At 62.9% G+C, this 170625-nt stretch carries 153 protein-coding genes, 1 tRNA gene, 4 pseudogenes and 1 riboswitch (1 of these 159 cut by a window edge); of the genes and pseudogenes, 92 read left to right on the forward strand and 66 right to left on the reverse strand.

What is annotated here, in order from left to right; translation table 11 throughout:
* A protein-coding gene (locus X726_RS156725; protein ID WP_023669533.1) for a 4-aminobutyrate--2-oxoglutarate transaminase crosses the window boundary here: on the forward strand, positions 1-816 show its 3' portion. 462 nt of this gene lie to the left of the window's left edge; only the last 816 of its 1278 coding nucleotides appear in the window; its start codon lies off the left edge, out of view; it ends in the stop codon at positions 814-816.
* 121 nt (positions 817-937) lie between these two features.
* On the opposite strand, the gene X726_RS156720 is transcribed toward X726_RS156725, so the two are convergent.
* Positions 938-2191, reverse strand: a complete 1254-nt coding sequence (locus X726_RS156720) for an FAD-dependent oxidoreductase (protein WP_023669534.1) — start codon at positions 2189-2191, stop codon at positions 938-940.
* A 490-nt stretch (positions 2192-2681) separates the two neighbouring features.
* Between X726_RS156720 and X726_RS156715 the strand changes: the two genes are divergently transcribed.
* The 18 genes from X726_RS156715 to X726_RS156630 all read left to right on the forward strand — a co-directional run bounded on the left by X726_RS156715 (position 2682) and on the right by X726_RS156630 (position 19942).
* Positions 2682-3974: an imelysin family protein gene (locus X726_RS156715; RefSeq protein ID WP_023669535.1), complete on the forward strand. Its 1293-nt coding sequence runs from the start codon at positions 2682-2684 to the stop codon at positions 3972-3974.
* A gap of 59 nt (positions 3975-4033) precedes the next feature.
* On the forward strand, positions 4034-4345 hold the full coding sequence (locus X726_RS156710) for a (2Fe-2S)-binding protein (RefSeq protein ID WP_023669536.1): 312 nt from the start codon (positions 4034-4036) through the stop codon (positions 4343-4345).
* A complete protein-coding gene (gene bfr, locus X726_RS156705; protein WP_023669537.1) occupies positions 4311-4796 on the forward strand; it encodes a bacterioferritin in 486 nt (161 codons plus the stop codon). Before X726_RS156710 ends, bfr begins: the two co-directional genes overlap by 35 nt.
* 12 nt (positions 4797-4808) lie before the next feature.
* Positions 4809-6398: a di-heme oxidoredictase family protein gene (locus X726_RS156700; protein ID WP_023669538.1), complete on the forward strand. Its 1590-nt coding sequence runs from the start codon at positions 4809-4811 to the stop codon at positions 6396-6398.
* On the forward strand, positions 6398-7477 hold the full coding sequence (locus X726_RS156695; RefSeq protein WP_023669539.1) for an imelysin family protein: 1080 nt from the start codon (positions 6398-6400) through the stop codon (positions 7475-7477). The genes X726_RS156700 and X726_RS156695 overlap by 1 nt, the downstream gene beginning before the upstream one ends.
* 3 nt (positions 7478-7480) lie before the next feature.
* Positions 7481-8596, forward strand: coding sequence for a DUF1513 domain-containing protein (locus X726_RS156690; RefSeq protein WP_023669540.1), 1116 nt, complete (start codon positions 7481-7483; stop codon positions 8594-8596).
* A gap of 107 nt (positions 8597-8703) precedes the next feature.
* Positions 8704-9381 (forward strand): tRNA (adenosine(37)-N6)-threonylcarbamoyltransferase complex dimerization subunit type 1 TsaB, encoded by a 678-nt coding sequence (tsaB, locus tag X726_RS156685; protein WP_023669541.1) that lies wholly within the window; start codon positions 8704-8706, stop codon positions 9379-9381.
* Positions 9381-9875 carry a ribosomal protein S18-alanine N-acetyltransferase gene (rimI, locus tag X726_RS156680; RefSeq protein ID WP_023669542.1) on the forward strand — a complete coding sequence of 165 codons (495 nt, stop codon included), beginning with the start codon at positions 9381-9383 and terminating at the stop codon, positions 9873-9875. The genes tsaB and rimI overlap by 1 nt, the downstream gene beginning before the upstream one ends.
* A gap of 28 nt (positions 9876-9903) precedes the next feature.
* Positions 9904-10704 carry a 1-acyl-sn-glycerol-3-phosphate acyltransferase gene (locus X726_RS156675; protein WP_023669543.1) on the forward strand — a complete coding sequence of 267 codons (801 nt, stop codon included), beginning with the start codon at positions 9904-9906 and terminating at the stop codon, positions 10702-10704.
* 76 nt (positions 10705-10780) lie between these two features.
* Positions 10781-12190: a tRNA (N6-isopentenyl adenosine(37)-C2)-methylthiotransferase MiaB gene (gene miaB / locus X726_RS156670; protein ID WP_023669544.1), complete on the forward strand. Its 1410-nt coding sequence runs from the start codon at positions 10781-10783 to the stop codon at positions 12188-12190.
* Positions 12190-13266, forward strand: coding sequence for a PhoH family protein (locus X726_RS156665; RefSeq protein ID WP_196813585.1), 1077 nt, complete (start codon positions 12190-12192; stop codon positions 13264-13266). The genes miaB and X726_RS156665 overlap by 1 nt, the downstream gene beginning before the upstream one ends.
* A 17-nt stretch (positions 13267-13283) precedes the next feature.
* Positions 13284-13790, forward strand: a complete 507-nt coding sequence (gene ybeY / locus X726_RS156660) for an rRNA maturation RNase YbeY (protein WP_023669546.1) — start codon at positions 13284-13286, stop codon at positions 13788-13790.
* Positions 13791-13818: 28 nt separating this feature from the next.
* Positions 13819-14913: a hemolysin family protein gene (locus X726_RS156655; protein WP_023669547.1), complete on the forward strand. Its 1095-nt coding sequence runs from the start codon at positions 13819-13821 to the stop codon at positions 14911-14913.
* Between the two features lie 20 nt (positions 14914-14933).
* Positions 14934-15404: a VOC family protein gene (locus X726_RS156650; protein WP_023669548.1), complete on the forward strand. Its 471-nt coding sequence runs from the start codon at positions 14934-14936 to the stop codon at positions 15402-15404.
* A 77-nt stretch (positions 15405-15481) separates the two neighbouring features.
* Positions 15482-17074: an apolipoprotein N-acyltransferase gene (gene lnt, locus X726_RS156645; RefSeq protein WP_023669549.1), complete on the forward strand. Its 1593-nt coding sequence runs from the start codon at positions 15482-15484 to the stop codon at positions 17072-17074.
* Positions 17075-17211: 137 nt separating this feature from the next.
* Positions 17212-17631, forward strand: a complete 420-nt coding sequence (locus X726_RS156640; protein ID WP_023669550.1) for a helix-turn-helix domain-containing protein — start codon at positions 17212-17214, stop codon at positions 17629-17631.
* 222 nt (positions 17632-17853) lie between these two features.
* Positions 17854-19119, forward strand: a complete 1266-nt coding sequence (gene metK / locus X726_RS156635; protein WP_023669551.1) for a methionine adenosyltransferase — start codon at positions 17854-17856, stop codon at positions 19117-19119.
* Positions 19120-19240: 121 nt separating this feature from the next.
* Positions 19241-19942, forward strand: coding sequence for a tRNA (guanosine(46)-N(7))-methyltransferase TrmB (locus X726_RS156630; protein WP_023669552.1), 702 nt, complete (start codon positions 19241-19243; stop codon positions 19940-19942).
* A gap of 41 nt (positions 19943-19983) precedes the next feature.
* Here X726_RS156630 and X726_RS1000000168840 read toward each other — a convergent pair whose 3' ends face one another.
* A complete protein-coding gene (locus tag X726_RS1000000168840) occupies positions 19984-20148 on the reverse strand; it encodes a hypothetical protein (RefSeq protein WP_023669553.1) in 165 nt (54 codons plus the stop codon).
* Positions 20149-20483: 335 nt separating this feature from the next.
* Between X726_RS1000000168840 and rimP the strand changes: the two genes are divergently transcribed.
* From rimP to X726_RS156580, 10 genes are all read left to right on the forward strand, one after another.
* The gene (gene rimP / locus X726_RS156625) at positions 20484-21128 is read left to right on the forward strand and encodes a ribosome maturation factor RimP (RefSeq protein ID WP_023669554.1); all 645 of its coding nucleotides are present in this window, start codon (positions 20484-20486) and stop codon (positions 21126-21128) included.
* A gap of 47 nt (positions 21129-21175) precedes the next feature.
* Positions 21176-22771, forward strand: coding sequence for a transcription termination factor NusA (gene nusA, locus X726_RS156620; protein ID WP_023669555.1), 1596 nt, complete (start codon positions 21176-21178; stop codon positions 22769-22771).
* A 38-nt stretch (positions 22772-22809) separates the two neighbouring features.
* A complete protein-coding gene (locus X726_RS156615) occupies positions 22810-23460 on the forward strand; it encodes an RNA-binding protein (protein WP_023669556.1) in 651 nt (216 codons plus the stop codon).
* Complete coding sequence (gene infB, locus X726_RS156610; protein ID WP_023669557.1) at positions 23457-26021, forward strand: translation initiation factor IF-2; 2565 nt, start codon at positions 23457-23459, stop codon at positions 26019-26021. The genes X726_RS156615 and infB overlap by 4 nt, the downstream gene beginning before the upstream one ends.
* Positions 26022-26182: 161 nt before the next feature.
* Positions 26183-26602 carry a 30S ribosome-binding factor RbfA gene (gene rbfA, locus X726_RS156605; RefSeq protein WP_023669558.1) on the forward strand — a complete coding sequence of 140 codons (420 nt, stop codon included), beginning with the start codon at positions 26183-26185 and terminating at the stop codon, positions 26600-26602.
* On the forward strand, positions 26602-27573 hold the full coding sequence (gene truB / locus X726_RS156600) for a tRNA pseudouridine(55) synthase TruB (RefSeq protein ID WP_023669559.1): 972 nt from the start codon (positions 26602-26604) through the stop codon (positions 27571-27573). The genes rbfA and truB overlap by 1 nt, the downstream gene beginning before the upstream one ends.
* A gap of 44 nt (positions 27574-27617) precedes the next feature.
* Positions 27618-28712: a magnesium/cobalt transporter CorA gene (gene corA / locus X726_RS156595; protein WP_023669560.1), complete on the forward strand. Its 1095-nt coding sequence runs from the start codon at positions 27618-27620 to the stop codon at positions 28710-28712.
* Between the two features lie 95 nt (positions 28713-28807).
* Complete coding sequence (gene rpsO / locus X726_RS156590; RefSeq protein ID WP_280790540.1) at positions 28808-29182, forward strand: 30S ribosomal protein S15; 375 nt, start codon at positions 28808-28810, stop codon at positions 29180-29182.
* Positions 29183-29460: 278 nt separating this feature from the next.
* Positions 29461-31608, forward strand: a complete 2148-nt coding sequence (pnp, locus tag X726_RS156585; RefSeq protein WP_023669561.1) for a polyribonucleotide nucleotidyltransferase — start codon at positions 29461-29463, stop codon at positions 31606-31608.
* 85 nt (positions 31609-31693) lie between these two features.
* Positions 31694-32707 carry a class I SAM-dependent methyltransferase gene (locus X726_RS156580; protein ID WP_023669562.1) on the forward strand — a complete coding sequence of 338 codons (1014 nt, stop codon included), beginning with the start codon at positions 31694-31696 and terminating at the stop codon, positions 32705-32707.
* Between the two features lie 16 nt (positions 32708-32723).
* On the opposite strand, the gene X726_RS156575 is transcribed toward X726_RS156580, so the two are convergent.
* The 4 genes from X726_RS156575 to fabA form a co-directional block, all read right to left on the reverse strand.
* Positions 32724-34277 (reverse strand): bifunctional diguanylate cyclase/phosphodiesterase, encoded by a 1554-nt coding sequence (locus X726_RS156575; RefSeq protein ID WP_023669563.1) that lies wholly within the window; start codon positions 34275-34277, stop codon positions 32724-32726.
* 183 nt (positions 34278-34460) lie between these two features.
* Positions 34461-35273, reverse strand: coding sequence for an enoyl-ACP reductase FabI (gene fabI, locus X726_RS156570; RefSeq protein ID WP_023669564.1), 813 nt, complete (start codon positions 35271-35273; stop codon positions 34461-34463).
* Between the two features lie 33 nt (positions 35274-35306).
* Positions 35307-36527 (reverse strand): beta-ketoacyl-ACP synthase I, encoded by a 1221-nt coding sequence (fabB, locus tag X726_RS156565; RefSeq protein ID WP_023669565.1) that lies wholly within the window; start codon positions 36525-36527, stop codon positions 35307-35309.
* A gap of 122 nt (positions 36528-36649) precedes the next feature.
* Positions 36650-37165, reverse strand: a complete 516-nt coding sequence (gene fabA, locus X726_RS156560; RefSeq protein WP_023669566.1) for a 3-hydroxyacyl-[acyl-carrier-protein] dehydratase FabA — start codon at positions 37163-37165, stop codon at positions 36650-36652.
* Positions 37166-37509: 344 nt separating this feature from the next.
* Here fabA and irrA point away from each other — a divergent pair, with 344 nt between their 5' ends.
* Positions 37510-37941, forward strand: a complete 432-nt coding sequence (gene irrA, locus X726_RS156555; protein WP_031193300.1) for an iron response transcriptional regulator IrrA — start codon at positions 37510-37512, stop codon at positions 37939-37941.
* Positions 37942-37951: 10 nt separating this feature from the next.
* Positions 37952-38311, forward strand: coding sequence for a DUF4260 domain-containing protein (locus tag X726_RS156550; RefSeq protein WP_023669568.1), 360 nt, complete (start codon positions 37952-37954; stop codon positions 38309-38311).
* Between the two features lie 13 nt (positions 38312-38324).
* Here X726_RS156550 and X726_RS156545 read toward each other — a convergent pair whose 3' ends face one another.
* A complete protein-coding gene (locus X726_RS156545) occupies positions 38325-38882 on the reverse strand; it encodes an SH3 domain-containing protein (RefSeq protein WP_023669569.1) in 558 nt (185 codons plus the stop codon).
* A gap of 157 nt (positions 38883-39039) precedes the next feature.
* Between X726_RS156545 and X726_RS156540 the strand changes: the two genes are divergently transcribed.
* On the forward strand, positions 39040-40041 hold the full coding sequence (locus X726_RS156540) for a D-glycerate dehydrogenase (protein ID WP_023669570.1): 1002 nt from the start codon (positions 39040-39042) through the stop codon (positions 40039-40041).
* Positions 40042-40053: 12 nt separating this feature from the next.
* Here the strand turns inward: X726_RS156540 and X726_RS156535 are convergent, their stop codons facing one another.
* The 7 genes and pseudogenes from X726_RS156535 to dnaA all read right to left on the reverse strand — a co-directional run bounded on the left by X726_RS156535 (position 40054) and on the right by dnaA (position 47056).
* Positions 40054-40467 (reverse strand): DUF126 domain-containing protein, encoded by a 414-nt coding sequence (locus X726_RS156535; RefSeq protein ID WP_023669571.1) that lies wholly within the window; start codon positions 40465-40467, stop codon positions 40054-40056.
* The gene (locus X726_RS156530; protein ID WP_023669572.1) at positions 40464-41717 is read right to left on the reverse strand and encodes an aconitase X catalytic domain-containing protein; all 1254 of its coding nucleotides are present in this window, start codon (positions 41715-41717) and stop codon (positions 40464-40466) included. Before X726_RS156530 ends, X726_RS156535 begins: the two co-directional genes overlap by 4 nt.
* Entirely contained in the window at positions 41714-42202 is a 489-nt protein-coding gene (locus X726_RS156525) for a GNAT family N-acetyltransferase (RefSeq protein WP_023669573.1), read from the reverse strand. Before X726_RS156525 ends, X726_RS156530 begins: the two co-directional genes overlap by 4 nt.
* Positions 42203-42206: 4 nt before the next feature.
* A pseudogene (locus tag X726_RS01000000166855) lies at positions 42207-42880 on the reverse strand (ThiF family adenylyltransferase).
* A gap of 31 nt (positions 42881-42911) precedes the next feature.
* Positions 42912-44057, reverse strand: coding sequence for a DNA replication/repair protein RecF (recF, locus tag X726_RS156520; protein WP_023669574.1), 1146 nt, complete (start codon positions 44055-44057; stop codon positions 42912-42914).
* 58 nt (positions 44058-44115) lie between these two features.
* A complete protein-coding gene (dnaN, locus tag X726_RS156515) occupies positions 44116-45234 on the reverse strand; it encodes a DNA polymerase III subunit beta (protein ID WP_023669575.1) in 1119 nt (372 codons plus the stop codon).
* Positions 45235-45511: 277 nt separating this feature from the next.
* Positions 45512-47056, reverse strand: a complete 1545-nt coding sequence (gene dnaA / locus X726_RS156510) for a chromosomal replication initiator protein DnaA (protein ID WP_031195619.1) — start codon at positions 47054-47056, stop codon at positions 45512-45514.
* Positions 47057-47661: 605 nt separating this feature from the next.
* Between dnaA and X726_RS1000000170455 the strand changes: the two genes are divergently transcribed.
* Entirely contained in the window at positions 47662-47877 is a 216-nt protein-coding gene (locus tag X726_RS1000000170455) for a hypothetical protein (RefSeq protein WP_156940638.1), read from the forward strand.
* A 26-nt stretch (positions 47878-47903) separates the two neighbouring features.
* On the opposite strand, the gene rpsT is transcribed toward X726_RS1000000170455, so the two are convergent.
* The 4 genes from rpsT to X726_RS156490 all read right to left on the reverse strand — a co-directional run bounded on the left by rpsT (position 47904) and on the right by X726_RS156490 (position 51265).
* Positions 47904-48170, reverse strand: coding sequence for a 30S ribosomal protein S20 (gene rpsT, locus X726_RS156505; RefSeq protein ID WP_023669577.1), 267 nt, complete (start codon positions 48168-48170; stop codon positions 47904-47906).
* A 159-nt stretch (positions 48171-48329) separates the two neighbouring features.
* Complete coding sequence (locus tag X726_RS156500) at positions 48330-49103, reverse strand: enoyl-CoA hydratase (RefSeq protein WP_023669578.1); 774 nt, start codon at positions 49101-49103, stop codon at positions 48330-48332.
* A 40-nt stretch (positions 49104-49143) separates the two neighbouring features.
* Positions 49144-50034, reverse strand: a complete 891-nt coding sequence (gene mutM / locus X726_RS156495; RefSeq protein WP_023669579.1) for a bifunctional DNA-formamidopyrimidine glycosylase/DNA-(apurinic or apyrimidinic site) lyase — start codon at positions 50032-50034, stop codon at positions 49144-49146.
* On the reverse strand, positions 50027-51265 hold the full coding sequence (locus X726_RS156490; protein ID WP_023669580.1) for a phosphopentomutase: 1239 nt from the start codon (positions 51263-51265) through the stop codon (positions 50027-50029). The genes mutM and X726_RS156490 overlap by 8 nt, the downstream gene beginning before the upstream one ends.
* 175 nt (positions 51266-51440) lie before the next feature.
* On the opposite strand from X726_RS156490, the gene X726_RS156485 reads away from it, so the two are divergent.
* Positions 51441-52394, forward strand: a complete 954-nt coding sequence (locus X726_RS156485; RefSeq protein WP_023669581.1) for a PhnD/SsuA/transferrin family substrate-binding protein — start codon at positions 51441-51443, stop codon at positions 52392-52394.
* Between the two features lie 28 nt (positions 52395-52422).
* Here X726_RS156485 and X726_RS156480 read toward each other — a convergent pair whose 3' ends face one another.
* The 3 genes from X726_RS156480 to X726_RS156470 all read right to left on the reverse strand — a co-directional run bounded on the left by X726_RS156480 (position 52423) and on the right by X726_RS156470 (position 54279).
* The gene (locus X726_RS156480; protein WP_245272101.1) at positions 52423-53031 is read right to left on the reverse strand and encodes a TadE/TadG family type IV pilus assembly protein; all 609 of its coding nucleotides are present in this window, start codon (positions 53029-53031) and stop codon (positions 52423-52425) included.
* Between the two features lie 57 nt (positions 53032-53088).
* Entirely contained in the window at positions 53089-53706 is a 618-nt protein-coding gene (locus X726_RS156475; RefSeq protein ID WP_023669583.1) for a TadE/TadG family type IV pilus assembly protein, read from the reverse strand.
* A gap of 150 nt (positions 53707-53856) precedes the next feature.
* On the reverse strand, positions 53857-54279 hold the full coding sequence (locus X726_RS156470) for a pilus assembly protein N-terminal domain-containing protein (RefSeq protein ID WP_023669584.1): 423 nt from the start codon (positions 54277-54279) through the stop codon (positions 53857-53859).
* A gap of 354 nt (positions 54280-54633) precedes the next feature.
* On the opposite strand from X726_RS156470, the gene X726_RS156465 reads away from it, so the two are divergent.
* The 9 genes from X726_RS156465 to X726_RS156425 all read left to right on the forward strand — a co-directional run bounded on the left by X726_RS156465 (position 54634) and on the right by X726_RS156425 (position 63930).
* Complete coding sequence (locus X726_RS156465; protein ID WP_023669585.1) at positions 54634-54804, forward strand: Flp family type IVb pilin; 171 nt, start codon at positions 54634-54636, stop codon at positions 54802-54804.
* A 149-nt stretch (positions 54805-54953) separates the two neighbouring features.
* On the forward strand, positions 54954-55472 hold the full coding sequence (locus X726_RS156460; RefSeq protein ID WP_023669586.1) for a prepilin peptidase: 519 nt from the start codon (positions 54954-54956) through the stop codon (positions 55470-55472).
* 207 nt (positions 55473-55679) lie between these two features.
* On the forward strand, positions 55680-56492 hold the full coding sequence (cpaB, locus tag X726_RS156455; protein WP_023669587.1) for a Flp pilus assembly protein CpaB: 813 nt from the start codon (positions 55680-55682) through the stop codon (positions 56490-56492).
* The gene (locus tag X726_RS156450; RefSeq protein WP_023669588.1) at positions 56489-58018 is read left to right on the forward strand and encodes a type II and III secretion system protein family protein; all 1530 of its coding nucleotides are present in this window, start codon (positions 56489-56491) and stop codon (positions 58016-58018) included. The genes cpaB and X726_RS156450 overlap by 4 nt, the downstream gene beginning before the upstream one ends.
* A gap of 14 nt (positions 58019-58032) precedes the next feature.
* Complete coding sequence (locus X726_RS156445; RefSeq protein WP_023669589.1) at positions 58033-58770, forward strand: CpaD family pilus assembly protein; 738 nt, start codon at positions 58033-58035, stop codon at positions 58768-58770.
* Positions 58771-58825: 55 nt separating this feature from the next.
* The gene (locus X726_RS156440; protein WP_023669590.1) at positions 58826-60109 is read left to right on the forward strand and encodes a CpaE family protein; all 1284 of its coding nucleotides are present in this window, start codon (positions 58826-58828) and stop codon (positions 60107-60109) included.
* Positions 60110-60195: 86 nt separating this feature from the next.
* Entirely contained in the window at positions 60196-61704 is a 1509-nt protein-coding gene (locus tag X726_RS156435; protein WP_023669591.1) for a CpaF family protein, read from the forward strand.
* A 155-nt stretch (positions 61705-61859) separates the two neighbouring features.
* Positions 61860-62873, forward strand: a complete 1014-nt coding sequence (locus X726_RS156430; protein WP_023669592.1) for a type II secretion system F family protein — start codon at positions 61860-61862, stop codon at positions 62871-62873.
* A 40-nt stretch (positions 62874-62913) separates the two neighbouring features.
* Positions 62914-63930: a type II secretion system F family protein gene (locus X726_RS156425; RefSeq protein WP_023669593.1), complete on the forward strand. Its 1017-nt coding sequence runs from the start codon at positions 62914-62916 to the stop codon at positions 63928-63930.
* 113 nt (positions 63931-64043) lie between these two features.
* Here X726_RS156425 and X726_RS156420 read toward each other — a convergent pair whose 3' ends face one another.
* Complete coding sequence (locus X726_RS156420; RefSeq protein WP_023669594.1) at positions 64044-64865, reverse strand: tetratricopeptide repeat protein; 822 nt, start codon at positions 64863-64865, stop codon at positions 64044-64046.
* 237 nt (positions 64866-65102) lie between these two features.
* Here X726_RS156420 and X726_RS156415 point away from each other — a divergent pair, with 237 nt between their 5' ends.
* From X726_RS156415 to pdeM, 5 genes and pseudogenes are all read left to right on the forward strand, one after another.
* The gene (locus tag X726_RS156415) at positions 65103-66464 is read left to right on the forward strand and encodes a leucyl aminopeptidase family protein (RefSeq protein ID WP_023669595.1); all 1362 of its coding nucleotides are present in this window, start codon (positions 65103-65105) and stop codon (positions 66462-66464) included.
* 69 nt (positions 66465-66533) lie between these two features.
* Positions 66534-66884, forward strand: a complete 351-nt coding sequence (locus tag X726_RS156410) for a MarR family winged helix-turn-helix transcriptional regulator (RefSeq protein ID WP_023669596.1) — start codon at positions 66534-66536, stop codon at positions 66882-66884.
* Positions 66885-66913: 29 nt separating this feature from the next.
* Positions 66914-67774 carry an NlpC/P60 family protein gene (locus tag X726_RS156405; protein ID WP_023669597.1) on the forward strand — a complete coding sequence of 287 codons (861 nt, stop codon included), beginning with the start codon at positions 66914-66916 and terminating at the stop codon, positions 67772-67774.
* 200 nt (positions 67775-67974) lie between these two features.
* Positions 67975-70529: pseudogene (locus X726_RS01000000166860) on the forward strand (ligase-associated DNA damage response DEXH box helicase).
* Positions 70526-71242, forward strand: coding sequence for a ligase-associated DNA damage response endonuclease PdeM (pdeM, locus tag X726_RS156400; protein ID WP_023669598.1), 717 nt, complete (start codon positions 70526-70528; stop codon positions 71240-71242). Before X726_RS01000000166860 ends, pdeM begins: the two are co-directional and overlap by 4 nt.
* Positions 71243-71246: 4 nt before the next feature.
* Here the strand turns inward: pdeM and X726_RS156395 are convergent, their stop codons facing one another.
* Positions 71247-72218: a quinone oxidoreductase gene (locus X726_RS156395; RefSeq protein ID WP_023669599.1), complete on the reverse strand. Its 972-nt coding sequence runs from the start codon at positions 72216-72218 to the stop codon at positions 71247-71249.
* Between the two features lie 94 nt (positions 72219-72312).
* Here X726_RS156395 and X726_RS156390 point away from each other — a divergent pair, with 94 nt between their 5' ends.
* Positions 72313-73191 carry a LysR substrate-binding domain-containing protein gene (locus tag X726_RS156390; protein WP_023669600.1) on the forward strand — a complete coding sequence of 293 codons (879 nt, stop codon included), beginning with the start codon at positions 72313-72315 and terminating at the stop codon, positions 73189-73191.
* Positions 73192-73203: 12 nt separating this feature from the next.
* On the opposite strand, the gene X726_RS156385 is transcribed toward X726_RS156390, so the two are convergent.
* The 3 genes from X726_RS156385 to X726_RS156375 are packed head-to-tail and all read right to left on the reverse strand — an operon-like array spanning position 73204 to position 77803.
* A complete protein-coding gene (locus X726_RS156385) occupies positions 73204-74142 on the reverse strand; it encodes a DmsC/YnfH family molybdoenzyme membrane anchor subunit (protein ID WP_023669601.1) in 939 nt (312 codons plus the stop codon).
* A 5-nt stretch (positions 74143-74147) separates the two neighbouring features.
* Positions 74148-74876, reverse strand: coding sequence for a 4Fe-4S dicluster domain-containing protein (locus tag X726_RS156380; RefSeq protein WP_023669602.1), 729 nt, complete (start codon positions 74874-74876; stop codon positions 74148-74150).
* Positions 74873-77803 carry a molybdopterin oxidoreductase family protein gene (locus X726_RS156375; protein ID WP_023669603.1) on the reverse strand — a complete coding sequence of 977 codons (2931 nt, stop codon included), beginning with the start codon at positions 77801-77803 and terminating at the stop codon, positions 74873-74875. The genes X726_RS156380 and X726_RS156375 overlap by 4 nt, the downstream gene beginning before the upstream one ends.
* Positions 77804-78081: 278 nt before the next feature.
* Between X726_RS156375 and X726_RS156370 the strand changes: the two genes are divergently transcribed.
* Entirely contained in the window at positions 78082-78981 is a 900-nt protein-coding gene (locus X726_RS156370; RefSeq protein WP_023669605.1) for a LysR family transcriptional regulator, read from the forward strand.
* Between the two features lie 4 nt (positions 78982-78985).
* Here the strand turns inward: X726_RS156370 and X726_RS156365 are convergent, their stop codons facing one another.
* The 4 genes from X726_RS156365 to X726_RS156350 form a co-directional block, all read right to left on the reverse strand.
* Complete coding sequence (locus X726_RS156365; RefSeq protein ID WP_023669606.1) at positions 78986-80242, reverse strand: Hsp70 family protein; 1257 nt, start codon at positions 80240-80242, stop codon at positions 78986-78988.
* 176 nt (positions 80243-80418) lie between these two features.
* Positions 80419-81210 carry a TIGR02186 family protein gene (locus tag X726_RS156360; RefSeq protein ID WP_023669607.1) on the reverse strand — a complete coding sequence of 264 codons (792 nt, stop codon included), beginning with the start codon at positions 81208-81210 and terminating at the stop codon, positions 80419-80421.
* The gene (locus X726_RS156355) at positions 81210-82133 is read right to left on the reverse strand and encodes a sulfite exporter TauE/SafE family protein (protein WP_023669608.1); all 924 of its coding nucleotides are present in this window, start codon (positions 82131-82133) and stop codon (positions 81210-81212) included. The genes X726_RS156360 and X726_RS156355 overlap by 1 nt, the downstream gene beginning before the upstream one ends.
* 193 nt (positions 82134-82326) lie before the next feature.
* Positions 82327-86355, reverse strand: coding sequence for a peptidoglycan-binding protein (locus tag X726_RS156350; protein WP_023669609.1), 4029 nt, complete (start codon positions 86353-86355; stop codon positions 82327-82329).
* A 479-nt stretch (positions 86356-86834) separates the two neighbouring features.
* On the opposite strand from X726_RS156350, the gene X726_RS156345 reads away from it, so the two are divergent.
* The 7 genes from X726_RS156345 to X726_RS156315 all read left to right on the forward strand — a co-directional run bounded on the left by X726_RS156345 (position 86835) and on the right by X726_RS156315 (position 96227).
* Positions 86835-87293, forward strand: a complete 459-nt coding sequence (locus X726_RS156345; RefSeq protein ID WP_023669610.1) for a MerR family DNA-binding transcriptional regulator — start codon at positions 86835-86837, stop codon at positions 87291-87293.
* Positions 87294-87567: 274 nt separating this feature from the next.
* Positions 87568-89376, forward strand: a complete 1809-nt coding sequence (locus tag X726_RS156340) for an acyl-CoA dehydrogenase (protein WP_023669611.1) — start codon at positions 87568-87570, stop codon at positions 89374-89376.
* A 254-nt stretch (positions 89377-89630) separates the two neighbouring features.
* On the forward strand, positions 89631-90737 hold the full coding sequence (locus X726_RS156335) for an acyl-CoA dehydrogenase family protein (protein ID WP_023669612.1): 1107 nt from the start codon (positions 89631-89633) through the stop codon (positions 90735-90737).
* A 31-nt stretch (positions 90738-90768) separates the two neighbouring features.
* A complete protein-coding gene (locus X726_RS156330) occupies positions 90769-91977 on the forward strand; it encodes an acetyl-CoA C-acetyltransferase (RefSeq protein WP_023669613.1) in 1209 nt (402 codons plus the stop codon).
* Between the two features lie 23 nt (positions 91978-92000).
* Positions 92001-94220: a 3-hydroxyacyl-CoA dehydrogenase NAD-binding domain-containing protein gene (locus tag X726_RS156325; RefSeq protein ID WP_023669614.1), complete on the forward strand. Its 2220-nt coding sequence runs from the start codon at positions 92001-92003 to the stop codon at positions 94218-94220.
* A 475-nt stretch (positions 94221-94695) separates the two neighbouring features.
* Positions 94696-95346: a helix-turn-helix transcriptional regulator gene (locus X726_RS156320; RefSeq protein ID WP_023669616.1), complete on the forward strand. Its 651-nt coding sequence runs from the start codon at positions 94696-94698 to the stop codon at positions 95344-95346.
* An 8-nt stretch (positions 95347-95354) separates the two neighbouring features.
* Entirely contained in the window at positions 95355-96227 is an 873-nt protein-coding gene (locus X726_RS156315) for a thermonuclease family protein (RefSeq protein WP_023669617.1), read from the forward strand.
* Here X726_RS156315 and X726_RS156310 read toward each other — a convergent pair.
* Positions 96190-97839 carry a lysine--tRNA ligase gene (locus X726_RS156310; protein WP_023669618.1) on the reverse strand — a complete coding sequence of 550 codons (1650 nt, stop codon included), beginning with the start codon at positions 97837-97839 and terminating at the stop codon, positions 96190-96192. The genes X726_RS156315 and X726_RS156310 overlap by 38 nt on opposite strands.
* Before the next feature lie 156 nt (positions 97840-97995).
* Here X726_RS156310 and X726_RS156305 point away from each other — a divergent pair, with 156 nt between their 5' ends.
* Positions 97996-98409: a tellurite resistance TerB family protein gene (locus X726_RS156305; RefSeq protein WP_023669619.1), complete on the forward strand. Its 414-nt coding sequence runs from the start codon at positions 97996-97998 to the stop codon at positions 98407-98409.
* Between the two features lie 60 nt (positions 98410-98469).
* On the opposite strand, the gene X726_RS156300 is transcribed toward X726_RS156305, so the two are convergent.
* Positions 98470-99321, reverse strand: coding sequence for a transporter substrate-binding domain-containing protein (locus X726_RS156300; protein ID WP_032900014.1), 852 nt, complete (start codon positions 99319-99321; stop codon positions 98470-98472).
* Positions 99322-99582: 261 nt separating this feature from the next.
* Here X726_RS156300 and X726_RS156295 point away from each other — a divergent pair, with 261 nt between their 5' ends.
* A complete protein-coding gene (locus X726_RS156295; protein WP_023669621.1) occupies positions 99583-100314 on the forward strand; it encodes a LuxR family transcriptional regulator in 732 nt (243 codons plus the stop codon).
* 275 nt (positions 100315-100589) lie between these two features.
* Entirely contained in the window at positions 100590-101228 is a 639-nt protein-coding gene (locus X726_RS156290; protein ID WP_023669622.1) for an acyl-homoserine-lactone synthase, read from the forward strand.
* Positions 101229-101429: 201 nt separating this feature from the next.
* Here the strand turns inward: X726_RS156290 and ppk2 are convergent, their stop codons facing one another.
* Entirely contained in the window at positions 101430-102335 is a 906-nt protein-coding gene (gene ppk2, locus X726_RS156285; RefSeq protein WP_023669623.1) for a polyphosphate kinase 2, read from the reverse strand.
* 102 nt (positions 102336-102437) lie between these two features.
* Here ppk2 and X726_RS156280 point away from each other — a divergent pair, with 102 nt between their 5' ends.
* The 3 genes from X726_RS156280 (at position 102438) to X726_RS156270 (ending at position 105644) form a co-directional block, all read left to right on the forward strand.
* Positions 102438-103703: an ATP-binding protein gene (locus X726_RS156280; protein WP_023669624.1), complete on the forward strand. Its 1266-nt coding sequence runs from the start codon at positions 102438-102440 to the stop codon at positions 103701-103703.
* A gap of 115 nt (positions 103704-103818) precedes the next feature.
* Positions 103819-104541, forward strand: coding sequence for a phosphate signaling complex protein PhoU (gene phoU, locus X726_RS156275; protein WP_023669625.1), 723 nt, complete (start codon positions 103819-103821; stop codon positions 104539-104541).
* 95 nt (positions 104542-104636) lie between these two features.
* Positions 104637-105644: a magnesium and cobalt transport protein CorA gene (locus X726_RS156270; protein ID WP_023669626.1), complete on the forward strand. Its 1008-nt coding sequence runs from the start codon at positions 104637-104639 to the stop codon at positions 105642-105644.
* 104 nt (positions 105645-105748) lie between these two features.
* Here the strand turns inward: X726_RS156270 and X726_RS156265 are convergent, their stop codons facing one another.
* Positions 105749-106267 carry a GcrA family cell cycle regulator gene (locus tag X726_RS156265; protein ID WP_023669627.1) on the reverse strand — a complete coding sequence of 173 codons (519 nt, stop codon included), beginning with the start codon at positions 106265-106267 and terminating at the stop codon, positions 105749-105751.
* Positions 106268-106625: 358 nt separating this feature from the next.
* Between X726_RS156265 and X726_RS156260 the strand changes: the two genes are divergently transcribed.
* From X726_RS156260 to X726_RS156250, 3 genes are all read left to right on the forward strand, one after another.
* Positions 106626-107825 (forward strand): aspartate aminotransferase family protein, encoded by a 1200-nt coding sequence (locus X726_RS156260; RefSeq protein WP_023669628.1) that lies wholly within the window; start codon positions 106626-106628, stop codon positions 107823-107825.
* Positions 107826-107843: 18 nt separating this feature from the next.
* Entirely contained in the window at positions 107844-108755 is a 912-nt protein-coding gene (gene argF, locus X726_RS156255) for an ornithine carbamoyltransferase (RefSeq protein WP_023669629.1), read from the forward strand.
* 108 nt (positions 108756-108863) lie between these two features.
* A complete protein-coding gene (locus X726_RS156250; protein WP_031195623.1) occupies positions 108864-109895 on the forward strand; it encodes an Hsp33 family molecular chaperone in 1032 nt (343 codons plus the stop codon).
* Positions 109896-110080: 185 nt separating this feature from the next.
* On the opposite strand, the gene apaG is transcribed toward X726_RS156250, so the two are convergent.
* Positions 110081-110473 (reverse strand): Co2+/Mg2+ efflux protein ApaG, encoded by a 393-nt coding sequence (apaG, locus tag X726_RS156245; RefSeq protein WP_023669631.1) that lies wholly within the window; start codon positions 110471-110473, stop codon positions 110081-110083.
* 221 nt (positions 110474-110694) lie between these two features.
* Between apaG and X726_RS156240 the strand changes: the two genes are divergently transcribed.
* Complete coding sequence (locus X726_RS156240) at positions 110695-111846, forward strand: ceramide glucosyltransferase (protein WP_023669632.1); 1152 nt, start codon at positions 110695-110697, stop codon at positions 111844-111846.
* Between the two features lie 11 nt (positions 111847-111857).
* On the opposite strand, the gene X726_RS156235 is transcribed toward X726_RS156240, so the two are convergent.
* On the reverse strand, positions 111858-113048 hold the full coding sequence (locus tag X726_RS156235) for an O-succinylhomoserine sulfhydrylase (protein ID WP_023669633.1): 1191 nt from the start codon (positions 113046-113048) through the stop codon (positions 111858-111860).
* 57 nt (positions 113049-113105) lie between these two features.
* Positions 113106-113183, reverse strand: a riboswitch (SAM riboswitch).
* A gap of 140 nt (positions 113184-113323) precedes the next feature.
* On the opposite strand from X726_RS156235, the gene X726_RS156230 reads away from it, so the two are divergent.
* Both X726_RS156230 and X726_RS156225 read left to right on the forward strand, forming a co-directional pair.
* The gene (locus X726_RS156230; RefSeq protein ID WP_023669634.1) at positions 113324-114418 is read left to right on the forward strand and encodes a 2'-deoxycytidine 5'-triphosphate deaminase; all 1095 of its coding nucleotides are present in this window, start codon (positions 113324-113326) and stop codon (positions 114416-114418) included.
* Positions 114419-114519: 101 nt separating this feature from the next.
* Complete coding sequence (locus tag X726_RS156225; RefSeq protein ID WP_023669635.1) at positions 114520-115290, forward strand: ABC transporter substrate-binding protein; 771 nt, start codon at positions 114520-114522, stop codon at positions 115288-115290.
* 131 nt (positions 115291-115421) lie between these two features.
* Here the strand turns inward: X726_RS156225 and araD1 are convergent, their stop codons facing one another.
* From araD1 to chvE, 4 genes are all read right to left on the reverse strand, one after another.
* The gene (gene araD1, locus X726_RS156220) at positions 115422-116417 is read right to left on the reverse strand and encodes an AraD1 family protein (RefSeq protein WP_023669636.1); all 996 of its coding nucleotides are present in this window, start codon (positions 116415-116417) and stop codon (positions 115422-115424) included.
* Positions 116418-116619: 202 nt separating this feature from the next.
* Positions 116620-117906 carry a multiple monosaccharide ABC transporter permease gene (gene mmsB / locus X726_RS156215; protein ID WP_023669637.1) on the reverse strand — a complete coding sequence of 429 codons (1287 nt, stop codon included), beginning with the start codon at positions 117904-117906 and terminating at the stop codon, positions 116620-116622.
* Entirely contained in the window at positions 117903-119435 is a 1533-nt protein-coding gene (gene mmsA, locus X726_RS156210) for a multiple monosaccharide ABC transporter ATP-binding protein (protein ID WP_027049369.1), read from the reverse strand. The genes mmsB and mmsA overlap by 4 nt, the downstream gene beginning before the upstream one ends.
* Positions 119436-119587: 152 nt before the next feature.
* Positions 119588-120658, reverse strand: coding sequence for a multiple monosaccharide ABC transporter substrate-binding protein (gene chvE, locus X726_RS156205; RefSeq protein ID WP_023669639.1), 1071 nt, complete (start codon positions 120656-120658; stop codon positions 119588-119590).
* Between the two features lie 294 nt (positions 120659-120952).
* Between chvE and X726_RS156200 the strand changes: the two genes are divergently transcribed.
* The gene (locus X726_RS156200) at positions 120953-121960 is read left to right on the forward strand and encodes a LysR family transcriptional regulator (RefSeq protein WP_023669640.1); all 1008 of its coding nucleotides are present in this window, start codon (positions 120953-120955) and stop codon (positions 121958-121960) included.
* Between the two features lie 4 nt (positions 121961-121964).
* Here the strand turns inward: X726_RS156200 and X726_RS156195 are convergent.
* Positions 121965-122038, reverse strand: a tRNA-Gly gene (locus X726_RS156195).
* A 180-nt stretch (positions 122039-122218) separates the two neighbouring features.
* Here X726_RS156195 and X726_RS156190 point away from each other — a divergent pair.
* Positions 122219-122482 carry a DUF6460 domain-containing protein gene (locus X726_RS156190; RefSeq protein ID WP_023669641.1) on the forward strand — a complete coding sequence of 88 codons (264 nt, stop codon included), beginning with the start codon at positions 122219-122221 and terminating at the stop codon, positions 122480-122482.
* A 66-nt stretch (positions 122483-122548) separates the two neighbouring features.
* Here X726_RS156190 and X726_RS156185 read toward each other — a convergent pair whose 3' ends face one another.
* Positions 122549-123451 carry a histone deacetylase gene (locus X726_RS156185; RefSeq protein WP_023669642.1) on the reverse strand — a complete coding sequence of 301 codons (903 nt, stop codon included), beginning with the start codon at positions 123449-123451 and terminating at the stop codon, positions 122549-122551.
* Positions 123452-123668: 217 nt separating this feature from the next.
* Between X726_RS156185 and X726_RS156180 the strand changes: the two genes are divergently transcribed.
* Positions 123669-125006 carry an MATE family efflux transporter gene (locus tag X726_RS156180; protein ID WP_023669643.1) on the forward strand — a complete coding sequence of 446 codons (1338 nt, stop codon included), beginning with the start codon at positions 123669-123671 and terminating at the stop codon, positions 125004-125006.
* Here X726_RS156180 and X726_RS156175 read toward each other — a convergent pair.
* Positions 125003-126079 carry a quinone-dependent dihydroorotate dehydrogenase gene (locus X726_RS156175; RefSeq protein ID WP_023669644.1) on the reverse strand — a complete coding sequence of 359 codons (1077 nt, stop codon included), beginning with the start codon at positions 126077-126079 and terminating at the stop codon, positions 125003-125005. The two genes, X726_RS156180 and X726_RS156175, sit on opposite strands and share 4 nt — an antisense overlap.
* Complete coding sequence (locus tag X726_RS156170; RefSeq protein WP_023669645.1) at positions 126076-126426, reverse strand: DUF952 domain-containing protein; 351 nt, start codon at positions 126424-126426, stop codon at positions 126076-126078. Before X726_RS156170 ends, X726_RS156175 begins: the two co-directional genes overlap by 4 nt.
* A 105-nt stretch (positions 126427-126531) precedes the next feature.
* Here X726_RS156170 and X726_RS156165 point away from each other — a divergent pair, with 105 nt between their 5' ends.
* Positions 126532-126966: a hypothetical protein gene (locus X726_RS156165; protein ID WP_023669646.1), complete on the forward strand. Its 435-nt coding sequence runs from the start codon at positions 126532-126534 to the stop codon at positions 126964-126966.
* Between the two features lie 117 nt (positions 126967-127083).
* The gene (locus tag X726_RS156160) at positions 127084-127743 is read left to right on the forward strand and encodes a response regulator transcription factor (RefSeq protein WP_023669647.1); all 660 of its coding nucleotides are present in this window, start codon (positions 127084-127086) and stop codon (positions 127741-127743) included.
* Positions 127744-127847: 104 nt separating this feature from the next.
* On the opposite strand, the gene X726_RS156155 is transcribed toward X726_RS156160, so the two are convergent.
* Positions 127848-131351 (reverse strand): PAS domain-containing hybrid sensor histidine kinase/response regulator, encoded by a 3504-nt coding sequence (locus X726_RS156155; protein ID WP_023669648.1) that lies wholly within the window; start codon positions 131349-131351, stop codon positions 127848-127850.
* Positions 131352-131598: 247 nt separating this feature from the next.
* On the opposite strand from X726_RS156155, the gene mscL reads away from it, so the two are divergent.
* The gene (gene mscL / locus X726_RS156150) at positions 131599-132021 is read left to right on the forward strand and encodes a large conductance mechanosensitive channel protein MscL (RefSeq protein WP_023669649.1); all 423 of its coding nucleotides are present in this window, start codon (positions 131599-131601) and stop codon (positions 132019-132021) included.
* A gap of 159 nt (positions 132022-132180) precedes the next feature.
* Positions 132181-133347 carry a pyridoxal phosphate-dependent aminotransferase gene (locus X726_RS156145; RefSeq protein ID WP_023669650.1) on the forward strand — a complete coding sequence of 389 codons (1167 nt, stop codon included), beginning with the start codon at positions 132181-132183 and terminating at the stop codon, positions 133345-133347.
* Between the two features lie 19 nt (positions 133348-133366).
* Here X726_RS156145 and hemA read toward each other — a convergent pair whose 3' ends face one another.
* Positions 133367-134644, reverse strand: a complete 1278-nt coding sequence (gene hemA, locus X726_RS156140) for a 5-aminolevulinate synthase (protein ID WP_023669651.1) — start codon at positions 134642-134644, stop codon at positions 133367-133369.
* Between the two features lie 279 nt (positions 134645-134923).
* On the opposite strand from hemA, the gene galE reads away from it, so the two are divergent.
* Both galE and X726_RS156130 read left to right on the forward strand, forming a co-directional pair.
* A complete protein-coding gene (gene galE, locus X726_RS156135; protein WP_023669652.1) occupies positions 134924-135919 on the forward strand; it encodes a UDP-glucose 4-epimerase GalE in 996 nt (331 codons plus the stop codon).
* Between the two features lie 97 nt (positions 135920-136016).
* Positions 136017-137267 carry a D-amino acid dehydrogenase gene (locus X726_RS156130; protein WP_023669653.1) on the forward strand — a complete coding sequence of 417 codons (1251 nt, stop codon included), beginning with the start codon at positions 136017-136019 and terminating at the stop codon, positions 137265-137267.
* A gap of 7 nt (positions 137268-137274) precedes the next feature.
* On the opposite strand, the gene X726_RS0135025 is transcribed toward X726_RS156130, so the two are convergent.
* The gene (locus X726_RS0135025) at positions 137275-137484 is read right to left on the reverse strand and encodes a hypothetical protein (protein WP_023745309.1); all 210 of its coding nucleotides are present in this window, start codon (positions 137482-137484) and stop codon (positions 137275-137277) included.
* Between the two features lie 145 nt (positions 137485-137629).
* On the opposite strand from X726_RS0135025, the gene X726_RS156125 reads away from it, so the two are divergent.
* Entirely contained in the window at positions 137630-139456 is a 1827-nt protein-coding gene (locus X726_RS156125; RefSeq protein ID WP_023669655.1) for an alanine racemase, read from the forward strand.
* Here the strand turns inward: X726_RS156125 and X726_RS156120 are convergent, their stop codons facing one another.
* From X726_RS156120 to X726_RS156090, 7 genes are all read right to left on the reverse strand, one after another.
* The gene (locus X726_RS156120; RefSeq protein WP_023669656.1) at positions 139457-140833 is read right to left on the reverse strand and encodes an FGGY-family carbohydrate kinase; all 1377 of its coding nucleotides are present in this window, start codon (positions 140831-140833) and stop codon (positions 139457-139459) included.
* Positions 140830-141147, reverse strand: a complete 318-nt coding sequence (gene rhaM / locus X726_RS156115; RefSeq protein WP_023669657.1) for an L-rhamnose mutarotase — start codon at positions 141145-141147, stop codon at positions 140830-140832. Before rhaM ends, X726_RS156120 begins: the two co-directional genes overlap by 4 nt.
* Positions 141147-142139: an ABC transporter permease gene (locus X726_RS156110; protein WP_023669658.1), complete on the reverse strand. Its 993-nt coding sequence runs from the start codon at positions 142137-142139 to the stop codon at positions 141147-141149. The genes rhaM and X726_RS156110 overlap by 1 nt, the downstream gene beginning before the upstream one ends.
* Positions 142136-143113 (reverse strand): ABC transporter permease, encoded by a 978-nt coding sequence (locus tag X726_RS156105; RefSeq protein ID WP_023669659.1) that lies wholly within the window; start codon positions 143111-143113, stop codon positions 142136-142138. The genes X726_RS156110 and X726_RS156105 overlap by 4 nt, the downstream gene beginning before the upstream one ends.
* Positions 143110-144651 carry a sugar ABC transporter ATP-binding protein gene (locus tag X726_RS156100; RefSeq protein ID WP_023669660.1) on the reverse strand — a complete coding sequence of 514 codons (1542 nt, stop codon included), beginning with the start codon at positions 144649-144651 and terminating at the stop codon, positions 143110-143112. The genes X726_RS156105 and X726_RS156100 overlap by 4 nt, the downstream gene beginning before the upstream one ends.
* 84 nt (positions 144652-144735) lie before the next feature.
* Positions 144736-145731, reverse strand: a complete 996-nt coding sequence (rhaS, locus tag X726_RS156095; protein WP_023669661.1) for a rhamnose ABC transporter substrate-binding protein — start codon at positions 145729-145731, stop codon at positions 144736-144738.
* A 48-nt stretch (positions 145732-145779) separates the two neighbouring features.
* A complete protein-coding gene (locus X726_RS156090) occupies positions 145780-146583 on the reverse strand; it encodes a DeoR/GlpR family DNA-binding transcription regulator (protein ID WP_023669662.1) in 804 nt (267 codons plus the stop codon).
* 183 nt (positions 146584-146766) lie between these two features.
* Between X726_RS156090 and X726_RS156085 the strand changes: the two genes are divergently transcribed.
* The 3 genes from X726_RS156085 to ggt all read left to right on the forward strand — a co-directional run bounded on the left by X726_RS156085 (position 146767) and on the right by ggt (position 152147).
* Positions 146767-148869 (forward strand): bifunctional rhamnulose-1-phosphate aldolase/short-chain dehydrogenase, encoded by a 2103-nt coding sequence (locus tag X726_RS156085; RefSeq protein WP_023669663.1) that lies wholly within the window; start codon positions 146767-146769, stop codon positions 148867-148869.
* Between the two features lie 107 nt (positions 148870-148976).
* Positions 148977-150269: an L-rhamnose catabolism isomerase gene (gene rhaI, locus X726_RS156080; protein ID WP_023669664.1), complete on the forward strand. Its 1293-nt coding sequence runs from the start codon at positions 148977-148979 to the stop codon at positions 150267-150269.
* 138 nt (positions 150270-150407) lie between these two features.
* Positions 150408-152147 (forward strand): gamma-glutamyltransferase, encoded by a 1740-nt coding sequence (gene ggt, locus X726_RS156075; protein ID WP_023669665.1) that lies wholly within the window; start codon positions 150408-150410, stop codon positions 152145-152147.
* 17 nt (positions 152148-152164) lie between these two features.
* Here the strand turns inward: ggt and X726_RS19165 are convergent, their stop codons facing one another.
* The 3 genes from X726_RS19165 to X726_RS156065 form a co-directional block, all read right to left on the reverse strand.
* Positions 152165-152512, reverse strand: coding sequence for a hypothetical protein (locus X726_RS19165; protein WP_032885862.1), 348 nt, complete (start codon positions 152510-152512; stop codon positions 152165-152167).
* Between the two features lie 184 nt (positions 152513-152696).
* Complete coding sequence (locus X726_RS156070) at positions 152697-154046, reverse strand: sigma-54 dependent transcriptional regulator (protein ID WP_023669667.1); 1350 nt, start codon at positions 154044-154046, stop codon at positions 152697-152699.
* Positions 154043-155902: an ATP-binding protein gene (locus tag X726_RS156065; RefSeq protein ID WP_023669668.1), complete on the reverse strand. Its 1860-nt coding sequence runs from the start codon at positions 155900-155902 to the stop codon at positions 154043-154045. Before X726_RS156065 ends, X726_RS156070 begins: the two co-directional genes overlap by 4 nt.
* A 220-nt stretch (positions 155903-156122) precedes the next feature.
* Here X726_RS156065 and X726_RS156060 point away from each other — a divergent pair, with 220 nt between their 5' ends.
* Both X726_RS156060 and X726_RS156055 read left to right on the forward strand, forming a co-directional pair.
* A complete protein-coding gene (locus X726_RS156060; RefSeq protein WP_156033684.1) occupies positions 156123-157469 on the forward strand; it encodes a dicarboxylate/amino acid:cation symporter in 1347 nt (448 codons plus the stop codon).
* A 135-nt stretch (positions 157470-157604) separates the two neighbouring features.
* The gene (locus X726_RS156055; protein ID WP_023669670.1) at positions 157605-158186 is read left to right on the forward strand and encodes a histidine phosphatase family protein; all 582 of its coding nucleotides are present in this window, start codon (positions 157605-157607) and stop codon (positions 158184-158186) included.
* Between the two features lie 22 nt (positions 158187-158208).
* Here the strand turns inward: X726_RS156055 and X726_RS156050 are convergent, their stop codons facing one another.
* The gene (locus X726_RS156050) at positions 158209-158961 is read right to left on the reverse strand and encodes a pseudouridine synthase (protein WP_023669671.1); all 753 of its coding nucleotides are present in this window, start codon (positions 158959-158961) and stop codon (positions 158209-158211) included.
* Positions 158962-159109: 148 nt separating this feature from the next.
* Between X726_RS156050 and X726_RS1000000171635 the strand changes: the two genes are divergently transcribed.
* A complete protein-coding gene (locus X726_RS1000000171635) occupies positions 159110-159271 on the forward strand; it encodes a hypothetical protein (RefSeq protein WP_023669672.1) in 162 nt (53 codons plus the stop codon).
* Between the two features lie 28 nt (positions 159272-159299).
* A complete protein-coding gene (locus tag X726_RS156045; protein ID WP_023669673.1) occupies positions 159300-159509 on the forward strand; it encodes a DUF768 domain-containing protein in 210 nt (69 codons plus the stop codon).
* 89 nt (positions 159510-159598) lie between these two features.
* Here the strand turns inward: X726_RS156045 and X726_RS156040 are convergent, their stop codons facing one another.
* Positions 159599-160057, reverse strand: coding sequence for a hypothetical protein (locus tag X726_RS156040; protein WP_023669674.1), 459 nt, complete (start codon positions 160055-160057; stop codon positions 159599-159601).
* A 190-nt stretch (positions 160058-160247) separates the two neighbouring features.
* Here X726_RS156040 and X726_RS156035 point away from each other — a divergent pair, with 190 nt between their 5' ends.
* Together X726_RS156035 and X726_RS01000000166865 are read left to right on the forward strand one after the other, a co-directional pair.
* Complete coding sequence (locus X726_RS156035) at positions 160248-160511, forward strand: DUF982 domain-containing protein (protein WP_023669675.1); 264 nt, start codon at positions 160248-160250, stop codon at positions 160509-160511.
* Positions 160512-160571: 60 nt separating this feature from the next.
* Positions 160572-161170 (forward strand): annotated as a pseudogene (locus X726_RS01000000166865) (SOS response-associated peptidase family protein).
* A gap of 422 nt (positions 161171-161592) precedes the next feature.
* On the opposite strand, the gene X726_RS156030 reads toward X726_RS01000000166865, so the two are convergent.
* Positions 161593-162003 (reverse strand): hypothetical protein, encoded by a 411-nt coding sequence (locus X726_RS156030; RefSeq protein ID WP_023669676.1) that lies wholly within the window; start codon positions 162001-162003, stop codon positions 161593-161595.
* Between the two features lie 556 nt (positions 162004-162559).
* Here X726_RS156030 and X726_RS01000000166870 point away from each other — a divergent pair.
* Entirely contained in the window at positions 162560-163234 is a 675-nt protein-coding gene (locus tag X726_RS01000000166870; RefSeq protein WP_245272102.1) for a Crp/Fnr family transcriptional regulator, read from the forward strand.
* A gap of 397 nt (positions 163235-163631) precedes the next feature.
* Here the strand turns inward: X726_RS01000000166870 and X726_RS1000000171640 are convergent, their stop codons facing one another.
* The 4 genes from X726_RS1000000171640 to X726_RS156015 form a co-directional block, all read right to left on the reverse strand.
* Positions 163632-163916 (reverse strand): PilZ domain-containing protein, encoded by a 285-nt coding sequence (locus tag X726_RS1000000171640; protein ID WP_084630714.1) that lies wholly within the window; start codon positions 163914-163916, stop codon positions 163632-163634.
* Positions 163917-164102: 186 nt separating this feature from the next.
* On the reverse strand, positions 164103-164345 hold the full coding sequence (locus X726_RS156025; protein ID WP_023669677.1) for a DUF982 domain-containing protein: 243 nt from the start codon (positions 164343-164345) through the stop codon (positions 164103-164105).
* On the reverse strand, positions 164345-164575 hold the full coding sequence (locus X726_RS156020) for a hypothetical protein (protein WP_023669678.1): 231 nt from the start codon (positions 164573-164575) through the stop codon (positions 164345-164347). Before X726_RS156020 ends, X726_RS156025 begins: the two co-directional genes overlap by 1 nt.
* A 205-nt stretch (positions 164576-164780) precedes the next feature.
* Positions 164781-165698 (reverse strand): NADP-dependent oxidoreductase, encoded by a 918-nt coding sequence (locus X726_RS156015; RefSeq protein WP_023669679.1) that lies wholly within the window; start codon positions 165696-165698, stop codon positions 164781-164783.
* A 276-nt stretch (positions 165699-165974) separates the two neighbouring features.
* Between X726_RS156015 and X726_RS1000000170470 the strand changes: the two are divergent.
* Positions 165975-166150 (forward strand): annotated as a pseudogene (locus tag X726_RS1000000170470) (DUF3072 domain-containing protein).
* Between the two features lie 68 nt (positions 166151-166218).
* Here X726_RS1000000170470 and X726_RS0135050 read toward each other — a convergent pair.
* Positions 166219-166434, reverse strand: coding sequence for a nuclear transport factor 2 family protein (locus X726_RS0135050; protein ID WP_280940454.1), 216 nt, complete (start codon positions 166432-166434; stop codon positions 166219-166221).
* A gap of 1618 nt (positions 166435-168052) precedes the next feature.
* On the opposite strand from X726_RS0135050, the gene X726_RS156010 reads away from it, so the two are divergent.
* Positions 168053-168295 (forward strand): hypothetical protein, encoded by a 243-nt coding sequence (locus X726_RS156010; RefSeq protein ID WP_156940639.1) that lies wholly within the window; start codon positions 168053-168055, stop codon positions 168293-168295.
* A gap of 1732 nt (positions 168296-170027) precedes the next feature.
* Here the strand turns inward: X726_RS156010 and X726_RS156000 are convergent.
* The gene (locus X726_RS156000; protein ID WP_023669684.1) at positions 170028-170264 is read right to left on the reverse strand and encodes a hypothetical protein; all 237 of its coding nucleotides are present in this window, start codon (positions 170262-170264) and stop codon (positions 170028-170030) included.
* A gap of 59 nt (positions 170265-170323) precedes the next feature.
* On the opposite strand from X726_RS156000, the gene X726_RS1000000168865 reads away from it, so the two are divergent.
* Complete coding sequence (locus X726_RS1000000168865) at positions 170324-170422, forward strand: glycosyl hydrolase 108 family protein (RefSeq protein ID WP_084567771.1); 99 nt, start codon at positions 170324-170326, stop codon at positions 170420-170422.
* The last annotated feature ends 203 nt before the right edge of the window (positions 170423-170625 follow it).

A 170625-nucleotide genomic window follows, 5' to 3' on the forward strand; every position in this document is an offset into this window, starting at 1 on the left:
AAGGTCGGCTTCGGCGCCATGCCGGGCGACGTCTACCACGCGCCGTTTCCGGTGCCGCTGCACGGCGTGTCTACAGCCGATTCGCTGGCCGCACTCGACAAACTGTTCAAGGCCGATGTCGATCCGGCTCGCGTTGCCGCCATCATCATCGAGCCGGTCCAGGGCGAGGGCGGCTTCTACGACGCGCCGCGCGAATTCCTGACGGCGCTGCGCAAGCTCTGCGACCAGCACGGCATGCTGCTGATCGCCGATGAGGTGCAGACCGGCTTTGCCCGCACCGGCAAGATGTTCGCCATGGATCATCATGAGGTCGCGGCCGACATTACCACCATGGCGAAAAGCCTGGCCGGCGGCTTCCCGCTGGCGGCGGTCACCGGCCGCGCCGAGATCATGGATGCGCCCGGTCCTGGCGGGCTCGGCGGCACCTATGGCGGCAGCCCGATCGGTGTCGCCGCAGCACACGCCGTGCTCGACGTAATCGAGGACGAAAAGCTGTGCGACCGCGCCAATACGCTGGGCGCCCGGCTGAAACAGCGGCTGCAGTCGATCCGCGACGATGTGCCCGAGATTGTCGACATCAGGGGTCTCGGCTTCATGAACGCGGTCGAGTTCAACGACGTCAAGAAGGGCCTGCCGTCGGCCGAGATCGCCAATGCGATCCGGCTGAAGGCGCTCGACAAGGGGCTGATCCTGCTGACCTGCGGCGTCTACGGCAACGTCATCCGTTTCCTGGCTCCGATCACCATCCAGGACAATGTCATGAACGAGGCGCTCGACATTCTGGAAAGCTCGATCCGCGAAGTCTGCGCTGCCTAGCGCAAACCCTACCTCCCCCTTGTGGGGAGGTCGGACCGCAGGTCCGGGTGGGGGGCCTCGCGCCGACCCCAACCCCGCTGCTTCGCAGCGACCCTCCCCACAAGGGGGAGGGTAAGTGCGTCTAGCCCGCAGCCCGTGCCGGCTCATCCTGCTGGAACGCTGCCAGTGCAGCCTTCAGCCCGTCAGGTCCCTCAGCAATCGTCTGCGCCATCGGCGAAAACCCGGCCCCGAGCATCTTGCGGCCCAGCATATGGTCGCCCGGCCTGTTGACGGATTCGATGCCGAGCAGCCGGCTTCCAGCATAGTGGTAGATCGAGAACTTGTTCTCAGCGAGGTCGCCCAGCACGACATGGCTGTCGCCGCCCGAGGTCAGCCCGACCATCTGCAGTTTCATGTCGCCGATGTCAGACCAGAACCACGGCACCGCCGCATACGCGTCCGTATGGCCGGTGATCGTGCGTGCGGCAAGCCGCGCCTGGTCGGTGGCGTTCTGCACCGATTCCAGCCGCACGTCGCCGCCGGTCGACCAGTGGCGGTAGGAAGCGGCGTCGCCGATGGCCAGAATATCAGGCACTGAGGTGCGCATCTGTTGGTCGACGCGGATGCCATTGGCGACAGTCAGTCCGGCAGCCTGCGCAAGTTCGACATTCGGCACGGCGCCGATGCCGACGATGACCATGCGCGCGGGCAGCCTTTCGCCGGTGGAGGTGATGGCAGCGCAGACATGGCCGTTTTCCCCTTCCAGCCCGGCAATGGTGGTGCCGGTGAGGATACGCACGCCGATCGCCTCCAGCCGTTGGCGGACATGGCTCGCCACCACCGGCGCCACGGCGCGGCCAAGCAGCCGGTCGACAGCCTCGACCAGGGTGACGTTGCGGCCGGCGGCCCTCAGCGTTGCCGCGATCTCCAGCCCGATGAAGCCGCCGCCGAGGATGACCACGTCTTCGCTTTGGGCGCTGAGCGCGCGGATCAGCCGCGCATCGGCGATCGAGCGCAGCGACACCACGCCCGAGAGGTCGGCGCCCGGCAGCGGCAGAAGCCGCGGCCGCGAACCGGTGGCCAGGATGAGCCGGTCGAACGGCAGCACGCCGCCGCCCGCTACCTCCAGCTTGCAGCCTGCCGTATCGAGGCTGTCTATTCGGATGCCCGGCCTGAAGTCGATGGCGCTGCCGGTGTAAAAGGCCTCGCCGCGCAAGGGTTGCGGCTTGGCATCGGCGTCCTTGATGAAGGTCTTCGACAGCGGCGGCTTGTGATAGGGCAGATCGGTTTCGTCGCCGATCAGTATGACAGGCCCGTCATAGCCTTCCTCGCGCAGGCTGGCGGCCGCTTGCACGCCCGCATGACCCGCACCGACAATGACGACCCCGTTCTTCATCGCAACCCGAATTCCTGTTTCAAATCTGGAGCATGATGCCGAAAAGTGTGAAGCGGTTTTCGGACGACATCATGCTTTGATTGTGAGCCGTTCCGCCAGATGGCGATTGTCTGCCGCCGTCGCAAGAGCCCCGGTCCGGGTCGCACCCGGAACGGTCGCTTGTCAATCGCGGCGTCTCTCACCTTGGCTGCTGGCTACGATTTAAAGTTGATAGTGCTAGTTTAGAATAATTCTAAACTGTTGTTTCAATTGAATTTTCTAGGGTTCACCAGTTGACTTGCGGCCTCGCCATCGTTTTATGGAGGCTCGCGCGTCAGCGCATCCCTTTGATGTTTGGGCCTTGAACCCGTTCGATTGGAGGCATTTGGTGTCTTTCTCCCGTGAGCCGCAGAGCGGCGCGGCATCTGTGGTGTCCTACGGCATGCCTATGTCCCGGCACCGTTTGGCACGCGCGCCTTTTACCGAATCCCCTTTGGACTGGAGACTGATGATGACAGCGCGATATGGCGGCAGACTGGCTGCGATCGGTGCCACGGCTATGTTGACGGCGGCGGTTTTCATCCTGCCGGCCAAGGCGGCGGAGATCGATGCCAAGGCGGTCATCAAGACCTATTCCGACATCGCGCTGGCCAAGTACGAGGATTCGCTGACCACGGCGCAGGCGCTCGACAAGGCTGTCGACGCGCTGCTTGCCAACCCGTCGGCGGACACGCTGAATGCCGCCCGCGATGCCTGGAAGGCGTCGCGCGTGCCCTACCAGCAGACCGAGGTCTACCGCTTCGGCAACAAGATCGTCGACGACTGGGAAGGCAAGGTGAACTCCTGGCCGCTCGACGAAGGCCTGATCGACTACGTCGCCAAGAGCTACGGCACCGAGTCCGACGCCAACGCGCTCTACACCGCCAATGTCATCGCCAACAAGGACATCGAGATCGACGGCAAGAAGGTCGACGCCTCGAAGCTTTCGCCGGAGTTCCTCGCCGGCACGCTGCAGGAGGCCGGCGGCATCGAGGCCAATGTCGCCACCGGTTATCACGCCATCGAATTCCTGCTCTGGGGCCAGGATTTGCACGGCACCGGCCCGGGCGCCGGCGAGCGTCCGTACACCGACTATGACCTCAAGAACTGCACCGGCGGCAATTGCGATCGCCGGGCCGAGTATCTGAAGTCGGCCAGCGATCTTCTGGTCTCCGACCTGCAGGAGATGGTCGGCAACTGGAAGGAAGACGGCGCCGCCCGCAAGAACCTCGTCGATGGCCAGCCGAACACCGCTATCTCGGTGATCTTCACCGGCATGGGCTCGCTGTCCTACGGCGAACTGGCCGGGGAGCGCATGAAACTCGGCCTGCTGCTGCACGATCCCGAAGAGGAGCACGACTGCTTCTCGGATAATACCTACAACTCGCATCTCTATGACGCCATCGGCATCCGCGCCGCCTATCTCGCCAGCTACACGCGCATCGACGGCACCGTCGTTTCAGGCCCGTCGGTGCACGATATGGTCAAGGCGGCCGATCCGGCGATCGACAAGGAACTGTCCGACAAGCTCGATGTCTCGGTCGCCAAGATGGAGGCGATCAAGGCGCGGGAAGTGGCCGGCGAGGCCTACGACCAGCAGATCGCCGAGGGCAACACCGAAGGCAATGCTACCGTGCAGGCGGCAATCGACGCGCTGGTCGACCAGACCAAGTCGATCGAACGCGCCGTCGGCGCGCTGAAGCTGAACAACATAGCCTTCGAGGGGTCCGACAGCCTCGACGCACCGGACAAGGTGTTCAAGTAGCACCCCAACCAACTACCAGCCAAACGGCGCGGAGGGGCGCCGTCAGCCAGAGCCAATCCATGCTGATCTGCCATTGCAACATCATCACCGAAAAGGAGATTGAGCAGACGATCGTCGATCTGCTGGATCAGGACCCCTGGCAACTGATCGTGCCGGCGAAGGTCTATCACACGATGCAAAAGCGCGGTCGCTGTTGCGGCTGCTTCCCAAATGTGGTCGAAACGATCATTCGGGTCACCGAAAATTACCACACCCGTTCGGAGGCGAGCGGCGTGGACATCGTTTCACACCTGGATCGCGTCAGAGGCCTGCGCGTCCAATATGGGAGCAGAATCCATGAAAGGCGAACCGCAGATCATCGAGCGGCTTAACGAGGCTCTGTTCCTGGAGCTTGGCGCCGTCAATCAATACTGGGTGCATTTCCGCCTGCTCGAAGATTGGGGATATGCCAAGCTGGCAAAGAAGGAACGCGCCGAATCGATCGAGGAGATGCACCATGCCGACCGGCTGGTGGCCCGTATCATCTTCCTCGAAGGGCATCCCAATTTGCAGTCCGTGGCGCCGTTGCGCATCGGCCAGAACGTCAAGGAAGTGCTCGAATCCGATCTCGCCGGCGAATATGACGCACGCACCGCCTACAAGCGTTCGCGCGAGATCTGCAACGAAGCCGGCGACTACGTGACGATGAAGCTGTTCGAGGAATTGCTGGCGGATGAGGAAGGTCACATCGACTTCCTCGAGACGCAGCTCGACCTCCTTGCCTCGATCGGCGAGGAAAAATACGGCCAGCTCAACGCCGCATCGGCGGACGAGGCGGAATAGGACCATGCAGGAATGCGGCGCCCCATAGATATTCTGCGCCGCTTGCGGCGGGCCGCCGGCCCGCTGCTCCTCAAAAACCCGCGATATCAGGCCTTTCGCGGGCTTTCGGTTGTAACCCTGGCGGCAATTTTGGCCCCGGCCCTGGCCGGATCGTCGGAACCGGTCGGCCTCGCCACGAGCCGCACCGACCTGACGCCGAAGGACCAGGCCCGCGTCCTTGCCGTTACCAGGCCAACCCAGGATTTCTCCAAGCCCGAATCCTTCGAAACGATGCAAGGCGGCGCCGGCACGTCGCGCAAGCAGGTCGACCGCGACGCCTTCTCGCAACCCTCTGAAAACATTACCTTCGAGGAACAGGGCAATTTCAAGCTCGGCAATGCGCTTTTCCGCAAGAACTGGGTGTCGTCGCCATCCTCGACCCAGGCCTCGGACGGTCTCGGACCCCTGTTCAACGAGCGCGCCTGCCAGAATTGCCATTTGAAGGATGGCCGCGGCCGCCCGCCGGCCGCCGACAGCCGCACCACGTCGATGTTCCTGCGGCTAGCGCGCGATGCGAGCACGGCCGAGGAAAAGACCGAGATCGCCGCGCACAAGGTGCTGAACTTCCCCGATCCGGTCTACGGCGCGCAGTTGCAGGAACTGGCGGTGCCCGGCCTCAAGGGCGAAGGCCGCATGTATGTCGACTATCGCGAGGAAAAGGTCACGCTCGGCGACGGCAGCGTGGTTTGGCTGCGCAAGCCGAGCTATTCGGTCGACGGGCTTGGCTACGGCCCGCTAGACCCGCGCACCACGCTGTCGCCGCGCCTGACGCCGCCAATGATCGGCCTTGGCCTGATCGAGCAGATCGCGCCGGCCGACCTCCTTGCCCATGCCGATCCCGACGACCGCGACGGCATTTCCGGCAAGCCCAACATGGTGCGTGACCTCAGCAGTGGGCAACTGACGCTTGGCCGCTTCGGTTGGAAGGCCCAGACCGCGTCGATCCGCCAGCAGGCGGCGGACGCCTTTGCCGGCGACATCGGCATTTCGACGCCGGAAGAGCCCAGTCACTGGGGCGATTGCACCGCAGCCGAAGAGGCCTGTTTGGCCATGCCCAATGGCGTGCAGAAGCGGCTCGGCCCGGTCGAGGCGCCACCACCGGTGATGGACCTCGTCACCTTCTATTCGCAGAACCTTGGGGTGCCGGCGCGGCGCGATGTCGGCGCACCCGCCGTGCTCGCCGGCAAGAAGCTGTTCTACGAGATGGGCTGCATTGCCTGTCATACGCCGAAATTCGTCACCATGCGCGGGAACAAGGCGCAGGGGTTCCAACTGATCTGGCCCTATTCCGACTTTCTGCTGCACGACATGGGGCCTGGCCTTGCCGACGGCCAGGCGGTGGGCGATGCCACGGGCAGTGAATGGCGCACCCCGCCGCTATGGGGCATCGGCCTGACAAAGACCGTCAACGGCAACGCTTTCTTCCTGCATGACGGGCGTGCGCGCACGCTTACCGAAGCGATCCTGTGGCATGGTGGCGAGGGGCAGAAAGCGCGCGATCGCTTCGCCGCCGCCAATACGGCCGACCGCGATGCTCTCATCAAATTCCTGGAGTCATTCTGATGCTCAAGCGGGTTTTGCCTGTTCTACTCCTCCCATTGGCTCTGTTCGGTGCGTCCCCGGCATCGGCCTCGGTGAAAGCCTCCGACGTGATCCAAAGAGCGATCGACGGCTTTGTCCGCCCCGCCTATGCCAGCCTGCATGGCCATGCCGGCACCTTGGCGAAGGCCATGGACGCGCTCTGCCAGGCGCCGTCGCAGGGTAACCTCGATGCCGCGCATGCCGGATTCTCGGCCACGGTCGCAGCCTGGTCGTCGGCTGAAATCATCGGCTTCGGGCCAATCAAGGAGAACAACCGGCTGGAGCGCATGCTCTACTGGCCGGACCGAAAGAGCATCGGCCTGAAGCAGGTGCAGGCGGCGCTGGCCGGCAAGGATCCGACCGTCACCGATCCGGCGCAGCTGGCGGGCAAGAGTGTCGCGATGCAGGGATTAGGGGCGCTTGAGTTCGTGCTTTACGGCGACGGCGCCGAGACGCTCGTCGGCAAGGACGAGCCCTATCGCTGCGCCTATGGCGCGGCGATCGCCAAGAATATCGAGACCATGGCGGCCGATGTCGACGCCGCCTGGAAAAAACCGGACGGTTTTGCAGGCCTGTGGGCCAATCCCGGACCCGACAATGCGCTTTACCGCGACGGCACTGAAGCGGTGACCGAATTGGTCGGCGTGTTCATCAATGAACTCGAAATGGTGCGCGACGTGCGCCTCAAAGGTTTTCTCGGCGCCAAACCGCAGGGTGACAAGCCGAGGCAAGCGATCTACTGGCGCTCGCAAAACACCGGCCTTTCATTAGCCGGCAACCTCTCCGGCATTGATGCGCTGTTCCAGGCCTCGAAGCTCGGCGACGCGCTGCCCGAGGATAGCAGATGGATGGCGGAATCCATCCATATCCAGCTCATCAATGGCGTTGCCACTGCCAAATCCATCCAGGGTCGGATCGACAAGACGCTCGCCGATCCCGCGGAGCGCGGAAAACTCGAACATTTCGCGCTGATCACCTCCAGCCTGTCGGGCTTGATCGGCACCCGGCTAACCGCCGAGTTCGGCCTGACCGCCGGGTTTTCGTCACTGGACGGGGACTGACCAATGGTTGCGACACGCACGCCGCTGATGGACCGCCGCGATTTTCTCAGAGCTGCCGGCGCCGGCTTCGTCGCGTCAATGGCGCCGCGGGCCTGGGCGGACACGCTTGCCGCCGATGCCGTCTTTGCCACCGCCTTCGTCAAGCGCGACGGCAGCTTTGGCGCCGCTGTGTTGTCGGAAGCCGGAAAAGTATTGCATGCGATCGACCTGCCCGACCGTGGCCACGACGTCACCTTCGATCCGGTCTCGAAGCGCTCCGTGGTCTTCGCCCGGCAACCCGGCACCTTCGCCGTGGTCTTCGACCATGCCGGCCGCGAGCCGCCGCTGACCATCGCCAGCATCACCGGTCGGCATTTCTTCGGCCACGGTGTGTTTTCCACCGACGGCGCGCTGCTTTACGTCACCGAAAACAATTTCGACAATGCCGCCGGCGTCGTCGGGATCTACGACGCACGGGCCAAGTTCAGCCGCATCGGCGAGTTTCCGACCTATGGCATGGGGCCGCATGAGCTCTTGCTGCTCGGAGACGGCCGGACGATCGCCATCGCCAATGGCGGCATCGAGACCCATCCCGACTATGGCCGCGCCGAGCTCAACATCGCCACCATGAAGCCGTCCTATGTGCTGGTCGATCGCACAACCGGCGATCTCATCGAAAAGCACGAACTGCCGCCGGCTCTGCACCAGCTGTCGATTCGCCACATGGATGCCGACCCCACAGGCACCATCTGGTTCGGCTGCCAGTACCGCGGGCCGGGCACCGAGCGGCCACCGCTGGTCGGCCGCGCCACGCGCGGCAAGGGGCTGCAGCTGCTCGACATGCCGCAGGACGTGCTATCCGGCTTCCGGAATTACATCGGCTCGGTCGCCGCCAACCCGATTGCCGGCACGGTCGCGGTGTCTTCGCCGGAAGGCAATTCGCTGGCCGTCATCGACGCCGCCAGCGGCAAGATCGTCGCCACCAAGGCGCTGGTCGAGGTCTGCGGCCTGGCGCCCGACGGCCCGGGCTTCATGGCAACCACGGGTGCCGGCGAAATCATCGAAGGCAGCGGCGCGACGCGCTCCGAGCCCGACTATGTCTGGGACAACCACATGCTGCGCATCGCGCCGGCGGCGTAAGCCGTCCGGCCTGCACCGAAGCGAAGCCGCTTAACAATTTACGCGCTGGCTCTTGCGGCGGCGCGCCGTGGCGGGCAGAGGGAGACTGTTTTTCGAACCGGTCGCCCATGAAACTGCTCGCCATCGACTGTGCCGCCAATCTCTGCGCCGCTTGCGTCTATGACGCATCGGGCGGCAGAGAACTTGGCCGCTCGGTACTCGATCTCGGCAAAGGCCATGCCGAACACCTGATGGCTGTCATTGACGAAGCGCTGAAAGCGGACGGCACCGATTATGCCGGCCTTGGCGCCGTTGCGGTTTCCATCGGTCCGGGTTCCTTCACCGGCCTGCGGGTGGGCGTCTCGGCGGCGCGCGGCCTGGCGCTGGCGCTGAAGATCCCGGCGATCGGGGTAACGACACTGGAGGCGCTGGCGGCCGAGGCGAGGGCGGCATTTCCCGGCCGCCCGGTCCTGGCCGCTCTCGATGCCGGCCGCGAGGAAATCCATGCCGCGCTTTACGATGCGGAAGCGATTTTGCGCTATGGTCCGGCGGTGACCACACTTGCGCAAGCCGCGGGAATGGCGGCGGACAATCGTCCGGTGCTTGCCGGCACGGCCGCCGTGCAGATCGCAGCCGCGGCCGGTCGCGATTTCGATATCGGCCCGACGGCTGCCACCGCCGACATTGCCGTCTACGCCCGGCTCGCCGCTGCAAAAGGCGAGGGCGACAAGCCGAAGCCACTCTATCTGCGCGGCGCCGATGCCAAGGCGCAGGCCGGGTTCATCCTGTTGAGGCAGGAAAAGTGATGCGCATCCCTTTCCTCCAGCCGCGCCGCAGGGACTATGCGCTCGAGCCGCTGACCATCGCCGACAGCCCGGCAGCGTCGGTGCTGCACCGCGAGGATTTCGTCCGGCCCTGGACCGATGGCGAGTTCGCCGCGTTGCTCGAACAGGAAACCGTGTTCGGCTATGCCGCGCGCGAAATCGGCCAGGGCGCCAAGCCGCCGGTCGGCTTCGTGCTGGCCAGGCTTGCAGCCGGCGAGGGCGAGATTCTGACCGTGGCGGTGGCGCGCTCGCATCGCCGCCAGGGGCTCGGCTGGCAATTGATGGACGCCGTACTGCGCGAATTGCATGCGCAGCGCGCCGAGGCGCTGTTCCTTGAGGTCGACGAGACCAATGTCGCTGCCATCGCCCTCTACCGGCGGCTGGGCTTCCGCCAGGTCGGGCACCGCGCCAATTATTACCGCTCGACCGAACATGGTCCTACCGGCGCGCTTGTCATGCGCCGCGATCTTCGCTAGCCAAAGTTTTGGGGCAGGGCCAAGCTGCATGATCGGAAAAATCAGGATTTTCCTGGCGCTGAGCCTCGTTGTCATCGGTTCGCTGGTCCTTGTGCCTTTGCAGCTGCTGTCGATGAAGACTGGAATCTGGCGCGAGACGGTCATTCTGAAGGCCTGGCACAGCCTCATCGTCCGGACGCTCGGCCTGCGCATCCATGTCAAAGGTGCGCTGTCCAGCCAGCGCCCGCTGCTGGTCGCCTCGAACCATATCTCCTGGACCGACATCATGGTGCTGGGCTCCTTTGCCGATGTGACCTTCATCGCTCGGGCGGACATGGAGGGATGGCCGCTGATCGGCTGGCTGTCGAAATTGCAGCGTACGGTCTTCATCGAACGCGAGCGCAAGCGGACAGCTGGCGACCAGGCCAGCGAGATCGCCAGCCGCATGGCCAAGGGCGACGCCATGGTGCTGTTTGCCGAGGGCTCTACCGGCGACGGCAACACCATCCTGCCGTTCAAGAGCACCTTGTTCGGCGCCGCCTCGATGGCGATTTCGGAAGGCGCGGCCGAGCAGGTCTTCATCCAGCCGCTGGCGATTGCCTACACGCGGGTGCACGGCGTGCCTCTCGGCCGCCGCCACCGGCCGCTCGCTGCCTGGATCGGCGATCAGGACCTGATGCCGCATCTCAAGGTGCTGATGGCCGAAGGCGCCATTGACGTCGAGGTGCATTTCGGCGAGCCCATCGCCTTTTCCAAGGGCTCGAACCGCAAGGAAACGTCGAGGATGATGGAAAGCAAGGTGCGCGCCATGATGCAGGCCGCGCTCGCCGATCCCCGACCGAGCCGCTAGCGCAGGCCGAGCGCCTACAGGCCGATGCCCGAGAATCGTCTGTTTTTTGTCACGGAAAGGCGTTAGAAGCCGCCGGATGGATTTGAACACGATAGAGCGGAACGAAACCGACAGCGCCTCGCAAAGCGCTGCTGCGGCGTCCGCCCCGGCCAAAAAGGTCTTCGTCAAGACCTATGGCTGCCAGATGAATGTCTATGACTCACAGCGCATGACCGATGCGCTGGCCGCCGACGGCTACACCGCGACCGATGTCATCGCCGACGCCGACCTGGTGCTGCTCAACACCTGCCATATCAGGGAGAAGGCGGCGGAAAAGGTCTATTCTGAGCTCGGCCGCATCCGCGACATGAAGGCTGAACGCGCAGCAGTTGGGCGCGAAATGCTGATCGGCGTCGCCGGTTGCGTCGCGCAGGCCGAAGGCCCGGAAATCATCCGCCGTTCGCCTGCTGTCGATCTGGTCATCGGCCCGCAGACCTATCACCGGCTGCCCGATGTGCTGGCCCGGGTGCGTGGCGGCGAGAAGATCGTCGAGACCGAATACGCCATCGAGGACAAGTTCGAGCATCTGCCGCAGCCGAAGCGTGCCGAAATGATCAAGCGCGGCGTCACCGCCTTCCTCACGGTACAGGAAGGCTGCGACAAATTCTGCACCTTCTGCGTCGTGCCCTATACCAGGGGCTCGGAAGTGTCGCGGCCGGTGGCGCAGATCGTCGCCGAAGCCGAGCGGCTGGCCGATGCCGGTGTGCGCGAGGTGACGCTGCTGGGGCAGAACGTCAATGCATGGCACGGCAAGGGTGAGGATGGCATGGAATGGGGGCTTGGTCGCCTGCTGTTCCGGCTGGCCGAAATTCCTGGCCTGGCGCGGCTGCGCTACACCACCAGCCATCCGCGCGACATGGACGACGAATTGATCGCTGCCCATCGCGATCTCCCGGCTTTGATGCCTTATCTGCACCTGCCGGTGCAATCCGGGTCAGACCGCATCCTCAAGGCGATGAACCGCAGGCACACGGCCAAGGACTATCTGGCGCTGCTCGAGCGCATCCGCGCTGCACGCGGCGACATCGCGCTGTCCGGTGACTTCATCGTCGGCTTCCCCGGTGAAACCGAGGCGGATTTCGAGGCCACGATGGGTCTGGTGCGCCAGGTGAACTACGCCTCGGCCTTCTCGTTCAAATATTCGCCGCGTCCCGGCACGCCGGGCGCCGATATGCCCGATCACGTGCCGGAAGCGGTCAAGGATGAACGCTTGCAACAGCTGCAGGCATTGTTGCTCAAGCAGCAGCAGGATTTCGGCCTGGGCCTGGTCGGCAGCACCATCGACACGCTGATCGAGAAGCCCGGCCGTCAGGCCGGCCAGAAGGTCGGCCGCTCGCCTTGGCTGCAGCCGGTTATTGTTGATGAAAAGGCCGGCGAAATCGGTGACATTATCCGGGTGCGAATCACGAAGACGGGCTACAATAGCCTGTTCGCCGAGTTGGCTTGATGGCCTCGGCAGATGAGGAGAGACGGTTGAGCGCTGCTGAAGTGAAGACTCTGCCCCAGAACCAGACATCCGGGGCCTCTGACATGGCGCACATCGTTCTGACTTTCGACAACAACAAGCTTGCCAGCGCCCTGTACGGCCAGTTCGACGAGAACCTGGCCCGGCTCGAGCAGAAGCTCGGCGTCGACATCCGCTCGCGCGGCAACCAGTTGACCATCAAGGGCTCGGCCTCGGCGGCCGAACAGGCGCGCCGCGCACTCGACAATCTCTACGGCATTCTCCAGAAGGGCACCGACATTGGCCAGTCCGACGTCGATGGCGCCGTGCGCATGGCCATTGCCGCCGACGACCAGCTGACGCTGCCGACGCTGGAACGCAAGGGCAAGGTTTCGGCCGCCCAGATCTCCACCCGCAAGAAGACGATCTATGCCCGTTCGCTCAACCAGGACGCCTATATGCGGGCGCTGGAGCGTTCGGAACTTGTCTTCGGCATTGGCCCCGCCGGCACCGGCAAGACCTATCTGGCGGTGGCGCATGCGGCGATGCTGCTCGAACGCGGCATGGTCGAGCGCATCATCCTGTCACGGCCGGCGGTCGAGGCCGGCGAGCGGCTGGGTTTTCTGCCCGGCGATATGAAGGAAAAGGTCGATCCGTATCTGCGGCCGCTCTATGACGCGCTTTACGACATGATGCCGGCCGACAAGGTCGAGCGCGCCATTGCCGCCGAGGTCATCGAGATCGCGCCGCTGGCCTTCATGCGCGGCCGCACGCTGGCGCATGCCGCCGTCATCCTCGACGAGGCGCAGAACACCACGCCGATGCAGATGAAGATGTTTTTGACCCGCCTCGGCGAGAATTCGCGCATGATCGTCACCGGCGATCCGACGCAGATCGATCTGCCTCCAAGCACCAAGTCGGGCCTCGTCGAAGCCTTGCGTGTCCTTGACGGCGTGGCGGGCGCGGTAACCGTGCGCTTCAACGATGTCGACGTTGTGCGCCACCCGCTGGTGGCCGAAATCGTCAGGGCCTATGACCGCGACGCCAAGCTGGCGCGCGGCCTCGGCGCCGAGAGCTGATGTGACGATGCGGGCTCATGCCTGAAGACATAAGACCTGGCGGCGGGGATAGTTCGGTTCCCGTCGAGATCGATATGTCGGTCGAGGCCGGCGACTGGCCCGATGAGGCGGCGCTGACGCGTCTGGTCGATCGCGCCGTGTCGGCTGCCTTTGCCGAAACCGCTGCTGCCGGTCCTTCCGAACTCAGCATCGTCTTTTCCGACGATGCCCATATCCGTACCCTCAATGCCGGCTGGCGCGGCAAGGACAAGGCGACCAACGTCTTGTCTTTCCCTGTTTTTCCGTTCCCCAGGGGTGGCAAGCTGCCGCCCATGCTGGGTGACATCGTGCTGGCCGCCGAGACGGTGGCGCGCGAAGCAGCCCTGGAAGACAAGCCCTTCGAGAACCATATCACCCATCTCGTCATCCACGGCCTGCTGCATTTGCTGGGCTACGATCACGAGACCGATGCAGAGGCCGATGAGATGGAAGCCATCGAGCGCTCAGCGCTCGCAAGGCTTGCCATTCCCGATCCCTACACGTAATGACAAAAGACCAATTGACCGGACGACGATGAACGACAAACCAGAAACTGCCGCCCGCCCCGAGGCTGGCAGTGCGACAAAGCCTTCCGATACGACGGAAGAGGGATCGAGTCCGAGTCCCAGTTCCGGCAGCCCCGCTTCTGGTGGCATTGCCAGCGAGCCATCGCCTGCCGGTCCGTCCCTGTTCGACCGCGTCTTGGGCCTTTTCAGGCAGCGGAACGGCACCAGCCTGCGCGAGGAAATCGCCGGCGCGCTTGCCGAAACGACCAGCGATGCCGGGTCTTTCTCGCCCGGCGAACGCGCCATGCTCAACAACATATTGCGCCTGCGCGAGGTACGCGTCGAGGACGTCATGGTGCCGCGCGCCGATATTGAGGCCGTCGAGATCACCACGACGTTGGGCGATCTGCTCGGTCTGTTCGAGCAGTCCGGCCATTCCCGCATGCCGGTCTATTCCGAGACGCTCGACGATCCGCGCGGCATGGTTCACATCCGCGACGTGCTGGCCCACATCACCAAGGTCGCCCGGGTCAAGAAGGGCAGAACATCCAGGAAGACGCCGGCAACGACGCTTCTCGACCTCGCCCAGGTCGATCTCGGCCGCACCATCGGCGACCTCAATCTGATCCGCCCGGTGCTTTTCGTGCCGCCCTCGATGCTTGCCTCCGACCTGATGGGCCATATGCAGACGACGCGAACCCAGATGGCGCTGGTCATCGACGAATATGGCGGCACCGATGGTCTCGCCTCGCTGGAAGACATCGTCGAGATGGTCGTCGGCGATATCGAGGACGAGCATGACGAGGACGAGCCGCTGATCACCCAGACCGGCGAGGGCGTGTTCGTCGTCGACGGCAAGGCCGAGATCGACGAGGTCGCCAAGATGATCGGCGAGGACTTTACCGCCGGTGAGCATGGTGAATATGTCGACACGATCGGCGGCATGATCTTCAACACGCTGGGCCGCGTGCCCGCGCGTGGTGAGGTTGTGCAAGCCATCCCCGGCTTCGAATTCCACGTGCTCGACGCCGATCCGCGCCGCGTCAAGCGGGTGCGCATCGTCCAGAACCAGAAGGGCGAGCGTCGCCGCCGCGTGACCGCCCCCCGCACCGAGCAGGCCTAGGACAGAACGTCGCCCGGCCGATGACGATCGACGATCCCTTCAAGCACTCAACCTTTGGCTCGGGTGTGTTCTACAAGGACCCGCGAGCCGCATTGAAATGGCTCGAAACGGCCTTCGGCTTCGAGCCGAGCATGGTGGTCAGCGACGCCGACGGACGGCTGGTCCATGCCGAAATGCGTTTTGGCGACGGCTACATCATCGTCGATTCCGAATGGGCCGATCATATTGCCAGTCCGGTAAGCGTCGGCGGCAAGAACACTCAGTCGGTCTGTGTGCATCTGAAAGACGGCCTGGACGTGCATTGTGAGCGGGCAATGGCGGCTGGAGCCCAAATCGTCGAGGAGCCTGCCGCCCATTTCTACGGCGAACGGCAGTATCGGGCGCGCGACCCCGAAGGCCATGTCTGGACCTTCACCCAGACCGTGCGCACCGTGCCGCGCGAGGAGGCCGAGCACCTGAGCGGGCTCACCATCGAGGGATGGCACCGATAGCGCAGCGATCGGCCGGTTCGCGTTTCAATAAATCTGATAAATCTTGGCTCCTGATTCGCGCGACTTGGGAAGTCTGTATGGAGCGCCTTGCCGGCCGGATAATTCTGCTTTGGGGCTGGCGACGCGCGCTGGTGGCGTTTCTTGCCGGGGCGCTGGCGGTGCTCGCCCAGGCGCCTTACGATTTCTTCGCCGTCTGTTTCGTCTCGTTTCCACTGCTGGTCTGGCTGCTCGACGGCGCCACCGGCGAGGCTTCCGACGGCTGGCTCAGGCGCCTGCGGCCGACTTTTGCCATCGGCTGGTGGTTCGGTTTCGGCTATTTCCTCGCCGGCCTGTGGTGGATCGGCGAGGCGCTTCTGGTCGAGGCCGACAGTTTCGCCTGGGCCTTACCCTTCGCGGTCGTCGGCATTCCTTTGGCGCTGGCATTTTTCTACGGCTTCGCCGCCGTCGTCGCGCGGCTGTTATGGACCAACGATATTGGCCGCGTTGCCGCCCTTGCCTTTGCTTTTGGCCTGACGGAATGGCTGCGCGGCTTCCTGTTCACCGGCTTTCCCTGGAATGCCGTCGGCTATGCGGCGATGCCCGTGCCGCTGTTGATGCAAAGCGTGTCGGTGACCGGCATGGTCGGCATGAACGCGCTGGCGGTCTTTGTCTTCGCCATGCCGGCCTTGCTTGCAGCACGCCGGCATGTCCGTCTCGGTGTGGTCCTGCTTGCCATTCTCGTCGCCGCCCATGCTGGCTTCGGCTATTTCAGGCTCGCGACCCCCGACAAGCCGACAACCCGCACTCTCGATGTCCGTATCGTGCAACCGGATGTCGACCTCAGCGAAAAATGGGACGCCTCGGTGCGCGACCGCATCTTCGCCACGATGATGGGCCTGTCGGCCGCAGCGCCCGATCCCGGCCATAACAAACCGCAGTTGATCCTGTGGCCGGAGACCTCGGTACCCTTCCTGTTCACCGAGCGTCCGGACGCGCTGACCGCGGTCGGCGACATGCTGCAGCCTGGTCAGATGCTGATTGCCGGCGTCGTGCGCGAGGAGCGCGGATCCGGGGCGGATGCCGACAGCCGCTACTACAATTCGGTGGTGGCGATCGATGACAAGGGCGAAATCGCTGATGCCGTCGACAAGGTCCATCTGGTCCCGTTCGGCGAGTATCTGCCGTTTTCCGGTCTGCTCAGCCGCTTCGGCATCGGACAGCTCGTCGCCGGGCCGATGAATTTCGCCGCCGGCAACGAGCGCCATCCGATCGCTTTGCCCGGCGGCATCAGCGCCTTGCCGTTTATTTGCTACGAGGTGATCTTTCCTGATCTTGTGGCTGTTGACGCAACGTCATCCCAGCTTATTGTGAACGTCACCAACGACGCATGGTTCGGCGACACGCCTGGGCCGTACCAGCATTTCAGGCAGGCTCAGATTCGCGCGGTGGAAAACGGATTGCCGCTGTTGCGCGCCGCCAACAACGGCATTTCCGCCGTTGTCGATACGCGGGGACGCATCGTCGACGCATTGGCGGTCGATGCACGTGGCGCCATCGACGTGCGGGTGCCGATCTCCGGCCAAGCCTTCATCTCCGCCGCGGGGCGGCGCATTAACGGAATGCTGATCATGTTGGTGTTTGCCGCAATCGCCCTCAGCTTGAACGTAAGGCAACGGCTACGGGTGAATTGACAGTCGACACATTAGAAACTCATACTGTTACCGCCTAATTTTCTCGAAGTCGGTTGGTGTTTCTGTTGGGGCAGTTGGCTCCGGCTTCGTTTGGGCGAGAAAAATAGAAAAGGCCGGAAAAATTCGGCGAGGAAAAAATGACAGAAGAAAACAAGAAGAAACCGAATCCGATCGACATCCATGTCGGAAGTCGCGTCCGCCTTCGGCGCAATATGCTTGGAATGAGCCAGGAAAAGCTTGGTGAAAATCTCGGTATTACGTTTCAGCAGATCCAAAAATATGAAAAAGGAACGAACCGCGTCGGCGCCAGCCGTCTGCAGGCAATAGCCTCGATACTCAGCGTGCCTGTCGCCTTCTTTTTCGAGGATGCGCCAGGGCAGGAGCCGGTGGGTAATAGAGGATTTGCCGAGGACACTTCGATGGCTTTCGCCGTCGAATTCTGCGGCAGTCCGGAAGGGCTTCAGCTCAACCGCGCGTTCGTCAAGATCGCGGATGTGAAGGTGCGCCGCCGGATTATCGACCTTGTGAAGTCCCTTTCTGCCGAAGATGCCGAGTGATTCGGTGGGTCGATTGACCCATTGGCCCCAGTAATCCCCCGGGCCCGAGTAGCCCAGAGGCTCGACTGCCGGCGGCGCCAAGCCGCCGGTGGTACAAGATATATTGCTGCGGCACTCATGCCAGAACCGCGGCACCGCTTGACGAGCGGCGCCCGGCACCGTTAACACGTGGCGCGCCAAAATCGGCAGCCCTGCCGATCGTTTTTTCAAGAGGGGACACCCGTGACGCGGCAGAACTACTTCTTCACCTCGGAATCCGTGGCCGAGGGTCATCCCGATAAAGTCTGTGACCGCATCTCGGACGAGATCGTCGATCTGGTCTATCGCGAGGCCAAGAAGACCGGCATGGACCCGTGGAAAGTCCGCGTCGCCTGCGAGACGCTCGCAACCACCAACCGCGTCGTCATCGCCGGCGAAGTAAGGGTTCCCGATACTCTGCTGAAGCGGGACAAAGCCGGCAACATCCTCAAGGACGCCGCCGGGCATTCGGTCGTCAACCCGGCCAAGTTCAAGTCGGTCGCCCGCAAGGCGATCCGCGAAATCGGCTACGAGCAGGCCGGCTTCCACTGGAAGACGGCAAAGATCGAGGTTCTGCTGCACGGCCAGTCGCCCGACATCGGCCAGGGAGTCGACAACGCCGCCGACCGCCAGGGCGAAGAGGGTGCCGGCGACCAGGGCATCATGTTCGGCTATGCCTGCCGCGAGACCCCGGACCTGATGCCGGCGCCGATCTATTACAGCCACAAGATTCTCGAACTGCTCGCCGCTGCCCGTCACGAAAACAACGGCGAAGCCGGCAAGCTCGGACCCGACGCCAAGAGCCAGGTCACCGTTCGCTATGTCGATGGCAAAGCCGCCGAAGCGACGCAGATCGTGCTGTCGACGCAGCATCTCGACGCGACCTGGGATTCCAAGAAGGTCCGCAAGGTCGTTGAGCCTTACATCCGTGAGGCGCTCGGCGACCTCAAGATCGCCGACGATTGCATGTGGTACATCAACCCGACGGGCAAGTTCGTCATCGGTGGACCGGACGGCGACGCCGGCCTGACCGGCCGCAAGATCATCGTCGACACCTACGGTGGTGCTGCCCCGCACGGCGGCGGCGCCTTCTCCGGCAAGGACACCACCAAGGTCGACCGCTCCGCCGCCTATGCGGCGCGCTATCTCGCCAAAAATGTAGTGGCGGCCAAGCTCGCCGACCGCTGCACCATCCAGCTGTCCTACGCCATCGGCGTTGCCCAGCCGCTGTCGGTCTATGTCGACCTGCACGGCACCGGCAAGGTCGACGAGGCCAAGCTCGAGGAAGCGCTGCGCACGGTGATGGATTTGTCGCCATCCGGCATCCGCAGGCATCTCGACCTCAACAAGCCGATCTACGCAAAGACCTCGTCCTACGGCCATTTCGGCCGCAAGGCCGGCCGAGACGGGTCCTTCTCCTGGGAAAAGACCGATCTGGCCAAGGCGCTCAAGGACGCGATCGCTGCTTAGGCATGATTCCAAAAAGTGGTACCGGTTTTTTGGAAAAGATCATGCTCCAACAAAGGATTAGATTGAGAATGAGATTTCAGCCAAATCTCATCTCAATCTAAGCGCGGCGCGCGACCAGGCCATGGATCCACAGGACAGGCGGAGCCGCGCGACCGAAGGGTTCTTCGGCCGCCGGCACGGCAAGACCATTCGCCCGCAGCAGGCCGCGGCGCTGGAAAGCGGTCTTGGAGCGTATGGCCTCGACCTCTCCGTCCAGGCACCGGCAGAATTGCGCGCGCTATTCTCAGCGGATGTTTCAACGGTTCGGCTGGAAATCGGCTTCGGCGGCGGTGAGCATCTGCTGCACCGTGCCACGGAGGCACCGGCGACCGGCTTCATCGGTGTCGAGCCGTTCGTCAACGGCATGGCCAAGTTGATGATGGCGGTGCGGGAAAAGCCGCTTGCCAATCTTCGCGTTTATGACGACGACGCCACGCGCCTGCTCGATTGGTTGCCGCAGGCGTCGCTCGACGGCATCGATCTGCTCTACCCCGATCCCTGGCCGAAGAAAAAGCATTGGAAGCGGCGCTTTGTCAGCCCGCTCAACCTCGATCGGTTCGCGCGCGTGCTGAAGCCGGGCGGAAAATTCCGCTTCGCATCCGACATCGACACCTATGTGAACTGGACCTTGTTGCACTGTCGGGCGCATGGCGCGCTCCTCTGGCAGGTGCAAGATGGGGCCGACTGGCATCGGCCCTATGAAGGCTGGCCGGGCACACGCTACGAGGCAAAAGCCATTCGCGAGGGCCGACGGCCGGCCTATCTCACCTTCATCAGAAAATAGTTCGATGCGGGAAAGTGTCCCGCATCGACAGCCGGTCTGGTTCAGAAACGGCCGATCTTGCCGAAAGCGGTCGGGTCCATGCCGAGCCGGCGCAGATCGTTGGCGCGCGGCTTGCGGCCGGCTTCGACGGCCCGCGAGGCGGCAACGGCGCTGCCGAACAGGGCAAAGGCGTCGCCTATGGCGGAAAACACGGTACGGTTGCTCATTGTCTTGACCTTTCGCGCGCCACCGCGCGCTCATCTTTGATTTGTGCAGTGCAACATAGATAGGGATGTGAAATCCGGGATCACAGGGCCGTTACCGCATAGCCGGCATGCGCCGCGCGCAATCCTGCCAGCCGTCCCCGGCTGCACTCTGCCCGGCCCGTCAACAGACTTGAAACACCGGCCGGGATCGTTTATATCAGCCTCAAATTCTTGGTCGGTATGACGAAGAGTGGGTCCACCCGGTCCCGCTCTTTTTTATTACCTGCCGGTCAGCCATCAGCAAAGAGATGGTTCGGGACGACGATCATCCTGATCCAGAGAACGACAGGAACCGCATGACTGCAACGGCAAGCGAAGCCGACGACCGCATCATCCGCGAAAGCGGTATCGATGCGCGCATCGCGCTGATCGTTCAGCCGGTGTTGCGAGGCATTGGCTTCCGTCTCGTGCGGGTGCATCTGTCGGGCCAGAACGGCCTGACGCTGCAGATCATGGCCGAACGCGAAGACGGCACCATGACCGTCGAGGATTGCGAAGAGGTCAGCCGCGCTGTGTCGCCGGCGCTCGACGTCGATGACCCGATCGAAAAGGCCTATCATCTCGAAGTGTCGTCGCCGGGCATCGACCGGCCGCTGGTACGCAAGTCGGATTTCGTCACCTGGACCGGCCATCTTGTGAAGATGGAAACCTCGGTGCCGGTCGCCGACCGCAAGCGCTTCAAGGGCAAGATCGCCGAAGCCGGCGAAGACGACATGCTGCTCGAGCGCGACAAGGCCGCCTACGGCGAAGAGCCGACGGTTCGCATTCCTTATGACGCGATCGCCGATGTGCGGCTGATCCTCACCGACGACCTTATTCGCGATGCCCTTTCGAAGGACAACCGGGAACGCAAGGAAGCCAAGAAACGCCGCGGCGAAGCTGATGATGCACCCGAAGGTGCTGAAGGCGGCGCGGAAGACGAAATCGAACAGGAACTATGATGAGCGGCCGGGCCTAAAAGCTCGGCAACAAGCTCGGGAGAAATAAGATGGTTGTAAGCGCCAACAGACTTGAACTGCTGCAGATCGCCGACGCGGTGGCGCGTGAAAAGTCGATCGACAAGTCGATCGTCATTGCCGCCATGGCTGATGCGATCCAGAAGGCCGCGCGCTCGCGCTACGGCCAGGAAACCAACATCCGCGCCGACATCAACGCCAACACCGGCGAGATGAAGCTGCAGCGGCTGATGGAAGTGGTCGAGAAGGTCGACGACTACGCCACCCAGATCGCCATTTCCTCGGCCCGCGAGCGCAATCCGGACGCCCAGCTTGGCGACTTCATCGCCGAACAGCTGCCGCCAATGGATTTCGGCCGCATCGCCGCCCAGTCGGCCAAGCAGGTCATCGTGCAGAAAGTGCGCGAGGCCGAGCGCGACCGCCAGTATGACGAATACAAGGACCGCATCGGCGAGATCGTCAACGGCACCGTCAAGCGCGTCGAATATGGCAACGTCATCGTCGATCTCGGCCGTGGCGAGGCCATTATCCGCCGCGACGAGCTGATCCCGCGTGAAAACTACAAGTACGGCGACCGCGTCCGCGCCTATGTCTACGACGTGCGCCGCGAACAGCGCGGCCCGCAGATATTCCTGTCGCGCACCCATCCGCAGTTCATGGCCAAGCTCTTCACCATGGAAGTGCCGGAAATCTATGACGGCATCATCGAGATCAAGTCGGTCGCCCGCGACCCAGGCTCGCGCGCCAAGATCGCCGTCATTTCGCGTGACTCGTCGATCGATCCGGTCGGCGCCTGCGTCGGTATGCGCGGCAGCCGCGTCCAGGCCGTGGTCGGCGAATTGCAGGGCGAAAAGATCGACATCATTCCGTGGTCGCCTTCGGCCGCCTCCTTCATCGTCAACGCGCTGCAGCCGGCGGAAGTCGCCAAGGTCGTGCTCGACGAGGATGCCGAGCGCATCGAAGTGGTGGTTCCCGACGACCAGCTGTCGCTGGCCATCGGCCGTCGCGGCCAGAACGTGCGTCTTGCCTCGCAGCTCACCGGCTGGGACATCGACATCCTGACCGAGGCCGAGGAGTCCGAGCGCCGCCAGAAGGAATTCGTCGAACGCTCGTCGCTGTTCATGGAAGCCCTCGATGTCGACGAGATGGTCGGCCAGGTTTTGGCCTCCGAAGGCTTCACCAGCGTCGAGGAAGTTGCCTATGTCGATTCGGGCGAGATCGCCTCGATCGACGGTTTCGACGAAGACACCGCTTCGGAAATCCAGACCCGCGCCCGCGAATATCTGGAGAAGATCGAAGCCGAGCATGACGACAAGCGCAAGGCGCTGGGCGTCACCGACGAACTGCGCGAGATCCCTGGCGTCACCACCGCCATGATGGTGACGCTCGGCGAGGATGGCGTGAAGACGATCGAGGATTTCGCCGGCTATGCCGCCGACGACCTGACCGGCTGGAAGGAACGCAAGGACGGCGAGACCAAGGTATTCCCGGGTGTGCTCGCCAATCACGGCGTGTCGCGCGCCGACGCCGAGCAGATGGTTCTGGCAGCCCGCCTCAAGGCCGGCTGGATCACCGAAGACGAGCTTGCAGCCGAACAGGTCCCGGCTGACGAAGCCGTTGGTGCGTGAGGTGAAACCGCATCGCACACAACCCGCCCCAGGACGAGATGAACGATCGCACCTGCATCGTCACGCGCAAGCAAGCCGAGCCGGATGAGCTGATCCGTTTCGTCGTCGGCCCGGATTCGGCCGTCGTTCCTGACCTAAAGAGAAATCTGCCCGGCCGTGGTTGTTGGGTGAGCGCCGACCGCCTACATATCGACAAGGCGGCGGCGAAGAACCTGTTTGCCCGCGCCTTCAAGGCGCAGGTCGTCGTGCCGCCCGATCTCGGCGGCATGGTCGACGGACTGCTTGCACGATCCGCTTTGGGTATGCTCGGCCTTGCCCGCAAGGCTGGCTCGATCGCACTCGGCGCAACCAAGGTCGAGAGCGCGGTGCGCTCGGGGTTGGCGCTTTTCGTGCTCCACGCGACCGAGGCATCCGACGATGGCGTGCGCAAGATCAGTCAGGCGCGGCGGGCAACTGTCCACCTCGGCGGGCCGGCAGTCCTTGCCTACAAACTTTTCTCCGAGGCCGAGTTGAGCTTGGCATTGGGGGGTACAAATGTGATACATGCTGCCGTTCTCGCGGGAGACGCGGGCAAGGCGGTTGAGAGGCGCATGGTTGCGCTCGACCGATATCGGGGCGGAACCCCCGACGATCTGGCAATGCTTGCGGCCGTTGCTGACGAAGATGATGCTGCAGAGGATATGGAATGAGCGATACGAAATCGGGCGACGATAAGACGTTGAGTGTTACACCGAAGAAGACCTTGACGCTGAAGCGCCCCGGTACCGAGCAGAGCGTCGTGCGACAGAATTTCTCGCATGGCCGCACCAAGCAGGTCCAGGTCGAGATCAAGAAGCGCAAATTCTCCATGCCCGGCGACAAGCCGGAGCCGGTGGCTGCACCCGTATTTACGCCCAAGCCCGCGGTAGTGGCAGCCCCCGTCGTGCAGGAAGCGCCCAAGGCGCCGCCTCCGCCGCCCCCGGCCGAACGCGGCGGCATGGTGCTGAACGAACTGTCGCGCAATGAAATGGAAGCGCGCCGCAGGGCGCTCGAAGGCTCCAAGGTTCGCGACGTCGAGGACCGCCAACGCGCCATCGAAGAGGCCAAGCGCCGCAACGAGGATGAGGAACGCCGCAAGCGCGAGCGCGAGGAATCCGCGCGCCGTCAGGCCGAGGAAGAAGCCCGCCTGCAGACCGAGGCCGAGTCCCGCCGCCGCGCCGAGGAAGAAGCGCGCCGCCGCGCGCCGCAGGCTGCCGAGCTTGTGGCGTCGGACGATGAGGAAGAGGTCAAGCCGAAGCGCACCGCCGCCGGTGCCCCGGTACGCCGTCCGGTTACGCCCGAAGTGGCGCGCCCGGCCAAGCCGACCAAGGCCGAGGAAGACCGTCGTCGCGGCAAGCTGACCCTCAACACGGCTCTTTCCGACGAGGACGCGCGCGCCCGCTCGCTGTCGTCGATGCGTCGCCGCCAGGAAAAATTCAAGCGCGCGATGCATAATGAGCCGCGCGAGAAGGTTATGCGCGAAGTGATCCTGCCTGAAACCATCACCATCCAGGAACTGGCGCAGCGCATGTCCGAGCGCGCTGTCGATGTGGTCAAGTACTTCATGAAGCAGGGCCAGATCCTGAAGCCGGGCGACATCATCGACGCCGACACGGCCGAGCTGGTCGCCACAGAATTCGGCCACACGGTCCGCCGCGTCGCCGAGTCCGACATCGAGGAAGGCCTGTTCAACATTGCCGACAATGCCGAGGACCTGGTGTCGCGGCCGCCTGTCGTGACCATCATGGGCCATGTCGACCACGGCAAGACCTCGCTGCTCGACGCCATCCGCAATGCCAATGTCGTCTCCGGCGAAGCCGGCGGCATCACCCAGCATATCGGCGCCTACCAGGTCGAGAAGAACGGTCAGAAGATCACCTTCATCGACACGCCCGGTCACGCCGCCTTCACGGCGATGCGCGCCCGCGGCGCTCAGGCGACCGACATCGCCATCCTGGTGGTGGCGGCCGACGACAGCGTCATGCCGCAGACCATCGAATCGATCAGCCATGCCAAGGCGGCCGGCGTTCCGATCATCGTGGCGATCAACAAGATCGACAAGCATGATGCCGATCCGCAGAAGGTTCGGTCGGAACTGCTGCGCCATGAGGTGTTCGTCGAATCGATGGGCGGTGAAGTGCTGGACGTCGAAGTGTCGGCGACCAAGGGCACCAACCTCGACAAGCTGTTGGAAGCGATCCTGCTGCAGGCCGAAATCCTCGACCTCAAGGCCAATCCGGACCGTACCGCCGAAGGCGTGGTCATCGAAGCCCAGCTCGACAAGGGCCGTGGCCCCGTCGCCACCGTACTGGTGCAGACCGGCACTTTGATGCCGGGCGACATCCTCGTCGCCGGCAACGAATGGGGCCGGGTGCGCGCGCTGGTCAATGACCGTGGCGAGCAGATCAAGGAGGCTCCGCCGGCAATGCCGGTCGAGGTGCTTGGCCTGCAGGGCACGCCGCAAGCCGGCGACCGCTTCGCTGTCGTCAACAACGAGGCCCGCGCCCGTGAGATCACCGAATATCGCCAGCGTCTGGCGCGCGAGAAGGCAGTGGCTCGCCATGCCGGCCAGCGCGGCTCGCTCGAACAGATGATGTCGCAGCTGCAGACGAGCGGGTTGAAGGAATTCCCGCTGGTCATCAAGGGCGACGTGCAGGGTTCGATCGAGGCGATCAACGCCGCTCTCGACAAGCTTGGCACCGACGAGGTGCGTGCGCGCATCGTTCATGCCGGCGCCGGCGCCATCACCGAAAGCGACGTGTCGCTGGCGGAGACCTCGGGGGCCGCGATCATCGGCTTCAACGTCCGTGCCAACGTGCAGGCACGTGCGGCCGCGGCGGCCGCGGGCATCGAAATCCGCTACTACTCGATCATCTACAACCTCGTCGACGATGTGAAGGCAGCACTTTCCGGCCTGCTGTCGCCGGAACGCCGCGAGACCTTCATCGGTAATGCCGAGATCCTCGAGATCTTTGACATCACCAAGGTCGGCAAGATCGCCGGCTGCCGTGTCACCGAAGGCAAGGTCGAACGTGGAGCGGGCGTGCGCCTGATCCGCGACAACGTCGTCATCCACGAAGGTACGCTGAAGACCCTCAAGCGCTTCAAGGATGAAGTCGCGGAAGTTCCGGGCGGCCAGGAGTGCGGCATGGCCTTCCAGAACTACGAGGACATGCGCGTCGGCGACATCATCGAGTGCTTCCGCGTCGAGATGGTGACCCGGACGCTCTGAGTTCGTATACTGTCGATACGACCGGGCGGTGGTCGAAAGACCGCCGCCCTAACTTTAATGCCTGTCGCCCAAAAGTGCGGGATAAACGACATGCATTGAACAAATATGAGACATGGCGGCACGGTCCCATCCCGCGCCTCACGCTTTCCGGATTGAGAAAAATGCCCCGTCCAACCGCCTCCAGCCCATCCCAGCGCATGCTTCGCGTCGCCGAACAGGTGCGCCATGCGCTGTCGGAAACCTTGCAGCGCGGCGAGATTATCGACCCGCTGATCGAGAACACCGTGGTTTCGGTCTCGGAAGTGCGCATGTCGACTGATCTGAGGGTCGCAACGGCCTTCGTTTCGCCGCTCGGCGCCAAGGACACGGGTGCGGTCATCGACGCGCTCAACAAGCATGCGAAGTTCGTCCGTGGCCGCGTCTCCGGCGCGCTCCGCCAGATGAAGTTCATGCCGGAGTTCCGCTTCAAGCTCGATACGTCCTTCGACAATTTCGCCAGGATCAACGATTTGCTGAAATCGCCCGAAGTCGCGCGAGACTTGGGTGCCGATGGCGAAGACAACGACAAGGACGAGAAATAGTGGGGCGCCGCGGCAAGAAGAAGGGACGGCCGATCTCCGGCTGGGTGGTGCTGGACAAGCCGGTTGGCATGGGTTCGACCGAAGCCGTCTCCAAGATCAAATGGCTTTTCCAGGCCGAAAAGGCCGGCCATGCCGGCACGCTCGACCCGCTGGCCTCTGGCATGCTGCCGATCGCGCTGGGCGAGGCAACCAAGACCGTGCCTTATGTGCAGGACGGCGCCAAAATCTACCGGTTCACCGTCGCTTGGGGCGAGGAGCGTTCGACCGACGATCTCGAAGGCCCGGTGACGCAAAGTTCCGACCGCCGTCCGGCGGAAGAAGATGTCAGGGCGCTGCTGCCGAACTACACCGGCGTCATCATGCAGACACCGCCGCAATTCTCGGCCATCAAGATATCAGGCGAACGCGCCTACGATCTCGCCCGTGGGGGCGAGACAGTCGACATCCCCGCGCGCGAGATCGAGATCGGCCGTCTGGACATCGTCGAGCACGCTGCCGACCACACCTTGTTCGAGGTCGAATGCGGCAAAGGCACGTATGTGCGCTCGCTGGCCCGCGACATGGGCCGCGACCTCGGCTGCTTCGGTCATATCGCCGAATTGCGCCGGGTCGAGGTCGAGCCGTTCACCCATGAGGATTTCGTCACCCTCGCCGAACTGGAAGTCGCCCGTTTCGGCGAACAGCGCGAAGCTGACGGAGAGGGCGACGCCGATGTTGCCGATGCGCCGATCGACTTCGGCGCCATCGATGCGCTGCTTGTCGACACGGCTGCCGCGCTCGACTGCCTGCCCCAGATCGCCATCAGCGACGAAGCGGCGACCAAGATCCGCCTTGGCAATCCCGTCATCATCCGCGGCCGCGACGCGCCCGTGGAAGCCGAGGAAGCCTGCGCCACCGCGCGCGGCAAGCTTGTCGCCATCGGCGCCATCGAGCAAGGCATGTTCAAGCCGAAGCGGGTCTTTGTCGGCTGACCACTCTCGTCTAGTCTTACGTCGACGTCACATCCGAGGGGCACATGGCAAAGGCTGAGGCGGTGAAGAAGCGGGCGCCGGTGACAACGCGCCGGCCGCCGGTTGGCGCCTCGCCCGGCACGCTGATCGCCGATCCGGCGGCGCGACGGTCCGAGCTGCGGCTGACGCTGATTTCGCCTGAAAAATTCAAGACCATCAACGATGCCAGCATCGACGATCTCAACACCCATTGCGACAACTGGCCGGTCGTCTGGTTGGACTGCACCGGTCTCGCCAACATCCAGCTGATCGAGGAGATCGGCCGGATCTTCAACCTGCATCCACTGGCTCTGGAAGATGTCGTCAACACCGGCCAGCGGCCGAAGGTCGACTTCTTCGAGGACCACGCCTTCGTCGTCATGCGCATGATCGACGACGTCAAGGTGCATCGCTATGAGCAGATCGCGGTGTTCTTCGGCAAGAAATTCGTCGTCACCTTCCAGGAGCGCGAAGGCGATCCGTTCGACCCCGTACGCAAGCGCATCGCGGCAGCGTTGCCCAACCGCTTGCGGATGCGCGGCGCCGACTATCTGGCCTATGCGCTCATCGATTCCATCGTCGACAGCTATTTCCCGCCGATTGAGGCCGCTAGCGAGGAGGTCGATGGCATCGAGGACGAGATGCTCAACACGCCTCACAAGCATCAGATGCGCCAGCTGCACGAATTGCGGCGCGACGCCAATGTGCTCAAGGGCGTGCTGTGGCCGATGCGCGACGCGCTGGCGACGCTGATCCGCAACGACGTGCCCTATGTGAAGCCGGAGACGAAAATCTTCTTCAACGACACGCTCGACCACGCATTGCGGCTGATCGAGCTGGTCGAGAACCAGCGTGATATGCTGACCGGCTTGATCGAAATGCATTTGTCGCTGAGCCAGGCGCGCACCAACGACGTCATCTCTTATCTCACCATCGTCTCGGTGATCTTCATGCCGCTAACCTTCCTGGTCGGTATCTGGGGGATGAATTTCGATCCCGAGATCTCGCCGTGGAACATGCCGGAACTGAAAGCCTACTATGGCTACCCGGCTTCTCTGCTGTTCATGCTGGCCGTTGCTGTCGGGCTGATCGTCTTCTTCAAAAGAAAGAAGTGGCTGTAAGGTTTCGGTGTCAGGGGAATCCTGGATTCCCGAGCAAAGGGCTGCGACAAGCCGGCTTTATGAATGGGCTGGTGTTTTCCGGGGAATTGCCCTATATGCGCCGCAGCATCGCGCCATGTCGCTTTGCTTGCACCGGCCCCTGCTGGACGACATCCCGGCTGAAGGCGACCCGTTTCCTCAAACAGATAAGGAAAAACACGATGTCGATTACTGCCGAGCGCAAACAGGAATTGATGGGTGAATTCGCAACCGCCAAGGGCGATACCGGGTCTCCGGAAGTCCAGGTGGCCATCCTTTCCGAGCGCATCAAGAACCTGACCGACCACTTCAAGGACCACAAGAAGGATAACCATTCCCGCCGTGGTCTGCTCGCTCTCGTCTCCCAGCGCCGCAGCCTGCTTGATTATCTCAAGCGCAAGGATGACGCGCGCTATCAGACGTTGATCGAGAAGCTCGGTCTGCGCCGTTGACGAATTGACCGGCGGGCTTTCGAAGGAGAGCCCGCCGGTCGCGCATTCTGCCAGTCGCATCGATTGGCTAGACCCGGTTTCGAGCGCGCAGAGGCCACTCGAAACCGCCCATGGACGGTCATGGGGCAGGATTGCAGGACGCTCGTGCGCTAACCAGTGCCGAAATCTACCCGAGCTTCCCGTTGTCTTGCCCGTGGCTGCCCGAGAAAGGAAGCCAGGGAAAGGGCATCCGCGCACCGTGAAACGGCGCGGCCCTTTCCGCTTATTAAGGACAAGATATGTTCAACTACCACAAAGTGGAAATCGAATGGGGCGGCCGTCCGCTCATCCTGGAAACCGGCAAGATCGCACGTCAGGCTGACGGCGCGGTGCTTGCGACCTACGGCGAAACCAAGGTTCTCGCCACCGTCGTTTCGATGAAGGAGCCGAAGCCAGGCCTCGATTTCTTCCCGCTGACCGTCAACTACCAGGAAAAGACCTACGCCGCCGGCAAGATCCCCGGCGGCTACTTCAAGCGCGAGGGACGTCCGAGCGAAAAGGAAACGCTGGTTTCCCGCCTGATCGACCGCCCGATCCGCCCGCTCTTCGCCGACGGCTACAAGAACGACACCCAGATCGTCGTCACCGTCGTCCAGCATGACCTCGAGAACGATCCCGATATCGTGTCGATCGTCGCCACCTCGGCCGCTTTGACGCTGTCGGGCGTTCCCTTCATGGGCCCGATCGGCGGCGCCCGAGTCGGCTACATCAACGGCGAATACGTGCTCAACCCGCATGTCGATGAGATGCAGGAATCCAGGCTCGACCTCATTGTCGCCGGCACCGCCGACGCCGTGCTGATGGTCGAGTCCGAAGCCAAGGAACTCGGCGAAGAGCTGATGCTCGGCGCCGTCATGTTCGGCCACAGGGGCTTCCAGCCGGTGATCGACGCCATTATCAAGCTGGCCGAAGTTGCCGCCAAGGAGCCGCGCGATTTCACGGCGCCGGACTACTCCGCGCTTGGAGCCGAAATGCTGAAGATCGTCGGCGACGAGCTCAGCAATGCCTACAAGAACGTCGACAAGCAGAAGCGCTACGCTGCCGTCGACGCCGTCAAGGCGAAGGTCAAGGCTGCGTTTGCCCCGGCTGAAGGCGAAGACGCCAAGTACACCTCCGAGCAGATCGGTTCGGTGTTCAAGGAACTCCAGGCCAAGGTCGTGCGCTGGAACATCCTCGACACCGGTTCGCGCATCGATGGCCGTGACCTCAAGACTGTCCGCAAGATCGTCTCGGAAGTCGGCGTCCTGCCGCGCACGCACGGTTCGGCGCTGTTCACCCGCGGCGAGACCCAGGCGCTGGTCGTTGCCACGCTGGGCACCGGCGAGGACGAGCAGTATGTCGATTCGCTGACCGGTATGTACAAGGAGAAGTTCCTCCTTCACTACAACTTCCCTCCCTACTCCGTCGGCGAGACCGGCCGCATGGGTTCGCCGGGCCGCCGCGAAATCGGCCACGGCAAGCTCGCCTGGCGCGCCATCCGTCCGATGCTGCCGAGCGCGGACCAGTTCCCCTACACGCTGCGCGTCGTCTCGGAGATCACCGAGTCCAACGGTTCGTCGTCGATGGCCACCGTCTGCGGCACATCGCTGGCGCTGATGGATGCCGGCGTTCCGCTGGCCAAGCCGGTTGCTGGTATCGCGATGGGCCTGATCAAGGAAGGCGAGCGCTTCGCGGTTCTGTCCGACATCCTGGGTGACGAAGATCACCTCGGCGACATGGACTTCAAGGTTGCCGGTACCGAAGGCGGCATCACCTCGCTGCAGATGGACATCAAGATCGAGGGCATCACCGAGGAGATCATGAAGATCGCGCTGGACCAGGCCAAGGACGGCCGCCAGCATATCCTCAGCGAGATGGCGCATGCTCTGACCGGCGCCCGCCCCGAACTCGGTGAGTTCGCACCGCGCATCGAGGTTATGCACATCCCGACCGACAAGATCCGCGACGTGATCGGCTCCGGCGGCAAGGTTATCCGTGAGATCGTCGAGAAGACCGGCGCAAAGATCAACATCGAGGACGACGGCACGGTCAAGATCGCTTCGTCGAACGCCAAGGAGATCGAGGCGGCCAAGAAGTGGATCCATACCATCGTCGCCGAGCCGGAAGTCGGCGAAATCTACGAAGGCACGGTCGTCAAGACCGCCGACTTCGGCGCTTTCGTCAACTTCTTCGGTCCGCGTGACGGCCTCGTCCACATCTCGCAGCTTGCCAACGACCGGGTCGCCAAGACCTCGGACGTCGTCAAGGAAGGCGACAAGGTCTGGGTCAAGCTGATGGGCTTCGACGAGCGCGGCAAGGTCCGCCTGTCGATGAAGGTCGTCGACCAGGCCACCGGCAAGGAAATCGCCCGCGACAAGAAGGCCGAAGGCGAAGAAAACGCCGCCTGAGTGGTCTGACAATAGAGTTGAACGGGCGCGGCTTATGTCGCGCCCGTTTTCGTTTAATACCCGTCTACGACATGAGAATCGAAGAATGGCCGCTGAGCCGCTGAAGACACTGTTCCATCCCTTCGAGGCCGAGGGGCTCCCTCTGCCGCAAAAGGGCGAGCGTGTGTTGTTCCTGGGTGCGGAGCCCGGCTTCCGCTTGCCGGAAGGCTTCGAGGCAGAGCTCCATCTTGCACAGGGTTTCCGGCCGCATCTCCGAGCGCTGGAGCGTGCCGGTCACAAGGTAACGCCCCGCTCGGAAGGCGATGCATTCGATGCAGCGCTCGTGCTTGCCGGCCGCCATCGTGGGCTAAACGAGATGCGTATTGCCGAGGCGATCGAACGCGTCACGCCGGGCGGTCTGATCATTGTCGCCGGCGGTAAGGACGAAGGCATCGCCAGCCTGCGCAAGCGCATCGACGAGCTTGTCCCCATCGAAGGGCATCTGCCGAAATATCACGGCATCGCCTTCTGGCTTCGCCGTCCGGTCGATCTGGCGCCTGCGGAAAAACTGCGCGTCGCCAATCCTGCCTTGGTCGTAGAGGACCGCTTCCGCACTGCGCCGGGCATGTTCTCCTTCGACCGGATCGACGCCGGCTCGAAACTTCTGGTCGACAACCTGCCCAAAGACCTGCGCGGCAACATTGCTGATTTCTGCGCCGGCTGGGGTTATGTCGCCGCCGAGGTCGCGGCACGTTCATCCGGTATAACGGGGCTCGACCTTTACGAAGCGGATTTCGACGCGCTTGAGGCGGCCAAGGGCAATATCGGCCAGACAGGCTTCGAGCCCGGCTTCTTTTGGACCGATCTGCTGAGGGAGCCGGTCGAGCGGCGCTATGATGCCATCGTCATGAACCCGCCCTTCCATCGCAGCCGGGCGGCCGAGCCGGAAATCGGCGCCGGCATGATCCAGGCGGCGGGCAAGGCGCTGAAGCCGGGCGGGCGGCTGTTCATGGTGGCGAACCGTCAGCTGCCTTACGAACCGGTTCTGAAGGCCGTCTTCTCCAGCCATGCCGAGCTCGCCCGCGACGGCATGTTCAAGGTTTTCTCCGCGCGCCGATAGGACGGTGCCGGTCGCCTCAATGCATGCTGACGATGCGCGCCGGCTCGTGGACGGGAATGGTCGGTCTGATATCGCCAGGCTTGATCTTGAGCGGCGCCGGCCTGCCGAACAGATAGCCCTGCACCATCTCGCAACCAGCTGCTCGCAAAAGCGTCGCCTGGTTCTCGGTCTCGACGCCTTCGGCGATGATGCCGACGCCGAGCGCCCGCGACAGGCCGACGATGGTAGAGACGACGGCGCCCGAATTCGAATCGGTGTCGATGCGGCTGACGAAGGAGCGGTCGATCTTCAGCTTGCCGAAGGCGAAGTCGATCAGGTAGCTGAGATTGGAATAGCCGGTGCCGAAATCGTCGACGGCCACCGAAATGCCCATGTCGGCAAGCTGCTGCAGGATGGTGGCAGCGCGGTCGCGGTCCTGCATCATCGCCGTCTCGGTCACTTCGAGCTCCAGCCGCGACGGCTTGATGCCGGTGCTGGCCATCGTATCGCGCACGATGCCGACGAAATCCTTGGTCATGAACTGGACCGGCGAGATGTTGACGGCAACGAAGCAGTCCTCGGGCAAATGACGGGCATCGCTGCAGGCCTTGTTCAGCACCCAATTGCCGATCGGGTGGATCATGCCGGTCTCTTCGGCGATCGGAATGAATTCCATCGGCGGGATCATGCCGCGTTCCGGGTGCTTCCAGCGGATCAGCGCCTCGTAGCCGACGATACGGCCGGTCGGCAGGTCGAGCTGCGGCTGGTAGTGAAGGTCGAAATCGCCACGGACGAAGGCGATGTGCAGTTCGGATTCGATCCAGTGGCGGTAGTCGGCGACCTGGCCCATGTCGGAATGGAAGACCGACCAGTTGCCCACGCCGCCGGCGCGGGCATTCTGCAGCGCCAGGTTGGAGCGGCGCAGGATGAGGACCGGATCGACGCCATCCTTTGGCATCGCCACGATGCCGACCGACAGGCCGACCGACTGCAGGTGGGAATCGAGCTGGTACGGCTTCAGCATCTCCTCGATCATGGTTTCGACGGTGCTTTCCATGGACCTTTGGAGTTGGTGTTCCCAGACAAGGATAGCGAACTCGCCGGCGCCGATGCGCCCCATCACCGCGCCTTCGGGCATGCAGGCCTTCAACCGCTTGGTGAAGCCGCGGATCAGTTCGTCGCCATGGCTGTAGCCGATGGCGTCGTTGATCTGCTTGAAGCGGTCGATGTCGATGTCGATGAGGAACACCGGCTCACCGGTCCTGATCGTCGCGGACGCCGCGTCGGCAATCCTGCCGACCATCGCCGGCCGCGCAAAAAGCCCGGTCAGCTTGTCAAAATGGGTTTCGTTGAAAACGTAGTCCACCGATTCATCGACGCCGGCGAAGAAGGACAAGGCAGCACCGGCGGCGGCCAGCGCGCATAGCGCCGACGCGATGCCGATCATGGTTTCCGCCTGCATGCCGGCAAAGCCGTCCCCGAAACCATGCCGGAGGCCCCAAAGCCCAAGGATGAAACTGCCAAGGCCCGAACTGGCGACGGTGAGCAGCCGGAACACAGGTGTTCGCTTCGGGTTGCTGACAGCAGGCATTGCTCAGTCCCTGTCGCATGATCCCGAAATCAACTCGACTTTCGGAAATATCAAGCGCAAATTCATAAAGGCTAAAGTATCCTTTGCGCCCAGCAAGAACGCGCAGAGCCCAAGCCCATAAGACTTCTAGCGGATATCTCCTTAAAATGAGTTTCCGCCGATGCATCTAATTTTACTGGTGAGTTAATCGCGTACGCTGTCGGTCTGCTTCAACTCATCCAGGGTTGGCATCGACACGATGTGATAGCCGGAATCCACATAATGGATTTCGCCGGTGACGCCTGACGAGAGGTCGGACAAAAGATAGAGCGCCGAGCCGCCGACCTCGTCGATGGTTACCGTGCGGCGCAGCGGCGAGTTGCGCTGCTGGTAGGAGTACATGTGGCGGGCGTCCGAGATTCCGGCGCCGGCCAAAGTACGCACCGGTCCCGCCGATATGCCGTTCACCCGGATGCCGCGCGGGCCATAATCGTTGGCGAGATAGCGCACGCTGGCTTCCAGCCCGGCCTTGGCGACGCCCATGACGTTGTAGTTCGGCATGACGCGGACAGAGCCGGCATAGGTCAGCGTGATCATCGCGCCGCCTTCGCTCATCAGCGGGGCGGCATGGCGGGCGACCTCGGTGAAGGAGTAGCAGGAGATGACCATGGTGCGGACGAAATTGTCGCGGCTGGTGTCGGCGTAGAGCCCTTTGAGCTCGTTCTTGTCGGAAAAGCCGATGGCGTGGACGACGAAGTCGAGCCCGCCCCATTCCTTGCCGAGCGTCTCGAAGGTGGCGGCGACCGATGCGCTGTCCTCGACGTCGCACGGCACCACCAGTGACGCCCCAAGTTTCTCGGCAAGCGGCTTGACGCGGCGCCCGAAGGCGTCGCCCTGATAGGTGAAGGCAAGCTCCGCCCCGTGTTCGGACAATTTCCTGGCGATGCCCCAGGCGATCGAATGATCGTTGGCGACGCCCATGACAAGCCCGCGCTTGCCCTTCATCAGTCCGTCCATGGCCGGCAATCCCCCTACAATAAAACGCTGGCCTTATGCGGAATAGCGCTGGAAAATCAGCGTTGCGTTGGTGCCACCGAAGCCGAACGAGTTGGACAAAACCGTGTCGATCCTGGCGTCGTCGATGCGCTTGCGCACGATCGGCATGCCCTCGAATTCGGGATCGAGGTTTTCGATATGGGCGCTCTCGCCGATGAAGCCGCCTTGCATCATCAGGATCGAGTAGATCGATTCCTGTACGCCGGCGGCACCAAGGGAATGGCCGGTCAGCGACTTGGTCGAGGTGATGAACGGCATCGTGTCGCCGAACACCTCTCGGATGGCGCCCATTTCCCGGGAATCGCCGACCGGCGTCGAGGTGCCGTGGGTGTTGATGTAGTCGACCGGCGCGGACACCGTCGCCAGAGCCTGGCGCATGCAGCGCACCGCGCCTTCGCCCGACGGCGCCACCATGTCGTAACCGTCCGACGTCGCGCCATAGCCGACGATCTCAGCGTAGATCTTGGCGCCGCGCGCCTTGGCGTGTTCGAGCTCCTCCAGGATGAGGACGCCCGCGCCGCCCGCGATGACGAAGCCATCGCGATTGGCGTCATACGCGCGGGAAGCTGTTGACGCCTTGTCGTTATACTTCGACGACATCGCCCCCATGGCATCGAACAGGTCCGACATCGTCCAGTCGAGGTCCTCATGGCCGCCGGCAAACATCACATCCTGCTTGCCCCACTGGATCAGTTCGTAGGCGTTGCCGATGCAATGCGCCGAGGTCGAGCAGGCCGACGAGATCGAATAGTTGACGCCGTGGATCTTGAACCAGGTGGCGAGCGTCGCCGACGCGGTCGACGACATCGCCTTCGGCACCGCGAACGGACCGATGCGCTTGGGGCTGTTGTTCTTGAGCGTGGTCTCGGCCGCCTCGACGATGGTGCGGGTCGAGGGGCCACCCGAGCCCATGACAATGCCGGTGCGCTCATTGGTGATGTCGCTTTCGCCAAGCCCGGCGTCGGCGATCGCCTGGTCCATCGCGACATGGTTCCAGGCCGCGCCCTGGCTCAGGAAGCGCATGGCGCGCCGGTCGATCATAGGGGTCGGGTCGAGCGTCGGCGCGCCCCAGACCTGGCAGCGGAAGCCGTGTTCGGCGAAGGAATCGGAGAAGCTGATGCCTGATTTGGCATCGTGGAGCGAGGATTGCACCTCGTTGGCGTTGTTGCCGATCGACGATACGATGCCGAGGCCTGTGACGACGACCCTTCTCATTCGCAACTCCTTCCAGCGGATGATCCCGAAACCCTAGTCGGTTTTCGCCGGCGATCATACGCAAAACCAAAATGCCGCAGCGTCGTTGCGCGTCCGGGAACGCCCTGCTGCAGTGGCGCCGGTCAGGCGGCCGATTGCTTGGACAGCCCCACTTTGAGGTCTGTCGCCGCGTATATGGGTTCGCCGTCGGCTTTAAGCCAGCCATCGGCGATGCCGAGAACCAGGCGTCCGCGCATGACGCGCTTGAAATCGATGCCGTATTCCACTTTCTTGACCGAAGGCGTCACCATCCCCTTGAACTTCACTTCGCCGGTCGACAGCGCCATGCCCTTGCCCGGCTCGCCGAGCCAGCCGAGGTAGAAACCCGTCAATTGCCACATGGCGTCGAGGCCCAGGCACCCCGGCATGATCGGATTGCCGATGAAATGGCAGGCGAAAAACCACAGGTCCGGCTTGATGTCGAATTCGGCGCGGATGAAGCCCTTGTCGTGGGCGCCGCCGGTCTCGCTGATCTCGGTGATGCGGTCGAACATCAGCATCGGCGGATAGGGCAGCTGGGCGTTGCCGGGCCCAAACAGCTCGCCGCGGGCGCAGGCAAGCAATTCCTCATAACCGTAGCTGGATTTCGAACCCGCCATATGTCTCGTCCCCATAATGTCCCGGGCGGTGGGGCGCCCTTGTCGTTGGTTTCCTAACACAATCCCTTTCGGTCCGGAAACCGGCGTTTGCGCTTAACCCGCCCGTCTGCCCGGGTCAATGCGCGCTCTCGCATCGGCCCGAAATCGATCTCGATTCCGGAAAGCACGATGCGACGCCAAAAAAGCGATAGAGCGCACTTAGTGCGTCCAACTGGACGCACGTCGCTCTATTGATCGTATTCCGCCAACAGAATATATGTCGGGAGGTATCCAGTTTCGGTTGATGACGTTTTTTCGCCACTCTGGGCGTGTCTTGAGGCAGAACTGTGGGCTTGGACGGATAGATGGATCTGGGCGGCCGGAAGGAAAATGTCGCTGTGGACAAGCGGGTTCGCGAAGCCGGCCTTAGGCCGACACGCCAACGCATTGCGCTGGCCGATCTGCTGTTTGCCAAGGGCGACCGCCACCTTTCGGCCGAGGAACTGCATGAAGAGGCGGTCGCCGCCGGCGTGCCGGTCTCGCTCGCCACCGTCTACAACGCGCTTCACCAGTTCACCCAGGCCGGCCTGCTGCGCATCCTGGCGGTCGAGGGGTCCAAGACCTATTTCGACACCAACACCTCCGATCACCATCATTTTTACATCGAAGGCGAAAACAGGATCTTCGATATAGAAAGCGGTCCGGTGACCGTCTCCAACCTGCCGGAGCCACCCGCAGGCATGGAGATCGCCAATGTCGACATCGTGGTGAGGCTGCGCCCGAAGCGCAGCGTTTAAGCCCCAACCCGTGAAACCTGTCGATTTTGCAATCCGGCTCGAATGGGTTGCGGTCGCGGTCGTGGCTATAGTCGCCTATGCCGCGTCAGGCGTTTCCTGGTGGCTGTTCGCCCTGCTTATTCTGGCGCCCGACCTGTCGATGCTGGGCTATCTCGCCGGGGCACGGATCGGCGCTGTCGCTTACAACGCGTTGCACATCCTGATCGTCCCGCTGTTGCTGGCCCTCGCCGGATATGTTCTGGCCAATTCGACGGCGACCGCGATTGGTCTGATCTGGATCATCCACATCGCCGTCGACCGCGCGCTCGGCTACGGTCTCAAACTGTCGACCGGTTTTCAGGACACCCATCTCGGCCGTATCGGCCGTTAGGCCTCCAGCAATCTCAATTCTTGACGTGCTCGCCGGGATAGGCGCCCCACACCTGCGACTGGGCGATCCAGCCGGTGTGGCCGTCGAAGGTCATTTCGCACCACTGGCCATCGCAGGTTTTGATCGTGCCCGTAACGCCCGGCTCGATGATGGCGATGACGCTGGCGTCCTTATCGGCATCGTCGAGCAGATTGATTCGGCCACCTTTGGTGCGTTGCCAAGGGGCGACGATCGCGGTCCGGCGGCCGGACAGCAGCGACTGGTTGATCCAACCCTCCGAGCCATCGGCATCGCGCACCCGCCGCCAGGTATCGAATTCCTGGATGATTTCCATCGGCAGGCCGGCCTTTGTGTACATCCAGTCGACGGAATAGTTGGCGCCGGGGCCAACGCGCGAGTTGACGCGAGCCGATTTCAGGCTGACGAAACGCGGCAGCGGCAGGCCGCTCGGCCCGAGCGTGACCGTCTGCACAGGTGCGGCGGCACCTTGCGCCGCGGCTTGCGGGGAATGCAGGAGAGCGCCGAGAAGCGCTGCGCTGAGGATCAGGCGAAGCGACGCGAAACCAGACACTTTCATTCCTTTCGGCGCGTGCCCTTTGGTCCGGGCGCCCCTTTTTCTTTGTCTTCGGCGGCACCGCTTGTTACAGGAGTGGCAGGCACCGCGACCGGTATTCAGTTTCGCCTGTCTTGGTTAAAGAGGTCTCAACGAGATCGGGTTCGAGGAAACAATGGCAGGCAAAAAACGGCCTCTCGTCGTCATCACGCGCAAGCTGCCCGATCCGGTCGAGACCCGCATGCGCGAACTCTTCGACGCCAGGCTGAATGTCGAGGACCGCCCGATGACGCAGCCGGAGCTGGTCGCGGCGATCAAGGAAGCCGATGTGCTGGTGCCGACCATCACCGACCAGATCGATGCGGCGCTGATTGCCCAGGCCGGCGACAATCTCAAGCTGATCGCCAATTTCGGAAATGGCGTCGACAAGATCGATGTGGCGGCGGCGGCCAGGAAAGGCATTACCGTCACCAACACGCCGAACGTGCTGACCGAGGATACGGCCGACATGACCATGGCGCTGATGCTGGCCGGCCCGCGGCGGCTGGCCGAAGGCGCCAATGTGCTCACCAGCGACAAGAAATGGGCCGGTTGGTCGCCGACCTGGATGCTCGGCCGGCGCATCTGGGGCAAGCGCCTCGGCATTGTCGGCATGGGCCGCATCGGCACCGCTGTTGCCAGGCGCGCCAAGGCTTTCGGCCTGTCGATCCACTACCATAACCGCCATCGCGTGCTGCCGGCGGTCGAGGAAGGGCTTGAGGCGACCTACTGGGAAAGCCTCGACCAGATGCTTGCCCGCATGGACATCATCTCGGTCAATTGCCCGTCGACGCCGGCGACCTTTCATCTGCTTTCGGCGCGGCGCCTGGCTCTGCTTCAGCCCACCGCCTATGTGGTCAACACCGCGCGTGGCGACATCATCGACGAGGAAGCGCTGGTCAAGCTGATCCAGGACGGCAAGATCGCCGGCGCCGGCCTCGACGTCTACGAGCACGAACCGGCGCTGAACTCGAAACTGCTGAAGCTTGCCGCGAAGAACAAGGTCGTGCTTTTGCCGCATATGGGTTCGGCGACGATCGAGGGCCGCATCGACATGGGCGAGAAGGTGATCATCAACATCCGCGCCTTCTTCGACGGCCACCGGCCGCCGGACCGCGTGCTGCCGCTACGGACTTGAAGCGGGCCGCGTTCAGGATGCGGTTGTGAGGGCGCCATCCGCCGCGACACTCACACGCTTGCCGCGATAGGCCTCAAAATCGTCGCGCTCGAGCCTGAGCGCTACCGGCGTCGGCCAGCCCATTTCCCTGGCCACGATCAAGCCAAGCAGCAGGATCGCGTCCGGCTCGTGCAGCACGAGTGCCGTCGGCGCATGGCCATTGTGGACGAGTTCCATCAGCACGGCTGACGCTGAGGACGAGCCGATCGTGCCGGGCAGGAACAGCACACGCCCGGAAATGGTCTCGCCATGATGCGGGTGACGGACATCGGCGATGCGGCCGCTCTTCGGATCGACGCCACCCCAGAAGCTGATTGGCGCGGTCAGCACCAAGGCCAGTCCTTCGCCTCCGCTGCCCGGCACCAGTATGTCGGCTGCAGCATTCATGCGGCGATGTCCGTAAACCTGGGCTTACCGGCAACCGCGCTTTCCACGCAGTCGGCCAGCGAGCCGTAAAGCACGGCGTAACCGGTATTGCCCGGCGCGTAGTGCGCGAATTTTCCCGAATTGGTCATCAGCACGCCGCCGGCCAGATCCGGCAGGATCGGCGTCACCACCACGCAGGTGTCGGCGACGATGATGACGCCGCTGGCTTCGAGCATCTTGCGCTTGCCGTTCTGCTCCAGCCTGGTGAGCACGTGGCGGCCGGTGCAGGCGTAAATCGGCACGCTGAGCCGCCGCCCGCCAATCAGCCGCTCAAGTGCATCGAATTCGGCCAAAGACAGATGCGGACTGCCGATCGCCACGGCATCGATGGCGGTCTGCGTGGCTGCGGTGGACAGGCCGGCGCGGGCCTTCATGGCCATCTCCGGCGTTACGCGGATCATCGTTTCCGGCCTGCCGCCCACCAGGATGGTCTCGGCGTCGGGCGCCTCGGGCGTCACGCCGGCAATGTGGAACAGGCCGACGGCGCCCGACGATGCCGCAGCCGCGCCGAAGGCCTTCAGCGCATCCTCGCCGGGATGGCTGAATATGCCGGTGACGACGCCGATCGCATTGCCGACCTCACGGCCGTAGAGGTTGCCCAGCACCGGCCAGGCGATCTCGGAGCCAAGGAACGAGGCGGATAGGCCGGACACATCGAACAACAGCCGTGCCTGCCGGTTCTCGGGGCGATGCAGGCCGTAATCCGGCGCGCGGCCCGATATGGCGCAGGCGATGTCGAGGAAGTCGCCATAGCGGTTGGTGCGTGCCCCCAGAACCGAATTGCAGAACACCACCGCGTTGGATTCACCCCAGGCGACATCGCTGCCAAGCGCCGGCCTGTGGCCGGCCTGATAGGGCGCGCAGGTCCAGCTCTGCTCGCAGCCCAGTTTGCGGTAGGCCTCCATCATTCGTCGCGCCATGCCGCGCGCCGGCTCTTCGAGGCGCACGCGCGAGCAGCCCATCAGGTCGAGCGCGCCGACATTGAGCGTCGAGCGCACCGCGACCCTGGCGCCGCTATCGACCAGCCTTTCGGCAAACAGCGTGCCGGAATCGCCGTGATAGAGCGCGCCGTCTATATGCGTCGAGGCGATCGGGATAAGTCGCGGCGCGCCGAGCAGCGCAGCGCTTTCGGCAACGATGCGCATCGCCATCGCCGCCCCGTCATGGCCGGAGGCGACTGTCTGCTCCTGTGAGCTGAGTGCAAGGCTCACGCCAACTCCTTGCGCAAGGTGATCGAGGTCGGCCGGTCATAGCCGTCATGCGCGGTGCGTTCAGTCTCGCGAAAGCCGAGACCGGCAAAGGTTGCATGATTTACGGTCAGTTCGATTCGCGTCTGCAGTTCGATGGCCGGTTTGTTCCGGCTGCGGGCGAGAAATTCGACAGCCTGCATCAGCCGCCTGCCGATGCCTTGCCCTTGAAGCTCAGGTTCGACGGCGAGCTTGCCGATGTAGAAATCATCGGCTCTCTCCAGCGCGAAAACGCAGCCGGCGATCCTGTCATCCTGCAGGGCCAGCAACACGGTCTCTCGGCCAGCCTTGTCCCTGAGGTTTCCGGCGTTCAGCAGATGTGCCGAGGAGGGCGGGTCGATGACGCCGTCCATCGGTGCAAAGGCGCGCATGATCAGGCTGAGCAGTTCGTCCCAGCGCTCGAAATCGGAGGCAAGCTGCGTAACAAGGACGCTGGTGGACCGATCCATAAGCTCAGTTTCTCTTGTAACGGATCGTGTCGAAGCGCGCCGACAGTGCATCGTAGAGCAGCAGCCGGCCGACCAGTGGTTCGCCGATACCGGTGATCAGCTTGAGATCGGAAGAGCACACGTCNAGAGGTCGCGATATCCAGGGTTCGGTCTGCCGTCGGCGCCGGTCCCGAACGGCATCAACACCGTCACCGAGCCGTCGAAGCGGCCGACGGCGGCATGCACGAGCGGCCGCTTTTCCGCCGCGCAGGCATCCGCCACCACATAGCGCGTCTCGAAATTGTCGGAGCCGTCGACGACCACGTCGTAGCGCGCGACGAGAACGGCAGCATTGTCGGCCGTCAGCCTGAAATCGTGCAATTCCACCGCGACATGGGGATTGATCCGGGCGATCGCTGCTTTGGCGCTCTCGGTCTTCGCCGCGCCGACAGTATCGGTGGCGTGGATCACTTGCCGCTGCAGATTGGACAGCGAGACAATGTCGTCATCAACGATGCCAAGTGTGCCGACGCCCGCGGCAGCGAGATATTCCAGCACCGGTGCGCCGAGGCCGCCGGCGCCGATCACCAGCACCCGTGCGCGCTTCAGCCGCTGCTGGCCGGCGCCGCCGATCTCGGGCAGCACGATGTGGCGGGCATAGCGTTCGAGTTCGTCGTCGGTGAGGGCGGCAGGGGTCATTGCCCGACCATATAGCGGAGCAAAAACCTTGTCAGGTCTCTTCGGTTGGCCCAACCGTGCCGTGGTCGACGGTGAGGAACTGCGCGCGTCCCCTCAGGCTGGAAAACAGCGCGGCGTCGGTTCCGGTCATGAAGGCCTGGCAGTTCAGCTCCTCCAGGATCGAGAACAGCGCGGCGCGCCGGCCGGCATCGAGATGCGCGGCAATCTCGTCGAGCAACAGGATCGGCGTCATCGCCGACATCTCGCCGGTCAGCCTTGCGTGCGACAACACGATGCCGACCAGCAGCGCCTTCTGCTCTCCGGTCGAGCAGAGTTCGGCCGGCATCGCCTTGGGGCGGTGGCGCACCAGTAGATCCGAACGGTGCGGGCCGTCGAGCGTGCGTCCGGCGGCGCGGTCGCGCTCGCGGCCGTCGGCAAGGGCGTCGCGATAGCGTTGCTCGACATCCACAGCGGGTGCTGAGGCGACATGGCTTTCAAGGTCGCCGAAGAGGCTGATGTCGGCTTGCGGAAACGGCCCGCTGGACGGCAACCTGTCGATCATGGCGGCCAGCAGGCGCACCAGCTCGGCGCGCGCCGCGGCAATCGCCACGCCGGTTTCGACCATTTGCATCTCGATGGCGTCGAACCATGCGCCGTCTCGCGAACCTTCCGTAAGCAATCGGTTACGTCCGCGCATCGCCTTCTCATAGTCGAGCGCGCGCTGGCCGTGGCCGGGATCGATCGCAAGCACCAGCCTGTCGAGAAAGCGCCGCCGGTCCGCGGCAGGCCCCGGGAACAGGCCGTCCATGGCCGGCGTCAGCCAGACCACGCGCAGCCATTCCAGCATGGCGTCGGCCGACCGTGCCGGCGCGCCATTGATGCGCACCTTGCGACCGCCCTCGCCGGCCGCTTCACCCCCGGTGATGCCGGTGCCGATCTCGACCTGCCCCTCCGGCCCGTCGAGCCTTGCGTGCAGCGCAAAGCCGCCATCGCCGCCTTCGCGGGCCACGTCGACATAGGGCGCCCGGCGCAGGCCGCGGCCAGGCGTCAGCAGCGAGATGGCTTCCAGGAGATTGGTCTTGCCGGCGCCATTGTCGCCGGAAAACACCACCGCGCCGGGTGAAAAGCCGATCGACAACGCCGCATAATTGCGGAAATTCGTAAGTGTGAGCTTACTTATGTGATTTTGTTCCGGCAACCGCTATCCGCCTATAGAAGTCGCCGCAATCACTATGCTGCAGTGTGCCGCAGTGCGGCTACACCCGCATCGGCATCAGCACGTAGAGCGCGGTCTCATCGGCCATGTCGTGGATCAGCGTCGGCGAGCCGGCATCGGCCAGCATGAACTTGGCTTCCGTGCCGGTGAGTTGAGCAGCGACGTCGAGCAGATATTTGGCGTTGAAGCCAATCTCGATCGGGTCGGACGAATAGTCGGCCGCCAGTTCCTCGGTGGCGCTGCCCGAATCCGGATTGTTGACGGCAAGCGTCACCTGGCCTTCGGTGATCGAAAGCTTCACCGCGCGGCCGCGCTCGGAGGAAATGGTCGAGACGCGATCGACGGCGGCGGCGAAGCTCTGGCGGTCGATGATCAGCTTCTTGTCGTTGCCGGTCGGAATGACGCGCTGGTAGTCCGGGAAAGTGCCGTCGATCAGCTTCGAGGTCAGAACCACGCTGCCGATGGTGAAGCGGATCTTGGTGTCGGACAATTCGGTGGTCACCGCGACATCGGGATCGTCGACCAGCTTCTGCAATTCGCTGACCGTCTTGCGCGGAATGATGATGCCCGGCATGCCTTCGGACCCGGCCGGAGCGTCGATCTCGGCGCGCGCCAGGCGGTGACCGTCGGTCGCCACCGAACGCAGCTTCAGCTTGCCGCCAGTTTCATGCGTGTGCAGGTAGATGCCGTTGAGATAGTAGCGCGTCTCTTCGGTGGAGATGGCGAACTGGGTCTTTTCGATCAGGCCTCTCAGGGCGACGGAATCGAGCCGGAAGATGTGTGAGAAGGACCCCGCCGAAAGCTCCGGGAAATCGGACTGCGGCAGGCATTGCAGGCGAAAGCTCGAGCGGCCCGACGTTACCGTCATGGCGTTGCCGTCCTCGTCGGTCTTCAGCATCACTTCGGCGCCGTCGGCCAGCTTGCGCACGATGTCGTAGAGCAGGTGCGCCGGAACCGTCGTCGCCCCGCCGCGCTCGACCTTTGCCGGCGTCGCTTCGGTCACTTCGAGGTCGAGGTCGGTGGCTTTCATTTCAAGGCTGGCGCCCTCGGCGCTGAGCAGCACGTTCGACAGGATCGGTATGGTATTGCGCCGCTCGACCACGCGATGAACGTGGTTGAGCGACTTCAGGAGATTGGACCGTTCCAGGATAACACGCATGACGAAACAGGCTCGCTTGAATGAATGGACGGGTCACCAGTGGGCGGCGCCCCGCGAAAGGTCTGAACAGGCTCAGAATCTATGCAAACTGACAGGAAAAAGCCAGCAAACGCAAGTCCGGGCCACCGGTTCGCGCCGGTTAAGCGGGCTTTCTGGGGATAAAGCGGACGTTGGCCGGCAACCGATGCATGTCGCCGGAAACTGCGCAGCGGTTTTGGGACAACGACATGCATCAAAACAAGAAAATTTAAAGCGCGACGACCGTTTGCCGCGCCGATCAGGCTTGGTCGTTGATCAGCCTGCGCAACAGTTCCAGTTCCTGCGCCAGCGTGTTGTCGACGCCGGAAAGGTCCTCGATCTTGCGCACCGCATGCAGCACCGTGGTGTGGTCGCGCCCGCCGAACCGCCGGCCGATCTCCGGCAGCGAGCGCGGCGTCAATACCTTCGACAGGTACATGGCGACCTGCCTGGGCTTCACGATGGTGCGCGTGCGCCGGTTGGACAGCAACTCGGTCTTCGACACATTGTAGTGGCGCGCCACGATGCGCTGGATGTCCTCGATGCGCACCCGCTTCGGCTCGCCAGAGCGATAGATGTGGCCGAGGATTTCGTCGATGCGGTCGATGGTGATCGCCGGCTCGAACGACTGACGAAACAGCAGCTGGTTGAACGCGCCCTCCAACTCACGACCGCTGCCGGTTACCGTGCGGGCGACATGGTTGAGGATCTCCTCCGAAATATTGAGCGATGCATCGTCGACCTTGGCGGTGGCAAGCCGAAGTTTGAGCATGCCGATGCGCATGGCGAAGTCCGGCGCCGACATTTCCAGCGCGACACCGCCATTGAGGCGCGAGCGCACCCGCGGTTCCAGCGATTCCAGTTCCGACGGCGGCCTGTCAGCGGCAACCACCACTTGCTTGGCGCTGTCGAGCAGCATGTTGATGAGATGGCAGAATTCGTGCTGGATCGACTTGCCCTGCAGGAACTGCATGTCGTCGATGATCAAGAGGTCGATGTCGCGCAGCTGTTCCTTCAGCGTCAGCGCATTGTTGTCGCGGATCGCGGTGGCGAAGCGCCACATGAAATATTCGGCCGTCAGATAGACGACGCGCGATTTCGGGTTCTGTTTCAGGGATTCGGCCGCAATCGCCTGCAAAAGGTGCGTCTTGCCGAGCCCGACGGTTGCATGAAGGAACAGCGGGTTGAAGCGCACCGCGCTCGACTGCGATTCCGCCACGGCTTTGGCTGCGGCGAAAGCCACCCGGTTCGACGGGCCTTCGATGAAGGAGCCGAACGTGTAGCGCGGGTCGAGCGGCGACCCCAGCACATTGTGCCGGAATTCGCTCTCGATCGGCGTGCCGGGACGAGGGGCGGGCGCCCGCTCCACCCTGCCGGGGCCGACCGTGCCGGCCGCCAATGCGGTCTGCGTATGCTTGGTCATCTTGCGCGCCGGCACGGCCTCGGGTTCGACGCCATTGCGGGCCGGACGGGTCGCGGTGCGCACGACCATCTCGATCTTGAGGATTTCGGGATCCTCGTGCTTCCACAGATCGGCGATGAGATCGAGATAATGGCCATTGATCCACGAGCGCAGGAAGGCCGTGGGCACCGAGATGCGTACAATGCCCCGGGAAGCCTCAGCCACCTTCATACGGCCGAACCAGCTCGAATAGACCTCGGTTCCCAGGCGCGCCTTCAACTGGGCCTTGACCCGGTCGAACTTCTGTTCCGCGTCGCTGGAAGCCGCCATATCGTGCGCTCCGACCAATGTTCCGGGAAATGGCAGGTCGCCCGTAAGCTCCCGCTCGATGCCGCTCTGCATGATTGTGCGTCCCTTTTCCTTTGTACCTTTTTTCCGCCGGGAGTGCGCCTCCTGCACCCATGTTTCCGGCGACCGTATCTTCGCTACAACACCACCGCCGCCGCCGGCGGATGACGTTGCCTCGTCAGAATGGGATCGGTCCCGGCTGCTTAAGGCCAGTCCGTCTGACATGTTCGGGCAAAGCGGTGCTACCCGGCGAAAACGCCGGTGCGCCATCAAGCTGCCATGTACAATTACGCCAGTCCCCTATCGTATCGAAAAGGCAAGCCATACCCGTTCGCGGAATTGATCCACGTCATGAATTCTGCCACTGTTAGCTGGCCGATTCAGGCTGGGTTAAGGGCTAATGGCCCGTCCCTTTCGATAGATCGACATTACCGAAATCGCTGTGGATAGGGCAAGGCCACCTCTAACGGATTTTTAAGGAATCTGGTTAGTGAACAACGGTTCGGGCTCCGTGCTGGAAGCGCATATTTTGACAAAGCCATTGGGATTCAAACCCTTTTGCCGCGAATATGAAAATGGCTGTGCGGTTTGAAATTTTCTGAAATAATTCGCTTGACACCAACTTGCTGCCTATCGCCCACAGGCGATGTGAACAAGCTGTGGATCACTTCCAGCAAGTCGTTGAAAAGTATCAGCAATTTGTGACAGCCAAATTTATTGGCGTGGGCCGTTTCGGCGGATTGGAATATCAGTGGGAGTGTATGTGCCGGCAAAGCATTCCAGACTCTGGAATGCGGCTCGGGCGTGCTTTGCGGCCGTTCTTTTTAAGTGCTTGCCGGCAAACGAAAAAACCCGGCGCGATTGGCCGGGTTTGAAAGAACGACAGTTCAGGAACGGTCGATCAGGCCGCCAGCACCTTGAGGCGGTGAGCCAGACGCGACACCTTGCGCGATGCCGTATTCTTATGGATCACGCCCTTGGTCGCGGCGCGCATCAATTCCGGCTCTGCGGTCTTGAAGGCTTCCAGCGCGGCTGCCTTGTCGCCGGCAGCCAGTGCCTCTTCGACCTGGCGGACATATGTACGCACGCGCGAGCGGCGGTTCTTGTTGATCGCTGCGCGGCGGGCGATCTTGCGCGTTGCCTTTTTGGCCGAGGAGGTATTGGCCATGATGCCTCTCTTCTGATCTGGTGGGCGCATGCGGGATGCCGCAGGGCGCAAAAAACAAACGGGCAGCCAACGGCCGCCTCGGTTGGAGCGGCTTATAGTTCAGCTTTTCCGGCGCGTCAACGCCGCTTTGGCTTCTTTTTGGTCCTCGCCGCCGCCACTCTAGCGATTGGTGAAATTCGGCTTCCGCTTCTCGGCAAAGGCGGCCATCCCTTCCTTCTGGTCGTCGAGCGCAAACAGCGAGTGGAACAGCCGGCGTTCGAAGCGCAGTCCCTCCGCCAGCGTCGTCTCGTAGGCGCGGTTGACTGCCTCCTTGGCCATCATCACCGATGGCAGTGAAAACTCTGATATCCTGGCCGCGGCCTTCATCGCCTCCTCGATCAACTCGCCGGCCGGCACGATGCGCGAGGCCAGGCCGCTGCGCTCGGCTTCGGCGGCATCCATCATCCGACCGGTCAGGCACATGTCCATGGCCTTCGACTTGCCGACAAAGCGGGTCAGCCGTTGCGACCCGCCCATGCCGGGAATGACGCCGAGCGTGATTTCGGGCTGGCCGAATTTCGCCGTGTCGGCGGCAATGATGAAATCGCACATCATCGCCAGTTCGCAGCCGCCGCCCAGTGCATAGCCGGCGACCGCCGCGATCATCGGCTTGCGGGTGCGGGTAAACTGTTCCCAGCCGACGAAGAAATCCTGCACATAGGCCTCGGCGTAGGTGACGGCCTGCATTTCCTTGATGTCGGCGCCCGCCGCAAAAGCCTTCTCGGAACCGGTGATGACCATGGCGCCGATGCCGGGATCGGCGTCGAACCCCTTTGCCGCCGTCAGCAAATCCGCCAGCACCTGCGCGTTCAGCGCGTTGAGCGCCTTGGGCCGGTTCAGCGTGATCAGGCCGACCTTGCCGCGCGTCTCGACGATGATGGTTTCATAGCTCATGGGCTGGCCTCCTGGTTGCGGCACTGAAGGACCGTCTAGCTTACCGCTGGCAGGTCCGGCAATAAAAGGTCGAGCGGCCGCTTTGCACGATGCGCTCGATGTGGCCGCGACAGCCGGGCGTCGGACAGGGCTCGCCTTCGCGATCGTAGACCGCGAAGGAATGCTGGAAATAGCCCAGCGACCCGTCTGTGTGCACATAGTCGCGCAGCGAAGACCCACCGGCGGCGATCGCATCGGCGATCACCGAACGGATTGCCCCGGCCAGTCGTTCGCTCTGTTCCTTGGCCTTCTTGCTGGTCCCGGCGATGGTGCCTGCCTCGCGCAATGGCGAAAGGCCGGCGCGCCACAGCGCTTCCGACACATAGATATTGCCGAGCCCGGCTATCAGCTTCTGGTCGAGCAGCGCCGCCTTCAACGGCGATCTGCGGCCCTTCAGCAGAGAGGCGAGCAGGGCGCCTTCCAGCGCATTGCCGGTCGGCTCGACGCCCAGTCCCGCCAGCATCGGATGCGCCTCGGCCAGGCCTTCCGCAAACAGCATGAAGCCGAAGCGACGCGGGTCGTTGAAGACCACGCGAGACTGGAGGCCGACAGGCGACACGACATGGAACACCACATGGTCGTGCTTGGCATTCTTCGAGCGCTCTTGATGGAACGTGCCGGGCGTCTCTTTGTCATCAGCGGCCTCGATGCGGAACGAGCCCGACATGCCGAGATGGCAGATCAGCACCGGGCCATCGTCCAGGTGTATGGTGAGATATTTGGCGCGGCGGCCAAGCGCGATGACGGTCTTGCCGGTCAGCCGCTGCGCAAATCTCGCCGGAAACGGAAATCGGAGATCGGGCCGGCGCGCCTCGACGCGCACGATCCGCGCGCATTCCAGAACCGGCTGCAGGCCGCGCCGGACGGTTTCGACCTCGGGCAGTTCAGGCATGGCCGCCTATCGCCGCATGGAAGGAAGCGCCGTGGCGGCCGCGCGCCAGCTTGAGGTGTTCGGCGACCGTCTCGCCGATATCGGCGAAGGTGGTCCTGAGCCCGATGTCGCCGCCCGTGAGACCTGGTGCGGTGCCGATGACCGGGATGCGTTCGCGCGTGTGGTCGGTGCCACGCCATGTCGGATCGTTGCCATGGTCGGCGGTGAGGATGAGCAGATCGCCCGGCTTCAGCTTTGCCAGTGCCTCGGGCAGCCGGCGGTCGAAGGCTTCGAGCGCTGCAGCATAGCCGGCGACGTCGCGGCGATGGCCGAACTCGGTGTCGAAGTCGACGAAATTGGCGAACACCAGGTCGCCGTCGCCGGCATCGTCCATCGCGCCCAGCGCCTTGTCGAACATTGCCATGTTGCCGGGCGCCTTGCGTACTTCCGAGATACCGCGGTGGGCGAAGATGTCGCCGATCTTGCCGACCGCGATCACCCGGCTGCCGCGCCCGGTCAAGCGGTCGAGCAGCGTCGGCTCAGGCGGCGGCACGGCGTAGTCATGGCGGTTGTAGGTGCGCTCGAACGTGGCCGATGTTTCGCCCAGGAAAGGCCGTGCGATCACCCGTCCGATCTTCAGCGGATCGACCAGCCGGCGTACCGTCTTGCAGAACTCGTAGAGCCGCTCCAGGCCGAAATGAACTTCGTGCGCTGCTATCTGCAGGACGGAATCGACCGAGGTGTAGCAGATCGGCTGGCCAGTGCGGATATGCTCCTCGCCGAAGCGCTCGATGATCTCCGTGCCGGGCGCATGGCAGTTGCCGAGAATGCCCGGCACCTTACCCTCGCGGATCATCGCTTCGGTCAGTTCGGCAGGGAAGGCGGGCACCTTATCGGGGAAATAGCCCCAGTCGAACCGCACGGGCAGCCCGGCGATTTCCCAGTGACCCGACGGCGTATCCTTGCCGCTCGAAATCTCCTGCGCGGCGCCGTGGAAAGCGGAGGCTGAAACAGCGGCTTTGCTGTCGAATTGGAAGCCGGTTGCGGTTTCTGCTGCGCGGCCGAGACCGAGCGAAACCATGGTGGGCACCTTCAGCGGTCCCTCGCGCAGGCCCTCGCGATCGGCGCGGGCTTCCGCGCAGGCCAGCGCGATATGTCCGAATGTGTTCGAGCCGGCGTCGCCATAGGGTTCGGCATCGGCGGCGCCGCCAATGCCGAAAGAATCGAGAACGAAGAGGAAAGCGCGTGCCATCGGTGCCGTCATTGCCAGTCTGGTTGACCAGACATAAGGTCCCGTCGCGGCATTGGCAAATCGTAAACCAGGCGGCAACGGCCTGACGCGATGGTCGCGAAGTCGGGCAGGCGCGCTGTACGCATCCTTGAGACATGCGATGCGCTTCAAGGAACGGCGTGCGGGGCATGGATCGATGAGACGGGCTGACCTGGGTTGGAGTGCACTGGCGACCACTGTAGCGCTGCTGGCCTCGCAGCTCGCCGCGCACGCCGACTGGCGCGACCAGATCGGCACGTTTCGGATCGGCATCGTTGCCGAGCCGGGCGCCGGCAACACGGTTCCGGGTCTGGCCATGCTGACTGACGCCTACGGCAGGGCGCTCGGCATGAAGGTGGAATTCGTCGTCGCGCATGACTATGCGGCGCTGATAGAGGCACAGGCCAATGGCCGGATTCAGTACGCGGTCTATTCGGCGACCGCCTACGCCACCGCCTCGGAGCGCTGCGGCTGCGTCGAACCTCTTGTGGCGCCGGTCGATGCCGACGGTGCCACGGGCATCCGCTCCGTGCTTTTGACGCGCGACGGCAGGCTTTCCGATCTCGCGGCCCTGGAAACGCACCGCATCGCCATGGCGCCTTCCGACAATGTCGGCGGTTCGCTTCTACCGCTCGCCGGGCTGGCGGCCGACGGCATCAAGATCAGCCAGGATGCGCCATTCCTCGCTCATGCCGGCTCGGCTGCCGCCGCAGAAGCGATGCTGGTCGATGGCCAGGCCGATGCCTTGTTCGGCTGGGAGCGGGCCACGGCGGAAAACCGGACGGCGATTGCTGGCGATCAGCCGGCTGATCCGGACGGCACGGCGGCGCGACTGGAGGCGGCGGGCATTCCAGAAGCCGCGCTCCAGATCATCTGGACCTCCGGCGTGCTCAGATACGGCCCTCACGCCGTCCGCAGCGATCTCGACCCCGAAGCCAAACGCCGACTGACCGTCTTCCTCACCAATCTCAGATCGCAGTCGCCGGAAGTCTACGATTTCGTGGAATCGAAACATTCGGGAGGGTTCACGCTCGCCGCTGCGAGTGACTATGCGATGGCCGATTCCATCGTGCGCCTGGTGTCGGGCAGCACCGACAGCGGCGCGCAATAAAGCCGGGGTCGGATGGGCCAGAGCTGCTTCAGCAATCGCTGCAGGGGATCGACGTGGTCCGGCGCGGCCTGAGATAGTAGGTTTCGCTCATCGTTATTTTGCCTTCGTTGAAGGCCGAGATAAATCCGAGCGGCTTTTCGGCGCCTTCCGACCAGGAGATGATCGGTTGGTATTTGAGAGTGGTTTGGACACGAATGAGGAAAGTCCCAGCAATATTGAGCGTTGCCGGAACGGTGGTGGCGGTTGTCGGGTCGGAGTCGCGGCTAGTGATCCCATTCAGCACGCGCCAGGACCACGCCACCTTTGCTTGCGGTGTCGCATTACCCGGATCGGCTTCGATGTCGATTGCTGTAATGAAGATATCGGCGACTGAGCGGTTATAAGGCTGAAGGCTGGAGTTTCCAATCTTCATGATGTCGGTGAGATCTGCGTTGACCACTGACGTTTGCTGCGTGACGAGGTCGGCAACCATGGAACTGATGCGGCTGACCTTCTTGCTGGCCTCGATGGCTTGCGAGGCCTCCATGGTAACGAAATACATGATCAGCAAGACAGGCACGATGAGGGCAAATTCGACCGCCGCTATGCCGCGCCGATCGGCAAAAAACCGCGCCGCTCTCTTCCAGATAACCGACATCCCCGGATGTGCCCCCGCACAAAACATGCACTTTTCCTTTTGCTTACACGTGCAATTTCAGTTGTCGAATGGCTCGTTTTGCCACGTTGTCGTCGCGTAATGCAGAGTCTTGCCGCCATCCATATTCGACATGTATTGAGCCATGAAATCGGTCATGACCGGCCAAGGGTAAAAGACCCGCAGCATGTTCTTTGATTCTGCCGGGCCTATTGTGGGGGTCCCGAAAACCGGCTCCTTGCCTGTATCCGGATCCTTGCCCGTCAGCGTGATGGTCGAGCCGGAAATCGTGAAACCCGCACTGGCTGCCCCGGCAAAGGTCTTGAACGGGCGCAGATCCACCAGCAAACCGGGGCAACCCTTGGCGACAATAATCTCCAGTCTGGCGCAGACCAAGCCCTTCAGCTCCTCGTCCGTTACATCGGCTTGCCTCAACTGGCCAGTACGCAACTGACGGGCGATATCATCGGTGATGTTGGCCATCACCTCCTGTCCGGCGAATGAAACGCAGCTCTCAAGGATGGCGAAGACGAGAGCCGCAAACGGTAACGCAAGCATGGCGAATTCTATCGCGGTGCTGCCGCGCCGATCGCCAAGGAAACGACGGATAAACTTTCCTCGTCCTGCGCTGGCCTTGCCGATTCCGGGTCTTGAATCCTCGCAATAATCCTCGCCCATATCCGTCCCTGCCGATCCTGATGCGGTACCAGAGACAACATTAGCCAGAACCCATTGAGGTCCGGTTTGGATGACCGTTAAATTTGCCGAGACTGCATTAACCCGCCGCTAACCGAGGCGGCGTTGTCGAGGCCATGAAGCGTCGGGCGCTTACTGCCCAGCGCTCATCTCGGCTTCGGACGACTTTTCCGAGTCGCTCTTGTACGAGCTTTCGCAATAGGGCGTGCAGGACATGGTCTGTACCGAGGCGCGCCTGTAGATACGCACGGACGACGCGTCCTGGCGCACCACGGTCACTTGCTCGTCGACGATCGGGCTGCCATCGTGGTCGAGGACAACCAGGTTGGTGACGCCGAACCCCTTGCCCGTCAGCACGATCGTCGATGCATCCTGGACGGAAGCGTCGGCAATCGCCGGATTGCCGACGACTATGGTGTCGGCGGGGCGTGTCAGTTTGACGATCTTGGCCTGGTTCATCGTCACTTCGATGCCGGCTCCGGCCTTGGCCGGCAGCACAAAAGCCGGGAGGGCGAGAAGCGCGACAAGCAGGAATGACGATTTCATGGCAGTCATCAAGGCGCTCCACGGCGGCAAAACTTGTTCAACGGAACATGAAGGAGATTGGTGAACCAACGGTTAAACCGATCGGCGCAGGGATATTCGCACCAATCTTGCTACCAGCTAATATAATAATGCGTCCTGCCGATGCCCGTGAATTTGCAGCTTTCGCGGCCTTTTCACAGGCAGGCGAGCTAGTGTCCAGCGTTTAGTTTACGGTTAACCACACAGGCTGTTCGAAGCGGGAAAGGAATCGGTAAGGCTGTTTATTAAGCCGATTGAAAGAGCTTCTCCGTAGATTGGCAGCATCCGATCAACCACCACAGAAGTTGACGGAAGTGCTGTAACACGTGGAGTAGGAGCTCTCGAATGTCTAATCTCATCGCACGTTTCGCGAAGGACGAATCCGGCGCGACCGCTATCGAATACGGTCTGATCGCCGCTCTCATCGCGCTTGCCATCATGGTTGGCGCTGGTTCGCTCGGCAATGCCCTGAACAACAAGTTCACCACGATCGCCGGCAAGGTGACTAATTCGTAATACCCTTGGTTGCTTTAGAGATAGGGGCCGCCTGATTGGCGGCCCCTATTTCATCGCGTCGAGCGATTTTGAGTACCCAGTCTCATCGATCGTTAATCGTATATGTCTAGGCTGAGGCTGGATACAGTTGGCAACAGGGTGCCGCGCCCATGCTCGAAGCGTTGATCTTCGTCGTCTTTCCTTTTTGCATGCTCTTCGCCGCGACCTCCGACATGCTGTCGATGACGATCGCCAACCGCGTACCGGTGCTGCTACTGGCGGTGTTTGTCCTGGTTGCGCCGCTGACGGGCATGGACTGGGCAACCTATGGCTGGCATTTCGCCGCCGGCGCCTTGGTGCTGGCAGTGACGTTCGGTCTGTTTGCACTGGGCGGCATGGGCGGCGGCGACGCCAAGCTGCTCGCCGGCACCGCCGTCTGGATGGGGTTCAACACTCACCTTGTCGAGTATCTCGTGATCTCAGCGTTTATCGGGGGACTGCTGACGCTCGCCATCCTCCTCTACCGGAAATCGCCGCTGGCGATCTACACCAGCCACAGTCCATTCCTGCGCCATTTCGCCGACGACACGACCGGCGTTCCCTACGGCATTGCACTCGGCATTGGCGGGCTGCTAACCTATCCGGACTCACCCCTGATGGTATGGGCGCTGGCAAGGCTGGCGATCTGAGACAGCAAGCCTTCCTTGCCGCTCCTGCATCGATCTGAAAAGAGGCGGCTTGGCCGCCTCTTTTGTTGGTCGGAGCACGGGTCCATCCAATTTATGTAAACCTTAAATTAATCACGATCGTAAGCATTGTATTAACCTTGTTTTGACGATTGCCGCTGCAAAGTCCGGCCTGGCTAGGTGGTTGCCTAAAGGCGAGGGTTCGGACAGATGCCAGCATCCCGACTGATCATTCTGGGCGTGGCGGTGGCCGCGGCGGGTGGTGCAGGTTATGTTGCCAAGAATATGGTGGCGGTCCCGCCCCAGCAGGTCGTCGTCGATGCCCCGCAGGCGCCGGCCATCGCCTTGCAGGATGTGCTCGTGCTTTCCGGCGACGTGCCTATGGGAAGCCCGCTTGAAAACAATCTCAGCTGGGAGTCCTGGCCGTCCGATGGCATCAATGCGAATTTCATCACCCGTGCCGCCGAACCCGAAGCGCGGGAGAAGCTGAAGGGCTCCGTCGCCCGCATGGCGATGTACACCGGTGAGCCGCTGCGGCGCTCCAAGCTGATCGGCGAGGGGCAGAGCTTCATGTCTTCTATCCTGCCCACCGGCATGCGTGCCGTCGCCACCGCGATCTCGGCGGACACGTCGGCAGGCGGCTTTATCCTGCCTAACGATTTTGTCGACGTCATCATGACCCGCAGATCCGACACCGGCAACGGCGGTAGCGGATTCACCACCGAGACCATCCTCAAGAACATCCGCGTCCTGGCGATCGATCAGACCATCCAGGAGGACGAGGAAGGCAAGAAGACCAGGGTCGGACAGACGGCGACACTGGAGCTGACGCCGCAGCAGGCCGAGATCATCACCGTCGCCCAGCAAATGGCCGATCGCCTGACGCTGGCGCTGCGCTCAATCACCGACAACAAGGAAAAGGGTACCGATGAAGCCGACTACCTCGTTTCCGGCAATGGGCGGCGCGGAACGGTGCGGTTGATCAAATCGGGCGAAGTTTCCGAAGTAGGGGCAAGGAAATGAGGTTACTCGCTAAACTGCCGGTCACCATGGCTGCGGCCATCGGCCTGCTTTTTCTCGGAGCCCATGCAAGTGGCCTCGTCGACGCCAAGGCCGCCGGAAAGAGCGCCCGGGTCATGGCCTCGACCGCCACGCAACGTGTCAAGCTCGGCCTCAACAAATCGGTGGTCATCGATCTGCCGAGCGATGCCTACGACATCCTGGTCGCCAACCCTGCGGTCGCCGATGCGGTGACCCGCACCGCAAGGCGGATCTATCTGTTCGGCAAGTCGGTGGGCGAAACCAACATCTTCGTCTTCGGTCCCAATGGCGAGCAGATTGCCAGCCTGGATCTGGCCGTCGAACGCGACGTCGCCGGATTGGAAGACTACCTCAAGCGCTTCCTTCCGAATGCCGAGATCAAGGTCGAATTGCTGAACGACAACGTCGTCCTGACCGGGGTGGTGGACACGCCGCTCGATGCCAAGCGCGCCGTTGACCTGGCAACCATCTTTGTGTCCGGCGGTGAAGCGACGACCGGCCAGTATTCGCAGACCGCGGCCGGCGGCAATGCTAATGGCGGCGTCGACATCAACAATCCGGATGCCGAACGTCGGGTCTCGAAGATCGTCAACCTGCTGCAGATCATCGGCGACGACCAGGTGACGCTGAAGGTGACCGTGGCCGAAGTCAGCCGCTCGGTGATGAAGCAGCTCGGCGTCAACATGGTCGGCAGTGGCGGCAGCAACGGTATCAGCTACGGCGCAATCAGCGACAATTTCACCGGCCTCGGCAAGCAGCTGTCGAATTCGGGCTTCAATATCGGCTCCTCGGGGCTGCAGGCCTATATCAACGCCATGGAGCAGTCCGGGGTCATGAAGACCCTGGCCGAGCCGACCTTGACCGCCGTATCAGGCGAGAAGGCGACCTTCAAGGTCGGTGGTGAATACAACATGGTGAGCAGCGTCAGCGCGAACGTATCCACCGACAACCAGACTGGCCTGAAGACCTATACTCTCGACAAGATCGAGTACGGCATCGGCCTGGAATTCCAGCCGGTGGTGTTGTCTCCCGGTCGCATCAGCCTGAAAGTCAGAACCTCGGTTTCCGAGCCGACAACGGAGGGATCTGTGTCGCTCTCCTCAGGCGTAACGAGTCCCGGCACGAACGTCCTGTCGCTGCGCAAGCGTCTTGCCGATACGACGGTGGAATTGCCCTCTGGGGGCTCCATGATGATCGCCGGCCTGGTTCGCGACGATGTCAGGCAAGCCGTCAACGGCTTGCCTGGACTGACAAAGATTCCCGTGCTCGGGGCGCTCTTCCGCAGCAGGGATTTTGTGCGCAACGAGACCGAACTCGTCATCATCATCACCCCCTATCTGGTGAAGCCGGTGGCACGCAACGACCTCGCCAAGCCGGACGACAATTTCAACGCCCCGAGCGATGGGGCCGGCATGTTCCTTGGCCGGGTCAATCGCGTCTACGGCACCATGCAGACCGACAAGCCCAACGGCCGTTATCACGGTGTTGTCGGCTTCATCTATAAGTGAGCGGGGAAGTGGACATGTCTCAGTCAGCATTGAAGGCAAGCACGTTCGCTACAACGATGCGTGCCGGGCGTTCGCGGATCTGCCGGCGAGCCGTCCCAGTCCTGGCGGTTGTGGCGGCAGCGCTGCTGGCCGGCTGCGCCCATCGTGACAGCATCACGGTAGGCGCCATTCCGGACGATTATCGCACCACGCATCCGATCGTGATCGCGGAGAAGAACCAGAAGATCGACCTGCCGGTCGGCGCTGGCGACCGCGGTATGACCGGCTCCCAGCGCGATACGCTTCTGGGTTTTCTGGATGGCTATGACAGAAGTGCCGCCCCGACGCTGACGATCCAGATACCGAGCGGATCGGCCAACGAGGTCGCCGCGACGGCCGCCGGTCGCGATTTCGCCAGGCTGGCGGTTGCCAGCGGCATCAAGCGAAACCGGATCGTGGTGACCTCCTACCAGTCGGTTTCCCCCGAAGCCTCGGCGCCTATCCGGGTCTCCTATATTTCGGTGAGAGCCCAGACCGACAAATGCGGGCGCTGGCCCGCAGACATTCTCGAGTCTTCGGAAAACAAGCACTACGCCGATTACGGCTGCTCGTCTCAGAACAACCTCGCCGCGCAACTCGCCAATCCGGCCGATCTGCTCGGGCCAAGAAAGTCGTCCGATATCGACGCCGAGAACCGCGGCGCGGTGATCGACGTCTATCGCGGCAGACGTATTTCGGACGAGTTCCTCGGCAATTCGGAAGTGACGTACTAGGAGCGCCAGTCCCGCGTAGAGACTGGAAAGAGAAGTCACGGAAAAGAGCATGACGATGAGCAATCTTGCCTACGACACGCCCAGAGACGGCGGCGACAGCTCGCAATCGGATATTGCCGCGATGCAGGCGCTGCGGCCGGTGCCACGTATTTCGATCCAGGCATTTTGCGAGACGGAAGGTGTCGCGCATCCGGTGGAGCGGGCCGGCGAGGATCGCCGCATGGCCAAGGCGCATCTGAAAGTGCATATGGGCGGCATCGCCACGGCGATCGAATTCTACCAGTCGGCGCCGACGCCGAACCTGATCCTGCTGGAATCGCGCAGCGAACCGAAGCAGTTGCTGGAGCAGCTTGCCCAGCTTTCCGAATATTGCGATCCCTCCTCGAAAGTCGTGGTGATCGGCCACTACAACGATGTCGGTCTTTACCGCGAACTCATCCGCTTCGGTATTTCCGAATATGTCATCGCGCCGGTGTCGATGGCCGATATCGTCTCCGTGGTTTCATCGATCTTCGTCGATCCGGAAGCCGAGCCGATCGGCCGCTCGATCGCCTTCATCGGCGCCAAGGGCGGCGTCGGCTCCTCGACCATCGCCCACAATGTAGCGTGGGCGATGTCATCGCTGTTCAAGTCGGAAGTGGTCGTCGCCGATCTCGACCTGGCTTTCGGGACGGCCAACATAAATTTCGACCAGGACCCTGCGCAAGGCATCGCCGAAGCCGTGTTTTCGCCCGAACGAGTTGACGAGGTCTATCTCGACCGGCTGCTTGCCCAGTGCGCCGAACATCTGTCGCTGCTCGCCGCGCCCTCCACCCTCGAACGTGTCTATGATTTCGATCCCGATGCCTTCACGCAACTCATCGACACCGCGCAGCGCAGTGTGCCGCTGCTGGTGCTCGACGTTCCTCATGTCTGGACTGGCTGGACCAAGAACACACTGATCAAGGCTGACGAGATCGTCATCACGGCGACGCCGGAACTGGCCAATCTGCGCAACACCAAGAATCTGGTCGATATGCTGACGCGGCTTCGCCCGAACGATCCGCCGCCGAAACTGATCATCAACCAGGCCGGCGTACCGAAGCGACCCGAGATATCCGCTTCCGACTTCGCCGAACCGCTCAGCCTCACGCCGATGTCGGTCATCGCCTTCGACCCGTTGTTGTTTGGAAATGCCGCCAACAACGGCCGCATGCTGGGCGAGATGGATGCCAGGAGCCCGGTCGTCGGCATGATCAACGAAATCGCGCATGTCCTGACCGGTCGCAGCGAAATCAAGGCCAGGAAGAAGGCAGGCCTTGGCGGCCTGCTCGGCAAGCTCTCGCGTAACAAGAAATGACGCTCCCCTCCAAATCAAGAAGTAGAGCATGATGTCGTCCGAAAACCGCTTCGGCATCATGTTCTGGACGGAATTGGTAGTCGATCATGTTTGGTAAAAGAGGCTCCGACGACGGCGGCCGGTTCACCCCGGAGTTCCGTCAGCCAGCACCGGCGCCAGCGGCGCCGGCCACTGCAACGCCTGCGGACATGGCGGTACTTGCCCGGCCCGCGGCAGCGCCGCCTGGAGCGCCGGGAACCCCGCCAACTCGCCGTGCCGTTGAGGCGCCATCGATGGCGCCGGAGCCGCCAAAAAAGATCCAGCGCGAAAAAAGTGAAACCTACTACGACACCAAGAGCCAGGTCTTCTCCGCGCTCGTCGACACCATTGACCTGTCGCAACTCGCCAAGCTCGATCCCGAGAGCGCGCGCGAGGAAATCCGCGACATCGTCAACGACATCATCGCCATCAAAAATTTCGCAATGTCGATCGCCGAGCAGGAAGAGTTGCTCGAGGACATCTGCAACGATGTGCTGGGCTACGGCCCGCTGGAGCCGCTGCTCGCCCGCGACGATATCGCCGACATCATGGTCAACGGCTCCAAGAACGTCTACATCGAAGTCAATGGCAAGGTCGAACAGACCGGCATCCGCTTCCGCGACAATCAGCAGCTGCTCAACATCTGCCAGCGCATCGTCAGCCAGGTTGGCCGCCGCGTCGACGAATCGAGTCCGATCTGCGACGCCCGCCTACCCGACGGCTCCCGCGTCAACGTCATCGCCCCGCCGCTCTCCATCGACGGCACCGCGCTCACCATCCGCAAGTTCAAGAAGGACAAGCTGACGCTCGATCAGCTGGTCAAGTTCGGCGCCATCTCGCCGCAGGGCGCCGAGATCCTCAAGATCATCGGCCGCGTCCGCTGCAACATCGTCATCTCCGGCGGTACCGGCTCTGGCAAGACGACGCTGCTCAACTGCCTGACCAACTATATCGACCGCGAGGAACGCGTCATCACCTGCGAGGACTCGGCCGAACTGCAACTGCAGCAGCCGCACGTGGTGCGTCTCGAAACCCGCCCGCCCAATCTCGAGGGCGAAGGCGAGGTGACCATGCGCGACCTGGTCAAGAACTGCCTGCGCATGCGGCCCGAACGCATCATCGTCGGCGAAGTGCGCGGACCGGAGGTTTTCGACCTGCTGCAGGCGATGAACACCGGCCATGACGGGTCGATGGGAACGATCCACTCCAACAGCCCGCGCGAATGCCTGAACCGTATCGAATCCATGATCGCCATGGGTGGCTATTCGCTGCCGCAGAAGACCGTGCGTGAAATCGTCGTCGGCTCCATCGATGTCATCATCCAGGCAGCACGCCTTCGCGACGGCTCGCGCCGCATCACCCACATCACCGAGGTGATCGGCATGGAAGGCGACGTCATCATCACGCAGGATATCGTGCTCTACAACATCAAGGGCGAGGACTCGAATGGAAGGCTGCTTGGCGAGCACGTGTCGACCGGCATCGGCCGCCCGCATTTCTGGGATCGCGCCCGCTACTATGGCGAGGAACAGCGCCTCGCCAATGCGCTGGAATCGATGGAGAAACGCGCTGACTGACGCATATCGAGGTTGGAAGCAATTCCAGGAAAAGTGTGAAGCGGTTTTCCCGGGAAAAGCGCGTAGCGCTTTCCCTTGGGAATTGCGTCAAAACAAAGCGATAGCGCATATCGCCGTTTCCTTGAAACGGCGATATGCGCTGGGGACCGAGGTCGATGTTCGGAATTGACACCACCGTACTGGCGTTCATCGTGCTCGCCGGCTTCAGCGCCGGTGCGGTCGCCTATGCCTTCCTGTTCACCAAGATGAGCAACGAGAAGCAGGCCGGCAAGCGGCTCGAGACGATCAAGGCGGCCGAGACCGATCGTTCGGTCGTCAAGGCTTCGCGCGACCGTGTCGCGGAGGCGGTCAAGCGGCGTAAATCTGTCCAGGACACGCTGAAACAGCTCGACGAAAAGCAGAAAACCAACGAACTCGCCGTCAAGAAGCCGCCGTTGAAGGCCCAGATTCGTCAGGCCGGCATGCAGGTCTCGATCGAGCGTTTCTATATCTACTCCGTCATTTGCGGCATCGCGCTGACGGTGCTTGCCTATCTCGCCGGCGCGCCGCTTCTGGTCCTGCCGGGCGCGCTGCTGGCGGGGGCGCTCGGCCTGCCGCGCTGGTTCGTCTCGTTTCGCCGCGCGCGCCGGGTCAAGGCGTTCCTCAACGAATTTCCCAACGCCCTCGACATCATCGTGCGCGCCGTCAAATCCGGCCTGCCGCTCAACGACGCCATTCGCCTGATCGCCAGTGAATCGCCGGAGCCGGTCAAGACCGAGTTCCGCCGGATTGTCGATTCACAGCAGATTGGCATGTCCATCCCCGATGCCACCTTGCGCATGGCTGAAACCATGCCGTGCAGCGAGGCAAGCTTCTTCGGAATCGTTATCCAGATCCAGTCACAGGCCGGCGGTAATCTCTCCGAGGCGCTTGGCAACCTGTCGCGCGTGCTTCGCGATCGCAAGAAGATGAAGGCCAAGGTCCAGGCGCTTTCCATGGAAGCCAAGGCGTCGGCCGTCATCATCGGCGCGCTGCCTTTTGTCGTCGCCCTTCTCGTCTATCTGTCGAGCCCGAACTACATCATGCCGCTGTTCACCACCAGCACCGGCAATCTGATCCTCGGCTGTTCCGGCGTCTGGATGTCGATCGGCATTCTGGTGATGCGCAAGATGATGAACTTTGAAGTTTAGGCCGACCTTGGAAAGCTCGAAACGAAAAGACTGAAAACGAATGACCGACCAAGTCGTAAGATCGCTGACCGATCCTGCCTTCCTGATAGCGTTGCTGGTTGGCATTGCGGTGTTCGCGACCGTCTTCACGGTGCTGCCGGCCCTTGGTGGCAATCAGCTCAAGACTCGCATGAGATCGGTGGCGCTGGAGCGTGACGAATTGCGCGCCAAGCAGCGCGCGCGGCTTGCCAATGAAGCCGATCGTCGCCGCAAGGGGCTGCGCGAAGAGCAGTCGATCGGCATGCGCAACATCGTCGACAGGCTGGACCTGCGGCGTGCGTTGGCCGATGAAGGCACGTTGCAGAAGCTCAAGGTGGCGGGCTTTCGTGGCCAGAACCCGCTGACCCGCTTCCTGTTCTTCCGCCTGATCCTGCCTTTTGTCGGTTTCGCGCTGGCAGCGATCTATCTGTTCGTGCTCGGCGGACTGCCTGACCGGCCGGCCTTCGTGAAACTGTTCGTCTGCATCCTTGTCGCCTACGCCGGTTTCTACGCGCCGATCCTTTACGTCAACAATCGTGCCGCCAAGCGCAAGCAGTCGATCCAGGCGGCGTGGCCGGATGCGCTAGACCTGATGCTGATCTGCGTCGAATCGGGCATGTCGGTCGAGGCCGCCTTGCGCAAGGTCTCCGAGGAGATCGGTTCGCAGTCGGTGGCGCTGGCGGAGGAATTCGTGCTGACCAACGCCGAACTCTCTTATCTGCAGGAGCGCAAGCAGGCTTATGAAAACCTCTCGGCTCGTACCGGCCTAGAGTCGGTGAAGTCAGTGTCCCAGGCGCTGGTCCAGGCCGAACGCTACGGCACACCCGTGGCGCACGCATTGCGCGTGCTGGCCTCGGAAAGCCGTGACATGCGCATGAATGCCGCCGAGAAGAAGGCCGCCGCCCTGCCGCCTAAGCTTACCGTGCCGATGATCCTGTTCTTCCTGCCGGTTTTGTTCGCTATCATTCTGGGCCCAGCCGGCATTCAGGTCAGTCAGCGCGGCATCTTCGGCGACCAGCACAATTCCTCAAGCCAGTAGGCCTCGTTGCAGCCATACAAAAGAGCCGCACTGCCAATGCAGTGCGGCTCTTGTTTTCAGCTTTGAGATGTGGACGGATTTTGCGCTGTGCGGAGCCGGCGCCCATGCTGCGCTCAGTTGGTCGCCGGCTTTGCCTTGTCCTGATCCTTGAGCTGACTCCAGGCGTTCTGCTGGGCAAGCATCTGGCGAAGATAGGCTACATTGGCTTGCGCCTGTTCGGGTGAAAGCTCCTGCGACGCGATCTTCTCGGCCTCGTCGAAGCGGCCCTGCAGTCCCACGACCAGCGCAAGGTTCTGGCGCACCCGGCTGTCGGCATTCGGTTGCTGGGCTGCCGAGCGCATATAGGTCTCGGCGGTGCGCAGATCGCCTTCCAGCACATAGGACATACCGAGATTGGAAAGGATCGAGGGTTCGTTCGGCTTTAGGTCCAGCGCCTTGCGGTAGTTCTGGCGCGCTTCATCCTTCTGGCCAAGCTGGTCGAGAATGGCGGCCTCGGCCGACATCAGCCGCCAGTCCGGATATTCCGGCGTCTGCGCCCGGCGCACGGCGTCGAGCGCCGGCTCGAACTGGCCGTTGGCGGCCAGCGCCTTGCCGTAGGCGGCAAGCACGTCGCGATCCTTGGGGTAGGCGATCGCCAGCTTGCGCATCACGGCAAGCGACTGGTCGGCATCGCCGTCCATCTGGAGCGCCGCCGCAAAATTTGTCGCCAGCCGCTTGTCGTTGGGGTTCTTTGCGTAGGATTCGCCCAGCCGCCCGGTCGCCCCGTGCAACTCGCTGGCCGACATGGTTTCCAGCGGTTTGCCGCTGGTGCGCCCGATCGAGCCGGTCGTGAGCTTGCTGGTTCCGCACCCGGCAACACCGGCCGCCAGCGCCATCAGCAGTGCCGTGGTGACCAACCGTTTGCCCGTGACGTTCATCCTGCGGTTGGTGGGCATCGGCACGGGGCTCTCCATTCCTGCGCGTGGCCATTCACGTGGCCATCTTCATCCCCGCAGAAATATTCTGTTAACCCTAACGGACAGTTAAAAAGTGAGCCGTCGGATCGGTGAACGGCCCGCCGGAAGCCTTTGGCCTGGCAGTCCCATGCCGGCCCCTGTGCATAGATGTTGAAATTATCCGACGTCCCTGTCACTTGACTGAGGACGACCTGCAAGCCTCCCGGAGACCATCGAATGCCCGTCGAACTCATCGAGACACTAAACACTGCCCTGCCGGTCCAGCTGGTCGCGAGCGATGGACTGGAGGCCTTGGGGCTTTCGCCTTCCATGACCGCATGGGCGGCCGCCAACGGCTTTTCCGGCGAAGCCGGTAGGACGCTCGCCGTCCCCGGCGACAACGGTTCCCTTGCCGGCGCCTTGTTCGGCGTCGGTGATGGCGAGGGCGCGCTGGCGGTCGGCATGCTGGCGAGAGCCTTGCCGGAAGGCGACTGGCATTTTGCCGCCGCTCCAGCCGAGCCGGAACTCGCGGCCATAGCCTTGGTGCTCGGCGGTTACGTCTTCACTCGCTACGGAAAGAAATCAGGCAAGACGCTGCGTTTTGCGCTGCCGCTCGGCGTAGATGCAGGACGCGTCCGGCGCATCGCCGACGGCGTCTTCCTGGCGCGCGACCTCGTCAACACGCCGACCAGCGACATGGGACCGGACGAGTTGGAGAAGGCCGTGCGGACCCTGGCGGCCACTCACAAGGCCGAGGTGTCGGTGATCAAGGGGGATGATCTCCTGAAGCAGAATTTCCCGATGATCCATGCGGTCGGCCGGGCCTCGGTCGGAGCGCCGCGACTGATCGACATGGTTTGGGGACCGGAAGGCGCGCCGAAGGTGACGCTGGTCGGCAAGGGTGTCTGTTTCGACACTGGCGGCCTCGACATCAAACCGTCGTCGGGCATGCTCTTGATGAAGAAGGATATGGGCGGCGCCGCCAATGTGCTGGGCCTGGCCTCGATGATCATGGCTGCCGGGCTGAAGATCCGGCTGCGCGTCCTGATCCCGGCGGTCGAGAATTCGATTGCCGGCAACGCTTTCCGGCCTGGAGATGTACTGACCAGCCGCAAGGGCATTACCGTCGAGATCGGCAACACCGACGCCGAAGGGCGGCTGGTGCTGGCCGATGCGCTGGCGCTGGCCGATGACGAGGAGCCGGAACTGCTGATCGACATGGCGACGCTGACCGGGGCAGCGCGTGTCGCGCTCGGTCCCGATCTGCCGCCTTTCTACACTGGCGACGAAGCGCTGGCGTCCGAACTGGCTGCGGCCTCGGTGGCCGTCGAGGATCCGTTGTGGCGCATGCCGTTGTGGCGGCCCTATGACGCCAGGCTGGCGTCGAAGATCGCCGACATCAACAACGTCACCACGGACGGTTTCGCCGGCTCGGTCACGGCGGCGCTGTTCCTCAAGCGCTTTGTCGAACGGACAACGGGCTGGGCGCATTTCGACATCTTCGCCTGGAACCCGTCCGATCGCCCCTATGGACCCGCCGGCGGCGAGGCGCAAGGCATCCGTGCACTGGAGCGGGTCATTTCGAGGCGCTATGCCTAGGGTCGTGAGCAAAGCACACTGCCTCTAAACTGAAACGGAACCGAAACAATTTGCCGTCATGCTCGCGCGATGTCGATTTCGATGCGTCCGAGCCAGGCGATGCGACTATGGCAGCAGGTGATGCTGTCGCAGGTGCGCGCCGGCGCGCCAGATCTCACCATGCGCCAGACGGCGATCCTGTTCACCATCTATCTCGACCCGCCGCCGCACACGGTGCGCGGCCTGGCAGCCCGCCTCAATGTCACCAAGCCGGTCATCACCCGCGCCCTCGACACTATGGGTGCGCTGAAACTGGTGTCACGCCATCGCGACGAGCTCGACAAGCGCAATGTGCTGATCCGGCGCACGGTCGAAGGCGCGCTCTTTGTCGAGCGCTTCGGGGATGGTATCGTTGCCAGGGCTCATGAACTGCCCATCTGATCAATCCATGAATTAGAACGAGTACCGATTTGACTGCCAGGGATGCCCGCCTCCACGCCTTCCGTTCCGACCTCGCCGATGCAAGGCTGAAAGGGAAGGTTTCGGCCGATCGCTTCGTCACCGGCCGTCGGGCTCGGATCACAGCCTCCGTGGCTGACGTGCGCAAGGCACCGCGCCCGGATGCCGGCGTCAACACGCAGGTACTGTTCGGCGACGATGTGCTTGTCTTCGAGGAAGCCGAGGGATGGGCCTGGGTCCAGGCCGAACGCGACGGCTATGTCGGCTACGTCGGCGCCACCATGCTGGGCGCACGCGAGCATGCGCCAACCCACATCGTCACGGCGCCGCGCACCTTCCTCTATCCTGGCCCGGATCTGCGCTTCCCGATCAGCGGCCAATTGTCGATGGGCTCGACGGTGACGGTAACCGGTGCCGCCGAAACGCGCGGCACGCACTATGCGCTGTTGCCCTCCAGCGAGGCGCTGATCGCCGGCCATATTTGCCCGGTCAGTGACATCGCTGCCGACTATGTCTCGGTCGCCGAGATGTTTCTCGGCACGCCCTATCTCTGGGGCGGCACCTCCGGCTTCGGCATCGACTGTTCTGGCCTCGTGCAACTGGCCATGCGCATGGCCGGCCGCAATGTGCTGCGTGATTCCGACATGCAAGCGGCAGGCCTCGGCGAGCCGCTCGATCCGGGACCCGATTATGCCGGGCTGAAACGCGGTGACCTCGTGTTCTGGAAGGGGCATGTCGCGGTGATGACCGACGCCGAGACCATGATCCACGCCAACGGCCACACCATGCTGGTCTCGCGCGAAGGGCTGAAGGAGGCGATCGACCGGATTGGGTATCTCTATGGCGGGCCGACGGGGTTTCGGCGGCCCTAGCGCCTCTTCCTTCGCCCCGTTCACGGGGAAAGGTGCCCGAAGGGCGGATGAGGGGCGACGCCAGCGACTGAAAGGTCGCGCTGCGCCTCACCTGCCTGCCGGCATCCTCTCCGCCTAAACGCGGCGAGGGATAGCTCACCCGATCACCTTTTGTTCCGAATTTCCTTGGCGATCGCGCGCCGTCGCGCTACCTCTTTCGCGTGACCGAGCAGCCGCGCCTTGCCAAACAGAATGCCGCCGTCCTTCTGCCCGAACCATTCATCAGATGGTTCGGCGAAAAAGGCTGGTCNGGTCGCCGCGCGCTCATCAGATCGAGCTGCTGGCGAAGGCTCAAGCGGGGCAATCGATGCTCTTGATCGCACCGACCGGCGCCGGCAAGACGCTGGCCGGCTTCCTGCCGTCGCTTACCGAACTGGCCAACCGTCCCAAGCGCAAGCCTGGCGCGGCACGGCGCGGTATCCACACGCTCTACATCTCGCCACTCAAGGCGCTGGCCGTCGACATCGAGCGCAATCTCGGCAAGCCGGTGGAGGAGATCGGCCTGCCCGTCACCATCGAGACGCGCACCGGCGACACCCCTTCGCACAAGCGGCAGCGCCAGAAACTGGCGCCGCCCGACATCCTTTTGACCACGCCCGAGCAATTGGCGCTGCTGATCGCGGCCGGCGATGCCGGGCGCTTCTTCGAGGATCTGCGCTATGTCGTGCTCGACGAGTTGCATTCGCTGGTGACATCGAAACGCGGCCATCTGCTGGCGCTCGGGCTGGCGCGGCTGCGCAGCATCGTGCCCGGCCTGCAGACGATCGGTCTGTCGGCAACGGTGGCCGAGCCCGACGAGTTGCGGCGCTGGCTGGTGAGCCAGAATCCGCCCAAAGGCCTGGCAAGTCCCGATATGTCTGAGCTCATCGTCGTAACCGGCGGCGCGAAGCCCGAAATCTCGATCCTCGATTCGGAAGAGCGCGTGCCATGGGCCGGCCATTCGGCGCGCTATGCGACGCCGGAAATCTACCGCGAGATCAAGCGCCACAAGACCACCCTGCTGTTCGTCAACACCCGCAGCCAGGCCGAGCTGCTGTTTCAGGAATTGTGGCGGGTCAACGAGGATACCTTGCCGATCGCGCTGCATCACGGCTCGCTCGATGTCGCCCAGCGCCGACGCGTCGAGAAGGCGATGGGGGAAAACGCGCTCCGTGCCATCGTCGCCACCTCGACGCTCGACCTTGGCATCGATTGGGGCGATGTCGATCTGGTCGTCCATGTCGGCGCGCCCAAGGGCGCCAGCCGGCTGGCGCAGCGCATCGGCCGCGCCAATCACCGCATGGACGAGCCGTCGAAGGCGATCCTGATCCCGGCCAATCGTTTCGAGGTGCTGGAGTGCCGGGCAGCGCTGGACGCCAACTATCTGGGCGCCCAGGATACGCCGCCGCTGGTCAATGGCGGGCTCGATGTGCTGGCCCAGCATGTGCTGGGCTGCGCCTGCGGAGCGCCGTTTCGCGCCGACGATCTCTACGAGGAAGTGCTGACAGCAGCGCCCTATGCCAGCCTCGACCGGCCGACATTCGACCGCGTCATTGATTTCGTCGCCACCGGCGGCTACGCACTGAAGAACTACGAGCGCTACGCCCGCATCCGCCTCAACAAGGACGGCATGTGGCGGGTCTCCAATCCCCGCGTCGCGCAGCAATATCGGCTGAACGTCGGCACCATCATCGAGGTGCCGGCGCTCAATGTGCGTTACGTCAAGGCCGGCAGCAAAGGCTCGGCTTCGCACGGCGGCCGGGCTCTGGGCAAGATCGAGGAGGCCTTCCTCGAAACGCTGACGCATGGCGACACCTTCATGTTTGCCGGCAAAGTGCTGCGCTTCGAAGGCATCCGCGAGAACGAATGCTTCGTCTCGAATGCGCCGGGAAGCGACGCCAAGGTTCCTTATTATGGCGGCGGCAAATTTCCGCTTTCGACTTACCTCGCCGAGCAGGTGCGCGCCATGCTGGACGACCCGCAGCGCTGGAAGAAGCTGCCCGAGCAGGTATCGGACTGGCTGCGGTTCCAGGCCGACAAATCGGTATTGCCCAAACGCGACGACCTCTTGATCGAGACCTTTCCGCGCGGCAACCGTCACTATCTCGTCGCTTATCCTTTCGAGGGCAGGCTGGCGCACCAGACGCTCGGCATGCTGCTCACCCGCCGGCTGGACAGGGCCGGCGCCAGGCCGCTTGGCTTCGTCGCCACCGACTACGCATTGGCCATCTGGTCGCTGGGCGATATGGGCGCGATGTTCAAATCGCGGAAACCTTCGCTTGGCGCTCTGTTCGACCAGGACATGCTGGGCGACGACCTCGAGGCTTGGCTGGCCGACAGCTGGCTGCTCAAGCGCACCTTCCGCAACTGCGCGCTGATTTCAGGCCTGATCGAGAAACGTCACCCCGGCCAGGAGAAAAGCGGCCGCCAGGTCACCGTCTCGACCGATCTGATCTATGACGTGCTGCGCAGCCATGAGCCCGACCACATCCTGCTGCAGGCGACGCGCGCCGACGCGGCGACCGGTCTGCTCGATGTCAGCAGACTTGCCGACATGCTCTCGCGTATCCAGGGTCGAATCGTGCATAAGGCACTCGAACAGATATCGCCGCTGGCCGTGCCGATCATGCTCGAAATCGGCAAGATGCCGGTGAACGGCGAGGCCGACGAAACGCTGCTGATGGATGCCGCGACTTTGGTCGAGGAAGCCATGGGTCCTGGGATGGTTGAGGAATGAATTTTTCGCTGGCGCGGGCATCGCTGATCGCCGAGGCCGACTTTGTCGGCATCGCGGGCGAGCGCGCGGTCTGTGATTCGCGCGGCGTGCTCTATTTCCCCGATCTGAGGCTGCTCGCGGTCTCCGACCTGCATCTGGAAAAGGGCTCGTCCTTCGCCAGGCGCGGCGCACTGATCCCGCCCTACGATACCGGCGCCACTCTGCTCCGGCTGCAGGCGGTAATCGCGGACTACCAGCCGGCCATCGTCATCAGCCTGGGCGACTCCTTCCACGACGGCGGCGGCGCCGAGCGCATGCATCAAACCTTCCGCGATCGGCTGGAAGCATTGATGGCCGGCCGCGACTGGTTCTGGGTCGCCGGCAACCATGACCCGGAAGCGCCGGCGGATTTGCCCGGCGAGACGGTGCGCGAACTCGCCATCGGCTCGCTGCTGTTCCGCCACGAGCCGTCGAAGATAAGAACCGAGGGCGAAGTTGCCGGCCATCTTCACCCTTGCGCCCGCATCGTCCAGCAGGGCCGCTCGGTGCGGCGGCGCTGCTTTGCCGGCGATGGCGGCCGCATGATCATGCCGGCCTTCGGCGCTTATACCGGCTCGCTCAACGTGCTCGACCGCGCCTATGCCGGCCTGTTCCGCCGCGAGACGTTGATAGCTTATATGATGGGCGCCGCGCGCATCTTCGCCATTTCCGGTTCGATGCTGCGGCCGGGCTGAGTTTCTACGGTATAAGCACGGTTGCGCCTGTCGTCTGCCGTGCTTCGAGCCGGCGGTGCGCCTCCGCCACTTCGGCAAGCGGCATGCTTGTGTGCACCGGGATTTTCACTGCGCCGCTGAGGACGACGTTGAACAGATCCTCGCTCATGGCGACGACGTCCTCACGCCTGGCGAGATGATGGAACAGCAACTGCCAGGTGGCGAACAGCGAACCCTTTTGCATCAAAAGCATGATGTCGAAGGGCGGGATCGACCCCGACGCTGTGCCGTAGCTGACGAAGGTGCCGAACGGCTGCAGGCAGTCGAGCGAGGCGGGGAAGGTCGCGTTGCCGACGCCGTCATAGACGGCGTGGCAGCCTTCGCCGTTGGTGACCTCTTTCACCCGTGCGGCGAAATTCTCTTTGCTGTAGTCGATGACATGGTCGCAGCCATTGGCGCGCGCAAGTTCGGCCTTTTCGGGTGAACCGACCGTGCCGATGACGGTCGCGCCGAGATGTTTGGCCCATTGCGTCAGGATGAGGCCGACGCCGCCCGCCGCGGCATGCACCAGGATGGTATGGCCCGCCTCGACGCGAAACGTGCGGCGCAGCAGATATTGCGCCGTCAGCCCTTTCAGCATCATCGCCGCACCTGTCTCGAAATCGATGGCGTCGGGCAGATGCACGACGAAATGCGCTGGCACGATGCGTTCTTCGGCATAGGCGCCGAGGGTCTCGACATAGGCGACTCGGTCGCCAGGCGCGAAGCCGCTGACGCCTTCACCGACGGCGACGATTTCGCCGGCGCCTTCATTGCCGGGAATGAATGGCAGAGCGGGCGGCGCGTATTCGCCGGTGCGAAAATAGATGTCGACGAAGTTGAGACCGACCGCCCGGTTGCGCACGCGCACCTCGCCCGGTCCGGGCTGGCCGATGTCGACATCTTCGTAGGCGAGCACATCTGGCCCGCCATGGCGGTGAACACGGATCGCTTTCATGGTTTTCTTCCCTGCGCTGTTCTCTTGAGTGTGAGATAGCGCGTGGCGGGATATCATTGTAGACTGATACCGATGACATCAGAGTTCAAACAAAATGATATCTGAACAGATCGGCCTCGACCTTCTCCGCACCTATGTCGCGGTCTGCCGGCAAGGTAGCCTGAGCAGGGTCGCCGCGCAGACCGGTAAGACCCAATCGGCGCTAAGCATGCAGATGCGCCGGCTGGAGGGCCTGCTCCAGCGGCATCTGTTCCAGCGCACCGGCCGCGGCGTTGTGCCGACTGCGGAAGGCGAGCTCTTTCTGGGATACGCGACCCGCATCCTCGCTCTCGGCGATGAAGCGGTGGCGCGTCTGCAGCAGGCTAGCATTGGCGGCGGCGTGCGTATTGGTCTTGCCGAAGAGGTCACCACGGCCGCGCTTTCGGCCGCGCTTGGGCGGCTGCATCGCACATATCCCGACATCAGCCTCGACGCGATGGTCGAGCACAGCGTCGCGCTGGGACGGCTGTGGAGCGAGGATGCGCTGGATGTCATGATTGCCCCGACATCCGTCGTCGCGGCCGATGCCGTGACGACATGGAACGTCGAACTGCAGTGGGTCTGCGCCCAGGACTATGTGCTGGACCATGACCGGCCACTCGATCTCGCCGCCTTCGGCGCAACCTGCCCTTGGCGCAGGCGGATGATCGAGGCGCTGGTCGCCGCCGGCCGGGAGCACCGGATCGTCCTGTCGTGCCAGAGCGTCACCGGCCTTCAGGCCGCCATCGAGAACGGACTGGGCGTTGGACTGCTTCCGCCCGAATCCGTGCGCACCGCTTCGATGCGGGTGCTGAAGACGTCAGCCGGCCTGCCCGAGCCGCTCACGGTCCAATACGGCCTTTACGCGCACGACCGCAGGACAGCTGTAATCGATGCCGCGATCGAAATCCTGCTTAAGGATTTGCCGGCGGCGCCACGAGCACGGGCCGCCTGACGGCGGGACGCTCTACCGGCCGTAATAGAGGGTGACGGTGTGCTTGGCCTCGGCGAAGAACAGCCAGCGCTCGACCAGCATGCCGGCGAACTGGACGGTTGCCGCAAGCACCGACAGCACCGCTGCGAATGGCCAGGGCAAAGCGAATAAGACAGAAAGCAGCAGCAGGGCAGGCAAGGCGAAAGCCAGCAACTGCGTGATCAGCCGCAGCTTTGCACCGTGCTTGCGGGCGATGCGAAAGCCCATTTCCTTGAGCAGGTAGTTCTCCTCGGTGTGCGGCCATTCCAGCGAGCGCACCGTCCCTCCGGCGAGGCCTGTCGCCGTGTTGGCGGTGGTCGCGATCTCCAGCGCGTCATTGTATCGCCACGTCGCCAGCTTCCAGCCCCAGCCGAGCAAGGTCAGCAGCAGGGCGGCTACCGCAACGGCGGTCGGGCTGATGGCGAAAGCCTGCAGCAGCGCGTTCAACAGCACGCTGCCGGTCATCGCCGCAAAGATGAGATAGCCCGGCAGCGTATACGGGCTATGCCACTGCGCGATCGGCTTCAGCGAGGCATAGATCATGCCGGTGGTGCAGACGGTGACGATTGCGCCGATAGTTGCGAGAAACCCGGCGATGGCCATCCAGCCTCCGGTGCGGCCAAAAAACACCCAGCCGATGCCGAACAGCCCGGCGGGAATGAAGGTCGCGACCGAGGCCACGCCTTCGCGCGACAGCCAGGAACTGCGCCATTGCGAGAAGGCGCGCCATGCGCGTTCGGGGCGGCCGAGATGGACGGTCGAAGACAAAAGGCCGGCAGCAATCAGCCCAAGCGCCAGCCCCATTCCGATAAGGCCAAGCCAGAAATCGGCCGGGATGAAGCCCAGCCCGCCCAGCACGCCAAGCAGCGCCAGCAGTCCGTAGCCCGCTCCTGTAGCAGTGGTGAAGAAAACGACCGAGGCGGCAGGATGCATGGATATCAGTTCGAAAGCATGCGGTCGACCCAGCCGAGGAAACCGCCTTCGGCCCTGACCGGGTCGAGCCTTGCCGCCGGCACCGATGCGGCACGCCGGGCGCGCGGCGGCAGGTACTTGTTGGTCGGCTTGTAGCCCATCTCCGGCATCAGGTCGACGCCGCCACGCTCCGCCACCAATTGCGAGACAGCCGACGAAGGATCGCCGAGATCGCCGAAATGCCGGGCGCTGGTCGGGCAGGCGGCTACGCAGGCCGGCACGCGGTCTTCCTCGGCCAGATTGTCATTGTAGATGCGGTCGACGCACAGCGTGCATTTCTTCATCACGCCAACATCGGGGTCGAATTCGCGCGCGCCATAGGGACAGGCCCAGCTGCACAGTTTGCAGCCGATGCATTTGCTTTCGTCGATCAGCACGATGCCGTCCGATGCCCGCTTGTAGGAGGCGCCGGTCGGGCAGACGGTGACGCAGGCCGGCGTCTCGCAATGCAGGCAGGAGCGGGGGAAGTTGACGGTGCGCCCGCCCGCTTCGGTGATGTGCTCATAGCTGTGTACGCGGTTGAACCAGACGCCGTCGACATGGCCGCCATAGGGGTCGATGTCGGTCAGTGGCGCCATGTGGCCGCCGGTGTTCCACTCCTTGCAGGCGGTGACGCAGGCCTGGCAGCCGACGCAGGTGTCGAGGTCGATGACCAGGCCAAGCTTCTTGTCTGTATGGGCGGGAAGGCAGGTCATTCCACGGCTTCCGTATGGACGCGGAACTCGGCGCCGAAGCGAAGGATGTCGGGCGAAGGCTCGACATTTGGCGGCTGGCTGAAACGCTCGAATTGCGGTTCGGTGAAGCCGGCTTCCTCATCAGAGCATTTGACAATGCGTACCCTGAGGTCGAACCACGCCGCCTGGCCGGTCACCGGATCGGAATTCGAATAGCGTTTGCCTTTCGCGTCAGCCGATGTCTGGTCGCCGATAATGTGGTTGAGCAGGAAGCCGCGATTGCTCTCGGCAGCGTTGTCCTTCAGACCCCAGGCGCCGCGCCTTTTGCCGATGGCGTTCCAGGTCCAGACCGTATCCGCATTGACCCCGTCGACCAGCTTGATCTGTCCCTTCACCCGGCCGTTGATACTTTCGATCCACACCCAGTCGTCGTCGGCCAGGTCGAGAACTGCCGCGGTCTGGTGGTGCACGAACAGGCGGTTCTGGCTGGTGATTTGCCGCAGCCACGCATTCTGCGAGCCCCAGGAATGATACATGTGCATAGGCCGCTGCGTCAGCGCATGCAGCGGGTATTTCTGCGGATCGACCGCGGCCTCTTCGAACGGGGTAAACCAGAACGGCAGCGGATCCATATAGGTCTCGATGCGCTGGCGTTCGCTCTCGGGCGGCTGGACGCGACCATGACCGCGCGCGGCGAGGCGAAAGCGCTGCATCGGTTCGCAATAGAGCTGGAACACGATCGGCTCGGCCTTGGGGATGAACCCCATCTGCTCTGCGAAGTCGAGATAGGAGCGGTTGGCCATCTTGTAATAGCGCTGGTCCTCAGCAAAATCCTGGTGCCAGAAGCCGCCATTGTAGATGTAGCGCTGCAGCTGGTCGGGATTGACTTCGCCCTTGCCGACAGACGTGCCGTCCTTGCCGCGCCAGCCGGCGAGCGGGCCAATGCCGGGCGTGCGTTCGTGATTGACGATGTAGTCGGCATAGTCGGCATATCTGGCCGAGCCATCGTCCTCGACGAAGCCGGGCAGGCCAAGCCGAGCGCCAAGTTCGATCAGCACCGATTGGAACGGCCTGACATCTCGGTCCGGTTCGACCACCGGACGGCGGATCGCGTCGCCCGGCCCGTCGGCATGGCTGATCGGCCGGTCGAGCAGGCTGATGCAGTCGTGACGTTCGAGATAGGTGGTGTCGGGCAGCACCAGATCGGCGAACGGCACCGTCTCGGAATAATAGGCGTCGGAATAGATGATGAAGGGGATCTTGTAGTTACCCGCTTCGTCATGGTCGGTGAGCATGGCAATGGTCTCGACGGTGTTCATCGAGGAATTCCACGCCATGTTCGACATGTACATCATCAGCGTGTCGATCGGGTATGGGTCGCCGGCCCACGCATTGCGGATGACCGTATGCATCAGCCCATGCGCGGCGAGCGGCGCATCCCAGGAATAAGCCTTGTCGATGCGGAGCGGCGTTCCGGCCTCGTCGACCAGGAGATCGTCCGGCCCGCAGACGAAGCCGAGCGGCATGCCGTCGAGCGGCGTCATCGGCTTGACCACCTTGCCGGTCGGCTTCGGTCCCGGCGGCGCCGAGCGCGGGTAGGGCGGCTTGAAACGGAAGCCGCCGGGCACGTCCACCGTGCCGAGCAGCACCTGCAGCAGGTGGATGGCGCGGCAGGAGTGAAAGCCGTTGGAGTGGGCCGAGATGCCGCGCATGGCATGCATCGACACCGGCCGTCCCTTGATCGTCTCGTGCCGTCGTCCGGCCCAGTCGGTCCACGCAACCGGCAGTTCGATCGTCTGTTCGAAGGCGACGTGGGCGAGTTCGGCGGCGATCCGGCGGATGGTGTCGGCCGGAATGCCGCATCGTGCCGCGACCGCATCGGGTGCGTAGCTGTCGTCCATGTAGCGGTCGGCGATGAGCTGGAACACCGGCACACAGCGGCGACCGGCGAACGTGAAGCTGCCCGTCAGCGCCGGCTTCGCATCCGCATCGGCTGCGTTGACGGTTGTCTTCGCCACTCTGTCCCACGCGAGAAGATTGTTGTCGCTGTCGCGCAGGAACAGCCCGTCATCGGCCGCGCCCGGCTCCTGGATGACCAGCACATGGGCGTTGGTGTAGCGGAGCAGATAATCGAGATCGATGCGGCCTGCCTTGAGCAGTTCGTGGATGAGGGCGAAGACGAAGAGGCCGTCGGTGCCGGGCCGGATCCCGATCCAGTCGTCGGCAATCGCGTTGTAGCCCGTGCGGCACGGGTTGATCGACACCACCTTGGCGCCGCGCGCCTTGAGTTTACCCAAGCCGATCTTGATTGGGTTGGAATCATGGTCCTCGGCGACGCCGAACAGCATGAAGTATTTCGTATTGTCCCAGTCCGGCTCGCCGAACTCCCAGAACGAGCCGCCGATCGTGTAGAGCCCGCCGGCCGCCATGTTGACCGAGCAGAAGCCGCCATGGGCGGCGAAGTTCGGCGTGCCGAACTGGCTCGCCCACCAGCCGGTCAGCGACTGCGACTGGTCGCGCCCGGTGAAGAAGGCGAGCTTTTTCGGATCGGTCCGGCGGATATGCGATAGCCGCCCGGTCGCAATCGAAAACGCTTCCTCCCACTCGATCTCGCGGAATTCGCCCGAGCCGCGCAGGCCGCTGCGCAACAGCGGCTTCTTCAGCCGCGCCGGGCTGTAGTGCTGCATGATGCCGGAGCTGCCCTTGCCGCAGATCACGCCGCGGTTAACCGGATGGGCCTTGTTGCCGTTGATGTAGCGCACCTTGCCGTCCTTGATGTGGACGTCGATGCCGCACCGGCAGGCGCACATATAACAGGTGGTCTTGGCGATGCTGTCGGAGATAGCGGGCGAGGTGTCGACGCCGTCGCCTTCATCAGGCGCGCGTGTATCGCCAAGCGGCCGTTGCGACGGTGCGGAATTGGCTCCGCGCGGCGCAGCTGGGTTCATGATGCCGGCGTGCTTTTGCTACCTGCGAATTTGGCCCGCGTCTTCGGTCCGGGGCCACGCATATAGTGTTCTTCAGGATGATATCGATCGCCGGCCAGCCGCCGCCTGAGGCCACGGGTCCAATGCGCAAACAGGGATCTGAACCGCCCGATCATTTTGTTGGCCGCGATTTGTTGGCGAATTCTTTCTAACTTCGACTGAAAAAGTAGAATAAAGCTATCGATCCGTCTAATCAGTTGTTCTTGTAAATTCGATCGGAATTGGTTCTTAATGCACACATGACGCTGGACCAGTTGCGCATTTTCGTTGCCGTTGCCGAACGCGGCCATATGACCAAGGCGGCGGAGCTTTTGGGCATCTCCCAGTCGGCGGCGTCGGCGGCCATCCGCGCTTTGGAAGAGCAGCATGGCGTTCATCTGTTCAACCGTGTCGGCCGCAACATCGAGCTGGCTCAGACCGGCCACCGTTTCCTGCCCGAGGCCAAGGCGGTGCTGGAACGCGCCGCCGCCGCCCGAAATGTGCTGGAGCATGTCTCGCAGACGGTCGCCGGCAGCCTGTCGATCGCCGCCAGCCTGACCATCGCCAGCTACTGGCTGCCGCGCAGGCTGGCCTCTTTCCATGAAGCCTACCCGGCGGTGCGCTTAAGCGTCAGCATCGGCAACACCAGGCAGGTCGAGGCCAATGTGCTCGACGGCACCGCCGATCTCGGTCTGGTCGAGGGGCGCACCGAGTCAGACATCCTCCGCCGCACCAAGGTCGACGTCGACAGGTTGATGCTGGTCGTCGCCGCCTCGCATCCCGAAATCGCCGAGATCGCGCCGGGCCGCCCGGATATCACAGGGCTGCGCTGGATCATCCGTGAGGGTGGTTCGGGCACGCGCGAGGTGCTGGAGGACCTGGCCCGCCGCGAGGGGATATCGCTTGGCGACCTGCAGATATTTCTGGTGCTGCCGAGCAACGAGGCGGTTCGCCAGGCGGTCGAGGCCGGCGCCGGCGCCACCATCATCTCGGACCTCGTCGTCGGACGCGCCGTCGCCGAGGGCAGTCTCCGGTCGGTGCCGCTCGAACTGCCGAAGCGTGACTTCGCCATGATCACCCATCGTGACCGCCAGGCAAGCCTGGCCCAGATGGCGCTCAAGGCGCATCTCGGCGCTGAAGCCGTCAGCAATCCGGCGTAAGCGATCAGGCGAACTTCCGCTGCGCATCCAGCGCCAGGCCAAGGCCGACCGAGCCGAACATGTCGCCCTCGATAACGGCGGCTTGCGGCACCAGCGACAGGATTTCACGCCGTGCCAGCGGGATCGCGGTCGAACCGCCGGTGAGGAATACGGCGGTGATCGCAGAGGCCGTTATGCCGGCATCGGCAATCGTCTGCCGCACCGTAGCGGACACCCGCTCGATGTCGGCGGCGATGGTCTCTTCCAGGCCGGTCCGCGAGATCTCGGCGGCGAAATGCGCGCCAGGCAGCGCCACCGTTACATCGGCCGAAGCCTGATCCGTCAGCGCGATCTTGGCTCGTTCGACGAGGCCGGCCAGCGCATGGCCGTAACGGTGCTCGACAATATGGATGAAGCGGTCGACAAGGTCGGCGCGGACGGCCTCGAAGCGGATTTGCCTCAGATGCGTCATCGCCTTGGCAGTATAGACGAGGTTGATGCGCTGCCACGTCGCGAGATCAATGAAATAGCTCGCCGGCAGGTTGCGCTTGCCGTCTTTTGTGGGCGAGAGATAGCCGAGCTTGGGCATGACATGGGCGATGCTGAGCAGCCGGTCGAAATCGGTGCCGCCAATATGAATGCCTCGGTTGGCGAGGATGTCGTCCTTGCGGTCGCGTGAGCGGGCGCGTTGCGGCGAAACGCGCACGATCGAGAAGTCGGACGTGCCGCCGCCCATGTCGACGATCAACGCCAGTTCCTCGCGCTTCACGTCCTGCTCATAGTCGAGTGCTGCCGCAATCGGTTCGAACTGGAAGGCGATGTGCTTGAAGCCTTGCGCGCGCGCCGCTTTTTCAAGCTCGCTTTGCGCCTTGGCATCGGCTTCCACATCGTCGTCGACAAATTGCACCGGCCGGCCGAGCACAACGTTCTCCACCGGAGCGCCGGCATCTTCCTCAAGCCGCTTCTTCAAATGGCCGACGAACATGCCGACAATGTCGATGAAACCGATCTGCCGGGCCTTGATCCGCGTCTTCTCATGCGCCAGCGAACTGCCGAGCACGCTCTTCAGCGACCGCATCAGCCGGCCTTCGATGGCATCGGTGTAGTCGGCAATGGCGCGGCGGCCGAAATAGGTGTGACCGTCCTCGAAGTTGAAGAAAACCGCGCTTGGCAATGTCGGCTGTTCACCTTCCAGCGCCACCAGCCGTGCCTGGCCGTTGCGGATCACGCCCACCGTAGAATTGGACGTGCCGAAATCGATGCCGCCAAATGCCTGGTGCATTGCAGCCTCCTGTCATTGGGTCGTCGCTGTGGCAGGCGTCCGCAAGACGCGCGCCGTCCAGAGGCCTGACCGCTCTGCCGAATGATTGTGCGTGTTACCCGAGGGTTGGGAGGCGGCGGTCTATCGCAAGACTGAGAAAAGGGGAACCCCTTTTCCCCGGAAATGGGTCCTGCGCGTCAATCCCTGCGGAAAATCAGCCTGCCCAGCCAGCCGGTGATCATGGCCAGCGACACGGAGAAGACGCCGTAGAGAAACGAGTAATCATGCGCGACGCGGAAGATCGACTGTTCGAAGCCCGATTTGCGGATTTCGAGCTGGGCCGAGCTTTCCTTGAGGAACAGACCGCTCTTGAACAGGAACGCGCGGGCTTTATGGGTTCCAACCGGGACGTTGGGCGCCAGCCGCACCGTGGCGCGAAACAGGTTCTGCGACAGGAACTGCACGCCGCCGACATTCTCGCTATAGAGGCCGGTCGCCGCCTTGCGCTCGCGCAGCGCCACGGTGAATTCCTCGATCGTCGCCGGACTGTCGGTTACCTCGGCCGGCTGCATGTAAAGGTTGGAGGCGCCGAGCGACAGCTGCTTGTAGCTGTTGGGTTCGGTGATGTCCTGCAGCGGCCGCGTCGTGGCGACGGAGTAGGATACCGGCACGTTCTCGAAGGTCTCGGATTCCAGATTGACCCAGACGCCGAGCACCCGGTCCTTGCGGCGCACCACCACCGGCCGCGGCGGGCCTTCGAGCACGACGATGACGTCGTAGCGCCCCTGTCGCGCGACCAGCGGGTCGGGATTTTCCAGCGAACCGAAAATGGTCAGGTCGGCGCCGGAAAAGCCGGCGGTGATCGACACCGCGTCGGTGGAGAGACCGATCTGGATGCCTTCCGGCAAGGGGTTCGGCGATTGCGCTGCCGCCGGCAGAGCGAGGGCGAAAAGCAAAACGGCGGCCGAAAAAATCCCCCACCGCGGCATCAGTTCAGGCCCGCGGCGGTCAGCGAATAGAGGTTTGGCGGCGTGACGAAGAGATCGATGGCAAGCCGGATGGCAACCGCCAGCACCAGCAGCGCCAGCAGTGCCCTGAGCTGTTCGCCGCGCAGCTTCTGTCCTGCCTTGGCGCCATATTGCGCGCCGGCAACGCCGCCCGCCATCAGCAGGAAGGCAAGCATGACGTCGACCGTCTGGTTGGTGGTGGCGTGGACCAGCGTGGTGTAGGCCGAGGTGAAAATGATCTGGAACAGCGAGGTGCCGATGACGACGTTGGTCGGCACTTTCAGGAGGTAGATCAGCGCCGGCACCATGATGAAGCCACCACCGACACCCATGATCGACGACAGGAAGCCGATGCCGGCGCCGAGCCCCAGCACCGGAATGACGCTGACGAACAGCTTCGAGGCCCTGAAGCGCATCTTCAGCGGCAGCCGGTGGATCCAGTTGTGCTGGCCGGATTTCTTCAAGACCGGCGCCGCACCGCTGCGCGTCGCGCGCAGCGCATTGACGCTCTCGACCAGCATCAGCCCGCCGACGGTGCCAAGCAGCACGACGTAAAGCAGTGAGATAAACAAATCGAGCTGGCCGAGCCGACGCAGGAAGGCAAAGACGAAGATACCGCCGGTCGAGCCTACGATGCCGCCGGCCAGCAGCACCCCGCCGAGCTTGAAGTCGAGCGTGCCGCGCTTCATGTGCGACAGCGCGCCGGAGAAGGAGGAGGCGATAACCTGGTTGGCGCCAGTGGCAACGGCGATTGCCGGCGGGATGTTGTAGAAGATCAAGAGCGGCGTGATCAGAAAGCCGCCACCGACCCCGAACATGCCCGACAGGAAACCCACCGCCGCGCCCATTGCCAGCAGCACGAAGACGTTGACGGAAATTTCCGCGATCGGGAGATAGATGCCCACCCGTCAGTCTCGATCAGTTTGCCTGTCGGCGATTGCAGCCATTCCAGGGCATTGTCGCACCGAAAAGCCAATTCTTTCTTGCACCGCCGGGGCAGTGGGATCAAACCCCGCCGCCCTACCGAAACAAAAAACATCTCAAGCAGTTAACAGGCAAATGTATGGCAAGGGCGTCGCGTTAGCGACGCATCTGCCGTTATTTGTGCGCCAGCAGCGCCTTCACCAGCTTTTCGTCGATTTCGCCGGTCGCCTGCATCTTGTTGTCGGTCTGGAAAGCCATGATTGCGGTCTTGGTCTTGCCGCCCATCACGCCATCGGCGCCGCCGGCATCGTAGCCGTTCTTGTTGAGGATGAGCTGGATGTTCTTGACCGCCTTCTTCATGTCAACGCTGGCGGTGGTCTGCGGCGTGCCTTCCTGCCAGGATTCAGGAATGTCGGCCGAGTTGGACGCAGGGTCGAGCGGCTTCGGCTTCCACAGTTCCGTGGCGGCGCGCGCCCGCTCCAGCTGTTCGGGGCGCAGCGCAGTGGCGACTTCGTCGCGCTTTGCAGCCGCATCCTTGTCGCCGGTCTTGGCGACGAGCGCGAACCATTTGTAGGATTCCTCCAGGCTCTGCTTCATGCCGACGCCCTTTGCCGCCAGGATGCCGAGATTGAACTGGCTGTCCTTGACGCCGACATCGGCCGCCGCCTGAAACCAGTGCGCGGCCGATTCATTGTCGGTCACACCGTCGGCGGCCATGGCAAACAGAACGGCCAGATTGTGCATGGCGCTGGCATTACCCTGCGCGGCGGCGAGCTGGTAGAAGGTCTTTGCCTTCTTGACGTCGCGCGTGACGCCGATGCCCTTCTCGTAGAAATTGCCGATGCGGTATTCCGCCGGTGCGAAGCCGAGCTCGGCCGACTTTTCGTACCATTTGGCCGCTGCCGCCATGTCTTCCTTGACGCCGCGCGATTCAGCATAGCGCGAACCGAGCTCGAACAGCGCCTTGGCGTCACCGCCGGCAGCCGCGTCGCGCAAGGCTTGCGGGCCGGCATCGGCCGGAACGTCTATCTTGGCCACGACAGGTGTTACCGCGGCATCAGCCGGCGGAACGGCGCCGGTAGTATCCGAGGCCGTCGTATCCGAGGCCGAGGGCGCCATGACGGCGGCCGCAGGCTGCGCGTCGGCAGCCGCCGGTTCCGCAGTGGCGGTGGTCGGCAGCATTGCATTTGGCGCGGGGGCCGGATCGGCCAAAGCCATCGGCGCTGGCGCGGGCTCCACCGCCGGCACTTCGGGCGCGGCGACCGAGGCCGCATTCATTGGCGCATCGTTGCCAGCTGCCGGTTCCGTGGGCTCCGCCTGCCTGACGATCCGGGCCGGCAAGTCCTGCACGGCCACCTGCTGTTCTGCCTTGGGTTGGCTGGCAGCGTTGACCGAGGCAGTCTCGACCGGCTGCGAGGCGACGATCGGCGCTGTATCGTTGCTTGCGACCTCGACCGGGTCGGCGAAGAAGGCCTTGCCCAACTGGAGGCCGGCAAGCGCCAGCATGATCGCGACCGCTCCCATCAGGATCGGCTTGCGCCGCGCCTTGAGCAGGTCGCCGATACGAAGCGCCTTGACCGGGCCCTTCATGGTGGACTGGCGTTTCAACGCGTCGGCCTCGGCGGCCGCTGCCTGCGCCGCGCGCCTGGCCGCGGCAATGAAGTCGGATTTCGACGCATCGCTGGAGTTTTGGCGCACCGGCGGGCCGCGCTCGTCGCGCACGCGCTTCATGATGGCGTTGAGGTCGGGCGCGCCGGAGCCCGGCTCCAACGGCCGGTTGGCGAGCTTCGGATCGAGCGGCTCGTCGAGATCGACGCTCGGCATGTCGACATTAGGCCCCGAGCCGGCAAGCGGCGGCATGTCAGCCGGCTTCTTGCCCCTGAAGGCGCGCGCCAATCCACCGAACAGCGACGTCTTGGCCGTGGCTTCGCCTTTCTCGGCAATCCTGTCGGAACCGAGCGCTGCCTGGGCAGCGGCCGCGGCAGCCTCGGCTGGCGAGCGCCGCACGGGTTCGCTGCCCATGACCGGGTCGCTACGCGTACCCAGGTCGCTACGCGTACCCAGGTCGCTACGCGTACCCGGGTCGGCGCGCATATCCGGCTCGCTGCGCATGATGGCGGCGGCGCGGCCGTCGAGATCGGCCATGTCTCCGGTCAGCGGCAGCGGCTGGTCGATATCCATCGATGGCGCGTCCTGCACCGAAATCTTGGAGGCGCGTGCAGCGCGGGCCCGCCGCGCCGGCTCGGCCTGGGCATCCAGAAGCTCGCTCACCGCCTCGGCCGGTTCGCTGGTCTCCAGCGAGCCCAGACGATCGACGATCTTGAGCAACGTGTCGTGGATAGCCTCGAATGTCCGTGAATTGCGCTCGTCCGAACGGCGCGTCAGCGCTTCCAGCGTCTTCAGATCCTGGGCAAGGCCGGTAACGGCCGCGGTGTTGGCGTTGGAATCTGCTAGCGAGCGCACGGCGCTCTCGGCCGCTTCCCGTGCCGCGCCCATGATGGATTCGCGGGTTCCGGCCAGCGACTTCTCGATTTCGTTGAGGCGCGGGCTGATGTCCTCGAATTCCGGCAGCGGCGTGCCGGGCTTCGACAGATGCGCCGATAGGCCGGAGACCTGCGCCTCGAGGCTGCGGATCAGTGCCGGATCGATGCCGGCGACCTGCGCGGCCGACGATTCCAGCCTGCTTGAAATGTCTTCGAGCCGGCTTTCCAGGCCACGGATCGCCGCCTCGTTGGCAGGATCGGGAATGCGCGTCTCCATGCGTTGGGCGAGCGCGGTGAAGCGTGCGTCGATGGCGTCCATGATGCCGGCGCTGTCAGCCTGCGGCTGGCGCTGGTCCAGCCGGTCGGCAACCTCGTCCAGCCGCCGCTCGAGATCGCGAAACAGCATGTTGCCCTGTTCGATGGCGTCGCCCTGCCGGCGTTCCATCATGCCCGACAGCACGTCGAAGCGCTGTTCCAGACCCTGGAAGATATAGTCGGCGTCGGGCATCGCCGGGGCGCGGTCGATCTTGTCGGCGATCATCGCGATCTGCTTGCCGAGGCGCTCCATCGCCTGTTCCGGCAGATTGGCGCGGCCGGCAAGCTCGTCGACCCTGTTCGACAGCGTGCTGAGACGGTCGAGAACCTCGCCGCTCGGACGAACCTGCACGACTTCCTCGATCTGCTGCGCCAGCGAGGCGATCCGCTTCTCGATGCGCTCGAACGGTTCGGGGTCGAAGGAATTGGCCTGTGCGGCGACGGTGGAGGCGACGATGGCGCGCGAAATCTCATCGAGCCGTTCGTCGATCAGGCCAAGCGTGTCGCCGCCGCGGTTGCTCTGCTGGCTGACGAAATGATCGACGGCGCCGGCAAGCGTGCGCACCTTTTCTTCCATCGAGCGCAGCGACAGCGATTCCGGCAGATTGTGGACCGCATTGCTGATCTGTTCGAGCCGGTCGGTCAGGGCCGAAAATCCGGGGCCGTCGGCGCGGTTGCGCTGGTCGGCGTCGACACGGTCCTCGAACGCGCTCCAGCGGCGGTCGAAATCGTCCCAGCGGCGGTCGACCTTCAGCACGCTTTCCTCGCGCGCCAATGTGTCGAGCGCCGTCTTTACCTGCTCGAGCTCGAGCCGCAGCATGTTGACGCTTCGGTCGTCGCTCTTCTCGGCCAGCGTCTGGATGGCGCCGGACAGCCGCTCGAATTCGACGCCGAGTTCGGCGCTGCCCTTGCCGGGCAAGCCGCCTGCCTGACCACCCGATTGGTTGCTCGCCTGGAAGGCCCGTTCGATGTCCTTGCGCAACGCGGCGAATTCGCGCTGCAGGCCGGCCGTCATCTGATGGCGCAGTTCCTCGCGCAGGCCACGCAATTCGCCGGCGATCTTGCCGACCACGGCGACGCTGTCTTCCTGGCCGCGCACGCGGTCGATGTCGCGCGCGATCGCCTGATAGTTCTGGTCGAAGGCGGCCGTCACAGGGCTTTTCGGCCGCGGCGCGGGCTGCGGGTCCTCGTACCAGCGCGGCGGCGGGGCGTAGGGCTGGGCACTTGCGTAGCGCGGCTCCGGAGCGGGCCGGCGCGGATCGAAGCGCTCGGCGGCGTCCTCGCGCTTGCGCTCCAGCCGCTGCTCCAGCGTTTCCAGCGAGCGGTTCAATTCGTCAAGCGTGGTGTTCGGCCTGCGCGGCCTGCCGGCGTTGAGTGTATCGAGATAGGACCGCTTGCTGTTCATCGATGCGTCCGTTTTTCAGAATGGCCGGCTTGCTGCCAGTTTCCCAAGTCCTTGTCGGGAACGAAGGCGGCCGCGCGGCACTGCTGCGGCGGAAGACGAGCTTCCCGGGCCAGGCCCGCTCTCCGAAAAACCGTGAAAAATTCGCTACAGGATAAACACGGGTGACCGACATCCGCACATTTCACCCATCGTGGTAAACAAGGTGTTAACCAAGCTTAAGAAGTTACGGCATTGCTGAAATACAGGCGGTGCCCGTTCGGACCCGGCGCCGGGGGTGCGGCATAAGGTTTCGCAATCCCAGAACGCCCTTGCGTCATGCGACGGCTATCGTTATAGAATTGACGTAAACGTAAGAGGGGCGCCGTTCGTGCCTTTTGCGATGAATTAGTTGAAACCACGACTGGAAGCATGCCCCCGCTTCCACTCAGGCGTTGCAAGGTCCGAGACCGCGATGCCACGACAGGGGAAAGCCAGTGACTATGAAACTTGTTTCGCCCGGCGAAGCCGCGGCCAACACCAACAATATGTCTGCCGAAGCCAGTGAGGAGCTCGTGCGCATCGGCGAGATGGCCAAGAAATACGGCGTGACGCTGCGCACGCTGCGTTTCTATGAAGACAAGGGCCTGCTCAATCCGAAACGCGATGGGGCAACGCGCCTCTACACGCGCCGCGACAAGGCGCGGCTGAAGCTGATCCTGCTCGGCCGCAAGGTCGGGTTCTCGCTGCGCGACGTCAAGCAGATGATGGATCTCTACGATCCCACGGGATCCAACACCAAGCAATTGCGGCTGGCTCTCGACAAGTCGGAGAAGCAGCTAGCCCGCCTGCAGAAGCAGCGCGCGCTGATCGACGACGCCATCAACGAGCTGAGCGGCTCGATGTCGGCCGTGCGCCAGATGCTGTCCGAGCGTTCGGCCCCGGCCAGCGCCGCCAGCTGATTTTGCTCCGCAGCTCCCGGCGAAAGCTTTGAACTTAAGAGCCGCGCGGCCGCCCGCGCGGCTCTTTTTGTTTGACCCCCCTCGCTTTGCACAAAGCCATGCACCGCTCGTGCCGATAGGCTGGCATAGGTAAATTTTGTCCCGGCGACAAAATTGACGTTTACGCAAACGTCAATTTTTGCTATCCCGCTTTCAACATTGGCCCGCATGCCGCCCCAACCTCATGTTTCGGGGCTCGATCTCGCGGCCAAGACCCGCATGGTGGAGGAAACACATGCCGATCTACAGGGCGCCGGTCCAGGACACGCTGTTCGTGCTCAACGAGGTGCTGGGTTATCAGCGCTACTCCAACCTTCCCGGATTTGCCGACGCGACGCCCGACGTTGTCGAGGCGATCCTCGCCGAAGGCGCCAAGCTCGCCGAAAACGTTATGCATCCTCTGAACCGCGTCGGTGACATGGAAGGCTGCGTGCGCCATGAGGACGGCTCGGTGACGACGCCGAAGGGCTTCAAGGAAGCCTACGACCAGTATCGCGAAGGCGGCTGGATGGGACTGGCGGCGCCCGTCGAGTTCGGCGGCCAGGGGCTGCCCTATGCCGTGCACACCGCGGTTGCCGAATACATGGTTTCGGCCAACATGGCGCTGATGATGTATCCCGGCCTGACGCAAGGCGCTATCGCTGCGATCATCACACACGGCACCGACGAGCAGAAGGCGACATGGCTGCCGAAGCTGGTCGAGGGGTCCTGGACCGGTACCATGAACCTGACCGAGCCGCATTGCGGTACCGATCTCGGTCTGCTGCGCACCAAGGCGGTGCCGAACGGCAACGGCACCTACAAGATCTCAGGCCAGAAGATCTTCATCTCGGCCGGCGAGCACGACATGTCGGAAAACATCGTCCATCTCGTGTTGGCCCGCATCGAAGGTGCGCCGGCAGGCGTGAAGGGGATCTCGCTGTTCATCGTGCCAAAGCTGAAGCTCGATGCCTCGGGCAATCCGGGCGAGAAGAACACGCTCTCCTGCGGGTCGATCGAGGAGAAGATGGGCATCCACGGCAATTCGACTTGCGTCATGAATTATGACGAGGCCGAAGGCACGCTGCTCGGTGAGGCCAGTGGCGGCCTGAAGGCGATGTTCACGATGATGAACGAAGCCCGCCTCGGCGTCGGCCTGCAGGGCCTGTCGCTGTCCGAGATCGCCTACCAGAACGCGGTCTCCTACGCCAAGGACCGGCTGCAGGGCCGCTCGCTGTCGGGCGCCAAGGCGCCGGACAGACAAGCCGATCCGATCATCGTCCATCCCGACATCCGCCGCTCGCTGATGACCATGAAGGCCTTCAACGAGGCCGGCCGCGCGCTGGCGCTGTGGACGGCGATCAAGTCCGACATCGCCCACCGCTCCGCCGACGACAAGGATCGCCAGGCGGCCGACGACTATACAGGCCTGCTGACGCCGGTGATCAAGGGCGTGCTCACCGACAAGGGCTTCGACCATGCCGTCATGGCGCAGCAGGTGTTCGGCGGCCACGGCTACATCGAAGAACACGGCATGAGCCAGTTCGTGCGCGATGCCCGCATTGCCATGATCTATGAAGGCGCCAACGGCATCCAGGCGCTCGACCTCGTCGGCCGCAAGCTTGGTCTGAATGGCGGCCGCGCCGTGCAGGCCTTCTTCAAGGACGTCGGCGAGTTCTGCGAGGAGAACCGTGCCGACGACAAGCTGGCGCCTTTCACGAAGGCGCTGAAGAAGGGCCTCAACGATCTGCAGGCGGCGACCATGTGGCTGGTGCAGAACGGCATGGCCAAGCCCGACAATGCCGGCGCCGCGTCGACCGATTACATGCATCTCTTCGGCCTGGTGGCGCTGGGCTACATGTGGGCGCAGATGGCCAAGGCCGCGCTCGGCAAGACCGGCGCCAATGGCTCCCAATCTGTCCACGAAAATGGGGCTTTTTACGACAACAAGGTGGTGACGGCGCGCTTCTTCATGGAGCGGATCATGCCCGAGACATCGGCACATCTGGCCCGCATTTCCAGTGGTGCGGACACGCTAATGGCGCTGCCTGCGGAAGCGTTCTAGAAATGGCCAGCGTCCCCCTCCCCCTTGAGGGGAGGGTGGCCCGAAGGGCCGGGAGGGGTCCTGCGTGCAGTGCGCCGGCTGGTTGGCGCTTTGGTAGGAGATGATCGCAATGCCCCAAACCCGCGTCAATTCCGAAGATAAGGTCGAGCACGTCATCGGCGACCCCACCCGACCGCTTCGCGGCCACCCTCCCCTCAAGGGGGAGGGGGACGCTGGCCANGAGTTCAGACGTGTGCTCTTCCGATCTAGTCGGCATGCTCTACGACATGGCGCATCGCTTCATGTCGGAAGAGATCGCGCCGCGCTACGACGAGTTCGAGAAGAACGAGATGGTCGACCGCGAGAGCTGGCGCAAGGCAGGTTCCGCCGGCCTGCTCTGCGCCTCGATCCCGGAGGAATATGGCGGCTCCGGCGGCACCTTCGCGCATGAGAGCGCCATCATCGAGGCGATCGGCCATGTCGGCGTCGACGGTTTCGGCATCGGCCTGCACAATGCGATCGTTGCCCCTTACATCCTTCATTACGGCTCGGAAGAGCAGAAGAAGAAATGGCTGCCGAAACTGGCGACCGGCGAACTGATCGGCGCCATCGCCATGACCGAGCCGGGCGCCGGCTCCGACCTGCAAGGCGTCAAGACGCGGGCCGAGAAGGACGGCAACCAGTACAAGATCAACGGTTCCAAGACCTTCATAACCAACGGCCAGCTGGCCAATTTCATCATCGTCGTCACCAAGACCGATCCGGCCAAAGGCGCCAAGGGCACCTCGCTGATCGTCGTCGAGACCGACGAGGCCGAAGGCTTCGAACGCGGCCGCAACCTCGACAAGATCGGCCTGAAGGCCAACGACACGTCGGAGCTGTTCTTCAATGATCTGCGCGTGCCGACCTCGAACCTGCTTGGCCACGAAGAGGGACAGGGCTTCATCCAACTGATGCAGCAATTGCCACAGGAGCGCCTGCAGATCGGCACCGGCGCCATCGCCATGATCGAACGCGCGCTTGCGCTGACCATCGACTACGTCAAGGATCGCAAGGCCTTCGGCAAGGCGATCATCGAGTTCCAGAACACCCAGTTCAAGCTCGCCGAACTGAAGACCGAGGCGACCATCGGCCGGGTCTTCTACAATGATTGCGTCACCCGCCACATCAATGACGGCCTCGATCCGGTGACGGCGTCGATGGCGAAATACTGGCTCTCGGACCTGCAGGGAAAAGTCGTCGACGAATGCCTTCAATTGCATGGCGGCTATGGCTACATGAATGAATATCCGATCGCCCGCATGTTCCGCGACGCCCGCGTCCAGCGCATCTACGGCGGCACCAACGAGATCATGAAATTGCTGATCGGCCGCTCTCTCTGAGAGCGACGTCGGCAAAGCAAGGAGCAAGCAAATGGCCGAAGCTTATGTCTATGACGCCGTGCGCACACCGCGCGGCAAGGGCAAGAAGGATGGCTCGCTGCACGAGGTGCCGGCGGTGCGGCTTGCGGCCAGGACGCTTGAAGCGTTGCGCGACCGCAACGGCCTCGACACTGCAAACGTCGACGACATCATCTTCGGCTGCGTCGATCCGGTCGGCGAAGCCGGCTCCGTCATTCCGCGTGCCGCCGCCTTCGAGGCCGGCTACGACAACAAGGCGCCGGGCATGCAGATCTCGCGCTTCTGCGCCTCAGGCCTCGACGCCATCAATTTCGGCGCCGCCAAGATCGCTCAAGGCGCCGACGAGATCGTCATTGCAGGCGGCGTGGAATCGATGTCGCGCGTCGGCATGGGCGCCTCGGGCGGCGCCTGGTTCATGGACCCGTCCGTCGGCCTGCCCGGCTGGTTCGTGCCGCAAGGCATATCGGCCGATTTGATCGCCACCAAATATGGTTTTTCGCGCGACGACGTCGATGCCTATGCGGTCGAGAGCCAGAAGCGCGCCGGCAAGGCCTGGGCCGATGGCCGTTTCAAGAACTCCGTCATACCGATCAAGGACCAGAACGGCCTCACCATCCTTGATCATGACGAGCATATGCGGCCGTCGACCGACATGCAGTCGCTGGCCTCGCTCAACCCGTCCTTCGTCATGCCTGGCGAAATGGGCGGCTTCGACGCGGTCGCCGTGCAGAAGCACCCTGAGGTGGAAGAGGTCAACCACGTCCACCATGCCGGCAACTCGTCCGGCATCGTCGATGGTGCGGCCGCCGTACTGCTCGGCTCGAAGAAGGCCGGCAAGACGATGGGCCTGAAGCCACGCGCCCGCATCCGCGCCTTTGCCAACATCGGCTCCGAGCCGGTGCTGATGCTTACCGGTCCGGTCGACGTCACCGAGAAGCTTCTGAAGCGCGCCAAGATGAAGCTGTCGGATATCGACCTGTTCGAGCTCAACGAGGCCTTCGCCTCAGTGGTGCTGCGCTACATGCAGGCATTCGAAATCCCGCACGACAAGATCAACGTCAATGGCGGCGCCATCGCCATGGGCCATCCGCTCGGCGCCACCGGCGCGATGATCCTGGGCACGGTGCTGGACGAGCTCGAGCGCCGCGATTTGAACACCGCTCTGGTGACGCTCTGCATCGGCGCCGGCATGGGCACCGCAACGATTATCGAACGCGTCTGATTTTCGGCCGGAAGGAGAGAGACATGACTTATACAAACTTCACGGTCGACACCGACGCAGACGGCATCGCGCTGGTCACCTGGAACATGCCGGACCGCTCGATGAACGTCTTCACCGAAGAGGTGATGAACGAGCTCGAGAAGATCATCGACCATGTGGTGGCCGACGCCGCCATCAAGGGCGCGGTGATCACCTCGGGAAAGGACAGCTTCTCCGGCGGCGCCGACCTGACCATGCTGCAGAAGATGCTGGCCGTATTTGCCAAGGAGAAGACCAAGGACCCGGAGAAGGCGGCACAGCTTTTGTTCGACAATGCCGGCCGCATGGGTGGCTTGTGGCGCAAGCTCGAAACGTCGGGCAAGCCTTGGGTCTCGGCGATCAACGGCACCTGCATGGGTGGCGCGTTCGAGCTGTCGCTGGCCTGTCATGGCCGCGTTGCCGCTGACTCCGAAAAGGTCAAGATGGCCTTGCCGGAAGTCAAGGTCGGCATCTTCCCCGGCGCCGGTGGCACCCAACGCGTGCCGCGCCTGACCGACCAGCAGCAGGCGTTGCAGATGCTGACCACCGGCCAGACGCTGTCGCCGCAGAAAGCCAAGGCGATGGGGCTGATCCACGAGGTCGCCGAACCCGGCAAGCTGATCGAGACCGCCAAAGCGATGATCAGGAACGGCCTGAAAGCCGTCCAGCCCTGGGACGAGAAGGGCTTCAAGCTGCCCGGCGGCCAAATCTATTCGCCCGCCGGCTTCAATCTGTGGCCGCCGGCCATCGCCATCCTGCGCCGCGAGACCTACGGCAATTATCCGGCCGCCGCGGCGATCCTGAAATGCGTCTATGAAGGCCTGCTGGTGCCGTTCGACACCGGTCTGCGGATCGAACAGCGCTATTTCACCGAAATCATGCAGTCGAAGGAAGCAGCAGCGATGATCCGCTCGCTGTTCGTCTCGCTGCAGGAGCTCAACAAGGGCGCCCGCCGCCCGGCCGGCGTGCCGGAGACCAAGTTCAAGAAGATCGGTATTCTCGGCGCCGGCTTCATGGGCGCCGGCATCGCCTTTGTCACCGCCAAGGCTGGCATCCCGGTCGTCCTGCTCGACCGCGACATGGCGTCGGCCGAAAAGGGCAAGACGCATTCCGACAGCCTGATCTCCGATCAGGTCAAGAAGGGCCGCGTCAAGCCCGAGGAGAAGGACAGACTTCTGTCGCTGATCACGCCGTCGGCCGACTATGCCGATCTCGCCGGCTGCGATCTGGTGGTCGAGGCGGTGTTCGAGGATTCGGCCGTCAAGAAGGCTGCCACCGAGCAGGCCGAAGCCGTGCTGAAATCGTCGGCGATCTTCGCCTCCAACACCTCGACCATCCCGATCACCGCACTGGCCAAGAATTCGGCGCGGCCGAAGAATTTCGTCGGCATCCACTTCTTCTCGCCGGTCGACAAGATGATGCTGGTCGAGATCATTTTGGGCAAGAAGACCGGCGACAAGGCGCTGGCCACCGCGATCGATTTCGTGCGCGCCATCAAGAAGACGCCGATCGTCGTCAACGACACGCGCGGCTTCTACGTCAACCGCTGCGTGCTGCGCTACATGTCGGAAGCCTACAAGATGCTGATCGAAGGCGTTCCGGCGCCGATGATCGAGAACGCCGCCAAGGCCGCCGGCATGCCGGTCGGCCCGCTGGCGCTGACCGACGAGACGGCGATCGACCTTGCCCAGAAGATCATGAAGCAGACCGTCAGGGATCTCGGCGACAAGGCCGTCGACCCCAGGCAGATGGCGTTGATCAACACGCTGGTCGACACCCATGGCCGCTTCGGCCGCAAGAACGGCAAGGGTTTTTACGACTATCCCGCCAAGCCTGCCAAGAAGAAGCTGTGGCCGGGCCTGAAGGATCTCTATCCGCAGCTGGAGGCCGAGAAGGTCGACTATGAGGAACTGCAGCAGCGCCTGCTGGTCACCATTGCGCTGGAAGCGGCCCGGGTGATGGAGGAAGGCATCGTCACCGATCCGCGCGAGGCCGATGTCGGCTCGATCCTCGCCTTTGGTTTCGCGCCATTCACCGGCGGCGCGCTGTCCTATATCGACGGCATCGGCGCCAGGGAGTTCGTCAGAATAGCCAAAGGCCTGCAGAAGAAATACGGCGCCGAGTTCAAGGCGCCAAAGCTGCTGCTCGACCTGGCCGAGAAGGGCGAGACCTTCTACCAGCGCTTCGATCCCTATGCGAAAGGCGAGGTGAAGAAGGCCGCTTGAGCTAGCGCCCCATGTACGTCTGGGGGCGCCTTGCGCGCATGATGGCCACGGCAAGGCGCCGTGGCCTTATGCGGTCGGTAGCGAAAGCCGACTGGCTTTTCGCTGCCTGCCGACCGAGATCGACTTCAACCTCCATCTCAACAACGCCCGCTACATGATGCTCGCCGACCTCGCGCATGACCCCGAAAATCGGAATCGATTTTCGGGGTCATGCGCCAAATCAAAATGCTACAGCGTCCTTGGCGCGTCCAACAGTACGCTTGCCCGCTCCGTTCAACCGCGACCGCCGACCTAGGCCGAGCGGGGTTTCATGAGCTCCGACCAGGGATTGCGCAGCCTTGCCAAGGCAGTTTGAGGCATCGTGACGACTTCGCCGCACACAGCTTTTTAGGGGATCGGGCCGCGCGCCGGTGGACAATCGGATGACCGCGCGTTAGAAGGAAAAGGTATTTTTTCCTGTTTTGAGGAGAGCGAATTGCTCTCGCATGACCGAGTTTGGGCAGCCATCGACGCTCTCGCTGAGCGCTATTCGTTGTCGGCCTCCGGCCTGGCCCGGCGAGCCGGTCTGGACTCCACCGCTTTCAACAAATCGAAGCGGCTGTCCTCGGATGGACGGCCGCGCTGGCCGTCGACCGAATCGCTGGCGAAGATCATCGAGGCGACCGGCGCCTCGCTCGACGAATTCACCGGGCTGGTCGAAGGCCGTGCCAAGGCCGCTTCGGGCTCGGTAGCCGCGCAGCGTTCGGCGGTGCCGCTGCTCGGCTTTGCCCAGGCCGGCGCCGGCGGCTTCTTCGATGATGCCGGCTATCCCTCAGGCCAGGGCTGGGACCTTGTCGAGCTTCCGGCACGGGCGGCCGAAACCTCTTATGCGTTGAAGGTGCAGGGCGATTCCATGCTGCCGCTGTACCGCAATGGCGATGTGCTGATCGTCGAGCCGGGCGCCGCTACCCGCAAGGGCGACCGCGTCGTCGTCAAGACCAATGCCGGCGAAGTCATGGCCAAGGTGCTCGACCGCCAGACGACGAAATCGATCGTGCTGATTTCGCTCAACCCCGACCACCCGGACCGCGACATCGCGATGCGCGATGTCGAATGGGTGGCGCGGATCGTCTGGGCAAGCCAGTAGGTCTCGCGGTGCGTCTGCTTCAAATCCTCATAGCCCTCCTGGCGATCCCGGTGATGGTCGCCATTGTCGTCGCCGGCGGTCGCGCGCTGCATCACGAAAGCACCGCCATCACCGTCGACCAGATCGACCCGGACACCGAGGCCGTGCCCGAGGAGCCGGCGACGTCGGCGATCCCCGAGGTCCAGCCCGTCAAGCCTCCGATGCACTCGCCTCCGGTGCATTCGAGGGCGATCGATCCCGAGGCCATCGCTCCGCCGCCGCTGCCGGCAGAAGAACTTGAACGGGTCGAGCCACGCGCGCCGCTGAGCGACCTGGCGCTGGCCGGACCGCCCAAGCCGCGTGGGCGCAGAGCGGTCGACGACTGGGGAGGAACAAAACTGTTCCAGCCGGTCGCGGCCGCCGCCGGCCTGATCGAAGCCAATGGTTATTCCGTGACGGTCTCCGGCATCGACATCGTCAGGCAAGACGAGACCTGCACCGAGGGCGGCAAGTCCTGGGCTTGCGGTATCAGGGCGCGCACCGCGTTCCGGTCTTTCCTGCGCGGCCGGGCCGTTGCCTGCAAGGTGCCGCCGGAGGCCGACCGTGCGTTGATCGCCGCCGAATGCCGCATCGGCAAGCTGGATGTCGGCCAGTGGCTGGTCGAAAACGGCTGGGCGCGCGCCACGGCAGGCGGCCCCTATGTCGAAGCGGGCGACAAGGCGCGCGCCGCCAAGAAGGGCGTCTTCGGCGCCGCGCCCGATCTTGGCGGCCTGCCACCGGCGCCAACGCCTGTTGCGGCACCGACGGCGTCGCAACCGATCCTCGATGCCCCGGCGATAGACACGCCGCCGGCCGGGACGGAAATTACGCCGCCAGCTGACCAGCCAGCGCCCGCTCAATGAGGGCGCGGGTTTCGGCGATGCCGTAGAGGGCTGCGAACGAACCGAAGCGCGGTCCGCGTTCCTGGCCGATCAGCACCTGGTAGATCATCTGGAAGAAAGCGCCCGAGACACCAGGGCCGCCGTCCGGGCTCTTCTTCGAATGGTCCTGATAGCGTTCGATCTTGCGCGCGACGTTGAGCGAAGCGTTCTGGATCGCTTCGCCGTCGGCGCCGGCCGGCAGGCCAGCAAGCGCGTTGCCAAGCGCTTCCAGCGCCACGCGTTCGACATCGTCGGCCGGCCGGAAGGTCTTCGTCGGCTTCACGAAATCGTCGAAGTAGCGGATGGCGAAACCGACCAGCTGGTCGAGTTCGGGATGCGTTGCCGGCGTCACGCCAGATGCATGGCGCGAGATGAAGCCCCACAGCACATCCTTGTTTTGCGCGTTGGAGGCGCTGACCAGGTTGAGCAGCAGCGAGAACGGCACCGGCATGTCGATGGCAGGCGGCTTGCCGTCATGCATGTGCCAGACCGGATTGCCCAGCCGCTCCTTCCAGTCCTGGCGCGGATAGGCGTTGAGGAAGGTGTAGTACTCGTCGACGGCGCGTGGGATGACGTCGAAATAGAGCTTTTTCGCCTGCCTTGGCCGCTGATACATATAGAGGCCGAGGCTTTCGGTCGGCGCGTAGCGCAGCCATTCGTCGATGGTCAGCCCGTTGCCCTTCGACTTCGAGATCTTCTGGCCGTTCTCGTCCAGGAACAGTTCGTAGACGAAATGCTCGGGCGCGCGCCCGCCGAGAATGTTGCAGATGCGGTCGTAGATCACCGCGTTCGTCTGGTGGTCCTTGCCGAACATTTCGAAATCGACGCCGAGCGCTGCCCAGCGCATGCCGAAATCCGGCTTCCACTGCAGCTTGACCTTCCCGCCGGTCACCGAAAGCGTGGTCTCGGTGCCCTCATCGTCGAAGGTGATGTTGCCGGCCTTGGCGTCGACATGCTTCATCGGCACGTAGAGCACGCGCCCGCTCTTCGGCGAGATCGGCAGGAACGGGCTGTAGGTTGCCTGCCGCTCCGGCCCTAGCGTCGGCAGCATCACCGCCATGATCTGCTCATAGCGCTCGGCGGCGCGCACCAGCATCGCATCGAAGCGGCCGGCCTTGTAGTACTGCGTGGCGCTGGCGAATTCGTAGTCGAAGCCGAACGTGTCGAGGAAGCGGCACAGCATCGCGTTGTTGTGGTCGGCAAAGCTCGCATAGTCGCCGCCGAACGGATTGGGCACCGACGAAAGCGGCATATGAAGATAAGGCTCGAGGGCTGCGCGATCCGGCACATTGTCGGGGATTTTGCGCATGCCGTCCATATCGTCGGAGAAGCAGAGCAGCTTGGTCTTGACCTTGTTCCCGGTCAGCACGTGAAAGGCATGGCGCACCATCGAGGTGCGCGCGACCTCGCCGAACGTGCCGATATGCGGCAGGCCCGACGGGCCGTAGCCGGTCTCGAACAGGACGATCTCCGGGAAGTCGCCGCCCTTGTAGCGCTCGATGATCTTTTTGGCTTCCTCGAACGGCCAGGCCTTGCTTTCGGCGGCTGCCGCAAGCATTTCGGGGTTGAGATCGGCGATGTTTGATCCCGTCATGTCAAAGTTCCAGTCATGGCCGGCTTTCGCGGCTGGTAAGATTTTTCAACCGGGTCTCTAGGCGCGACAGGGCGGAGCGTCAACGATATCAGGCGTTTTCCTTGCGACGGCGCCGTGACGTCCCTACCTTCGACCCTCACTTTCAAGGAGTTTTGAATGCCGTTGCCGTCCACCCATGAAGCCGTGATCTACCTGATGGTCATCACCTCGGCTTCCGATCGCGACATGACCGATATCGAACTGGCGCGCATCGGCGACGTCGTCCGCAGCTGGCCGGTGTTCGAGGATTTCAAGCAGGACAGGCTGATCGCCATTGCGCAGGACTGCCAGAAGATGCTGCATGAAAAGGATGGATTGGAAGGCGTGCTCGAGCGTGTCGCCGAGACTTTGCCCGAGCGGTTGCGCGACACCGCTTATGCCGCCGCCTTCGAAGTTGCCGCCGTCGATCTCGAAATGCGCATGGAGGAATTGCGGGTGCTGCAGTTGATCCGGCGTGAGCTCGATGTCGACACGCTGACCGCCGCGGCCATCGCGCGCGGGGCGAAGGCCCGCCTGCGCACGCTGACCTGATCCAGTCCGTAGAAGAAACTGACCGGGAACCGGATCAGAAGAAACTGACCGGGAACCGGATCAGAAGAAACTGACCGGGAAATAGCGCAGGTAGAATTCGGCGAAGGTGCCTTTCACCGATATCTCCTGCAGCGCGTAGTCCATGGCTGCGGCCAGCGCTGGGTCGCTGGCCCGGGTGGCAATGGTCATGCCGGAGCCCAGATATTCCGGCGCCAGGTAAGGGCCACCGGCGAAGCGGCAGCAACCGGCGGCGTCCGTGCCGCCCAGCCAGAAGGAAAAACGCATGCCGTCGCCGAAGGCGGCATCGATCTTGGCGCTCTTCAAGTCGCTGTAGAGGTCTTCCGGCCGGTCGAATCGGATGATCTGCACGGTGCCGAAATAGTCGCGCAGCATCTTTTCATGCGCCGAGCCGGCCAGCACGCCGACCCGCTTCGAGCGCAATTTGTCGAGGATCGGCTCCGCGAAGGCCTTGGTCTTCGGCATGATGAAGCGCGCGGGAAACTGTAGATAGGAGCGCGAAAAGCTGTACTTCGCCCGCGTCTCCGGCGTGGCGGCGATGCCGGCGATGATCGCCTCGCCTTCGCCCTTCTGCAACGCGTCGTCGAGTTCGGCCCAGGGCAGCGCCTGGATCTGGCATTTGTCGGCGATGTCGAGTTCGGCGCAAATCGCCCGCGCAAGGTCGATGTGGAATCCGGACAATCGGCCCGTGCCGTCGAGAAAGTTGAAGGGCGGGAAATCGGTTGTGGTGAGGAACCTGAGCCTCGGCAGCGCCGAAAGGTCCGGCTTCGGCAGCCGCTCCTTGGCATCCCAAAGCACCGGCACCTGCGGTTCCGCTGCCCGCACAGCGCCGGCAAACGGCTGCACTCCGATCAGCATCGACAGCAAGGCGATGGTTATCCAGCGTGATGTCACGAAAAAACTCCGCCCGTCTTGGCCGTTGGCTTGTGATACGAAAACGGCGCAGGCACAATTGTTTTTGATTTCAAAGGGCAAATTTCGGGTTATGCTTTGGCGAGGTTGCAAATAGCCGCACAGAGTCGGCCCGGGGTTGGCGGTCGCTGGCGTTAGAAAAGCTAAGGATGTGGCTTTGCAATCCGGGGTTGATGGCTAAGTGCGGGGCAGGCACGTAGCATCGGTCTCAAGAGCGGTAGGCAACATGGGGTAGATGTTGCGATGGGTTATTTTGACCGGACACTTGAATATATTGACCGGGTGCAGCGTGCCGACACGTCGGCTGCGGTGTGCGAGCAGCTACTTAGTGTCACCTCGAATTTCGGATTGACGGCCCTGATAGCCGCAACGGTGCCGCAGCCCGGTACACCAAGCAGCCAGACGAAGGACCATGTGCTGCTCTGCGATTGGCCTAGCGAATGGCTGGAGCGTTACTTATCGCGCAACTACGTCGACCACGATCCGGTCGTCAGCCATTTGAAGCAGTTTCGGGCGCCATTCCAATGGCGCGATGCCGTTCAAAGCATGCCCGCCGACAAGAGCAGCGCCGAGGTAATGCGCGACGCCCGCCAGTTCAAGCTGCGTGACGGCCTCGCCTTCCCGCTGATCACGCTCGAAGGCCAGATCGCGCTGGTCTCGCTGGGCGGTGAGGCGGTCGAACTGTCCGAAGCCGAATTCGCAATGGTCTCGCTGGCCTCCACCTATGCCATCGGCCGCGCCATGCAGCTTCAAACGACGGCCGGCAAATCTATCGATCACATTGAATTGACGCCGCGCGAGCGCGAATGCCTGCAATGGGCGGCGGTCGGAAAATCCGAGTGGGAGATTTCGCAGATCCTCGGCATCTCGGAGCATACCTCTGAGAAACACCTTCTCAACGCCAAGAGCAAACTAGGCGCCGCCAACCGTGTGCAGGCAGTCGCCGAAGCAGTCAGGCACGGCTATATCAGCTAGGCCGGTTCTGGCGGCCCGAAATTTATGGCCGCATTGTTGGCGTCATATCTTCAGAAAAGACCGGCCCCTGTCGTCCTCTTGAGACGGCTAATGCTTTCTTAACGCCAAAAGCAGACTCGGCGTCGCCAACAGGGTGCACGCCATCGCGGAGGCGTTTAGACGCAGCTATATTAGCCATGTCGGCTGTGGCAGCCTGGAAATCCTTGCCAACACCTTCGCGCAATTTTTTCGGGAAAGCCCGGCCGTATCTTCCTCTTAAGCCCAGGAGACGGCTAATGCTATTTTCCCTTACCACTCAACAACTGATGGAACGTCCCGACCTATGGGAGGCCGTCCATCGCCTGCGTTACAAGGTCTTCGTCGATGAGATGCGGTGGACCGATCTCGATCGCCCGGACGGCCTCGAAATCGATCAATTCGACCATGATGGGGCCGAACACCACCTTGTCATACGCAATGGCGAGCTTGCAGGCTATCATCGGATGCTGCCGACCACACGGCCGCATCTCCTTAGCGATGTGATGCCGGAACTCTGCGAGGGAAAGCGCCCTTCGGGACCGAATGTCTGGGAGCTAACCCGTTACGCGGTGGCGCCAGGCTTTCGCGATGGCAAGCGCGGCGTGTCTACGGTCGGCACCGAACTGATCGCCGGCTTCGTCGAATGGGGCCTTGCTCGCAATGTCGATCAGGTCATTATCGAGGTCGAGCCGGTGTGGGTGCTGCGGACGCTGCAGTTGCACTTCCTGGCGACGCCGCTCGGTTACCAGCGCACCTATGGCAACCAGCAGGTCGTCGCCACACTGCTGACCTTCAACGAGCATACGCTGGATGTCGTGCGCTCGCGCCGCAACCATCACGCCCCGGTGTTGGCCAGGGGCACCCCCCACATGCTCGGCATGCGGCAGGCGTCGTGAGACTGTCTTCACCCGACGCGCTTTAATGCATGTCGCTCAAAGTGGCCCCGGTTTTGAGAGAACGACATGCATGAAACAAAGACCTAAAGCGCGTCGCGTGAATCCGTTCAAATGCGATGCGCTTTAGACAATGGCCACAGAGCCCACCTCCGTGTGGGGGTGGGCTCTGTAATTTCAGCCTCTGCCTATCGAGGCCAGTCTCTACTTCTCGAGAAACGACGGCCCTTCGCCGACGATCTTCTTATCTTCCTTGCCGATGGCGTCGAGATCGCGCCCATCATAGGGCAGTGACAACAGGATGCGCCGCATGACGGCCAGCCGCGAGCGTCGCTTGTCATTGGCCCGCACGATGATCCAGGGCGCGAACTGTTTGTGCGTGCGCTCGACCATCTGGTCGCGCGCCTTGGTGTAGTCGTCCCATTTGGTGATGCCGGCAATATCGATCGGCGAGAACTTCCAGTTCTTCAGCGGCGACCAGCGGCGGTCGTGAAACCGTTCGAGCTGGGTCTCGCGGCCGATGTTGAGCCAGAATTTGAAGAAATAGATGCCCTCATTGGAGATCATCCGCTCGAAATGCGGCGTCTCGTCGAGGAATTTTGCATGCTGTTCCGGTGTGCAGAAGCCCATCACCGGCTCGACGCCGCCGCGGTTGTACCAGGACCGGTCGAAGGTGACGAATTCGCCCGATGTCGGGAAATGGGCGACGTAGCGCTGGTAGTACCATTGCCCGACTTCGGTTGGGGTCGGCTTGGTCAGCGCCACGTTGCGCGCGGTTCGAGGATTGAGATACTGGCGCAGCACCGAGATGGTGCCGCCCTTGCCGGCGGCATCGCGCCCCTCGAACAGCGACATCACTCTGCTGCCGGTCGCCTGCAGCCAGGCCTGCGCCTTGACCAGTTCGATCTGCAGCCGCTCCAGCGTCTCGTCATACTCCTCGCTCTTCATTTTCTTGTCGTAGGGGTAGTCGCCTGCGGTCAGTTTGTGGTCCTCGATCCAGCTGGGAAGCTCGGGGTTTTCGATGTCGAACTCCCGCTCCTTGCCGTCCACCTTGATCTTCAGCGGCCCCTTTGCCGGCTCTGCGGCGGGACTTTCCTTGGCTTTTTTCATCGAGACGAACCTTTCCAGCTTGCGGACTCATGCTATGGGGGGCCTCAAACCCGGTCCAGCGGAAGTTTCGGCGGGACCGGCGCAGAAGCACGGAAAGCACGAATGGCTGACACCGGCGCAGAGCGGACAACCACGGGGCAGGCCGTCGCCGGCCGGCTGTGGAACAGCCGATGGCTGCTTGCCGCCGGTGCGATCGCCATCATGGCCGTTTATGGGTTTGCCGGTATCTCCGCCTATGTCGTCCTGGCTGCGTTGACCGTGCTGCTGGCCGCCGCGCTTCTGCCAACCGGTGGCGCCAGCCGGTCTGCTGAGACCATTACCACGGTCGAGGCGAGCGGGCTGCAACGGCTTTCCGGCGAATATCTTGCGGCTGCCGTTGCCGATCCGCTGATCATCTTCGACCGCACCGCCACCATCGTCCACGCCAATGCCGCCGCCTATGCCGCCTTTGGCGGCATCGCGCCCGGCCTGTCGCTGTCGCTAAAATTCCGCGCGCCGGAAATGCAGGCCTTGCTGGACGGCGTGCTGTCGGGAACCGTCGCCTCCGATGCCGTCGACTACACCGAGAAGCTGCCGGTGGAACGGGCCTACCGGGTCAGCGCGTCCTCGGTCGGCCACGCCACCGATCTCTATGTGCTGGTATTCAAGGACCAGAGTGAGACGCGCCGCATCGACCGCATGCGCGCTGACTTCATAGCCAATGCCAGCCACGAGTTGCGCACCCCGCTTGCTTCAATCTCGGGCTTCGTCGAGACGTTGCGCGGCCCGGCCCGCAACGATCCGGCGGCGCGCGAGCAGTTCCTGCAGATCATGCAGAACCAGACCGGCCGCATGGCGCGCCTCATCGACGATCTCCTGTCGCTGTCGAGGCTTGAAATGAAGCCTTACCTGAGGCCGGGAACCGAGGTCGATCTGCGCCAGACCATCGACAGCGTCATCGATTCACTAGGCCCGCTCGCCAGCGAGAACGGCGTCGTCATCGAACGCGACTACGCCGAGGGGCCGCTCGACGTGCCCGGAGACCGCGACGAGCTGTTCCAGGTGTTCGAGAATCTCTTGGAAAACGCCTGCAAATACGGCCAGCCTGGCGGACGCGTCACGGTGTCGATCGCGCGGGGCGAGGCCGGCCCGGAACCGGGCATCGATGTAACCATCAGGGACTACGGCCCGGGCATCCCGGAAGAGCACATACCGCGCATTACCGAGCGCTTCTATCGCGTCGACGTGGAGAGCAGCCGCACGCAGAAAGGCACCGGTCTTGGCCTGTCCATCGTCAAGCATATTCTGACGCGCCACAACGCCCGGCTTTCGATCAAGTCGGAGGTTGGCAAGGGCGCGGCGTTCACGGTCCATTTGCCGGCAGGCTGAGGCGGTACTATCTGCTAACTGCCTGTTTCTTCTTTCTGTCATCCGGCTAGCGTATCAGCACAGGGGTCGAGGAAACGACTCAAAAGGCCAAAGATTTAAGGAAGGCATTTCGCCCATGCAGTCCGTACACATTGTCAGCGCCTATGACGAAGAGCTGAAATACCTGGCGAAGCGCATCGCTGCGATGGGCGGCCATGCCGAGCGCATGGTCGAGCAGGCGATCCAGGCGCTGGTCAATGCCGATCCCGGCCTCGCCCAGAAGGTCATCCGCGACGACATCGTGCTTGACGAGGGCCAGCGCGAAATCGACGACAAAGCCATCGTCATCATCGCCAAGCGCCAGCCCATGGCGACCGATCTGCGCGAGATCGTCGGCGCCATCCGCATTTCGGCCGACCTCGAACGGGTCGGTGACCTCGCCAAGAACGTCGCCAAGCGTGTGGTCAGCGTCATTGATGGCCGCCAGCCGACCAGCCTGTTTCGCGGCCTCGAGGCGCTGGCCGAACTCGCTTTGACCCAGCTCAAGGAAGTGCTCGACGTCTATGCCTCGCGCTCGGTCGAGAAAATAGGCTTCGTTCGCGACCGCGACGACCAGATCGATGCCATGTACACCTCGCTGTTTCGCGAGCTTTTGACCTACATGATGGAAGATCCGCGCAACATCACGCCGTGCACGCATCTGCTGTTTTGCGCCAAGAACATCGAGCGCATCGGCGACCACGCCACCAACATTGCCGAGACGATCTACTACATCGTCACCGGCGAGCAGTTGCCGGCCGAGCGTCCAAAGGGCGACAAGACCGACAAGATTGCCCTTCCGGCGCTGCCGGTGAAGTGATCGCGCGCCCCTCGAACGCTTAATCATATTGCGCTAAACTACCCGGATGTTAGCGTCTCGGTTCCTGGCCAAGGCCAGGCGCTCAGGAGGCTGCGATGGAATATGTCCGAGAGTTCAAGCCGGCGCCGGCATCGTCCGGCATCATCGCGTCGAGCGTCTACACCGCCGGCAAGCGCATCGCCGACATTCCGATCGAGGAAGCCGGTGAATGGGCCAAGAAGTCGGGCCATGTCGTCTGGATCGGGCTGCTCGAACCCGACCGCGAGCTTCTGCTGCGCGTCAAGGCGCAATTTCATCTGCACGAACTGGCGATCGAAGACGCCGAACATCCGCACCAGCGGCCGAAGATCGAGCAATATGGCGATGCGTTGTTCATCGTTGCCCGCACTGCACAGCTGATCGACGGACGCGTCACCTTCGGCGAGACGCATCTGTTCGTCGGCTCAGGCTATATCGTCAGCGTCAGGCATGGTCCCTCGACCTCATACGCCGCCGTGCGCCAGCACTGGGAAAGCTGTCCGCACTCACTGGCCAAGGGCGAGGATTTCGTCCTCTACGCCATTCTCGACTTCATCGTCGACAACTACATGCCGGTGCTCGAGCAGATCGAGGACGAGGTCGAGGCGATCGAGGACAGGGTGCTGCTGAAGCCGATGACCGGTCCCGACATCGAGCGGCTCTATATGCTGCGCCGCGATCTGTTGCGCCTGCGCAATGCGGCGCTGCCGCTGGTCGAGGTCTGCCGCCGGCTGACCAGCGCCGACCTGCCGCAGATCCATACCGCCATGCATCCGCTGTTTCGCGATGTCACCGATCATATCCGCACCGTGCAGGAAAAGATCGACAGCCTGCGCGAGGTTCTGGCCTTCGCTTTCGAAGCCAGCCTGCTGGTCGGCCAGAGCCAGGAAACCGCGAACACCAAGAAGCTGGCCTCATGGGCCGCGATCCTGGCGGTGCCGACGGCGCTCGCCGGCATTTACGGCATGAATTTCGACGACATGCCGGAGCTGAAGATGCAATACGGCTATCCCGTCGTATTGGTCTCGATCGCGCTGATCTGCTCGTTTTTGTATTGGCGATTTCGGAAGAGTGGGTGGCTGTGATGGTAGGCAGTAGGCAGTAGGCAGTAGGCAGTAGGCAGAATAAGGTAGCGCCTCACGAGCGCTACCCCATTCCCTACTGCCCAGTCCCCAATCCCTATTCCTAACTACCGGCTTCTGCGCCGCTCTGAAGCCGGCTGGAACGCCACCCTTGCGTGGTACTTGCAGTAAGGTCCGGTTTCGGCCGCCTCGTTGCCGCAGAAGTTGAAGTCTTCCGACAGCGGGTCGCCATTCGGCCATTTGCAGGTGCGCTCGGTGAGATCGGTGAGCTGCAGATGCCGCGAGATCGGCACGACGACGTTTTCGACCGGGCGGATGTAGTGGCGCGCCACTGGCTCGGCGTCGAACTGCGCCTGCAGCGCGTTCGCCCCGATCGACGTCGTGACATGGCGCTGCGTGGTTGCGGCGCGCGGCACCGATTTCTGGATCGAAGATCCCTGCGTTGTCTTCTTCTGACGCGCCGGCGTCGCGGTCGAGCGTCCGCGGCCCGACAGCTTCAGCCGGTGCACCTTGCCGATGACCGCGTTGCGGCTGACCCCGCCGAGTTGTGCGGCGATCTGGCTTGCGCTCAAGCCCTCCGACCACAGTTTCCTGAGAAGTTCGACCCGCTCGTCAGTCCAGTTCATGAGACCGCGCTCCTGCTAAGTGTGCGGCAGCCGGAATCCGTTCCCGACCCGGCAATCTTTGCCGGGGCAGACACCACATATATTAGGTGATTAGGTCCGCCGCACGAAATCTAGTTATTTCCCGACTACAATTACCTCATGTGTTGACTCGGTGACAAGAGTCCCAGGTGCAACACGAATCGGTTTTTTAGGTTTTCCCCAACTTGCCCGGTCGCTTATGAGCCGGCGTCTCGTCGGGAGCTGGCCACGCGCCTCTGCACGACGTTTTCGTTGACTTCATGGCCGAAAAACACGATAAGCCGCAAAGGCCGCCGCTTTGGCGGCTTTTTTGATTTTTCCGGTACCGGAGACGCATATAATGAGCGGTTCGGCGCTTTACGAGACCTTTGCCCGCGCCCCTTTGGCCTTCGATCATGGCGAAGGCACCTGGCTGGTTACCGACAAGGGCGAGCGATATCTCGATTTCGCTGGCGGCATCGCGGTCAATTCGTTGGGCCACAGCCATCCGCATCTGGTCTCGGCGCTGACCGAACAGGCGGCCAAGCTCTGGCACGTCTCCAATCTCTACGAGATCCCGGGGCAGACCCGGCTCGGCGAGCGGCTGGCTGACGCCACCTTCGCCGACAAGGTGTTCTTCACCAATTCCGGCGCCGAGGCGCTCGAATGCGCGATCAAGACGGCGCGGCGCTACCAGTTCGTCAAGGGCCATCCCGAGCGCTTCCGGGTCGTCACCTTCGAAGGCGCCTTCCACGGCCGCACGCTGGCGACCATCGCCGCCGGCGGCCAGTACAAATATCTCGAAGGTTTTGGGCCCAAGGTCGAAGGCTTCGACCAGGTCGGCTTCGACGACATCGACGCCGCCGAGAAGGCGATCACACCAGAGACCGCCGCGATCCTGATCGAACCGGTGCAAGGCGAGGGCGGCATCCGCCCGGTGCCGACGCAATCCTTGAAACGGCTGCGGCAGCTCTGCGACCAGCACGGCCTGCTGCTGATCTTCGATGAGGTCCAGTGCGGTATCGGTCGCACCGGAAAGCTGTTCGCGCATGAATGGACCGGCGTGACGCCCGACATCATGGCGATTGCCAAGGGCATTGGCGGCGGCTTCCCGATGGGCGCGTGCCTCGCCACCGACGACGCTGTCGTCGGCATGACGGCAGGCGTGCATGGCACCACTTTCGGCGGCAATCCGCTGGCCATGGCGGTCGGCAACGCTGTGCTCGACGTCGTGCTGGAAGACGGCTTCCTCGAAGACGTCCAGCGCAAGGCATTGCTGATGAAGCAGGGCCTGGCGGCGGTCGCCGACGAATTTCCCGATGTCATCGAAGGCATCAGGGGCAGCGGCCTGATGCTTGGCCTGAAATGCGCCATGCCCAACACCAAGGTCAACATGGCGCTGCGCGACCAGCATCTGCTGGCGGTGCCGGCCGGCGACAACGTCATTCGTCTGCTGCCGCCGCTGACCGTCACCGACGCCGAGATCGGCGAAGCGCTCGATCGCATCCGCGCCGGCGCCAAGGGCCTGACCGACGCCATCGCCGCGGCCGCCGCGAAGTAATCCCGAGAACCATTCCCGATGAGCCTTCGCCATTTCACCGATCTTTCCGCCGTTTCCGAAGGCGATCTGCGCCTGATGCTGGACGATGCGGTGGTGCGCAAGGCGCGCCTCAAGGCCGGCGAACGGACCAAACCGCTCGAAGGCAAGGTGCTGGCCATGATCTTCGACAAGCCGTCGACGCGCACGCGCGTGTCCTTCGACGTCGGCATGCGACAGCTCGGCGGCGAGACCATCATGCTGACCGGCACCGAAATGCAGCTCGGCCGTTCCGAGACCATTGCCGACACCGCCAAGGTGCTGTCGCGCTATGTCGACGCCATCATGATCCGCACCACGTCGCATGAGCGGCTGCTCGAGCTGACCGAGAATGCCACGATTCCGGTCATCAACGGGCTGACCGACGACACCCATCCCTGTCAGCTGATGGCCGACATCATGACCTTCGAGGAGCATCGCGGTCCGGTTGCCGGCAAGACCATCGCCTGGACCGGCGACGGCAACAACGTGCTGCATTCGCTGCTCGAAGCTTCGGCGCGGTTCCGCTTCAACCTGAACGTCGCAGTGCCGGAAGGCAGCGAGCCGGCGCAAAAGCATATCGACTGGTCGAAGAGCAATGGCGGCAAGCTGCACTTCACCCGCTCGCCCGAGGAAGCCGTCGACCAAGCCGACTGCATCGTCACCGACTGCTGGGTGTCGATGGGCCAGGAACACCGCGCCCGCGGCCACAATGTCTTCTCGCCCTATCAGGTCAATGCGGCGCTGATGGCCAGGGCCAAGCCCGACGCCCTGTTCATGCACTGCCTGCCGGCGCATCGCGGCGAGGAAGTCACCGACGAGGTCATCGACGGTCCGCATTCGGTTGTCTTCGACGAAGCCGAGAACCGGCTCCACGCCCAGAAGGCGGTTTTGGCCTGGTGTCTGGGCGCTTGATCTCCAGGCGCTTGATCTCCAAGCGCTTGATCCGGGGCGGCGCGATGCCTATTTGCGCCCCATCACGCAAATCAAGCGCGTTTGGACGCATGCACCCCTCCGGGCCGCATGGCCGCGCCCTGGAGCTTTGTCATGTTGGAAACGCATCAAGTGACTGAACATCACCCCAAACTCGGCGAGTTCGGCTATGCCGGCGACGATCATGTCGTACCCTTCGAGGTCGGCCCGCTCGACGTGCGCGGCCGCACCGTGCAACTCGGGCCGATGCTCGACGCCATCCTCAACCGTCACGACTATCCCGAGCCGGTCGCCCGCCTGCTCGCGGAAGCCTGTGTGCTGACGGTGCTGCTCGGCACCTCGCTCAAATTCGAAGGCAAGTTCATCCTGCAGACCCGCACCGACGGCCCGGTCGACATGCTGGTCGCGGATTTCTCCACGCCTTCGGCATTGCGCGCCTATGCGCGTTTCGACGCCGACCGGCTGGAGGCCCTGGTGGCCGCAGGCCAGACCTCGCAGCAGACGCTGCTGGGCAGCGGCGTTTTGGCGCTGACCATCGACCAGGGCGCGCACACGCAGCGCTATCAGGGCATCGTCCAGCTCGACGGCGAGACGCTGGAGGACGCCGCGCGCACCTATTTCCGCCAGTCGGAGCAGATCCCGACCGACCTCAGGCTGTCGGTGGCCAAGCTTCTGACGCCAGGTCCCGGCGGCGCTCGTGAGCAGTGGCGCGCCGGCGGCATCCTGGCGCAGTTCCTGCCGCAGTCACCCGAGCGCATGCGCGTGCCCGACATTTCGGGCGGCGACGGCGATCCGCGTGACGTGACGCAGGAGCCGGCCGACAATTCGTGGCGCGAGCTGGTGGCGCTGCTCGGCACCATCGAGCCGACCGAGCTGATCGACCCGACCATCGGCGCCGAGCGGCTGCTCTACAGGCTGTTCCACGAACATGGCGTGCGCGTCTTCGGCGGCGTGCCGGTCGCCGACCAATGTTCCTGCTCAAGGGACAAGATACGCGGCATCCTCGAGGGGTTTTCCGCGCAGGAGATCAAGGACAGCACCGAAGATGGCGGCATCCACGTCGCCTGCGAGTTCTGCTCGAAGCAGTACGACTTCGACCCGGCGGAGTTTGCAACTCAGTAGCATCTCTTCCTTCTCCCCGTTCACGGGGAGAAGGTGCCCGAAGGGCGGATGAGGGCAGCGCGAACTTTGGTGAATGGCCGCGCATAGCCTAGGTCATGTGCGTGGAAGATAACCTCATGACTCTGGCGCTGCCCCTCATTGCCCTGCCGGGCATTTCTCCCCGTATAGTGACGGGGAGAAAACCCCTAATTCACCGTCCGTCGGGTCCCCGGCAGATCCAGCGAAAACGCGGGAATAGCGACGTCGAACGTCTCGCCCTTTTTGTTGCGCATGGTGTAGTGGCCGACCATGAAGCCGGAGGGCGTCGAGAGCGGGCAGCCTGACGTGTATTGATAGCTGTCGCCGGGATTGAGCTCAGGCTGGTCGCCGACCACGCCGGCGCCGCGCACTTCCTCGACCCGGCCGCTGCCGTCGGTGATGTGCCAGTAACGCGCCATAAGCTGCACGAAATCGTCCGACTGGTTGTCGATCGTCACCTGGTAGCCCCAGACATAACGGTTCTCCGCCGGGTCCGAGCGGTCCTCCAGGTAGAACGGTCTGACCTGCACTTCGATGTTGCGCGTGACGGCGCGGTACATGGGCTGCTCCGGTTGCGCAGCAGGGAACATTTGTCGCGCCATGCGGTTTGATACGCGCAGAGCGGCATGTCCTGCCAGCCTCAAAGCGCAGTGCCGACAAACAATGTCATTTAAGTGACACATGACAATGTTGGTGTGCGCAAACCTTGCCGGCGACTCAAGGCCCATCTGTCGACTGACAAAGCAGCCGCGAGCGGCCTTTCCGGAGTGACCAGATCTCGATGGAACCAGCTCTCACAGCCGCCTTCGCTTCCTCCGCTTTGCTTCTTTCCAATCTCGCCAGCATCCTGCTTGCTTCGTCGAAACTGCAAGCGCGTCGCCTTATCCCTCCGCCGTCCGGCGAGCAGCCACCGGTCTCGATCGTCGTGCCGTCGCGCGGCGTGGAGCCGTTCACACAAGAGACGCTGCAGCGAGCCTTCTCGCTCGACTGGCCGCGCTACGAACTGATCTTCTGCGTCGCTCACGCCGACGATCCCGTCGTCAAACTGATAAACAGGGCGATCGTCCTGTTTCCCAACGTGCCGGCCCGGCTGCTGATCGGCGACGACCGCGTCAGCAGCAACCCGAAGCTCAACAACTGCGTCAAGGGCTGGGAAGCGGCGCGCTATCATTGGGTTATTCTGGCGGATTCCAACGTGCTGATGCCAAGGGATTACGTCCAGCACCTGATGGCGGCCTGGCGGACCAATACCGGGCTTATCTGCTCGACGCCGATCGGCTCTCGGCCGGATGGCTTTTGGGCCGAGGTCGAATGCGCGTTCCTCAACACGCTGCAGGCGCGCTGGCAATATGCCGGCGAGGCGCTCGGTCTCGGCTTTGCCCAGGGCAAGAGCATGCTGTGGAACAAGCCGATGCTCGATACCAATGGCGGTATCCGCGCGCTGGCCGCCGAGATCGCCGAGGATGCTGCTGCAACCAAGCTGGTCAACGGACTGGGCCTGCACGTCAATCTCGTTGCCTCGCCTTTCGAGCAACCACTGGGGCAGCGCCGACTTGCCGACATCTGGTCGCGCCAGGCGCGCTGGGCGCGGTTGCGCCGCGTCACCTTCCCACTGTTTTTCGCACCCGAGATCCTGACCGGCGTCGCCGTGCCGTTGGCGTTGGCGCTGGTGGCGGCCGCAAGTGCCGGCATCAGCCTGCCGGCCACGGTGATGGCCGTGCTGACGGCGGCCTACATTCCCGAATGCGCGCTGGCCGCGGCCAAGGGCTGGCATCTGTCGCTGCGCATGGTCCCGGCGATGATGGTCCGCGACATGATGCTTCCCGCCATCTGGGCGCGCGGCTGGCTGAGCGGCGCCGTCGACTGGCGCGGCAACACCATGACCATCGGCACCAAGACGGCCGAACTGGAAGAGGTTTCGTCGGGAGCGTGACGCCTCGCGGCCTATCCGGCTGCCTTCAGCGCCTGCGCAACGTCCTCCAGCAGATCGTCCGTATCCTCAAGACCGACCGACAGCCTGAGCGTTCCCGGCCCGATGCCAAGCTCGGCGCGAGCTTCGTCGCTGAGGTTCTTGTGCGTGGTGGTCGCCGGATGGGTGATCAGGCTCTTGGCGTCGCCGAGATTGTTGGAGATCAGCACGATGTCGAGCGCGTTCTGCAAGGCGAAGGCCGCCTGCTTGCCGCCCTTGACGTCGAGGCAGATCAGCGTCGATCCGCCCGTCATCTGCTTCTTGACGATGTCGGCCTGCGGGTGGTCGGCGCGGCCGGGATAGATGACGCGGGCGATTTCCGGCCGTCCTGCCAGGAAATCCGCGATCTTGGCCGCGCTTTCCGTCTGCTGGCGCACCCGAACCGGCAGCGTCTCCAGGCCCTTGAGCAGCGTCCAGGCGTTGAACGGCGACAGGCTCGGGCCGGTGTGGCGGAAATAGTCGTGCAAATTCTCGTCGATCCATTTCTTGTCCGACAGGATGATGCCGCCGAGACAGCGTCCCTGGCCGTCAATGTGCTTGGTCGCGGAGTAGACGACGATATGGGCGCCGAGCTGCAAGGGCTTCTGCTGCAAGGGCGTGGCAAAGACATTGTCGACGATCAGCCTGGCGCCGATCGAGGTGGCGAGCGCCGCCACCGCTGCGATGTCGACCACTTCCAGCGTCGGATTGGTCGGGCTTTCCAGGAAGAACAGTTTCGTGTTCGGCCGCACCGCCTTTTCCCAGTTGGCGATGTCGGTGCCGTCGACCAGCGTTGCCTCGATGCCGTATTTCGGCGCCAGCGTCTCCACCACCCAGCGGCAGGAGCCGAACAGCGCGCGCGCCGCAACGATATGGTCGCCGGCCTTGGCGCTGCACAGGAGCGCTGCCGTCACCGCAGCCATGCCGGACGCCGTGGCGCGCGCATCTTCGGCACCCTCCAGCGCGCACATGCGCTTTTCGAACATGTCGACGGTAGGGTTGGCATAGCGCGAATAGATGAAGCCCGGCTCCTCGCCCTTGAAACGGGCCTCGGCAGCCTGCGCCGTCTCGTAGACATAGCCTTGGGTGAGGTACATCGCTTCGGACGTCTCGCCGAACTGGGAACGCAGCGTTCCCCCGTGCACGAGTGCGGTCTGAGGTTTCCAGTTACGCTTCTTGGTGCTCATCGCTTTTGTTCCAGACACAAAAAAACCGGCCGCGAAAGTCGCAACCGGTCCATATGGCCTTGCGGCCCGACGGTCCTTTAGCGACTTGTTTAACGTGGCTGCAAGCCGACCGGCCAAATCACCACGGGATAACGACCCTTTAGACCTCACCTGCGCTTGCGTCAATTGCCGGCTTCATTAAGAGGTTTGTACCAGGCAGGTTCCGCAATAATATCCAGCGGTTTTGCGGCAAGAACCTGCCACAAAGAGACCGACCTTGGAGCGGAGCCAGCCTTTTGCGGCAGACAGGCATTCTTCCCGATCAGGACATTTCCGCGCTGTTTCAGTCCGGCGCGCTGAAGTCGCCGCGCGCGCTCGATGTCGACCAGGTGCAGCCGGCGAGCCTCGATCTCAGGCTCGGCGACAAGGCTTTTCGCGTGCGCGCCTCCTTCCTGCCGGGTCCCGATCATCTGGTGGCCGACAAGCTTCACCGGCTGAAATTGCATGAGTTCAGTCTCGCCGAGGGCGCGGTGCTGGAAACCGGCTGCGTCTACATCGTGCCGCTGCTCGAACGCCTGGCGCTGCCCGCAAACGTGTCGGCCTCGGCCAACCCGAAGAGCTCGACCGGCCGGCTCGACATCTTCACCCGGGTGATGACCGATCGCGGCCATGAGTTCGACAAGATCGCCCCCGGCTATCACGGGCCGCTTTATCTCGAAGTCAGTCCGCGCACCTTCCCGATCGTCGTACGCGCCGGATCGAGGCTGTCGCAGATCCGCTTTCGCACCGGCAACGCGCTGTTGTCGGAGGCAGAACTGAACGAATTGCACCGCGCCGAGATGCTGGTGGCGACCGAGCCGCCCAACATTTCCGGCGGCGGCATTGCGCTGTCGATCGATCTTGACGGCGACCAGAACGGCCTGGTCGGCTATCGCGGCAAGCATCACACCGGCTTGGTCGATGTCGACAAGCGCGCCGCCCAGGATGCCGTCGATTTCTGGGAGCCGCTCTATAAGAGCGGCGCCGGCGAACTGGTGCTCGACCCGGACGAGTTCTACATCCTGGTCAGCCGCGAAGCCGTGCACGTGCCGCCGCTCTACGCCGCCGAGATGACGCCCTTCGATCCGCTGGTTGGCGAATTCCGTGTTCACTATGCCGGCTTCTTCGATCCGGGCTTCGGCCATTCGGCCTCAGGCGGCACCGGCAGCCGGGCGGTGCTCGAAGTGCGCAGCCACGAAGTGCCGTTCATCCTCGACCACGGCCAGATCGTCGGCCGGCTGGTCTACGAACACATGCTGAAGCGGCCGCAGGCGCTTTACGGCACCGATCTCGGCTCGAATTACCAGGCGCAAGGCCTCAAGCTCTCCAAGCATTTCCGCCCCGCCGGCTGAACCTTCGATCACCGTCAGGCAAAATACTTGCCTGCGCTGCCTCACCATGCTTGGCTGCCTTTCGGTGGCCGGCAAGAGAACGGCGCGCAAGGGGAACCAAAATGCAGATTTCAAGATGGATCATATCGGCAGCGGGCGCTGCCATGCTGGTGATATCGGCCGGCTCGCTGGCTGAGGCGCAGGAGAAATTGAAGATCGGCACCGAGGGCGCTTATCCGCCCTTCAACACCATCACCGCGGACGGCAAGATCGAGGGCTTCGACATCGACATTGCCAATGCGCTGTGTGCGCAGATGAAGGTCGAGTGCGAGATCGTCACCCAGGACTGGGACGGCATCATCCCGGCGCTGCAGGCGAAAAAGTTCGACGCCATCATCGCCTCGATGAGCATCACCGAGGAGCGCAAGAAACAGGTCGCCTTCACCAACAAATACTACACGACGCCGCTGGCGCTGGTGGCGCCCAAGGACAGCGACCTCACTTCCACCGAACCGGCAGCCCTTGCCGGCAAGACGGTGGGCGCGCAGGCCTCGACCACCCAGGCCGACTATGCGCAGGACGCCTATGGCAAGGCCGGCGCCGAGGCGAAACTCTACCCCACCCAGGAAGAGGCGATCACCGACTTGCAGAACGGCCGTCTCGACGCCGTCATCTCCGACAAGTTCGTGCTGATGGACTGGCTGAAGAAGGCGAGCGAAGGCTGCTGCAAGCTTGTCGGCGACGTCAAGGGCACCGAGACGCAAGCCGGCATCGCTGTCCGCCTGGAAGACACGGCGCTGCGCGACAAGCTGAATGCGGCGATAGACGCCATCGTCGCCGACGGCACTTACAAGAAGATCCAGGCCAAGTATTTCGATTTCGATATTTATTGAGGTTGGAACTGCCAAATCTCCCCCCTTGAGGGGGAGATGGCCGGCAGGCCAGAGGGGGTCGCTNTCTACGAGAGGCGACCCCCTCTGTCGCCTTCGGCGACATCTCCCCCTCAAGGAGGGAGATTACGCTCTCAAAGCGCCTTCACCGCCACCTTCACCGGCTGCTCGATCTCCAGCGGGTTGCGCAGCGGCAGGCCGAAATCCCCGGCCTCGATCTCGAACACGTCGCCGGCCTGAGTCTTGATGCCGTCGGCAAAGGACAGCGTCGCCGTGCCGAACATGTGCACATGCACGTCGCCCGGCTGGCGGAAGGCCGAATATTTGAAGTGATGATGTTCGAGATTGGCGATTGTGTGCGACATGTTCGCTTCGCCCGACAGGAACGGCTTTTCCCACAGCAAATTGCTGTCGCGATAGATTCGCGATGAGCCCCTGACGTCGGCCGGCAGGTCGCCGATCAGGATTTCCGGCCCGAACGAGGCGTTGCGCAGTTTGGAATGTGCCAGGAACAGATAGTTCACCCGCTCGGTAACATGATCGGAAAACTCGTTCGACAGCGTGAAGCCGACGCGGAACGGCGCGCCGTCGTCGCCGATGACATAGATGCCGGCGATTTCCGGCTCCTCGCCGGCGTCCTGCGCAAAGGCCGGCGACATCAGTGCGGCGCCCGGCGCCACCGCCATGGTGCCGTTGCCCTTGTAGAACCATTCCGGCTGCACGCCGGTCTGGCCCTTGGCCGGCTTGCCGCCTTCGAGCCCCATGCGGAACATCTTCATGGAATCGGTAAGCTGCTCCTCGCCGCCATCGCTGAGCTTCTTGTGCATGGAATCGCGCGTCGCCGCCGAGCCGAGATGGGTCAGGCCGGTGCCGGTCAGATGCAGATGCGCAGGATCGGGATGGTTGATCGGCGACACCAGCCGGCCCTTCTTGTAGACGGCGTCGAGGTCTATCGCTTCACCGAACCCCTTGCGCTCGATCAGCGCGGCGAGGCCCGTTCCGGTGCGCGCGGCTTCCATGGCCAGCGAATAGACGCTGCGGGCGCCGTTGATGATCCTGGTCTTGCCGCCGCCATTGCGGGCGACGACGCGGATGGTCTCGGCGTCGTCGAGGATCTGGGAGATCAGCATGATGAAATCCTCTCTCATGTGCCTTGGCCGGGTTGCCCCTTGGCAAACCTTGACCTGCGCGGCTCGGACCTCGCCGCGCCACGGGTTGAACTCTTCGTCCGGATTGCGCTCGCGAGCTCCATCCCTCGGGGGACTTCTTATGCCGACAACTTGCCGGCTGCGCCGCGACCGTATGCCTCCTGCTTGCCTCGCCTGAAGCTTGTCAGGCCTTGTTCTTGTTGTAGACGTCGAAGATCACGGCGCCGAGCAGCACCAGGCCTTTGACCACCTGCTGCCAGTCGACATTGACGCCCATGATCGACATGCCGTTGTTCATCACGCCCATGATGAAGCCGCCGACGACCGCCCCGATGACCTGGCCGACGCCGCCCATCGCCGAGGCGCCGCCGATGAACACGGCGGCGATGACGTCGAGCTCCGAGCCGAGACCCGCCGCCGGGACCGCCTGGCCCAGACGAGCCGCGATGATCAGGCCGCCAAGCGCCGACAGCACGCCCATATTGATGAACACCATCAGCGTCAGCCGCTCGGTGTTGATGCCCGACAGCTGCGCCGCCTTGGGATTGCCGCCCATGGCGTAGATGCGCCTCCCGATGGTCATGCGCTTGGTGACGAAGACGAACAGCGTGATCAGCACGCCCATGACCAGCAGCACCACGGGCAGGCCGCGGTAGCTGGCAAACTCATAGACCAGGAACAGCGCCAGCGCGCTGGCGACCAGCGTCTTGACGACGAACAGGGTGAAGGGCTCGGCCTCATAACCATGGCGTTCTCGTTTGCGCCGGGTGCGGACCCCGAAATAGGCATAGGCGAGCACGGCGATCAGCCCCAGCACGACCGTCGTCATGTGCAGGGTCACGCCGCTGCCCATGATGGTCTTGCCGGCTGCGTTCACGACCGGCGGGACGAGCGTCAGTGGGCCGATCACATCCGGGATGAAGCCGGAACTGAGCATCTTGAAGTCGTCGGGAAGCGGACCCACCGACGAGCCGCCGCCAAGCAACGCCTGGCAAATGCCGCGGAAGATCAGCATTCCGGCCAGCGTGACAATGAAGCTCGGTATCCGGTGATAGGCGATCCAATACCCTTGCGCGGCGCCGATCAGGCCACCCGCGACCAGGCAGACGATCGAAACCACCAGGGGATTGCTCAGCGGTCCGAGTTGCCAGATGACCATCATGTTTGCCGCCAGCGCGCCAATGAAACCGGCGACCGATCCGACGCTGAGGTCGATATAGCCCGATACGATCACCAGCAGCATGCCCAGCGCCATCACGATGATGAAGGAGTTCTGCTGCACCAGATTGCTGAGGTTGACCGGCTTGAACAACGTCCCCGACGTGGTGAACTGGAAGAACAGCATGATGACGATCAGCGCTATGATCAGCCCGTATTCGCGCAAATTCGTCGCCAGCGCCGAGACGGCGATGCGCGGGCGCTGTTCGTCGGCGACGTTGCCCTGCGGGGCGGGGGCGCTTTCGGTGCTCATGCTGCTTTTCCTTCTCCCCGGACGATGGCGCGCATTATCTTTTCCTGGCTTGCTTCCGCCGCCGGCATTTCGCCCACCATGCGCCCTTCGTTCATGACGTAGATGCGGTCGGTAATCCCTAGCAATTCCGGCATTTCCGACGAGATGACCACGATCGCCTTACCCTCCGAGGCAAGGCGCGCGATGATCGTGTAGATTTCATACTTGGCGCCGACATCAATGCCGCGTGTCGGCTCGTCGAGGATCAGCACGTCAGGGTCGGCAAACAACCACTTCGACAGCACCACCTTCTGCTGGTTGCCGCCGGAAAGATTGCCGGTCATCTGATAGACGCTTGACGCACGGATATTGGTCTTCTTGCGATAGTCGTTGGCGACCGCAAGTTCGCGCATGTCGTCGATCACGCTGTGGCGCGACACGCCGTCGAGATTGGCCAGCGTAATGTTATGCTTGATATGGTCGATGAGGTTGAGGCCGTAGGTCTTGCGGTCCTCGGTGACATAGGCGATGCCGTGTTGGACCGCCTTGCTTACCGACGAGACATCGACCGGCTTGCCCTTGAGCAGCACTTCGCCGGTGATGCGGCGGCCATAGGAGCGGCCGAACAGGCTCATGGCGAATTCGGTGCGGCCGGCGCCCATCAGCCCGGCGATGCCGACCACCTCGCCCTTGCGCACATTGATGTCGATGCCCTTGATCACCTGCCGCTCGGCATGGAGCGGGTGATAGACCGACCAGTTTTTCACCTCGAACACGACTTCGCCGATCTTGGGCTCGCGCGGCGGATAGCGGTCGTCGAGCGAACGGCCGACCATCGAGGTGATGATGCGGTCTTCGGAGATATCCTTCTTGGCCAGCGTCTCGATGGTGCGCCCGTCACGGATGACGGTTACCTTGTCGGCGACCCGGTTGATCTCGTTGAGCTTGTGCGAGATCAGGATCGAGGTCATGCCTTGGCGCTTGAATTCGAGCAGAAGATCGAGCAGCGCCTGGCTGTCTTTCTCGCTGAGCGACGCGGTCGGCTCATCGAGGATCAAAAGCTTGACGTCCTTGCTCAGCGCCTTGGCGATCTCGACCAGCTGCTGCTTGCCGACGCCGATATTGGTGATCAGTGTCTTGGGGTCCTCCTTGAGGCCCACCTTCTTCAACAGGGCAGCGGTGCGCGCCTCGTTGGCATCCCAGTCGATGACGCCGTATCGGGCGTTTTCGTTGCCGAGGAAGATATTTTCGGTGATCGACAGCATCGGCACCAGCGCTAGCTCCTGGTGGATGATGACGATGCCCTTGTGTTCGCTGTCATGGATACCTTTGAACTGGCATTCCTGACCCTGAAAAATGATCTGGCCGTCATAGGTGCCGGCGGGATAGACGCCCGACAGAACCTTCATCAGCGTCGACTTGCCGGCGCCGTTCTCGCCAACCACGGCGTGGATCTCGCCTTCTTCGACGCTGAGGTTGACGTTCGACAGCGCCTTCACGCCGGGGAACGTCTTGGTGATGTCGCGCATCTCCAAAATCGTCGTCATCAGGGCAAGCTCCTCCTGTTGCATGTCGCTCCAAAGTGCTTGCGGTTTGAGGCAACGACATGCACGCAAACTAAGTCCGGTAGAAACAATACCGGGGTCGCTTGTGAACGGAAAGGGGTCCTGCGTCGCGCAGGACCCCTGTCTTTATAAACGGATTACTTCAGTTCGTCGGCCTTGATGTAGCCGGAGTCGACGACCAGTGCCTGGTAGTTCGACTTGTCGACCTCATGCGGCGTCAAAAGGATCGAGGGGACGACCTTGACGTCGTTATTGTAGGTCTTTTCATCGAGGCCGTCCGGCTTGCCGCCCGAGAGCACCTTGTCGACGAGTTCGACGGTGGCCTTGGCCAGTTCGCGGGTGTCCTTGAACACGGTCGAGTATTGCTCGCCCGTGATGATCAGCTTGACCGAAGCGGTCTCGGCGTCCTGGCCGGTCACGATCGGCCACGGCTGGGCGTCGGTGCCGTAACCGACGGCGCGCAGCGAAGCGGTGATGCCGCGCGACAGGCCGTCATAGGGCGAAAGAACGCCATCGACGCGGCTGCCGTCCGAGTAGTTGGCCGACAGCAGGTTGTCCATGCGCGCCTGGGCGGTGGCGGCGAGCCAGCGCAGCGTGCCGACCTTGTCCATGCCGGTCTGGCCGGACTTGATCTTGAGCGAGCCGTCATCGATCAGCGGCTGCAGCACCGAGATTGCGCCGTTGTAGAAGAAGAAGGCGTTGTTGTCGTCCGGCGAGCCGCCGAACAGTTCGACGTTCCACGGCTTGGTGTTCGGGAAGCGCTCCTTGAGGCCCTTGACCAGCGAGTTCGCCTGGATCACGCCGACGCCGAAATTGTCGAAGGTGGTGTAGTAATCGACATTGGCGGTCTTCTTGATCAGGCGGTCATAGGCGACAACGACGACGCCGGCGTCAGCGGCCTTCTGCAGCGCGTCCGACAGGGTCGTGCCGTCGATCGAAGCGATGATCAGCGCCTTCGGGCCCTTGGTGATTTCGTTTTCCAGCTGGCTGAGCTGGTTGGGGATGTCGTCCTGCGCGTACTGCAGGTCGACCGTGTAGCCGAGAGCTTCGAGCTGGGACTTGACGGCATCGCCGTCATTGATCCAGCGCTGCGAGGTCTTGGTCGGCATCAGCACGCCGACAAGACCCTTGTCGGCTGCGTGCGCCGAGTAGGTCATGGCAGCGATGCCAAGGGCCGCGACGGCGGCCAGTGTCTTGATGATTTTCACGTAAAACTCTCCCTGGTTGATGGACGCGACACCTCGGGGCTTCGCGGGCCGCGCAGTCGGGCGGATGCACCAAAGCGCCGCCGCCGTCATAATCGATCTCCGGTATCCTCCCAATCGGCCCTCAGTCTTGATTTAAATCGATACGATTTTGCTCGTCATCGACCGTCAAGTCTTGAGGACGCGCGAAAGTGTGACCCTTTGCCATAACTGTCAAATGCGATCTTCGGTGGTTGCTATACCAAAACCGGTATATGACTAAACCGGGCTGGAACAGTGGCGGAAGCGGGAAAAGGCATGGCGGCTTTACGAGGTCCTCAGGGAATTTCAAGCGGTTACGATGAATTGCCGGGCGATGGCGAGACACTTCTGCGTAGCGGCTTGAGCCTGCGTCACATGCGCATGATCGCAGCACTCGACGATCACGGTCGGGTGAGTGCTGCCGCCCAGGTGATGAACATCTCGCAGCCGGCGGCCTCGCGCATGATTTCCGAGATGGAAGCGGTGCTCGAGGTGAAGCTCTGCGAAAGGCTGCCGCGCGGCATCACACTCACCCCTTACGGCAAGGCGCTGGCCCGGCGCGCGCGCTCGATCCTGCTCGAAATGCGCGAGGCCGACCGCGAAATATCGGAGCTCAAGGCCGGCAAGGGCGGCTCGGTGTTCCTTGGCGCGGTGACGGCGCCGGCGATCGAACTGGCGGTCCCGGCGATCCGCGAGATACGCCGCCTCTATCCGCGCATCGAGATTACCATGCAGGTCGAGACGTCGAATGTGCTGGCGCGCGAACTGATCGCCACGCGCCATGATTTCATCATCGCCCGTGTTCCCGAAGACCTCAATCCGCGCCTGTTCGAATCCCGTGTCATCGGCGTCGAGAAGGCCTGCCTGATCGTGCGTCGCGGCCACCCGCTGAGCAATGGCCATCCTCTCAACAATGGGAGGGCGGTGCGGCTGGAGGACACCGCCGCCTTCGACTGGGTGTTCCAGTCGGGCGGGTCGCCGCTGCGCCAGGCGATGGAGAGCAATTTCCTGAACCGCAACATCGCCCTGCCGGACCGCATCCTCAACACCTCGTCGCTGCTGCTCACACTGGTCATGGTGGCGCAGTCCGACGCCATCGCCCCGGTGTCGATCCAGGTGGCAAAATTCATCCAGAACCCCGACGGTCTCGCCGGCGCCATCGATGTCGTCCAGACCGAGTTTGACATCGAGGTCCGCCCCTACAGCCTGATCACGGTGAAGAACCGCGTCCTGTCGCCGGCAGCCAAGATGCTGCACGATTTTATCTTGCGGGAGGTGGGATAGGAACTGGAGCGGGTAGAGGGAATCGAACCCTCGCGTTCAGCTTGGGAAGCTGACAAGCTACCATTACATCATACCCGCGTCGGCCTCTCGATATCATGATGGGCATGCTTCGGGCAATCGCCCTTGGACAGCTCTTCGGAAACGGCTGTTGGAAACCCGACCGATTGCGCCGGTCCGCCTGCCTTGATGCGGGCGCAGCAAGTGCGTATTCGTGGGTTTGTACCCCGAATCCGGGCACACCAATCTGGAGGCAGGCCCTTGTCCACAGTGACGCGCTTTCTCGGTGACTCGCCCGTCAGGGTGATCATCAAGCTGCTGGTCGTGTCGTTCCTCGTCGGCCTGGTCATGAATGCGTTCGGCTGGACGCCGATGGACGTCTTCTACCGCATCCAGGGTTTCTTCATCGATCTGTGGAATCTTGGCTTCAACGCGGTCTATCGCTTCTTGGGCTACATCCTGCTCGGCGCCGCGATCGTCGTGCCGGTGTTCATCCTGCTCAGGGTCGCGAACTACCGCAAGTGAAGCGGAGCATGATCCCGAAAAGTGGCAACCGGTTTTCGGAAAAGATCATGCTCAAACCAAGGCCACTTAGGCAAAGTACGACGCCACCTCGAACAGGATGGCGTGGCGCGCGGCGAGCGCTGCGACATCGGTCGAATAGCCGCCGCCGATGACACCGCAGACCGGGATGCCCAGCGCGCGGAAATGACCGATCACCATGGCGTCGCGGGCACGCACGCCGTCATCGCTGAGCGACAGCCGGCCGAGCCGGTCCTCGGCATGCACGTCGACACCGGCATTGTAGAAGACGATGTCCCAGTGCGCCTTGGCCGAGAGCTCCGGCAGGAGGACACCCAGCCGTTCGAGATAGGCGCCATCGCCGGTGCCGTCCGGCAGGGCAACGTCGAGATCGGAGGCAATCTTGCGCACCGGATAATTGCGCTCGCCATGCATGGAAAAGGTGAACGCGCGTGGCTCGTCTTTCAGGATGTCCGCGGTGCCGTCGCCCTGATGCACATCGAGATCGATGATCAGGATGTTTTTCACCGCGTCTTCGGCTAGCAGCACCAGCGAAGCGACGGCAACATCGTTGAAGGTGCAGAAGCCCGCGCCTTGCGCGCGCCGCGCATGGTGGCTGCCGCCGGCGCTGTTGCAGGCAATGCCATTGATAAGCGCCAGTCGCGCCGCCAGCACGGTGCCGCCGGCGGCGAGTTGCGCCCTGAGCGAAACGCGCGGTCCCACGGGAAAGCCGATCTCGCGCTCGATCTTTTCAGGCACTGAACACGTGATGACCTGGTCGACATAATCAGCCGCATGGGCGAGCTTCAGCCAGGAGGCCGGCGCCGGCTCGGGCAGCGACAGCGCCCCGGCATGGATCAGACCCCTGATATGCAAGGCCTGCATCAGCAGCGGATATTTGCTCATCGGAAAGCGATGATTGACGGCGAAGCCGGCATCGTAGTCGGGATGATGGACGATCTGCAGGGGCATGGCTAAAGCAATTCCAGGAAAAGTGTGCAGCGGTTTTCCCGGGAGAAGCGCGTAGCGCTTCCCTTTGGGAATTGCTTAAAACCAGTACTGGGATCCGGCGGGCTCGCGCCAGAAGAACATTTCGGTTGGCCGTCACGGCAAGAGTGATTGCGCGGTGGCGGGAAAATGGGGCACATCGGCTGTTCGATCAAGCCGCAACCAGCAAGGCAGCAATCCCCTGGACACGGGTGCAACCCCAGCCGACGCGAGACCCTTCGCCGTCACCAACCGTTCGGTGCTCGCCATCGCCGTGCCGATGACGCTCGCCTATCTGACGACGCCGCTGCTCGGCATCGTCGACACGGCGGTGGTCGGGCAGTTCGGCGATGCCGCCCTGCTCGGCGGCCTGGCGGCCGGGGCCCTGGTCTTCGACGTGGTCTTCAGCACCTTCAATTTCCTGCGCTCCGGCACCACCGGCCTCGTCGCCCAGGCGTTTGGGCGCGGCGACGAAACCGAGGAGCAGGCGGTGTTCTGGCGCGCCGTGCTGATCGCGGTCGCCGCCGGCATCGTGCTTGTCGCCCTTGCGCCGCTGATCGCCATCGCCGGCCAGAAATTCATCGGCGGCGAAGCGCGCGTCGGCGAGGCGATGGGCGTCTATATCCACATCAGAATGCTCGCCGCCCCCTTCACGCTGATCAACTACGCCATCCTCGGCTATGTCCTTGGACGCGGCGAGGGCGGGCTTGGGCTGATGCTGCAGGCGGTGCTCAACGGCATCAACATCGTGCTTTGCATCCTGCTCGGCCTGAAGCTTGGCTGGGGCGTCGCCGGCGTGGCCTGGGCGACCGTCACCGGCGAATGTCTGGCCATGCTGCTGGGTCTCGCCATCGTTGTCTGGCGCTTCCGGGCCGCACCCCGCCTGCCGCGGCATCGCCTGCTCGACATGCCCGCTTTCCTGCGCATGCTGTCGCTCAACCGCGATATCATGATCCGCTCGTTCTCGCTGCTCGCCGCTTTCGCGCTGTTCACCCGCCAGGGCGCGCAGTTCGGCACGCTGACGCTGGCCGCCAATGCCGTGCTGATGAACTTCTTCCTCGTCGCCGGCTATTTCCTCGACGGTTTTGCCACAGCCGCCGAGCAGTTGGCGGGACGCGCGATCGGCGCACGCGCCGAGACGGCGTTCCGCCGGGCGGTACGTCTGACCTTATTCTGGGGGTTCGGCCTCGCCGGAACCGCCACGCTGATCTTCTGGCTCGGCGGCGCCGGCCTGACTTCGTTGATCACCACGTCGCCGGATGTTCGTGCTGTTGCCGACATCTATCTGTCGTGGGCGGCACTGACACCGCTGAGCGGGGTGCTGGCCTTCCAGATGGACGGCGTCTTCATCGGCGCCACGTGGTCGCGCGACATGCGCAACATGATGCTGGTGTCTTTCCTGGCCTTCAGCGCCGCATTGTTCAGCTTGGCGCCGTCGCTGGGCAATCACGGCCTGTGGGCGGCGCTGCACGTCTTCCTGCTGGTGCGTGGCTTCAGCCTGCTGGCCATCCTGCGGCTCCGGTTGCTCACGGCGTTTTAGAGCGGCCTGGCAGCCCACTGATCGAGCCGGCTGTCGCGCAGTTCGCGCAATGATTTCAGCCGCTCCTTGTCGGCAAAGCGCACCATCCCGGCAAGGATGCGGCCCGGCAGTGCCGGCCCGGCATAGATCATGCCGGTGTAAAGCTGGACGAGATCGGCGCCGGCGCGGATCTTTTCCAGCGCGGCATCACTGGAATCGACGCCGCCGACCCCGATGATGGCGCGATCCGGCCCGAGCAGCCGACGCATCTTGGCGAGCACGATGGTCGAGCGCTCGAACAGCGGTTTTCCCGAGAGACCGCCGGTCTCGCCGGCGCCGCTTGGGCTACGCAATCCGGATCGCGAGAGCGTCGTGTTGGAGACGATGACGCCGTCGATCTGCTTCTCGCTGACTTCGGCGGCGATGTCTTCAAGCTCGGCCTCGACCAGATCGGGCGCGATCTTGAGGAAGAGGGGCGGCTGCGCCGAAGCTGCTGCACGCACCGACATGACCCGAGACAACAGTTCGCCGAGCTGTTCGCGCGCCTGCATGGTGCGCAGGCCGGGCGTGTTGGGCGACGAGATGTTGACGGTGAGATAGCTGGCGTATTTCGCAAAACGGGAAACGCCCAACTCATAGTCACGGACACGATCGGCGCTGTCCTTGTTGGCGCCGATGTTGACGCCGACAATGCCGCCGCGTCCCTGGCGCGCGGCAAGGCGTTTTTCCGCCGCCTCGTGGCCCTCATTGTTGAAGCCCAGGCGGTTGATCACCGCATCATCCTCAGTCAGCCGGAAAATGCGCGGCTTCGGATTGCCGGCCTGCGGCAGCGGCGTCACGGTGCCGACTTCGGCAAAGCCGAAGCCGAGGCCAAGCAGCGCGTCGGGCACCTCGGCGTTCTTGTCGTAGCCTGCGGCCATGCCGAGCGGATTGGGGAAGGCGATGCCACAGAGGCTGAGCTTCAACCTGTCGTCGCGCACCGTCCGCGCGCCGACCGGCAGACCGCATCGCAGCGCCGCGATCGACATGCCATGCGCCGTTTCCGGATCGAAGGTGAACAGCAGTTTCTGGCCGATGCGATCGAACACGATCATTCGGCCTCCAGCGCCGGGAATTGATGGGCGCCGTCGGCCCCGAGCGGCAGTGGCCGCACCCACAGCACGGCGCTCATATCGAGCACGCCATAGAGATGCGGGAACAGCGCGCCGCCCCGCGAGACCTCGTATTTCAGCGCGTCACCGAGCAGCGCCCCGTCGATGGCGATCAGCAGCAAATCCATCTGGCCGGCGAAATGCTTCGCCGCCGTCTCCCTGACCTGATCAGCGGTGGAGAAATGGATGAAGCCGTCGGCGATATCGATCGGAGCGCCGGTGAAACGGCCGTTTTTCTCGGCCTCGCGCCAAAGCGCTTCGGGCGCGATCTTGTAGATAATCTGAGACATGGTTGCGCTATAATCCGAACCGATCATGCGGGGAAGGGCAACTCGTCCGCATTTACGGCGCAAAGCTGTGATAGGTTGCGCATACTGGCTCGTGGAGGATGGAACATGCGTCTGCAGCACATACTGATCCCCGCCGCACTGGTCTCGCTGGTTGCGGCATCGGCCTGGTCCGAAGAGACCGACCGCTACCGGCTGGAAAAATCGGCCAACGGCTATGTCCGCATGGACACCCGGACCGGCGCCATGTCGATCTGCGAGGAGCGCTCCGGCCAGCTCGTCTGCAAGATCGCGGCCGACGAACGCGCTGCCTTCCAGGACGAGGTCGATCGTTTGCAGTCCTCGATGAAGGCCATGGACGAACGCGTCACCAGGTTGGAGAATTCGCTGTCGGCCCGTCTCGAATCGAAATTGCCGAGCGAAGAGGATTTCGACAAGACGATGAGCTATATGGAGCGCATGCTGCGCGGCTTCATGGGCATCGTCAAGGAGATGGACAAGGATAATGGCGACGGCGCCAAACTCAACTCGCAAAAGACCTGAACTGCCCGGCGGGGAAATGCCCCGTCCGGCCATTGCCGCTTGAAACAAAGCGCTTCGCCGCATAATCGTCCGGTCCCGTAAAAGCCGATAATCGATAAGGGATTTGGGGAGGAACATTTGCCGTCGGGTTACACCTTCGTCATCGCCGACGACCATCCGCTTTTCCGCGGCGCGCTGAAAGAGGCGCTTGCCGGCGTTGGTGATGTCGCAGCCATTCACGAGGCCGGCGATTTCGAAAGCGCCAAGGTCCTGGTCGTGGCCAATGAGGATGTCGACCTGGTGCTGCTCGACCTGTCGATGCCGGGCGCCAGCGGCCTGTCCGGTCTGATCGCGCTGCGCGGCATCCACCCGGCGGTGCCGCTGGTGGTGGTGTCGGCACATGACGACCCGGTGACCATCCGGCGCGCACTCGATCTCGGCGCGTCCGGCTTCATCTCCAAATCGGCCAGTATGGAAGAGATTCGCAGCGCCGTGCAGACGGTGCTGGCCGGCGACATCGCAGCACCCGTCGGCATCGACCTCGGCGTCGAGCGCGACCCCGAAATATCCGACCTGATCAAGCGGCTGCAGGCGCTGACACCGCAGCAGACGCGTGTCCTCGGCATGCTGGCCGAAGGCCTGCTCAACAAGCAGATCGCGTACGAACTCAGCGTCTCCGAAGCGACGGTCAAGGCGCATGTCTCGGCCATCCTGCAAAAGCTCGGCGTCGACAGCCGCACCCAGGCGGTGATCCAGCTGTCCAAGATCGGCAGCGATCCGTTGCAGCCAGCAGGCTAAAGCCCATCGCGCTGAACGGATTCATGCGACCCGCTTTAGCTCTTGTTCGATGCATGTCGTGGTCCCAGAACCGGGGCACACTTCTGGGCGACATGCATTGAACCCTACTCGGCCGCCGATGCCAGCGGCCTGACCCTTGCCATCATGGAACGCAGCACGGCCGGCTTCAGCGGCTTGTTGATCACCGGCACGTCGAGCGCGGCGGCAGCGGCACGGACCTCGGTGGAGCGGTCGGCGGTGACCAGCACGGCCGGCAGGTCGGAACCATGGATGTCACGCAGGCGGGCGATGATGTCGAGGCCGCTTCTGCCATCGAGATGATAGTCGGCAAGCACGATGTCGGGACGATCGGCCTTGGCGAAATCCTCCGAACCCGAAAACGTGCCGATGCTGCAGCCCCAGCCCTCGAGCAGAAGCCGCATGCCGTCGAGGATGCGGGCGTCGTTGTCGATGCACATGACGCGCAGGCCGGCCAGCGAATTCGCGGTGCGGGCAGGCGCCTTCGGCTCGACCTCGCGCCGCGGCGCCTCAACCGCCGCAACCGGCAGGATAACGGAAAAGCGCGTACCCTTGCCCGGGTTGGAAAAGATCTGGATCTCGAGCCGCAGCACCCGCGCGATGCGGTCGACGATGGACAGGCCAAGGCCGAGACCTTCGGCCTCGCGCACGCCTTCGTCCAGCCGGGTGAACTCGTTGAAGACCGTGTTCAGCTTGTCGCCGGCAATGCCGATGCCAGTGTCGATCACCTGGATTTCGGCGAGTTCGCCGCGCCGTCGCACGCCGACCAGGATGCGGCCATGGGGGGTGTATTTGATGGCGTTGGAGACCAGATTCTGGATCAGCCGGCGCAGCAGGTTGCGGTCCGTCAACACGCTGAGTGACGAGGCTATGATCGTCAGATCGAGTTTCTTTTCGGCGGCGAGCGGCTGAAAATCATTGCCGATCTGGCGCAGCAGCCCGTCCAGGCGGAAGGCGCTGTCATCGGGTTTCATCGCGCCGGCGTCGAGGCGGGAAATGTCGAGCACGGCGCCCAGGATCGTCTCGACCGATTCCAGCGAGGATTCGATGTTGATAGCAGCCTTCCCGGCCGGGCCCTTGCCGGCCTTTTCGATCAGCGACGAGCAGTAGAGACGGGCGGCGTTCAGCGGCTGCAGGATGTCGTGGCCAGCGGCGGCGAGGAAGCGCGTCTTGCCCAGATTGGCCTCCTCGGCCAGCATCTGCGCCTGCGCCAGCTCCTCATTGACCCGGGTCAACTCCTCGTTAACCCTAGTCAGTTCGATGGTCCGCGTCTTGACCCGCTGCTCCAGCGATTCATTGGCCCGCTTCAGCGCCAAATCCTGTTCGACGCGTCCTGATATGTCGGCATAGGTGGCGACGATTCCGCCGTCCGGCATCGGGTTGGAGCGCAGTTCGAGGATACGGCCACTGGTCTTCAACTCCATCTGCCATGGGCTGACGAAGCTGGTCAGCCGGTTGAGCATCGCCACGCGCTGGTCGGCCGGAATATCGCCGCGCTCGGCGAGGTGGCGCAGGATGCGGTCGAGCGAGACGCCGACCTGGCCCATCTCGTCGGGCAGGTCGAACAGCGCGCGATATTGTCTGTTCCAGCAGATCAGACGAAAATCGCGGTCGAATACGGTGATGCCCTGCTCCATCTGGTCGAGCGCGATCTGCAGCAGGTCGCGATTGTGCTGCAGCGCTTCGGTGGCGTCGTCGAGCAGGCGAAAGGCGTCCTTGGACTCGCGGTCGTTGCGGCGAAACAGCAGCGACAGGATCAGCCGCGCCGAAGACGAGCCGACCGCGCTCGCCAGCAACTGCTCGGAAAAGCGGATGACATCCATGCTGGCCTGCTCATTGCCGTGCAGCGAGACGCCATTGCTTTTCTCGAAGGATTGGAAGGAGCGCTCGGTGCGCTCGACGCCGAGGTAGCGCGAGATGGTGTCCTTCAGCACGTTGACGGTGATGGCGGTGCGGAAGCGGCGCAGGCTGGGCATCGGGCCGGATTCGCGCGGCACGAAGATCGACGCCTGGATCCGCTCCAGCGGCACTGACGCGCGCGACAGCGAGCCGAGCACGAAGAACAGCGTGTTGACCGACAGGCTCCAGAGCACGCCGTGGTTCAACGGTTCGGCGACGGTGCCGAACAGAGCCTGCGGCCGCAGCGCCTCGAAACCGAACAACCCCTGCACGACGATGTCCGCGTCGGCTGCCGAGAGCGACGGCAAAAGCAGCGTATAGCCCCAGACGAGGATGCCGGCGACCATGCCAAGGGCCGCGCCGCGGCCATTGGCGCCGCGCCAGATCAGCCCGCCGATCAGCGCCGGCGCGAATTGGGCGATTGCCGCGAACGACATCAGGCCGATCGACGACAGCCGCGCCGAGTTGGTGCTTTCGCGGTAGTAGAGGAAGGCAATGAACAACAGGATGAAGATGGCGCCGCGCCGCACGTTGAGGATCAGCGTCGACCAATCCTCATTCTCAGAGGTCGTGGTCTTGAGCAGGCGGCGCACGAACAGCGGGATGACGAGGTCGTTGGAGATCATGATCGACAGCGCCACGCTTTCGACGATCACCATGGCGGTCGCCGCCGATAGCCCACCGATGAAGGCGGCCATGGCGAGGAAGTCATGGCCGCCGAACAAGGGCAGCGCCAGCACATAGAGGTCACTGGTGGTTTTGGTGCCGACCAGCGCCAGGCCGGCGAAGGCGATCGGCAGCACGAACAGGTTTATCGCCACGAGATAGAGCGGAAACACCCAGGTCGCGGTGCGCAGTTCGGCCTCGCCGCGGTTCTCGACGATGGTGACGTAGAACTGGCGCGGCAGCATGATGATGGCAAAGCCGCTCAGGCAAGTCAGCACCAGCCAGGTGGCGAGCGAGGTGTTGTAGCCCATCGCTTGCCGCACCTGGCTGTTTTCGGCCAGCTTGTCGATCATGTCGCCCGGGCCGCCGAAGATCAGGAAGGTGACCATCAGGCCGATCGCCAGGAAGGCGGCGAGCTTGACCACGGTTTCGACCGCCACCGCCAGCACCAGCCCGTCCTGGTGCTCGGTGGCGTCGGCATGGCGGGTGCCGAACAGCACCGCAAACAGCGCCAAGAGCATGGCCACCACCAGCGAGATGTCGCTGACGAAGGGATCGAAGGAGGGCGGCGATCCCGTATAATGCTCGACCATCAGGCCGACCGAACCGGAGATCGCCTTCAATTGCAGTGCGATATAGGGCACCGCACCGATGGTGGCGATCAGCGTGGCGATCGCCGAGACGGCAAAGCTCTTGCCGTAGCGGGCGCCGAGGAAGTCGGCGATCGAGGTGATCTTCTCGCTCTTGGCCAGCCGCACGATGCGGTTGAGGAGCGGAAAGCCGAACACGAACACCAGCACCGGGCCGGTATAGATGCCGAGAAATTCGAGGCCGCGCTCGGAGGACAGCCCGACCGAGCCGAAGAAGGTCCATGAGGTGCAGTAGATGGCGAGGCTGAGCGCATAGATGAAGGGCCGGGCGCGGCCGGGTCCCAACGCCGTTGAACGCCGGTCGCCGAGGCTGGCGATGACGAACAGCAGCGTCACATAGGCGACGGCAATGATGACGATGAACCAGCCCTGCACGGCCCGAAAGTCCTCCTCGGCCAGCTTTCACGGCCTTCCCAGAGGCAATCACAGCTCCAAGGTCAAGTCCATCGCGGCTTTCGGCGCATGGTCGCGACGCCGCCCTGTCGAACCGTGAACCAAGGTAAGGAGAAAGCGGTGTTTTCCAGCTTTTGCTTCTGTTGCAACCGCAGGTTTTTGTTATGGTGCGCACGGGCCGACGCCGGAGGGACGGCGGCAGCGCGGTCGTCATGACAAGGAGGGTCGAATGCTGAAAGAATTTCAGGAATTCATTTCCAAGGGCAATGTGATGGACTTGGCCGTCGGTGTCATCATCGGCGCCGCCTTCGGCAAGATCGTCACTTCGCTGGTCGACGACGTCATCATGCCGATCGTCGGCGCGATCTTCGGCGGACTGGATTTCAACAACTACTTCCTGGGACTTTCCTCGGCCGTCAACGCTCCGACTTTGGACGCGGCCAAGGGGCAAGGCGCGGTCCTTGCCTATGGCAGCTTCATCACCGCGACGCTAAACTTCCTCATCCTCGCCTTCATCATCTTCCTGATGGTCAAGGCGGTGAACAACCTGCGCAAGCGGCTTGAGCGCGAGAAGCCCGCCGCCCCGGCCGCTCCGCCGCCGGCTGACGTCGCACTGCTCACTGAAATTCGCGATCTCCTCGCCAGGAAATAGCCCAAGGTTCGATTTCTGGACCAAAACCCCGGTCGTTCGCGGCCGGGGTTTTCTGTTGCCGCATCTGCTAAGACCATCCGCCAATGCATGTCGCCCAGAAGTGTGCAGCGGTTCTGGGATAACGACATGCATCAAAGCAGACATCAAAACGGACCTGTCATGACCCTGATCGATAGCTTGCGCGCCGAAGCGGTGGCCGCCCCCGAAAGCGGCATTGTCGCCGTCGTCAATTACGGCCGTACGCGCGAGGGCATGATCCCGCTCTGGGCCGGTGAAGGCGATTTGCCGACGCCTGCCTTCATTTCGGAAGCCGCCGCCAAGGGGCTCGCCAATGGCGAGACCTTCTATACCTGGCAGAAAGGCATTCCGGAGCTGAGGCAAGCGCTTTCCCGCTACTATGCCAGGCATTTCGGCAAGAGCTTCGCCGAAGAGGAATTCATCGCAACCGGTTCCGGCATGCATGCCATTCAGTTGGCATTAGCCGCGGTCGCCGGCAGCGGCGACGAGGTGGTCTATCTCTCCCCGGCCTGGCCGAATTTCGCCGCCGCCGCCGGTATTTCCGGCGCTACCCCGGTTGCGGTCACGCTCGACCAGTCGGGCAATGGCTGGTCCTGCGATGTCGACAAGATTGCGGCTGCGGTGACGCCGCGCACCAAGGCGCTGTTCGTCAACACGCCATCGAACCCCACCGGCTGGACGGCCGATAAGGAAACACTGCAGGCGATCCTGAATCTCGCCCGCCAAAAGGGCCTGTGGATCATCGCCGACGAGATCTATTCGCTGTTCCACTACGGCCACGGCCGTGCGCCGTCCTTCCTCGACATTTCGACCGCGGAAGACCGCATCCTGTTCGTCAACTCCTTTTCCAAGAACTGGGCGATGACCGGCTGGCGCGTCGGCTGGATCAAGACCCATCCCGAGCTGCAGCAGGTGTTCGAGAACCTGATCCAGTATTCGACCTCAGGCGTCGCCCAGTTCATGCAGCGCGGCGCCGTCGCGGCGCTGGACCACGGTGATGCCTTCATCGTCGAGCAGGTGGAGCGCGCCAGGAAAGCGCGCGACCTGGTCTGCGATATTCTCGGCGCAACCGGCAAAGCGCGCTTCACCGTGCCGCAAGGCGCGTTCTATTTGTTCTTCACGGTAGACGGCATCACCGATCCGCGCCGGGCCGCTTTCGACATTGTCGACAAGGCCAATGTCGGCCTCGCGCCGGGCACCGCCTTCGGCCCTGGCGGAGAGGCGTTTTTGCGCCTGTGCTTCCACCGCCGCCTCGACCAGCTCGAGGAAGCGGCACACCGGCTGGCGGGATGGATGAGGACGGTTTGAGGTTAAATGGGCGGCGGCTTCAGCCGCCCGACTTCGGCACCAGCAGCGGCACAATCCGGTCGCTCTTGGTGACAGTGGGCCGCCCTGCGGAGCCATAGGGAATGCCCAGCGCATCCCATGTCTCGACCAGCGCGTCCTGCAGTCCCGCAATCAGCGCATCGGTATGGAACGGCGTCGGCGTGATGCGCAGCCGCTCGGTGCCGCGCGGCACGGTCGGATAGTTGATCGGCTGGATGTAGATGCCGTGCACGCCGAGCAGACGGTCGCTGGCCATCTTGCAGAGTTCGGGGTCACCGACCAGCACCGGCACGATGTGTGTCGGCGATTCCATCACCGGCAGGCCGGCTGCAGACAGAACCTCCTTGGTCCGCGACGCCTGGCGCTGTTGCGCATCGCGCTCGGCTTGCGACCGCTTGAGGTGGCGGATGGACGTGGTGGCGGCGGCGGCGACGGCCGGCGGCAGCGCCGTGGTGAAGATGAAGCCCGGCGCATAGGAGCGCACCGCGTCGATGATGGCGCTGTTGCCGGCGATATAGCCGCCCAGCGTGCCGAACGCCTTGGCCAACGTGCCTTCGATGATATCGATGCGGTCGGCAAGCCCCTCGCGCTCGGTGATGCCGCCGCCGCGCGGTCCGTACATGCCGACGGCATGGACCTCGTCAATATAGGTCATGGCGTTGTAGCGTTCGGCCAGTTCGACGATCTGCTTGATTGGCGCAATGTCGCCGTCCATCGAATAGACGCTCTCGAACACGATCAGCTTGGCGCGTTCGCGGCCCGCCGCCTGTAGCAGGCTTTCGAGATGCGCGACGTCGTTGTGACGGAAGATCTTCTTTTCGGCGCCCGAGCGCCGCACGCCTTCGATCATCGAGGCATGGTTGAGCTCGTCCGAAATGATCAGGCAGTTGGGCAAAAGCCGCGCAATGGTCGAGATCGACGCTTCGTTGGAGACGAAGCCGGAGGTGAAGACCAGCGCCGCTTCCTTGTCGTGCAGGTCGGCCAGTTCCAGCTCGAGCTCGACCAACGGGTTCGAGGTGCCGGAAATGTTGCGGGTGCCGCCGGCGCCCGAACCCATCTTGCCGGCCGCGTTCTGGAAAGCGGCGATGACATCGGGGTTCTGGCCCATGCCGAGATAGTCGTTGGAGCACCAGACGGTGATTTCCTCGGCGCGGCCGTTGGAACGCCAGATAGCGCGCGGAAACTTGCCGACAATGCGCTCGAGATCGGCGAAAACCCGGTAGCGCCGCTCGGCGTGGAGCTGGTCGATCGCTTCCTCGAAGAACCGCTGATAGTTCATGTCGCCTTCCCAGTTTTGCGCGGGATCATAATCGTTGGCCCATTCGTCGTCCACCGGGCCGTTTTGGTCAAAATGCCACGCCCCAAGCCTGTTCCTAACGACCCCGGATCGTGGCCTATTCCCTTGATGTGGATCAATTTTGTTTCCGTACGATGCCACAGGCCGGTGAGACTGTTACGGATCTAACATTCAGGCGTTTCTAATGGCCTTGCCGCAGGCTTTCCAGTAAGGCGGTGATTGAGACAGTTTCCGATAAATCATGAGTAAAAGAGGACACGGATGACGGTTTTGGTAACGGGCGGCGCCGGTTATATCGGCAGCCACATGGTCTGGGAACTGCTGGATGCCGGCGAGAGCGTCGTCGTTCTCGACCGCCTTTCCACGGGCTTCGAATGGGCGGTGGCGCCGGAGGCCAAGCTGGTCGTCGGCGATGTCGCCGATAGGGAATTGGTCGGCCAGATCATCCGGGATAACAAGGTCGACGCGATCATCCACTTCGCCGGTTCCATCGTGGTGCCGGAATCGGTTGCCGATCCGCTCGCCTATTACGAGAACAACACCTCCAAGACCCGCACGCTGATCGAAACCGCCGTGCGCGAGGGCGTGCCGCATTTCATCTTCTCCTCGACCGCCGCCGTCTATGGCGGCGCCGGCCTGGAGCCGGTGCGTGAGGATGCCCGCCTGGCGCCGGAATCGCCCTACGGCCTGTCCAAGCTAATGAGCGAATGGATGCTGCGCGATGCAGCGCTTGCGCATCCCTTGCGCTACACGGCGCTGCGCTACTTCAACGTCGCCGGCGCCGATCCCAGGGGCCGGACGGGGCAGTCGACGCCTGGCGCCACGCATCTGATCAAGGTCGCCTGCGAGACCGCGCTCGGCAAACGCCCCTTCATGCAGGTGTTCGGCACCGATTATCCGACGCCGGACGGCACCTGCATGCGCGATTATATCCATGTCAGCGACCTGGCTGCGGCGCACCGGCTGGCGCTGCAGCGCCTGCGCGCCGGCGGCGGCAGCCTCGTCGCCAATTGCGGCTACAGCCACGGCTATTCGGTGCTCGAGGTCATCGACAGCGTGCGGCGCGCCTTCGGCCGGGATTTCGAGGTCAAGATGGGCGACCGGCGCCCCGGCGACGCCGCCGCCGTGGTTGCCAATTCGGACCTTGCACGCGCCGAACTCGGCTGGACCCCGCAACGCGACGACCTCGACCAGATCGTCGCCGATGCACTCGCCTGGGAGCGTATCCTCACCGGCAAGAACTCCGCGCGGGGCTGAGCCGGGCACTTCCGAGGGCTCGCAAGGCGCGCGGCGAAGCGCTATTGAAGCAATGGCGGTGCGGCGTGGAGGCGCTGTGCCGCGAAGAGGGGGTGGCATGAAGATAACGGTGCTTGGAGCCGGTGTTGTCGGCACCGCGGCCGCGTATTATCTGGCCGCCGACGGCCATGAGGTCACCGTTATCGAGCGCCATCCGGCGCCGGCGCGCGGCACCAGCCAGTCCAATGCCGGTCTGGTGTCGCCGGGCGACGCCACCGCCTGGGCCTCGCCAGCGGCGCTGAAGACCTTCCTGCGCGCGCTCTGGAACCATGATCTCGGCATCAAGGTCAGGCTGCGCTTCGATCCTTATTTCCTCGCCTGGAGCCTGCGTTTCCTGCGCCAGTGCACCGTGGCCCGGCTGCGCGCCAACAGCCAGGTCAAACTGCGCCTGGCGCTCTATTCGCGCGACTGCATCAACGCGCTCTCCGACGCCACCGGCATCCACTATGACGAGCGCAAGAAGGGCATTCTTTATTTCTTCCGCTCGCAGCACAGTCTCGACACCGGCACCGACAACTACCAGTTTCTGGCAAAGCATGGCCTGCCGATCGAGATCGTCGGCCGCGACCGGCTGGTCGAACTTGAGCCCGGGCTCGCCGGAGTGAAGGAAAAGATCGCCGGCGGCGTTTATTCGCCAATCGACCAGACCGGCGATTCCAGGATATTCGTCGATGGGCTGGCCGCCTATGCCGCCGAAAAGCTCGGCGTCAGATTCCTGTTCGACACCACGGTCGAGGGGCTCGACATAGAGGGCGACTGGGTGCGTGCGGTCATGACGTCGGCCGGCCCGGTGACGGGCGACGCCGTCGTCATCGCCATGGGCCCCGAGAGCGGCCTGATCGGCCGCCGCTACGGTATCGATCTGCCCGTCTATCCGGTTAAAGGCTATAGCGCGACCATCCCGCTGGAGGACGAGAGCAAGGGACCGACCATGGGCGGCGCCGACGAGGACCGGCTGGTTGGTTACTCCAGGCTCGGAAACCGCCTGCGCATGTCCTCGACAGCCGAGTTCACCGGCTTCGACCGCAGCTTCAAGCCCAGCGACTTCAAGTCTATGCTGAGCACCGGCAAAGACCTTTTCCCTGGCGCTTTCGACGAGAAGAAGGCGCTGTTGTGGGCAGGTCTGCGGCCGATGATGCCCAACTCGGTGCCGGTCATCGGCAAGGCGAAATACAAGAACCTTTACCTCGACACCGGCCACGGCCATGTCGGCTGGACCATGGCCTGCGGCTCGGGCAAGTTCCTGGCCGACCTCGTCGCCGGCCGCAAGCCGGAGATCGACCCGCAAGGGCTGGTCTACGGGAACTGAGGGAGCTCTAGTCGTCGTGTTGGCATCGAGTCCATTCGCCGTGCACCCATTCGGCAAGCCATCCGCGCTCAAGCTGGCCAATCTGTGCCAAGTTTTCCTGCCTGGCGGTCAAATGGCCGAGACCGATAACTTCGAAATCTCCACAGTCCGCGGGATGATCATGTTCGCCGCAGGTCAGTTGCCACTCACCATCGAAATGATGAACGACCAGCGTCACCGGCCTCTCCGATCGAAAGACGTGCCCACATACAATTGCTCTGGTTTCCAACATTGAGGCCGTCACTGCGCAAAGTTTGACAAAATCGTACGACGGTCTGGAAGATGCATCTGGCTGACAGATTCTACAAACCCTGAGTGACGAAATGTCGGGACCGCAAGTCGCTATCGACCTTGGCCGCATCGAGCGCAACGCCCGCACCATCGTCGAACGCTGCGCATTGTCTGATATCAAGATATTCGGTGTCACCAAGGGCACATGCGGCATGCCGCAGGTGGCGCGGGCCATGCTGCGCGGCGGTGTTGCCGGCATCGCGGAATCGCGCTTCGAAAACATCCGCCGGCTGCGCGACAGCGGCATCAATGCGCCGGTCATGCTGCTGCGCAGCCCGCCCATGGCGCGCGTCGAGGAGGTCGTGCGCACCGTCGACATCAGCCTGCAGTCGGAACTGACCACCATCCGCGAGATATCGCGCATTGCCGAGCGCATGGGCCGCGTCCACGACATCATGCTGATGATCGATCTCGGCGATCTCCGCGAAGGCATCTGGCCAAGCGACCTGATCCCCACTGTCGAGCAGATCCTGGAATTCAAGGGCGTGCGCATCGCCGGCATCGGCACCAATCTCGGCTGCTTCGGCGCCATAATGCCGACGCCGGAGAACCTTGGCCAGCTCGTCGCCCATGCCTACAAGACCGAGCGCCTGTCCGGCAAAAGCCTCGACTTCATTTCCGGCGGCGCCTCGTCATCGCTGACGCTGCTGCTCGAAGGCAAGCTGCCGGTCGGCATCAACAATCTGCGCGTGGGCGAGGCGATCCTGCAAGGTGGCGTCGAAACTTTCCGAGACGTGCCATGGCCGGAACTCGAACCCGATGCCTGCCGGCTGACCAGCGACGTTATCGAGGTCAAGCTCAAGCCGTCGCGGCCGATCGGCACGTCCGGCTACGACGCCTTCGGCAACCAGCCGGTCTTCGCCGACGAGGGCGACCGGCTGCGCGCCATCGCCAATATAGGCCGCGAGGACGTGCTGGTGGAAGGGCTGACGCCGATCGCCAAAGGGGTGAGGGTGCTCGGCGCTTCCAGCGACCATCTGCTGCTCGATGTGCAGGATGCCGATCCGCGACCCACCGTCGGCGACCGCGTCGCCTTCCGCATGAATTATGGCGCCATGCTTCTGGCGATGACCTCGGAATATGTCGAGAAGGCGCCGATGCACGACGTCGCGGATTTCTCCGGCCGCAAGATGGTGTCGATCTCGGCCGAACCGGAAGCCGGCGGGATTATCGCCCGCGAGGGAACCGGCGCGCGGCTGGAGGCAATGAATTTCGACGTGGTCGAACTCGCCGACGTCGAGCGGCCGCCCTCGGGTTTGATCCGGCTCGCTGCCGGCGCCGATCGCCGTATCGCCCACAAGGCGCTGACCGCAACGGCGCGCGCGACGCATTCCTTCGGCTTGATCTGGATCGATTCCATCGCCGCCCTGATGCCCGAGGACGAGGAGGCCGAAGACATGCCTGAAGTCTCGGTGCTGGCCCGCGCGCTCGGTCTCGATCACAAGCCCGGCGCGCTGCAGCCGCAGCTGTCGCCGGAAAATGTCGTCATCGTCGGCCTGCGTCACGCCGATCCTGCCGAGGCGAGGGTGCTCAAGGATTCGCGCGTCTCGGCCTTCACCATGACCGATATCGACGCCATGGGCATGCGCGACCTCATGCATGACGCGATCCGCATCGCGACGTCGGGCACGCAGGGCTTTCACGTCAGCTATTCGCCGACGGCGACCGAATTTGCTGGTTGGGCTGCGGGCTCGGGCGGGCTGACGGTGCGCGAGACACATCAGGCGATGGAGGCGATCGCGCTCTCCGGCGGCCTGCTGTCGATGGATGTTTCCGGGCTGACCGCCGGTCTGGAGCCGCGGATTGGCGCCGACGCCGTCAACTTCGTCATGTCGGCCTTTGGCAAGCGGATTTTGTGATCAGCCTTGCGCGCCGACTGCCGCGCGCCACGCGGTGACATAGGCCGCCCAGACCGGGTCGGTCTGCGGTTCAGTTCTCTCGCCCTTGCCGTGTGGCACGGACTGATCCGTTGCCAGCAGCGCCGCGCCGATGCTGGTGCCGGTGGCGGCCTCGGAGGCGATGACGATTCGCGCGGTCGCTGCCGCCAGCATGCCGACAAAGAGCCGGTTGCGGGCAAACGGTCCTTCCACGGTGGTCGGGCCGTCGGCGCCGATCAGCTCGAGGCAGGTCGCCGTCATCAGCGCCAGATAGAAGGAGATGGCGGCGAACCGCTCGCCTTTGCTGATGCCGTCGGCATCAAGCCATGCCGCGGCATGGTGCGGGAACGGTCCTGATCCCTGCTGGGTAGAAGGCAAAAGCAGCATCTTTTTTGTCAGAACGGCCAGCACCTCGCTGCCGCTGCAGTCCTGCGGCTTGTCCTTGGTCAGCTGGGAAAACTCGCGGCCACCCATGAACCGCGCCGAGGGGACGGGAGCGCCAAGCGCGCTGACATTGACCAGCGTGTCGCGCGCAGCATCGAGCGCAATCTCTCTGCCGCCGACCGCCATCGATACCACCCAGGTGCCGGTCGAGACGACCGAGAAGGGCGGCTCGTCGGACAGAAGATGCGGCAATAGCGAGGCGTTGGAATCGTGCAGGCCACAGAATACCGGCGTCTGCGGATCGAGCCCGGTGCGCGCGGCAAGCGGAGGCAGGATCGGGCCGAGCTGGTCCCTGGCCGGCCGCACCGGCGCCATCAGCCTGCGCCAATCCAGCCTGTCGACCATCGAGGAAAAGTCCGCCTCCCAAGGGCTCCACAGATCGGTGTGGCAGCCGAGCGAGGTCACCTCGTTGGCGGCAACGCCGGTCAGGCGCAGCGCCCAGTATTGCGGATACATCAGCATCGCGGCGGCCCTGGCGAATTCGGTGGGAAAGCGCTTCTCAAGCCAGAAGAATTGCGCACCGAGATTGAGGCCGAGCGGCAGGCGCGGCGTCCCGGTCTCAATGAAGGGCGGACGGATCGCACTATACTCTGTAGCCAGCCTGTCGGGGCCGTCGAACTCATAGTCGAGGACAGGCAGCACCAGTTCGCCCGCGGCGTCGACCAGCACGCCGGTCGCACCATGCGTGGTGATCGAAATCGCGTCGATACGCTGTTCGCGGTCGAGGCTGGCAAGGCTGTTGAGGATAAACGTCCACAGCGCCTCGACATCGTGATGCGGATAGGGCGCTTGTCGCAGCGGCGCGTTCGCCATGCGGCGCAACCCCACCTCGCTCAGCGTGACGAGATCGACCAGCGCCACCTTGGCGTTGGTCTTGCCGATGTCGATGACGGCGATGTGGCGCAGCGCACTCATGCCATATGGAACATTGTTTCCAGGGGGATGGCCACCGGTTGGTTGTCCGGCCTGGTCTCCATGATGTCGGCCATGTGCGCCCACCAGCGCTGCATCACCGGGTGCTTCGGCAGGTCGGCCATGCCATGGTCGGCCCGCCGCCACAGCACGCCGAACAGGATGTTGGTGTCTTCATCGAGATGGATCGAATAATCGGAGACGCCGGCCTGTCTCAGCAGCGCCGCCAGCTCCGGCCAGATCTCATCGTGGCGCTTTTTGTACTCGGCTTTCATGCCGGGTTTGAGCTGCATCTTGAAGGCGTATTTCTCAGGCATCAGCTGTACCGCAGCCGCCGCCAGACGATCGGCAGCGCGATGACGACGATCAAGAGCAGGCCGATGAAGATCGACATGACGATGCCGGGCACGTTCAGCAGGCCGAGCCCGAAGGTCACCAGCCCCATGATGAAGGCGGCGAGCACGACGCCAACAATGCTGCCGGAGCCGCCCAGAATGCTGACGCCGCCCAGCACCACCATGGTGATGACCTCTAGCTCATAGCCCTGCGCGATCGACGGCCGCGTCGAGCCGAGCCGCGAGGTGATCAGCACCGAGGCGATGCCGGCCATCAGCCCGGTCAGGCAAAACAGGATGAATTTGATGCGGCCGACGCGAACGCCGGAAAACTGTGCCGCGACCGGATTGTTGCCGGTGGCAAAGACACGGCGGCCGAAGCTGGTGCGATGCAGCAGGAACCAGTAGGCGACGGCCGCGATGAGGAAGAGCACCAGTTCGAACGACACCACCCACCAGACGTAACCCTGGCCCAAGAAAGCAAAACTCTCGGGATAGCCTTTGTAGGCCTGATCGCCCAGGATGATGAAGGCGATGCCGCGAAACAGGCTCATCGTGCCGATGGTGACGACGATGGAGGGCAGGCCGAGCCTTGTCACCAGGAGCCCGTTGAAGGCGCCGCAACCGAGCCCGACGACGATGCCGATAGCCACCAGCACCGGCGTGTCGGCGCCGGCCTGCACAGCCATGCCCATCATGGTCGAGGCGAGCGCGATGATGGCGGCGACCGACAGGTCGATCTCGCCCGAAATGATCAGCAGCGCCATCGCGAAGGCGATCAGGCCTTTCTCGGTGAAATTGAAAGTCAGATCCGACAGGGAGTAGGCGTCGAGGAAATAGGGCGAGGCGAAACTGTTGATGGCGAAGATGGCGACCGCCACGACGACCAGCAGCGCCTCCCAGGAAAAGATCGCCGAGGAGAGCGGCTTGTCGAGTCGGTCGGGAATGTGGCGCGGGGCGGGGGTGTCGGTCATGCCGCTTCCGCTTTCCTCAGGATAATCCGCCCCTGCTGACGTTCGCCACGCGCGTTGAGCACGACGGCCAGGATGATGGCGCTGCCTGAAATCGCCATCTGCCAGAAGGGCGAGATGTTGATGACGGGCAGCGCGTTGGAAATGATGCCGAGGAACAGCGCCCCTAACACCGCGCCCCCGACCGAGCCGATGCCGCCGGCAATCGAAATGCCGCCGATGACGCAGGCGGCGATGATATTGAGTTCATAGCCATTGGCGACCTCGACCGAGGCGATGACATAACGCGAAATCCAGAGATAACCGGCGAGCCCGCCGACCATGCCGGAAATGCAGAAGACGATGAATTTGGTTCGGCCGACATCGATGCCGGCATAGACCGACGCCGTCGGGTTGACGCCGATGGCATAGATCGAACGGCCAAGCGCGGTTCGCGTCATCACCACGAAGAACAGCGCGATGACCAGTATGGCGATCCAGGACAGAACCGGAATGCCCAGGAAAGCTGCGCGCTGGAAGCCGATGAACTCAGGGCTCATCTTGTCGGCATTGACCCATGCGCCGCCGGACAGGACGAAGGTGGCGCCGCGATAGATGGTGAGCGTGCCCAATGTCACCACGATCGAAGGTATGTTCAGCCGCCACACCAGCAGGCCGTTGATGGCGCCGAGCACCAGTCCGACGGCCAGCGCAATGACGATCAGCAGCGGGATAGGGATCGCCGGATGCGCGGCGTTCAGCATCGCCACCACCATGCCGGTGAAGCACAGGTTGGAGGCCATCGACAGGTCGATCGAGCGGGTCAGGATGACGACCATCTGTCCCAGCGCCAGGATCATCAGGATCGAGGTGTCGTTGAACACCTGGGCGAGATTGCCGGGGTCGGCAAAGGCCGGGAAACGCGTCGAGATCAGAACAATCAAAACGACGATCGCCGCTGCCAGCCAGATCTCGCGGTATTTAAGGAGAGCCTTCATGCCGCGATCCCCGCTGCCGTCCGGACCAGCGTTTCGGCGTCCAGCCCCTTATTATCGTAGACCGCCGCAACCAGCCCTTCGCGCATGACGACGACGCGGTCGGACATGCCCAGAATCTCCGGCAGTTCCGACGACACCATGATCACCGACAGGCCCTGCGCGACGAGCTCGGCCATGAAGCCGTGCACGGCGGCCTTGGAGCCGATGTCGATGCCCTTGGTCGGCTCATCCAGGATGATCACCTTGGGCGCCGTCGCCAGCCATTTGGCGATGACGATCTTCTGTTGGTTGCCGCCCGACAGCGTGCCGACATCCTGGCTGAGCGAGGAGGCCCTGAGGTCAAGCCGCTCGGTGTAGGAGCGGGCGAGCGCGAATTCTTCCGACAATCGCAGCAGGCCGGATTTGGAGGTGCGCTTCAGCGAAGGCAGCGAGACATTCTGGAAGATCGGCAGGCCGATCACCACGCCCTGCTTGCCGCGCTCTTCCGGCACATAGACGATGCCGGCTTCGATGGAATCCGCCGCCGATTTCGGCGTGATCGTCTTGCCTTCCAGCGTGATCGTTCCACCCGATATGCGGGTGATGCCCGATATCGCCTGCATCACCTCTGACCGCCCGGCGCCGACAAGGCCGTAGAAACCGAGGATCTCGCCCTTGTGCAGTTCGAAGCCGATGTCGTTGAATTCGGTCGGGTGCGAAAGGCCAGCGACCGACAGCACCGGCGCGCCGATCTCGGCCTTGCGTTGCGGAAAGATGTGATCGACCGAGCGGCCGACCATCATGCGCACGATCTGGCTCTGGCCGGTATCCTTGATAAGGCCCTCGCCAACCATCTCGCCGTCGCGGAACACGGTGTAGCGATCGGCGATCCGATAGATCTCGTCGAACTTGTGGCTGATGAACAGGATCGCCTTGCCTTCCTCCTTGAGGAATTCGATCAGCAGGAAAAGCTCCTCGATCTCCTTCATCGAAAGGGCTGCGGTCGGCTCATCCATGATGACGATCTGCGCATCGATCGACATCGCGCGAGCAACCGCTACCAGATGCTTGTTGGCGATGCCGAGGTCTTTCAGCCGCGCATCGGCGTCGATATGGCCGGCATGCATGGTGTCGAGCACTTCGCGCGCGTGTTTTCGCATGGTGCGCCAGTCGATGGTGCCTAGCCGCGTGCGCGGCGCATGGCCGAGAAAAATGTTTTCGGCGACGCTCAGATCGTCGAACAGCACGGTTTCCTGATGAATGGCAGTGACGCCGTGGCCGAAGGCGGCATGCGCGCTGGGCAGGGTGACGGCCTGGCCGTCAATGCTGATCGTGCCGGCGTCCGGCTGGTAGATGCCGGTCATGATCTTGACCAGCGTCGACTTGCCGGCGCCGTTTTCACCGATCAGCGCCGTAACCTGGCCGGGGTAAAGCGACAGGCTGACATTGTGCAGCGCGCGCACGCCGGGAAAGCTTTTGGAGACGCCGGACAGCGTCAGGCGCGGGGCAGGACCCGTGGGCTCCTCCTTCGCAATGCCGTGCTGGGCTGTCGTGTCCATATCCGTATCAAGCCCTGAAACAAGGTCCGTTTAAAGTCGTGGCGGGATTTTGGTCCCGCCGCGCTTGGTCCGAGACGTCCGAGATCAATAGATCTTGGAGAACTTTTCGATGTTGGACTTGTCGAACTGGAAGGGCGGAGCCATCGCAGCCGAGTTGCTGTCATCGAGCGTGACCTTGCCGACGCGGCCGATCGACAGCGTTGCGCCCGGCTTTGCCTCTTCCTTCTTCACCGCCAGATCATGAGCGAGGTAGACGGCGGAGTAGCCGAGGTCGATCGGATTCCAGAGGGCAACCGCCTGGCTGGAACCGTTGTCGATGAACTTCTTGAACTCCGACGGCAGCGCGAGACCGGTGACATTGACCTTGCCGATCAGGTTCGCGTCGGTGACGACCTGGGCAGCGGCAACGACGCCGACGGTGGTCGGAGCGATGATCGCCTTGAGGTTCGGATAGGATTTCAGCAGGCCCTTGGCTTCGTCGGTGCTCTTGGCCGAATCGTCATCGCCGTAGACGGTGGCGACGAGTTTGATCTTGGGGAATTTCTCCGGCAGGATCTTCTTGGCCGCGTCGATCCAGGCGTTCTGGTTGGTCGCGGTCGACGAAGCCGACAGAATGGCGACTTCGCCGCCTTCCGGCAGATAGTCGGCGGCCAGCTTGATGATGGTCTCGCCGATCAGGCCGGTGTCGGACGGGTTGAGATGCAGCTGGCGGCCTTCCTTGGCGACGCCCGAATCCCACGAGATGACGGTGATGCCGCGCTCCATGGCCTTCTTCAGCACCGGCACCAGCGCGTCGGCGTCATTGGCCGAAATCGCAATGGCGTTGACCTTCTGCGCGATCAGCGAATTGACCACTTCGATCTGCGCTTCGGCGGTCGCCTTGGTCGGGCCGGTGTAGATGATGTCGACGTCGCCGAGTTCCTTGGCCGCCTCTTCGGCGCCCTTGTTGGCGGCGTCGAAGAAGCCGTTGCCGAGCGACTTCACCACCAGCGCGATCTTGACGTTCTCGGCATAGGCGGCATTCACGAACATGGCGGCCGAGAACGCGGCCGTCACCATCAATTTCTTCAGAAAGCTCATCGTATTTCCTCCCTTGAGCGTTGCATTCCATCGTCGCTGCGGTTGGCCTCAGGCCTGCAGCGAGGATTCTTCCTTTGCCGACTTGCGGGCGACGATCAGCGTCACACCCGCGGCCTCCAGCATGTTGGCTTCGCGATCCTCGATGCCGTCATCGGTGATGACGGTGGCGATGCGCTTGAGCCCGCACAGGATCAGGCTCGAGCGCTGGCGGAATTTCGATGAGTCGACCAGCACCACCAGTTCGTCGGCCTGGTCGATCAGTTTCTGCTCCGCCTGGATCAGCAGCGGGTCGCCTTCCATCAGGCCAAGCGGCCCGAGCCCTTGAGCGCCCATGAACATGCGGCGCGCGTAGAAATTACGCGTCACGTCATTGTCGAAGGGCGAGAGGATGATGTTCTGCTCGCGGTAGATGGTGCCGCCCGACAGCATGACGGTGTTCTTCGAATGCTTGAGCAGGTGCTCGGCGATGGGGAACGAATTGGTGAAGATCGGCATGCGGCGTCCGGTCAGGAAATGCACCATCTGGAAGGTGGTGGTGCCGCCATTGATGATGATCGGTTCGCCGTCCTTGCACAGCTCCACCGCTTCGCGCGCAATCGCGCGCTTCTGCGAAGCGTTAAGCGTTTCGTTGACGGAAAAGGGCCGGCCGGCGAGGCCGATGAACTGCGGTGGCGAGATCGCCTCGGCGCCGCCACGCACGCGACGCAGGCGCTTTTGCACATGAAGAGCCGCGATATCGCGCCGGATCGTCGCCTCGGAGGAGTCCGTCAGGTCGACCATCTCCTGCACCGTCACCACAGGCTTTTCCTGGACGGCGGACAGAATGATCCTGTGGCGCTCTTTTTCGTGCATGGTTCCTCCCTGCATGGTCATGAGGCACTAGAAAACCACCAGTGTCAATCATTTCCGCTCATATAATTTCATTGTGCAGTGCAATATGATCGATCTTGATCGTTTATGATTGACAACCGAGATGCTTGCGTAGACATTTCCGGCAAAATGGACCGCGCCTTTTGCGTCCCAGGGAGGATAATCATGCTCGACAAGCGCTCCGGCTCGCGCCTTGCCAACCTTTGGGACGATGCTAAAGCCAAGGGGCTGAGCGAGCCTGAGCTTCTGGTCTATCGCTCCAACACGCTCGGCTCCGACAAGCGTGTCACCAATTATGGCGGCGGCAACACCTCGTCCAAGATCCGGCAGAAGGACCCGCTCTCTGGCGCCGAAGTCGAAGTGCTATGGGTCAAGGGCTCGGGCGGCGACAGCGCCTCGATCAAGCTGGACGGTTTCGCCACGCTTTACATGGACAAACTGCAGGCGCTGAAAGGCCTTTATCGCGGCGTCGCGCATGAGGACGAGATGGTGGGCTATCTTCCCCACTGCACCTTCAATCTCAACCCGCGCGCGGCCTCGATCGACACGCCGCTGCACGCCTATGTGCCGAAGCCGTTCGTCGATCACATGCATCCCGATGCCATTATCGCGATTGCCGCGGCCAAGGGTTCCAAGGCGTTGACCAAGGAGATCTTCGGTGACGCCATCGGCTGGCTGCCGTGGAAGCGGCCGGGCTTCGAACTTGGCCTCTGGCTGGAGAAATTCTGCGTCGAACACCCCGAGGCCAAGGGCGTCATCCTCGAAAGCCACGGCTTGTTCACCTGGGGCGACACACCCAAGGAGTGCTATGAGACGACGATCTCGGTCATCAACCAGGCGATCGAATGGTTCGAGCGCCGCTCCGAGGGTCTCGCCATCTTCGGCGGCGAAGTCGTCAAATCGCTAGACGCCGCTGAGCGCCGCGCCATCGCGGCGAGACTGATGCCGAGGATCCGCGGCCTGATTTCGGAGAAGAGCCACAAGCTCGGCCATTTCGACGATTCCGCCGCTGTGCTCGAATTCGTCAACTCCAGGGATTTGCGCCCGCTGGCGGCACTCGGTACCTCATGCCCGGATCATTTCCTGCGCACAAAAATCCGCCCGCTGGTTATCGAGTTCGACCCAGCGAAGCCCGACGTCGAAGCCGTGATTGCGCGCCTCGCCGACGATATTGCTGAGTACCGTGTCGGCTACCAGGCCTATTACGACAGCTGCAAGCATCCGGACTCGCCCCCGATCCGTGACCCCAACGCCGTGGTCTACCTGATGCCCGGCGTCGGCATGTTCACCTTCGCCGGCGACAAGGCCACCGCCCGCATCTCTGGCGAATTCTACGTCAACGCCATCAATGTCATGCGCGGGGCCTCGACCGTTTCGTCCTATGTCGGCCTGCCGGCGCAGGAGGCCTTCGACATCGAATACTGGCTGCTCGAGGATTTGAAGCTGCAGCGCATGCCGAAGCCGAAGTCGCTCGCCGGCCAAATCGCGCTGGTCACCGGCGGCGCCGGCGGCATCGGCCGCGCCACCGCCAATCGCCTGCTGCGCGAAGGCGCCTGCGTCGTGCTGGCCGATATCGACGAGACCGCACTTGCCAACGCCAACGACGAACTGGCGAAAGCCTATGGCAAGGACTTCGTCCGGCCGGTGCTGATCAACGTCACCGCGGAGGAGCAGGTGATTTCCGGCTTCGCCCAGACAGCCGTCGAGTTCGGCGGCATTGATATTCTCGTCTCCAACGCAGGCCTCGCCTCCTCGGCGCCGATCGAGGAGACGACGCTGGCGCTGTGGAACAAGAACATGGACATATTGTCGACCGGCTATTTCCTGGTCTCGCGCGAAGCCTTCCGGCTGTTCCGGGCCCAGAAGATCGGCGGCAATGTCGTCTTCGTCGCCTCCAAGAACGGTCTTGCCGCGTCACCCAATGCCGCCGCCTATTGCACCGCCAAGGCGGCCGAAATCCATCTCGCCCGCTGCCTGGCGCTGGAAGGCGCGGAAGCCCAGATCCGGGTCAACGTCGTCAATCCGGACGCCGTGCTGCGCGGTTCGAAGATCTGGACCGGCGAGTGGAAGGAACAGCGCGCCGCCGCCTACAAGATGTCGACCGACGATCTGGAAGAACACTACCGCTCGCGCTCGATGCTGAAGCGCTCGGTGTTTCCCGAAGACATCGCCGAAGCGATCTATTTCCTGGCGTCCGACATGTCGGCCAAATCCACCGGCAACATCATCAACGTCGACGCCGGCAACGCGCAGAGCTTTACGCGCTGAGTTAAGGGCGGAGCGCTTCTCTTCTCCCCGTCACTATACGGGGAGAAGGTGGCCCGAAGGGCCGGATGAAGGGCAGCGCTGACTGAACGCATTGGGAGGAATAGCACTTGTCCGAAACCATCATCGCCGCCGATCTCGTCTCCAGCCACAACGCCCAGCGCAAACCCGACCTCGAGCGCGACTACGCGTCGCTCGGCGAACGCCTCGACCGCCGCGGCATCGCCATCGATGCCATCCGCGACAAGGTCGAGAAATTCGCCGTCGCCATTCCGTCCTGGGGCGTCGGCACAGGCGGCACGCGGTTTGCCCGCTTTCCCGGCGCCGGCGAGCCGCGCGACATTTTCGACAAGATCGAGGACTGCGCCGTCATCAGCCAACTGACACAGGCGACGCCGACCGTCTCGCTGCATATACCGTGGGACAAGGCCGATCCGAACCGGCTGAAGCAGGCGGCCTCGCGCTTCGGCCTCGGCTTCGACGCCATGAATTCCAACACCTTCTCGGATGCCAGGGACCAAAAACTGTCCTACAAGTTCGGGTCGCTGTCGCATGCCGATGCCGGCACGCGCCGCCAGGCGGTCGAGCACAATCTGGAATGCATCGAGATCGGCAAGACGCTGGGGTCCAGGGCGCTAACAGTGTGGATCGGCGACGGCTCGAATTTCCCCGGCCAGGTCAATTTCGCCAAAGCCTTCGAGCGCTATCTCGACGCGATGAAGGAGATCTATGCCGGACTGCCCGCCGACTGGAAACTGTTCACCGAACACAAAATGTACGAGCCGGCTTTCTACTCCACGGTCGTGCAGGACTGGGGCACCAACTACCTCATATCCAAGGAGCTGGGCGACAAGGCCTACTGCCTGGTCGACCTCGGCCACCATGCGCCCAACGTCAACATCGAGATGATCGTGTCGCGGCTGATCCAGTTCAAGAAACTCGGCGGCTTCCACTTCAACGATTCCAAATATGGCGACGACGATCTCGATGCCGGCTCGATCGATCCCTATCGGCTGTTCCTGGTCTTCAACGAACTGGTCGATGCCGAGCTGTCCGGCGCCGAGGGTTTCGATCCCGCCCACATGCTCGACCAGAGCCACAACGTCACCGATCCGATCGAAAGCCTGATGCTGTCGGCGGTCGAGGTGCAGCGCGCCTATGCGCAGGCGCTGCTGGTCGACCGCAAGGCGCTCGAGGGTTTCCAAGACGGCAATGATGCGCTGATGGCGACGCAGACGCTGAAAGCTGCCTACCGCACCGATGTCGAGCCGATCCTTGCCATGGCGCGGCTGAACACAGGCGGCGCCATCGATCCAGTCGCCGCATATCGCGCGGCGGGCTACCGGGCGAAGGTCGCGGCGGAACGGCCGGCGGTTGTGGGCGGTTCAGGCGGGATTGTTTGAGATTGGCTAATCTCCACCACAGGGGGGAGATCAGCTTGCCTCTGCCGGCAGGCGAACATCAATATGTGTTCGCTCATATTGATGATGGACTCGGCCGCTCCATGTAGCTCTTCTAGGCACCGCACTTGGAGCACCGCCATGCCCTTGACCCGCCGGACGCTGATTGGCGTCACCCTTTCGCTCGCAATTGCGCTCGCGCCATCCGGCGCGCTCCATGCCGCCTCGCCACAACCGGCGAAGGGCGAGCACGGCATGGTCGTCACCGCCCAGCATCTGGCGTCGGAAGCCGGCGTCGAGGTGCTGAAGAAGGGCGGCAATGCCGTCGATGCGGCGGTCGCCGTCGGCTATGCGCTCGCCGTCGTCTACCCTAATGCCGGCAATATCGGCGGTGGCGGGTTCATGACCATCCGCTTCAAGGACGGCAAATCGACCTTCCTCGATTTCCGCGAGCGCGCGCCGCTGGCGGCAACCAAGACCATGTATCTCGACAAGGACGGCAATCCGGTGAAGGGCGCCAGCCTTGATGGCTACCTTGCGGTCGGCGTACCGGGTTCCGTGGCAGGGTTCGAGATGGCTCGTGAAAAATATGGCACGCTGCCACGCCAGGATTTGATGGCGCCGGCAATTGCCTATGCCAAGGATGGCTTCATCCTCGACCAGGGCGACGCTGCTTCATTCGCGAGCAATGCCGCACGGCTGGCGAAGGACCCTGCCGCCGCCGCCATCTTCCTGAAGCCGGACGGCAAACCCTATGGCGCCGGCGAGCGTCTCCTCCAGCCCGATCTTGCAGCCTCGCTCGCCGCCATCTCCGAAAAAGGCGCCGACGCCTTCTACAAAGGCGCCATCGCCGACGCCATCGTCAAGGCGAGCGGCGCCAAGGGCGGCATTCTGGCCAACTCAGACTTCGAGCAATATAAGGTACGCGAGCTGCAACCGGTGAGCTGCACCTATCGGGGCTATGAGATCACGTCCTCGCCGCCGCCAAGCTCCGGCGGCGTCATCATCTGCGAAATCCTCAACGTGCTGGAGGGCTACCCGCTGTCTTATCTCGGCGCCCGCTCGGCCGAGACCGTGCATGTCATGGTCGAGGCGATGCGCTACGCCTATGTGGACCGCAACTCGGCGCTCGGCGATCCCGATTTCGTCGACAATCCGGTCTCGAAACTGCTCGACAAGGGTTACGCCAAGGAGATCCGCGACAAGATCGACCCGTTCCGCGCCGGCGTCTCGCAGGATTTGATGCCGAAGGGCTTCGGCGAGTCGAAGGAAACGACGCACTATTCAATCATCGACGATGACGGCAATGCGGTCGCGGTCACCTATACGCTGAACGGTTCGTTCGGCGCCGGCGTGGTCGCCGACGGCACCGGCATCCTGCTCAACAACGAGATGGATGATTTCACCCAGAAGCCTGGCGTGCCCAACCTCTACGGTCTCGTGCAGGGAGAGGCCAATGCCATCCAGCCGAAGAAGACGCCGCTGTCATCGATGAGCCCGACCATCGTCGCCAAGGACGGCAAGCCGTTCATGGTTATCGGCAGCCCCGGCGGCTCGCGCATCATCACCATCACGCTGGAAGCCATCGTCAACGTCATCGACCACGGCATGAACATCCAGGAGGCGATCGACGCATCGCGCATCCACCATCAATGGCTGCCCGACACGATCTATGTCGAACCGTTCGGCCTGTCGCCCGACACTGAAAAACTGCTGGCCGGCATGGGCTACCACCTCGATCTCGCGGATTCTACCTGGGGTCAGGCGGCCGGCATTCTTGTCGGCGGCAAGAGCCTGGCGGAAATCGAGAAGGGCGGCGGCGCCCGCTACAACGGCGCCATCGACAGCCGCGCCGCATCCGGCGAGGCGATTGGCTACTGATCAAAACAAGAGATTGATCAGAGGACGAGCGTAAGCGTCGACCCGACGAGCATCAGCGCCGCGATCACGACGAACGCCGCGTAGATGCGGGGACGGTCGAGGAGCAGCGCATTGCCCGATATCCAGGCCGCGGTTGCGCCGCCAAGCGCAAACAGGAAGCCGTTCCGGTGACCAAAGGTCATGGAAGCGGCCATCAGCCCGCCAATGATCAGCGCGCCGAAGACGATGATCACGGCAACGGCGTATTTCTCGAAGTCGTTGCCGCCGCCCATGGCCGGGCCGATCGCGTTCAAATTCGTCAGATCGTCCGGATCGAACGGGTTGGTCGATCCATATTCATCTTGACCGACAGGTTCTCGCATCATTCATTCTCCGCTGACCGGCAACAAATCATCAACATCTGCCGAGCGCAACCGGATCGCGCCGTGCCGAAGGCCGCCGATGCGGTCTTCAACACTTTCTGATGCCGACTTGCCACGGTTTTTTTGCGCCGGTTCACAAAATCTACCCTGCTTTCGGGTCCACACGCCTGAATACCTGGAAAATGAATTACCTGGAAAAATCGCTGCGCACGATGCGGTGCCGCTGCAGCTTGTCGTAGAAGGTCTTGCGCGGAATGCCGAGCGCTTCAATCGTGCGCCGGACATCGCCGTCATTGCGGCCAAGCGCCTCGCGGATGACATTGGCTTCATAGCGTTCCAGCCGTTCCGGCAGTGAGCTGGCGTCATCCGGCTCCGCCGGGGCGGAAGGTGGCGCTTGCGCCGCTTCCTCGAGTCCCAGCACGAAACGCTCGGCGAAATGCGCGAGTTCACGCACATTGCCCGGCCAGTCGTGCTGGCTCAGATGGCGGTGCACTGAGGCAGGCACGGCTGGCATTTGCCGGCGGAAGCGGCCGGCTGCACGCTCGGCGAAGTAGAAGAACAGCAGGGCGACGTCGTCGCGGCGTTCGCGCAGCGGCGGGATCGAGATCGTCACCACATTGAGCCGGTAGTAGAGATCCTCGCGGAAGGCGCCGCGCCGGCTGGCGTCGCCGAGATCGACCTTGGCGGCGGCGACGACGCGCAGGTCGACCGGCCGGATTTCATTGGTGCCGAGCGGCGTCACCTCGCGCATTTCCAGCACCCGCAGCATCTGCACCTGGGTCGAGGCCGGCATGCTTTCGATCTCGTCGAGGAACAGCGTGCCGCCGCTCGAATGCTCGATCCGGCCGATGCGCTTCTTCTGTGCGCCGGTGAAGGCGCCGGCCTCATGGCCGAACAGCTCGCTTTCGATGACCGTGTCCGGCAGCGCGCCGCAATTCAGCGCCACGAAATTGCCCCTGGCGCGGCGGCTCCAGCGATGCAGCAGGCTCGCCACCACCTCCTTGCCGGAGCCGGTCTCGCCGGTCACCAGAACGTCGACATCGGTATCGGCGATTTGCCGCAGCGTCCGGCGCAATCGCTCCATCGCCAGCGTCTGCCCGATCAGCGGCAGGCCGTCCTGCGCCTGTTCGGCGCTTTCGCGCAAGGCGCGGTTCTCCATCACCAGCCGGCGCTTTTCCGCCGCCCGTGCCACACTTTGCGCCAGCCGGTCGGCGGCGAAAGGCTTGGTGATGAAGTCGTAGGCGCCATCCTTGATCGCCTTGACCGCAACCGCGATGTCGCCATGCCCGGTGACCAGGATTACCGGAATGTCGGCATCAAGCTGCAAGACGCGGTCGAAGAGCTGCAGGCCGTCAATGCCGGGCATGCGGATGTCGGACACCACCACGCCGGGAAAATTGGCGTCGAGCCCGGCCAGCGCCTCGTTCGCCACCGCAAAGGCCGAGACGGAAAAACCAGCGAGTTCCAGCGTCTGCCGCGTGGCCCTCCGCAATTCGCTATCGTCGTCGATCAATACGACCGGTGCGGTGTCCATCATGCTGCCCTGGCGAGGTGAATGGTAAAGCGCGTGCCGGCCTGGTCGCTCGCCACCTCGATGCGTCCGCCATAGTCGGCGACGATGTCCTGCGAGATGACGAGGCCGAGCCCGAGGCCTTTTTCCTTCGAGGTGTTGAACGGCGTGAACAATGACTTGAGGATGGCAGGCGAAATGCCCGGCCCATTGTCGGCGACGGCAAGCGCCACGCCGTCGGCCGTCTCCTGGGCCGACACCTGCACCCTGGCGCCGTCGCGCCCGTCCAGCGCTTCCAGCGCATTCTGGAACAGGTTGATCAGCACCTGTTCGAGCCGCAGCCGGTTGCCCATCACCTTGAGCGTTACCGGCGGAAGCGTGATATCGAGTGCGTCCAGCCGACCGGCAAAGCGGCTTCTGAGCAGCACCACGGCGCCCTCGATGACGCCGCGCAATTCGACCGGTTCGGCTGCCGTGCGCCCCTTGCGGGCAAAGACCTTCAACTCTTCGGTGATGCCGCCGATGCGCTCGGTCAGCGCGGCAATCGCGCCAAGGTTCTCCTCGGCCGAGGCGGTCTGCTTGCGCTCCAGGAACACACGCGCATTGTCGGCATAGGCGCGGATCGTCGCCACCGGCTGGTTGATCTCATGCGCGACCCCGGCGGCAACCTGGCCGAGGGTAGCAAGACGGTTGGCCTGCACCAATTCCTGCTGCATGACCTGCAGCTTGGCTTCGGTGCTGCGGTGATCGGTGATCTCGGCCTGCAGCCGGTCGCGCGCCAGGCTGAGGTCATGCGTACGCTCGACGACGCGGCGCTCAAGCTCGATGCGCGCTGCCTGTTCGGCAGCGATGCGCATCTGCGCCGACTGACGGCGCCACAGGAGATAGCCGGCCAGCGCCAGCAACGGCACCACGACGCCCAGCGCCAGCAGCCGCATCTCACGCACCGCAGCCGCGATCGGCGCTTCGACCGGCACGAGATAATCGAGCCGCCATGGCGTCGATTGGACCAGTGTCGAAAGCCTGAGATATTCGGCATCGCTGCCGCCCGGTGTTATCGCATGCACCATCGACACGTCAGGGCTCAATGCCTCGGGGCGTGTGATCGGCAAGGGGATCAGCGGCGCGTTGCCGAATTGCTGGCTGCTCCGGATGGCGGCAGCCACCGGGCCGGTCAGCGGCGCGGTGGTCATGAAGCGCCAGGACGGCACGCTGGTGATCAGCACGACGCCGTGGTCGTCGCTGACATAGGCCGGCCGGTTGGCCTCATGCCAGTCGGCTTCAAGCTGGTCGAATTCCATCTTAACGACGACGACGCCGAGCGGTGCCGCCGCATTGCCGACGCGACGCGAAATATAGAGGCCCGGGCGCTTGCTGATGTTGCCCAGCGCAAAATATTCGGCCGTTCTCGATTGCATGGCGCCGGAGAAATAGGCGCGGAAACCATAGTCGTTGCCGACGAAGCTGGTTGTTTCGCGCCAGTTGCTGGAGGCGATCGCAAACCCGTCGACGCCGGTGACGTAAAGCACCGAAGCCTTGGTGCCGGAGACCAGCCCTTCGAGCTTGCGGTTGAGCACGTCGATCGTGACAGCGCCCTTGTTCTGCAGGGCGTCATGCACCTGCTGGTCCTCGGACAAGAGCAGCGGCAGCGCCCGCGGGCTTTCCAGCACGGCGCGCAGCAACGCAACCTTCAGATTGGCATCGGTGCGGCCTTGCGCCGCCAGTGCCGCGACCTCGGCGCGGCGCGAGTAGAGGCCGGCGCCGGTGAGCGCCGTGGCAACGATCACCAGCGCGATCGCCGCAAACAGCAGCCAGGCGCGACGCGCGCGTTTGCCGAGTTGCTCGGGCGTCGGCGACAGGACCGCGGCAGGGCGTTGCAGCATTCCCTATTTGTGCATGATTTCGCACAAAGCACAATTCAGTCATGCGGATGTCCGCACTTGCGGTTGCGGCGCACCAGCTCGGTCGACAAAGATCTCCAACAAAATCAATGGATACGGTAATGCCGCTCAGTCTGGCACGGCAGTTGCAGTGACCAGTACAGCAGTCGCGAGGCTGCGGAAACAACTTGCCCCGGGAGGTCGAGCTTTCGATCGGGGCGCCATGGAGGACGTCATGCAGCCAGCATTCGCTGCCGCCGAACCGCGCGGCAAGCTACCCTTTTACCGTCATCTCTACGTGCAGGTCCTGACGGCGATCGCCGCCGGCATCCTGCTCGGTCATTTCTATCCCGAACTCGGTGCTTCGCTGAAGCCGCTCGGCGATGCCTTCATCAAGCTGGTCAAGATGGTGATCGCGCCGGTCATCTTCCTGACGGTGACCACAGGCATTGCCGGCGTCTCCGACCTGAAAAAGGTTGGCCGCGTCGCCGGCAAGGCGATGATCTATTTCCTGGTCTTTTCGACCCTGGCGCTGGTCGTCGGCATGGTCGTCTCCAACGTCGTCCAACCGGGCGCCGGCATGCACATCAATGCGGCGACGCTCGACCCCTCGAAGGTCGCCACCTTCACCGAGAAGGCGCATGACACGACCATCGTCGGCTTCCTGCTCAACATCATCCCCGACACCATCACCGGCGCCTTCGCGCAAGGCGACATCCTGCAGGTGCTGTTCTTCTCGGTGCTGTTCGGCATCTCTCTCGCTCTGGTCGGCGAGCGCGGCCGCCCGGTCGTCGATTTCCTGCAGGCGCTGACCTCGCCTATCTTCCGCCTGGTCGCCATCCTGATGAAGGCCGCCCCCATCGGCGCCTTCGGCGCCATGGCCTTCACCGTCGGCAAATACGGCATCGGCGCGATTGCCAACCTCGCCTTTCTGATCGGCACCTTCTACCTGACGTCGCTGCTCTTCGTGCTGGTCGTGCTCGGCGCTGTCGCTTGGTACAACGGCTTCTCGATCCTCGCCTTGATCCGCTACATCAAGGAAGAGCTGCTGCTGGTGCTCGGCACCTCGTCCTCGGAAGCCGCTCTTCCCGGCCTGATGGCCAAGATGGAGCGCGCCGGCTGCAACCGCTCGGTGGTCGGCCTGGTCATCCCGACCGGCTATTCCTTCAACCTCGACGGCACCAACATCTACATGACGCTGGCGGCGCTGTTCATCGCCCAGGCGACCGATACGCCGCTCACCTATGGCGACCAGATTCTGCTGCTGCTGGTTGCCATGCTGAGCTCCAAGGGTGCCGCCGGCATCACCGGCGCCGGCTTTATCACGCTGGCCGCCACGCTCTCTGTCGTGCCTACGGTACCCGTTGCCGGCATGGCGCTGATCCTAGGGGTCGACCGCTTCATGTCGGAATGCCGGGCGCTGACCAACTTCGTCGGCAATGCAGTGGCGACGATCGTTGTGGCGCGCTGGGAAGGCGAACTCGACCAGACCAAGTTCGCCGCCGCCATGGCCGGCACATTGTCCGAGGAAGCCGACCTGGCGCTGTCGGGCGATCTGCAGCCCGCTTGACCGCTCCGGGCACTGACGTTTGAGCACAAGGCCGCAGCCGATTCGGTTGCGGCCTTTCCTTTTCCGCCTGCACGTGGCTGGCGCTGGCCAGGCCCTCCCGGGTAGGGTGCGGACGTAAAACCGAAAGGCCGGCGCATGAGCAATCCGTACCCCGAAATCTACCTCGTCCGTCACGGCGAGACGGAGTGGAGCGCTTCGGGAAAACACACCGGCCGCACCGACATACCGTTGACGGCAAAGGGCGAGGCGGCAGCTCGCGGCGTGGCAGACCGGCTCAAGGATCTGTCCTTCCAGGCGGTGTGGTCGAGCCCGTCGCAGCGCGCCTTCAGCACCTGCACGCTTGCCGGCTTCGGCGCTGCTGCCGTCAAGAAGGACGACCTGCAGGAATGGGACTATGGCGCCTATGAGGGCGTTAAGACCAAGGAGATTGTTGTGCAGCGCCCCGGCTGGCAATTGTTCCGTGACGGCTGTCCCGACGGCGAGTCGGTAGCGGATGTTGGCGCCAGGGCCGACAGGATCATCGCCGGGCTGCGGGCAATCGAGGGCAATGTGCTGGTGTTTTCAAGCTCGCATTTCCTGCGCGTGCTGGCCGCGCGCTGGCTCGGTCTGCCACCCGAAGGCGGTGCGCACTTCGTACTTGATACCGCGAGCCTCAGCATCCTCGGCTATGAGCACGATCTGAGCGAGCCGGTGATACGCAGGTGGAACCAGAAGTAGGGTTTCGCGGCAAGCCTGCCTCTTAACGCGCGAGCACCGCCAATTCCTCCGATGTCAGATGCCGCGCCTTGCCCTTGGCGAGTTCGCCGAGCTGCAAACCGCCGATCGCCACCCGAACCAGCCTCAGCACCTCGATATCGAATGCCCCGAGCAGGCGGCGGATCTGGCGGTTGCGGCCCTCGTCGAGCACGATTTCCAGCCAGGCAGTGCGGCCGCCGCTGCGCAGCAGTTCGATCGAACTTGCGGTCAGCAGTTCGCCGTCGACGATCGCTCCGTCGCGAAAGCGCGCCAGCATCGCTTCGTCGGGCGCGGTGCCGATCTGGACATGATAGGTCTTGGCGACATGCGAGGCCGGATCGAGCAGGCGGTTGGCCCAGCGCGTGTCGTTGGTCATCAGCAACAGGCCTTCGCTGGCCTTGTCGAGGCGGCCGACCGGCGACACGAAAGGCAACTCCAGTTCCACCAGGCAGTCATAGACGGTGCCACGATCCTGCGGGTCATCGCGCGTGGTGACCTGTCCGCGCGGCTTATTGATCATCAGGTAGACTTTTGCCTCGCCGACGATCTGCTCGCCGTCGACAGCGATGCGGTCGCGGCCGAGATCGACACGCAGCGACGGATCGCGCACCACCTTGCCGCCAACCCGCACGCGCCCTTCGGCTATCAGCAGCTCGGCCTGCTTGCGCGAACACAGGCCGAGTTTGGAAAGCGCCCGGTTCAGGCTAACGCCTGCCTTGGCGGCCTGGTGTCGGGCGATGTCTGGTGGCCGTGCCATGTCCTGCTTGCCATCCCAATGATCGGCATCGACAAATGCCACGCCCCGCATTGGCTTCGCAACCTGCCGCGGCATCAACAGCACGGGTCGCGGGAGCGGGGCTGTTCTCAAATACGATGTGTCAGGGGGTCGGGCTCAACAGCCCGCCATGGAACGCTGCCCCGCGACGGACGTTGTTGCCGACGAGCGATTTGTCGCGAAAGGCACCGCCATGAAGAAAATCTACCAAAAGCCGACGCTCGTGAAGCGAGGCAGGCTCACCAGCCTGACGGCTCAGATCGTCGCTTCTGGGGTCATTCTGGGGGAATGATCCCCCAGATAAGGGAAGGGATAAATCGATGAGCGAGCGCGGCGTTGATTTCCTGCAGGGCTGGATCCACGAGCACCTGCCGGGCGAACTGCCTGCCGACAAGGCAACGGCTCGAACCCTAACCACGCGAGCTGCCCTGGATGCTCGGCATTTAGGCCTTGAGGTCAGCGAGATCGAAGAGGATCTCGGTCCGCTGGAACGGGTGATTTTCGAGGCGCTGGATCAGCCCGATATCTGAGCCCCCGATATGAGCCCATTGCAGGCGATATTGGCCCATCGCCATCCTGGCGGGGGCTTTTCCGTGATGGCATCCGTGGGTGCGCAGCCCTAGGCAGCCCGCGCAGCTGACGCTCCCCGTGCCGGCGGCAATTCGAACACAGTGGCGCCGTTCTCTCGGCCGCGTTCGACATAACCGATGACACGGAACCATTTGCCGACGTCGGCCCGCTGCAGCCAGCTGCGCGAGTGGATGGGAAGGTTGCCGGCCAGCGCCTGAATGTGGCGGATGTGGCGCCTGCAGAAGCGGACCGTCGCGGCGCTGAAGAAACCCTCCTGCGCGGCAAACAGCGTGTCGGCGGCGTCGCTGTTCTCGTGCCAGGCGACGATCGCCACCGTCTTGTCGCCCTCGACCAGCGCGTGCGCTCGGCCTTCCTTCAAATTCATCATCAGATTGTCGTAGGCGACCTTGCTGTCCTTGCCGGCGGCCACATACTCGTCCGACATCCGCGTGGACAGATCACGGAAGACACTTTCGAGATCGCCGATCGTAGCTGCGCGTGCTCGCATTTCTCCTCCTGCAGCCCCGGCAGGCAGTTTGCCCTAGGGAGAGGGGATCACCAAGCAAATCAGATCCGCCATTTGGCCTATGCGCGCAAAGTGATTTCAGAAGGCGGGTTTATTGCGTTGGCAGATCGCTCCCGTGGAACCGAACTTGCCTCCCCCGAATTGACTCGCGATCGCGTTCGGGAGGGGAAGCATGCAAGATCAGCATTTCGATGAGCCGGTTCGCGTGGCGCTCGGCAGATCCAGAAACAAGATCTACAAGGTGGAGCGTGTCGCGCAGGCCGCCGATATCCTGATGAACCGATGGCCCGTGAAGACAGGCGGCTATCACGTCGCCGCCCGCAAAGCCTGCCTTGGCGTTCTGGAAGGCCTTCAAGAGGCGCGCTATGCCCGCGCCGCCTTCGTCAACGCGGCGATCGAGGCCGATATACTGGTCGAGCGCGACCGCGAGGGTTGAGCGGTCCATCGCCTCTTTGTTTGGCGTGAGGTAAACTGGCAGACCGGTCGGGAGCCTTCCATGTGCAACGACTATGAGCAGCATATTCTCTGGGCTGAATATTGCCGGATGCTGGAGTCGCTGGCACTTGAGATCCCGACCCATCAGACCGAACTTGACCTGCCGCGGGTTGATGACATCCATATCAACGATCCAGCCCCGATCATGCGCGCCGCCGGCGACACTGGCGTCGTTGAACTGACGTCGATGACGTTTGGATTTCCGCCGGCCGGCCCGAAAGGCGGACCAGTGTTCAACTTCCGCTCCGAAGGCAGGCAATTCGCCGGCAGCAAACGCTGCCTCGTTCCGGCATCCGCCTTCTTCGAGTTCACGGGCACGAGTATCCGAAGGCAAAGCATCGCTTCACGCTCAACGGCTCGCCGTTCATGGCCATCGCAGGGCTTTGGCGTGAAGCTGCCGGCAACAAGCCGCCAACCTTCACCATGCTGACAACCGAGCCTGGACCGGATATTGCGCCCTATCACAGTCGGCACGTCGTGGTGCTTCGGCCCGGCGATTGGGCGGCTTGGCTCAGTCTGACGAAGCCGGAAGCCGAACTGCTGCAGCCGCTTCCAGCCGGCTCGCTGCGCGTGGAGACCGTGCGCCCCGAAAGTTCATAACTCGGTTGCGCAGGCTTGCCGGCACAGCCGGCAGGCCGAAATCAGGAATCCGTCGGTGCGGCGCCAGGAAGTCAAGCCCTTGATGTTCAGAGAAAACTGGTGCCCAGAGGCGGAATTCAAGTGAAGAAAATCCCGTTTTGCTTTCAGATACTTAGGGGAATGTTAGCCGCATCTGATACCAACATAAATACCAACAAAATATTCCTGTGGATTGGTTCGGTTCCTGCTATTTCTCTCAATGCCTTGCACCTGCACCTTGTCTCTTCCGGTCTACATCCTTCTTGGTCATACCTCATCATGCGGGGTCGAGTGAAGACCACGGCTGGCCAAGACGACTTAATCAGAACGGATGGCCATTGCGCTCAATATCGGGATCGCTTTAGGCGGTTTCTGAAAGCCGACATCGTGCGAAGAACAGGTGGCTATTTACGGGTCCTGAGACCTTGGCCCATACACCGCTTTGTAGGGTGGACGCGGCGCAACGAAAAGCGCGGCCAGCCGTTCCTCATGTTGCTTGACCAGTGAGGCAGCAATAACAGGTAACTCTGCGGCGGACCGGTGTAGTCGTCGAGGTCGATCGGATTAGACTTCATAGGTGCTCCGTCGACGCGTAGTAGACGGTCTCGTCCTACCAGCAGCCCAGCTTGGCCCAGTGCATTCTGGCTTTGCAGGCGCATGGCGGCAGAAATGATCTCGCGCCAGTGCCTGATACCGCCCTTGGCGATTTGGCCCTTGGTGAAGGCGAACTCCAATTCAACGCAGCCGAGAGACAGGATGTCGATTTGATGTCGGTCAATTGCGTAGCAGGCCATGGCATCGACCAACGCTGTCATATAACTGGCATAGTAGGATCGGCGCCTCGGAGGTGCCGGGCCACATCCCACCCGCTTGGGCCGTCCCCAAGTCTGATATCTGTCAGGAGAGCCACAACTCGCTCCGGCTCACGATCGAAAGTCGCAATCGCTTGAAGGCCCTTTTAAGCCGGCGACCACCTCGAACCCGGCCTCCCGGAGAGAGTTCTCGACGTCTCCACGATCAGCACGGAACCCGATGACATTGAAAGCCTGCTTCGTGCGCCCCAACAGTTGAACGGCTGCGAACTCTTAAGGTTCCTGGCGCGCAATAGCACTCGTTAATCCGGTGGAAAGCAGGTTGTGATCCAGCCGTTTCGAACAGGTTGCGGCAGGCGAAAAGGATTGAGGACAGCTGAACTTTGCGCGCATCATCGACGCACTGACCATTGGCCTTCGTCTCCTCTAGGCAGCGGGAACATTAGCGCCAACTAAAAGTTGGGAGCAAACACGAACAGGTTCTTGATGGCACATGATCATTCTTTCAAAATGTTGATCCGCAAGCTCCAAGCCATCTCGGAACTCGCAGAATCAGACATTGCGACCTTGGGGGAACATCTCGATTCAGGAGAAGAGATATCAGGCCAACGAAGACATTCTGCGCGAGGGCGATAAGCCGAGCCTTTCGTTCGTCGTTCTTGAAGGCTTAATAGGGTCGATCAAACTAACCGGGGAGGGGAAGCGTCAAATCTCCTCCTTTTTTGTTCCGGGCGACATTCCCGACCTGCATGGTTTGCATTTGTCGGTCATGGATTGCACTTTCACCCCTCTCATGCCCGCTAGGGTGGGCTTCATGCGGCACGACGAACTTCGCGCCGTTTGCGACCAGCACTCTTCGATAACGAGAGTGTTTTGGCGCTCGACGGTGATCGATGCGGCGATCTATCGAGAGTGGGTCACCAACGTCGGTAGGCGCGACGCCTACTCGCGTATGGCTCACATTCTTTGCGAACTCATTGTTCGCCTTCGGTCGGTAGGCCGCATTGAAGATCATGTGGCCTATCTCCCCATAACGCAGGCTGCACTTGGCGACGCACTTGGCCTCTCTACCGTGCACGTGAACCGAGTGCTTCAGGACCTTAGACGCGACGGTCTGATATCCACCGTTGGCTCGCGTTTTCATGCGACCGACTGGGCAGGGCTCGTTCGCGCCGCAGATTTTGATTCTACCTATCTTCATCAAAGGGCTGCGCAGACGGGTGCCGGTTTCTGATCCTGCTGGGTCGCTCATGATCCGTTGAGTCCTCGCGATCCTCAAAACCGAATCTCCTGTAGAACCCGCACTCCAACAGGAATGTCGATCACCGCTTGAGAACTGGACCGCAGACTTACCTAGCGACGGCATGGCTTCTCAAAGATACGACCTCAGGAGGGACTCGACGAAACCTGAGCGGTGTTTGACGCGTTCACTGGCCAACCAGCCGAGGCGTGGGGCGCTCCGGCTAAATATCTGGACGGGGAATATTCCCGCGATTTTGTAAGCCTTCTGACCGCGTCGACCTGAAGCGAAGTTTCGCCGGGGGGTAATCTCTAAAGTGCGACTGCCATGGAACACGTGCCGAGCGCCGGAGAGTGTCCAATTCCCCGGTCTGTGCATCCCGGGCACAAGCTCAGCCATAGTGGAGACGCGGCTTTGGCAACGTTCCTATAAATTGAACCCCAATTCGGTCGTTCCTGCGCCACCGCAGGACTGCCTCGTAGGCAACGCCGTCGGTCGGCACGTAAACCACGAACCGCTCAGGGACACGCGATTCCACCGGGACTTTGAGCTCAGCTCTGCCACTGTTTTGGTTCCGAATGGTGCAACTGATCTCGGAGTTTGTGATTCCGCTGATGATTGAGGCGCCTTTCAGCACCCGCTGCCTCCGTTCGCGGCGATGCTCTTCATCAACCATGTGACCTCCATCGGTCACCCGCGGCCCTATATGGTACGCGCACCGGCGAATAAACTGTCCATCTAGGTCGTCGCTCGTTAGTGTCTCACTTTAAAGTTTGACGACGGAGACGGACAGCATAAATGCCCGTTGCGCCGGTGAATTCGCAACGCGAACAGACCCGAATGGGCTCGTCGTATAGCGTTGTTAATCCGGCAGCAGCATCTCCTCTTCATCGGCCGCGGCTTCGAACAGCAGCCGGAAGTCATTACCCGGCATTTTGCCATCCATCGCAGATAGGCAAGCCTCGGCCGCCAGCCGCCACTTGGGGCCACGATTGGACCACTTTAGGAGCTCCTCGGCGGCGGCATCAACCCGGTTGACACCAAGGCGAAGCCCCGGGCGCTCAGTCTTCACATAAACCGGAGGGTTGAACCAACGGTGGGGCATCACGCCTCTCGAACGTCAAAGGCGATGAACAGTCCCCAAACGGAGGCTGATTTGACGATCATTTCGACTAACTGGCAGTCAGTTTCGAGAAGATCGCCGCCGCGCTCACGGACCGCTACAATGGTCGCTTTGACGGAAATAATGTCGCCGGGTTGAGAGCCCAACAGGACCTCGCGGACCAGCTCCTTGGCCGTTTGCTGCGTAGGCCGAACAGGTGCTTGAATGTCCATCCCATCCTCCCAGAGAGATAGAACCTCAATCAGCTATTCTGTGGGTCACTTTCCGAAAAAGGCAAGAGTCGGAAACGTACAAAGTAGGTTCCCGCAAACACCGCCCTACGATGGCTAAATCCCGCGACAGGCGCTGATTTGCACCTCACCGTGTCAGCTGCCGACGCGACCATAAGGAGCGAGGGCCCGCCTCTCTCCCAAGTTCTCACGGACGAACGCGAACAACGGTCTTGCCCGCGCGTCGGTCCGTTGAGTTGAAGGTGCCGATGGCATCATCCAAGCTCGAAACCTTGACGATGTTCGACCGCAGTCGTCCATCGCGGATCCGCTGCACTATCTCAGAAAGCTGGGCTCGATCAGCCTCGACGACGAAGTCAACCGCCAGGCCGTGTGCAGGTCGAATATCCGTTGGTCCGACGACTGTGACAAGGATACCTCCGGCCCGGACAAGCGTTGCGGATCGCTTCTGGACATCGCCGCCGATGACATCGAACACCAGATCGACGCCGCCGACATCTTCAAGGGTGTCTTTTGCGAGGTCGAGGAATTCATTTGCACCGAAGTCGAGCGCTTTCTGGCGGTCGGCGGCCCGCCCGGTGCCGATCACATAGGCTCCGGCCTCCCTTGCAAGCTGCGCCACCATCGAACCGACGGCACCGGCAGCGCCATGCGCGAGAACGCTCTGCCCGGCCTTGATGCGGCCATGCTGGAACAGCCCCTGCCATGCGGTTAGGCCGGAGATCGGCAGGCTAGCGCCCACCGTAAAGTCGACATCGCCGGGCAGCGGCGCGAGGTTACGGGCCTCCAAGGCAACATACTCGGCGAGGGTGCCGTCGCGATGCCAGTCCGCGAGGCCGAACACCCGCTGACCTCTAGAAAGCCCCGTGGTGCCGTAGCCGAGCGCAGTGACCACACCAGCCAGTTCGTGGCCGAGGATCGAAGAGGTCCGGTCACGGAAGGCTCGGTCGGCCCACGTCGAGGGCCACTCCAGTTCGGTGTTGACGAATCCTGCCGCATGAACCTGTACGACCACGTCGTTAATTGCCGCCTGAGGCTCGGGCAGCTCCACCAACTTCATCCCGGCCGTTCCTGCAGTCTGGTCCGTCGCTACGATTGCTTTCATGGGGCGTCTCCTCACCGTTGGGGTAAATTGCGGGCGCGGAGGGTCTTCGATGTCTCGCGCAGAGTTGGCGTTGAGTTCATCGTTGGCGACCGCGAGCGGAAGCTAAGCAATCTCGTCGGATTCTTCCAGCACGGGTAAACTTGCGTTCGTGAACACCCCTGCCATCGCAATCTCAGACACTTCAAGCATGTGGAACAAAAGCAGATCAAATACGTTGTGCCGTTCCCAACATGGAGAGCGTCATGCAAAACTACACCCCGAGCCAAAGGCGAAGCTATCAGCAAGGATCCTGACGAATGGACGACGGGAGACGAGCCAATGACTCCGTCGCAAGCTTCCTACTTGAAAACATTATGTGAGCAGGCGGGCGACGACAGAAGCTACGCCGAAGATCTAGCAAAGCCGAGGCCTCGAACGGAATCGACGCGCTAAGGACTGAGCTCAAGCTCTAAAGGCGCTGGGAGACCTACGACAGGTTGGTCAGTTTTGCGGTATTTGGCCTCTGATCTGGACGGTCGTATTAGTGAAGGTGGTAGAGTTTGCTAAGGATCTTCAATTCTCCTGCGATCTTGAGCAGAGAAATATAGTCGGTGAACCTTGTGGTTCCAAATTCGTCCTCGACCTTCGCAGTGGCTGCATCGCCCGTAATGTCGAGCGATGCGACTGCCCAGTTGGGGCTGGTGTTCGGCGGCAAGGCCGCACTCATTACCTCGCCGACATAGGCATCGACACTCAGCCATGGAGCTCGAAGAGATCGCGGCTATCTACCCGCTCTATCAGCAAACCGGGTATGGGCGGAAAGTGGGCGTAGGCCGACCATGTGGTTGTCGACGCCGAGATGCGCAGTGCTGGTATCGGCGCCAAACTGATGGGGCGGATCGAGAAGGAAGCAGCGCGTTTCGGCTGCGACATCACCCGCATCTCGATACGAGCGCACACACAAATTCTACAGCCTAAACGGTTAGGCCGATGATGCGCTCGTTCTGGTCAGCCACTGAGTGCATGGGCCGAGGCAGAGTTCCCACAATATGCTGCGCACAAAGTAGCGACAGAGCGGGCCTAGAAGCGACATAGCGCCGGGTGTGAACGCGAACGCAGCCGGCGCCCGAATGCGTTCAGCGAGCGCCGTCGCGTCCACCTTGCCTTTCTTTGACGGCCCTGTTGTTCAGCTTCCCACGGCAACGCGTGGAAGTCGGGCTGGTGCCCCGCTTCACGGTAGCCAGCCTGAGTGAGTAACTTGCTTTGTCCCGCTCCACAACGCAAACAAACGGCGGATTCCCCAAGCACCTATAAACGCCTACAGCTTTTTCCATGCGACAGGTGTGCTGCGGGTGCTCGAAGATGTCGTCCTTCATTGCGATGACAGAACAGGGAGCGAGGACAACCGGTCAGGCCCAGCGCGCCCGCTGCAAAGTCCCGCAGACGGCTGCTGGGCCGCTGGCGGGCAGCGGCTACTTGCTGAGGATCCAATCCACCAAGCCAGTTTCGATCAGCTCGAACCAATCGTGCACCAGGGCCTTGGCTAAATCGCGCCATTGACACTCAGGCGTACGGGAGACGGCAACAGTAGAATGGTCGGCATCTTCCCAGCCTCGCGCCACGTCATCGCGATGACGTTAACGAAGGCGCATCAGCAAGGTGGCCGTAGTGGCCGCTTGAGCGATATCTATGGGTGTTGCAACCATCGCAGCCTCCCTCAAAGCGATGGCAAACCCCTCACTAGTAAGCCCGCTCAGACTCTCTCTGCAATCAAAAAAAGAGGGTGGGGCGGTGTGGTATCCGCCGGCTGGCGAACATATGCGCCTCCTGCCAACGCCAGCGAAACATCCAAACGAACGAGGCGATCTAACCGCGATCTCGCCATCCAAGGCCAACACATAGGCCGATGGCAAAGGCCTATAATCGCTGAGAGAACGAAAATGGCCGACGCCATGGTTGGGGACCCGGGTGGGTAGGCGCCGGCCACAAGCGGAACAAGCCCGCCGCGCCACACACATGGCTGATTTGTCATCACGTGGTTATGGTGTGATCGCGCAGGGCTGCACNCTTAGTAAACGCCGCTTGGTAAGCGATCCTCGACGCGATCGTTCATCGCCACGACGACTTGGGAAACTTGACGGTTGCAGCCTTCTGCCATGTCAAGCTCAAGTCATTAACAGCGGCCGCCCGGTCATGAGCAGGCATGCGCCCATCCTAGCATATCGCGCTGCCGGTATCGCAAGGCGCCGGCAGCAAGGGGAGGCGACCAGAGCCGATGTGAAGGGACTAGGCAGCCAATATTCGCTTGCGCTAATTTAAAAGTGCCGTAACGTCATGCTCAGCCTTTTGCGGAGGCGCAACGGTGGGGAAGTATGATGAGAGTTGCTGCGTTGTGTGCGGTGATCGTGATCGCTGGGACTGGTGTCGCTGTTGCCAAGGAGAAGAAGGTGGTGGTGAGTCACGCCACGGACCTTTGCTCTACGAAGCACTCGGCCAAGAAGCAGGTGCTCGAGCTGGACTGCAGGCCGACCGGAACCGCCAAATTGCCGGCCGGTGGAACGCCGGAAAAGCCGCGCCTTGGATACGACACCGATCCGTGGCTGGTTAAAGGCCTTTAGACACCAGGCGACGGCAACACAGCGCGGCTAAGGGGAATGTGCGCTGGCGGTGAAGCCTTCTTTGTTCTCTCATCGGTGGAACATTGTCGCCTGGAAACGCTTCGGACGGTGCACTGCCCCATCAGTGCAACGTTCCCTTCCTTGTTTGCACTGGCCGGCTGCCGAAAGGTGGCCGGCTTTTTTGTATATAACCGCGACCTGATGTTTGGGATTGTTGATGGACAGCCGCGAGTGGCCGCTGCTGGCCTAGCGTCTAGGATTGGAATATGTAGAGGCGAGATCACCAAGGCAGGGATGACCAGACTAAACAGCGGTTTCGTCTTTTAGCCGCGACGCCGGCGATAATTGAATTCAGAAGGGCGTCGGCCCGGCTGCACAGCTGGGCCAAGGCTGGAAAGAGTTCCGCTCCCGCCCAGCACGATACGCATCGCACCTGGGCGCAAGCGGTACCAATGGCTCGCCTATTCCGCCGCGCCTTTTCGGCAGGAAACCCTCGGCCTCATCACAATGGAGGGCGACATTCGCAGCGCCCTATGGAACCATCGAGAGTGACATAGGCTGTTTCATGGAACTTCCTGATGACATCAGGAGGCCTGTTAAGCATGCCAGTTGTTCGCGCTCGTAGCTCAGATGCAGGTTGGAGCTCTGCCTAGTGCGCCAGTATCGGAAGCGAGAACTAGGAACCGGGAGTGCTGCGGATAGATTGCCGCAGTCGAGCTTTTATCAGANTTCGCCACCTTGTCGGCTTTGGGTAGCCTCGGCTGGCCCCAACAGGTGGTCCGGCTGGCGGTTCTACTTGCTTTTACGGGCGCAGCGATCGAAATCCTTCAAAGCGTCACAGGGCGTGACATGAGTGTCTTCGACTGGTTTGCCGACTGCGCCGGAATGGCATACGGGCTGAGAACCATGAGCTGGGTGAACGAGATTCTGGGCGAACCGGTTATTTGATCGCCACAGCTCCGCCTTACCGCCGCCGTCTTGGCCCACTTGCCAGCCTCACGCCCGCGGCCGCCTTCGAACCCTCGCTATTTTTAATTTCCGACGCAAAGGCCGATGGGTTTCAGGGCCGCTCACCATTTAGACTTAGGTCCGATTCTTTCCCGCAAATGGCCGAATCCGGAAACATTTCTCCTTCTACTTTGTTGCATTGGCCGTGCCGCTGAGGAGAACATGCACAGTGCCTCTATCAAATGAACTGCGCGACGTACCTTTAGAATTCCAATGCCCCTCCTGTTCACGCCCTATGGTGAGAAGGGGATCCTGGCTGAAAACGATTGCCGGTTTCAAATGCGATAGTTGCAGGTCCAGAGTGCGGATCGGCTACGAAGAGAAGCTGGCCATATTCGAGCGGCACCTCAGAAAGGTGAGCGCCAGCACNCTATGGTGAGAAGGGGATCCTGGCTGAAAACGATTGCCGGTTTCAAATGCGATAGTTGCAGGTCCAGAGTGCGGATCGGCTACGAAGAGAAGCTGGCCATATTCGACCGGCACCTTAAGCGAGGCGCGCCGGATCTGGGCCGACGACCAATGGAGTGCGATCCCGGCAACGGTTCCTGAGAGTGTGTCGGCAATTCAAGCTCCAACTGCTTGCGGTCTGCCGCAAGTCCAAGGTTTCATCTGGTCGCAGGGTCAGGCGGCTCTTTCGTCCGTACGGAACCGATGATGGCGAGAGGTTTCGATGCGCTCGGAGCACCGAGCAGGTCGACACGTTTTTCGTAGCGACCACCAATCTCTAGCTGGCCGCTCCGACGCTCTGACGAGGTGCGAGCAACTTGATCTTCAATAGTCTTTTTCGAGCCAGCATGCGCGCCAATGATAGCGTCGACAGGTCGACAATGAGGTCGTCGATCGCGCCCGCCAAGACACTGGACCCGCGCCCAAATTGATGCACCAGCGCCAGCACTTCCTTAAGTGCCGTCGAGGCTTCACCCGCATCCAGCAGCGCCTCGATGTCATCGAAAACCTGCATCCCGACCCTCCCGCTCTAAAACGGTGGCAATTTCGCGCGAAAAGAAAGCGCCTGCCAAAGTGCTCGCGCACGAAGGCGGCTATTCAAACAACAAGAAAGACCCTGGTGGCCCAACGATGAAGGGCGTCCATGGAGGGCGTTCAGCGAGACGCAACTGAGATTCGGCGCGACATTAAACGACAGCGATGCTTCAGCCGCGCTCTCTTACGAGCAATCCGAGCAGCGCCCAGCCGCCAGCCAATCGAAGATGTACGCCAAGACCGATAAGCTGGCGGAGCGTTTTGCCGAGACTGAAGACGCGGTGAATCGCTCAGCGAAGACATGACCGGGGTGAAGGCGGCCACTGCCGAGGTGACCCGGT

This window comes from Mesorhizobium sp. LSJC285A00 (assembly GCF_000503155.1).
GTDB lineage: Bacteria > Pseudomonadota > Alphaproteobacteria > Rhizobiales > Rhizobiaceae > Mesorhizobium.

Excerpts from the sequence above, each read along its gene's own strand:
- X726_RS156720 (WP_023669534.1), bottom strand. The coding sequence starts at position 2,191 with ATGAAGAACGGGGTCGTCATTGTCGGTGCGGGTCATGCGGGCGTGCAA.
- X726_RS156715 (WP_023669535.1), top strand. The coding sequence starts at position 2,682 with ATGACAGCGCGATATGGCGGCAGACTGGCTGCGATCGGTGCCACGGCT.
- X726_RS156710 (WP_023669536.1), top strand. The coding sequence starts at position 4,034 with ATGCTGATCTGCCATTGCAACATCATCACCGAAAAGGAGATTGAGCAG.
- bfr (WP_023669537.1), top strand. The coding sequence starts at position 4,311 with ATGAAAGGCGAACCGCAGATCATCGAGCGGCTTAACGAGGCTCTGTTC.
- X726_RS156700 (WP_023669538.1), top strand. The coding sequence starts at position 4,809 with ATGCGGCGCCCCATAGATATTCTGCGCCGCTTGCGGCGGGCCGCCGGC.
- X726_RS156695 (WP_023669539.1), top strand. The coding sequence starts at position 6,398 with ATGCTCAAGCGGGTTTTGCCTGTTCTACTCCTCCCATTGGCTCTGTTC.
- X726_RS156690 (WP_023669540.1), top strand. The coding sequence starts at position 7,481 with ATGGTTGCGACACGCACGCCGCTGATGGACCGCCGCGATTTTCTCAGA.
- tsaB (WP_023669541.1), top strand. The coding sequence starts at position 8,704 with ATGAAACTGCTCGCCATCGACTGTGCCGCCAATCTCTGCGCCGCTTGC.
- rimI (WP_023669542.1), top strand. The coding sequence starts at position 9,381 with ATGCGCATCCCTTTCCTCCAGCCGCGCCGCAGGGACTATGCGCTCGAG.
- X726_RS156675 (WP_023669543.1), top strand. The coding sequence starts at position 9,904 with ATGATCGGAAAAATCAGGATTTTCCTGGCGCTGAGCCTCGTTGTCATC.
- miaB (WP_023669544.1), top strand. The coding sequence starts at position 10,781 with ATGGATTTGAACACGATAGAGCGGAACGAAACCGACAGCGCCTCGCAA.
- X726_RS156665 (WP_196813585.1), top strand. The coding sequence starts at position 12,190 with ATGGCCTCGGCAGATGAGGAGAGACGGTTGAGCGCTGCTGAAGTGAAG.
- ybeY (WP_023669546.1), top strand. The coding sequence starts at position 13,284 with ATGCCTGAAGACATAAGACCTGGCGGCGGGGATAGTTCGGTTCCCGTC.
- X726_RS156655 (WP_023669547.1), top strand. The coding sequence starts at position 13,819 with ATGAACGACAAACCAGAAACTGCCGCCCGCCCCGAGGCTGGCAGTGCG.
- X726_RS156650 (WP_023669548.1), top strand. The coding sequence starts at position 14,934 with ATGACGATCGACGATCCCTTCAAGCACTCAACCTTTGGCTCGGGTGTG.
- lnt (WP_023669549.1), top strand. The coding sequence starts at position 15,482 with ATGGAGCGCCTTGCCGGCCGGATAATTCTGCTTTGGGGCTGGCGACGC.
- X726_RS156640 (WP_023669550.1), top strand. The coding sequence starts at position 17,212 with ATGACAGAAGAAAACAAGAAGAAACCGAATCCGATCGACATCCATGTC.
- X726_RS156630 (WP_023669552.1), top strand. The coding sequence starts at position 19,241 with ATGGATCCACAGGACAGGCGGAGCCGCGCGACCGAAGGGTTCTTCGGC.
- X726_RS1000000168840 (WP_023669553.1), bottom strand. The coding sequence starts at position 20,148 with ATGAGCAACCGTACCGTGTTTTCCGCCATAGGCGACGCCTTTGCCCTG.
- rimP (WP_023669554.1), top strand. The coding sequence starts at position 20,484 with ATGACTGCAACGGCAAGCGAAGCCGACGACCGCATCATCCGCGAAAGC.
- nusA (WP_023669555.1), top strand. The coding sequence starts at position 21,176 with ATGGTTGTAAGCGCCAACAGACTTGAACTGCTGCAGATCGCCGACGCG.
- X726_RS156615 (WP_023669556.1), top strand. The coding sequence starts at position 22,810 with ATGAACGATCGCACCTGCATCGTCACGCGCAAGCAAGCCGAGCCGGAT.
- infB (WP_023669557.1), top strand. The coding sequence starts at position 23,457 with ATGAGCGATACGAAATCGGGCGACGATAAGACGTTGAGTGTTACACCG.
- rbfA (WP_023669558.1), top strand. The coding sequence starts at position 26,183 with ATGCCCCGTCCAACCGCCTCCAGCCCATCCCAGCGCATGCTTCGCGTC.
- corA (WP_023669560.1), top strand. The coding sequence starts at position 27,618 with ATGGCAAAGGCTGAGGCGGTGAAGAAGCGGGCGCCGGTGACAACGCGC.
- rpsO (WP_280790540.1), top strand. The coding sequence starts at position 28,808 with ATGCGCCGCAGCATCGCGCCATGTCGCTTTGCTTGCACCGGCCCCTGC.
- pnp (WP_023669561.1), top strand. The coding sequence starts at position 29,461 with ATGTTCAACTACCACAAAGTGGAAATCGAATGGGGCGGCCGTCCGCTC.
- X726_RS156580 (WP_023669562.1), top strand. The coding sequence starts at position 31,694 with ATGGCCGCTGAGCCGCTGAAGACACTGTTCCATCCCTTCGAGGCCGAG.
- X726_RS156575 (WP_023669563.1), bottom strand. The coding sequence starts at position 34,277 with ATGCCTGCTGTCAGCAACCCGAAGCGAACACCTGTGTTCCGGCTGCTC.
- fabI (WP_023669564.1), bottom strand. The coding sequence starts at position 35,273 with ATGGACGGACTGATGAAGGGCAAGCGCGGGCTTGTCATGGGCGTCGCC.
- fabB (WP_023669565.1), bottom strand. The coding sequence starts at position 36,527 with ATGAGAAGGGTCGTCGTCACAGGCCTCGGCATCGTATCGTCGATCGGC.
- fabA (WP_023669566.1), bottom strand. The coding sequence starts at position 37,165 with ATGGCGGGTTCGAAATCCAGCTACGGTTATGAGGAATTGCTTGCCTGC.
- irrA (WP_031193300.1), top strand. The coding sequence starts at position 37,510 with ATGGATCTGGGCGGCCGGAAGGAAAATGTCGCTGTGGACAAGCGGGTT.
- X726_RS156540 (WP_023669570.1), top strand. The coding sequence starts at position 39,040 with ATGGCAGGCAAAAAACGGCCTCTCGTCGTCATCACGCGCAAGCTGCCC.
- X726_RS156535 (WP_023669571.1), bottom strand. The coding sequence starts at position 40,467 with ATGAATGCTGCAGCCGACATACTGGTGCCGGGCAGCGGAGGCGAAGGA.
- X726_RS156525 (WP_023669573.1), bottom strand. The coding sequence starts at position 42,202 with ATGGATCGGTCCACCAGCGTCCTTGTTACGCAGCTTGCCTCCGATTTC.
- dnaN (WP_023669575.1), bottom strand. The coding sequence starts at position 45,234 with ATGCGTGTTATCCTGGAACGGTCCAATCTCCTGAAGTCGCTCAACCAC.
- dnaA (WP_031195619.1), bottom strand. The coding sequence starts at position 47,056 with ATGCAGAGCGGCATCGAGCGGGAGCTTACGGGCGACCTGCCATTTCCC.
- rpsT (WP_023669577.1), bottom strand. The coding sequence starts at position 48,170 with ATGGCCAATACCTCCTCGGCCAAAAAGGCAACGCGCAAGATCGCCCGC.
- X726_RS156500 (WP_023669578.1), bottom strand. The coding sequence starts at position 49,103 with ATGAGCTATGAAACCATCATCGTCGAGACGCGCGGCAAGGTCGGCCTG.
- mutM (WP_023669579.1), bottom strand. The coding sequence starts at position 50,034 with ATGCCTGAACTGCCCGAGGTCGAAACCGTCCGGCGCGGCCTGCAGCCG.
- X726_RS156490 (WP_023669580.1), bottom strand. The coding sequence starts at position 51,265 with ATGGCACGCGCTTTCCTCTTCGTTCTCGATTCTTTCGGCATTGGCGGC.
- X726_RS156485 (WP_023669581.1), top strand. The coding sequence starts at position 51,441 with ATGAGACGGGCTGACCTGGGTTGGAGTGCACTGGCGACCACTGTAGCG.
- X726_RS156480 (WP_245272101.1), bottom strand. The coding sequence starts at position 53,031 with ATGTCGGTTATCTGGAAGAGAGCGGCGCGGTTTTTTGCCGATCGGCGC.
- X726_RS156475 (WP_023669583.1), bottom strand. The coding sequence starts at position 53,706 with ATGGGCGAGGATTATTGCGAGGATTCAAGACCCGGAATCGGCAAGGCC.
- X726_RS156470 (WP_023669584.1), bottom strand. The coding sequence starts at position 54,279 with ATGACTGCCATGAAATCGTCATTCCTGCTTGTCGCGCTTCTCGCCCTC.
- X726_RS156465 (WP_023669585.1), top strand. The coding sequence starts at position 54,634 with ATGTCTAATCTCATCGCACGTTTCGCGAAGGACGAATCCGGCGCGACC.
- X726_RS156460 (WP_023669586.1), top strand. The coding sequence starts at position 54,954 with ATGCTCGAAGCGTTGATCTTCGTCGTCTTTCCTTTTTGCATGCTCTTC.
- cpaB (WP_023669587.1), top strand. The coding sequence starts at position 55,680 with ATGCCAGCATCCCGACTGATCATTCTGGGCGTGGCGGTGGCCGCGGCG.
- X726_RS156450 (WP_023669588.1), top strand. The coding sequence starts at position 56,489 with ATGAGGTTACTCGCTAAACTGCCGGTCACCATGGCTGCGGCCATCGGC.
- X726_RS156445 (WP_023669589.1), top strand. The coding sequence starts at position 58,033 with ATGTCTCAGTCAGCATTGAAGGCAAGCACGTTCGCTACAACGATGCGT.
- X726_RS156440 (WP_023669590.1), top strand. The coding sequence starts at position 58,826 with ATGAGCAATCTTGCCTACGACACGCCCAGAGACGGCGGCGACAGCTCG.
- X726_RS156435 (WP_023669591.1), top strand. The coding sequence starts at position 60,196 with ATGTTTGGTAAAAGAGGCTCCGACGACGGCGGCCGGTTCACCCCGGAG.
- X726_RS156430 (WP_023669592.1), top strand. The coding sequence starts at position 61,860 with ATGTTCGGAATTGACACCACCGTACTGGCGTTCATCGTGCTCGCCGGC.
- X726_RS156425 (WP_023669593.1), top strand. The coding sequence starts at position 62,914 with ATGACCGACCAAGTCGTAAGATCGCTGACCGATCCTGCCTTCCTGATA.
- X726_RS156420 (WP_023669594.1), bottom strand. The coding sequence starts at position 64,865 with ATGCCCACCAACCGCAGGATGAACGTCACGGGCAAACGGTTGGTCACC.
- X726_RS156415 (WP_023669595.1), top strand. The coding sequence starts at position 65,103 with ATGCCCGTCGAACTCATCGAGACACTAAACACTGCCCTGCCGGTCCAG.
- X726_RS156410 (WP_023669596.1), top strand. The coding sequence starts at position 66,534 with ATGTCGATTTCGATGCGTCCGAGCCAGGCGATGCGACTATGGCAGCAG.
- pdeM (WP_023669598.1), top strand. The coding sequence starts at position 70,526 with ATGAATTTTTCGCTGGCGCGGGCATCGCTGATCGCCGAGGCCGACTTT.
- X726_RS156395 (WP_023669599.1), bottom strand. The coding sequence starts at position 72,218 with ATGAAAGCGATCCGTGTTCACCGCCATGGCGGGCCAGATGTGCTCGCC.
- X726_RS156390 (WP_023669600.1), top strand. The coding sequence starts at position 72,313 with ATGATATCTGAACAGATCGGCCTCGACCTTCTCCGCACCTATGTCGCG.
- X726_RS156385 (WP_023669601.1), bottom strand. The coding sequence starts at position 74,142 with ATGCATCCTGCCGCCTCGGTCGTTTTCTTCACCACTGCTACAGGAGCG.
- X726_RS156380 (WP_023669602.1), bottom strand. The coding sequence starts at position 74,876 with ATGACCTGCCTTCCCGCCCATACAGACAAGAAGCTTGGCCTGGTCATC.
- X726_RS156375 (WP_023669603.1), bottom strand. The coding sequence starts at position 77,803 with ATGAACCCAGCTGCGCCGCGCGGAGCCAATTCCGCACCGTCGCAACGG.
- X726_RS156370 (WP_023669605.1), top strand. The coding sequence starts at position 78,082 with ATGACGCTGGACCAGTTGCGCATTTTCGTTGCCGTTGCCGAACGCGGC.
- X726_RS156365 (WP_023669606.1), bottom strand. The coding sequence starts at position 80,242 with ATGCACCAGGCATTTGGCGGCATCGATTTCGGCACGTCCAATTCTACG.
- X726_RS156360 (WP_023669607.1), bottom strand. The coding sequence starts at position 81,210 with ATGCCGCGGTGGGGGATTTTTTCGGCCGCCGTTTTGCTTTTCGCCCTC.
- X726_RS156350 (WP_023669609.1), bottom strand. The coding sequence starts at position 86,355 with ATGAACAGCAAGCGGTCCTATCTCGATACACTCAACGCCGGCAGGCCG.
- X726_RS156345 (WP_023669610.1), top strand. The coding sequence starts at position 86,835 with ATGAAACTTGTTTCGCCCGGCGAAGCCGCGGCCAACACCAACAATATG.
- X726_RS156340 (WP_023669611.1), top strand. The coding sequence starts at position 87,568 with ATGCCGATCTACAGGGCGCCGGTCCAGGACACGCTGTTCGTGCTCAAC.
- X726_RS156335 (WP_023669612.1), top strand. The coding sequence starts at position 89,631 with ATGCTCTACGACATGGCGCATCGCTTCATGTCGGAAGAGATCGCGCCG.
- X726_RS156330 (WP_023669613.1), top strand. The coding sequence starts at position 90,769 with ATGGCCGAAGCTTATGTCTATGACGCCGTGCGCACACCGCGCGGCAAG.
- X726_RS156325 (WP_023669614.1), top strand. The coding sequence starts at position 92,001 with ATGACTTATACAAACTTCACGGTCGACACCGACGCAGACGGCATCGCG.
- X726_RS156310 (WP_023669618.1), bottom strand. The coding sequence starts at position 97,839 with ATGACGGGATCAAACATCGCCGATCTCAACCCCGAAATGCTTGCGGCA.
- X726_RS156305 (WP_023669619.1), top strand. The coding sequence starts at position 97,996 with ATGCCGTTGCCGTCCACCCATGAAGCCGTGATCTACCTGATGGTCATC.
- X726_RS156295 (WP_023669621.1), top strand. The coding sequence starts at position 99,583 with ATGGGTTATTTTGACCGGACACTTGAATATATTGACCGGGTGCAGCGT.
- X726_RS156290 (WP_023669622.1), top strand. The coding sequence starts at position 100,590 with ATGCTATTTTCCCTTACCACTCAACAACTGATGGAACGTCCCGACCTA.
- ppk2 (WP_023669623.1), bottom strand. The coding sequence starts at position 102,335 with ATGAAAAAAGCCAAGGAAAGTCCCGCCGCAGAGCCGGCAAAGGGGCCG.
- X726_RS156280 (WP_023669624.1), top strand. The coding sequence starts at position 102,438 with ATGGCTGACACCGGCGCAGAGCGGACAACCACGGGGCAGGCCGTCGCC.
- phoU (WP_023669625.1), top strand. The coding sequence starts at position 103,819 with ATGCAGTCCGTACACATTGTCAGCGCCTATGACGAAGAGCTGAAATAC.
- X726_RS156270 (WP_023669626.1), top strand. The coding sequence starts at position 104,637 with ATGGAATATGTCCGAGAGTTCAAGCCGGCGCCGGCATCGTCCGGCATC.
- X726_RS156265 (WP_023669627.1), bottom strand. The coding sequence starts at position 106,267 with ATGAACTGGACTGACGAGCGGGTCGAACTTCTCAGGAAACTGTGGTCG.
- X726_RS156260 (WP_023669628.1), top strand. The coding sequence starts at position 106,626 with ATGAGCGGTTCGGCGCTTTACGAGACCTTTGCCCGCGCCCCTTTGGCC.
- argF (WP_023669629.1), top strand. The coding sequence starts at position 107,844 with ATGAGCCTTCGCCATTTCACCGATCTTTCCGCCGTTTCCGAAGGCGAT.
- X726_RS156250 (WP_031195623.1), top strand. The coding sequence starts at position 108,864 with ATGGCCGCGCCCTGGAGCTTTGTCATGTTGGAAACGCATCAAGTGACT.
- apaG (WP_023669631.1), bottom strand. The coding sequence starts at position 110,473 with ATGTACCGCGCCGTCACGCGCAACATCGAAGTGCAGGTCAGACCGTTC.
- X726_RS156240 (WP_023669632.1), top strand. The coding sequence starts at position 110,695 with ATGGAACCAGCTCTCACAGCCGCCTTCGCTTCCTCCGCTTTGCTTCTT.
- X726_RS156235 (WP_023669633.1), bottom strand. The coding sequence starts at position 113,048 with ATGAGCACCAAGAAGCGTAACTGGAAACCTCAGACCGCACTCGTGCAC.
- X726_RS156225 (WP_023669635.1), top strand. The coding sequence starts at position 114,520 with ATGCAGATTTCAAGATGGATCATATCGGCAGCGGGCGCTGCCATGCTG.
- araD1 (WP_023669636.1), bottom strand. The coding sequence starts at position 116,417 with ATGCTGATCTCCCAGATCCTCGACGACGCCGAGACCATCCGCGTCGTC.
- mmsB (WP_023669637.1), bottom strand. The coding sequence starts at position 117,906 with ATGAGCACCGAAAGCGCCCCCGCCCCGCAGGGCAACGTCGCCGACGAA.
- X726_RS156200 (WP_023669640.1), top strand. The coding sequence starts at position 120,953 with ATGGCGGCTTTACGAGGTCCTCAGGGAATTTCAAGCGGTTACGATGAA.
- X726_RS156185 (WP_023669642.1), bottom strand. The coding sequence starts at position 123,451 with ATGCCCCTGCAGATCGTCCATCATCCCGACTACGATGCCGGCTTCGCC.
- X726_RS156175 (WP_023669644.1), bottom strand. The coding sequence starts at position 126,079 with ATGATCGTGTTCGATCGCATCGGCCAGAAACTGCTGTTCACCTTCGAT.
- X726_RS156170 (WP_023669645.1), bottom strand. The coding sequence starts at position 126,426 with ATGTCTCAGATTATCTACAAGATCGCGCCCGAAGCGCTTTGGCGCGAG.
- X726_RS156165 (WP_023669646.1), top strand. The coding sequence starts at position 126,532 with ATGCGTCTGCAGCACATACTGATCCCCGCCGCACTGGTCTCGCTGGTT.
- mscL (WP_023669649.1), top strand. The coding sequence starts at position 131,599 with ATGCTGAAAGAATTTCAGGAATTCATTTCCAAGGGCAATGTGATGGAC.
- X726_RS156145 (WP_023669650.1), top strand. The coding sequence starts at position 132,181 with ATGACCCTGATCGATAGCTTGCGCGCCGAAGCGGTGGCCGCCCCCGAA.
- hemA (WP_023669651.1), bottom strand. The coding sequence starts at position 134,644 with ATGAACTATCAGCGGTTCTTCGAGGAAGCGATCGACCAGCTCCACGCC.
- galE (WP_023669652.1), top strand. The coding sequence starts at position 134,924 with ATGACGGTTTTGGTAACGGGCGGCGCCGGTTATATCGGCAGCCACATG.
- X726_RS156130 (WP_023669653.1), top strand. The coding sequence starts at position 136,017 with ATGAAGATAACGGTGCTTGGAGCCGGTGTTGTCGGCACCGCGGCCGCG.
- X726_RS156125 (WP_023669655.1), top strand. The coding sequence starts at position 137,630 with ATGTCGGGACCGCAAGTCGCTATCGACCTTGGCCGCATCGAGCGCAAC.
- X726_RS156120 (WP_023669656.1), bottom strand. The coding sequence starts at position 140,833 with ATGAGTGCGCTGCGCCACATCGCCGTCATCGACATCGGCAAGACCAAC.
- rhaM (WP_023669657.1), bottom strand. The coding sequence starts at position 141,147 with ATGCCTGAGAAATACGCCTTCAAGATGCAGCTCAAACCCGGCATGAAA.
- X726_RS156110 (WP_023669658.1), bottom strand. The coding sequence starts at position 142,139 with ATGACCGACACCCCCGCCCCGCGCCACATTCCCGACCGACTCGACAAG.
- X726_RS156105 (WP_023669659.1), bottom strand. The coding sequence starts at position 143,113 with ATGAAGGCTCTCCTTAAATACCGCGAGATCTGGCTGGCAGCGGCGATC.
- X726_RS156100 (WP_023669660.1), bottom strand. The coding sequence starts at position 144,651 with ATGGACACGACAGCCCAGCACGGCATTGCGAAGGAGGAGCCCACGGGT.
- rhaS (WP_023669661.1), bottom strand. The coding sequence starts at position 145,731 with ATGAGCTTTCTGAAGAAATTGATGGTGACGGCCGCGTTCTCGGCCGCC.
- X726_RS156090 (WP_023669662.1), bottom strand. The coding sequence starts at position 146,583 with ATGCACGAAAAAGAGCGCCACAGGATCATTCTGTCCGCCGTCCAGGAA.
- X726_RS156085 (WP_023669663.1), top strand. The coding sequence starts at position 146,767 with ATGCTCGACAAGCGCTCCGGCTCGCGCCTTGCCAACCTTTGGGACGAT.
- ggt (WP_023669665.1), top strand. The coding sequence starts at position 150,408 with ATGCCCTTGACCCGCCGGACGCTGATTGGCGTCACCCTTTCGCTCGCA.
- X726_RS19165 (WP_032885862.1), bottom strand. The coding sequence starts at position 152,512 with ATGATGCGAGAACCTGTCGGTCAAGATGAATATGGATCGACCAACCCG.
- X726_RS156070 (WP_023669667.1), bottom strand. The coding sequence starts at position 154,046 with ATGATGGACACCGCACCGGTCGTATTGATCGACGACGATAGCGAATTG.
- X726_RS156065 (WP_023669668.1), bottom strand. The coding sequence starts at position 155,902 with ATGCTGCAACGCCCTGCCGCGGTCCTGTCGCCGACGCCCGAGCAACTC.
- X726_RS156060 (WP_156033684.1), top strand. The coding sequence starts at position 156,123 with ATGGAGGACGTCATGCAGCCAGCATTCGCTGCCGCCGAACCGCGCGGC.
- X726_RS156055 (WP_023669670.1), top strand. The coding sequence starts at position 157,605 with ATGAGCAATCCGTACCCCGAAATCTACCTCGTCCGTCACGGCGAGACG.
- X726_RS156050 (WP_023669671.1), bottom strand. The coding sequence starts at position 158,961 with ATGGCACGGCCACCAGACATCGCCCGACACCAGGCCGCCAAGGCAGGC.
- X726_RS1000000171635 (WP_023669672.1), top strand. The coding sequence starts at position 159,110 with ATGGAACGCTGCCCCGCGACGGACGTTGTTGCCGACGAGCGATTTGTC.
- X726_RS156045 (WP_023669673.1), top strand. The coding sequence starts at position 159,300 with ATGAGCGAGCGCGGCGTTGATTTCCTGCAGGGCTGGATCCACGAGCAC.
- X726_RS156040 (WP_023669674.1), bottom strand. The coding sequence starts at position 160,057 with ATGCGAGCACGCGCAGCTACGATCGGCGATCTCGAAAGTGTCTTCCGT.
- X726_RS156035 (WP_023669675.1), top strand. The coding sequence starts at position 160,248 with ATGCAAGATCAGCATTTCGATGAGCCGGTTCGCGTGGCGCTCGGCAGA.
- X726_RS156030 (WP_023669676.1), bottom strand. The coding sequence starts at position 162,003 with ATGACAGCGTTGGTCGATGCCATGGCCTGCTACGCAATTGACCGACAT.
- X726_RS1000000171640 (WP_084630714.1), bottom strand. The coding sequence starts at position 163,916 with ATGGTTGATGAAGAGCATCGCCGCGAACGGAGGCAGCGGGTGCTGAAA.
- X726_RS156025 (WP_023669677.1), bottom strand. The coding sequence starts at position 164,345 with ATGCCCCACCGTTGGTTCAACCCTCCGGTTTATGTGAAGACTGAGCGC.
- X726_RS156020 (WP_023669678.1), bottom strand. The coding sequence starts at position 164,575 with ATGGACATTCAAGCACCTGTTCGGCCTACGCAGCAAACGGCCAAGGAG.
- X726_RS156015 (WP_023669679.1), bottom strand. The coding sequence starts at position 165,698 with ATGAAAGCAATCGTAGCGACGGACCAGACTGCAGGAACGGCCGGGATG.
- X726_RS156010 (WP_156940639.1), top strand. The coding sequence starts at position 168,053 with ATGAGAGTTGCTGCGTTGTGTGCGGTGATCGTGATCGCTGGGACTGGT.
- X726_RS156000 (WP_023669684.1), bottom strand. The coding sequence starts at position 170,264 with ATGCAGGTTTTCGATGACATCGAGGCGCTGCTGGATGCGGGTGAAGCC.